Origin of the sequence: Alkaliphilus serpentinus (assembly GCF_009017255.1) — a bacterium.
In the GTDB taxonomy this organism is placed as follows: Bacteria; Bacillota; Clostridia; order Peptostreptococcales; family Natronincolaceae; genus Alkaliphilus_D; species Alkaliphilus_D serpentinus.
This window is the reverse complement of the sequence record NZ_WBZB01000013.1, coordinates 57,672-268,403: the sequence shown is the minus strand read 5'-3', so window position 1 is coordinate 268,403 and position 210,732 is coordinate 57,672. Positions and strand designations below refer to the sequence as shown.

Annotated in this window: 229 protein-coding genes, 1 tRNA gene, 3 pseudogenes and 4 riboswitches (1 of these 237 cut by a window edge); of the genes and pseudogenes, 192 read left to right on the top strand and 41 right to left on the bottom strand. The window is 35.9% G+C overall.

All coding sequences use genetic code 11. From position 1 onward, the window contains the following. Nucleotides 1–29: 29 nt before the first annotated feature. The 27 genes from F8153_RS05340 (at nt 30) to F8153_RS05215 (ending at nt 20,138) form a co-directional block, all read left to right on the top strand. Nucleotides 30–869 (top strand): prenyltransferase/squalene oxidase repeat-containing protein, encoded by an 840-nt coding sequence (locus F8153_RS05340; protein ID WP_151865326.1) that lies wholly within the window; start codon nt 30–32, stop codon nt 867–869. A gap of 102 nt (nt 870–971) precedes the next feature. Further along, nucleotides 972–1,127, top strand: a complete 156-nt coding sequence (locus tag F8153_RS16010) for a hypothetical protein (RefSeq protein WP_192929668.1) — start codon at nt 972–974, stop codon at nt 1,125–1,127. Nucleotides 1,128–1,169: 42 nt separating this feature from the next. Further along, entirely contained in the window at nt 1,170–1,547 is a 378-nt protein-coding gene (locus F8153_RS05330) for a cytidine deaminase family protein (RefSeq protein ID WP_151865325.1), read from the top strand. 58 nt (nt 1,548–1,605) lie between these two features. After that, on the top strand, nt 1,606–1,920 hold the full coding sequence (locus F8153_RS05325; RefSeq protein ID WP_151865324.1) for a DUF3795 domain-containing protein: 315 nt from the start codon (nt 1,606–1,608) through the stop codon (nt 1,918–1,920). A 163-nt stretch (nt 1,921–2,083) separates the two neighbouring features. Further along, entirely contained in the window at nt 2,084–2,359 is a 276-nt protein-coding gene (locus F8153_RS05320; RefSeq protein ID WP_151865323.1) for a VOC family protein, read from the top strand. Nucleotides 2,360–2,424: 65 nt separating this feature from the next. Then, a complete protein-coding gene (locus F8153_RS05315) occupies nt 2,425–3,078 on the top strand; it encodes a hypothetical protein (protein ID WP_151865322.1) in 654 nt (217 codons plus the stop codon). A 92-nt stretch (nt 3,079–3,170) separates the two neighbouring features. Beyond that, nucleotides 3,171–3,416 carry a hypothetical protein gene (locus F8153_RS05310; protein WP_151865321.1) on the top strand — a complete coding sequence of 82 codons (246 nt, stop codon included), beginning with the start codon at nt 3,171–3,173 and terminating at the stop codon, nt 3,414–3,416. A gap of 26 nt (nt 3,417–3,442) precedes the next feature. Further along, a complete protein-coding gene (locus tag F8153_RS05305; protein ID WP_151865320.1) occupies nt 3,443–4,078 on the top strand; it encodes a cyclase family protein in 636 nt (211 codons plus the stop codon). A 60-nt stretch (nt 4,079–4,138) separates the two neighbouring features. After that, nucleotides 4,139–4,417, top strand: coding sequence for a hypothetical protein (locus tag F8153_RS05300; RefSeq protein ID WP_151865319.1), 279 nt, complete (start codon nt 4,139–4,141; stop codon nt 4,415–4,417). 21 nt (nt 4,418–4,438) lie between these two features. After that, a complete protein-coding gene (locus tag F8153_RS05295; RefSeq protein WP_151865318.1) occupies nt 4,439–4,807 on the top strand; it encodes a class I SAM-dependent methyltransferase in 369 nt (122 codons plus the stop codon). Nucleotides 4,808–5,098: 291 nt separating this feature from the next. Further along, the gene (locus F8153_RS05290; RefSeq protein ID WP_151865317.1) at nt 5,099–6,088 is read left to right on the top strand and encodes a D-cysteine desulfhydrase family protein; all 990 of its coding nucleotides are present in this window, start codon (nt 5,099–5,101) and stop codon (nt 6,086–6,088) included. Nucleotides 6,089–6,117: 29 nt separating this feature from the next. Next, nucleotides 6,118–6,939: a M55 family metallopeptidase gene (locus tag F8153_RS05285; protein ID WP_151865316.1), complete on the top strand. Its 822-nt coding sequence runs from the start codon at nt 6,118–6,120 to the stop codon at nt 6,937–6,939. A 254-nt stretch (nt 6,940–7,193) separates the two neighbouring features. After that, complete coding sequence (gene murQ / locus F8153_RS05280) at nt 7,194–8,111, top strand: N-acetylmuramic acid 6-phosphate etherase (protein ID WP_151865315.1); 918 nt, start codon at nt 7,194–7,196, stop codon at nt 8,109–8,111. 41 nt (nt 8,112–8,152) lie between these two features. Then, nucleotides 8,153–9,577 carry a PTS transporter subunit EIIC gene (locus tag F8153_RS05275; RefSeq protein WP_151865314.1) on the top strand — a complete coding sequence of 475 codons (1,425 nt, stop codon included), beginning with the start codon at nt 8,153–8,155 and terminating at the stop codon, nt 9,575–9,577. A 45-nt stretch (nt 9,578–9,622) separates the two neighbouring features. Continuing rightward, complete coding sequence (locus tag F8153_RS05270) at nt 9,623–10,660, top strand: MupG family TIM beta-alpha barrel fold protein (RefSeq protein WP_192929667.1); 1,038 nt, start codon at nt 9,623–9,625, stop codon at nt 10,658–10,660. Nucleotides 10,661–10,679: 19 nt separating this feature from the next. Further along, entirely contained in the window at nt 10,680–11,528 is an 849-nt protein-coding gene (locus F8153_RS05265) for a MurR/RpiR family transcriptional regulator (protein ID WP_207707687.1), read from the top strand. Between the two features lie 20 nt (nt 11,529–11,548). Then, a complete protein-coding gene (gene nagB, locus F8153_RS05260; protein WP_151865312.1) occupies nt 11,549–12,289 on the top strand; it encodes a glucosamine-6-phosphate deaminase in 741 nt (246 codons plus the stop codon). A gap of 86 nt (nt 12,290–12,375) precedes the next feature. After that, the gene (gene nagA, locus F8153_RS05255; RefSeq protein ID WP_151865311.1) at nt 12,376–13,536 is read left to right on the top strand and encodes an N-acetylglucosamine-6-phosphate deacetylase; all 1,161 of its coding nucleotides are present in this window, start codon (nt 12,376–12,378) and stop codon (nt 13,534–13,536) included. Continuing rightward, on the top strand, nt 13,520–14,002 hold the full coding sequence (locus tag F8153_RS05250) for a PTS sugar transporter subunit IIA (RefSeq protein ID WP_151865310.1): 483 nt from the start codon (nt 13,520–13,522) through the stop codon (nt 14,000–14,002). Before nagA ends, F8153_RS05250 begins: the two co-directional genes overlap by 17 nt. Before the next feature lie 7 nt (nt 14,003–14,009). Beyond that, nucleotides 14,010–14,273: an HPr family phosphocarrier protein gene (locus F8153_RS05245; RefSeq protein ID WP_151865309.1), complete on the top strand. Its 264-nt coding sequence runs from the start codon at nt 14,010–14,012 to the stop codon at nt 14,271–14,273. A 12-nt stretch (nt 14,274–14,285) separates the two neighbouring features. After that, on the top strand, nt 14,286–15,995 hold the full coding sequence (gene ptsP / locus F8153_RS05240) for a phosphoenolpyruvate--protein phosphotransferase (RefSeq protein ID WP_151865308.1): 1,710 nt from the start codon (nt 14,286–14,288) through the stop codon (nt 15,993–15,995). A gap of 405 nt (nt 15,996–16,400) precedes the next feature. After that, nucleotides 16,401–16,763 carry a response regulator gene (locus tag F8153_RS05235; protein WP_151865307.1) on the top strand — a complete coding sequence of 121 codons (363 nt, stop codon included), beginning with the start codon at nt 16,401–16,403 and terminating at the stop codon, nt 16,761–16,763. Nucleotides 16,764–17,012: 249 nt separating this feature from the next. After that, nucleotides 17,013–17,408 (top strand): OsmC family protein, encoded by a 396-nt coding sequence (locus F8153_RS05230; protein WP_151865306.1) that lies wholly within the window; start codon nt 17,013–17,015, stop codon nt 17,406–17,408. Nucleotides 17,409–17,540: 132 nt separating this feature from the next. Next, nucleotides 17,541–18,365: a CsxC family protein gene (locus F8153_RS05225; RefSeq protein ID WP_243136900.1), complete on the top strand. Its 825-nt coding sequence runs from the start codon at nt 17,541–17,543 to the stop codon at nt 18,363–18,365. Nucleotides 18,366–18,557: 192 nt separating this feature from the next. Further along, entirely contained in the window at nt 18,558–18,707 is a 150-nt protein-coding gene (locus F8153_RS16005) for a hypothetical protein (protein WP_192929666.1), read from the top strand. A gap of 129 nt (nt 18,708–18,836) precedes the next feature. Next, nucleotides 18,837–19,100 (top strand): hypothetical protein, encoded by a 264-nt coding sequence (locus tag F8153_RS05220; protein WP_151865304.1) that lies wholly within the window; start codon nt 18,837–18,839, stop codon nt 19,098–19,100. A gap of 33 nt (nt 19,101–19,133) precedes the next feature. Then, a complete protein-coding gene (locus F8153_RS05215) occupies nt 19,134–20,138 on the top strand; it encodes a UvrB/UvrC motif-containing protein (protein WP_192929665.1) in 1,005 nt (334 codons plus the stop codon). 40 nt (nt 20,139–20,178) lie between these two features. On the opposite strand, the gene F8153_RS05210 is transcribed toward F8153_RS05215, so the two are convergent. Further along, nucleotides 20,179–20,736, bottom strand: coding sequence for a hypothetical protein (locus F8153_RS05210; protein WP_151865302.1), 558 nt, complete (start codon nt 20,734–20,736; stop codon nt 20,179–20,181). A gap of 199 nt (nt 20,737–20,935) precedes the next feature. Between F8153_RS05210 and F8153_RS05205 the strand changes: the two genes are divergently transcribed. The 5 genes from F8153_RS05205 (at nt 20,936) to F8153_RS05185 (ending at nt 25,232) form a co-directional block, all read left to right on the top strand. Further along, nucleotides 20,936–21,850, top strand: coding sequence for an ABC transporter ATP-binding protein (locus F8153_RS05205; protein ID WP_151865301.1), 915 nt, complete (start codon nt 20,936–20,938; stop codon nt 21,848–21,850). Continuing rightward, nucleotides 21,843–23,033: an ABC transporter permease gene (locus tag F8153_RS05200; protein ID WP_151865300.1), complete on the top strand. Its 1,191-nt coding sequence runs from the start codon at nt 21,843–21,845 to the stop codon at nt 23,031–23,033. The genes F8153_RS05205 and F8153_RS05200 overlap by 8 nt, the downstream gene beginning before the upstream one ends. A 160-nt stretch (nt 23,034–23,193) precedes the next feature. Beyond that, nucleotides 23,194–23,529: a PadR family transcriptional regulator gene (locus tag F8153_RS05195; RefSeq protein WP_151865299.1), complete on the top strand. Its 336-nt coding sequence runs from the start codon at nt 23,194–23,196 to the stop codon at nt 23,527–23,529. After that, a complete protein-coding gene (locus tag F8153_RS05190) occupies nt 23,519–24,073 on the top strand; it encodes a DUF2812 domain-containing protein (RefSeq protein ID WP_151865298.1) in 555 nt (184 codons plus the stop codon). Before F8153_RS05195 ends, F8153_RS05190 begins: the two co-directional genes overlap by 11 nt. Nucleotides 24,074–24,095: 22 nt before the next feature. Then, nucleotides 24,096–25,232: a glycerate kinase gene (locus F8153_RS05185; protein WP_151865297.1), complete on the top strand. Its 1,137-nt coding sequence runs from the start codon at nt 24,096–24,098 to the stop codon at nt 25,230–25,232. A 186-nt stretch (nt 25,233–25,418) separates the two neighbouring features. Here the strand turns inward: F8153_RS05185 and F8153_RS05175 are convergent, their stop codons facing one another. Further along, a complete protein-coding gene (locus F8153_RS05175) occupies nt 25,419–27,038 on the bottom strand; it encodes an ABC transporter ATP-binding protein (protein WP_151865296.1) in 1,620 nt (539 codons plus the stop codon). Then, nucleotides 27,035–28,681 carry an ABC transporter ATP-binding protein gene (locus F8153_RS05170; RefSeq protein WP_151865295.1) on the bottom strand — a complete coding sequence of 549 codons (1,647 nt, stop codon included), beginning with the start codon at nt 28,679–28,681 and terminating at the stop codon, nt 27,035–27,037. The genes F8153_RS05175 and F8153_RS05170 overlap by 4 nt, the downstream gene beginning before the upstream one ends. Before the next feature lie 151 nt (nt 28,682–28,832). On the opposite strand from F8153_RS05170, the gene F8153_RS05165 reads away from it, so the two are divergent. The 3 genes from F8153_RS05165 to F8153_RS05155 all read left to right on the top strand — a co-directional run bounded on the left by F8153_RS05165 (nt 28,833) and on the right by F8153_RS05155 (nt 30,728). Continuing rightward, complete coding sequence (locus F8153_RS05165) at nt 28,833–29,045, top strand: hypothetical protein (RefSeq protein ID WP_192929664.1); 213 nt, start codon at nt 28,833–28,835, stop codon at nt 29,043–29,045. A gap of 630 nt (nt 29,046–29,675) precedes the next feature. Next, complete coding sequence (locus F8153_RS05160; RefSeq protein ID WP_151865293.1) at nt 29,676–30,182, top strand: S4 domain-containing protein; 507 nt, start codon at nt 29,676–29,678, stop codon at nt 30,180–30,182. After that, nucleotides 30,183–30,728 (top strand): GNAT family N-acetyltransferase, encoded by a 546-nt coding sequence (locus F8153_RS05155; RefSeq protein ID WP_151865292.1) that lies wholly within the window; start codon nt 30,183–30,185, stop codon nt 30,726–30,728. Nucleotides 30,729–30,770: 42 nt separating this feature from the next. On the opposite strand, the gene F8153_RS05150 is transcribed toward F8153_RS05155, so the two are convergent. From F8153_RS05150 to F8153_RS05140, 3 genes are read right to left on the bottom strand one after another with little or no spacing between them, the layout of a single operon-like run. Further along, nucleotides 30,771–31,586, bottom strand: a complete 816-nt coding sequence (locus F8153_RS05150; RefSeq protein WP_192929663.1) for a metal ABC transporter solute-binding protein, Zn/Mn family — start codon at nt 31,584–31,586, stop codon at nt 30,771–30,773. Nucleotides 31,587–31,610: 24 nt separating this feature from the next. Further along, a complete protein-coding gene (locus F8153_RS05145) occupies nt 31,611–32,414 on the bottom strand; it encodes a metal ABC transporter permease (protein ID WP_151865290.1) in 804 nt (267 codons plus the stop codon). Further along, nucleotides 32,411–33,103 carry a metal ABC transporter ATP-binding protein gene (locus F8153_RS05140; RefSeq protein WP_192929662.1) on the bottom strand — a complete coding sequence of 231 codons (693 nt, stop codon included), beginning with the start codon at nt 33,101–33,103 and terminating at the stop codon, nt 32,411–32,413. The genes F8153_RS05145 and F8153_RS05140 overlap by 4 nt, the downstream gene beginning before the upstream one ends. Nucleotides 33,104–33,443: 340 nt before the next feature. On the opposite strand from F8153_RS05140, the gene F8153_RS05135 reads away from it, so the two are divergent. Beyond that, nucleotides 33,444–33,854: a DUF3842 family protein gene (locus tag F8153_RS05135; protein WP_151865288.1), complete on the top strand. Its 411-nt coding sequence runs from the start codon at nt 33,444–33,446 to the stop codon at nt 33,852–33,854. 44 nt (nt 33,855–33,898) lie between these two features. Here F8153_RS05135 and F8153_RS05130 read toward each other — a convergent pair whose 3' ends face one another. After that, nucleotides 33,899–35,893 (bottom strand): sensor domain-containing diguanylate cyclase/phosphohydrolase, encoded by a 1,995-nt coding sequence (locus F8153_RS05130; protein WP_151865287.1) that lies wholly within the window; start codon nt 35,891–35,893, stop codon nt 33,899–33,901. 173 nt (nt 35,894–36,066) lie between these two features. Here F8153_RS05130 and F8153_RS05125 point away from each other — a divergent pair, with 173 nt between their 5' ends. Continuing rightward, complete coding sequence (locus F8153_RS05125) at nt 36,067–36,669, top strand: TetR/AcrR family transcriptional regulator (protein WP_192929661.1); 603 nt, start codon at nt 36,067–36,069, stop codon at nt 36,667–36,669. After that, on the top strand, nt 36,662–37,072 hold the full coding sequence (locus F8153_RS05120) for an FMN-binding protein (protein WP_151865285.1): 411 nt from the start codon (nt 36,662–36,664) through the stop codon (nt 37,070–37,072). Before F8153_RS05125 ends, F8153_RS05120 begins: the two co-directional genes overlap by 8 nt. 46 nt (nt 37,073–37,118) lie before the next feature. On the opposite strand, the gene F8153_RS05115 is transcribed toward F8153_RS05120, so the two are convergent. Beyond that, nucleotides 37,119–38,015, bottom strand: a complete 897-nt coding sequence (locus F8153_RS05115; protein WP_151865284.1) for an AraC family transcriptional regulator — start codon at nt 38,013–38,015, stop codon at nt 37,119–37,121. Nucleotides 38,016–38,313: 298 nt separating this feature from the next. Between F8153_RS05115 and gloA the strand changes: the two genes are divergently transcribed. The 3 genes from gloA to F8153_RS05100 all read left to right on the top strand — a co-directional run bounded on the left by gloA (nt 38,314) and on the right by F8153_RS05100 (nt 40,665). Continuing rightward, entirely contained in the window at nt 38,314–38,694 is a 381-nt protein-coding gene (gloA, locus tag F8153_RS05110) for a lactoylglutathione lyase (RefSeq protein ID WP_151865283.1), read from the top strand. Nucleotides 38,695–39,189: 495 nt separating this feature from the next. Continuing rightward, nucleotides 39,190–39,804 carry a nitroreductase family protein gene (locus F8153_RS05105; protein ID WP_151865282.1) on the top strand — a complete coding sequence of 205 codons (615 nt, stop codon included), beginning with the start codon at nt 39,190–39,192 and terminating at the stop codon, nt 39,802–39,804. Between the two features lie 30 nt (nt 39,805–39,834). Further along, nucleotides 39,835–40,665: a class I SAM-dependent methyltransferase gene (locus F8153_RS05100; protein WP_151865281.1), complete on the top strand. Its 831-nt coding sequence runs from the start codon at nt 39,835–39,837 to the stop codon at nt 40,663–40,665. Between the two features lie 278 nt (nt 40,666–40,943). Here F8153_RS05100 and F8153_RS16390 read toward each other — a convergent pair whose 3' ends face one another. After that, nucleotides 40,944–42,593, bottom strand: coding sequence for a sensor histidine kinase (locus tag F8153_RS16390; protein ID WP_243136899.1), 1,650 nt, complete (start codon nt 42,591–42,593; stop codon nt 40,944–40,946). A 247-nt stretch (nt 42,594–42,840) separates the two neighbouring features. Between F8153_RS16390 and F8153_RS05090 the strand changes: the two genes are divergently transcribed. Beyond that, nucleotides 42,841–43,824: a tocopherol cyclase family protein gene (locus F8153_RS05090; protein ID WP_151865280.1), complete on the top strand. Its 984-nt coding sequence runs from the start codon at nt 42,841–42,843 to the stop codon at nt 43,822–43,824. An 85-nt stretch (nt 43,825–43,909) separates the two neighbouring features. Beyond that, a complete protein-coding gene (ggt, locus tag F8153_RS05085; protein WP_151865279.1) occupies nt 43,910–45,514 on the top strand; it encodes a gamma-glutamyltransferase in 1,605 nt (534 codons plus the stop codon). A gap of 163 nt (nt 45,515–45,677) precedes the next feature. On the opposite strand, the gene F8153_RS05080 is transcribed toward ggt, so the two are convergent. From F8153_RS05080 to F8153_RS05070, 3 genes are all read right to left on the bottom strand, one after another. Beyond that, nucleotides 45,678–48,599, bottom strand: coding sequence for an insulinase family protein (locus tag F8153_RS05080; RefSeq protein ID WP_151865278.1), 2,922 nt, complete (start codon nt 48,597–48,599; stop codon nt 45,678–45,680). A gap of 155 nt (nt 48,600–48,754) precedes the next feature. Then, nucleotides 48,755–49,132 (bottom strand): hypothetical protein, encoded by a 378-nt coding sequence (locus tag F8153_RS05075; protein ID WP_151865277.1) that lies wholly within the window; start codon nt 49,130–49,132, stop codon nt 48,755–48,757. A 12-nt stretch (nt 49,133–49,144) separates the two neighbouring features. After that, on the bottom strand, nt 49,145–49,486 hold the full coding sequence (locus tag F8153_RS05070; protein ID WP_243136898.1) for a cytochrome b5 domain-containing protein: 342 nt from the start codon (nt 49,484–49,486) through the stop codon (nt 49,145–49,147). Nucleotides 49,487–49,666: 180 nt separating this feature from the next. Here F8153_RS05070 and F8153_RS05065 point away from each other — a divergent pair, with 180 nt between their 5' ends. Then, the gene (locus tag F8153_RS05065) at nt 49,667–50,530 is read left to right on the top strand and encodes a nitroreductase family protein (RefSeq protein ID WP_151865276.1); all 864 of its coding nucleotides are present in this window, start codon (nt 49,667–49,669) and stop codon (nt 50,528–50,530) included. A 59-nt stretch (nt 50,531–50,589) separates the two neighbouring features. Here F8153_RS05065 and F8153_RS05060 read toward each other — a convergent pair whose 3' ends face one another. Then, a complete protein-coding gene (locus F8153_RS05060; RefSeq protein ID WP_151865275.1) occupies nt 50,590–51,537 on the bottom strand; it encodes an HAAS signaling domain-containing protein in 948 nt (315 codons plus the stop codon). Beyond that, nucleotides 51,534–51,875: a PadR family transcriptional regulator gene (locus F8153_RS05055; protein WP_151865274.1), complete on the bottom strand. Its 342-nt coding sequence runs from the start codon at nt 51,873–51,875 to the stop codon at nt 51,534–51,536. The genes F8153_RS05060 and F8153_RS05055 overlap by 4 nt, the downstream gene beginning before the upstream one ends. A gap of 384 nt (nt 51,876–52,259) precedes the next feature. Here F8153_RS05055 and F8153_RS05050 point away from each other — a divergent pair, with 384 nt between their 5' ends. Next, complete coding sequence (locus tag F8153_RS05050; RefSeq protein WP_151865273.1) at nt 52,260–53,783, top strand: NCS2 family permease; 1,524 nt, start codon at nt 52,260–52,262, stop codon at nt 53,781–53,783. 240 nt (nt 53,784–54,023) lie between these two features. Next, nucleotides 54,024–54,491: a GNAT family N-acetyltransferase gene (locus F8153_RS05045; protein ID WP_151865272.1), complete on the top strand. Its 468-nt coding sequence runs from the start codon at nt 54,024–54,026 to the stop codon at nt 54,489–54,491. On the opposite strand, the gene F8153_RS05040 is transcribed toward F8153_RS05045, so the two are convergent. Then, entirely contained in the window at nt 54,429–54,710 is a 282-nt protein-coding gene (locus F8153_RS05040; RefSeq protein WP_151865271.1) for a hypothetical protein, read from the bottom strand. The genes F8153_RS05045 and F8153_RS05040 overlap by 63 nt on opposite strands. 438 nt (nt 54,711–55,148) lie before the next feature. Between F8153_RS05040 and F8153_RS05035 the strand changes: the two genes are divergently transcribed. Both F8153_RS05035 and F8153_RS05030 read left to right on the top strand, forming a co-directional pair. Then, on the top strand, nt 55,149–55,964 hold the full coding sequence (locus F8153_RS05035) for a GNAT family N-acetyltransferase (protein ID WP_151865270.1): 816 nt from the start codon (nt 55,149–55,151) through the stop codon (nt 55,962–55,964). A 43-nt stretch (nt 55,965–56,007) separates the two neighbouring features. Continuing rightward, nucleotides 56,008–56,397, top strand: coding sequence for an FMN-binding protein (locus F8153_RS05030; RefSeq protein WP_192929660.1), 390 nt, complete (start codon nt 56,008–56,010; stop codon nt 56,395–56,397). A 161-nt stretch (nt 56,398–56,558) separates the two neighbouring features. On the opposite strand, the gene glnA is transcribed toward F8153_RS05030, so the two are convergent. Continuing rightward, nucleotides 56,559–57,986 carry a type I glutamate--ammonia ligase gene (gene glnA / locus F8153_RS05025; RefSeq protein ID WP_151865268.1) on the bottom strand — a complete coding sequence of 476 codons (1,428 nt, stop codon included), beginning with the start codon at nt 57,984–57,986 and terminating at the stop codon, nt 56,559–56,561. A gap of 194 nt (nt 57,987–58,180) precedes the next feature. Between glnA and xrtK the strand changes: the two genes are divergently transcribed. From xrtK to F8153_RS05010, 3 genes are all read left to right on the top strand, one after another. Then, nucleotides 58,181–58,702, top strand: a complete 522-nt coding sequence (gene xrtK, locus F8153_RS05020; RefSeq protein ID WP_151865267.1) for an exosortase K — start codon at nt 58,181–58,183, stop codon at nt 58,700–58,702. Further along, the gene (locus tag F8153_RS05015; protein WP_151865266.1) at nt 58,686–61,478 is read left to right on the top strand and encodes an MSEP-CTERM sorting domain-containing protein; all 2,793 of its coding nucleotides are present in this window, start codon (nt 58,686–58,688) and stop codon (nt 61,476–61,478) included. The genes xrtK and F8153_RS05015 overlap by 17 nt, the downstream gene beginning before the upstream one ends. 112 nt (nt 61,479–61,590) lie before the next feature. Further along, a complete protein-coding gene (locus F8153_RS05010; RefSeq protein ID WP_151865265.1) occupies nt 61,591–62,211 on the top strand; it encodes a DUF3298 and DUF4163 domain-containing protein in 621 nt (206 codons plus the stop codon). A gap of 53 nt (nt 62,212–62,264) precedes the next feature. Here F8153_RS05010 and F8153_RS05005 read toward each other — a convergent pair whose 3' ends face one another. Then, on the bottom strand, nt 62,265–63,830 hold the full coding sequence (locus F8153_RS05005) for a M23 family metallopeptidase (RefSeq protein WP_151865264.1): 1,566 nt from the start codon (nt 63,828–63,830) through the stop codon (nt 62,265–62,267). Nucleotides 63,831–64,081: 251 nt separating this feature from the next. Beyond that, nucleotides 64,082–64,507: pseudogene (gene msrB, locus F8153_RS05000) on the bottom strand (peptide-methionine (R)-S-oxide reductase MsrB); the annotation flags it as partial. 478 nt (nt 64,508–64,985) lie between these two features. Here msrB and F8153_RS04995 point away from each other — a divergent pair. The 10 genes from F8153_RS04995 (at nt 64,986) to F8153_RS04950 (ending at nt 74,820) form a co-directional block, all read left to right on the top strand. Further along, the gene (locus F8153_RS04995; protein WP_192929659.1) at nt 64,986–65,972 is read left to right on the top strand and encodes a phosphotransferase enzyme family protein; all 987 of its coding nucleotides are present in this window, start codon (nt 64,986–64,988) and stop codon (nt 65,970–65,972) included. A gap of 71 nt (nt 65,973–66,043) precedes the next feature. Then, entirely contained in the window at nt 66,044–66,628 is a 585-nt protein-coding gene (locus tag F8153_RS04990) for a DJ-1/PfpI family protein (protein ID WP_151865261.1), read from the top strand. A gap of 90 nt (nt 66,629–66,718) precedes the next feature. After that, nucleotides 66,719–67,579, top strand: coding sequence for an AraC family transcriptional regulator (locus tag F8153_RS04985; RefSeq protein WP_192929658.1), 861 nt, complete (start codon nt 66,719–66,721; stop codon nt 67,577–67,579). A gap of 87 nt (nt 67,580–67,666) precedes the next feature. After that, complete coding sequence (locus tag F8153_RS04980) at nt 67,667–68,506, top strand: DUF2785 domain-containing protein (protein WP_151865259.1); 840 nt, start codon at nt 67,667–67,669, stop codon at nt 68,504–68,506. 235 nt (nt 68,507–68,741) lie between these two features. After that, nucleotides 68,742–68,855: riboswitch (TPP riboswitch) on the top strand. Nucleotides 68,856–68,992: 137 nt separating this feature from the next. After that, a complete protein-coding gene (gene thiW, locus F8153_RS04975; protein WP_151865258.1) occupies nt 68,993–69,496 on the top strand; it encodes an energy coupling factor transporter S component ThiW in 504 nt (167 codons plus the stop codon). Next, nucleotides 69,496–70,296 (top strand): bifunctional hydroxymethylpyrimidine kinase/phosphomethylpyrimidine kinase, encoded by an 801-nt coding sequence (gene thiD / locus F8153_RS04970; protein ID WP_151865338.1) that lies wholly within the window; start codon nt 69,496–69,498, stop codon nt 70,294–70,296. Before thiW ends, thiD begins: the two co-directional genes overlap by 1 nt. A 14-nt stretch (nt 70,297–70,310) precedes the next feature. Further along, nucleotides 70,311–71,132, top strand: a complete 822-nt coding sequence (thiM, locus tag F8153_RS04965; protein WP_151865257.1) for a hydroxyethylthiazole kinase — start codon at nt 70,311–70,313, stop codon at nt 71,130–71,132. Continuing rightward, nucleotides 71,116–71,748: a thiamine phosphate synthase gene (gene thiE, locus F8153_RS04960; RefSeq protein ID WP_151865256.1), complete on the top strand. Its 633-nt coding sequence runs from the start codon at nt 71,116–71,118 to the stop codon at nt 71,746–71,748. Before thiM ends, thiE begins: the two co-directional genes overlap by 17 nt. A 17-nt stretch (nt 71,749–71,765) precedes the next feature. Further along, nucleotides 71,766–73,151, top strand: a complete 1,386-nt coding sequence (locus tag F8153_RS04955) for a sodium:solute symporter family transporter (RefSeq protein ID WP_151865255.1) — start codon at nt 71,766–71,768, stop codon at nt 73,149–73,151. A 163-nt stretch (nt 73,152–73,314) separates the two neighbouring features. After that, complete coding sequence (locus tag F8153_RS04950; RefSeq protein ID WP_151865254.1) at nt 73,315–74,820, top strand: DUF1846 domain-containing protein; 1,506 nt, start codon at nt 73,315–73,317, stop codon at nt 74,818–74,820. 217 nt (nt 74,821–75,037) lie between these two features. On the opposite strand, the gene F8153_RS04945 is transcribed toward F8153_RS04950, so the two are convergent. Both F8153_RS04945 and F8153_RS04940 read right to left on the bottom strand, forming a co-directional pair. Then, the gene (locus F8153_RS04945) at nt 75,038–76,420 is read right to left on the bottom strand and encodes a hypothetical protein (protein WP_151865253.1); all 1,383 of its coding nucleotides are present in this window, start codon (nt 76,418–76,420) and stop codon (nt 75,038–75,040) included. 41 nt (nt 76,421–76,461) lie between these two features. Continuing rightward, the gene (locus F8153_RS04940; RefSeq protein WP_151865252.1) at nt 76,462–77,778 is read right to left on the bottom strand and encodes an FAD-dependent oxidoreductase; all 1,317 of its coding nucleotides are present in this window, start codon (nt 77,776–77,778) and stop codon (nt 76,462–76,464) included. 100 nt (nt 77,779–77,878) lie between these two features. After that, nucleotides 77,879–78,053: riboswitch (Lysine riboswitch) on the bottom strand. Nucleotides 78,054–78,410: 357 nt separating this feature from the next. Between F8153_RS04940 and F8153_RS04935 the strand changes: the two genes are divergently transcribed. The 3 genes from F8153_RS04935 (at nt 78,411) to F8153_RS04925 (ending at nt 81,881) form a co-directional block, all read left to right on the top strand. Beyond that, on the top strand, nt 78,411–78,731 hold the full coding sequence (locus F8153_RS04935; RefSeq protein WP_151865251.1) for a hypothetical protein: 321 nt from the start codon (nt 78,411–78,413) through the stop codon (nt 78,729–78,731). Nucleotides 78,732–78,807: 76 nt separating this feature from the next. After that, nucleotides 78,808–81,162, top strand: coding sequence for an accessory Sec system translocase SecA2 (gene secA2 / locus F8153_RS04930; RefSeq protein ID WP_151865250.1), 2,355 nt, complete (start codon nt 78,808–78,810; stop codon nt 81,160–81,162). Between the two features lie 257 nt (nt 81,163–81,419). Beyond that, a complete protein-coding gene (locus tag F8153_RS04925) occupies nt 81,420–81,881 on the top strand; it encodes a chemotaxis protein CheX (protein WP_151865249.1) in 462 nt (153 codons plus the stop codon). Between the two features lie 114 nt (nt 81,882–81,995). Here the strand turns inward: F8153_RS04925 and F8153_RS04920 are convergent, their stop codons facing one another. After that, nucleotides 81,996–82,706, bottom strand: coding sequence for a cell wall hydrolase (locus tag F8153_RS04920; protein ID WP_192929657.1), 711 nt, complete (start codon nt 82,704–82,706; stop codon nt 81,996–81,998). A gap of 10 nt (nt 82,707–82,716) precedes the next feature. Next, nucleotides 82,717–82,847, bottom strand: a riboswitch (cyclic di-AMP (ydaO/yuaA leader). 141 nt (nt 82,848–82,988) lie between these two features. Between F8153_RS04920 and F8153_RS04915 the strand changes: the two genes are divergently transcribed. From F8153_RS04915 to rsgA, 3 genes are all read left to right on the top strand, one after another. After that, nucleotides 82,989–83,168, top strand: a complete 180-nt coding sequence (locus tag F8153_RS04915; RefSeq protein WP_151865248.1) for a hypothetical protein — start codon at nt 82,989–82,991, stop codon at nt 83,166–83,168. Continuing rightward, nucleotides 83,125–85,311 carry a DNA topoisomerase III gene (locus tag F8153_RS04910; protein WP_151865247.1) on the top strand — a complete coding sequence of 729 codons (2,187 nt, stop codon included), beginning with the start codon at nt 83,125–83,127 and terminating at the stop codon, nt 85,309–85,311. Before F8153_RS04915 ends, F8153_RS04910 begins: the two co-directional genes overlap by 44 nt. Nucleotides 85,312–86,142: 831 nt before the next feature. Further along, a complete protein-coding gene (gene rsgA / locus F8153_RS04905; protein ID WP_243136897.1) occupies nt 86,143–87,153 on the top strand; it encodes a ribosome small subunit-dependent GTPase A in 1,011 nt (336 codons plus the stop codon). An 84-nt stretch (nt 87,154–87,237) separates the two neighbouring features. Here rsgA and F8153_RS04900 read toward each other — a convergent pair whose 3' ends face one another. After that, nucleotides 87,238–87,924 (bottom strand): YczE/YyaS/YitT family protein, encoded by a 687-nt coding sequence (locus F8153_RS04900; RefSeq protein WP_151865245.1) that lies wholly within the window; start codon nt 87,922–87,924, stop codon nt 87,238–87,240. 153 nt (nt 87,925–88,077) lie between these two features. Between F8153_RS04900 and F8153_RS04895 the strand changes: the two genes are divergently transcribed. From F8153_RS04895 to F8153_RS04885, 3 genes are all read left to right on the top strand, one after another. Beyond that, nucleotides 88,078–88,935, top strand: coding sequence for a tRNA 2-thiocytidine biosynthesis TtcA family protein (locus F8153_RS04895; RefSeq protein WP_151865244.1), 858 nt, complete (start codon nt 88,078–88,080; stop codon nt 88,933–88,935). Between the two features lie 104 nt (nt 88,936–89,039). Further along, nucleotides 89,040–90,269, top strand: a complete 1,230-nt coding sequence (locus tag F8153_RS04890; RefSeq protein WP_151865243.1) for a sensor domain-containing diguanylate cyclase — start codon at nt 89,040–89,042, stop codon at nt 90,267–90,269. Nucleotides 90,270–90,340: 71 nt separating this feature from the next. After that, nucleotides 90,341–90,766, top strand: coding sequence for a C40 family peptidase (locus F8153_RS04885; protein WP_151865242.1), 426 nt, complete (start codon nt 90,341–90,343; stop codon nt 90,764–90,766). A gap of 185 nt (nt 90,767–90,951) precedes the next feature. On the opposite strand, the gene F8153_RS04880 is transcribed toward F8153_RS04885, so the two are convergent. Beyond that, nucleotides 90,952–91,596 (bottom strand): transglutaminase domain-containing protein, encoded by a 645-nt coding sequence (locus F8153_RS04880; RefSeq protein WP_151865241.1) that lies wholly within the window; start codon nt 91,594–91,596, stop codon nt 90,952–90,954. A gap of 160 nt (nt 91,597–91,756) precedes the next feature. Next, a riboswitch (purine riboswitch) is annotated at nt 91,757–91,858 on the top strand. A 106-nt stretch (nt 91,859–91,964) separates the two neighbouring features. Between F8153_RS04880 and F8153_RS04875 the strand changes: the two genes are divergently transcribed. Together F8153_RS04875 and F8153_RS16690 are read left to right on the top strand one after the other, a co-directional pair. Next, a complete protein-coding gene (locus F8153_RS04875) occupies nt 91,965–92,537 on the top strand; it encodes a xanthine phosphoribosyltransferase (RefSeq protein ID WP_151865240.1) in 573 nt (190 codons plus the stop codon). 44 nt (nt 92,538–92,581) lie between these two features. Next, a pseudogene (locus F8153_RS16690) lies at nt 92,582–92,710 on the top strand (DUF2975 domain-containing protein); the annotation flags it as partial. A 143-nt stretch (nt 92,711–92,853) separates the two neighbouring features. Here the strand turns inward: F8153_RS16690 and F8153_RS04870 are convergent. Next, nucleotides 92,854–93,387, bottom strand: coding sequence for a DUF6512 family protein (locus tag F8153_RS04870; RefSeq protein WP_192929656.1), 534 nt, complete (start codon nt 93,385–93,387; stop codon nt 92,854–92,856). A gap of 117 nt (nt 93,388–93,504) precedes the next feature. Here F8153_RS04870 and F8153_RS04865 point away from each other — a divergent pair, with 117 nt between their 5' ends. The 9 genes from F8153_RS04865 (at nt 93,505) to F8153_RS04825 (ending at nt 101,024) form a co-directional block, all read left to right on the top strand. Next, complete coding sequence (locus F8153_RS04865; protein WP_151865238.1) at nt 93,505–94,107, top strand: flavodoxin family protein; 603 nt, start codon at nt 93,505–93,507, stop codon at nt 94,105–94,107. Nucleotides 94,108–94,246: 139 nt separating this feature from the next. Continuing rightward, nucleotides 94,247–95,407: a sensor histidine kinase gene (locus F8153_RS04860; RefSeq protein WP_151865237.1), complete on the top strand. Its 1,161-nt coding sequence runs from the start codon at nt 94,247–94,249 to the stop codon at nt 95,405–95,407. Then, complete coding sequence (locus tag F8153_RS04855) at nt 95,379–96,014, top strand: response regulator transcription factor (protein WP_151865236.1); 636 nt, start codon at nt 95,379–95,381, stop codon at nt 96,012–96,014. The genes F8153_RS04860 and F8153_RS04855 overlap by 29 nt, the downstream gene beginning before the upstream one ends. A gap of 146 nt (nt 96,015–96,160) precedes the next feature. Further along, nucleotides 96,161–97,096, top strand: a complete 936-nt coding sequence (locus tag F8153_RS04850) for an ABC transporter ATP-binding protein (RefSeq protein WP_151865235.1) — start codon at nt 96,161–96,163, stop codon at nt 97,094–97,096. Nucleotides 97,097–97,107: 11 nt separating this feature from the next. Then, complete coding sequence (locus tag F8153_RS04845; RefSeq protein ID WP_151865234.1) at nt 97,108–97,893, top strand: ABC transporter permease; 786 nt, start codon at nt 97,108–97,110, stop codon at nt 97,891–97,893. Continuing rightward, on the top strand, nt 97,886–98,896 hold the full coding sequence (locus F8153_RS04840; protein ID WP_151865233.1) for an ABC transporter permease: 1,011 nt from the start codon (nt 97,886–97,888) through the stop codon (nt 98,894–98,896). The genes F8153_RS04845 and F8153_RS04840 overlap by 8 nt, the downstream gene beginning before the upstream one ends. Nucleotides 98,897–98,914: 18 nt before the next feature. Beyond that, nucleotides 98,915–99,511 carry an SOS response-associated peptidase gene (locus F8153_RS04835; RefSeq protein WP_151865232.1) on the top strand — a complete coding sequence of 199 codons (597 nt, stop codon included), beginning with the start codon at nt 98,915–98,917 and terminating at the stop codon, nt 99,509–99,511. A 173-nt stretch (nt 99,512–99,684) separates the two neighbouring features. Continuing rightward, nucleotides 99,685–100,137: a PspC domain-containing protein gene (locus F8153_RS04830; RefSeq protein ID WP_192929655.1), complete on the top strand. Its 453-nt coding sequence runs from the start codon at nt 99,685–99,687 to the stop codon at nt 100,135–100,137. A 5-nt stretch (nt 100,138–100,142) separates the two neighbouring features. Further along, a complete protein-coding gene (locus F8153_RS04825; RefSeq protein WP_151865230.1) occupies nt 100,143–101,024 on the top strand; it encodes a LiaI-LiaF-like domain-containing protein in 882 nt (293 codons plus the stop codon). Nucleotides 101,025–101,325: 301 nt separating this feature from the next. Here the strand turns inward: F8153_RS04825 and F8153_RS04820 are convergent, their stop codons facing one another. The 3 genes from F8153_RS04820 to F8153_RS04810 are packed head-to-tail and all read right to left on the bottom strand — an operon-like array spanning nt 101,326 to nt 104,862. Continuing rightward, nucleotides 101,326–103,341 (bottom strand): TRAP transporter permease, encoded by a 2,016-nt coding sequence (locus F8153_RS04820; RefSeq protein WP_243136896.1) that lies wholly within the window; start codon nt 103,339–103,341, stop codon nt 101,326–101,328. Then, complete coding sequence (locus F8153_RS04815; RefSeq protein WP_151865229.1) at nt 103,314–103,838, bottom strand: DUF1850 domain-containing protein; 525 nt, start codon at nt 103,836–103,838, stop codon at nt 103,314–103,316. Before F8153_RS04815 ends, F8153_RS04820 begins: the two co-directional genes overlap by 28 nt. Nucleotides 103,839–103,893: 55 nt before the next feature. Beyond that, nucleotides 103,894–104,862, bottom strand: coding sequence for a TAXI family TRAP transporter solute-binding subunit (locus tag F8153_RS04810; RefSeq protein WP_151865228.1), 969 nt, complete (start codon nt 104,860–104,862; stop codon nt 103,894–103,896). Between the two features lie 345 nt (nt 104,863–105,207). Between F8153_RS04810 and F8153_RS04805 the strand changes: the two genes are divergently transcribed. The 6 genes from F8153_RS04805 (at nt 105,208) to F8153_RS04780 (ending at nt 109,936) form a co-directional block, all read left to right on the top strand. Next, complete coding sequence (locus F8153_RS04805; RefSeq protein ID WP_151865227.1) at nt 105,208–105,993, top strand: putative hydro-lyase; 786 nt, start codon at nt 105,208–105,210, stop codon at nt 105,991–105,993. Next, nucleotides 105,986–106,882, top strand: a complete 897-nt coding sequence (locus tag F8153_RS04800) for a DUF4392 domain-containing protein (protein ID WP_151865226.1) — start codon at nt 105,986–105,988, stop codon at nt 106,880–106,882. Before F8153_RS04805 ends, F8153_RS04800 begins: the two co-directional genes overlap by 8 nt. Before the next feature lie 141 nt (nt 106,883–107,023). Further along, nucleotides 107,024–107,785, top strand: coding sequence for a LamB/YcsF family protein (locus F8153_RS04795; RefSeq protein WP_330577648.1), 762 nt, complete (start codon nt 107,024–107,026; stop codon nt 107,783–107,785). A gap of 19 nt (nt 107,786–107,804) precedes the next feature. Further along, nucleotides 107,805–108,557 (top strand): 5-oxoprolinase subunit PxpB, encoded by a 753-nt coding sequence (gene pxpB, locus F8153_RS04790; RefSeq protein ID WP_151865225.1) that lies wholly within the window; start codon nt 107,805–107,807, stop codon nt 108,555–108,557. Further along, a complete protein-coding gene (locus tag F8153_RS04785) occupies nt 108,550–109,587 on the top strand; it encodes a 5-oxoprolinase subunit C family protein (protein ID WP_151865224.1) in 1,038 nt (345 codons plus the stop codon). The genes pxpB and F8153_RS04785 overlap by 8 nt, the downstream gene beginning before the upstream one ends. 34 nt (nt 109,588–109,621) lie before the next feature. Then, nucleotides 109,622–109,936 (top strand): YbjQ family protein, encoded by a 315-nt coding sequence (locus tag F8153_RS04780; RefSeq protein WP_151865223.1) that lies wholly within the window; start codon nt 109,622–109,624, stop codon nt 109,934–109,936. Between the two features lie 69 nt (nt 109,937–110,005). On the opposite strand, the gene F8153_RS04775 is transcribed toward F8153_RS04780, so the two are convergent. Beyond that, on the bottom strand, nt 110,006–110,875 hold the full coding sequence (locus F8153_RS04775) for a VOC family protein (protein ID WP_151865222.1): 870 nt from the start codon (nt 110,873–110,875) through the stop codon (nt 110,006–110,008). A gap of 244 nt (nt 110,876–111,119) precedes the next feature. On the opposite strand from F8153_RS04775, the gene F8153_RS04770 reads away from it, so the two are divergent. The 3 genes from F8153_RS04770 (at nt 111,120) to F8153_RS04760 (ending at nt 113,754) form a co-directional block, all read left to right on the top strand. Continuing rightward, a complete protein-coding gene (locus F8153_RS04770) occupies nt 111,120–112,379 on the top strand; it encodes an HlyC/CorC family transporter (protein ID WP_330577646.1) in 1,260 nt (419 codons plus the stop codon). Between the two features lie 88 nt (nt 112,380–112,467). Then, nucleotides 112,468–112,544 (top strand) — tRNA-Thr (locus F8153_RS04765). A gap of 274 nt (nt 112,545–112,818) precedes the next feature. Continuing rightward, nucleotides 112,819–113,754, top strand: coding sequence for a polysaccharide deacetylase family protein (locus F8153_RS04760; protein WP_151865221.1), 936 nt, complete (start codon nt 112,819–112,821; stop codon nt 113,752–113,754). Between the two features lie 100 nt (nt 113,755–113,854). Here the strand turns inward: F8153_RS04760 and F8153_RS16000 are convergent, their stop codons facing one another. Beyond that, a complete protein-coding gene (locus F8153_RS16000; RefSeq protein WP_192929654.1) occupies nt 113,855–114,007 on the bottom strand; it encodes a hypothetical protein in 153 nt (50 codons plus the stop codon). Nucleotides 114,008–114,179: 172 nt separating this feature from the next. Here F8153_RS16000 and F8153_RS04755 point away from each other — a divergent pair, with 172 nt between their 5' ends. After that, complete coding sequence (locus F8153_RS04755) at nt 114,180–114,386, top strand: hypothetical protein (RefSeq protein WP_151865220.1); 207 nt, start codon at nt 114,180–114,182, stop codon at nt 114,384–114,386. Between the two features lie 15 nt (nt 114,387–114,401). Next, nucleotides 114,402–115,259 (top strand): DUF421 domain-containing protein, encoded by an 858-nt coding sequence (locus F8153_RS04750; RefSeq protein ID WP_151865219.1) that lies wholly within the window; start codon nt 114,402–114,404, stop codon nt 115,257–115,259. Between the two features lie 161 nt (nt 115,260–115,420). Here the strand turns inward: F8153_RS04750 and F8153_RS04745 are convergent, their stop codons facing one another. The 4 genes from F8153_RS04745 to spoVAC (F8153_RS04730) are packed head-to-tail and all read right to left on the bottom strand — an operon-like array spanning nt 115,421 to nt 117,501. Next, nucleotides 115,421–115,627: a DUF1657 domain-containing protein gene (locus F8153_RS04745; protein WP_151865218.1), complete on the bottom strand. Its 207-nt coding sequence runs from the start codon at nt 115,625–115,627 to the stop codon at nt 115,421–115,423. A 24-nt stretch (nt 115,628–115,651) separates the two neighbouring features. Continuing rightward, on the bottom strand, nt 115,652–116,005 hold the full coding sequence (gene spoVAE / locus F8153_RS04740; protein ID WP_151865217.1) for a stage V sporulation protein AE: 354 nt from the start codon (nt 116,003–116,005) through the stop codon (nt 115,652–115,654). Nucleotides 116,006–116,019: 14 nt separating this feature from the next. Beyond that, entirely contained in the window at nt 116,020–117,021 is a 1,002-nt protein-coding gene (spoVAD, locus tag F8153_RS04735; protein WP_151865216.1) for a stage V sporulation protein AD, read from the bottom strand. Next, nucleotides 117,022–117,501 (bottom strand): stage V sporulation protein AC, encoded by a 480-nt coding sequence (spoVAC, locus tag F8153_RS04730; RefSeq protein WP_151865215.1) that lies wholly within the window; start codon nt 117,499–117,501, stop codon nt 117,022–117,024. Between the two features lie 183 nt (nt 117,502–117,684). On the opposite strand from spoVAC (F8153_RS04730), the gene F8153_RS04725 reads away from it, so the two are divergent. Further along, nucleotides 117,685–118,347 carry an N-acetylmuramoyl-L-alanine amidase family protein gene (locus tag F8153_RS04725; RefSeq protein WP_151865214.1) on the top strand — a complete coding sequence of 221 codons (663 nt, stop codon included), beginning with the start codon at nt 117,685–117,687 and terminating at the stop codon, nt 118,345–118,347. A gap of 24 nt (nt 118,348–118,371) precedes the next feature. Then, nucleotides 118,372–118,467 (top strand): annotated as a pseudogene (locus F8153_RS16715) (stalk domain-containing protein); the annotation flags it as partial. 26 nt (nt 118,468–118,493) lie between these two features. Here the strand turns inward: F8153_RS16715 and F8153_RS04715 are convergent. Further along, nucleotides 118,494–118,997, bottom strand: a complete 504-nt coding sequence (locus tag F8153_RS04715) for a MogA/MoaB family molybdenum cofactor biosynthesis protein (protein ID WP_151865213.1) — start codon at nt 118,995–118,997, stop codon at nt 118,494–118,496. A 93-nt stretch (nt 118,998–119,090) separates the two neighbouring features. Between F8153_RS04715 and F8153_RS04710 the strand changes: the two genes are divergently transcribed. The 12 genes from F8153_RS04710 to F8153_RS04665 all read left to right on the top strand — a co-directional run bounded on the left by F8153_RS04710 (nt 119,091) and on the right by F8153_RS04665 (nt 125,256). Next, nucleotides 119,091–119,438 carry a phage holin family protein gene (locus F8153_RS04710; protein WP_151865212.1) on the top strand — a complete coding sequence of 116 codons (348 nt, stop codon included), beginning with the start codon at nt 119,091–119,093 and terminating at the stop codon, nt 119,436–119,438. A 190-nt stretch (nt 119,439–119,628) separates the two neighbouring features. After that, nucleotides 119,629–119,973, top strand: coding sequence for an anti-sigma F factor antagonist (spoIIAA, locus tag F8153_RS04705; RefSeq protein WP_151865211.1), 345 nt, complete (start codon nt 119,629–119,631; stop codon nt 119,971–119,973). 13 nt (nt 119,974–119,986) lie between these two features. Beyond that, the gene (gene spoIIAB, locus F8153_RS04700) at nt 119,987–120,427 is read left to right on the top strand and encodes an anti-sigma F factor (protein ID WP_151865210.1); all 441 of its coding nucleotides are present in this window, start codon (nt 119,987–119,989) and stop codon (nt 120,425–120,427) included. Then, nucleotides 120,420–121,205 carry an RNA polymerase sporulation sigma factor SigF gene (sigF, locus tag F8153_RS04695; RefSeq protein WP_330577640.1) on the top strand — a complete coding sequence of 262 codons (786 nt, stop codon included), beginning with the start codon at nt 120,420–120,422 and terminating at the stop codon, nt 121,203–121,205. Before spoIIAB ends, sigF begins: the two co-directional genes overlap by 8 nt. A 157-nt stretch (nt 121,206–121,362) precedes the next feature. Beyond that, a complete protein-coding gene (locus F8153_RS15995) occupies nt 121,363–121,509 on the top strand; it encodes a hypothetical protein (RefSeq protein WP_192929653.1) in 147 nt (48 codons plus the stop codon). 12 nt (nt 121,510–121,521) lie between these two features. Then, on the top strand, nt 121,522–122,136 hold the full coding sequence (locus F8153_RS04690) for a stage V sporulation protein AA (RefSeq protein ID WP_151865208.1): 615 nt from the start codon (nt 121,522–121,524) through the stop codon (nt 122,134–122,136). 3 nt (nt 122,137–122,139) lie between these two features. Then, nucleotides 122,140–122,547 (top strand): stage V sporulation protein AB, encoded by a 408-nt coding sequence (locus tag F8153_RS04685; protein ID WP_151865207.1) that lies wholly within the window; start codon nt 122,140–122,142, stop codon nt 122,545–122,547. A gap of 11 nt (nt 122,548–122,558) precedes the next feature. After that, nucleotides 122,559–122,705 carry a hypothetical protein gene (locus tag F8153_RS15990; protein WP_192929652.1) on the top strand — a complete coding sequence of 49 codons (147 nt, stop codon included), beginning with the start codon at nt 122,559–122,561 and terminating at the stop codon, nt 122,703–122,705. A 9-nt stretch (nt 122,706–122,714) separates the two neighbouring features. After that, the gene (gene spoVAC, locus F8153_RS04680; protein ID WP_151865206.1) at nt 122,715–123,164 is read left to right on the top strand and encodes a stage V sporulation protein AC; all 450 of its coding nucleotides are present in this window, start codon (nt 122,715–122,717) and stop codon (nt 123,162–123,164) included. A 10-nt stretch (nt 123,165–123,174) separates the two neighbouring features. Next, the gene (gene spoVAD, locus F8153_RS04675) at nt 123,175–124,188 is read left to right on the top strand and encodes a stage V sporulation protein AD (protein WP_151865205.1); all 1,014 of its coding nucleotides are present in this window, start codon (nt 123,175–123,177) and stop codon (nt 124,186–124,188) included. A 21-nt stretch (nt 124,189–124,209) separates the two neighbouring features. Continuing rightward, complete coding sequence (gene spoVAE / locus F8153_RS04670; protein WP_151865204.1) at nt 124,210–124,563, top strand: stage V sporulation protein AE; 354 nt, start codon at nt 124,210–124,212, stop codon at nt 124,561–124,563. 132 nt (nt 124,564–124,695) lie between these two features. Beyond that, nucleotides 124,696–125,256 carry a stage V sporulation protein AE gene (locus F8153_RS04665; RefSeq protein ID WP_151865203.1) on the top strand — a complete coding sequence of 187 codons (561 nt, stop codon included), beginning with the start codon at nt 124,696–124,698 and terminating at the stop codon, nt 125,254–125,256. A 37-nt stretch (nt 125,257–125,293) separates the two neighbouring features. On the opposite strand, the gene F8153_RS04660 is transcribed toward F8153_RS04665, so the two are convergent. After that, nucleotides 125,294–127,858, bottom strand: a complete 2,565-nt coding sequence (locus F8153_RS04660; RefSeq protein ID WP_151865202.1) for a transglycosylase domain-containing protein — start codon at nt 127,856–127,858, stop codon at nt 125,294–125,296. 426 nt (nt 127,859–128,284) lie between these two features. Here F8153_RS04660 and yunB point away from each other — a divergent pair, with 426 nt between their 5' ends. The 3 genes from yunB to hflX all read left to right on the top strand — a co-directional run bounded on the left by yunB (nt 128,285) and on the right by hflX (nt 133,231). Further along, the gene (yunB, locus tag F8153_RS04655) at nt 128,285–128,977 is read left to right on the top strand and encodes a sporulation protein YunB (RefSeq protein ID WP_243136894.1); all 693 of its coding nucleotides are present in this window, start codon (nt 128,285–128,287) and stop codon (nt 128,975–128,977) included. A 302-nt stretch (nt 128,978–129,279) separates the two neighbouring features. After that, nucleotides 129,280–131,400, top strand: a complete 2,121-nt coding sequence (locus F8153_RS04650; RefSeq protein WP_192929651.1) for an LTA synthase family protein — start codon at nt 129,280–129,282, stop codon at nt 131,398–131,400. 544 nt (nt 131,401–131,944) lie between these two features. Continuing rightward, on the top strand, nt 131,945–133,231 hold the full coding sequence (gene hflX / locus F8153_RS04645) for a GTPase HflX (RefSeq protein ID WP_151865200.1): 1,287 nt from the start codon (nt 131,945–131,947) through the stop codon (nt 133,229–133,231). 13 nt (nt 133,232–133,244) lie between these two features. On the opposite strand, the gene F8153_RS04640 is transcribed toward hflX, so the two are convergent. After that, entirely contained in the window at nt 133,245–133,697 is a 453-nt protein-coding gene (locus F8153_RS04640; protein WP_151865199.1) for a DUF3189 family protein, read from the bottom strand. A gap of 201 nt (nt 133,698–133,898) precedes the next feature. On the opposite strand from F8153_RS04640, the gene F8153_RS04635 reads away from it, so the two are divergent. From F8153_RS04635 to F8153_RS04615, 5 genes are all read left to right on the top strand, one after another. Further along, nucleotides 133,899–134,339: an NUDIX domain-containing protein gene (locus F8153_RS04635; RefSeq protein ID WP_151865198.1), complete on the top strand. Its 441-nt coding sequence runs from the start codon at nt 133,899–133,901 to the stop codon at nt 134,337–134,339. A gap of 197 nt (nt 134,340–134,536) precedes the next feature. Beyond that, nucleotides 134,537–135,673 carry a hypothetical protein gene (locus tag F8153_RS04630; RefSeq protein ID WP_151865197.1) on the top strand — a complete coding sequence of 379 codons (1,137 nt, stop codon included), beginning with the start codon at nt 134,537–134,539 and terminating at the stop codon, nt 135,671–135,673. A 67-nt stretch (nt 135,674–135,740) separates the two neighbouring features. Beyond that, complete coding sequence (locus tag F8153_RS04625; RefSeq protein WP_151865196.1) at nt 135,741–136,823, top strand: FAD:protein FMN transferase; 1,083 nt, start codon at nt 135,741–135,743, stop codon at nt 136,821–136,823. A 123-nt stretch (nt 136,824–136,946) separates the two neighbouring features. Continuing rightward, nucleotides 136,947–137,594, top strand: coding sequence for a YigZ family protein (locus F8153_RS04620; protein WP_151865195.1), 648 nt, complete (start codon nt 136,947–136,949; stop codon nt 137,592–137,594). A 42-nt stretch (nt 137,595–137,636) separates the two neighbouring features. Next, on the top strand, nt 137,637–138,029 hold the full coding sequence (locus tag F8153_RS04615) for a CoA-binding protein (RefSeq protein WP_151865194.1): 393 nt from the start codon (nt 137,637–137,639) through the stop codon (nt 138,027–138,029). Nucleotides 138,030–138,049: 20 nt separating this feature from the next. Here F8153_RS04615 and F8153_RS04610 read toward each other — a convergent pair whose 3' ends face one another. Beyond that, entirely contained in the window at nt 138,050–138,412 is a 363-nt protein-coding gene (locus F8153_RS04610; RefSeq protein WP_151865193.1) for a sulfite exporter TauE/SafE family protein, read from the bottom strand. Continuing rightward, the gene (locus tag F8153_RS04605; protein ID WP_151865192.1) at nt 138,412–138,774 is read right to left on the bottom strand and encodes a sulfite exporter TauE/SafE family protein; all 363 of its coding nucleotides are present in this window, start codon (nt 138,772–138,774) and stop codon (nt 138,412–138,414) included. The genes F8153_RS04610 and F8153_RS04605 overlap by 1 nt, the downstream gene beginning before the upstream one ends. Before the next feature lie 144 nt (nt 138,775–138,918). Here F8153_RS04605 and cysK point away from each other — a divergent pair, with 144 nt between their 5' ends. The 5 genes from cysK to F8153_RS04580 all read left to right on the top strand — a co-directional run bounded on the left by cysK (nt 138,919) and on the right by F8153_RS04580 (nt 143,442). Next, on the top strand, nt 138,919–139,845 hold the full coding sequence (cysK, locus tag F8153_RS04600; protein WP_151865191.1) for a cysteine synthase A: 927 nt from the start codon (nt 138,919–138,921) through the stop codon (nt 139,843–139,845). A gap of 195 nt (nt 139,846–140,040) precedes the next feature. Then, nucleotides 140,041–140,784 (top strand): NAD(+) synthase, encoded by a 744-nt coding sequence (gene nadE / locus F8153_RS04595; RefSeq protein WP_151865190.1) that lies wholly within the window; start codon nt 140,041–140,043, stop codon nt 140,782–140,784. 170 nt (nt 140,785–140,954) lie between these two features. Then, nucleotides 140,955–141,674, top strand: coding sequence for a YebC/PmpR family DNA-binding transcriptional regulator (locus F8153_RS04590; RefSeq protein ID WP_151865189.1), 720 nt, complete (start codon nt 140,955–140,957; stop codon nt 141,672–141,674). Between the two features lie 206 nt (nt 141,675–141,880). Further along, entirely contained in the window at nt 141,881–142,924 is a 1,044-nt protein-coding gene (locus tag F8153_RS04585) for a C40 family peptidase (protein WP_151865188.1), read from the top strand. 254 nt (nt 142,925–143,178) lie between these two features. Then, a complete protein-coding gene (locus F8153_RS04580; protein ID WP_151865187.1) occupies nt 143,179–143,442 on the top strand; it encodes a hypothetical protein in 264 nt (87 codons plus the stop codon). Between the two features lie 19 nt (nt 143,443–143,461). Here F8153_RS04580 and F8153_RS04575 read toward each other — a convergent pair whose 3' ends face one another. Further along, the gene (locus tag F8153_RS04575; protein ID WP_151865186.1) at nt 143,462–143,902 is read right to left on the bottom strand and encodes a hypothetical protein; all 441 of its coding nucleotides are present in this window, start codon (nt 143,900–143,902) and stop codon (nt 143,462–143,464) included. Nucleotides 143,903–144,219: 317 nt separating this feature from the next. On the opposite strand from F8153_RS04575, the gene F8153_RS04570 reads away from it, so the two are divergent. The 32 genes from F8153_RS04570 to rpmA all read left to right on the top strand — a co-directional run bounded on the left by F8153_RS04570 (nt 144,220) and on the right by rpmA (nt 170,321). Beyond that, a complete protein-coding gene (locus F8153_RS04570) occupies nt 144,220–145,104 on the top strand; it encodes an SPOR domain-containing protein (protein ID WP_151865185.1) in 885 nt (294 codons plus the stop codon). Nucleotides 145,105–145,128: 24 nt separating this feature from the next. After that, nucleotides 145,129–145,485: a hypothetical protein gene (locus tag F8153_RS04565; RefSeq protein ID WP_151865184.1), complete on the top strand. Its 357-nt coding sequence runs from the start codon at nt 145,129–145,131 to the stop codon at nt 145,483–145,485. 11 nt (nt 145,486–145,496) lie between these two features. Beyond that, on the top strand, nt 145,497–145,931 hold the full coding sequence (locus F8153_RS04560; protein WP_207707686.1) for an ATP-binding protein: 435 nt from the start codon (nt 145,497–145,499) through the stop codon (nt 145,929–145,931). Nucleotides 145,932–145,942: 11 nt separating this feature from the next. Next, the gene (locus F8153_RS04555; protein ID WP_151865183.1) at nt 145,943–146,278 is read left to right on the top strand and encodes a DRTGG domain-containing protein; all 336 of its coding nucleotides are present in this window, start codon (nt 145,943–145,945) and stop codon (nt 146,276–146,278) included. Next, entirely contained in the window at nt 146,275–146,997 is a 723-nt protein-coding gene (locus tag F8153_RS04550) for a PHP domain-containing protein (RefSeq protein WP_151865182.1), read from the top strand. The genes F8153_RS04555 and F8153_RS04550 overlap by 4 nt, the downstream gene beginning before the upstream one ends. Before the next feature lie 170 nt (nt 146,998–147,167). Further along, entirely contained in the window at nt 147,168–147,710 is a 543-nt protein-coding gene (locus F8153_RS04545; protein ID WP_151865181.1) for an ATP-binding protein, read from the top strand. 225 nt (nt 147,711–147,935) lie between these two features. Further along, entirely contained in the window at nt 147,936–149,264 is a 1,329-nt protein-coding gene (rsxC, locus tag F8153_RS04540) for an electron transport complex subunit RsxC (RefSeq protein WP_151865180.1), read from the top strand. A 22-nt stretch (nt 149,265–149,286) separates the two neighbouring features. Then, nucleotides 149,287–150,240: an RnfABCDGE type electron transport complex subunit D gene (locus F8153_RS04535; RefSeq protein ID WP_151865179.1), complete on the top strand. Its 954-nt coding sequence runs from the start codon at nt 149,287–149,289 to the stop codon at nt 150,238–150,240. Beyond that, nucleotides 150,233–150,793: an RnfABCDGE type electron transport complex subunit G gene (locus tag F8153_RS04530; protein WP_151865178.1), complete on the top strand. Its 561-nt coding sequence runs from the start codon at nt 150,233–150,235 to the stop codon at nt 150,791–150,793. Before F8153_RS04535 ends, F8153_RS04530 begins: the two co-directional genes overlap by 8 nt. Nucleotides 150,794–150,810: 17 nt before the next feature. Next, a complete protein-coding gene (rsxE, locus tag F8153_RS04525) occupies nt 150,811–151,413 on the top strand; it encodes an electron transport complex subunit RsxE (protein ID WP_151865177.1) in 603 nt (200 codons plus the stop codon). Nucleotides 151,414–151,426: 13 nt separating this feature from the next. Further along, nucleotides 151,427–152,008: an electron transport complex subunit RsxA gene (gene rsxA, locus F8153_RS04520; RefSeq protein WP_151865176.1), complete on the top strand. Its 582-nt coding sequence runs from the start codon at nt 151,427–151,429 to the stop codon at nt 152,006–152,008. Nucleotides 152,009–152,021: 13 nt separating this feature from the next. Then, nucleotides 152,022–152,852, top strand: a complete 831-nt coding sequence (locus tag F8153_RS04515) for an RnfABCDGE type electron transport complex subunit B (protein WP_151865175.1) — start codon at nt 152,022–152,024, stop codon at nt 152,850–152,852. A gap of 327 nt (nt 152,853–153,179) precedes the next feature. Continuing rightward, entirely contained in the window at nt 153,180–153,683 is a 504-nt protein-coding gene (locus tag F8153_RS04510) for a Gx transporter family protein (protein ID WP_151865174.1), read from the top strand. A 232-nt stretch (nt 153,684–153,915) separates the two neighbouring features. After that, entirely contained in the window at nt 153,916–154,164 is a 249-nt protein-coding gene (locus F8153_RS04505; RefSeq protein ID WP_151865173.1) for a DUF4321 domain-containing protein, read from the top strand. An 8-nt stretch (nt 154,165–154,172) separates the two neighbouring features. After that, nucleotides 154,173–154,766: a Maf family protein gene (locus F8153_RS04500; RefSeq protein WP_151865172.1), complete on the top strand. Its 594-nt coding sequence runs from the start codon at nt 154,173–154,175 to the stop codon at nt 154,764–154,766. Between the two features lie 4 nt (nt 154,767–154,770). After that, nucleotides 154,771–155,469, top strand: coding sequence for a RadC family protein (gene radC / locus F8153_RS04495; RefSeq protein WP_151865171.1), 699 nt, complete (start codon nt 154,771–154,773; stop codon nt 155,467–155,469). Between the two features lie 26 nt (nt 155,470–155,495). Then, entirely contained in the window at nt 155,496–156,518 is a 1,023-nt protein-coding gene (locus F8153_RS04490; RefSeq protein ID WP_151865170.1) for a rod shape-determining protein, read from the top strand. Between the two features lie 12 nt (nt 156,519–156,530). After that, nucleotides 156,531–157,361, top strand: coding sequence for a rod shape-determining protein MreC (mreC, locus tag F8153_RS04485; protein WP_151865169.1), 831 nt, complete (start codon nt 156,531–156,533; stop codon nt 157,359–157,361). Nucleotides 157,362–157,375: 14 nt separating this feature from the next. Continuing rightward, nucleotides 157,376–157,873: a rod shape-determining protein MreD gene (gene mreD, locus F8153_RS04480; protein WP_151865168.1), complete on the top strand. Its 498-nt coding sequence runs from the start codon at nt 157,376–157,378 to the stop codon at nt 157,871–157,873. 14 nt (nt 157,874–157,887) lie between these two features. Beyond that, nucleotides 157,888–160,692 (top strand): penicillin-binding transpeptidase domain-containing protein, encoded by a 2,805-nt coding sequence (locus F8153_RS04475; RefSeq protein ID WP_151865167.1) that lies wholly within the window; start codon nt 157,888–157,890, stop codon nt 160,690–160,692. 168 nt (nt 160,693–160,860) lie between these two features. Next, nucleotides 160,861–161,484: a septum site-determining protein MinC gene (minC, locus tag F8153_RS04470; RefSeq protein ID WP_151865166.1), complete on the top strand. Its 624-nt coding sequence runs from the start codon at nt 160,861–160,863 to the stop codon at nt 161,482–161,484. A 28-nt stretch (nt 161,485–161,512) separates the two neighbouring features. Further along, nucleotides 161,513–162,307: a septum site-determining protein MinD gene (gene minD / locus F8153_RS04465; protein WP_151865165.1), complete on the top strand. Its 795-nt coding sequence runs from the start codon at nt 161,513–161,515 to the stop codon at nt 162,305–162,307. 17 nt (nt 162,308–162,324) lie between these two features. Continuing rightward, on the top strand, nt 162,325–162,609 hold the full coding sequence (gene minE, locus F8153_RS04460) for a cell division topological specificity factor MinE (RefSeq protein ID WP_207707688.1): 285 nt from the start codon (nt 162,325–162,327) through the stop codon (nt 162,607–162,609). Nucleotides 162,610–162,816: 207 nt separating this feature from the next. Further along, a complete protein-coding gene (locus tag F8153_RS04455; RefSeq protein WP_151865163.1) occupies nt 162,817–163,215 on the top strand; it encodes a methylglyoxal synthase in 399 nt (132 codons plus the stop codon). Nucleotides 163,216–163,342: 127 nt separating this feature from the next. Next, nucleotides 163,343–164,038: a murein hydrolase activator EnvC family protein gene (locus F8153_RS04450; protein ID WP_151865162.1), complete on the top strand. Its 696-nt coding sequence runs from the start codon at nt 163,343–163,345 to the stop codon at nt 164,036–164,038. Nucleotides 164,039–164,048: 10 nt separating this feature from the next. Beyond that, nucleotides 164,049–164,945, top strand: a complete 897-nt coding sequence (locus tag F8153_RS04445; protein ID WP_151865161.1) for a site-2 protease family protein — start codon at nt 164,049–164,051, stop codon at nt 164,943–164,945. Between the two features lie 76 nt (nt 164,946–165,021). Further along, on the top strand, nt 165,022–166,860 hold the full coding sequence (locus F8153_RS04440; protein ID WP_151865160.1) for a TIGR03960 family B12-binding radical SAM protein: 1,839 nt from the start codon (nt 165,022–165,024) through the stop codon (nt 166,858–166,860). Next, nucleotides 166,860–167,591 carry a TIGR03936 family radical SAM-associated protein gene (locus tag F8153_RS04435; protein WP_151865159.1) on the top strand — a complete coding sequence of 244 codons (732 nt, stop codon included), beginning with the start codon at nt 166,860–166,862 and terminating at the stop codon, nt 167,589–167,591. Before F8153_RS04440 ends, F8153_RS04435 begins: the two co-directional genes overlap by 1 nt. A gap of 16 nt (nt 167,592–167,607) precedes the next feature. After that, nucleotides 167,608–169,131, top strand: a complete 1,524-nt coding sequence (locus tag F8153_RS04430) for an Rne/Rng family ribonuclease (protein ID WP_151865158.1) — start codon at nt 167,608–167,610, stop codon at nt 169,129–169,131. A 245-nt stretch (nt 169,132–169,376) separates the two neighbouring features. Beyond that, entirely contained in the window at nt 169,377–169,688 is a 312-nt protein-coding gene (gene rplU / locus F8153_RS04425; protein ID WP_151865157.1) for a 50S ribosomal protein L21, read from the top strand. Between the two features lie 9 nt (nt 169,689–169,697). Then, nucleotides 169,698–170,030 (top strand): ribosomal-processing cysteine protease Prp, encoded by a 333-nt coding sequence (locus F8153_RS04420; protein WP_151865156.1) that lies wholly within the window; start codon nt 169,698–169,700, stop codon nt 170,028–170,030. Nucleotides 170,031–170,033: 3 nt separating this feature from the next. Beyond that, nucleotides 170,034–170,321, top strand: coding sequence for a 50S ribosomal protein L27 (rpmA, locus tag F8153_RS04415; RefSeq protein WP_151865155.1), 288 nt, complete (start codon nt 170,034–170,036; stop codon nt 170,319–170,321). Between the two features lie 216 nt (nt 170,322–170,537). Here the strand turns inward: rpmA and F8153_RS04410 are convergent, their stop codons facing one another. Beyond that, nucleotides 170,538–171,800: a nucleotidyltransferase gene (locus tag F8153_RS04410; RefSeq protein ID WP_151865154.1), complete on the bottom strand. Its 1,263-nt coding sequence runs from the start codon at nt 171,798–171,800 to the stop codon at nt 170,538–170,540. Nucleotides 171,801–172,026: 226 nt separating this feature from the next. On the opposite strand from F8153_RS04410, the gene F8153_RS04405 reads away from it, so the two are divergent. The 25 genes from F8153_RS04405 (at nt 172,027) to F8153_RS04285 (ending at nt 195,022) form a co-directional block, all read left to right on the top strand. Further along, the gene (locus F8153_RS04405; RefSeq protein ID WP_151865153.1) at nt 172,027–173,220 is read left to right on the top strand and encodes an acetate/propionate family kinase; all 1,194 of its coding nucleotides are present in this window, start codon (nt 172,027–172,029) and stop codon (nt 173,218–173,220) included. Between the two features lie 197 nt (nt 173,221–173,417). Next, nucleotides 173,418–173,948, top strand: a complete 531-nt coding sequence (locus tag F8153_RS04400; RefSeq protein ID WP_151865152.1) for a YceD family protein — start codon at nt 173,418–173,420, stop codon at nt 173,946–173,948. 12 nt (nt 173,949–173,960) lie between these two features. Further along, nucleotides 173,961–174,140 (top strand): 50S ribosomal protein L32, encoded by a 180-nt coding sequence (gene rpmF, locus F8153_RS04395; RefSeq protein ID WP_151865151.1) that lies wholly within the window; start codon nt 173,961–173,963, stop codon nt 174,138–174,140. A 383-nt stretch (nt 174,141–174,523) separates the two neighbouring features. After that, nucleotides 174,524–175,084 (top strand): transcription factor FapR, encoded by a 561-nt coding sequence (fapR, locus tag F8153_RS04390; protein WP_151865330.1) that lies wholly within the window; start codon nt 174,524–174,526, stop codon nt 175,082–175,084. A gap of 204 nt (nt 175,085–175,288) precedes the next feature. Beyond that, on the top strand, nt 175,289–176,296 hold the full coding sequence (gene plsX / locus F8153_RS04385) for a phosphate acyltransferase PlsX (RefSeq protein ID WP_151865150.1): 1,008 nt from the start codon (nt 175,289–175,291) through the stop codon (nt 176,294–176,296). Further along, nucleotides 176,289–177,284 (top strand): beta-ketoacyl-ACP synthase III, encoded by a 996-nt coding sequence (locus tag F8153_RS04380; RefSeq protein ID WP_151865149.1) that lies wholly within the window; start codon nt 176,289–176,291, stop codon nt 177,282–177,284. Before plsX ends, F8153_RS04380 begins: the two co-directional genes overlap by 8 nt. 17 nt (nt 177,285–177,301) lie before the next feature. Next, complete coding sequence (fabK, locus tag F8153_RS04375) at nt 177,302–178,252, top strand: enoyl-[acyl-carrier-protein] reductase FabK (protein WP_151865148.1); 951 nt, start codon at nt 177,302–177,304, stop codon at nt 178,250–178,252. A 2-nt stretch (nt 178,253–178,254) separates the two neighbouring features. Further along, on the top strand, nt 178,255–179,199 hold the full coding sequence (gene fabD, locus F8153_RS04370) for an ACP S-malonyltransferase (RefSeq protein ID WP_151865147.1): 945 nt from the start codon (nt 178,255–178,257) through the stop codon (nt 179,197–179,199). Between the two features lie 10 nt (nt 179,200–179,209). Beyond that, complete coding sequence (gene fabG / locus F8153_RS04365; protein WP_151865146.1) at nt 179,210–179,953, top strand: 3-oxoacyl-[acyl-carrier-protein] reductase; 744 nt, start codon at nt 179,210–179,212, stop codon at nt 179,951–179,953. Between the two features lie 57 nt (nt 179,954–180,010). After that, entirely contained in the window at nt 180,011–180,241 is a 231-nt protein-coding gene (gene acpP, locus F8153_RS04360; protein ID WP_151865145.1) for an acyl carrier protein, read from the top strand. Nucleotides 180,242–180,342: 101 nt separating this feature from the next. Continuing rightward, nucleotides 180,343–181,587, top strand: coding sequence for a beta-ketoacyl-ACP synthase II (gene fabF, locus F8153_RS04355; RefSeq protein WP_151865144.1), 1,245 nt, complete (start codon nt 180,343–180,345; stop codon nt 181,585–181,587). 131 nt (nt 181,588–181,718) lie between these two features. Further along, on the top strand, nt 181,719–182,435 hold the full coding sequence (gene rnc, locus F8153_RS04350) for a ribonuclease III (RefSeq protein ID WP_151865143.1): 717 nt from the start codon (nt 181,719–181,721) through the stop codon (nt 182,433–182,435). After that, the gene (locus F8153_RS04345) at nt 182,428–183,456 is read left to right on the top strand and encodes an elongator complex protein 3 (protein ID WP_243136893.1); all 1,029 of its coding nucleotides are present in this window, start codon (nt 182,428–182,430) and stop codon (nt 183,454–183,456) included. The genes rnc and F8153_RS04345 overlap by 8 nt, the downstream gene beginning before the upstream one ends. 128 nt (nt 183,457–183,584) lie before the next feature. Next, a complete protein-coding gene (gene smc, locus F8153_RS04340; RefSeq protein ID WP_151865141.1) occupies nt 183,585–187,169 on the top strand; it encodes a chromosome segregation protein SMC in 3,585 nt (1,194 codons plus the stop codon). Nucleotides 187,170–187,440: 271 nt separating this feature from the next. Continuing rightward, nucleotides 187,441–188,667, top strand: a complete 1,227-nt coding sequence (ftsY, locus tag F8153_RS04335; protein ID WP_151865140.1) for a signal recognition particle-docking protein FtsY — start codon at nt 187,441–187,443, stop codon at nt 188,665–188,667. Between the two features lie 87 nt (nt 188,668–188,754). Then, on the top strand, nt 188,755–189,120 hold the full coding sequence (ylxM, locus tag F8153_RS04330) for a YlxM family DNA-binding protein (protein WP_151865139.1): 366 nt from the start codon (nt 188,755–188,757) through the stop codon (nt 189,118–189,120). Between the two features lie 18 nt (nt 189,121–189,138). After that, on the top strand, nt 189,139–190,485 hold the full coding sequence (gene ffh, locus F8153_RS04325) for a signal recognition particle protein (protein ID WP_151865138.1): 1,347 nt from the start codon (nt 189,139–189,141) through the stop codon (nt 190,483–190,485). A gap of 34 nt (nt 190,486–190,519) precedes the next feature. Then, nucleotides 190,520–190,765, top strand: coding sequence for a 30S ribosomal protein S16 (rpsP, locus tag F8153_RS04320; RefSeq protein ID WP_151865137.1), 246 nt, complete (start codon nt 190,520–190,522; stop codon nt 190,763–190,765). 23 nt (nt 190,766–190,788) lie between these two features. Continuing rightward, nucleotides 190,789–191,016, top strand: coding sequence for a KH domain-containing protein (locus F8153_RS04315; protein WP_151865136.1), 228 nt, complete (start codon nt 190,789–190,791; stop codon nt 191,014–191,016). Between the two features lie 113 nt (nt 191,017–191,129). Beyond that, complete coding sequence (gene rimM, locus F8153_RS04310) at nt 191,130–191,627, top strand: ribosome maturation factor RimM (RefSeq protein ID WP_243136892.1); 498 nt, start codon at nt 191,130–191,132, stop codon at nt 191,625–191,627. Continuing rightward, entirely contained in the window at nt 191,624–192,376 is a 753-nt protein-coding gene (gene trmD / locus F8153_RS04305; protein ID WP_151865134.1) for a tRNA (guanosine(37)-N1)-methyltransferase TrmD, read from the top strand. Before rimM ends, trmD begins: the two co-directional genes overlap by 4 nt. Nucleotides 192,377–192,522: 146 nt before the next feature. Further along, on the top strand, nt 192,523–192,879 hold the full coding sequence (gene rplS, locus F8153_RS04300) for a 50S ribosomal protein L19 (protein WP_151865133.1): 357 nt from the start codon (nt 192,523–192,525) through the stop codon (nt 192,877–192,879). A gap of 66 nt (nt 192,880–192,945) precedes the next feature. Next, entirely contained in the window at nt 192,946–193,809 is an 864-nt protein-coding gene (gene ylqF / locus F8153_RS04295; protein WP_151865132.1) for a ribosome biogenesis GTPase YlqF, read from the top strand. Nucleotides 193,810–194,053: 244 nt separating this feature from the next. After that, nucleotides 194,054–194,659, top strand: coding sequence for a ribonuclease HII (locus tag F8153_RS04290; RefSeq protein ID WP_330577697.1), 606 nt, complete (start codon nt 194,054–194,056; stop codon nt 194,657–194,659). A 15-nt stretch (nt 194,660–194,674) separates the two neighbouring features. Then, a complete protein-coding gene (locus F8153_RS04285; protein WP_151865130.1) occupies nt 194,675–195,022 on the top strand; it encodes a YraN family protein in 348 nt (115 codons plus the stop codon). 55 nt (nt 195,023–195,077) lie between these two features. On the opposite strand, the gene eam is transcribed toward F8153_RS04285, so the two are convergent. After that, a complete protein-coding gene (gene eam / locus F8153_RS04280; protein WP_151865129.1) occupies nt 195,078–196,355 on the bottom strand; it encodes a glutamate 2,3-aminomutase in 1,278 nt (425 codons plus the stop codon). Nucleotides 196,356–196,707: 352 nt separating this feature from the next. On the opposite strand from eam, the gene F8153_RS04275 reads away from it, so the two are divergent. The 16 genes from F8153_RS04275 to fliF all read left to right on the top strand — a co-directional run. Continuing rightward, a complete protein-coding gene (locus tag F8153_RS04275) occupies nt 196,708–198,243 on the top strand; it encodes a YifB family Mg chelatase-like AAA ATPase (RefSeq protein ID WP_151865128.1) in 1,536 nt (511 codons plus the stop codon). Nucleotides 198,244–198,381: 138 nt separating this feature from the next. After that, nucleotides 198,382–198,669: a hypothetical protein gene (locus F8153_RS04270; protein ID WP_151865127.1), complete on the top strand. Its 288-nt coding sequence runs from the start codon at nt 198,382–198,384 to the stop codon at nt 198,667–198,669. 15 nt (nt 198,670–198,684) lie between these two features. Further along, the gene (locus F8153_RS04265; protein WP_151865126.1) at nt 198,685–198,948 is read left to right on the top strand and encodes a hypothetical protein; all 264 of its coding nucleotides are present in this window, start codon (nt 198,685–198,687) and stop codon (nt 198,946–198,948) included. Between the two features lie 21 nt (nt 198,949–198,969). Further along, nucleotides 198,970–199,113, top strand: coding sequence for a J domain-containing protein (locus F8153_RS04260; RefSeq protein WP_279237114.1), 144 nt, complete (start codon nt 198,970–198,972; stop codon nt 199,111–199,113). Nucleotides 199,114–199,143: 30 nt separating this feature from the next. Next, nucleotides 199,144–199,776 (top strand): cyclase family protein, encoded by a 633-nt coding sequence (locus F8153_RS04255; protein WP_151865124.1) that lies wholly within the window; start codon nt 199,144–199,146, stop codon nt 199,774–199,776. A 138-nt stretch (nt 199,777–199,914) separates the two neighbouring features. Further along, complete coding sequence (locus tag F8153_RS04250) at nt 199,915–200,721, top strand: epoxyqueuosine reductase (RefSeq protein ID WP_151865123.1); 807 nt, start codon at nt 199,915–199,917, stop codon at nt 200,719–200,721. Nucleotides 200,722–200,829: 108 nt separating this feature from the next. Further along, nucleotides 200,830–201,639: a lysophospholipid acyltransferase family protein gene (locus F8153_RS04245; RefSeq protein ID WP_151865122.1), complete on the top strand. Its 810-nt coding sequence runs from the start codon at nt 200,830–200,832 to the stop codon at nt 201,637–201,639. A 268-nt stretch (nt 201,640–201,907) separates the two neighbouring features. Continuing rightward, on the top strand, nt 201,908–202,999 hold the full coding sequence (gene dprA / locus F8153_RS04240; protein WP_243136891.1) for a DNA-processing protein DprA: 1,092 nt from the start codon (nt 201,908–201,910) through the stop codon (nt 202,997–202,999). 69 nt (nt 203,000–203,068) lie between these two features. After that, nucleotides 203,069–205,138, top strand: coding sequence for a type I DNA topoisomerase (topA, locus tag F8153_RS04235; RefSeq protein ID WP_151865121.1), 2,070 nt, complete (start codon nt 203,069–203,071; stop codon nt 205,136–205,138). A 92-nt stretch (nt 205,139–205,230) separates the two neighbouring features. Beyond that, nucleotides 205,231–205,764: an ATP-dependent protease subunit HslV gene (hslV, locus tag F8153_RS04230; protein WP_151865120.1), complete on the top strand. Its 534-nt coding sequence runs from the start codon at nt 205,231–205,233 to the stop codon at nt 205,762–205,764. A gap of 22 nt (nt 205,765–205,786) precedes the next feature. Further along, nucleotides 205,787–207,175 carry an ATP-dependent protease ATPase subunit HslU gene (gene hslU / locus F8153_RS04225; protein ID WP_151865119.1) on the top strand — a complete coding sequence of 463 codons (1,389 nt, stop codon included), beginning with the start codon at nt 205,787–205,789 and terminating at the stop codon, nt 207,173–207,175. Between the two features lie 53 nt (nt 207,176–207,228). Then, a complete protein-coding gene (gene codY / locus F8153_RS04220; RefSeq protein ID WP_151865118.1) occupies nt 207,229–208,008 on the top strand; it encodes a GTP-sensing pleiotropic transcriptional regulator CodY in 780 nt (259 codons plus the stop codon). Nucleotides 208,009–208,486: 478 nt separating this feature from the next. Then, entirely contained in the window at nt 208,487–208,882 is a 396-nt protein-coding gene (gene flgB, locus F8153_RS04215) for a flagellar basal body rod protein FlgB (RefSeq protein ID WP_151865117.1), read from the top strand. Nucleotides 208,883–208,888: 6 nt separating this feature from the next. Then, the gene (flgC, locus tag F8153_RS04210) at nt 208,889–209,329 is read left to right on the top strand and encodes a flagellar basal body rod protein FlgC (RefSeq protein WP_151865116.1); all 441 of its coding nucleotides are present in this window, start codon (nt 208,889–208,891) and stop codon (nt 209,327–209,329) included. Between the two features lie 66 nt (nt 209,330–209,395). After that, nucleotides 209,396–209,746 carry a flagellar hook-basal body complex protein FliE gene (fliE, locus tag F8153_RS04205; protein WP_243136890.1) on the top strand — a complete coding sequence of 117 codons (351 nt, stop codon included), beginning with the start codon at nt 209,396–209,398 and terminating at the stop codon, nt 209,744–209,746. Nucleotides 209,747–209,770: 24 nt separating this feature from the next. After that, on the top strand, nt 209,771–210,732 hold the 5' portion of the coding sequence (gene fliF, locus F8153_RS04200; RefSeq protein ID WP_151865114.1) for a flagellar basal-body MS-ring/collar protein FliF. The gene runs 586 nt beyond the window's last position; only the first 962 of its 1,548 coding nucleotides appear in the window; it begins with the start codon at nt 209,771–209,773; the stop codon falls past the right edge of the window.

The window sequence follows — 210,732 nt, the reverse complement described above, 5'->3', positions numbered from 1 at the left end:
TTCAAAGAAAGAGATAGGAGGAGAAAAAAATGTCTATAGACAAACAGTATCTATCAGATTTTGAAGCGATATTGTCCCATAGGTATGATAATGGTGCAGACTACTGGACTACTCCCGACAAACGACTAATAAAAGGATCACCTTTTTCCACTCTAGACTGCGTGCTTTATCTGTTAGAATTGGGTATGGAACCCACCGAGCCTTTACTTAAAAAAAGCGCAGAATTAATATTTAGTACATGGAAAGAAGATGGAAGGTTTAAATTATATCCGAAAGGTTCTATTTTCCCATGCCATACCGCACACGCTGCCAATGTGCTTTGCCACTTGGGGTATGGCTCCGATGCTAGATTGCAGAAAACTTTCCAACACCTTTTAGATACTCAATACACCGATGGCGGTTGGCGCTGCAATAAGTTTAGCTTTGGGCGAGGTCCAGAAACTCAGTATTCAAACCCATTCCCAACACTTACTGTCTTGAACGCATTCCGCTTTAGTGACTATCTCAACAAAGAACCAGCCCTTGATTGGGCTGTGAATTTCTTGCTTGAACACTGGACAATCCGAAAGCCCATTGGCCCATGCCACTACGGAATGGGCACATTGTTCATGCAAGTTGAATATCCCTTTCGCAACTATAATCTTTTTGTTTATACTTATGTGTTATCCTTTTATAACCGCGCAAAAGAGGACAACCGGTTTCAGGAAGCCTTAAAAGCACTGGAGTCCAAAATGGTGGATGGCCAAATTGTTGTTGAGCGCATAGTTCCAAAGTTGGCCAAGTTTTCTTTCTGTAAAAAAGGCAAACCAAGCGTATTGGCAACAAGACACTATCACGAAATTTTAAAAAATCTTGGTATTAATCGATAACCAATATTGATGATACTCAATGTTTAGTCATTTCTGTTCTCAAGGTGCAACTAAAAAATGAGGGAATATCCTTCCACGCAACATCATTTTTCGAATTTAAAAATGAGAAAATTAAAGTTCTCAATGAATACTGGGGAGATGATGGAAAAGCTCCCCAATGGAGAATTGAAAAGCAAATTGGTAGACCAATTATATAATAAGAGTTGTAATGATCGGGGGATAATTCTTGCTGGAGTAACTGCCCCGGCTTTTCGTTAACAAAAAATTAAGATAAATTAATAATCTGAAGGGATGAGCTTAATGACATTTGAGGAATTATATGATATTGCAAAAAATAAGTTAAATCCGAGAAAACTCTCAAAAGAATCATATGCAGGTTCTGTTGCTGCAGCAATTCTGTCTGAAAAGGGAAATGTTTATGCTGGAGTATGTATCGATACACCTTCATCAATGGGTTTTTGTGCAGAACATGCTGCTATAGCCGCTATGATTACTGCAGGAGAAAATAGAATAGTAAAAATGATTGCAGTGTATAAAGATGGTACAATAATACCACCATGTGGAAGATGCCGAGAATTCATTAAGCAAATACATGAGGATAATCAGAAATGTGAGGTAATGGTTAGAAAAGATACAGTAGCTACAATAGATGATTTATTACCCTTTCAATGGAAGTAAATATTTTGAACATACACAAAGGTTATTAAGTTTAATTGAGAGGTGGAAAATCAATTTTATGAAAGAATATAATGGTTTCATACCTCCCTGTGGAATTTACTGTGGCCAGTGTCCTAACTTTTTAAGAACAAATAATCCTTGTTTAGGTGCTGAACAGCATTGTAAGGTAAGAAAATGTAAAGGCATTTATGGTTGTTGTAAAGAAAAAAGGGGTCATAATTACTGTTTTCAGTGTAGTGTTTTTCCATGTAATCGGTTAAAAAAGTTTTCTGAAAGTTGGATGAAATTAGGGCAAGACTTGGTCTTAAACCAACAGGAATTGAAAGAATTAGGAGAAAAAAGATGGCTAGAAAAGTGGAACAGGAAAGCTTAAATTGGTTGAAATCCTAAAGAAGGATATAATTATCAAGATTCAGAATCTATAGATGAAATGATAAAAGAACTTTTTAGGAAGCCTTTTGGAGGTTTTATTTGGTAAGAAATAGTTTTATAATGAAGTTAAGATGGCTTAAATATAGGAGGTTATATAAGAGGATATGTTAAGATCAATGATGCAAATGTGTATCAAAGGAAATGTTGAAGCGGTTGAACTTTATCAAAGGGCCTTTGACGCTAAACTTATCCATGAGAGTAAAAACCAAGATGGAAGCTATCTGCATGCAGAATTAGATGCTTTTGGCCAAATATTAGCAATATCAGAATCCCATGAAGATCAGGTAGCCAGTAATACTAGCAATTCTGTTTTCATCTTGGAGAAGGGGAAGCTGAAAAGATCAAAAAGGCAGAGAATATATGGATTAATAATTGTGTAGTGTTAAGTATTTTAGGGATTGATGAGTTTCTCTATAACATTTTGTAAAGGGATAGGGGTTTGTAAATGAATAAAAATGAGTTGAGAAGAAGTTATATTTTTTATTACATTTTAGCAGGGATAATGTTTCTTTCAAATAGCTTAAGCACAACTTTAATTAATGGTAAAATATCTTTGATCTTAGCAATTCTATGGATAGTAATTTCTCTAATATGCTACTACTTAATAAAAAACAATGAAAAGGGTCTGAGATTTTATTCCATTATAAATGCTATTATAGCAGGAGTTTCAATGAGTTCATATTATGTATTAAAAAATATAGAGCCCTTAAACCCAGTCGTCTCTTTAGGGGTTTTAGGTGTAGTTATGATCATTCATTACAGTTTTATGAAGAAAATCAAAAATAAAGAAACTTTTCTTAAAACAGAAATTGCTTTAATAGTTTTATGTATAATTGCTTCTATCTACGTATGGATAATGCATAATAGTACCTACGGAAGTGGATTTGTATTTGTTTCCATCATATTTTTATGTCTTAATATTTCGCTACTATTATTCAATAAAAAAGAAACAAGTCATGCAAAGATAGTAGGTTTTACATCCCTTATTATGTTTGCTGGAATATTAGTTTCTGTAATAATAGCATTAATCGAAGGAGAAGTAATTGAAATATTAGATATAGATATTTGGGGAAGGAAAAAAAAGAGACTGAATAGTTGAGAATGACACTGCTCAAATAACTTAACTAATGACTTGAGAGATTATTAATATAAATGAAGAGCACTAACTATATAGTAGTTTGGGGTTAGATTTTGAAAAAAGTAGAAAATAAAGAAAGATATCTTTCACTTTTTAGTGACTATAGACACAGTATTCCTATCATATATTCTTCTTTAGAAGGTAAGTATGATGGAGAGCTATTTGTAGATTCGGAAATAGATCCTCAACTGGCGGTACTGTTTACACCCTTCACATTTCATTATGTGGCAAGAAATCCAGAAAAATTTATGGAGTACTATTTAGAGGAATTTTTTCAAGAGTGGGATGGTCTCAAGTAAAATTAATAATCATAGGGAGGATTTTAATGGCAGATAAAGTAAAGAATGTATATGATATCACGCCACCAATTACATCAAGATTATGTGTATGGTCAGGAGATACCTCCTTTTCATCGGAAACCCTGTGCCATTTAAATCAAGGAGGAAGTGTAACCCTAACAACTATCCATACAACGGTTCACCTAGGTGCCCATGCTGATGCCCCAATGCATTATCAAAACATAGGAGAGACTATTGGAGAAAGGGATATAAGCTATTATATTGGAGATTGCCAAGTGATACATGTAGAAATCCAAAGAGGAAAATTTATTACACCCGAAGATATAAAAGGTGTAGAAATCCTTGCTGAAAGGATATTGTTTGCAACAAACACCTTTAACGAAAATAATTGGAATGATAATTTTGTAGCCCTTAGTCCTGAATTAGTGGAGGAGCTGAGTTCAAAGGGAGTTATTCTTGTTGGCATAGATACACCCAGTGTGGATCTGATGAATTCAAAAGATTTACCAGTTCATAAAGCAATATTGGCTAAGGATATGGCAATATTAGAAGGGCTATTATTAAGGGATGTGCCGGAGGGGAAATACGAATTAATTGCCCTTCCATTAAAGCTTATGGGAGTGGATGCAAGTCCTGTGAGGGCTATTCTTAGGAAATTATAAAGCAACTATATTTGTAGGTAGACATAAAGTTGACATAAAAATATAAAAAGGGGGATTTTTATGGAAAATAAGAAGTTTGTAAATTATTGGGAAGTGCAAAGACAAAAAGGTAGACTAATGTATATATTAACTAAAGCAGGTTTAGTGGCAGTCTTTGGTTTAATTGGAGTTGTGATTGGTAGTATCTTTTTATATGATTCTCCCAGCTCCTACTCCTTTATGGCTTATTTACCTACTTATATTTTCGTTTTTATCGGTTTGTTATTAGCTACAGCCATTAAGTTTTCTTACGACTGGGGAAGAAACGAAGAAAGATACGGAAAAATTACTAACAAATGAGAAGGTGAATAGGGGGATATTATGAGTCAAGATGAAAGAATGTTTTCAATAGATCTTCAGAGTATTGATTTAACTGGGTTTATACAGAGGGGGAAAGTTTTAGATATTGGTGGTGGAGGAGAAGGGATAATTGGACAATTATTGGGTGATCAGGTTGTTGCCATCGATCCAAGGGCCGATGAACTTTTAGAGGCAGCTGAAGGGCCATTGAAAATTGTTATGGATGCTAGAGATCTGAAATTCTTGAATAATACCTTTGATGGAGGAACCTCTTTTTTCACATTGATGTACATCAAAAAAGAAGATCACCAAAAAGTATTGGAAGAAATGTATAGGGTTTTAAAAGAAGAAGGACAATTCATTATTTGGGATGCTAAAATTCCGATGTAGGATGGGGGAGTAAATGATATTTTTCTAGTACCCCTAGAAATTAAATTAAAGGATAAGACTGTTAGAACAACCTATGGGATACCATGGGAAAAGGCTCAACAGGGTATGCAGTACTATATCACCTTAGCTCAAGGAGTAGGATTTCAGCTTATCTCAGCCAAGGAAATGGGTGAAATCTACTGTATCCAGCTAAAAAAATAGTTTGAGTATATTACAAGCAAAGCCTATATCTATAGGCTTTTTTAAAAAATCTATAGGTCATTATGATGAATATTGGAAGGAGAATATTGGATGATAAAGCTACCACCAAAGCTTAACCTTGCCAACTTACCTACTAAAATTGAAAAGCTTACAAGAATCAGCCATGAGCTGGGGGGACCTCAAATCTATATTAAACGAGATGATCAAACAGGATCAGAGTTTTCTGGAAACAAGGTTCGTAAGCTAGAATATTTAGTGAAGGATGCCTTAGATAAAAACTGTGATTATCTAATTACCTGCGGAGGTATACAATCTAACCATGGAAGGGCTACGGCTGCAATTGCAGCCAAACTAGGCATGGGAGCTTACTTGGTTTTAAGAAGCAGTGGAGAGGAACCTCTTGAAGGAAATTATTTTCTTGATAAGCTATTGGGTGCGGATATTCGCTTTATAACCCCTGAGGATTATAAAGAAAGACGAATGGAGATTATGAAGGAGATTAAGGAAGAGCTTAAAGGAAAAGGACATAAAGCCTACATCATCCCAGAGGGTGGCTCCTGTGGTATTGGAACCTTTGGCTATTATTCAGCTATGGAGGAAATACTAAGGCAGGAGGATGAAATGGGTATTATTTTTGATGCCATTGTCCTGGCGGTGGGGTCAGGTGGCACCTATAGTGGGATGTTCTTGGCTAATATACTAAAGAACAATAAAAAGAAGATCTATGGTATTAACGTATGCGACGATGCTGAATATTTCAAAAATCAAATATCAAAAATATTGAAGGACAGCTGTTACTATATGGATGAGGAATTGAATTATACAGAGGATGAAATCAATATAATTGATGGTTATGTTGGCAATGGCTACGCCCAAACCTCACCAGAGGAGCTTGAGTTTATTTATTGGTTGGCTAGAAAAGAAGGGCTAATACTAGACCCTGTATATACTGGCAAAGCTATGAAGGGATTGCTTAGTGAAATAAAAAAGGGCACCTTTAATAATCATAAAAATATTTTGTTTATTCATACAGGGGGGTTATTTGGACTGTTTCCTAAAAAGGAATTATTCTTTAAATAATCGTTATATAGAGATTTGGAGGAACTCAAATGAAAATATATATATCAGCAGATATTGAGGGGATCAGTGGTGTAGTAAATAACTCCTTTACCATGCCCCAAGGCCACGAATATCAAAGAGCAAGAAAACTAATGACGGATGAAGTTAATGCAGCAGTTAAAGGAGCAAAGGAAGCTGGGGCTTCAGAAATTCTAGTGAATGATTCTCATGGCCCTATGACTAATATATTGATTGAGGATTTAGACGAAGAGGTGGTATTAATTTCTGGTGATAAAAAGCCCTTAGGAATGATGGAGGGTATCGATAGTAGCTATGATGCTGTCCTTTTAATTGGGTATCACAGCAGACATAATGCAGCAGGAGTTCTAGCTCATAGCTATCATGGAAGGGTCATTTCGGAAATAAAGATTAACCATAAAATTGTAGGGGAGTTTGAGTTTAATACCTTAGTTGCTGGCTATTATAGGGTGCCAGTGGTTTTTGTATCAGGAGATGATGTTTTGGCACAGCAGGTAAAAGCCTTTGATGAGAAAATCGAAAATCTAATAGTAAAGAAGGCAATTAGCAGATATACAGCAGAATCCCTACAGCCTAAAAAGGTCCATAGATTGATAGAGGAGGGAGTATATAAAAGTCTTAAAGAAGAATCTAATAATCTAACCTTCCATAGTATAGATGGCCCCATTGAATTAGAAATAACCTTTTTAAACAGTGGAATGGCAGAATATACATTGCTAATTCCAGGAGTAGAATTGATTGAGGCTAATAAGGTTCGATATATTGCAAAAAATATTGTTGAAGCCTATAAAATGAGAACGGCCTTAACTACATTGGCGGCCTACACGTTATAATAAAAGTAAAGCTAGAGATGGACATTAAGTTTTTGCTAAATTTCATATGAATTAATAAGAAGGAGAATGACGCACTTTATGCGTCTTTTTTTTTACAAAATAAAACTAAAAGAAACAATAACAGAAATAAAATTACAAAATAATAAATTAATATTGAAATAAAATTACAAACATAATATAATAAGATTACAGAATAGTTCTACATTTTTATAAGGATCATAAAAATCATTAATTTAGAGAATTGAGGGAAGGGCATGTATATTGATTTTAAAGGATTAACAACAGAAGAACGCAACGAAAATAGTAAAGATATTGACACGATGTCGACCCTAGAAATGATGGAAACCATCAATAAAGAGGACAAATTAGTAGCTTTAGCAGTAGAGAAGGAACTGCCAAGTATCGCAAAGGCAGTTGATGTCATTGCAGAACAATTCCATAAAGGAGGAAGGCTAATCTATATTGGTGCAGGAACCAGCGGCAGAATTGGGTTATTAGATGCTTCTGAATGCCCCCCTACATACGGTACAGATCCATCTATGGTACAAGGAATCATAGCAGGTGGAACTGAAGCAATGCTTAAGGCAATTGAAGGAGCTGAGGATAAAGAAGAGGAGGGAGAAGGAGATTTAAAAAAGCTAATTTTTAATTGTAATGATGTTTTGGTTGGGATAGCTGCCAGTGGTAGAACACCTTATGTGATAGGTGCAATAAGGTATGCCAATAGTATAGGGGGTGAAACGATTACAGTAACCTGCAACAAAGGTAGTATCATGAATCAGCTTGGAAAAATTAACATTGCTCCAGTTGTAGGCCCAGAGGTGATAACTGGATCTACAAGAATGAAGGCTGGAACAGCACAAAAGATGGTATTAAATATGCTTTCCACCGGTGCAATGATTAAGCTGGGAAAGGTATATGAAAACCTAATGGTTGATGTAGATGCTACTAATTTAAAGCTAATAGAGAGAAGTAAAAGAATCGTGATGGAAGCAACTGGCCTTTCTCGTGAGATGACTGAAGATCTACTTCAAAAAACCAATTACGACGTAAAACTAGCAATTTTCTTAGAATTATCCAAACTGACGGACTTTGATAGGGGAAAAGTAATATTAAAAGATCACAAAGGTAATATTAGACTTGCATTAGAAGCTGTAAGGAATTCCGATTAAGATAGACAATAAGGTTTAAAAATTTAAAGGGGGATTTACTGATGGTTGGAAATCAAGAATTATCAAGAAGGATTGTTGAACTCGTTGGTGGTAAGGACAATATAATCAGTGCAACCAATTGTATGACTAGAATTAGGATGGAACTGAAGGATGCTTCAAAGGTTAAAATTGGAGAATTAAAGGCTGTTGATGGCGTACTAGGAGTGGTTGAGGCTGAAACACTACAGGTGGTGGTGGGCCCAGGAAAGGCTAAGAAAGTAGCTGACCTTCTGGTAAGTGAACACGGTATTAAGCAAGCAGCAGCTGTTACGGAGGATTGGAAGGGCAACAAGGAATCTATTAAAAAGGCTCAAAAGCAAAGTAAGCTTAAGAAAGCCCTTGAAACCATTGCAGGAATATTTATTCCTTTATTACCAGCAATCATAGCAGCAGGGATATTTAATGGCTTCAGTAGCTTAATTGGGACAATGCAGGGTCAAGGAGCATTACCAGCCAGTCAAGCATGGGATACCATCCGACTAATTTTCTCCCTAATTGGTACTAGCTTTTTAGGTTACTTTGCTATATACACAGGGATAAATGCAGCAAAGCGATTCGGAGCTACGGAAGCATTGGGAGGTATGGTAGGTGCCATGTCCATAGCAGCTCAAATCGTAAGCATATCTCAGCTATATGGATGGTATGATGCAGATGTACCTTTGAATTCCATATTAACAACAGGTAAAGGCGGTATTATTGGAGTAATCTTAGGGGTATATTTATTATCAAAGGTAGAAAAAGCCGTAAGAAAAAGAATACCAGATGTATTAGACCTCATTGTTACTCCCTTTGTTACCCTATTGACTGTGGCAATTGCCTTTGTATTTGTAATTATGCCTTTATCTGGGGTGTTCTCAGATTGGTTGGTTAGAGCCTTAAGTGTAATTATTGGTTCGGAATATACCATAGTTAGTATTTTATCTGGATATGTGTTATCTGCTCTTTTCTTACCAATGGTTCTCTTAGGATTACATCATGGTTTAATACCCATATATGCAATACAGCTGGAGGCATTGGGTGGTGTATCTCTATTCCCAGTTCTAGCCATGGCTGGTGCAGGGCAAGTGGGTGCTGCTATAGCAATTTATATGATTAGTAAGAAGGTTAAGAATGAAAGAATGCAGAAGGTTATTACGGGTGCATTACCAGCGGGAGTTTTAGGAATTGGAGAACCGTTAATTTATGGAGTAACCTTACCATTGGGTAAACCCTTTATAACTGCTGGCTTAGGGGCTGGCTTCGGTGGAGCCTTCGTAATGGCTACTAATGTAATGGCCACAGCTTGGGGACCCTCTGGATTAGTAGCGGTTCCTTTGATGCAACCAGGATCCATGATGAATTATGTATTGGGAATTTTAATATCTTATTTAGGCGGATTTATCATTACTCGGATATTTATAAAGGATTCTGATGTTGCAAATGTATAGTACCAAATCACTTAAAATCTAGTAAAAATGAAGGGAGTTATTTACATGTTAGGTATTTCAGTTTATGCAGGCTTGGAGGTTAGCTTAGAAAAAAATCTAAACCTACTTGAAACGGCCAATGATTATGGAATCAAAACAGTATTTACCTCCCTTCATATACCTGAGGCAAATGAGAGGGTTTATTTAGAATTAAAGGACATATTAAAACGTGCAAAAGAATTGGATATGCAGGTTATTGCTGATGTTTCAAAGGGGTTTATAAATAAATATAATCTTAAAGAATTTGATATCTATGCTTTGCGTTTGGATTTTGGATTTACAATCCATGAAGTCGCCAGCTATACAAAAAATTATCCCTTTAAGATTCAGATTAATGGTAGTACCATAACAAGGGATTATTTACAACAGCTTGAAGGATTGAAGGCAAACTTCAATAATATAGAGGTTGGACACAATTACTATCCCAGAAGAGATACAGGGTTATCCTATGAGCTATTTCTTGATAGAAATAAGGTCTTCAAAGACTATGGCCTTAGAATTATGGCTTTTATCCCGTCTAGATGTGGAAAAAGAGGGCCTATTTATGACGGTTTACCTACATTGGAGTGTCATCGGGATATGGATCCAATGATTACCGCCCAGCATTTATTACACTCTGGTGTTGATATAGTAGTTACTGGAGATGCTTATATATCTGAAGAAGAAATAAATAGGTTAAGTAAAATTCGTAAGAATGTTTATAGCTTACCCTTTAAGGCCTTTAATTTGAGTGAAGGTGAGAAAAGAATTCTATCGGGGATTCACACAAATCGAATGGATCCAGGGGAATTTCTAATCCGTTCTCAAGAGGCCAGAAGTAAAAAAAATCTTCCTATAATAAAAAAGAATACCATCGAAAGAAAAAAGTACTCCATAACTATAGATAATGAAGGATATTTTAGATACGAGGGTGAATTACAAATCATGAAGAAGAATTTTGAGGCTGATAAGAGGGTTAATGTAGTTGGGGATGCATCAGAAGCCGCCATTTTAATTGATCTTATCAAGCCCGGAGATGCTTTTGCACTGATTTTCGATTCTTAAAACAATAGGAGGAGAGATTTTGAGCTGTATACTAAAAATTAGAGAAATTTATTCAGAGTTAACACCAACTGAACAGAAAATAGCTGATTATATAATGGAAGAAGAAGTTGAAGTAACCTCATTATCTGCGGCGGAATTGGCAGAACAGGTTAAAACAAGCCCTCCCAGTATCGTAAGGTTCGCAAGAAAGCTAGGCTATGGAGGTTTTCAAGAAATGAAGCTGGCATTGGCTAAGGATGCAGCTTTGCAGGATAAGCAACAGGATAAGGTATATGAAGCCGTTACAATTCATGACTCTACCAAAGAAATTATCTATAAAATAAGCAAAGAGAATTCCAATGCCATAGACGAAACCGTTAGTGTCCTTGACGAAGTTGAGGTTGCCAAAGCAATAGAAGTCATGACCAAGGCTAATAATATTAATATTTTCGGGGTAGGTGCTTCTGGATTAGTAGGCTTAGACCTGCAATATAAGCTCATGCGTATTAACAAAAGGGCCAGTATGTATATGGATAGTCATACTCAGCTGTCCTCTGCAATTCATTTAGGTAAAGGGGATGTAGCTGTTGGAATATCCCATAGTGGTAGAACTCTAGAAATATTCAAAGCTATGGAAACAGCTAAAAATCGGGGAGCAACAACTATATCTATTACCAAGTATGGTAAAAATCCATTGATGGATTTAGCAGATATCAATCTGTTTACAGCTTCAGTAGAAAAGAATCTTAGAACAGGGGCCATTGCCTCTAGAATCGCCCAACTAACGATAATTGATATATTGTTTATTGGAATTGCCCGTAAAAACTTCAATGAAATATCTAAGTATATACAAACCACTAGAGAGATTGTTGAAGACTTTAAGCTTTGAAGAAGGGATGTTATTTACCAATGAGAATATATATTGAAGAGCATTATAAAGCTGTCGCTAAAAAGGCAGCTTTGATTGTAGCCAGTCAAATTATACTAAAACCTAAAAGTGTATTGGGTTTAGCAACCGGCAGCACTCCAATAGGCATGTACAAAGAACTAGTAGAGATGCATAAACTTGGAGAAATAGATTTTTCGGAGGTCACAACCTTTAATCTAGACGAATACTATGGGCTTCCTCAACATCATAAAAGTAGCTACTACATGTATATGATGGAGAACTTTTTTCAACATGTTAATGTTCCTGAGGAAAACATTCATATTCCCAATGGAATAGCTGAAAATATCCTACAGGAATGTTTGAAATATGAAGAAAAAATTAGACTGGCAGGGGGGATCGATCTACAAATATTAGGTATAGGAGCCAATGGTCATATAGGCTTTAATGAGCCTGGTGATAAGCTAAATGTGACTACCCATCTCGTTGGTCTATCAGATAAGACGATACTTGATAATAGCAGATTTTTTGATGATTACAATGAGGTTCCTAAAGAGGCTCTGTCGGTTGGTATAGCCACCATCATGAAGGCGAAAAAAATTGTTTTGCTGGCATGTGGAGAAAATAAGGCAGAGGCTATGAAGGAAATGACAAGCGGTTATGTAAATACTAAAGTTCCTGCTTCAATTCTTCAAACCCACCCAGATATCACATTAATAACAGATAAAGAAGCAGGAGCCTGTATTGTAGCCAGCAGCAACTAGTAGATATCTAAAGGTGAAGGATTCAGGATAATCTTAAGACTTACGATAATTCTGAAATAGCAAAATTAAGGATTGGAATGGTTGATATGAAGGCATTAATAAATGGTAAAATCATTCATAATGATGGAATACATGAAGATAGAGTCTTGCTAATGGATCAGAAAATAAAGGCCATAGTCGATGTTCCTTCTTTTCTTCAGAAGGAAGTAGATGAAATTATTGATGTAAAAGGTCATTATATATCTCCCGGTTTTATAGATATTCATATTCATGGCTCTGGGGGTTGTGACACCATGGATGGATCAGTAGATGCACTGAAAACCATAAGCAATAGGATTCTAACCTATGGGACTACGGGATTTTTACCCACTACAATGTCAATGGATATGCAAACAATTTATACTGCTTTAGATACAGTAAAGGAAGCAATGACTATTGATTTAGGTGGTGCAAATATCCTTGGGGTTCATCTTGAAGGTCCCTTTATTAATAAGGCCTACAAGGGGGCTCAAAAGGAAGATACTATCATTCCACCTGACTATAACCTTCTCAAAGATTATATGGATATAATCAAAATTATTACGATGGCTCCAGAAATAGAAGGTAGTAAAGCCTTTATTCAAGCTTTTAAGCAGGAATCTAATGCTACATTAGCCATAGGCCATAGTGCGGCCTCCTATGAAGAAGCAATGGAGGCAATTCAAGCAGGGATATCCCATTGTACCCATATTTTTAATGCCATGACCCCACTACATCATAGAAATCCAGGGGTTGTTGGTGCAGCTTTTAATAGTTTTATCAGCTGTGAGCTAATTGCTGATAAAATCCATGTTCATCCTGAGCTTTTTAAGCTTTTACTAAAAATAAAGGGAGAAGCTCAGTTGGTACTGGTGACAGATGCTATTAGAGGAAGCTGCATGAAGGATGGATCCTATGAGCTAGGCGGACAGATGGTAGAAGTAAGGGAGGGGAGGGCTCAGCTGCCTGACGGTAGGCTTGCAGGTAGTGTGTTGACCTTAAATAAAGCTATTCAGAACTTTGTAGAGGTAACCAATGAACCACTATATAAAGTTATAAAACTGGCTTCTCTTAATCCTGCTAAGGTTATTGGCATTGACGATAGAAAAGGCAGCATTGAGGTTGGCAAGGATGCTGATGTAATTGTATTTGATGAAGGATTAAATGTCAGGATGGTGTTTATTGAAGGCAGTATACGATTAGGAGGTTCATATGATAAACCTATTTAAAAGAGAGAAGGATCAATGGATTTTCATTTATTCACCCATTATGGGAAAGAAAATGGATATAACGGAGGTACCTGATGAAGTTTTTTCACAGAAGATGGTTGGAGATGGGGTAGCCATTGATCCTTCTGAAGGAAGGGTTACTTCACCAGTTGAAGGGGAAGTTATTCAAATAATGGATACTAAGCATGCCATTGTCTTAAAAGCGTCAAATGGAATTGAAATGTTAATTCATATAGGCATAGATACAGTTAAAATGAAGGGTGAGGGTTTTGAAGTTTATACTTCCCCTGGAGATCAAGTAAAGGTAGGAGATCTTTTGATGACCTTTGAACTAGAGAAGGTTAGAGAGGGGGCAAAATCCCTTGTCACTCCCATTGTAATTACCAATATGGAGGAGATAACTGATCTAGTAAAGTCCATGGACGAGAAGGATCAATGGATTATGAAGGCCAAAATAGAAAGGTAGAGAGAAGATGTTAGAGAAATTAATCGTTATAAAAAGTGAAACAGGATTACATGCCAGACCTGCTGCTTTAATTGTTAAAGAGGCACAAAAATACAGGTCAAAAATTGCGTTGGTTAAAAATGATAATGAATACAGTTGTAAGAGCATTATGAATCTTCTCAGCTCCGGAGCTAGAAAGGATGAGGAAGTTCTATTGAGGGTTTCAGGTGAAGATGAAGAAGCTGCTTTTGAGGCCTTAGCAAAACTGCTGGAGGGGAATCTTGAGGCATAGGAGGACTAAGATATGTTTAAAGGAATAAGTGCTTCTGCTGGAATAGCTATAGGAAAAGCTTTAATTTATAAGAGCCAGAAATTCAATATCGAAAAAGCAAATATTGATGATGTGGATGGAGAGATAGATCAATTGAAGCACTCTATTGATGCTACCATACTTCAATTGGAAAAAGTTAAGGCAGAGGCAGAAAGAAAAATGGGTTTAGATAAGGCGGCTATATTTGAAGCCCATATAATGATTTTAATGGATCCAGAATTTATTAATGATATAAAAAACAAAATTATAAAAGAAAAAGTATGCAGCCCTTATGCTGCAAATGAAGTGATAAAAAGCTTTATTAGTATTTTTGAGGCAATGGAAGACGACTACTTGAGGGAAAGGGCCTCTGATATAAAGGATGTTGGAAAGCGACTTTTAAATAACCTATTAGGAAGGGAAACCATTGATTTATCAAAACTATCTGAAGAAGTAGTATTAGTTGCCCATGATCTGACTCCATCAGATACTGCAACAATGAACTTAGAAAAGGTTTTAGGCTTTATAACAGAAATAGGTGGTTCAACAAGCCACACAGCAATTATGGCTAGAAATTTAGAGGTTCCTGCAATTGTAGGGGTAAATAATATTACTATGATGGTGAAGGATGGAGATACAATAGTCTTCGATGGACAAGAAGGAATAGGATATAGAAATCCTGACATGCATATTATGGAAGAATACAGCGTTAAAAAGAAGTACTTTGAGCTGAAGAGACGGGAGCTTTTCAGATTAAAGGACCAAGCCACCTATTCCAAGGACAAAAGAAAAGTTGAATTAGGTTGTAATATCGGAACACCTAGGGATGTAAAGATGGCATTGAAAAATGGGGCAGAGGGAATAGGCCTCTATCGAACAGAATTTCTTTTTATGAACAGGAGCAATATGCCAACAGAGGAGGAACAATTTCAGGCCTATAAAGAGGTACTTGAAGAGATGGAAGGAAAGCCAGTAATTATCCGTACATTAGATATCGGTGGAGACAAGGAGCTGCCTTATCTGAATCTTCCTAAGGAGGCTAACCCTTTTCTTGGATATCGGGCAATTCGAATATCCCTTAACCAACCGGAAATCTTTAAGGTTCAGTTAAGGGCGTTGTTAAGGTCAAGTCTTTATGGCAACTTAAAAATCATGTACCCAATGATATCGTCGGTTGAAGAGGTTAGAGCTGCCAATGAAATATTAGAGGATGTAAAAAGAGAACTAAAGGAGAAGTCTATTGAATATAGCAACCAAATAGAAATAGGAATTATGATAGAAATACCGGCAGCTGCAGTAATTGGTGACTTACTTATAAAGGAAGTAGATTTTTTTAGTATAGGAACCAATGATTTAATTCAGTATTCTACAGCAGTAGATCGATTAAATGAGGGTGTCAGCTATTTATATGAGCCCTTCCATCCTGCTGTTCTTAGATTGATAAAATTGATTATTGATTATGCCCATGCAGATGGGAAGTGGGTAGGAATGTGTGGAGAGATGGCTGGTGATCTGAATATTATTCCGATCCTTTTAGGTCTGGGATTAGATGAATTTTCAATGAATGCATCCGCTATTCTACCAGCTAGAAAATTAATTGCAGAGCTATCTTATTTAGAAATGAAGAAGTTGGCAGAAGAGACATTAATCCTTTCAACTTCTAAAGAAATTAGAAACTTTATTGCAGAAAACCTAAAAAAATAAATTAAAAATAAACAAGACTGATTATCGTCTTGAGGTTGTTGAAAACCCCTATATTTTAAAACAGAGAAATTGGTTCCCGGACAAAAGGCAGGATGAACTCAAAGATGTCAGGTATTTTCAAAACTCACCTTCGGCTCAAACATTGAAAATACTGTTCTTCCATCTTATCGTTCTTTTATTATTAACTCCACATATTTCTCTTTATTTAAAACATAGTTGTTTCCGATTTGAAATTTTACTTTTTCAACAGTCTGAAGACTGATTATCGTCTTGTTTTTTATGTGATAAAAGTGAAGGAATATGATAATTTTTGTAGAATAAGATAAGGAGTAAAATAAGAGGTACCAGTCAATTTGAATATAGTTCCGTAAATAAAATGACTATAATAAGATAGGAGAAGTTGATATGCAAAAGGTTTTAATTGCAGATGATGCTGCCTTTATGAGAAAAGTTTTAGAAGGGATTCTTGTGAAAAATGGTTTTGAAGTAGTAGGTGAAGCTGAAAACGGGAAACAAGCAGTGATGAAGTATAAAGAGTTAAAACCAGACTTAATGACTATGGATATAACAATGCCAGAACTAGATGGAATTGCGGCAGTAAAGGATATAATAAAGGATTTTCCTGATGCTAAGATCATTATGTGTTCTGCCATGGGACAGAATGCAATGGTGGTTGAAGCCATAAAAGCAGGAGCAAAGGATTTTATTGTAAAACCCTTCCAAGAGGATTTGGTGGTTGAAAAAATAAAAAAACATCTTGGAGTTTAGATTCAACATATTATATCAAGAACATAGTCTATTAATGAACCCTAACAAAGCCTTTAGGGTTCTTGTCAGTTGTAGGAATCTCAAAAGTTTATCCTAAAGCTTTTGTTCCTTCGATAATTATATAGAATTCAATCTATTTAGCTTGGCCAGTAGTGTTACAATCTTGGTATAGAGAACATTGAAATATCCTTGACCCCCTTGGGAGGGGGTGGTATAATGATAGTAGATAAATACTAAGGAGTGATTATTATGCCATTAATAGAGGTTAGCTTTCCTGGTGGTAAACGGGTAGATGCAAACATTAAAGGCTTTACTGTTGCTACTGATCAACCAGTAAGAGGTGGGGGAGAAGGATCAGCCCCGTCCCCCTTTGATTTGTTTTTATCTTCCATTGCAACCTGTGCTGGTATATATGCACTAGGCTTTTGTCAAAGCAAGGGAATTGATACTGAAGGGTTAAAACTGACATTAGATACTGTTGTCAATTCTGAAGAGGGATTAATCGAGGAAGTTCATTTAAACTTAACCTTACCAGATAATTTCCCACAAAAGTATGAAGCTGCCATTATTCGATCTATGGATATGTGTGCAGTTAAGAAGCATATGTTTACACCACCTGAATTTAACATAAAAACCCACCGATAAATAAATAGAAAAATATTATAAAATAACAAGAAACCTTCTGCTGCTAGAAGGTTTCTTATTATTTTTACTCCTTGATGTAACCTAATTAAATGAGGGGAATATCATGTATTAGGCAAAAGATAAACAACCATTATGAAAGAAGTAATATATTTATTGAAAGGAGAAAAAGAAATGTCCCAATATTATAATAATAGATTTAAAAAACCGCAACCTACAACAATGAAAAGGCCATTTGTCGAGGTGAAGGGTGGTACTGTAAACAGTTGCGAGAATACACCAGTGCCAATTAACGCCAACACAGCTGGAGCCGTTGCTAAGCTACCTGTTGTATTAGCCGAATTAAATGTTCAGTTTAACGTAAGCTCTACTATAAAGCTTCCTGAACTGGCTTTGGATATAAAGCGTATAAGAAAGACCTTAAAAATCACCCAATGTTTGCTATTACAAGATACAAATGTTCTCTTTATTAAAGGCTTCGTAAGAAAAAACATTGAATACTCAACACCTGGCTGGTGCTCCAACCCCTATGGGCTTTGTGGTGAAATAAGACATTGCACAGTAGATGTACCCTTTGACTGTACAACACCAATTACCTTTAACGGAAATGACCCACTGCCAATTATAGGAACAAGCAATGATGAGTTTGTATATTTGAGATCTCAGGAGATCAATAGACCAGAATATGCAGAAAAGGATCGACTACTTTCCTCAGATTTATCAGAGATTAATTTAATCAGCACCGAATATTACAATGAACTACCCTATTGTGATTTAATCAGCAGTAGAATCGTTGAATTTGATGAGCACCTAGATAGAACTACAGCAAATTATCGCTTACCTGTTGGCGAAAAGCTATTTAGAGAGATTGAAGAAAAAATGGTAATCTTCTTAACCATTAAGCTATTACAAAATCAGCAGGTTGCAATTGCTCCAATAGTAGGACCATGTGCTAAATAGAAATCTCCAACCACTAAAAAAACGTCCATGAAAAGGACGTTTTTTTTGCTGAAATAAAAAGTCTGTGATTATTCTTAAAATCGGTTGTAAAATGGATTTTTAATGGACTGGTAGAATAGTCTGAGCTCCTAATTATCACCTCAGGTGATACTATGTAGGCTATATCATTAAGAGTTCATAAGGAGGTTAAAGATGAAGATTATCAATTCACCCACCTTTAAGAAATTAATATCAAAGGGCTATGGGACGGTAACGTGGGGATTTTTAGTATTTTATGTATTACCCCTTTTAACCATTGGTTTATGGAAAATCGCCAAAAACAAAAGGCAACCAATATTATAGTTGTTTATGAAATCCATCATTCAATTAATAATGTACAGCTAATAATAGCTATGATAAAATGTATTCATGAATAGGAAGAGAATTAGAAAACATAAAGAAAAAGAGTAAAATTCTTTAAGGAGGATTCATATGAGACTGCAAGAATTGGCTGAAGTACTTCAGAAACCTTTAGAGGATGGGAAGTTAAACATTATTATATATCAACAGGGAAGACAATGGAAATATGAAAGCTTTAGTAGTGATACAGAAGAAGAAAACGAAGCGGGAAAGATGCAGTTTTTAAAAATTAAACATCAACTGGATGATGAGGCTATTATTATAAATGGTAAGAAGGACTTTGAAAATTATGATTTGAAATATATTGAGAAGAGAATCAAGAGCCTGAAGGGATGATAGACTCCCCAAAGGTACTTAAGGATGATGATTATGGTATCAGAGAATTTAAAGGAAAAAGTCTATAACCTCCCTAATAAAACTGGGGTATATCAGTTTTTAGATTTAGAAGGGAATATCCTTTATATTGGTAAGAGTAAACAGTTAAAATCTAGGGTTTTGTCTTATTTCAATACCCATCATGAGTGGAAAAAAATCAAACGTTTGGTATTGAATATATATGATGTAAGACATATTCTAACAGACACCCATTTAGAGGCTAAAATACTAGAATGTGCTTTGATTAAAAAGCATTTGCCTATGTATAATGCTGAGTATACTAGGGATAAAAATTATAAATACCTAAAATTGCAGAAGGGTCCCAGAAAAAAACCAATTGCTATGGTTTTGGAAAGAGACGAAGAATGCTGTTTTGGGCCCTTTAGAAGCAAAAACATTCTTCATGAAATCATTAAGCAGCTAGATAATATCTATCCAATTTTCAAGGACAAAGAAACCTATCAATTCTCTTTTAGTTCTTTGCCTCAAAAACTAAATGAGGATTCTATGATATCCAATAATAAGTCATTAATGGAGATATTTTCGACGTCAGAGGGGATGAAGACCTTTATTAATGCTTTGGAGGAAAAAATGAAGCTAGCTGCATCAGTGCAGCAATATGAGTTAGCAACCATCTATAGAGATATGTTTCACAATTTTAGTTATATACATAACTGCCAAAGGGTAAATGAATCAAATAATTGCATCCTGATGGGTGAGAAAATTGAATCAGGCTACAAACTTTTTTATATAACAAATAATAAAATAGCCTTTAAACAAAGCTATGAAACTATAGATAAAGAGCTGATTATGAAATTTATAGAAACTGCAGGGAAAAGGGCTAAACAGTTAAAATCTTCTAATGAAAAAAGGGGCCTGGATTTTAAGTATATCATAAGGTCCGAAATGACTGATGACACCAATAAGGCAATATTATATATATCGAAGGATAAAGATATTGAAGGATTCTTAAATTATATAAAGAGTCTACCTAGCTAAAGAGCTTAAGGTAGACTCTTTTGTTTAGCTCCTCCCCTTGTTATAGCAACTTCTTCTTTACCTGGTAGGGCGAGGATATATACTTGATTTCTAAACCTCGAATATGGGAATCGGTTTCACTTAGAACTAAATATTCCATGTACAAATCACCTGTTTCTAGTATTCGTTGTAAAAGGTTTTGTCTAACACCTGCTTCAATAATCTTATAAAATAAAATCTCTTCATCAATCTTTGTAAAGGGAGATATATTTTTCTTTATAATAATCTTCTCTTTAGCAAAATCAATGGTGGTTTTTCCAGGTACTTTCACTAATAAAGATATAATCTTATAGATTACATAAAGAAGAAAGCTTAATAATATTACTAGTATAATATAGGTTAAATAAAGCAACACAAAATCTGTTAATGAGATATCCGTTTTTAATGGATTAACCAGGGAGCTTCGAAATCCTATATCGTACCTATTATATAGGGTGTTTTTATAACCATTTATAACAAGAAAAAAACCAAAAGCTAAAGATAATTTCAAAACTAATATCAGTAAATCACTTAAAATGCCTTTAAAGCAGGCCTTTAAGCTTATAACCTTTTCTTCCATCCTTCATCACTCCCCTCTTTAGTTTTATTTCTAATATAATAAATATATGCCCATAAACCCCTGTGAATTAACAAATAAAATAATACCAATGCTCTTTATGGTAGTTACCATCCCTTCAGTAAGGTCACTTGAACTACCAACTATTCTTTGATATATTATATTTATTGGGAATAAACAAACGATAAGGGGGCATGATTATTTGGAAAAAATATTAAGTATTGATAACATATCAAAGGAGTTTGGTGGTAAGACGGTAGTAAATCACATTTCCTTTGAGGTTTATAAGGGTGAAATAATGGGGATTCTTGGACCAAATGGAGCTGGAAAATCCACCACCATTAGGAGTATTATGGGGATTATCTATCCTGACTCTGGAAGAATACTTTTCCATAACCATAATAGCAAAGGGATTCCTATAAATAAAATAGGCTACCTTCCCGAGGAAAGAGGTCTATACAAGAATGTTAAGGTAATGGATGTATTATTGTATTTAGCAGACTTAAAGTGCTATCCAAAGGATAAAGCAAAAAAACGAATATTAGAGTATCTAGAGAAGTTTAACCTAAAGGGTAAGGAAAAAGTTAAGATTGAGGAATTATCAAAGGGAATGGCCCAGAAGGTACAATTTATAGCTTCAATTCTACATGAGCCAGAGCTATTGATTTTAGATGAGCCCTTCTCTGGATTAGATCCTGTAAGCCAAGATGTGTTTAAAGAAGAAATCAGAGAAATTGCCAAGGGTGGGACCTCTGTTTTGCTTTCAGCCCATCAAATGAACTTGGTAGAAGCCCTATGTAATAGGATATTCCTAATCAATGAGGGCAAGAAGGTTGTATATGGAAGGTTAGAGGAAATTAAAGAATCCTTTGCTAATTTCAAATGTACAATTAATGGCAACAATGGTTATAACGTTGATTTTACTTTATTTCCTTCAGTTGAACGTGTAGAGTCTGTAGACGACAACAAGGTTATATATTTTAAAAAAGGTGCTTCTGTCAATGAGTTTTTGCAGAAGCTATCAAAGGATATCGATATAAAGGAATTACATATCGATCGAATATCCTTACATGATATCTTTGTAAAGATTGCAAAGGGAGGTATGAATAATGACTAATACATTAAAGGTGGCTTCATGGGAAATAAAGAAAAACTTAACCAATAAATCCTTTTTAATTTCAATTATTCTTACTCCTTTAATGATGATTATATTTGGTGGTCTTCCTTCCCTTTTAAGCATGCTGGAATTTAATCAAGTTCACACCCTTTATGTAAGGGATGAAATAGGCATTTATCAGGAGCTAGAGGCAAGCTTTAATGAAGAAGAAATAAAAGTTCTTCAATATGATGGAACTATTGAGGATCTCCGTAAGGAGGGGAAAAAAGCTAGAACAAGTTATTTAGAGCTTAATGAGGAGGCCATGGCATCTAATAGAATTAATTTATATACTCTAGATGATGCAAAGCCCAACACCAGTAGCATAGAAGCTGCTGTAAACCAAATTATCGAAAATAGAAAGATGTCAGACCTAGGGTTAAGTAATCAACAAATTCAAGAGCTTAGAGAGGGCTATAGTTTAAATATCATAAATGCAGAAGGGGAGAAGGAAGATTTTATGAGAAAAATCATTCCAGCCATCTTCGCAGCCATAATCTATTTTTCCATTTTTATTTCTGGATCAATGACCTTTCAGAGTGCAACCCAGGAAAAAAAGGATAAAATGGTGGAGGTTTTAATGTCCTCAGTAACCCCAAGGGATCTAATGCAGGGAAAGATTATTGGATGCTTTGTATTAGGGATGATTCAAGTTTTGGTATGGCTGGCGGTTGGAATTCCCATTGCCTATTATCTATTTGATATTCCAGTTTTTCAACTGTTAGCGATAAAGGAATTACCGATAATGCTTCTATTTGCTCTATTGGGCTACTTATTATATTTTTCTATGTTCGTAAGCCTTGGCTCAACCATAGAAGACCCAGCATCAGCTGGAAATTTTCAAGGGATGATATTTATATTACCAATGCTACCCTTTATGTTCTTCGGGCCTATATTAGCAAATCCCCATGGAATTGTAGCAAAGATCGGAACCTATTTCCCCTTTTCAACCCCTGGAGTGATGCTGGTTAGGATAACCTTAGCCAATCAAGTGCCAGCAATCGAAATCATCTTAAGCTTATTAATACTATGTGTTACCACCTATTTTGTTATGAAGCTGGCAGGGAAGCTATTTAAAACCGCAATCCTGATGTATGGAAAAAATGCAACCCCTCAGGAAATCATGAAATGGCTTAGACATTAATTCTATATGTAAATTAAACAGCCTCCTATTTAGGAGGTTCTTTAATTTATAGTAACATTTTTCCTTATTGACATTTATATCGGCAAACGATATACTTTTTATAAAGGTATCGTCAGACGATATATCGCGATACGATAATCAACTTAAGGAGTGATAAAAAATGCCGGAGTCTCAAGATCGAAGTCCATTAACTGAGGCGGTATATTACATATTACTGGCACTACATACACCAATGCACGGCTATGGTATCATGCAATTTGTTAAGGAACTTAGTCAGGAACGGGTAAATTTAGGGGCAGGAACCCTTTACGGAGCCATTAATACTCTGTTGGAAAAGGGATATATTAAGGCTCTACCCAGCGATAATGATAGTAGGAAGAAGGAATACGAGATTACCCCTTTAGGGAAAAATGTTGTTTTAGATGAAATAGAAAGACTACAGGAATTGATTGAACAGGGAAGGACAATTGTTAGGGGGGATGGCAATGAAATATAAAGCATATAAATATATTGTAGACTTTGAAAAGGAAGAAAAATGGTTAAATGAGATGGCTAATAAAGGAATGAACTTTATAGACTATAGTTTGCCATGTCGCTACTTATTCGAAGAAGGCAACCCTGGAGAATATACCTATAGACTGGAGCTATTAAATAATAGCCCCAATCATCCTGAAAGTAGGGCCTATATTAAATTTATGGAGGAAGCAGGAGCTGAGTTGGTTTCAACCTATTTTAGATGGGTCTGGTTTAGAAAGAAATCCTCCGATGGGCCCTTTGATATCTATTCAGATAACTCATCTAAAATAAAGCATTATAAGAGGGTGGCATGGTTTGTTGGTTTAGCAGGCCTCGCAAATTTAGTTGTAGGCTTATTTAATTTTCTTTACGGCTTTTTTATTAGTGGACCTCAATATAATTATTACTTTAATGCCTATATATCACCCATAAGCTTTACTGTGGCAATAATCTGTATAATTCCCTTTATATCTTATATTAAAAGGATTGCTATACTAACGAAGGATAGTAGAATTCATGAGTAAGTAAATGAATGGAGGTGCTGGTATGAAAATAGTTGTAGCTCCTGACTCCTTTAAAGGTAGTTTGTCAGCCGTAGAGGTGGCCGCAAGAATAGAGGAAGGAATCAAAAGGGCAGGAAATGATATATTGGTTAAAAAAATCCCCGTTGCAGATGGTGGGGAGGGTACAGTAGAGGCATTGGTAATCGCAACGGAGGGAAGAATGATTTCTAATAAGGTTTCGGGACCTTTGATGGAGGAGATTGACTCGTATTTTGGTATTCTTGGAGATGATAAGACAGCTGTAATTGAAATGGCAGCAGCAGCTGGACTGAGCCTCGTAAAGGAAAATTTGAGAAACCCTATGGAGACCACCACCTATGGGGTAGGAGAATTGATAAGGGCAGCTCTAGACTGGGGCTGTAAAAGAATGATCATTGGAATAGGCGGTAGTTCCACCAATGACGGAGGTATGGGAATGGCTCAAGCCTTAGGGGCTGAATTCTATGACGATAGTGGTAGCCTATTGAAATATGGTGGAAAGCAGCTTTCTAAAATACATACAATTAATGTCTCAAAGCTTGATGAAAGGTTAAAGGAAGTTGAAATAATTGTTGCTTGTGATGTCAATAATCCTCTATATGGACCAGAGGGGGCTGCCCATATTTATGGCCCTCAAAAAGGTGCAACCCCTCATATGGTAGAGGCTTTGGATAAGGGACTTAGAACTTATGCGGATAAAATAAAGGAACTATTAAAGGTTGAAATAGCTGAAATACCAGGTAGTGGAGCTGCCGGTGGCTTAGGAGGAGGACTGATTGCCTTTACCAATGCAAACCTATCTCCCGGCATTGATATTGTAACGAAGTTTTGTAGATTTGAAGAGGAGATCATCGATGCGGACCTTCTGATTACGGGGGAAGGAAAAACCGATAAGCAAACTGCCTATGGGAAGGTCCCGGTAGGATTAGCAACTATAGCCTCGAAGCACAATGTTCCAGTGGTGTGCTTATCTGGTGGATTGGCTGCTGGCTATGAAGAGGTTTATAAGCATGGAATTGATGCCACCTTCAGCAATGTCTGTGACTGTATGACCCTAAAGGAGGCAATGGATAATGCAGGTAAGATGCTGGTAGAGAGGTCATATTCTATTGCAAGACTGGTAAAAAAACTGAAGGGATAAAGGTCTAGATCACAGGAGGTAATTTAATGATTACTCCCCATATATCCTGGGCAACCAAGGAAGCGCGAATAAGGCTTATGGATGCAGTGGTAGATAATTTAAAGGCCTACTTAATGGGTAAACCCATCAATGTAGTAAACAAATAATAAATAATGAGGACTACTGGTATCAGTAGTCCTTTAGCATTTATAATGAATAAACCCCTTTATTCTTTACCACCATCACATCATGGTAGTGTTTTTTTGTTTCCTCAAATACAACATGACTTACATTTACCACCATTACACCTTCAAAGTTTAAGATGGTTTTTTCAATTTCCTTAGCAATGGCTGAATCTAAGCTTGCAAAGGCTTCGTCCAAGAAAATAATATCGGATTTTGCTAAGAGTCCCCTTGCAATGGCTATTCTACTCTTTTCACCACCAGAAACATTTTTTCCATTATCATAAATGATACTATCCAAGCCATTGGCTAGACCATCAACGTAATCCCTAAGACCTGCTCTGTCGATGGCTAGGTTGATTTCAGTTTCCGTATAATCCTTATACAGAGTTATATTATTCCTAACTGTATCCTCAAATAGGAATACCTGCTGCTCTACATTGGCAATAAAGGTAAAATAGCTTTCCTTCTTTACATCCTTAAGATTTATACCATCCAACTGAATGGTTCCACCCTGAGGAGCAAAATATTTTCTTAGGAGCTTTAATAAGGTTGATTTACCTCCCCCACTTGGGCCAACAATCAGATACTTTTCTCCCTTTTTTAGGGTCAGACTGATCTCCTTTAAAACCTCTGTGTCTTCATAGCTAAAGGATACATTATTGAACTCTATAGCATCTTTAAATCCATCAATCTCTAGGGTTTCTTCATAATTATCCTGATTTTTTAAGCTTTCATCAATCTTAATGAACAAGGATTTTGTAGAAAAGATCTTTGGCATCCATTCACCCAACTGAATTAGTGGCATCATCAGCTTTTCTACGTTATTGACTATCAGAATAACTCCACCTAAGGTAAGACTTCCTGTTATGGCCATATAGGTGGATATTCCCACGATCCCCATAAAGGTAAGGGACATGTTAAGATTTTGAAGGGAAGTAATATAGGTTGAAATCTTATCAATAACATAACCCTTTTCTTGAATAGCGTGGCTTTTTTTATAAAAATCATCCTGTACCTTTTCCGTTAGGTTATTGGATTTAATAATATGGAAGGCACTTAGAACCTCTTTAATATAGGATGTATAGCTTTCATATAGTTCACTTCTCTTACTATGATGCTTTTGCAAAGGTTTACTAAGCAAGGTGGAAATAATGGTGCTGAGAATACCAATTCCAATACCAGCCCCCAATGCAACGGGACTAATGTAACCAATTACTAAGAAGGCAACAATAAAATTTACAATACTTACGATTACCTCATAAACCCCTTCGATAAAATTTGCTTCTATAGTAATAATATCATTGGTTAGGGCAGAAACATATTTTGAATTATTGTCCCTTTGAAATTCATTGATATTCTTTTTAAAGACTCTGCTGATGTAATCAACCTTGGTATTGGTGACGGCCCTTCTTTTAAAAATTCCCTTGCTGTAGGAAAGAAACAAGCTGAAGGGCAGGAGGGTAAGGGCTATTATGATGAGCTTTACCACATCTTCTTTAAAGGCAACTCTATTTCCCTCCATTACAGCATCTATAGAATTCATCATAAAGATTGATATTAATCCATCCAATACAGATGCAAGGGTGGCAACCACCAAAATTAAAAGCATATGGGGTAGAACCTTTCTTAATAGCTTCTTCATACTGCCACCTCCCTAAGATAATCTTGACTTTGATGCTGAAGGATTTGACCGTTATTCAACTCTAACACATAATCATACTTTTCGGTGATGCCTTCATAATACCTATGGGAAATAGCAATAACAGTACTATCTAAGGATAGAATTGTATCTTCAATTGCACTTCCTAATTCTTGGTTAAGGCTTGAGGTACCTTCGTCAACAAAAAGTAAACTGGCATCTTTAATTATAGCCCTAGCAATGGAGATCCTCTGTCTTTGACCTCCCGAAAGATTTTTACCATTTTCCATTAATGGTTCATTGAGGCCCAATTCCTTCGTTGCCAAAAACTCATCCAGACCAGCATGTTTTGTAGCCTTTAAAATCCGCTTCTCAGGCATATCCTTAAAGAGGGTTATGTTATTTTTTACGGTATCCTCAAATAAAAATACATCCTGATAAATATAAGAAACGTGATCATTAATGGTATCTTCTTTTATTTCCCGAAAATCTACTCCATCCACCTTTATTGAACCCTCATAATTGTCATAAATCATTGATAAAAGCTTTATCAAAGTAGATTTTCCTGCCCCACTGGGTCCCTTTAATAAGTATTTTTTCCCCTTTTCAATGGTGAAGGAGGCCCCCTTAAGAATTTCCTTACCTTCATAGGAGAATCTTAAATCCTTTACTTCAATGAATTTATTAAAGCTAAAGCTTTGCTTTTTATTGATACTGGTTGTGGCTTCACCATCACTTTTGGTTATTTTATTATAAATTTTGGCTGCAGCCTTTAAGTCATTAAATAGAGGAAGGACCATACCAATCGTCCATACACAGCTATTGGCCAGCTGAAGCATAAAGGTTATTCTGGTGATGGATTCACCAGCAAAAGCCAAGTTTAATAGATACATAAGAATACCCACAAAAATAACGTAGCCTAAAAATCTTGTTAGGCTTCTTTGGCCCTCAGTGAACACAGTAAAGTGGAATTTCTTCCTTTCTACATCATCTACCTTCTTAAGGGACTTATATAGAAATTCATCCTCCAGTCTATTAAGCTTTAGTATTTCTAAACCGTTCAAGGTGTTAGAAATACCTACTGTAAAGCTTTCATTATTATCTGAAACCTCCTCCTGAAGCTTAACGGTTCTTTTTTCAAACCTTTTACTTAAGAAGAATACAGATAAGGAAATAATCAACATAACCATTGCAAACCTAAAGTCCATAAACATCAATAGGCCTATGGAGGCGATATAGGCCCCACCCCTAAATATGACGTTTATCAGCTTAAAGAAAAATTCCCGCTCAAAAATATTAACATCATTTACAAGATTGGAAATATAAACATCCTTTGATTTCTTACTGAAGCCCTCGTAGGATTTTTTTAAAATCTTATCGAAGGCATTTAGCCGAACATCTAAAATGGTATCCCTCATATAGCTAATACGCATAAATCTTGAAGCCATAAATAGTAAAATTCCCAACAATGTTATTGCAATGTTAATCATAAGAACCTTAATAAAGTAATCAATGGTGGCCACTTCAATGCTTCCGATTAAAAGGGCAAAGGAGTAGTTCTTCAATACTTGGTCTATTACTGGAAATAAACATGCAAAAACATATAATATAAATCTGCTTTTTCTTTTTAATAATAATTCCCTCATACAACACCCCCTGATGATAATTATAAACGATAATTCAATACTTTCATAATAAAAGAATATAAGAAAAATTATAGAAATAAAACCTGCTCTGGTCGGTTTTTATCTCCGTCTTCAGACTGAGATATAAAACTAGTAGATTCTAACAAGCTAAATGTTTGGAAAACTTAATAGCTTTATGGCTTTCTATGAGGGCGATACTTTAAAGGGGGCCAACGACGATTTTGTGCTAAAGGGCAAGGGATTGGGTATTGAAGTAGAGCACCCTACTGGACACCATGGTTTTGATATAAAAAACAATGATGATACTTCTAGAGCGATTATCCTTCAATCCATAGATTTTATCAAGAATCATTTTAATAAATAAGTAGAAAAGAAAGAATCCTTTGAAAAACCTATTTACACCTTGATGGTTTATTAGTATAATAAATATGGTCTAAATTTATAGGAGAAGGAGGCTTGTATGCTTATGACGCCAGCTAATTGCTAATATTAATTTAATCAAAATTAAATTAATGATTTATTTTAGGGAGTTATTTTAGCCTAGTTTTATTAGGCTTGTTTGTGTACCCTTCAATAATTAGCAATTAGAAGTGAACTTACATAGCTAAAATTATAAATGCTTATTTAGATATTTACATATCCTCCTTTACAGTAGAAGGGGGTTAATGAATATTTTCATTTAAGTATAGACGTTTTTTATAGACTATAGAGGTAACGACTTCTATAGTCTTTTATATTTCTTTAAAACTAAGCCCTAATGAATTTTTAGGTTCTTAAAATACGTGCTTTTAAGGTAACTATAGTGCTAATTTAGAAGGGTACAGCATCCATAGGAAAGGAGGTTATTATATGACGCCTGCCATTAAGGTAATGTTTTTAAATCAATAAACGGAAGGAGTATAAAAGTTTATGATTACTACATTACCCAAAATGAATAGAATGAAAAAACACCATATTCCTTACCGTACAAACTCAAATTCAGGAGGTAAGGAAAATGGAGAAAAGCTTAAAATTAAAGTGGAAAATATACAATGGAACCATAGATAGAGTAGAACGATATTGCCATAACTGTGGTAAGAAGGTGATATTTGAAGATTCCTTAAAAAGAAGACAAAATGCCAATGGGAAGATTATATTCCATTTCGCAATATATAAGTGTCCTAAGGGCCACACCTGGAATAAAGAAATTGACTCCTTTAAAGCAGTATCGGGTCTAGAAAACCTAGATGGTGAGTTTCTAGAAAAAGCCAGCAGGTATAGTGACTTAAGAATCCATAAGCTAAAAGAAAAGAATCTTCAGGAGGTTGAAATTTTTCTAGAGGTCCTCCAGGAAAAGGTTAGAATAGATAAGTTTCTAGCAGAAAAGATAGAGGATGTCAGTAGAAATGAAATATCAAAGCTTCTGGAGAATGGTTCAATTAGAGTAAATGGTGAGGCTGTAAAAAGAAAGCAGAGTATCAATGAAAAAGATCTTATTCTAATTAAGATAGGAGAAATATAAATGAAAACAGTAGAAAAAGGTATTGAGTACAGAGAAATAACAATAGAAGAATGTGATAGAATTGCAGAGATTGACCCTAGTCAGTTTATTGAAAGGGTATGGCGTAAAAAAGAAGGCCAATACAAATTAATTACCATAAATTATAAGGAAGAGGGATGGCCGGATGGCTATGAAGGCTATAGAGATGAGCTGATTAAGACTATAGAAGATGGGGGAGCTGCCTTTGGTGCTTTTCATAATGATACTTTGGTGGCCTTTGCTTCCCTAAATCATGATTTCTTTGGGTGCACCGCTAAATATCTTTTACTAGATTCCATGTTCGTATCAAAAGATTATAGGGGTAGGGGAATAGGAAAAAAGCTTGTGCAACTTTGTAGAAATCAAGCCTTAGACTGGGGGGCGGATAAGCTTTATCTATGTGCAGCTTCTTCAGAAGCTACCATTGCCTTTTATAAGTCTATTGGCTGTGTAGAAGCTGAAGAGATTAACCAAGAATTGTATGAAAGTGACCCTAGGGATATTCAATTGGAATATTCGTTAAGATAAAAAAATCCCGATCTAGAAACAAGATGCTAGATCGGGATTTTTTTATTCTAATCCTAATAATTTTACATTGTCCTTAAACAAATCAATTAAGCTGCTATGGTCAGGACCAGGGAAGTTTCTAAGCTCAACCCTCTCTACATTGGCCAGCTCAGCTATGGTCATCCCTTGAGGATTATGGTAATTATCAATAATTAAGTCAGGACCCATATTAGCCAATTCACCCATTTTTGCAGGGCTTAGCTCTTCTGCTCCGAAGACTGCCACGACATCATAGCCTAAAGATTTAACAAAGGCTTGCATATGAACATGTACCAGTACTTTTGTTTCAGCTACATTATGATCCTGGGCTTTTTTCATAATTTTTGATATAACCTTCTTAAATTCTGCTTCCCATTGGGCTTGACCTTCTTGGGTTCCAATAGCATCGGCAATTACATGGGTTTGTTCATGGAGATTGACATAGGTATTGGTGGTGGTTACCTTAATGATTTTCTTCTGATCAATATTATTGGCTTCAATCATTTTGTTCATAAAGCCTTCATAACCAGCCATGATTATAAAATCTGCCTCCTGTAGGGCTACAACATCACTAGGCTTAAAATCATACTCAGGTGGATGCTTCAACTCAACAGGAGCTAATACAACAACATTCTTGGCACCAGCAGCTTCCGCCATTAAAGCAGTCCAACTGGTGGATGCTACAATTTTTAATTCCTCAGCTACTTCATCCTCGATGTACTCTACAGCTTCCTGATTGTCTTCAGGGGTTACAGCTTCCTCAGTAGCTTTACAGCCTATTGTCAATAAAGAAATAATCAGGATACTTACCATTAATAAAACGATTTTTTTAGATTTCATTCTCATCCTCCTAGATGTTTTTTTTTATTTTGTTGGAATCATGATACTTATTAATAAAAATGTAACTCCTGTTAATGTAATGGTTGCTCCCGTTGGTAAATCCATTACCATCGATAATAATAAACCTCCGGTGGTAGTTAGCATTCCAAGTAAAGATGTTATAACCAATAACTGCTTAAAGTTTTTTGCAATCCTCATGGCTGCCATGGCTGATAAAAGGATTAAGGCATCAATCAGTAGGGCTCCAACAATCTTCATTGCCACGCCAATGGCAAGCCCTGTTAAAAATAAGAGTCCATTACGGATTTTCTGAGCAGGAACCCCCAACCATTCTGCCTGTTCTGCATCGTAAAAAATTAATTGAATTTCTCTAAAAAAGGTAAAATAGGTAGTTAAGATTATTAAGCCTAAAACTGCAACAAAGACTATATCACTATTGGTTAAGGTTAATATACTACCGGTGAATAATGAAAAGACATCTAAAGCGGGAACACCAGCCTTGTAAAAGAGCAAAAAAGCAACTGCAATACTTCCCGTCATGAAAAAACCGCCAATGATGCCTGTATCCAGTTTGAACTTGTCCGAAAGGGGGCCAAACAGTAGAGATCCAATGGCAATAGCAGTAATTGCCGCTGTTAATGGATTGGCCCCTAGGGATAATCCAATAGCTCCTCCAAGGAGGCCAAAATGCATTAGGGCAAATCGTAGGGTGGTCATGTTAAACACTACAATAACGATTCCCAATAGGGATATTGTACCCCCAGCTATGATTGCTCCTATTAGAGCCCTTTGAAAGATGGGTACTTTGAAGAATTCCAATAGAGTCATATAACCAGCTCCAAATCCTTTTGAAATGTCCCATTCCTTAAATGAACCACTCTATCACTTACCCTTCGAGTATGAAGCTGATCATGGCTAATCATTAAAATCGATAGGTGGTATTCCTTTCGAATACTATGAAGGATATTATCCAGCTTCTGCTGAGATTCTATATCTAAATGGGTATTTGGCTCATCTAATAATAGGATTCGGGGGTGTCTGGCCAATGCTCTAGCGATGTTTAACCTTTGAATTTGTCCTCCCGATAGCCTTCTGCAGTCCTGGTGACTCAGATGACTTAAATCAACAAGCTGAAGGATGTCTTTTGCAACTTCCTTGTCCTCTGCAGAGGGCTTTTTAAAGTATGAAAAGGATGATCCCCATCTTCCTAAAAGGGTTGCTTCAAAAACCGTTATGGGAAAATTACCTTGATTATGTCTTTGGGGTACATATCCAATTTGTGAGCGAAGCCAGGTTTTTTCATTGCTCTTTGTAACATCTACATTAAAGATTTTAATATTTCCCTTCATAATGGGCAATAGTTGTAGGATGCCCTTAAAGAGGGTGGTTTTGCCTGCGCCGTTCTCTCCAAAAATGGATACAAACTCTCCTACCTTTATATTTAAATAAAGGTTTCGAAGTATTGTATGATTGCCATAGCCCATTGTTAAATCCCGCAATTCAATGGCATTTTCCATGAAACCAAACCCTTTCTTTAGATATTTAGAAGCTTTGAAATAAAACATAAAAAAACATGAAGTAAAAGTAGCCAATTCTCTACAAGCTACGAATCTTCATGATTCAATACATTCGCTATTCATTTATACAAAGCTTATTTGCTTTACTATGTACATATATTCATATATGCTATATAGAGTTCATCTCTAATATCAGTAATTATAGCAGTAAAGCATTAAAAAGTCAACGTTTATATGGCTATTCACATTGGGTATCATTTTGATGAAACCTTATAGATGGTTATATTTATTAAGATTTTCTGATATAATTGTATTGATCGTATTTAGGGGAGGTTTTTATATGAAAATTGCCGTAATAGATGGACAAGGTGGAGGTATAGGAAGAGCCCTTATTGAAAGAGTCAAAAGCCTGGGTAACAAAACCCTACATATTCAAGCCTTTGGAACCAATACCATGGCTACATCCAACATGCTTAAGGCTGGTGCCGATGAAGGTGCAACCGGAGAAAATCCTATAATTTTTAATGCCGATAGAGTAGATGTAATTATGGGACCAATAGGGATCATATCGGCAAACTCTATGCTAGGTGAGCTTACTCCGTCGATGGCCAATGCAATTTCTCAAAGCTCAGCAACGAAAATTCTCATTCCCTTTAACAAGTGTAATATCTTTGTAACTGGGGTTGCAGATGAATCTTTACAATATCATTTAGATTGTGCCTTAGACAAAATTAAAGAGTTAATCCAGTAATAAAGAGTCAGAGAAGGAATTCCTTAATCTGACTCTTTTAAATATTATATGATTTTTAAGAAGGTTTCCACTAGTTGAGGGTCAAACTGACTCCCTGTACATCTTTTTATTTCTTCTATAGCTTCTTCTTTGGTTTTACATGGAGAATAGGGTCTGTTGTGAAGCATGACATCGTAGGCGTCAATTAATGTGATTATTCTAGATATAACAGGAATTTCTGGGCCCTTTAATCCCCTAGGATAACCCATACCATCCCACCGTTCATGATGGGCTAGAACATATTCTCCTATTGTAACCATATTGGTTGATGACATCAAAATTTGGTATCCTATCTCGGTGTGTCTTTTCATGATTTTCCATTCTTCCTCTGTAAGGTCTCCAGCTTTAGATAATATACTGTCAGGAATTCCTATCTTCCCAATATCATGCATTACGGCTGCTAAGCTTAACTCATCCAGTTGATTGTCGGAAAGGCCAATCTCTTTCCCTAATTTTAAAGACAATACCTTAATCCGCTCTCCATGCTCCTTGGTTTCGAAGGTTTTTTCTTCGAGGGTAGCCTGTAATGAAGAGATTATTGAACTCCGTATACTTTTACTTTCATTTAGCTTATTCTTATACATTCTATCATCTGCTTCTTTAATAAGCATATCTAAGGTACAATTCTTTGAAGTCTTCGAGGCGTAGCCAAGGGCTATACTGGGTTGAATTACAGAGGACTTATCCCTCTTGCAAAGATCTCTTATTCTATCACAGATTCTTTTTGCAACCAATTCATCTGTGTTAGGCAACACGATTGTGAACTCGTCTCCACCTAATCTTGTAATAATATCATTTTTTCTACAGGCCATAAGAAGAATATCCGCTATTTTTTTTAGCAATTCATCTCCAGCCTTGTGGCCAAAGGCATCGTTGGCGAGCTTTAAGCCGTTGATATCTCCGATGATTATAGTTAATGGATACGCTTCTTCCTCATCAAGGGCTTTAATGATTTCATCAAAGTAGGCTCTATTAAAAAGGCCTGTAAGCTTGTCGTGATAGCTCATATGAACAATTTTTTCCTCAGCTCTTTTTCTGGAGGTAATGTTTTGGGCTACACCTTGAATTTCATAAGGGCTGCCATCTTTGTAAATTAAGCTATTATAAGTTTCAAGTACAATTTTTTCATGATGCTTATTCATAACATCTATCTCTATGGGTTTTTCAAGATTATCTACAGCATAGTTTATGTAACTGGGAACTTCATCTGAAGTATGAACTATTAACTCCTCAATGTGCTTACCAATCAACTCTTCTCTAGAATAACCCAATAATTTTAAACAAGCGTTATTGGCAGAGGTTATATACCCATCCAGACTATAGGTGTATATTACAGCTGCGGCATTTTCATATAGACTTCTATACCTTTCTTCGCTTTCCTTAAGCTTATCGGCTAATACCTTTTGTTGAGTGATGTCTCTTAAAATCCCCTTTTCAGATACGGGTAAACCTGATTCATCTCTTTCTAGTATTAACCATTCTTCAACCCAACGAATTTCTTTGTTTTTACAGATAACTCTATAGGAATGCTTGAACTCATCCATACCCATTTTTCTTGCGTGATATACTCTTTCTTTCGTTTTCTCTACATCTTCCTTATAAAGAAAATTCCAATAATCCTTTAGTTCTCCAGTATAAAAATCCTCAGGAGTGTAGCCAAATCTTGATATATTATTTGTAACAAATTTTGTCGGAATATCAAGTGTTAAGGTCCATTCAAAGACAACAATATCGCTTTTTTCAATTATTTTATATGCCTTTTCAAGTTCTTTATTGGAAATACTAAGCTGCTCTAAGGAGGCACTTGATTTCTTGATAGAAATCAACATTGAATCTAAGATATAGTTTAAGACTTCCTTTAGGGTAAAAAGGTGGTCTTTTTCATCTATTGGGAATCTATAATTAAAATTGTATTCTGGAATCAACTGTAGCACTTTTGATAAATCGTCAATTTCTTTCTTGAAATCGTAGCTATTCACTTTATCCTGACTCTCCTCCATACAATACTAAAATTTTAAAACTATTAATACTTTCTACTAATCTAGAGAAAATCCTTCAATAGTCGACAAATATCCACTCTATAAAATTTTAGTTGACTAATGAAAGAATAGATAATATACTTAACAATGTTAATAAAATTAACGATGTTAATTAAAGAATAGGAATGATGACAATGAATAAAAGAAATTTACAAAAACAAAGGATTATGAGGTTTTTTATAGATGCAGCTAAAGAAATCATAAAAACCGAAGGAATAAAGAATATTACTGCCAGAAGGGTGGGAGAAACTGCAGGATACTCCTATGCTACAATATATAACTACTTCAAGGATATGAATACACTGTTAACCTATTGTGCATTTGATTTTTTAGAGGATTGCTATGAGCATGTCATTACCTTTAAAGATGATAAGTGGGATTGTAAGGAACAACTAATTATTTATAATATAGAATTCTTTAAGTATTTTGCAGAAAATCCTGAAATATTTAAACTGGTTTACCTTGAAGATTTAGGCAAAATTCCAGAGGAGTTAAGTAAAAGACCCTCGATCAGCCGTCTGATCTTAGATAACCTCAACGAATCCTCAAAAAAAGGATATCTTCAGAAAAACTCCATAGATTTATTGTTAGAGCTAATGGGAGCAAGTATTCATGGAAAGCTATTATTCTATCTGAATAGACCAAATGAGAATCAAGACCTTGACTTTGTTTTACAGGTTATAGAGAAGGAAATAGAGTTTCTATTAAATAATAATGAGGTGAAGAATTATGAATAATGGAAAAACATTAAAAAGGGTTGTTATTGGAACTTTATGTGTAATTGTAGGAGTTGCAGCAGTGTTTTACATAGGTTTACGTAGTAAGCTAAAGGAATTTAGTGATGAAGTGAGTAAAATTGAAATGAACAGTATTGATTTAACCGGTGTTGAAGATGGTACATATTCTGGAGAATTTGATTTCGACGAGATGGTTGGTGCAGCAGTAGACGTAACTGTAGAAAAAGGTATAATTACTGCTATTAAAATCATAAATCACAAAAGTAGTGGCTTTGGTAAGAAGGCGGAGGCAATTGTAAATAGCGTCATCCAAAAACAAAGTCTTCAGGTGGATGCCATTTCAGGGGCGACGGGAAGCAGTAAAATCATCCTAAAGGCTATTGAAAAGGCGTTAGTTCAATAAAAATTAGCGCCAACTTTGATTAAGGTGGCGCTAATTCTATTATGGTTTATAATTTGAAGGGTAAATAAATTTTTGCTTCGCAGTAATCATTGGAGGTTATAGTGCTATCAATTTCTTCAAATCGGAAGCCGCCTTCTCGTATAAAATCATAATTGTTTGCTGGTATCCAAGTTGAATAGATATAGTCGTATAATGCCTTCATTGTATGTAGGGAAATATACTCAGCGTGATGTCTACCGATATAATGAAAAACAGCATATTTACAGCTGGGGAGAGTGTCATAGAACATACCTTTTGGTATATCTTCAAAGGAGTTGACTTCAACCGACGGCATATAGTATGTATAATCAGCTGAATGATCAACCAGCCTAGTAAGACCTATATAAATGTGGGGATTAAGAGTATTTTTAATATGAATACGCTGATTATGGAAAAAATTTACCCCTCTACTGTTGGCTAAATTTTTTACATACTTGTCCTTAAGCTTAATAATATCTTTTACACCAACAAGCTTCATTTCAGGACGTACAATATATTGAGGTTGAAATAGAATTCCATCATCAATAGAGGTACAAAAATCAAGATTTATCCTATCAACTATTTTTACTGGAATTTGATTATTGCGAAATTTTGCTGGTGTAATACCAAACTCCTTTTTAAAGGCCCGTATGTAACTCTGTTCATAGTTAAAGTGGTACTTTAATGCAATATCAATTACCTTCATGTCAGTATATAACAGCTCATACAAGCTACAAGCCAGCTTTCTAGATTTGACATACTCCATCATTGTAAAGTTGGTAAGGTTTTTAAATATCCTTATTAAATGAAACTTAGAAATGCAAAAAGAACTAGATAGCGATTCCAATGTAAGATCACCTTCAATATGATCCTCAATATAATTAATTAAATTTTCTACACTAGAATATAAGCTTGTTGTTGTCATAATATATACCTCGCAAAAGAGAGCAATTTTTGTTAATTAATAATTTTATATATATTATATAATAATTTTGGGGAATTGGGATTAACCAATAAATTTTAACATTTAAACTAAATGTGTAAGGGCCTTATGAAAATAAGGCTCTTACTCGTTTATAGAGAATTCTGATTAGATGTCGAATTATATAGTAATATGTGGAATTAATCCCCTGGCAATTTAATGCTTATAAAATTCCATATCTTAGTTTATTAGCTTGCATAATTTGGTATAATTAAGATAAATCTTAGGGAGGGATATGATAATGAAGTATAAATTGCTACATACATGTATTCGAGTTATGGACTTAGAGAAATCTTTAAAGTTTTATAAGGAGGCCCTAGGACTAATCGAAACAAGAAGAAAGGATTTTCCAGAGCATGAGTTTACTTTGGTTTTTTTAAGTGATGGGAACAAAAATTTTGAGATTGAATTAACTTACAATTATAATCCTGAAAAGCCCTATGTCATCGGAAATGGCTTTAGTCATATTGCCGTGTCTGTAGAGGATTTAGAAGCTTCTAGAGATAGACATGAAAAAATGGGCTACAAAGTAACGAAGCTAATGGGGTTGCCAGGGAGCCCGCCACGATATTATTTTGTTGCTGATCCAGATGGCTATGATGTGGAAATTATTAGGGCGTAACGATCTTCTTTAGTAAAGCCTCCTTTATAATGGGAGGCTTTACTATTTGAACCCAACCTTACTTAAGACGTAAATCCTTTATAAATGATGAGATGAAATGTCGAAAATGAAATGCTGAACACCCATCACGATTAGAAGGTGATGATATTGCAATAGAGTTGACAAATATAGGGTGATTTAGTATGATTTAATTGTAGCAATATGATTCGAGAAATGAAGGGTGGAATGCTGTCGGGCAACACTTGATGTAATCAATCAAATACATAAGTGAAGCATGGAGATGAAGGATAAAATCATAAATTGAATTTAATTGGTTGACAAGTCTGTTTTAATAAACATTTTTTTGTCGTGGCTAATTTTCAATTTAGATTTTACTCTTTGATCTCTAGATGGTAAACCTGTTTTATAAGGAGCCGTAGAGTAAAATCTATCGGCTCCTTTTTTTTATCAACTCAATCATTTTGCTACAATACTTTAGAAGGAAGGTTTTGTTTAATGGAATTAATGGAAGCTATCAAACAAAGAAGATCAATTAGAAGCTATCTTACCAAGCCAATAAAAGAGGAAATTTTAGAAGAAATCTTAGATTCAGCAAGATATGCCCCCTCTGGAGGAGATTCTCAGAGCTGGCTTTTCGGTGTAATAAAGGATGAAGAAAAGAAAAAACAGCTAGCACAGGCTGCTGGAAATCAAAGCTGGATTGCTGAAGCACCTGTTATTATCGCTTGCTGTGCTAGGCTTGATAATGATATGTCAAAGCTACCCAAGGATGATTTTGGAGTGGTGGTGAACCATACTAGATTTGGTGAAGACTTTATTGAGTATATGAATCAATACTCTGATAGAAAAATGGCAGCCACCTTCTGGTGCAACGCTGTTCCTTTAATACCGGGAGAGCATATTGCTCTGGCGGCAGCCAATAGAGGACTTGGAACCTGCTGGGTGGGTTATTTGGATGTTAGAAGGTCTAGTAAAATTCTGAATTTGCCCGAGAATGTAGCATGTCTCTTCCTAATGCCTATGGGCTATCCTGCTGAGGAGCCAAGGGAAATTTATAGAAAAACCCTTGGCGAAATCTTATTCTATGATGACTGGAAGCAAAACAAATAAAATAGATTTAAAAAGAAAGGATGTATTATCATGATAAAGAAGATTTTTGAGTATTTAAAGAAACCAGACCTATATGCACCTAGCACTACAAAATTCTGGGATGATGAGCATATCTCAAAGGGAATGCTGGAGTCCCACCTAGATCCTGAAACTGGAGCCAGTAGATCCTATGAATTTATGGATCTATCTGTCGAGTGGATAGGAAAAATAGCTCCAGCTAATGTATATAATCAGTTCTTGGACTTAGGATGTGGTCCAGGGTTATATGCCGAAAGATTCGTTAAAAAGGGATATTCCATCACAGGAATCGATTATTCTAAAAGATCTGTAGCCTATGCTACAGAGAAGGCTGTAGAAAGGGGGGATGCCATTAAATATATCTATCAGAATTACCTAGATATAGATTATGAAAATGAGTTTGATGTAATTATACTAATCTATTGTGATTATGGAGTTTTAAACCCTAGTCAAAGGTCCCTTTTGCTAAAAAAGGTTTACAAGGCCCTGAAAAAAGGTGGAAAGTTTATTTTAGATGTTTTTAGTCCGAAATTCTTTGATAGTAAGAAAGAATCGAATATTTGGTATATGGAGGAAGGAGGAGGATTTTGGCGACCAGATACCTACCTATGCTTAGAGTCCCACTTCATATATGATAAAAATACTAGATTAGATCAGCATGTTCTAGTAGATATTAACGGTGATGTTGAGGTGATAAGAGTTTTTGAACACTGCTTTTCAAAAGAAGACCTTAAAAAAGAGATGAAAGATGCAGGCTTCGGTTCAATAGAATTTTTTTCAGATGTAGCTGGTAAACCCTTTGATGAGGAATCTAAAACAATTTGTATAGTAACAACAAAGTAGAAAAAAAAGCTGTAATTTTTACAGCTTCAGACCATCGAAAAAGTATAAAACTGTAATTAAACACCTATATTCTTAAATAATGAGAAATCTGCGGAGATAAGAATAAAAGAACGAGAAAATTACAGAATAGTATTTTCAATGTCTGAGCCGAAGGTGAGTTTTGAAAATACCTGTGATTTTTGAGTTCATCCTGCCTTTTGACCGAGAGCCAATTTCTCAGTTTTAAAATATAGGGGTTTTTCGATAACCTCAAGCTGTAATTTTTACAGCTTTTTTCTTTAAAAATAGATGTCAGAAAACTCGATAGTAACCCTTTCGATTTTATCATTGTTGGTAGCATCAGAAGCCTTTATGTTGCTGGTGATTTGAGTATCATCTATAATTGTAATAGGGAGTTCTATAATAAATTCACTGCCCTTACCTAAAGCACTTACTAACCTGATACTGCCATTGTGAAGTTCAACTAAAAGCTTAACTAGTGATAGACCAATGCCACTGCCTTCTTGCCTTCTTTTCATTGAACTGTCAACCTGTACAAATCTTTGAAAAACCTTATCATGCATTTCATATGGAATTCCCATGCCAGTATCCTTAACGGAGATAACTACCATGTTAGCCTGAATATATATGTTTACATATATATACCCCTCTGATGGAGTAAATTTTATGGCATTAGATAAAAGGTTTAGCATGATCCTTTCAATTTTCTCTGGATCACATGCAACCAAACACTCTTCAACTTCTGTATCAAAGATGATACTGATGTTTTTTGCCTCAGCAAATGTTACAACTGATAGAGTAATATCTTCAACCACCTGAACAATATTATGGTTATGAACATCCAAAGACAAGGAACCTATATCAATTTTGGTAATATCGATTATGTTATTAAGTAACCTTATTAATCTAAAGCAATTCTGTTTGATGGTGTTGTTATGGCGTAGTATTTTATTTATTTTATTTCCTTCAACTCCATCGTTATGAATTATGGAATGTATTATTTGTTGGGCTGATAAAATTACATTTAATGGGGTTCTTAGTTCATGGGATATATTGGCTAAAAAATGGTTTCTTAAGGCTTCATACTCCCTAGCTTCCTCCAATAGCATGCTTTTTTCTTCACATAAGAGTTTTTCCTTTATGGCAGCGATTTCAGCTGCATGCCTTAAATCTATTTCATGGAGAAGACTCTGATTTGCTATTGTAAGTTCTTCTGTCTTTGCTTTGACTGCTTCCTCTAGATGTTTTTGAGAATTTTTGAGCTGTAGATTCTGATTTTGTATTATTCTTCTATGTTTAATACTATTAACAAAGGATGAATAGCCTATTCTTGCAATACCTATCCCCAATGCAATTAAAAAAGCAACATTTATAACATGTCCACTTACCTCCAATGGAGTTAATTTAATTTTGAATAATAATAAAATAAAAACGATTAAGCTGGTTAAGTAGGTAAGTGCACTTTCATAGGGGCTTTGAATTAATCCAGATGCCAAACAAAAAATTCCAATTATATAGGCAGATAGCTGTTTGTGGGTGCCCTGTGCATTAACAGCAAGAAAAACACACCATAATAAAACCATATTGATGTAAATATAAATTAAGATTCTATCAAATAAAATAGGATTTTTACGATAAATCATCAACAGATGCCTATTTTTATTAATCCAGAGATATGATATCAGGAAAACAACTATGAGTATATGAGAGAAAAACAGGTACTTATAATTTACGATTTCACCCCAAAACTTCATAAATTTTGTGATATCAATATGAAGCATAATGACATTAACTAGTAACAAAATCAATGTAATGGTTTTGATTCTAGAAAGGTTTAGGGAGTTTTTTGCCTTGTTTAATTCTGATTTTAGAAATAATGAATCATTCTTATGATTTAATTCTTCTGCAGGATATAAGGATTCTTCCATTTTTTTTGCTCCTTAATTTCAGAATAGTAAGTTAATTGTTTTATTCTAGATAAGGGAGAATAATCCTTTTTTACGAATTAAACCTATTACTAGAACTCCATATGTAGTCTCAAAAAAGTGGCGTTGCTGCAATAGGAATAAAACCACCCTTTACAAGAAGATATTTTAGTTTAGAATTTCTGATTAATGGGTAAATTTAAGGGAAGGTGGGATAAAGAAAAAAATCAAAGGAGCATAGGTAAAGCATATGTATAGATTAAATAAGCTTTGGAAACCAGAAGTTTATCAAGGATTACATAAAAGAGGTCCTTACTTTGAAGGCTGGTATTTTAAAAATACAGGAAAAGATGGAAGCTGCTGCTGGAGCTTTATTCCTGGAATTTCACTAACAAAGAATTATGTAGATAATCACTGTTTTATCCAAGCTATAGATGGAATAACGGGAGATAGCTGGTATATTACCTACCCTATAAATGAGTTTAAAGCCTCTACAGATAAACTAGAAATTAGGATTGGAGATAGCGTATTTTCAAGGGAAGGTATAGATTTAAACATAAAAAAGGATAGTTTTGAGTGTAGAGGTAGCTTAAAATATAGCAATATCATCAACTATCCCAAAAGGCTTTTAGCTCCAGGAATCATGGGTTGGTACTCCTTTGTACCCTTTATGGAATGCTATCATGGAATCGTGAGTATAAACCATCAAGTGAAGGGATCCCTTACAATAAATAATCATTTACAGGATTTTAATGGTGGGAAGGGCTATATTGAAAAGGACTGGGGAAAATCCTTTCCCTCCTCTTGGATTTGGATGCAGTCCAATAATTTTCACAATGAAGAGGCATCTTTAATGGTTTCAATTGCTAAAATACCATGGATGGCCCATAGCTTTGTAGGTTTTTTATCCTTTATATATGTTGATAATCAACTTTACAGCTTTGCAACCTACAATGGTGGTAGAGTTTCAGAAATATCCTATATTGATGATAAAATTCATATTGAGATTGAAAATAAAAGCTATATGTTACATATTAATGGAGGATATACTGAAGGGGGAAACCTACAGGCACCAACCCCTAAGGGGATGAATAGAAGGATAAAAGAAAGTATTTCTTCAATTCTTGATGTCAGGCTATTGGAAAAGGGGGGGAGAGTAATCTTTAGCTCCACGGGTTTAAATAGTGGTATGGAAGTATGTGGGGATATTGAAGAGCTAATTCCCAAGAAGTAACTTTTTTCTTTATTTTTTAGCTATCGAATGATAATATTAAGATATACGAAATAATAGAATTGCTAAATAGAAGGGGGAGGACAAAATGAATTTTGATCCACAAAGATACAGTTATCCATCTAGAAGAAATGTTGTTTATGGGCATAAAGGGATGGTGGCAACCTCTCAGCCCTTGGCTGCCCAAGCTGGCCTAGATATTATTAAGAAGGGCGGTAATGCCATTGATGCAGCCATTGCAACAGCAGCCTGCCTTACCGTTGTAGAACCCACATCCAATGGAATTGGAGGAGATGCCTTTGCCTTGGTATGGACCAAGGGGAAGCTCCATGGGTTAAATGGCAGCGGTAGAGCTCCAAAACAGATATCTGTCGAAGCAGTGAAAAAATTAGGTGATGAAATTCCCAAATTCGGTTGGACTCCTGTAACGGTTCCGGGGGCTCCGGCAGCATGGGCGGAACTGTCAGAGAAATTTGGAAAACTACCCTTAACAGAGGTGCTGGCTCCTGCCATTGAGTATGCAGAAAAGGGCCATGCAGTTGCTCCTATTGTGGCTAAATATTGGGAAAGGGCCCATGTGGTATATCAAAAGCTTCTTCCAGAGGAGCTTTTCAACAACTGGGCAAAGGTATTTGCACCAGAGGGTAAAACTCCTTCTGTAGGAGAAATATGGAGATCTCCTGACCATGCCAATACCCTCAGACTAATTGCTGAGACTAAGGGAGAAGCCTTTTATAAAGGGGAGCTGGCAGAAAAAATTGACTATCATTCTAAAAAGAATGGCGGCTTCCTTCGAAAGGAGGATTTGGCAGAACATCAATCAGAATGGGTTGATCCAATCCATGTAGAATATAAAGGTTATGAGGTGTGGGAAATACCACCTAATGGTCAAGGGATCATTGCCCTTATGGCATTAAATATTATAAAGGGTTTGGAAATTGATTTTTCTAAATCCCATGAGGTATATCATAAGCAAATTGAAGCCATGAAGCTGGCCTTTGCTGATGGACATAAATACATAACCGATGGTAGTAGGTTGAAGGTGCCTCTGGGGGATTTGCTATCGGAGGCCTATGGTAAGGAAAGAAGTAAGCTCATAGGAGAAAAGGCCATTAAACCTACAGCTGGTGAACCACCTAAGGGCGGTACTGTTTATTTGGCAACAGCCGATGGTGAGGGAAATATGGTATCCTTTATCCAGAGTAACTATATGGGCTTTGGATCTGGCGTTGTGGTTCCAGATACCGGAATAAGCCTTCAAAATAGGGGACATAACTTTACCTTAGAAGAAGATCACGTGAATGTGCTGATGCCTGGTAAGCGGCCTTATCACACAATCATTCCTGGCTTTTTAACCAAGGGAGGAGAAGCAATAGGTCCCTTTGGAGTTATGGGGGGCTTTATGCAACCTCAGGGCCATTTACAGGTGATTATGAATACAATTGACTATCATATGAATCCACAGGAGGCCTTAGATGCTCCTAGGTGGCAGTGGATGGCGGATAAAACCGTTGAAGTTGAAGGGCATATGGCAACAGTAGATGTTGAAAACCTCCATAGAATGGGCCATGATGTAAAGATGCAATGGAATAGTGGTGGCTTTGGTAGAGGTCAAATTATTTGGAAAACTAAGGAGGGCTCCTTAGTTGGTGGAACAGAGGCTAGGGCTGATGGTGCAATTGCTGCTTGGTAAAACAAGTGAATAAGAAGAGTGATTAGTTCATTTCAAAATCCTTATTTTGTAGGTTCATCGCAATACGCTGTGGTTCTAGATTTTCTTGTGCCTCGAATCTACAGTCTTTTAAATAGTCTGGTTAAAAAGGCAAGGTTATTTTGAACCTTGCCTTTTTTATACCTTATTTCTTCAATTGTACCAGTTTGTTAAAAAGGTCTTTATTCTCTTTAATCTTACCTTCATTCCCCAGTACACAGCAATAATTCTCCTTCATAGACTCATCAATTAGCTTAGAAAGATTTTTTATATCCTCAATAGTTGTATTTAAAACCTCATTTTTTTCTATTTGTAAATCCTCATAGCTTAAATGGGAGATATAATTGCCAGTTGCGATATCACCCTTCATAGCAGGGGTTAAGGCAGGATCAAGCCTTGAAATAGTTCCAATGATATATTTTGTCAATTCATCCTTATCAAGATGAAGCTCTTGAACATAGGTAGCAATTTCATCATAAACCTTTATGGTTTCAGTAATATTTGGATCTCTATAGGAGTAGGCTGTAAGGTTACCAGATCTATCGAAACTGATACCACAACCATAGGCTCCCCCGCGGGCCCTTATTCGATCATGTAGATAATCATTAGATAATATGGTAGCCAAGGTCCTCATGGTGCCAGTATATCTGTAGCCTAGCTTATGGAAGTCAAAGCCCTTTGCGACATATTGTACATTGGCAGAGGATAGGATTCCTTCATTGGCCTTTTCTAAAGCTATTTTCTCAACCTTGAAATCATAGCCTTCATTATTAAGCTTTGCTGTTACAATCACCAAGTTATTCTCAATAAGCTTAAAGTCCTCTTCATCACCTGTAACACTAATGATTAGATTGTTTCTGTTAAAGATCTTCTTATAAACAGCCTTTAGCTTTTGAATGATTTCCTCGAAGTTAGTATCAAAGCCATCGTTTAAATCCTGTAAAAACCAAAAATAATCTAACCCACTAAGGATTTCTGTATACTTCCTTGCCTCTGAATAGTAGGAGGATACCCTTCTGGAAACCACATAATGGCCCATATCATAAATGGACATCTCCATTCTAGATTTTACCTGTTGAATGAGCTCCTTGATTCTTTTCTTATCTTCAATTTTGGATGAAACTGTAATTTCAGATATTAGCTCCAACATTCTTAGAACTTTATCTCCTATAGATTTGCTCTTAATTATAAATTTCGGGTAGTATAGAGAGCTATTGTTATTATCCAGATAAACCTTTGCTTTTAAATCGATACCCCCTGTGTTTAGATAGATTTCATTAGACAAATCAGAATAATTCATTGTTACTGTATCTACCTGGCCTATAATATCTGTTAATAAATTGATATAAGGAATATATTCCTTTCCAATCATTCCTACATCAAATATGAAATCTACATAGGCAATCTTACTTGTAAAAATATTATGATGAAGTAGAGTATAGCCTTCCTTCTCAAATATTTCCTGGGGAATTTTCTCTACCTCTGGATTGACATCATCAGCTGATAGTTTTGGAATGGTTGCCCTTGTTTCAGCTGAATCAGGTGATATTTGCCTTTCCTCCAGTTTTTCATTTCTTTTCACCAAGGCCTCCAGCTGCTCCTTAGTTAGCGAAGCCTTATAGTCAACCAGCTTTATTTCAATTGATGCTGCTTTTCTATCTTCAATTTCTTTATCTGGCTTCATAACCACCAATGCACTGTGGGGATTATTTAAAATCCTTTCATTTATAAAATCCTCGAAATAGCTGGTATGAATTTTCTCTCTTAAGCCCTTGAGTGTGGACTCATATTTTAAGTGGGTAGTAGGGTGATGATCATATAACCAGCTTTCCATGGCGATGATGTTATAAATCAGACCCTTTGTTGGGAATCTAGTGGCTTCTCTAAGGTCATATTCTGCAATATTAATACAACCCTCAATTAGCTTCTTATCAATACCTTCATCTACAAGCTTCTTTAATGTTGAATTTACAACTTCAACAAATTGCTCCTTCTGATCAATGGTGGTGTTTTTGGCCACTACAGTAAAGGTAGATTGTAGACTGTCTCCAGGAATATGTATAATGTCCTCACCAATACCAGCATCGATTAAGGCCTTCTTTAATGGTGCTGCAGAGGATTCAATTAATATGTTTTTTATAATACCCTTCATTAAATAGTTCTCTGGGTCTGTGATATCCCCCATTACATAGCTTAGGGCTAAGTAATTAAGATTCTCCTCCTTTTCCTCCTTAGAAATTGGATATTTAACCTCCACCTCCTTCATTCCACTAAAGGGCTTTTGAATGTCAATAGAGGAGTCTATTTCTATTCTACCAAAATTCGATAGGTAATCTTCATCAATGAATTGTAGCTGTTTTTCAATATCTCCATTTCCATAGAGATATAGATAGCTGTTGGATGGATGATAATATTTTCTGTGGAAGTCTAAAAAGTCTTCAAAGGTTAAGCTCGGAATTGCATCAGGATCTCCGCCAGAAGAGAATTGATAACAGGTATTTGGGAACAAGGCCTTTACAATCTCTGCCTCCAAAATTGTTGTGGGGGAGGAATATGCCCCCAGCATTTCATTATAAACGATCCCCTTATAATTTACCTTATCATCTAGGTTTTTAATTCCATGATGCCAGCCCTCCTGCCAGAATATCTCTGGTACATCATACATGCTGGGATAAAAAACCCCATCCAAATATACATCCATCAGATTAAAGAAATCCTTCTCATTTCTACTGGCAATAGGATACATAGTTTTATCACTGTAGGTCATGGCATTAATGAAGGTTTGAAGGGAGCCCTTAATCATATCCATAAAGGGTTCCTTAGTTTTGTACTTTCTCGATCCAGCTAAGACACAATGCTCAACGATATGGGGTACACCTGTATCGTCAGCTGGAGGCGTTCTAAAGGAAATTGAAAACACCTTGTTATCATCATCATTTTCTAAATGTAGAAGCCTAGCTCCACTTTTCTCATGAAAAAATACCCTTGCAGTAGAATTAAGTTCATCAATTGAATATTGGTCCATTAGTCTAAATCCATGATAGAGCTCATTAATCTTAAATTTCATGCTAATACCCCTCCTAAGTGTAAGATTCAAATATAATAAAATCTATATATATTAATTAAAGATATCATTATTTGCCATAATATACAAGCTTATAGCTTTATGGTTAAAGAAAAAAGGCCTAAGGCCTTTTTTGAGAATTAATGCTACAAGCAAAACTATATAATGTTCCTAAAGAGTATGTGTATAATAATTGAAATCCAAAGGATTATCGAAAGATACCTATGGTAGGGACGCCAATGCCTTTTTAGCTTTTGAATCTTTTGACCAGATATTGGAATTATGGCCATAATAACTAATATAGCTAAGACAATTGTACCCGTGTGTAATCTAAAGGTACCTAAGGCTAAGTATCCGTGGATGCTACCTAACAGGATAATGGTCACCCCTAGAAGGGGGTGTATAATTCGGAGCTTTTTATATATAGCTAATAACTTCTTATTTTTTGATTTACTATAGTACTGTTTAATTGGATATATTAATCCAGTTAGAAATATCAAAGAAACGATCATCCAGCCTAAGGTACTAACGGTCATATAATCCCTCCTCTAATCAACAAGCTTTCCGACAGCTTTGATGTTTTTTAGCTTTGAAACTCCATGGGGGGATTGGTTTTTAATAGCCTCTGTTAAATCTTTACCTGCTTCAAAACCGTTATGCTGACCATCTTTCCATTCCCTCACATCGGTTACATCATAAATTATTCCATCAACGGCAATATAGGCTGGTTTTCCTTCTTTTCCATCGTACTCAGCCAGTTCTTCCAAAGTAAACTCTGGCAGTTCTTGGGTATCTACTTGATTTTTTTCATTTGAACTACACGCAACGGTAAAGCTCATGATAAGTAATACTAAAATCAATATAGAGATCAAGGTTTTTTTCTTTTTCATGAAATCAACTCCTCATTTTTTAATTTAATACCCATTTTTAAGGGGATCATGACAATTTGAAAAAAAATTGTGTTCTGATTATATATATGTATTTATATATTAGTAAATCTATGATACTTGAAAATTTTTGATCATTTGATATGATAAGTCTGTAATTTAATATAAAGAGGAGGGAGTAAAATGGAGAAAAAGCATATAGAAAATTTTATTTTCGATAGACTTATAACAGATATTATAAGAGATAGAAAATCTGTAAGAACCTATAAAGAAGAAAGGCTCTTAGAGGATGTTGAAATGAAGCTTAAGGTTTTTATAAGTAATTTAACAACACCTCTGGGTACAAGGATTAGCTATGATTTAATACACACTGAAAATCTGGGTAAAAACGGGAAGATAGGCACCTACGGCATCATTAAAGGGTCTAATACCTATGTTGTTGCTATAGTCCCTGAAAAGGGTAAAGAACTACTAGATTTGGGTTATACCTTTGAGGAAATCATACTATATGCCACATCTTTGGGATTAGGCACCTGTTGGTTAGGGGGCACCTTTAATAGGGGTAAGTTAGCCACCTTAGTAGGGCTGAAGGAAGGGGATTTCATCCCGGCGATATCCCCAATAGGGTATCCAACTGATAAGAAAAGGCTTATAGAGACTGCCATGAGGAGCTTGGCTTCATCTAATAAAAGAAAGGATTGGAAGGAACTCTTTTTTAAAGGGACCTTTGAAGAAATCTATCCGTATCAAGATAATGACCCCTTTTCGATAGCCCTTGAAATGGTAAGAGTGGCTCCATCTGCCTCCAATAAACAACCTTGGAGAATCATAAAGAATGATAGGGGATGGCATTTTTATCTAAAGGAAGATTCCAAATATAAAGCCTTAGGCTTTAATATTCAACTGATTGATATGGGTATTGCCATGTGCCACTTTGAATTGTCATTAAAGGAAAGGGATATAACAGGAAGGTGGTTTGAAGTAGGTGAAAATTACATGGAGAAAAATTCTGACTTGCAATACATGATTAGTTGGAAAGAGGAGTAAAAAGGTTGTAATAGGGAATAAGATGATGGAAGTAAAATAGCTACCTCTAATTGAGATAGCTAATTCTTTTTGATGAAGGCCTTTAGATGATTGAATACATCAAAGGCTGCTATGATTACAAAAACTGCCAGACCTACGTAAACTCCAGTTTGTACCCCTTGAATAGCACTACTATCTAGGGTGTTGGAAATGCTTGAAAAATCCCATATCTCAGGAGTTAATGCCAATTGCGTAATAAGAACAATCCATACAATATTCAATAGGATGGATAGGATTCTTGTATACGCTTTCCACTGTCTTTTTATCAAAAGGTAAATATTTAATAAAAGGGATGAGCCCAGCAGTAGGTTTAGCCAAATGAGATAGGGTGAAAAGTGCTCCATATTAATTGTGGGAATGACCACTGTACTAGAAAAGCTTAGGCCAACTGCTATCCATGAGTTATTAATTATAATCAAGAATAAGAATATAAAGAAGGTTTCAATAATAAGTTCCAATACTTTTACTTTTTCATTGGGGGTAGGAACTTCTTCAAGAATATCCAAAGACCACTCTTCTTCCTTAAAGCTATAATCCTGCGGCATATAGTATTGTACTAAAATGAAAACAATTGTGACGAATCCAACTGTAGAAAAACTAGACTGAAATATATCTATTATAAGCTTTAAATATAATTGAAAACCATCCTTGGCTTCTTGTAGTGATAATATAGTAGAAATCATTAAGCCTATGGCAGCACTAATAAGGGCTATTTTCAAAACCAACCAATAAGTATCAATATAGGCAGGCCCAATTACAGCTCTTGGGCTATTCATGTAGGCCTCGGCCACCTTTCTAGGATGTCCCATAGATTTAATTGCCCTCTCGATTTCATCCTCAGAGTATTCTTTTATCCCATAGCTTTCTTCAAGAAAATCATAGAGATTTGCTTCTACTTCCTTCAAAACCTCATCCCTTTGGGATGGTGATAAATACCTACCGATTGTATACAAATAATTTGAAATCATACTTCACCTCCAATTAAATTTGCCATAGATTTTTCAAGAAGCTTCCATTCCTTTATTAACTCTTTTCTAACTTTAATGCCCAATTCACTAATCTTATAATATCTTCTCGGGCGGTTACCCTCAACCTGCCATATGGATTCTAGCAGACCTTGTTTTTCTATTCTTCTTAGTAGGGGATATAGGGTGTTTTGCTCTACCATTATTCCTTCATCATTTAATGCCTGGATAAGAGAGTAGCCATATTGCTGCTGATCCATTTGAGTTAAAACAGCTAAGACAAGGGTACCCCGGTTCATTTCCTGCTGAAGGTTTTGTATAATGGCTTCCATATCTAACATGTAGCCACCTCCTTTAATTACATTATACTGTGCCATGCACAGTAATGTCAATATAATTTACTATATATATAGAAATAAAATAGAATACTTGATTTGAGTTGTTAAATATTACAAATAAATCTTAATAAATGAAGAAATTGCAAAAGATGTAGCTAGTTTTTAAAGGGAAATCGATTTCAAACTTATGTAGTTTTCACAAGTCTAAAGTGGTTGTAAATTCAATATTTTTATTATATAATCATTATTATTACATTTGTTATGTGATTTTTGTTAATATATTTTGTGAAAATGGTACAAAGCCAAGGGAACAAAAATCATGTATATTTATAATGAGATAAGAATCAAAATTATTTGAAAACTTAAGAAAAAGGATGGAGGGGTTTTATGTCAAAGGTAAATTATCCATGGTTTAAGAAGGAGGATATTGATGGTTTCTTCGCTTTATTCCAAAACAATCTAGCAAACTTCGTGTTAATTGCAGTTACGATGATTTCTATGGGCTACCCAGGAAGTATTGTTTATGGAAGAGTTATACCAGGGGCAGCTATTTCGGTATTATTTGGTAATTTATATTATGCCCATATGGCTAAAAAACTAGCAGAAAAAGAAAACAGAACAGATGTTACAGCTTTATCCTATGGAATTAGTACACCCCCAATGTTTATTTACTTGTTTGGAGTATTAGGACCAGCCTTAGCACTAACTGGTGACCCAGAAGTAGCATGGAAAATCGGTATGGCTGCCTGTTTCGCAGGAGGACTTGTTGAAGCTCTAGGAAGCCTTATTGGTAAGTGGGTTCGCAAAAACCTACCAAGAGCTTCTATGTTGGGAGCCCTTGCTGGAGTTGCTTTTACCTTTATAGGTGGAGAATTATTCTTTAGAACCTATGAAATGCCTGTAATTGGAATGATCGTTTTAGCAATTATTTTAATTGGTTTAATAGCTAAAAAAGCAATGCCCTTTAGAATACCTGCATCATTATTCGCTATTATCATAGGTACCATTTTGGCCTATATTTTACGTCAATCAGATATGTCACAAATAGCTGCAGGTATGGATACAGTTGGTTTTTATCCACCACTTCCTACTCTAGGATTTATTGAAGGCTTTAAGTATTTAACAGGACCAATGTTAAGTCTATTTGCAGTATTACTACCTATTTCAATTTATAACTTTATTGAAACAATGAACAATGTAGAAGCTATGGCTGCTGCAGGTGATGACTATAATGTACAAGAGGCACAATTATTTGATGGTATCGGAACAATGATTGGAAGCTTATTTGGTGGAGTTTTCCCAACAACTGTTTATATCGCATCTGTTGGTTCTAAGTGGATGGGTGCTGGTAGAGGATATTCAGTAATTAATGGTTTTGTATTCTTAATAGCATCAAGTGTTGGTATAATCGCAGCAATGTCAAAGATTATTCCTGTACCTGTTATAGCTCCTATCTTAGTATTCGTAGGGCTATCCATGGTATCTACTGCCTTTGCTTCAGTTAAACCAAAGCATTTCCCAGCGGTTGTACTTGCAATGTTCCCATATTTCGCAAACTATGTAATGACAAGATTCAATAAAGCAGCTGGAGAAGTAGTTGCTAAAGTATCAGGTGGTATCGTTCCATTAGGTAATGGTGCAATGTTTACCGGATTAATATGGGGAGCAATCCTTGTATTTATTCTAGATAATCAATACAAAAAAGCTGCATTTGCATCGATTGCTGGTGCATTGCTGGCTGCAACAGGCTTTATGCATGCAGCTAAGCTAAGCTTCTTAAGCAACTATGAATATCCTCTAGGATATCTAATTATGGCAATCATGTTCTTTGCCTTTGAATATGGCTTTAAGGATAAGCTAGAAAAAGACGGAATGCTTGAAGAAGATGTAGTACTTGATTTCCAAGATTAATTTATAACTAAGACCTTACACTTTAAATGGTGTAAGGTTTTTTTTGTACTAAGCTAAAACATACAGCATTATTTAACTTATGGTTAATTAATCCATCCATAGAAAAGCTTGTGAGTCTCTTCATGCTTTTGTATAATAAACCTGTTAACTGTTGGAGTATTAATTTTACGCCAAAGTTAATACAACAAAAATTAGTATTTTAATAATTAAGCTATTCATATCAGTAGAGGAGCGGTTTTTATGGAGAATTTTAATGTTAAAATTGAACGGGTCACAAAGGATAATTATCATATGTTTGATGATATGGTATTTTGGAGGATTAATGGAGTTGAAAGAAGAAAAGAGGAAAAGGAAAAAAGTAGAACCATAGATTTTAGTTATGCTTACTCCCAGCTTCAACATCAGGGCTTTTATGCCTACGCTGCCCTCGTAGAAGGTCGGTATGTTGGCTGGATAACATTGATGTTTACTCCAAAGCTGGGAAAATGGAGCACTGGGGTTCTTTATGTTGATGAGGTTTGGACCTCTCCTGAGTATAGAAGAAGGGGTATTGCCTTTAGTCTTATGGAGAAGATCAAAGATGTTCAAAAGGAGACAGGAGCTAAAAGGATCAGGTTATATACTGACAATTTTCCTGCAGTTGAACTATATAAAAAGTGTGGTTTTAAAATATCTGCTGAAGAAGTTGTCTTTATGGAAAGAAGTTAATAAGTAGGCAGAAGTGGAGTAATTAAAAAAGCCATCCCTAGAGTTTTCAATTTCTCTTCGGATAGCTTTTTTATTTTTATTACGATTATATTTTTTGTCCCCCATAGCTCCACAGCCCCTTGATATTTCTGGCATACTTTTATTTAGCTTGTTGGCAGAGTTTATAAAGGCAGCTTTACCACTAAGAATAATAACTTCCTTCTTTTGCTTTTTACTCATGTTAGTTTCCTCCCATTCATTATAGTTCAATACTATTTTACCACATTTTTAGGCTATTATATAGTTCTTATAATAAAATATCTAATATAGCTAATGTCTCCATTGACAATTATATGTAAAAAAACCTATAATAACTATGTAGCATAAATTATATTATTATTGGAAGGAGTGTTTTCATGCTGGTATTATCTATTGAGGTGGTTTTAGTCTAACTCAATACCGGCACAGGGATGGACATTAAAGGGGGCGTTAAGGCTCTTATTTGTGTTACCCTGAATCTCTTCCAACAATATTGAAGGTGTATAGAATATTTTAACACGCTTTGTTGGCGTGTTTTTGTATGCTTTTTTACAATAAATAGTTTTTTAATATTATATCGAGATAGGGTATCTATACCTGTGCCACCAAATATCAAAAAAAGAAAGGTGGAAATTAAAAATGTGTAACAGTTTTAAATTTACTGAATCAAACTGGAAGGAAAATGGAATATTCTTGGAGGACTATTTAAATCAGCTTAGCTTTCCTATGGATTCTTATATTGAGGATCACTTAGAGGGAGCCAAAGTTTACACAGTTCTAAGAGATGAGGAGCCCATTGGCTTTGCAGCAACCCATAAGGAAACATTGTGGTTTTTTTACATAAGAAGGGACCATGTTAAGGTGGCCCAAGAGGCCTTTGAAGCCTTTATAAAAGCCAAGGAGATAAAAGGAGTGTACTTTCAAACCTCCGACACATTATTAGTAAGCTTGACATGTGATTGGGAGTTTGAAAAGTTTAAGGGTGCCTACTTCTTTATAGATGGTAAGAGGGTTGATAAGCCAAATATCAAGGCTGAAAATCCAGAGTTTAAACTTGCCAAAAATCAAGATATACCTTTAATCCTTGAAAAAACAGGGAAATTCTTTGATAAGCTTGAAGAAAGAGTCTCAAATGAAACCATTTTTATGTTAATGGAGGATGGGGAATTATTAGGCTGCGGAATCATTGAGTATGGACGGTACTTTAAGGATTGCTGTAGCATTGGGATGATCACCTGTAAGGACCATAGACAAAAAGGAGTAGGGCAATATATTTTGTGGAATTTAAAGGAGTTCTGTTATAATAAAGAACTAAAGCCAATTGCAGGCTGCTGGTATTACAATCCCCTTTCTAAGAAAACCCTAGAGGCGGTAGGGATGATTTCTGTGGCTAGAGGGATGAATGCTAAGCTATTGGAAAGAGAAGTAATTCCTCTAAAGCCCATGGATAGCTAATAAACAGTGGGACAAGGTGCCTGTCCCCTTGTCCCTATGTTTAATGAAAAAGGTATTTAAAATAACCTTGATAATTGTATTAGTTATTATATTTATCCTACTAGTCACTATGGGGTTAATGGCCAGGGGCTTAAATGATATAAAAGCCATGGCAATTAGCGATATTGACATTAATAGTATGGAGGATGGAACCTATACTGGGAATTTCGACGGTGGAAGATGGACGAATCAGTTAGAGGTGGAAATAAAAGGTCAGAAAATCACCGATATTAGAATCGTAAAGGATATTAGATTTCCTATGGAGGGGATTGCTGAAAAGATATTTCATCAGGTGTTGAAAGAACAAAGTATTTCAGTAGATGTAATTTCAGGGGCTACAGTAACCAGCAAGGCATATTTAAAGAGCATCGAAGATGCACTTCTTTCAAAATAACAAAACCACAAAAATCTTAAACGGGACAAGGTGCCTGTCCCCTTGTCCCTATGTCTCTGTTCAGATAATAGAGCCATCGCCTGACACCAGATTGCTAATAAAGCCATAGCTCATGGAAATCCATGAGCTATCCTTATGTGATTCAATTAAGTTAAATCATTTTACAGATCATAATACAACCCAAACTCTGCTGGATGGGGTATCTTACTAAACTCCTTTAATTCCTTACGCTTATTTTCTATCCATATTTCTATTAATCTTTTAGAGAAAACATTACCCTTTAAAAGGAATTCATGATCTGCTTCAAGGGCATCAAGGGCTTCTTCTAATGACTTTGGAAGGGGCTTAATTTTACTCTGCTCCTCCTTAGGTAAATTGTAAAGGTTTATATCATAAGGTCCGTAGCCGTGCTCTACTGGATCTAATTTATTTTCAATCCCATCTAAACCAGCCATTAGAATGGCAGCAAAGGCATAGTAGGGGTTACAGGTGGCATCGGGATTTCTAATTTCAAAACGCTTTTGATCAGGTGTTTTTGCATAATCAGGAATTCTAATGACAGCACTCCTATTGGCGGTTGCATAGCATATGCTTACCGGTGCTTCATAGCCAGGAACTAGACGCTTATAGGAATTGGTGCTGGGGTTGGTTAATCCACATAGGGCTGGGGCATTCTTTAATAATCCCCCAATAAAATACAAGGCTGTTTGGCTTAAGCCAGAGTAACCATCGGCATCATAGAATATTGGCTCTCCATCCTTGAAAAGGTGCATATGTACATGAAGGCCATTACCTGCTTCACCAAATAGAGGCTTTGGCATAAAGGTTGCACTTTTTCCGGCATTAAAGGCAGCATTCTTAACAACATACTTAATTAACATGGTTTTATCTGCCATTTCCCTCATGGCTCCTGGCTCAACTTCAATTTCCATTTGGCCTGGTCCACCAACCTCAGGATGATGATATTTAACTTCTACTCCTCGTTCCTCTAGCAATAGGCACATTTCACTTCGTAAATCGTATAGGATATCCATTGGTGGTGTTATATGATAACCGCCCTTTAAGGGAACTTTATATCCTTTATTGTCGTCTAAATTAGAGGAGTTCCATTCTGCTTGCTGAGAATCTACTCTGAAGCCAACACTATTTGGCCTTGTTTCATAGCTAATATGATCAAATACATAAAACTCAAACTCTGGCCCAGTTTTCATAAGATCTGCTATACCAGTGGATTTCATATATTCCTCAGCACGATTTGCCACTGCTCTAGGGTCTTGTTCAAAGGGCTTAGGAGTATCTCCAGTTACATAAACATCTCCCAATATAGAAAGAGTTGGAATCTTAGCAAAAGGATCCATTATACCTGTAGATAAATCTGGTATAAAGACCATATCGCTTTTTTCTACTGGTGCAAAGCCATAATTTGAACCATCAAAACCAATACCCATTATAAGGGTTTCTTCTGTGAATCTGTCAACTGGAATTGTTAAATGTCGCCAGCGTCCAAAGAGGTCAATCATTTTAAAGTCAATCATCTTAATTTGCTTCTCGTTGCAATATTCCTTGACTTGTCCAAATGTTGTAAACATATTTTGCCTCCTTATTCTTTAGTTTTAGCACTTAAAAAAATTTAGCATTGCAAAGTTAAGTATAGCATATTTTGCCACAAAATAGAATCAATTCTGAAATTTTGTTTACATGTGATGGACAATTTATATATATAAATTAAAAACATTGTGTTATATTATAGTTGTAGAAATATCTGTTGGGGTAGGGGAGGAATATGAATATATTCATATATATAATAAGTTTTATTGTTATAGCAGTTACACAATATTTGTACCTCTATGGGAAGCTTGAGGGGTTATTATTCATCCTAAAACCTGTAGTCTATCTTGTGTCTCTATTTACTGGTGAAGGCTTTACCTATTATTCGGAAATGGGTTTTTTGAATCCAAAGTTAGCGGTTAACATTGGTAGAGAATGTGCAGGAATCAATTTTTTTTCCATTGTTTTATTAATGTTGATCTTTTCTAATATAAAGAGGGTTAAGGGGAGGGGAAGTAAGCTAATTTTTTTACTATCTTCAATGATTTTTTCCTATCTTGTAGCTATTATTGTAAATGCTTCAAGGATCATCGCGAGTCTTTTTTTATTAGATTTAAAAATATTTCCTAATGGCTATGAAGCTTTAGTTCATCAAGCTACTGGAATCATTTTTTTCTTAGGCTATCTATTTGCAATACAGTTTCTATTTAAAAAAATCATTTGCAAAATGGGGGATCATTATGACGAGATTATATAAACCAGCCTTTATTTTTTTAGTTGTAACTTTACCACAGGTTGTCTTATTAGCAATACTTTCAAGAATTTATACTATAATCAATACTGAGTTGTCAAGGGAATCCATCTTAACCTGGCAGCTGCTGGCCTCTTATCTGATTATAGCCTTAAGCGTTTACAGCATCTACGGTATTTATAGCGTGATAAAAAAGAGAGAAGTACATACTTATCTAGCGGTATCTATTGCTTTTATTTATAGTCTTTTTATAGCTTTGTTTATGTTCAATCAAAGGGAGCTTATACCTTCTGCTATTCCCAATTGGATGCTGTTTGGGATTTCGCCAGTGGCAACTTTACTAACACTAACTATGCCTGCATTACTTTATTCATTGATCATAACCGTTCATTGGTTATCAAAAAAATATTGTGTAGATAATCTATCTAAAGAAGTTGGTATCCTTATAGGAATACCGGTGGGTTGGTATATACTATTTCATTTCGCTGCAGCTATTGATACCAGTATTTCCTTTGCACCAATATTTGAGAAGCTGGTTTATTTTTTATTTATCGCTTCAGCAGTTGTTTTTTTCTTCCTATTAGTGAGAATTATCTATCACCTACTGAGTAAAAAAGTAGAGGCCTGGCAAAAATATTTCTCTTGGATTGTGATTATTGGAAGTATATCTGGCCTTGCCCTTAATGAAGCCTTGGGTAATATTTTTGGGGACTTCTCCCATTGGGGATATTATTTATTGGCCTTTATAACCGGTCTGATAGTTGGGATTCCTGCTGAAAAATACCCCAAATATAAGTTGTTGATATTTTTTACTAAGGGATTAACCTTTGCTTATTCCTTGTATTTCTTTTTGGTTTTCCTTCCCTATCTGCCATTATCGATTATTGGAGTTGTATTTATGGGCTTTGGTTTATTGATGCTAATTCCTCTTCTTCTAATGGCTTTACATGTGAAGGCTCTTCTTCATGATTACAATTTCTTAAAAAATCAATATAACAAGCCTTTACTGATGGGTATTTTCATCATTGGTCTTTTAATCATACCAACTACAGTGGTTGCCAGTGTAAGTAAGGATAAATACCACATAGATAACGCCCTAAGTCATGTTTACCAGAGGAGCTATGGGGATTCTACTGGAAAGGATATCAATATTGAAGGTATTAAGCGGGTCTTAAAAAACATAAAAGATCAAAGTATGGATAATAGGGATTTTTTCAGTACCAATAAAAAGACTCCCTTCATCTCCAATTTTTATAATAGCTATGTTTTAGATGGTTTGACTTTATCAATGGATAAAATAAGCTATATGGAGGCTATATTCTTTGGAAATCACTATGAAAATCTCAATGATAGTAGCTTTGTCAATGGGAATCCTACTATTTTATTAGAAGCCCCTTCAAGTGAAACATATTTTGATGAAGAGGAAGGCACCTATAAAAGCTGGATACATCTTGAACTCACCAATACTGCCGATTTTCAAAATGAATACATTACCTATTTTCACCTGCCAGAGGGTAGCTATATAAGTGATTATTATTTATATGTCTTTGAAGAGAAAAAATATGGTTTGATGGCGGATAAACGGGCAGCCAATTGGATCTATAATCAAATTAGAGCCATAAGAAGGGACCCAGGGATATTAACCTATGTAGGGGATAATACCATCGAATTTAAGGTATTTCCCTTTGCTCCAAAGGAGAAACGAAGGACAGGAATTGAGATCACCCACAAAGCCCCCATCACAATTGAAATTGATAATAGACAGCTAAAGCTAAAGGATGTATTAAAGAACAATAGAGTAGTGGATTCTGGAGAAATTGAGGGTGTAGCCTATATTACCAAGGAAGAAAAATCAAAGCTTAATGGGGTTGTAAGAGAGGCTGAATACTATTTTATTCTAGACCATTCTCAAAATAGCAAAGGCAATTCAAAAAACTATATCAGTAGAGTAAAGAACTTTATAGAAGAAAAAGGTATCGAAGACCGTTTAGGAGAGATTATTGCTGCAAATTATCAAGAAGAAGTCTTATCATATAAGGCTAACTGGGAAGAGGAGTTAGAAAAGCAAGATTATAAGGGGGGCTTTTATGTAGATTATACCATTAAAAGAGTTTTATATGATCATTATGTAAATCATAAAAAGACCCTTCCAGTATTTGTTGTTGTAACCGATGAAATAAATAACATAATATTACAAAATGATTTTGATAGATATGAGTTCATTTCACCAGAAGGCTTAAGCTATTTTCATCTAAATGGTGATGGGAATATGGTTGAGTATTCTTTAATAGACAAAACAAAAGAACCCCAAATAGTAGAAGATGTAAGCAGGATGACTGTACTTGAATGGGAGGATAATGAGGGGAAAAGCTATTATCTGCCAGATAATCATGAGGATAGCATAGTGATTACAGACTTTGTAATGAATGGAGAGGAAATTATTGAGGGAAGCAAATGGCAAAGGGGATTAATGCTAAAATCCTTATATAGAAGGTCATTATTGCAGCCTGAGAAAGCCTTTGAGGCTTCATTGAATATTGTTAAGGAAAGCATTAAGGGTAGGGTTATGAGTCCCTTAACCTCCTTTATTGTCCTTGAGACAGAGGCTCAGGAAAAAACCATGCTAGAGAAGCAAAAGCAGCTACTTTCAGCTACTAAACCATTGGATTTAGATTCTGACAACTTTACTCAGATGAATGAACCCAACATAATGATTCTTTTGATGATTTTATCTATAATATTGATATCTAGAAGATTTTATCAATTAAAAATAAAACAGTAACGATAATTTTCTAATTATCGTTTTTTCTTTAAGAACTGAAAACAGCAGGGGAGCACCTATTTTTTATTAGGAGAATAAACTAATAAAAAGAAGGCATAAAGGAGGAATTTATATGTATGATGAGTTCAAATCCCCTGTAAATATTCAAACCCAATGTTACTATACTTCAAATGTTAGCTTTAAATATCCAATGGTTTACGGTTTAAGTGATCCAATGATTCAGCAAAGAATGAATTACAGAATATATAGCCTGATGCTGGAGGTTATCTCTGAGTTAATTAATCCCTATAGCAATACAATAACCTATGTTACTGGTTTTTATGAAATTAAAACCAATGAGAGGGACGTGTTAAGTATTACCCTAAACGCAACGGGAGATTTTGGAGGAGCCCATCCCATGAGTGTAGTAAAGGCCTTAACCTTTGATGTAAAAACTGGAGATGAATATGAGCTATATCAGTTATTTCTACCCGACAGTGATTACATACAGAGAATGTCGGATATGATTGCGATTCAAATTAAAGAAAGGGATATACCTTTGTTAGGTGACTTCAAAGGGATTTCACCTACCCAGGATTACTATATTGCCGATAAAGCCCTAGTGATTTTCTTCCAATTATATGAAATAGCCCCCTATGCAGCAGGCTTCCCATATTTCGTTATTCCTATATATGATGTTAGTGACATAATTGTTCCCGATGGTTTATTATCAAGAATGCTCTATTGGTTATAAGAAATTAAAAACTCATCTATGATTGTAATTTACAATTATAGATGAGTTCTATTTTAATCTAATCCCTTCCACTCAAGTAGAATGTCAGGGTCTATATTAGAAGAATAATAGGAGGTGGTCCAATGGAGATGGGGCCCGGTTGAAAAACCTGTGGAGCCAACTGTACCAATGATATCACCCTTATTTACCATATCTCCCTCCATGACATCTTTTCTGTCTAGATGAAAGTATACAGTAAAGAAACCAAGACCATGGTCTATAACCACTGTTTCACCGGTCATAATAAGATTCTTAGAAAGGACAACCTTCCCGGTGTTTGATGCCATAATTGGTGTACCAGTGGGTGCAGCAATATCTAGGCCAGAATGACGATAAGAGGTTAACTCATCATTTACAGTTCTCTTCATCCCATACTCCGTTGTTAATCTGCCTTCCACTGGAAGAATGAAGCTACCCTCCCATAGCTGAGTAGGATGACTGTTATACCGGCTTGGAGTAAAATATTTGGCATATTCAGCTGAAGCTTCTTCATTTCTGGTATTGGCAGCTATAGTTTCATCGATTATAAGATGCTGTACTTTGAAGCTTCTATCTTCAACAATTAGAGTATCCTCATAAATCAATTGTGTATTAACATAAATACCTATGGGGTAACTACCAGTTTCAGCCCAATAATCTAGAGGGATGATTGCCACCTTGTCATCCCCATGATTATGTAGGGTGACCTTCTCTACAATTTCCTGCTGAAGAGTGATTTCATCCCCTTCTTCAGTATTGTTAATTTTAAGGATAAAAAAGCCTCCTGGTGTTGCAGTTGAATCTTGAATCAAAACCTCTGGGGGTAAATCCATAGTGACATCAAAGGTATAATTTATTGTTCCATAACTTTGGTCTACACCCTCGTTATAGTTGACAGCTAGCTTATAGGTAAGGGTTCCATCATGGGGAATTGGAATGATATTGTGATTATCAATTGTTTCAGTTTTAATAAGCTGATCACCTTTGAATACTTCTAAGGACAGTAAATCAGGGGTTCTGCCAAAGTCCAGTTTAATCTCATCATTTGCATCTAACTCAAAATATTCAGGAGATGCTACTGAGGTATAACTGTTTTTATAATAGTCACCATTGGCCTTAAGTAGATTCCAATCAGCCCCGCTGGGAGCTATACCTACTTTGGTATCCTTAAAGGAGACCTCCGTATGGGGCTCATAATCGGGATAAAGAATAACAAGACCGTCAATACTTAAGTAATCCTTAGCCAGCTGCCAATCTACAGCATATTCTTTATTACTCTTGGAATTTACAAGGTACAGTTCTTCTTTAGCAAGATCCGCAAAAACCTTATATTTTATGGTTTTATCCTCTCCTCTAAGCTCTAAAATATGGTAATCCATATCGGTATCATCGAAATCTGCCTTCTTGGGACCCTTTAGCATAGCTAAAATATCCTTGAAATCTTCAAGGGATTTATCGGTAAAAAATATTTCTGTATGATCACTATTGAAGATGTAAATATGATCTATATCCTCTAGTGATGTTTGAAAGGGATTAATGGTTATAATAGCCAATGCAATAAATATCAAGCTTAAGGTTATAATTAAAAGTTTTTTCTTCACTCTGGGACCTCCATTTAAAGTTATTATGGAATTATCTTAACTAACATGATTATATCATAATTCGCTGTTAGGTTTTCATAATAAATCTACAGAAGTAACAGTCTGAATATTTCCTCGACTAGTACAAATCCCTTTAAATAAAAAATAAAAAAGCCCTCATCCCAAATTCGGAGGAAGGCAATTGACATATAGGTTTTATCAGATTTTAATAATGAAACTTGAAGTCTAACAAAGCTGGTTATACCCTTACTTTATAATTTTTCCTCAAAAAGCTTTAGATACTCACCATAGCCTTCCCTTTCCATATCCTTTAAAGGTATAAACCTTAATGCAGCACTATTGATACAATATCTTAAACCCGTTGGGTTAGGCCCGTCGGTAAAAACATGGCCAAGATGGGAGTCGGCATCCTTGCTTCTAACCTCTGTTCGATACATATTGTGGCTTTTATCAAGCTTTTCGATTACTTGTTTTTTTTCGATAGGCTTAGTAAAGCTGGGCCAGCCACAGCCTGCATCATATTTATCTAAAGAACTAAACAAGGGCTCTCCAGAAAGGATATCAACATAAATTCCCTCATCCTGATGATCCCAATATTCATTTTGGAAGGGTCTTTCTGTTCCGTTTTCTTGGGTTACCTTATATTGTAGGGGAGAAAGATCCTTTAACTTTTTTTCCTTATCATAATCTCTAGCTTTCATATCTACTCATTCCTTTCGCGATTATAAACAACATTGGTGAATTTCAAGCTTCACAATAATTTACAATCTGTGGGATTATAAATAATATACCCATTATTTTTGATTAGTTTCATATTAGTTCATGAATAAAATTTATTAATTATTCTTAACATTTTCACAATTCCTTGTATATCATATGAAAAAAATGTATATTAAGAGTATATCAGGCAGAAGGGAGTGTCCACCATGAGAGGTCCAATCATACGATTCAAGAGGAATTCTTTAACTTAATAGTGGTAGGTGACTTTGCATCTACAAACCCTTAAGGATATTCTGCTAATTCCCATATTAATGGGATGTTTTTGTAATGCTAATCTATAAAAAGCTAATCATATCGCAGGGATTTATCTTGCGGTTTTTTTGTGTCTAAATTAATAAGAATTAATTTAAATGATATGAAATGAGGAATGGTAAATTGTTAAAATTAAAATATTTATTTGATAATAGAGATCTAGCAGAGATGATTTTAAAAAATTGGAACTATGATACAGAAGAAACTACAGATTTGTTAAAGTATTTTAGAATTTCCTCCAACGCTGTTTATCCCTTTAAGAGGGATGGAGCAGTCAATTTTCTTCGTTTCACACCGCAGGAAGAGGGCAGTGAAGAAGGAATACTTGCAGAGATAGATTACATAAATTTTCTGAAAGGAAAAGGATATCCCGTTGTTGAGGTAATACCTTCTAAGGTGGGTAAGAGTCTAGAGATTGTCGACACACCATGGGGTAGGTATTTTGCAGTAGCCTTTAAAGGGGTACCGGGAAAGCAAATTAGTAGGCTGGAGCTAACGGAGGATATGATTTATGGTTGGGGAAAAGCCTTAGGCCAGCTTCATGGCCATAGTGTAGAATTTAAAACAGCTGATGATATACGTGTAGATTGGAGACAGAAGCTTATCTGGATGGAGGAGGAACTGAAGGAATGTCCTCAAGAGGCTTCAGCTAGGAAGGAAGTAGAATTGTTAGGGAATTTCCTTTCGAAGCTTCCTGTAACAAAGGAGAACTTTGGTTTAATACATTACGATTTTGAGGCAGATAATTTGTTTTATGAGGAAGCTACTGGCAGATATTATCCTATAGATTTTGATGATTCTGTATATCATTGGTTTGTTATGGATATTGTGCAGGCAATTGATAGCGTAACAGAGGATATGCCATCAGAAAGGCATGAGACAGCAAAGGAAATCTTCTTAAGGGGATATAGATCAGTAAAGATAATAGATGATGAGATATTAAAGCATTCAGAAGCCTTTAGGAGATATGCCAATCTATACGGCTATATAAGATGTTTAAGATCCATAGGGGAAAGTTGGAGCAATGAGCCAGATTGGATGGTGTCCTTAAGACAGCACTTTAAAAAATCCATGGAGAGAGAAAGCCAAAATTTTGGTAAAATACTTTAAAGGATATAGAGGAATCAGGTTGAAAAAACTTATCAGAATATCGAGATTAAAAATTAAGGTGGTGATTGAAGATGAAAATACTATTATTCCTTGCTAAGGGTTTTGAAATGACTGAAGCTAGTGGGTTTATCGATGTATTTGGTTGGGATAAGCATTATAATAAGGGTCAGATTGATGTAGTTACCTGTGGATTTACTCGAGAGGTGATCAGCACCTTTAATATCCCAATAAGAACAGATCTCTTGATAGATGAGGTAAATGTAGAGGACTATGTAGCTCTGGCAATACCAGGTGGCTTTGGAGAATACGGCTTCTATCAGGAGGCATATGATGAAGGTTTTCTGAATCTAATTAATGAGTTTAATGCTGCTAATAAACCCATTGCTACAGTTTGTGTAGGCTCTTTACCCGTTGGTAAGAGTGGTGCCCTAAAGGGTAGAAGAGGAACTGCCTATCATCTTGCTGGTGGTAATAAGCAAAGACAGCTGGAAGAAATGGGGGTTACAGTAATTAAGGATGAAGCCATAGTAGTAGATGGAAATATAATCTCCTCATGGTGTCCTGAAACTGCCATAGAGGTAGCTTTTAAGTTATTAGAGATGCTAACATCAAAGGATCATTGTAAAAATACAAGAATGAATATGGGCTTTCGCTAGTACTACACAAATCTGATATATCAGAGCACAGATTCACAGGAAAATCAATTTCCATCATGCTAGAATTGTAGTTAGAAGGGAGGGATTATTGTGGAGTGGCTTAACCGACTAAGGGATTGCATAGACTACTTAGAGGAGCACTTGGAGGAAAAATTTGATATTGACGAAGTGGCAAGGATTTCATTAACTTCAAAATTTCACTTTCAGAGATTGTTCCATATGATTACAGGTATTACTGTAGCGGAGTATGTTAGGAAAAGAAGATTAACCTTGGCTGCTCAAATGCTGGCTACATCTGATGCAAAGATTATAGACGTTGCATTAAAGTATGGCTATCAATCTCCAGAAGCCTTTACCAAGGCCTTTAATAGGATTCATGGGATTAATCCTTCTGAGGTTAAGGAAAAGGGCATTAGCCTAAAAGCATATCCACGTCTATCCTTTCAATTACAAATAAAAGGAGAGGAAGCTATGAACTATCGAATTGTTGAAAAGGAAAGCTTTAAGGTTATTGGAGTATCCAAGAAAGTAACTACTGTGGATGGAGAGAACTTTAAAATTATCCCTAGGTTTTGGCAAGAAGTAAATGGAAATGGCACATGTGAAGATCTTAAGAAATACTGTGGAGATTTAGGAATGTTGGGTATTTGTGCAGACTTTGATCATGAAGCAGAGGAGTTCACATATATGATAGCCTCTGAAAAAACAGTAGACAAGGTTCCAGAGGCCTTTGAAGAAAGGGAGATTCCAGCTGCCACCTGGGCGATATTTGAATCCATTGGCCCTATGCCCCATGCTATTCAGGAGGTTTTCAAGAGAATTTATTCAGAATGGTTTCCTGCCACTGGCTATGAGCATGCAGATGCTCCTGAGTTGGAGGTATATCTACCGGGTAATCCTGACGCAGAAAACTATAAATGTGAGGTTTGGATTCCAGTAATTAAGAATTAATTATTGAATACAGATCATCCAACGGATGGTCTGTATTCCTATGATATTACTTAAGCATTAAATACATGTAGATAAGGGGGGAATACTATGTTGGGAGAAAAGGGATTAAAGGAACTATTATTACAGATTTGCGAAGAGGATAAAATACCGGAGGGAACTGATATTTACCCGCTAGCCTTAGAGATGATGGAGTATATTGGTACTACAGATTCAGTCTTAAGAGATGACTTAATTTTATCTGTTTTGTGTTACTTCATTGACGATCATCTTTTATCTGGTAATGAATTAAAGAAATTATTAGATATATGCCTAAATGATCAACACCTCTTCTATAGACTTGGAGAAGAAGAGGATGATTCTGTATTTAATAGATCTTTTACAATTCTAATCGTTAAAGGGATAGTCTGCTATCATAATAGCAATGGAGAGAATCTTTTAAATGAAGAAGAGGCGAAAAAGATCTTTAATGAGGTTATCAGATATGTAAGATTAGAAAAGGATATGAGGGGTTATGTAAAGGAGAAGGGTTGGGCCCATTCCATGGGTCATGCTGGAGATGCCCTACGGACCTTAGCCTTATGCAATCATATAAAGGAGAAAGAGCTGCTAGAAATCTTAGAAGTCATTAAAGAAAAGGTAGGTATAAGCTATTATGTATTTATAAATGAAGAGACAGAAAGACTAACATCAGCTGCTGTTAATGTAATTGAAAGAAATGCTTTAATAGAAGAAGAAGTGATTCATTGGATTAAATCCTTTGAAGAAATTGATAAACCTGCTGATTTCCCAGAAGGTCACTATTTCCGGGAAAACACAAAGGGTTTTTTAAGAAGTCTGTATTTTAGACTAAAATACAGAAAAGCTTCTAATACTATCATTGAAGAACTGGAGAAAACCATATACAGTATGAATAAATTTCATTCTTGAATATCTGAATTTAGGAGAAGAGTTTTGGAGCTGGGACCGAATATTTGATACCATCTACGATTTCATGGATAACCCTGAAAATCATTCCTTTAAATTCTTAGAGCCAAGAGTGGACTTCTTTAAAAAGCATCCTAGTCAATTGAAGTAATAGATTTGAAGACCTTTAACACATAACTGATTTTATCATTGATAATAGATGGATATTATGCTACTATTATACTATCAATTTAATAAACATAAGCACTGGGAGAGTTGGATAGGCCAACTGAGAGAAAGACCCTATAAAGTCTTTGATCCCCATTCACCTGATCTGGGTAATACCAGCGTAGGAAAGTGTATTGTATAAGTATGAATATTTATGCTATTTAAACACATTCCCATCAGGTAATGTGTTTTTTTATTTGCTCTATAAGGAGGAGTGAAAAAACCAAAGAAATAAAAGGGTTTCTTTTATTCATATAAAAAATCGGAGGGAATGAACTGTTTATGAAAATTAAAAAACTTACATTGTCCGCATTATTTATTGCAATTGGTGTACTAAGCTCCCATCTATTATATATTCCAGTTGGAGTTGCAAAGGCCTTTCCAGTACAGCATGCTATAAACCTATTGGCTGCAACATTATTGGGGCCAGCCTACGGTGTAGCAATAGCCTTTATTGTGTCGTTATTAAGGAATATCTTAGGAACTGGCTCCTTATTGGCCTTTCCCGGAAGTATGATTGGAGTTTTTCTAGCTGCCATCCTCTATCAAAAAACCCATCGATATTCACTAGCCATGGCGGGGGAAGTAATAGGTACCGGAATTATAGGTGCATTCGTTTCCTATCCCGTTGCTAAAATATTTATGGGTAGAGAGGTTGCAATGTTCTTCTTTGTAATACCCTTTTCTGCCAGTACTGTAGTAGGTGTGGTATTGGGAGCCATAATCCTTAAAGGTCTTTTACATATAAAGTCTATTCATTCCATTTCAGGAGGGGGTCAACTATGATGAAAAAGGTTCTAACAATTGCAGGCTCCGATAGCTGCGGTGGTGCAGGAATACAAGCAGATTTAAAAACCTTTTCTGCCCATGGAGTCTATGGGATGAGTGTAATAACGGCTGTTACTGCTCAAAATACCCAGGGGGTTTTTGGAGTTCAGGATATCTCAGAAGAAATCATCATGAATCAGATAGAGGTAATCTTCGATGATATAGAGGTGGATGCAGTAAAAATCGGTATGGTCTCAAAAACAGAAACCATTAAAGTCATTCATGATACATTAAGAAAATATCCTTATAAAAATTTAGTGGTTGACCCTGTGATGGTTTCTAAAAGTGGTTATCATTTACTTCAACCAGATGCTAAAAAAGCATTGATTCACTACTTAATTCCCATGGCAACCCTTGTCACCCCCAATATATTAGAGGCTGAGGTTATTACAGGTAAAAGGATTACCGGTTATAAAGATATGGAGAAGGCGGCTGTAGAGATTCATCAAATGGGAGCTCAATATGCTCTAATTAAAGGAGGTCATCTAGAGGGTGATGCTATGGATATTCTGTTTGACGGTAAGAATGTTACTTCTTTTAATTCCCCCAGGATTTCTACTGAAAACACCCATGGAACAGGCTGCACCCTATCCTCTGCCATTGCCTCAAATCTTGCAAAAGGCCATTCCATTAAAGAGGCAATAGAGTTGGCAAAGAATTATATAACCATGGCTATTGAGCATTCCTTTTCTATTGGAAAGGGAGTAGGCCCCACCCACCATTTTTATCAGCTATATAAAAATGCTGGATTACTTTAAAGTGGGTGGCTATTGTGTTTTTACTGAGAGATTATAAAGATATCTTAAAAAAAATCAAAAATAAAAAACCACTGATACACCATATTACCAATTATGTAACAGCAACGGATTGTGCCAATACTGTCCTTGCTTTAGGGGCTTCAGCGGTAATGGCTGATGATCCCCTTGAGGTTGAAGAAGTTGTTATCCATTCTGATGCTCTAGTATTAAATATGGGAACCTTAAATCAACAAAAAATTGAAGCTTTTATATTGGCCGGTAGGAAGGCCAATGACTTGGGGATCCCTATAATTTTAGATCCTGTTGGTGTTGGTGGAACGAAGCTTAGGTCGGAGGCTTTAAAAAGAATTCTAAAGGAGATTAAGGTTTCTGTCATAAGAGGGAACATGTCAGAAATCAAGCATATATACGGAATAGAGGAGATGACAAGAGGAGTTGACTCTATTTCTGATTCTAAGGATGGTGGCAAAGAGATATCAAAGGCCATAGCCCAAAGGCATAAATGTGTTGTGGCTATTACAGGTGAGATTGATTATATCTCTGACGGTAATCAGACCTTTAGTATAAGAAACGGACATAAAATGTTAACCAATATAACAGGAACGGGTTGTATGACCACCTCGTTAATTGGTGTCTGCTGTGGTGCCACAAAGGATATCTTTATGGCTACAGCTTTAGCCATTTCCATTATGGGAATAGCAGGAGAAAGAGCCTATGAAGACCTTCAGGATAAAAGTGGAATTGGTAGCTTTAAAGTCCATTTATTAGATGCAATCGGTGGATTTACGATAGAGTTATTGGAAGAGAGGGGAAGAATTGATGGGTTATCATATTGATTTTAGTCTCTATTTGGTTACTGATGACAATGCCCTTGGGGGTAGAGATTTTTTACAGTCTTTAGAAAAAGGAATTTTAGGCGGTGTCAGTGTCATTCAGCTTAGAGAAAAAAATAGCAGCAGTTTGGATTTTTACAATAGAGCTAAAAAAGTGAAGGAGCTCACCAATAAATATGGCATTCCTTTAATTATAAATGATCGCATAGATATTGCCTTGGCCATTGATGCTGAGGGCGTACACTTAGGGCAAAATGATCTTCCAGCAAAGGTTGCTAGAGGCTTAATTGGAAATAAGCTGCTGGGAATATCAACTGCCACCCTAGAGGAAGCTTTAAAGGCTCAGCAAGAGGGGGCAGACTATATAGGAGTTGGAGGTCTATTTCCTACCATTACCAAGGCTGATACTAGAAAGGTCACCCTGGAAGAAATTAAAAACATCAAGGAAAAGGTGAATATACCGGTGGTGGGAATTGGCGGGATTAATGAAGAAAATCTATCATTGGTTATTGCTACTGGAATAGATGGAGTGGCTGTTGCATCGGTCATTCTATCGGCAGAATCTATTAAAGAAACTACTATGAGGTTATCAAGAATCATAGCTTCTAAATCAAAATAATTTACTGGAGGGATTTTATGCTATCCTATTCAAATATGATGATCCTTATGACCTTTACTGTGTTGGTATTTGCATTTATTGGAATAGTATACAGTAAAGGAAAGATCACCATCATGGACGACTTTTTAACAGCAAGGGGAAGGGTAGATACTAAAATGCTATCTACCTCTATTATGGCCTCCTTTCTTGGGGTATTTCTACTATTTACTCCACCAGAGGCAGCATCTATTGGTGGAATAGCAACAATTACTGGCTATGCCTTAGGGGTTGTGGCTTTATTTTCAGCCTATATAGTACTTGGGCCAAGAATAAAAGAATATATGCCCATGGGAAGTACCTTATCTGATTATGTTGGAAAAAGATATGGAGGGAAAATGTACAGTCTTACCTCCATAATATCAATTTTCTATATGATTGTTCACTTAGTGGCAGAATTAACAGCAATCGCTCTGGTGGCAAATCTTGTAGCCGGGGTTCCAATGATCTATACGGCCCTATTAGTAGGCTTTGGAACAATGATCTATACAGCCTATGGGGGATTAAGGGCTTCAATATTTACCGACATGCTTCAAATGATATTGGTAATACTACTATTGGTGGCCACCTCCATTGGCGTGGTTTATTATGGTGGTGGAATCAGTATCCTCATGGACAACATAAGGATAAATGCTCCACATTTAAAAAGCTTTGGTAATTGGAGCGGAATAGAATATGGATTAACCCTTTGTATAGCAGTTTTTGTGGCCAACTTCTTTCATCAGGGCTATTGGCAAAGAATTTATGCAGCAAAGGATAACGAAGTATTAAAAAAATCCTTTAGAATGTCATTGATATTGGCTTTTCCAATAATGCTAGTGGTGGGTTTTATCGGTATTGCCGCCGCTGGGATGGGATTAGCAGATAATCCTTCTGTGGCATTGTTCTCCTTAGTTTTTTCATTATTCCCTAAAGGATTAATTATAGGAGTATTTATACTAGCCTTGGTTTTGGTTATGAGCACCACAGACACTCTATTAAATGCTATAGTGTCAACCTTCACCATCGATAGTAAAAGAATCTTTAAGAATGTTAAAGAAGAAGCCCTGTTAAAATCAGCTAGAATAATGACAGTAATCATTATAATTCCTATAGCATTCATAGCATCCAAAGGCTATAGTGTTTTATATTTGTTTTTAATAGCCGATACGGTTTGTGCAGGAGTGTTTTTTCCATTATTCTTTGGCCTTTACTCAAAGAAAGCCACAGAGAATATAGCCTTAGTTTCAGCCATTTTAGGGATTGCTTCAGGAATACCATTTTTTATAGCCAATAAGCTATTCCTAAGCTTCTTAATTCCTATAATTGTGTCCGGTAGTATCTGTCTCCTTTCGGTGAACTTTATAAAGGTGAAGGCTAAGGCCTAAGATCATATAAAAAATCCTGTAAGGGACCTGTAAGGGATTTTTTATTTTTATCATAGTCTTTATTGACACAATAAAAAGAATGTGATGAAATAGAATTATTAATTTAAACTGTAAATGATGTAAAGAATAATTTATCATAGGTTTTTTTAGACAGGAGGATAAAATGAAAAAAGGATTTGATCATGAAAAATATCTTCAAGAGCAATCGAAGTACATATTAGAACGTGTAAATAACTACGATAAGCTGTACCTAGAATTTGGCGGAAAGCTACTATTTGATATGCATGCCAAAAGGGTATTGCCGGGATTTGATGAAAATGCAAAAATCAAGCTACTTCATAAGCTAAGGGAAAAGGTTGAGGTGGTTATCTGTGTGTATGCAGGGGATATTGAAAGAAATAAGATTAGAGGAGATTTTGGAATCACCTACGATATGGATGTCCTAAGGTTAATTGATGATTTACGGTCTTATGATTTGGATATTAACAGTGTGGTTATTACTCGATATGACGATCAGCCATCGGCCAATGTTTTTATTAACAAGCTTCAAAATAGAGGGATTATGGTGTACAAGCATAGGGCCACCAAGGGTTATCCAACTGATATAGACACCATAGTAAGTGATGAAGGCTATGGCAAGAACCCCTATATCGAAACCAGCAAACCTATCGTGGTTGTAACCGCCCCAGGCCCTGGAAGCGGCAAATTATCCACCTGCTTAAGTCAGCTTTACCATGAGTATAAGAGGGGAAATGCTGCTGGATATTCTAAGTTTGAGACTTTTCCCGTTTGGAATATGCCCCTTAAGCACCCTTTAAATATTGCCTATGAGGCTGCCACTGCCGATCTAAAGGATGTAAATCTTATAGATCCCTTCCACCTTGAAGCTTATAATGAAATAGCCATTAACTACAATCGTGATGTGGAAATCTTCCCAGTATTAAAGAGAATCATTGAAAAGATCACGGGAAAAGAATCCGTATTTAAATCTCCGACGGATATGGGTGTAAATAGAGTTGGCTATGGTATTTTTGATGATGATGCAATTAAGGAGGCCTCTAAGCTAGAGATCATCAGAAGGTATTTTAAAACCAGCTGTGATTATAAGAAGGGCTATGAGGATAAGGAAACTTTCCTAAGGGTTAAGATGATCATGGAGCAGCTAGAGCTAAAGGAAGAGGATAGAAGGGTGGTATTGCCGGCTAGAGAACACTCACAAAGACTGAAGGAAGCTTCGAACACTGATATCTGCCCTGTGGTTGCAATTGAGCTACAGGATGGCACAATATTAACGGGAAAAAGCTCCAATACCATGAATGGAACAGCTGCGGCTATCCTTAATGCCATAAAATATTTAGCCAATTTATCTGATGATCTTCATCTTCTTTCACCGTTAATTCTTGAACCCATTATCAATTTAAAAACCAACACATTAGGAAGTAGATATAGTCCCCTAGATTGTGAAGAAATTTTAATTGCCCTAAGCATATCTGCTGTTACCAATCCCATTGCCCAAGCAGCTATGGATAAACTACCTATGTTAAAGGGATGTATAGCCCATTCTACAACTATGCTTAGCAGAACCGATGAAGAGGTATTTAGAAGACTAGAAATTGACGTAACAGCTGATCCGGAATATCAGTCAGTTGATCTTTTTTATAACAATTAATAAAAATTATAATTGAAAAGTTATTAAACATAATAAAAATAATGATGGCACTGAAAATGAATTTCTTTGCTATCATTATTTTTTAATTAGTATTATTATATTATTATATTATTATATCCGTAATTTTCTCGTTCTTTTAATCTTATCTCCTCAGATTTCTCATTACTTTATCGATGGTCTGAACCCCCTAAAAGGGGGTTTTGTCATTGCTACAGAATTATAATATAAACATTGAAACAATTAAAGTAGCTGTAAATCCTATGAGAACTGGTAGGATATTTTTCCGAGCCAACTCCAAAGGGCTTACATTACAGATGGCAGCTACAGGGATGATTCCCCAGGGAATGATGGTACCGCCACCAACCCAGACTGCTGAAAGTTGGCCAAGAAAGGCTAAAGCCTCTTTATCGATGGGGATGGCTGTTGAGAAGGTTTGTGCCAGAGAGCCTACTAGAGGAAGGCCAGAAAATCCTGATCCATCCAGACCAGTGACACCACCGATAATCAACTGTATTAATGCCACAGGAAACTTTGATAAAGTAACTCTATCAGCCAGGTAAAGACCTAGGTCTGAAAGCAAACCCGTTGCATCCTCACCAAGGATTCCCTTAGCTATGCCCTCACTACCTAGAAAAAAGAAGGCTCCTATTATAATAACCGGGGCAAAAATCTTGATTCCAAAAATAAAGCCCTCCCGGATATGATCCGTAATTTTTTCGAAGGAATTTAGGAACTTATGCTGAACAATGGACGAAAAAGTCATGATTAGAACAGCTGATCCACCAACCAATGCAGTGGCATCACCACCCCTTAACTGAAACTTATACATCACGATAATATCAATTATAAAAACCAATGGGGTTACGATGCTGACCAAGTAAACCCCTAGAGTTGCCTTTGGTCTATCAATCACCTCCTCTTCAACCTCTACAGCTACAGCTACAGCTATTTCTTCATTTTTTGCCATATCTCTTCTCATAAGAAGGTAAGAGGCAGCAATTGTTACAATAGACATTGTAAGCCACAGGGGTATACTGCTATGAATAAAGGAAAGCTGGTTATCGATGGTCGCGGCCTTTGCTGTAATGGAGGGTGCCCCTTGAATAAAATAATCACTTGAAAGGGCCACACCATGTCCAAAGATGTTCATGGCAACAGCAGCCCATATTGGAGGAAGTCCTGCTTTAATTGCTGCAGGCAACATGATTGCCCCAACTAAAGCAACTGAGGGTGATGGCCAGATAAACCATGAAAAAAACATCATTGCAAAGCCTAAACCGAAAAAAGCAATGGTGGGATTAATCATAAGGCCCTTTATAGGCTTCATGATTAGCTGGTCAGCACCAATATCCTGTAGTGAACGGGACATGGCAACAACCAGTGAGATAACTAAAATGATTCCCCAAAATTCATTCCCAGCGGCTATCAAGGCATTAAAGACTGTTTGAACACCCTTTAAGAGACTACCTGAATAGGCATAGCCTATTACCAATAGTCCTATTATACAGGGTAAGACTGTATCCTTTCTAAAAATCATTGTAATGATTACCATTGCCACCATAAATATATAAATATAATGAACTGCTGTTAATTGTTCCATTCCAATATCCTCCTCATGATTGATTCTACAATCCTATACTCCTATGAGGCAGTAGAATCTCCAATAATCACTTCAACACCATCATCTAATTTTTTATTGAAGACATCCTTTAGCTTTAAATTATCGATTTTTTCCTTTATTTCATCAACCTTTGTTGTATAGAGGCCTAATTTCTTCATTCTATCGAAGTATAGGCTTCCAGAGAAGGTATATTTTTTCCCCATGCCCTCTCTAGTTGCCATCCTTTCTTTAACATAGGCAATTGCATCACCAATTGCTAATTCTCTGGGTAGTTCTAAGGTCTTTAAACCCAATGCATATCTTACACTATTATGGCCTGCAAGGGTACCTGTAGAGATGGCCTCAGTATGTCCAACCAGTAATCCAGCCTTTTCTCCACCGCAGAATAAATTTTCAATACCAACCACCTTCAAGGTATTATCCCTTGGAGCCATACTAAAGTAACGCATAGAATTCCCTCTGCCACCTCCATAGGGATCTTCATATCTTGCACCCTCAAAGCCCGGAATCTTCCTTAGCTTCTCTAAATCAAAATAGGGTGCCATAAGCTTTGCATGACCAGTATCTAATAGAATAATGTTATCTTTAAATTCCTTAAGGGCGTATTGCTGACAGGCTTTAATATCTAAATGATCCTCCTCAAGCTCCTTAGGAACAGGAACTATCGCTACACCCCTGCTATTAAGTTGGTTTTGAAGCTCCATTGAAAGGGATTCCTTTAAAAGCTTACAAGAGCCACTCATTGCGCCAAAACTACCGTCGGCTTTAACTCCTACCATCTCCTCAACCCCCGCCAGCTGTGTAATACTTACCCGACCTCCAAAGGTGGGGCATCTTAGAATACACATAGCACACCCATTTCCATATTTACTGCAATTACCAATGGGCCCGGCAGTTCCTGTTGTATCAATAAAGGCCTGGCCATGGTATTCTTTACCTGACTGAACGGTAACAAATATTACCTTGTCATTTTCCATATGAACCTTATCAATTCTACTGTTAAACTGTATATTAACACCTAAAGCCATTAAATGCTTTAAAACAGCTGTATGGGTATCTACTATGTCGTAGAGGCTTGCATGCTTATGACCTGGGAAATCGATATTTTTATGGCGGCTATTTTCGTCACATATTTGAAATAGGTCACCTCCACCCATGGCAATAAGCTCTTCAGTAGCTGTAAATCTTCCGTTATTCCTCATGATTCCCCCCACTAAACCAGTTCCCAATAGCATATCGGTTCTTTCAAGTAAAGTAACCTCAGCACCTGCCTTAACAGCAGCAATTGCAGCGGCACAGCCTGACCATCCACCGCCAATAATGATGATTTTTACCATAACTAGACCTCCCTAAGTAGTAGTATCTTTATAAAAAATAAAAGCAATTGGCGAAAGATACCAATTGCTTGTCTCACAAAAAATAGAGCATTATGATCACAAACAAGATAGCACTCCACCAATATTGGTGACAATCACAGAGCTCTTAACCAAGTGACCAGGTATGAATTCTAGAGTCAATTCACCCTTCGGTACCATCCCCTTTCAAGTATCTTCAACGATTTCTCTATAATCTAAGATCCTTTACTCTTGTCAGGCACGCCTCTATCATGAATATATATAAACCTTAATGTATAATATCAAATTCGACTATAAAAGTCAACTGAAAAAATTCTCTATTTTATGTGACCTACAAGAAAAGAGTACTCTAGATTATTATTGGTAAGTTCATTTAGATCAATTCCTATAAATCTTAAATAGTAAGAATTAAAATTTTTAAAAAGGCTTTCCAATGAGGGAAGTTAGAATGATGAAGGAGGTTGGAATGTCTAATCTGGATATCATCATTGCCTGGCACCAAAAATGAACCCTATGTTTCAGTAGAGAATTAGACCTAAGCACTTTGGAGGGTTTTGTTTTTTATTGGTCTGTGCTATAATAATTCCATAAATTCGTTTAAAGGTAGGATATATATGTTCATAACGATTGTTTCATTAACAGCTCTGATGTATATGTTTATTCGTTTAACCTATAGTATTGATGGAAGACTAATGGGCCATAGGTTTAATTATTTATGGGCTATTTTAGAATATCAATATTTCTTAAATAGAGATATTTTATATTTCAAGGCCTTTATTAGTCTTTTGTTAACCATAAATATGCTTTTCTATTTCTTCTTATCTGCTTCATCCAATCATTTGATTCTATCCTTTGATATTCTTGTTATGTTTACCCTATTAATTATTCTAAGAACTAAAGCCTTTAAGCTTTCAAAAGCCTTGCTAGCATTATAATTTCACTAAGAATCTAGTGCCCTATTTAAGGGTTATTTTCTAATGTTAAATTATAATAACTAGGAGGGTTTTTGTTATGATGAATTTTAGTAAGGCTAAAGAGATCATTACTCAATTAAAGGAAAAGGAAAATTACGATATAGATTCCTATGTAAAAATTTTATTGGAAATCAATAATATTAACCACGAAAATAAAGGGGACCATGCCTTAAAGGAGCTTTCACAGGATTTAAGAAAAAAAGCGCTAAAAGGATATCCATTAGAGGATTTAATGGTTGAGGCCTTTGGGTTGGTAAGGGAAGCTGCTAGAAGGGTGATTGGACTAAGGCCCTTTGATGTCCAAATAATTGCTGGATTAGCCCTTCATCATGGTAGAATAATTGAAATGCTAACGGGAGAAGGTAAAACCTTAGCTGCTGTTATGCCTGCCTACTTAAATGCGTTAACGGGTAAGGGGGTTCATATTTTAACCTTTAACGATTATTTAGCTGAAAGGGATGCAGGATGGATGGGACCTCTATTTGAATTTTTAGGACTATCCTGTGGCTATGTGAAGGTGGGTTTAACCTTACAACAAAGGAAAGAAGCCTATAGAAAGGATATAACCTATGTAACTGCAAAGGAGGCAGGCTTTGACTATTTAAGAGATTTTTTGGCTACTGAGATAGATGACCTTGTCCATAGACCCTTTAACTTTGCCATTATTGACGAAGCAGATTCCATTTTAATTGATGAGGCAAGGGTACCCTTGGTAATCGCTGGGAAGGTTCAAAGGGAGAGGCTCAATAATCAATTTTTTTGTAACTTGGTTCAATCCTTAAATCCTCAACTTCATTATGAGACCGACCAGTACTCAAACAATGTATCTTTAACCAATGAAGGTTTAGAAAGGGTTGAAGAACTCATTGGCTGCAGTAACTTATATGATGAAGGAAATCTCCTAATTTTAACAAAGATTCATTGTGCCCTCCATGCTGAGGCTTTACTCAAAAAGGAAGTAAATTACATTGTTCGAAACAACAGGATTGAAGTCATCGATGAGTTCACTGGAAGGGTGGCTGAGAATAGACATTGGCCAGATAGTTTACATGAAGCAGTTGAAGCTAAGGAAGGTCTTATTTCTGAAGATAAGGGGAAGATATTAGCCTCAATCCCTATTCAATATTTCATTAAACAATATCCTAAATTGGCAGGAATGACTGGAACCGCAATGACAGCAAAAAATGAACTATTAGAAACCTATGGACTAAAGGTAGTGATAATACCAAGTAATAAGCCGTCCATTAGAATAGACCATCCAGACTTAATATTTACCCATAAGGAGGCTAAGGAAAGGGCCTTAATACTTGAGATTAAAGAAGCCCATTCTAAAGGACAACCCATTTTAATAGGAACAAACAGTGTTGAGGAATCTGAAGAAATGGCCGCACTGCTAACTCAAGAGGGTATTCATTGTAATGTGCTAAATGCAAAAAATGATTATCAAGAGGCTAAAATTATCGCAAGAGCAGGCGAATATGGAGCTGTAACGGTTTCTACAAACATGGCTGGTAGGGGAGTAGATATAAAGCTTGGAGGAGAAGAAGAAGAGGATAAGTTGAGGGTTATTGAGACAGGAGGCTTGTATGTAATTGGTGTTGGCCGACATGAAAGTATAAGAATCGACAACCAGTTAAGGGGAAGGGCAGGAAGACAAGGGGATTCTGGTGAAAGCAGGTTTTTCATAAGCCTTGAGGATGAAATGATTAAAAAATACGAAATAGATCAGCTCATACCAACCGAAGCCTATCCAACGAAACAATTAGATCCTATAGATAGCATTATAGTAGGAAAAAAGATTGAAGGTGGCCAACGGATTATTGAAGGCTATAATTCTGATATCCGTCGTCAACTCTATCGCTATACCTATTTAATTGAAGAACAGAGAAGAATCCTGCATAAAACCAGGTTAGATCTGTTGATGGGAAGGGTTCCAACAACTTTATTAGCCAACAAATGTCCAGATTTATATCAAGAGTATCTTCATAAATATGGTGGGGATGTAGTAAGAAGGGTTGAAAAACAACTTACCCTATACCATATCAATAGCTGTTGGGCTGATTATCTCGATTGTGTCTCTTATATCAGGGAGGGGATTCATTTAGTGGTGATTGGTGGAGAAAATCCCCTATATCAATTTAATAGTCAGGTGATCACAGTTTTTAATGAGACCTTAAATAGAATTGAGAAGGATATAATAGAAAGCTTTAGAAGGGTGAAAATCACAAAACATGGAGTTGATTTAGAGGGGGAAGGCCTAAAGGCACCTTCTTCAACCTGGACCTATCTCATTAGTGATAGTCAGAGCCAATTTAGTAGATTACCCTTTATAATTAAATCCGCAAAAAGAACCGTTAAAGGAACATTATTTTCCTTAAGATCATTATATTGAAGCATAAAAGGGATTTTCCATTAGGCTTATCTACTCATAACTAAAAAAGATTATTTGACAAAAAAGACTATTTATCAGAAAATATAATAAAGCTGTAAAATATATTATTCTTTAGAGTATACTAGAGAGTAATTATGATATGATGTAATAAGGAACATTGACAGAAAATTATAATCTAAGTGGGTGATGAAATATGGTTCATGACGGAATAAATCCATGCTTTATTTATGACTTTACTTCTCTAAGGGGGATAAGTAATGGATGTTAAATACATAAATCCCTTCATGGAATCCTTCTTTTTTGTGATGCCTCAATTAGGCTTTCAGAATCCTATAAAAAGAAATATTAGAGTAATAAACCAGATCGATAGTGCCAAAATAAATATTAGTTTAGGGATTATTGGTGATATAAGGGGAAATGTAATATACACAATGAATCAAGAAACTGGTAAAAGAATCGCATCTCAAATGATGATGGGGATGCCTGTTGAGGATTTTAATGAAATGGCTCAAAGTGCAATTTCAGAATTAACCAATATGTTAACGGCCAATGCCAGTATCATTTTTGCTAATAATGGTACTAATATTAATATTTCTCCTCCAACTCTTTTCTATGGAGAGGAAATCCATGTTAAGACCAAGACTCAAAATATCATCAGTATTGGATTATCCGTTGGAGACTTAGATATAGACATTAATGTAGCCCTTAATGTCCTTTAATAGATTTGTGGATCATATTTCAAAACAATAATTTGATTTTAATAGATACTTAGCCTAATAACTGATTTCAATCATAAAAAAGGGTTAACCAGTTCAGGTTAACCCTTTTTATGATTACTGATAAAATACATGTCCACCAATTCTTGTTACATAGGATTTGTTTCTTACAATCCATGTTCCAGCTGCTTTGCTAGGGTTAAAGAAGTAGGTGGAATTACCCACAGGCCTTGATCCATTTAAAGAGTCTTTAGCAGCTTGTATACATTCATTACAAGGTGTGTTATAAATGGTGCCATCTTCTACTGGACTAAATTGAGGAATTCTTCCATAATACTCAAAGATTACACTATAAACGGTATTAGGAAAGGCCTTAGATTTAACTCTGTTTAATACCACATTCCCTACAGCAACCTTTCCTCTATAGGGTTCACCTGCTGCCTCCGCATGAATGATTCTTGATAACCAATAAACATCCCCTGAAGAGCTTACTCTAGAAACAGTAGCCCCTCTAGTTGCAGTTGAGGTAGAAGATCTGCCATATAAGGTAGATTGTGTTTGTGGCCCTGCAATTCCATCAATTCGAATCTTACTATCAATTTGAAAATTGATGACTGCCCTTTCGGTTATAGGTCCATAATAACCTGTTGGATTAACATGAAAATACCCTTTATTTTTTAATGCTTGTTGAAGTCTTATTACTTCACTTCCTCTACTTCCAAACTTTAAGGTGCTATAGCCTTCTCCTGCAAAAACCATAAAGGATTGAAGAGAAAAAGCCAATAGCAAGAGAAGTGTTACAATGAAGATTTTTTTTCTATTAAACATGTACATACACACTCCTTCTTTTATTTTGCTTCCGAAGTTAGCTGACGGGTTAGGGCTTAGAAGGTTCCCCTCCATAAATGGATTAACCCCTAGAATGGTTCCTCCGTACCTGAAATCTTCAGGATTCAGCAGGTGTAGGGTGTTGCATAAGGTTAATTATACAGAAGGTTTAACATTATGTAAACCTTTCTGAGGATAATACCATAAAATACATGTAATATTAGGTAGAAATTAACATCATCCTTTAAAATGTGCTATACTTAGTAAAAGGGAGGGGGAAATATGTCACATATAACAGGAAAATCAGCCTACAAACGGCTGGAAGAACGACTAAATAGATTCCCTCAGGGGGCACCACCATCAGAGACACTTGATAAAATATTACAGGTATTATTTAATGAAGGGAGTTATAACTTACATGGGATTAAAGCTTGTTTTAGCAGAGAAGCCTTCGGTGGCTAGAGATATAGCAAGGGTTTTGGGCTGTACCAAGAAAGGAAATGGCTATATAGAGGGGGCTCATTATGTTGTAACATGGGCCCTTGGACATCTGGTAACCCATGCCGATCCAGAAATTTACAATGATCGCTTCAAAACCTGGAGAATAGAAGATTTACCAATAATACCAAAGCCTATGAAGCTGGTGGTTATAAAGCAAACTGGAAAACAATTTCATTCTGTTAAGGAACAAATCCTTAGAAAGGATGTTTCGGAAATTATTATTGCCACCGATGCAGGTAGGGAGGGAGAACTTGTTGCAAGGTGGATTATTGAGAAATGTAGAGTAAAGAAGCCAATAAAAAGGTTGTGGATATCCTCTGTAACAGATAAAGCCATTAAGGATGGATTTAATAACCTTAGAAATGGAAAGGACTTTGAGAACCTCTATGAGTCGGCAGTCGCCAGGGCAGAAGCCGATTGGATAGTGGGTATTAATGCTACAAGAGCCTTAACAGTTAAATATAACGCCCAGCTTTCCTGTGGTCGAGTACAAACTCCAACCCTTGCCATGATTGCTAGAAGGGAGGAAGAGATTAAGAGCTTCAAGCCCAAGACCTATTATGGTATAACTGCCCAGACGGAGGATCTAAAGCTTATCTGGCAGGAGAAAGAAACCAAAGAACCAAAAACTTTTGACTTAAAGAAAATTGAAATGATTTTGTCATCCATTAGAAATAAAGAAGGTAAAATCATAGATATTGATAAAGCCAATAAAAAGGTTTTCGCCCCTCAGCTTTATAGTTTAACAGAGCTACAGAGGGAGGCCAACAACATCTTTGGCTATTCCGCCAAGGAAACCTTATCTATTATGCAGAGTTTGTATGAAAATCACAAGCTATTGACCTATCCAAGAACCGATTCAAGATATATTTCAAAGGATATCGTGGATACCTTAAAGGATCGGATTACAGCTTGCGGAGTTGGGCCCTATAAAGGAATTACTACGAAGCTTTTAAAGGAGAGTTTAAAAGTTCATAAATCCTTTGTTGATGATAGTAAGGTTACAGACCACCACGCAATTATTCCTACTGAAGTGAAGGCTTTTTTAGGAGCATTGAATGAAAAGGAAAAAAGGATATATGACCTAGTGGTTAAAAGGTTTTTAGCAGTTTTACATCCACCCTTTATTTATCAACAGACCACCATCAAAGCAGCAATAGGAGAGGAGGTATTTTTAGCAAGGGGTAAGATTATAATAGACCAGGGCTGGAAGATGGTCTATAATAGTTCTATAGTTGATGAGGATGACGATGATCCAGCAGAGCAATTTTTACCAGCCGTTAACAAAGGTGATACAGTTAAAATTGTCAGCATAAATCAAACCAAGGGAGAAACTAAGCCCCCACAACCCTTTAATGAGGGAACATTATTATCGGCTATGGAGAACCCAGTTCAGTACATGCCTAAGGACGATAAGGAATTGATTAAAACCATAGGTGAAGCTGGAGGTATTGGTACAGTAGCCACCAGAGCTGATATAATTGAAAAGCTTTTCAGCAGCTTTGTGATTGAAAAGAGGGGTAGAGAGATATATATAACCTCAAAAGGTCTACAACTACTACAACTAGCACCGGAGGATATAAAATCACCCGCTTTGACAGCTGAGTGGGAGCAAAAACTAGCTGATATAGCCAAAGGAATAGTTCATAGAGATGGCTTTATTGGTGAAATTATCAACTATACAAAAGACATTGTTCATGAAATTAAAAATAGTAATGAAACCTTTAGGCACGATAACTTAACCAAAAACAAATGCCCAGAGTGTGGCAAATATTTACTGGAGGTTAAGGGTAAAAAGGGTAAGCTATATGTTTGCCAGGATAGAGAATGCGGCTATAGAAAGGGAATATCAAAAGTCACCAACGCAAGGTGCCCCAATTGTCATAAAAAGCTTGAGCTAAGAGGTGAAGGTGAGGGGCAGATTTTTGTTTGTCAATGTGGCTATAAAGAAAAGCTTACAGCCTTTAAGGAGAGAAAGAAAAATGAAACTGGAAAGCCATCTAAAAAAGAGGTTGCTAAATTTATGAAGGAACAAAGCAAGACGAAGGATGAACCAATAAATACTGCTTTGGCAGACGCGTTGTCAAAGCTCAAGCTTAAATAATCTTAGAAATGGGGGGTTAAAATGAAGGAAGTAAGAAATACAGCACTGAATGTTGGATCAGTTATATCAGCTCTATTGTCATCAGTTTGCTGAGTGCTACCATTATTAATTGCGTCGCTAGGTCTTAGCGGCATAGGATTATCTTTTATTTCTGTATTAAGACCTTATCAACAATATTTTAAGGTGTTTGCAGTTATTTCACTTATTTATTCCCACTATCGCATGGCCAATGGAAGGGTAAGTAAAGCTTCTGAAATCGTCATATGGATTTCAACTATACTTGTGTTGGTAATTTTACTTTCACCGCTTTTTTTAGATAAGATTCTGTAATTAGATTAGAAACCCACCAGTTAGCCTGCAGCTTGAACACTTTGTCTTCAATCTAAAACCCACCATCCTGGTGGGTTTTTTTATGAATTTTTACAGAATTTTAAAGATTTTTATTTGATTTTTCTTAAAATAATGCATATAATAAAAGGGTGCCCGGTAATGATGAACAATATTAAACGGGAAGGAGTGTTGAATTATGGCAAAAGTACTAATAGAGGTGAGAAAATCTTAATTTCATAGGGCAAAAAGAGAATGTAACCTTTTTTATCTAATAGGGTTATTAGGTTTCTTTTTGTCGACTGTTAAAAGAAATAACCATAAGCCTGAATAGTAGTAACATCAGAGCACGGTAGGTTATCGTGTTTTTTTTATGCTTAAAATTCCGCGGGCGGGTTATAGACTGCGGTTTTTTTGTGTCTAATTTTAAATAATAGAAAGAAGGAATTTAATAAAATGAATCTAAAGAAATATGGTTGGAATGAGTTTTTAGAAAAAAGTTTTATGGAATATAAGGAAAAAAGTTTTGAGGTAGGACGGATTGTTATCGAGCACAAGCACATCTATAGAATCCTTACCTCCGTTGGGGAGGTATTAGGTGAGGTTTCAGGAAAAATGAGGTTTCATGCCTCAAGCCACACCGATTATCCAGCAGTAGGAGATTGGGTAGTCATTACAATTAGACCTCAGGAAATGAAGGCTACCATCCATGCTACATTACCTCGATGGAGTAAATTCTCCAGAAAGGTAGCCGGGGTTGAAACGGAAGAGCAAATCATTGCAGCAAACTTCGATACGGTTTTTATTATTAGCTCATTAAATAGGGATTTCAACATAAGACGAATTGAAAGATATTTAACAATGGCATGGGAAAGTGGAGGCAATCCTGTTATAATTTTAAGTAAGGCAGATTTATGTCAGGATATTGAGGCCTACATCAGCCAACTGGAGGCCATAGCTATAGGTGTTACCATTCACATTATCAGCTCTTACGACGGTAGGGGATTAGAAGAGCTAAAAAACTATTGCAAAGAAGGAAAGACCATTGCCATCCTGGGATCTTCTGGAGTTGGTAAATCAACTCTAATTAACTGTTTAGCCGGAGAAGAGCTATTAGAGGTACAGGACATTAGAGAAACCGATGATAGGGGTAGACATACCACCACCCATCGACAGCTTGTGCTACTTAAGGATGGGGGATTAATAATTGACACTCCGGGTATGCGGGAATTTCAATTATGGGATGGAACAGATGGGGTTCATGAAACCTTTAACGATATTGAAACCATTGCAAAAAACTGTTTTTATAAAGATTGCCAGCATACCAGTGAGCCTGGCTGTACCGTAATAGCTGCCATCAATGAGGGAGTACTTACCGAAGATCGATTAAAGAGCTATAAAAAGCTTCAAAGGGAAATGAAGAGGTTTGAAAATAAGAAGCTACAATTGGCTAGAATACAAGAGAATAGAAAGAAAAAAACGAAGTTTAAGAGGGATAAAAGCTTTAGTTATTGATATATTAAGATCACAAATAATAAAGCTAAAGTTCAACATGAACATGAACTTCAACTTCAAGTATTTAAAAACAGATGCTAAGAACTAACCCTTAGCATCTGTTTCCTTTCTGCGATCATATCTATAGCCATTAATTAAGTTCAGAATGGTTCTATGTTCCTCTGCCTTAGGGTCATAACCACCTAGTTTAAAGGCCGATTGGACAGAATAACCAATGGTTAGGGATATGATAATGGTACCTATACCAAAGGGCCCTCCTAAAAGGATGCCTATGACTAATACTGTTACTTCGATAATTGTTCTTATAAAATATACGGATTTTTTGGATTTTTTTATTAAACCCAGCATTAGACCATCCCTCGGACCAGCCCCTAGGGAGCTCCCAATATAGAAGTAGCTTCCCCAACCGAAAATCCAAAGACCTATCGCTAGCATTAACAGCTTACCCCATAGAGTGGTGGGAGTAAAAAGGAGATTGGTGCTTTGTAAAACATCGATAAAAACCCCCACCAAATAAATATTTAATAATGTCCCGATTCCTGGTACCACTCCAATAAAGAAACTCACCGTAATGACTATTAAGCCAACTATTTGACTTATTTGTCCTAAGGTTATATCAATATGATTTATAGCCCCAATATGAAAAACATCCCAAGGACCGGCTCCTAAACCAGAATAGATGGTTAACAATATAGCAACACTACAGATGAAAAGACCCAGTATCAGCCTTGGTAATCTCTTTATTACAAACAATAACTCCTGCTTCAACATTTTATCAGCTTCTTTCTGTTTTATTCATATAGAATTATAATAACATATTAACACCCACATTTAATAACAATATCCATAAGAATTATTTACCTTATATTAAAGGGACAAATCCACTTAATAATGTTATAATATACTGTTAAAGGAGGTATGAATATGAGTAGAATAGCAGGATCTGGATGTGACGTTATAACACCCCTTGGTGAGAGGAAACCCCTTTTAGATATAGAAAAATCTATCATAACTAAGTACAGAAGGGATATCTGGGGAAAATTCATTAAGGCCATTAAGGAGTACAACCTCATTGAAGATAATGATAAAATTGCAGTAGCCATTTCTGGTGGAAAGGATAGTCTATTGATGGCTAAGCTCTTTCAAGAGCTTAAGTGTCATGGACGGGATAATTTTCAATTGGAATTTATCGCAATGGATCCAGGCTATCATGACAATATTAAGGAATTATTGATAGATAACTGTACATATTTAAATATACCGATACATCTATTTGATTCAGGTATTTTTAGAATTGTTGATGATATTGCACAGGATTACCCATGCTTCATGTGTGCAAAAATGAGAAGGGGGGCCTTATATAAAAAGGCTAAAGAACTGGGCTGCAATAAGCTAGCCTTAGGCCACCATTTCAATGATGTTATTGAAACCACCCTTTTAAACCTCTTTTATACTGGTAACTTCAGCACTATGCTGCCCAGATTAAAATCTCAAAATTTCCAAGGTATGGAGCTAATTAGACCCCTATATCTAATTGAAGAGGATTCAATTATTAATTTTATTCAAAGTAGTGGGATATGGCCACTAAACTGCGCATGTATGGTGGCTGCTAAAAAAACAGGTAGTAAAAGGAATGAAATAAAAGAGTTGATTCAGGAATTAAAAAAGAACTTTAAGGACATTGATAAATCAATATTTAGAGCCACCAGCAATGTAAATCTTGATACGATGTTAGGCTGGAAAAAGGGTGGTAAAACCTTCACTTTTTTAGATGAATATTAAAAATAATTAGAAATCCTGTGAATCTAACTCCCATAAAAAGGAGTTTTCAATTATATGTAGAAAATTTATAGTAGTTGATAAACTACTATTTTAGAGGTGCGTTAATGAATACTAGATATTTTAATAAGATCAATAGAATATTAATAACAGCTGGAATAATAATCTTGATTGGCACCTATATTTTATTTTCCAATTTTAAGGAGCAGTTCATTTTAATTGAAGCTGTGTTTATTTTTACAGTATTGATCAGTGTGGCTTTTATCATTAATGGCCTTATAAGACAGCGATATTTAAAAAAAGAAGAATACTCTAACGATTATAGAAAATTATTAGAGGGATTAAACTCCATTAGTGATTCCATCCTTACAATAGAGAAGGAAGAAACCCTCTTTGAGTTTATACTAGAAAAGGCAGTTGAGGTTATAAGAAGGGCTGAAATGGGCTCCTTGCTGATATTAAATAAAAATAATATGCTAGAGTTTAAGGCTTTGGTGGGTTTAAACTCAGAGAAATTTTCACAATTTCGCCTAAAGCTTGAGGATTCTTTTCTATATATAAAGAGTAATGGTAATATTGAAAAGGCTTGCATCATAGATAATGTCGAAGAATTTGATCGGGCTGTTTTAGATTTTGATGCCCTTGACATTATCAGCGAGGGTGATTTGTTTGTAGCAAAATCAGCCATCTCAGCTCCTATTTTTGTAGATGGAAAGCTTTATGGCATGATTAATGTAGATAGCTATGATTACAATGCCTTTAGAGAAGAAGATGTTGTCATTATGGAAATTTTTGCAAAACAAGCCAGTACTGCAATACATATTCATAAAATGGTTGATAAAATGACTTATCTTTCTCAATTTGATAAATTAACCAATGTATATAGTCGAGGATACTTTGAAGAATTGTTTGAAATCTACTTAAATAAGGCAAAAAGATATAATGAAAGCTTCTCCTTAGTTATTTTTGATCTTAACAACCTTAAGGTTACCAATGATACCTATGGGCATCAGGTGGGGGATATACTAATCAAACAGTTTGCACAGGTAATGTCAAAAAATATTAGACAATCAGATCTTTTTGCTCGATATGGTGGAGATGAGTTTATAGCAGTGTTTTTTGAAGCTTCCTTAGATAAAACACGAGATAAAACAAATCGTATAGCAATATATTTTGACTTAAATCCCATAGATATTGATGGTAAGAAGCTTAATATTGAGTTTAGCTATGGTATAGCCCATTTTCCAACGGATACTCTAGAGATGAATCAGCTTATGGCAATTGCCGACAATAGAATGTATCAAGATAAGAATAAAAATAAAAAGCCTCTAGTTTAATATCGCTTTTTCACCTATTATAACCTCCGGCATAGAATAGTATTGAAAATGCTAAAAATGGAGGTTTTTTTATGAAAATAAATAGTGAAAGGCTATACCAAGTAGCAGAGTCTTTTCGTCATGCCAGATTTAAGGAAAATGGCCGCAGTCTAGAGGAGGGCATTGATTGTTTAGGGTTTTTAGTTTTATTTTACAAAGAGTTTGGCATTCATATTCCAGACGGTGATGGTAAACCCATAGAAAAAAGATGGTATGTAGACGACCCCGAGAGATATGTTAGAGGAATAAAGTCCTTAGGAAAAGGAGATGTACCAATTGATGAGTTGAAAACCTTAGACTTAGTATATTTTGCCATAAAGAGAAATATCATCACCCATGCAGGTATTATGCTAGATGATGAATACTTTATTCATATGTCCCCTAGTAGAGGAATATCCATTGATTCTCTAAAACGCCATTGGAGAAAATTTAGAGGGGCTATTCGGATGGTGGAGTAGAGGCTTTTAAGAATTAAGAATTAAGAATTAAGGATTAAGAATTAAGAATTATGATATAGGATGCTTTATGACAAATTAACCAACTCCTTTAATGTTCATTGTAGAGTCAAGTACAAATGAACTAAGTACATTTAAATTCAAAAAAATAGCTGTATTATCCAACAGCTATTTTTATATATTAGGAGCTAATTTTTTGAAAGCTTCTTTAATTTTTTCCTTGATAGGATCCCCATCAGTATGGTTAATGGCAATCCTGCTACGAAAAGAGTTCTTCTGTGGAGGGGCATATAATCCCAAAAGCCCTCCTTTAGAGTTTCATAGATCTCCTTTAGATCTTCCTTTGGAATTTGCAGCTTTGTACCCTCTTCAGTACGCAAAAGAAGTGCATTTGATGATGCTTCTAGCTTAGTTTCTACTTTACCCTCATAGTGTACCCAAAAATGACTTAAGGAAAAGCTCTGAGTATAGGGTATCTCTAGGGCTTCAAATATTGAAGCCAAAACTACAAAGCGTCCCTTGCAATCACCTCTACCATGAACTATTGCTTCCTCTGCAGTGGGGAAATATAGGGGCAAACCATAGGTTTGCCAATCAAATTGATAGGGAATTTTTTTAATCACATAGGCTTCTATTTCTGCAGGTGACAAATCCTTAACCTCAGGAAGAATATCCTTAACAGCTGAAGGGCTGATGGCAGGCTCAAAAAAACGATGTACTGTAACCACCAGACGGTAGGGGTTAGGATACAGGGTAAAGAGGGTCCACATCGTTAGGAATATCATCATGTGAAGTATATAGCTTTTTCTTGAAAGAAATATTTTTTTTAGCATAAATAACTCCTGATATAGATTGTATTTTATAGAAAAGTGAAAATTTTTTTTATATAATTGATTAATATTATTTTACTAAATATTCAAAGGAAAAACAATATTATGTAAACAGAATAAATTGAATAACTATTGCTTTTCTTGATTTTTTAATATAAAATAGATTTCAATTATATATGGTTCTCGTATAATAATGGAAATATGGTCCATAAGTATCTACCAGATCCCCGTAAAGGATCTGACTACGGGAGTTTATAGTTATAGGAGGGATCTGCCCTTCTTCAGTTGCTGCCAATTATAAACCCTGTAGATTTTCTATAGGGTTTTTAAATTTTTGTTTATACATTGAATGAATGCCGAGGAGGAGTTTTATGGAGTTGTTAAAGAAAAAAATACTTGAGGTTGGAAGGGTAGAGGGAGAAGGAATTTTAAAGGTTGATAGCTTCTTGAATCATCAATTGGACATTCCTCTCTTAAACGCGATGGGTAAGGAGTTTGCTAAGAGATTCAAGAGTATGGGGATAACAAAGGTTTTAACTGCAGAGGTTTCTGGAATTGCCATAGCAGTCTTCGTTGGACAGTATCTAGAGGTGCCTGTTGTCTTTGCTAAAAAGACCTTATCAAAGAATTTAGATAGAGAGACCTATGAGGGGGAAGTATATTCCTATACCAAAGGGATGAAATACAAAATTAGGGTCTCCAAAAGATATTTATTCAAAGAGGATAAAGTCCTTATAATAGATGATTTTTTAGCTGAGGGGCAGGCCATCCTTGGATTAAAGGAGATCATTGATGAAGCTCATGCTGAATTGATGGGAGTTGGGATTGTGATAGAAAAGGGCTTTCAGCAGGGGGGTAAAATTGTAAGGGATTTAGGGATAAATCTAAAGTCCTTAGTTATAGTAGATAGTATGAAGGAGGGTAAAATCATCTTTCGAGAGTAACTAATAATTTATTTCTTAGGCCTTAGCAATATACCCTTTATTTATTACTAGCAGAGTTAGACGAAGCCCCAGGCCTTATAATTATTGGTTTAGTCATCACTGGTGCTCCAACTGTGATTGCAGTAATTGCATCTGTTCTACAAAAACTGTTATCTAGTGCCATAGACCCATAATGTGTTTGATTTTTAATCAATATGTAAAAGAGATGCATTAAATCATTAAATGCATCTCTTTAATTATTTTATTTTTCCCTTTGATTCTAAGTACTTAACTTTCAATTTTCAATATTCAACTTGCAAATTTTAGTTTACTAACTTTAGCTACCACTTATAAAAAGGAAAAAGTCAGGTGGATAATAGGTAAAATAGATGATCATAAAAGCAAGCATAAGTATTAGAAAATAGGAAAGCAGCTTAAGGCTTGTACTTAAATGTTTCTTAATTAAAACCCTATAGCTTACTAAATAACCAATTATAATGGAAGTGATAAATAGAATGATATCAGCAACCACAACTGGATGACCTACTATAGATCGATACAGATAATGAACTCCCACTATTAGGACAATACTAGTATAAATCCCAAATGTTTTAGAGACAATGATATTAGAAATTCTACTTTTTAAAATAAAGGCTTCTATGATTCCAAAGAAAATGAAGGGCCAGAAGGACATTTTCAAATGCTCCCAAACACTTTCATTTATTGGAAAGAAAAAGGCTAAGGGTCTCCACTGATTAATTGCTTCATAGGCGAAATGAAATAGGGTTCCAAGGATGATGGTAAAAATGCACCCCCAAAGTTCTAATGTTTTTATTTTTTTTATAATAAACACCTCCAGTTTCATAATCATTTAGTGTAGATCTGATATTATTATAAGTAAATTGCAAAATTATCATTCTGCTGATGGGAGTTTTGTTATATAATGGACAAGATACATAAATTCCACTAAGAAAGGAGTAAGTTTAAAGTGATAAAGGTTCTTGCAATCATGGGTAGTCCAAGGAAGAAAATGAACAACGATACGCTTTTAGATAACTTTTTATTAGGCTTAAAGGAAAAGTCAGAGGAAGTAGAAATTGAAAGAATCAATGCCGCAGATCTAAATATTGCTGGCTGTACAGCTTGTGATGCCTGTAGCCATAAGTTAGGATGCGTTATAAAGGATGATATGAAGGGTTTAATAGAAAAATTTAATGATGCCAATATGATTATCGTTACATCTCCCCTGTATTTTAATAGCATAACAGCCCAATTGAAGGCTTTAATAGATAGAAATCAAGTAATTTGGTCTAGTAAGTATGCTTTAAAAAACTCATTAATAGATAGAAATAAGGTGCGATTTGGTTTTGTTTTAATTACAGGTGGGGCAAAGGAGCAGCCCTATGGATTGTCTGCAGTGGAACCAATCTTTGATTTATTCTTTAGATCGGTGAACACCGAATATAAAGGGAATTTCTTTATTTCAAATGTAGATGAAAAGCCAGTTTATGAAGACAAAGAGGTCCAACACAAAGCAAGGGCTTTTGGAGAATCCTTAGTAGTGGATTATCTTAAGGAAACGATACAATAGCATTTCATAAGAACCAGCTTATACTCATTGTAGGGCTGGTTTTTTCATTCGAATACATCCTTTGATGTTTTAGTGAACCAGAATCTATGCTATGATAGTTATAATATAGTTTAAATTGCAATAGGTGGAGGAAAACAACATGAGAAAAAGCTTTGTTAATTTATCTCAGCTTATTAGATTATTAATCATTTTCATTGTTGTGTCTATAAATATCATAAACAGAAGTGATGTAAATGATTTTTACATATTTATTTTTCTTGCCTTTATTTTTAATTCACAGCTTAGGGTTAATATTATAAAGGATAAATGGTATCCCCTATCTACTTTAATTGATATAGGCTTATTATTGATTCTTTGTATTCAATACGAAAGGGCAAACTATCTATTCTTTTATATTTTAGTTCTAGATAATGTTTCGATAAACAAGTTTTTTAGCTACTCGGTTATTCCCATTATCATATATTTTAGCTATTATTCGGGCCTAGAGGTCCTTGCCTTAAATTTCATGATCATCATATTTATGATGGTTTTTGGAAATCAATTATATAGCCTTCAGGAAAAAATTGAAGAAATTGAAGAGCTCTATGATAGAAATCGAAGGTATAGCTACCAGCTGGAGAATGCGAAAAAAACCTTGGAGGATTACTCAAAAAAGGTTGAAAATCAAGCCCAACTAGAGGAAAGAAGTAGATTAGCAGTAGAAATACACGATACAATAGGTCATAAGTTGACGGCATTATTGATGCAGATGGAGGCTATTCTAATTGTGAAGGAAAAGGAACCTCAAAAGGCAGAGGAATTGCTATATAGTTCAAGGGACTTATTAAAAAACTGTGTAAACATCCTTAGATCAACCGTAAAAAATATTAAACCCAAGAAGCATAGAAGCGGAATATTAGCTTTAGTAGATTTCCTTGACGAATTTAGTAGGGAAACAGACACTAAAACAAACTTTAATATTGTTGGTAGTCCTTACGATCTCTTACCGGGAGAAGTAACTGCCCTATATAGAAATCTACAAGAGGCTGCCACCAATGCTATTAAGCATGGGAATGCAAAGAATTTAGATATCGTAGTTCATTATAATCATGATAGTCTTATGATGACGGTTATTGATGATGGCATCGGCTGCAATAACCTATCTAAGGGTATGGGCATCAGTGGGATGGAGGACAGGGTAGCATTATTCGGGGGTGAAATTAAAGTTGAACTACTTGAAAGGGGCTTTAGTATCAGTACGATAATACCTGTTCAAGGAAGGGGTGAAGTGGATGAAAATAAGAGTTATGCTGGTGGATGATGACCAAATGATAACCAGTAGCTTAAGCTACATTCTGGCAACTGATTCTTCAATTGAGGTGGTTACCAGCTGTAGTAATGGTAGAGAGGCAATCGATGCTATTAAAAATAATCCTATAGATGTTATTTTAATGGATATAAGAATGCCTATATGTGACGGGGTATCTGCAACTAAAAAAATAATGAGTTTATATCCTAAAGTAAAGATCATCATCCTTACAACCTTTGATGAGGATGAATATGTATATGAGGCTCTAAAAAATGGTGCAAAGGGTTTTCTATTAAAAAATGTTTCACCAGATAAGCTAATTGATGCAATCAAAGCAGTTTATAATGGAAATATTCTTATACATCAAGATGTTGCCCTAAAGCTAACCTCCATGCTACAGATAAAAAAGGAGACTTCATGGGATATTTATGGATTAAATGATACAGAAATCAATATAATGGAGCTTATTGCTGAGGGACTATCCAATAAAGAGATAGCTGATAGGGTATATCTATCGGAGGGAACCGTAAAGAATAAAATATCAGAGATCCTCCACAAGCTAGATTTGAGGGATAGAACCCAGATGGCAATTTTTTATTTGAAGGGAGGCAGTAAATAAGAGTATGTAAAAGCCTTGTTATAGGCTTTTTTTATTGTATATTCTAAGAAATGACTTTCGTCATTCATCTTAATGACCTAGGGTAATGGAGATTCCCCCAATAATATCCTATAATTTAAATATAAAGAGAAATTGGAGGGATAGAGATGTCATATATTCAGTTTGATAATGTTATTAGAAGGTATTCTCATAATATTGCTGTTGACCAGATAAGCTTTGGAATTGAGCGGGGAGAGGTATTTGGATTATTAGGTCCTAATGGGGCTGGAAAAAGCACTACAATTAAAATGCTGGCTGGATTATTAAAGCCCAATAGTGGGGAAATATTCATAGATGGAATAAGTGTGATAAAAAATCCTATTGAAGCAAAAAAGAAGCTTGGTCTTGTACCACAGGATATAGCCATTTATACTAATTTATCAGCTATAGAGAATGTTACCTTTTTTGGTAGCCTATATGGATTAAAGGGAAGTGAGCTAAAGGAAAAGGTACAGGAGGCCTTAAGCTTTACGGGTTTAACTGAGAAGGCTAAGGAAAAACCAAAGAAATTTTCTGGAGGCATGAAAAGAAGATTAAATATAGCCTGCGCCTTAGTCCATAATCCGGAGATCATTATAATGGATGAACCTACAGTAGGAATTGACCCCCAGTCTAGAAACCATATACTAAATTCTATTATGGAGCTTAACAATAGGGGCACAACCGTGATTTATACCAGTCATTATATGGAAGAGGTTGAAGCCATATGTAATAGAATAGGGATTATAGATGAAGGTAGACTTATTGCTTTAGGAAGTAAGCAACAGCTTAAGCAAAAGGCCTCCACTAAGGAAAAAATACTAGTTGAGGCCCATGATTATAACGATAGAGCTTTAAGAAATATAAAGGAGCTTCCTGGTGTGATTCATGTTGATTCAAAGGAGGGCTTGATAGAGATTATAGCAGAGGAACCCCAAGAAAGACTTCAGGATATTATTTTTATGTTGGTTAAGGATGAGGGGAAGTTAAAGAATATATCCATTAAAGAAATTAATCTAGAAAATGTTTTTCTCGAGCTTACAGGGCGAAACTTAAGGGATTAGGGGGTGTTGGTATGTTGATTTTTAGTATTGCAAAAAAAGTAATTAAGGGTTTTTTTAGAAATATTGTTTTTATACCAATATTAATAGGCTTGCCTTTGTTTCAAATGTTTGTAATTTCCTCAGTATTTAATGAAATCCCATCACCTGCTATAAACCCAATGGGGAGTGATATTGTAGAGATTATTCTAATAGGAAAGGCTTCATCCTTAAGTATGATTCAAGGCTTCGCGGTTACAATGGTTGTAATGTTTACAATGCTAACCAGTATTTTGCTGGCCACCACAGAAATAGCTGAAAGAGAAGAAAAAACCATAGCTAGGATATTTTCTACGCCTATCAAAAAAAGCCAATATATTATTGGAAGTATTACAGGACAATTCATTATCCTTGGTTTAAGCGCCAGTTCTTTAATATTCCTTATGAAGATGATCTTTAAAATAGACTTTGGGCCTTCTTTAATAGGCCTTGCTATCATCACCATCACAGTTGTTTTTGTATCCCTTGCAATGGGAATGGTGTTTTCAGGAATGTTTGATAATTCAAAGGTAGCATCAGGAGTCATGTCCACGATCATTGTAGTAATGACCTTTTTAAGTGGTGGATTAACCATGAATACTGGCTTTGGAGAGGTTAGTAAATTCACAATAAATTGGTGGGCTAGTCAAGGCTATATAAACCTTATGGAGGGTAATGGAATTACGTCTTTATCTCATTCCTTAATGGTGCTGATTCCATTAGGTTTAGCCCTTTCAGTATTAGCAACGATCGTTTATAGGAGGGAAGGAATAAATGGATAGTCTCAAAATCTCAAATAATGTATTTAAAAGATTACTTAAGGAACCCAGCTCATTATTATATTTATTGATTTTTCCTATTTTGGCTGCAGTATTGGCAATGGCTATGACCCGGCAGCCCATTATAAGGATTGGTTTCATAGAACCAGGATTAAGCAAAGAGGTTATAGGTATAGTAGAGAATAGTGATCAATATATTGGTGTTAAGATAGAGGAAGAAAATATTGAAGAAGCCCTAAATGATAAAACTGTTAATTATGTGATAGCGGCAAATACTGAGGAGAATAATAATCACAATAGGATCAAAATCTATTCCCTTAAAAAGGATGATGGATTAGCACAATTAAGGTCTACTCTTGAAGGGGTCATTAAAGGAGAGGTTATTAATGCCCAAGTAGAAAACCCAGTTAATGAGGGTAGAATGGTATTGGGATTTTCAACAATGTTTATTTTAATGTTTATGGGTGCAGTAACTGGTAATATATTAGAGGATAGAAGAATGAAAACGCTGATGCGAATTTATACTTCTCCATTAGGTAGAATAAATATATCTTTGGGATACCTAATGTCTTTTCTAACACTAGGAGGACTGCAGGTTTTAACTTATATATTAATCACTAGATATATTATGAAAATAGAATACCATATACCCTTAATAGAGCTATTTTTCATCGTTGGGGTGTTTTTGATAACAGCCACAGGTATCTCAATTGGTTTAGCAGGCTTTGTGAGAGATTCTCAGAGGTATAGTGTCCTTAACACCTTTATTACAGTGCCAACCTGCCTACTGGGGGGAAGCTTCTTTCCTGTAGAGTTTTTGCCTGATTCATTAAAGGTTTTATCTAACTTTATACCTCAGAAATGGTTTATGGAGGTTTACGATAAGCTTGCAGAAGGGGCTTCTATTGTTGAACATTTAAGTAGTTTAGGGATTTTACTAATGTTTGGTGTAGTTTTCTTTACTCTAGGGATCAAAACCATTAATCCTTCCCTAGAGGAAATATAGAATAAAGGAGTTGAGGAAATGTGTGGTAGATTTTTCTTTGAAGGGGATTTAGAGGAGGTTATTAGGAAGTTTGCAATTGAGGAAGTGGATGATCGGTCTAGAGAATATGGAGAAATCTTTCCTTCAAATGAGTTCCCCATAGTTATAAATAAAAAGCAGAATATTTTGGCCCATTATAGATGGGGATTCTCTGCCCCCTTTCTGAAGAATATCATCATAAACGCTAGATTAGAGACCATAGATACAAAGCCAATGTTTAAGGGTGCCTTTAAAGAAAGACGCTGCGTAATTCCAGTAAGTTATTATTTCGAATGGAAGGCTGAAGAGGGTAAAAAGGTTAAGCATAAAATTTTTATGAAGAGTGAAAAGCATTTTTACTTAGCTGGACTCTATGGTAGCTTTCATGATAAAAAGGGTGAAGCTTACAATGGGTTTACCATAATCACTACCAATCCTTTGTCGGATTTAGCACATATCCATGACCGAATGCCCCTTATATTGAAGGATGATCAGTTGGAGCTATGGTTAGACTCTACGATAAGGGATATAGATATGTTAAAGGAGATGGTAAAAGAGAGGATTAATCTTCCTCCTTTGTTAGTAGAACCGGCTTAAAATCAATCTTTTAAAAGGGTTATTTAACAAAATAACTCTTTTTTTATGAAAAATTTTTTATTTTAAATAAACAAAATAAAATTTAATCCGTAGTATAGGTTGAAGCAAGAAAAACTTATATGTTCATCCTGCAGGATTTAAAAATATTACAGGAAGAGAAAGGGAGTATTAAGATGAATAAACGTTTATACCTATCAAGGAAAGATAAAAAGCTAGCAGGTGTTTGTGGGGGTATAGCAGAGTATCTAGATGTTGATCCTACTTTAGTACGGCTATTTTGGGTATTCTTTACCTTTGCATGGGGTACAGGACTAATTATTTATATAGCTGCTGCAATTATCATGACAGAGAGGCCTGCTGGTAGCTACGTAGTAGAGGTATCCAGTGATGATACAGAAGAAATAATGGTACCTAATGATTCACCTAATTCTGAATTTAGAAATAGTCACAAGGAAGAAGATAAGGAAAATAATAATAATCTTCTAGTTGGCTTAGGCTTAGTACTATTGGGTAGCTTTTTATTTTCAAAGACCTTCTTTAACTGGCATTGGTTGAGCTTCAAGCTAGTTTTCCCTGGAATCATTATTGCAGTGGGTGTATACCTATTGGTTAATGGAAGGAAGTGATTTAAATGAAGCAAGATAAAATAATTGGAGGAATCATTCTTATTTCCATTGGAGTAATCTTTTTGCTAACCAACTTAGGCTATTTGAACTGGTCGATTTTTTATAGTATCATAGATCTTTGGCCATTGATTTTAATAGCCATAGGAATTAATACCATTTTCAAGAAGAATAAAATTGTTTCGGCTGTTACCTGGATATTGTTCTTTGTGATTCTAATCGGGTATGGATTATACTATCAAGGCAGCTATAATACCAATTTTGTAAAGGGTGATGAACTAGCAATTGATTATAATCCTCGAGTTGAAACTGGAGAATTGAATCTTAAGCTAGGAGGAACCACCTTTGACATAAACAGCTCTGAGAATCGCTTATTGAATGCCCTATATGATGGAGGTTATTATAAGCCTGAAATAAGATATACAAAAGACAATACCCATGCAATCATAACCATAGAGAATATGTCTAAAAGATTTCAGCTGATGAGTAGAAAGAATCTAGACAGTAAGTTTAAACTAAATAAGGATGTAATATGGAATGTTGATGCGGATGTTGGGGCAGTTAAAGGAACCCTAGATTTTTCAGATTTAAAGATTCATGAACTGGATATTGCAATGGGAGCAGGAAAGCTAGATATTATCTTTGGAGATAGCCACACTGAAACCAGAGCTAAAATTGATTCTGGGGCTTCGGATTTAGATATCTATATTAGTGATAAAATAGGGGCTAAAATTAAGCTTCAGGGAGCTCTAAATAATTCTAATCTTAAATCTAAGGGCTGGAGGTTGATCGATGATTATTATGTTACTCCTGGATTTGAAGAGGCTGAAAGTAAACTGATTTTAGATGTTAATTCTGGTGTAGCAAATATCAATTTTCATATAGAATAGTATATTGTCGACTTTGTCTACAAACTCAAAAAATGGAGGGAATGAACCCTCCACTTTTTTATTTCATAGGAAAAATTCGTTTTAAGTCCTATGAAATGGGAGGTTGTTAAGGGGGGCGTTCCCCCTTATTAAAGTAAGGAGAGGTGAGTTGTGTCACGAATAAGTGACACTATGCTACGAACGGCGTCGAGACGGTGAGACGACCGAAAGTGAAACGTCCTAGGGAACACATGGGTTCCCTGGAAAACAAAAGCATTTTAACCATAGAAAATTAACGCATGAAATGCTTTTGTTCTTACTTTTATGCTGTCATTTCAATAACTTCTTTTGAACGTTTTCTTTGTAGGAAATATATTGTGCCAAATACCACTAAACCAAAGACATCGGAATAGATCCCTGGATTTAGTAGGCTGATGGCAGCTACAAGTAATAATATCGTTTCATAGACTTTGTTCTTAGTAATCATATATTGAGATACACCTGATGCCAAACAGAGTATCCCCAGTATCGATGATAGTATTACGGGTACTGCTGTTAAGAATGGAACGAATACAACTGTAGTATCAATTACCTCTTTTACTAAAATTAGATTGGAATTATAGGCAAATATATAGGGGACCAGGAAGGCGGCCAGAGCCAGTTTAACGGCCTGGAATCCAGTTTTCATGGCATTTGCCCCAGCTATACCTGCCCCTGCATAAGCTGCTAGAGCTACTGGTGGGGTAATATCGGCTATAACACCAAAGTATAAAATAAATAAATGGGCTGACATTAAGTTTACATCAAGTTTAATTAAGGCAGGCACTGCCATTGTGGCCAATACAATATACTTTGCTGTAGTAGGAAGACCCATACCTAATATGATTGAAGCCACCATAGTAAACAGTAGGGTAAGAATTAGTTTTCCTTGAGCAAGTGTAACAATCAGCTCGGCAATACGTAGGCCTAAACCAGTTAGAGTAACTACTCCAACAATCATACCTGCACAGGCACAGGCACAGGCAACACTTACTGAACCTTTAGCTCCATGCTGAAGGGCTGAAATTAAATCCTTTGTAGTAAAGGTAAATTTTCCATAAACCTTCCATGAAACGATACTTGCTATTGTTGCTATCACAACTGAAATAACGATAGAATAAAAGGCAGCCAATAGGGGAGTTCTACCTTGAATAAGGAAGAATACTATTGAAAACAGAGGGATAAATAAATATCCTTGCTTCTTTAAAATACCACCTAATTTTGGTAACTGTTCTCTTGGAATACCCTTTAACCCCAGTCGGGAGGCTTCTAGGTGAACAATAGCAGCCACTGCGAAATAATATAAAAAGGCTGGTATAGCCGCCGCAGCAATAATTCGAATGTAGGGGATACCTGTAAACTCAGCCATAATAAAGGCGGCTGCACCCATTACAGGGGGCATAATTTGACCTCCAGTTGATGCTGCTGCTTCAACTGCACCAGCAAAGTGAGGCTTGTATCCAATTTTTTTCATTAGTGGGATTGTGAAGGCTCCAGTTGTAACGGTGTTGGCAACAGAACTTCCAGATATTGATCCCATAAAACCACTGGCAACAACTGCAGTCATTGCAGGACCGCTTTTTAAGTGACCTGTCAAGCTGTAGGCTAAGTCGATGAAGAATTTACCAACTCCAGTTTTATCTAGGAATGCACCAAAGAGAATAAACATAAATACAAAGGTGGCAGAAACTCCAATTGGAATTCCCAAAATACCTTCAGTAGTTAAATACATATGACTTACGATTCTTTCCCACGAAAAGCCTCTGTGGGCTAATATACCTGGCATGTAGGGGCCGAACTTTGCATAAATCAAGAAAATAATTGCGACAATTGGCAGTTCAGGTCCTACAACTCTACGGGTTACCTCTAGAGTGATTAATATAGCCAGCATACCAAAGACGGCATCCATCGTCTCTACTGTTCCACCCCTAAGGGCAATTGCTTCAAAGTTTACAAATAAATATCCAAAAACTACAATAGATAAAGCTGCTAATAAATAATCTGTAATAGCGATTTTTACTTTACTGCTCTTCTTAAAGGCTGGATAAAGTAAAAAGCCTAAGGTAAAGGCTAAAATAAGATGTAATGATCTTTGTCGAATAGAAAGTAAGGTTCCAAAGGCTGCAGTATATAAATGAAATAAAGACATAAATATGGCAATAGCTGATATCACAATAGCCATTATACCCTTTACTTTTCTGGCAGCAGATGCCTCTTTATCAAATTCTTCAAGAAGCTCATCGACATCTCGAACTTCTGTATTTTCATTTTCTAGAACTTCATCGTTTTTGAAATCCACAATATTACCTCCTCAAGTATAAAAACAGAAAGTGGTCTCTTTCTTTTAACCAAATGCACGGGAGTTCCTCCATCTGAAAACTCTAAAAATGGAATTTCTTCTTCATTAATGATTAGGGTTGTATTTCCAATAGTTGCCCCTGTTCTATAAACCAAGGGGTCGATTATTTTGCTTATATTATAAATTCTAAAGCTATTATTTGTCATTTCAAAGTCGTACTCAGTTGTTTCTGGTAGTCCGGCACCATAAGAATAAAAGGTGGTTTCAACCAGTAGAATTTCATTATCTTCATTAAATTCATACACCTCATAAACCGGTGTCAACATAACTGAGTGGGTAAATTTTATAGTGAATTGGGAATTCTCGTCTATTACCCATCTACCTAATACGTTTTTATTGAAAAAATCAGTTGCTTCTAAATAACTAATAGAAACTAAAGAAGCTAAAGTAATGACTATGACCATGGTTGATATTAATAACTTTAACCTTTTATTCATTAGATAATAAGGTATTGGGGGAGATCCCCCAATACCTTAACCTCCTTAAGAGAAATTATTTAACACCCTTCTCATCGTAATATTTCTGAGCACCAGGATGCACTTCAATAGGCATTCCAGCCAATGCAGTATCAAGGGTTATGTCGTTTCCTCTGTTATGAGTGTCAATTATTACTTGTCTATTTTCAAAGATCGCTTTTGTTAGTTCATAAACTAAATCTTCATCTAAATCTGCCTTAACAACCAACATCGCCATAACAGCAGCTGTAGTGATATCTGAATCTTGATCTTTATAGGTTCCAGCAGGAATTACAACTTCTGCATAGAATGGATATTGACTAGAAAGCTCAGCAATTTTTTCAGCACTTATTGGAATTACAACAACATCTGCAGTTTGAGCTACTTCTGTTATAGCAGAGGTAGGGATACCTGCAGTTACAAAGGCTGCATCCATTTGCTTGTTTTTTAATTGATCTGCTGCTTCAGCAAAGGATAAATAATCTGCTTTTCCTAAATCATCATAGGAAATTCCATGGGCAGCTAAAATTTGTCTAGCATTGGCTTCTGCACCAGAACCAGGAGCACCAATTGCCACCTTCTTGCCAACTAAATCCTCGACTGACTCAATACCGGAATCCTTTAAAGCAACGATTTGAACGATTTCAGGATATAGCATCGCCATTCCACGTACATTTGTTACTTTTTCTTTGCCTTCCCAAATTTCTGTTCCAGTGTAGGCATAGTAAGTAACATCGTTTTGGATAAAGGCTAATTCAGCTTCACCCTTTTCAAGAAGTCCAACATTTTCTACAGATGCATTTGTAGATTGAGCATTGGCTGTCACATTCTCTACGTTGTCATTAAATACCTTAGCAAAGGCTCCACCTAGAGGATAGTAAGTACCAGATGTACCACCTGTTGCAATAGAGATAAAAGTTGTTTCATTGCTTGTACTGGAGCAGCCTACTACTAAAGCAGCTATTAGAAGAACTGCCAGTAATAATGAAAAAATTCGCTTATTCATTTCATTTCCCCCTTATTTTTTTATATTTAAAAAGATAATATTATCTTTTTAATTCCCTTTGATTATGGCATAATATTTCAATGCATTAATTGTTAAGTAATTACAGTATCAATTAAATATACTATTTGGACAACAGAAAACTACAGAATAATACTAAAAGAATTGCATTTAACTGAAAATTATAAATATTATAATATACTTAGAACAAAAAATCAAATTAGTTTATGCGTTAAAAAGTGTAAATATACACAAGGGAGGCTAAGGTTTTTGTAGTAGATTGAAGGTATTACAAGATATTTGTTGAATATTATCAATGCTATATCATTTTTGGAGGGATTAATAATAATGGAAATTTATACAGGAAAAATGGCTAGAAAAATCATAGGAGAGGGCAACTGGGAAGGGCCAACCCCTGGACTAGCACAAGGATATACACAAGCAAATTTAGTTGTCCTCCCCTATAAATATGCATTTGACTTTTTACTCTTTTGTCAAAGAAACCCTCGACCATGTCCTATTCTTGAGGTCTGCGAAAGGGGAAAATATACAACAACTAAGGTTGCATCAAATGGTGATATTAGAAGGGATATTCCTAAGTATAGAATATATGAAGACGGGAATCTAGCTAGGGAAGTAACATCTATTGAAGATATTTGGCAGGATGACTTTGTTTCATTTTTGTTAGGATGTAGTTTCACCTTTGAAAGTGCATTGCTTAAAGAAGATATACCAATTAGACATATAGAAGAGGAAAGGAATGTACCAATGTATATAACCAATATTGAATGTGCTCCTGCTGGGATATTTAGTGGAACAATGGTGGTGAGTATGAGGCCCATACCTAGAAGATTAGTTGAAAAGGCTGTGGAAATAACATCTCAATTTCCTAAGGTTCATGGAGCTCCTATTCATATCGGCAATCCAGAAGGGATCGGAATCAAAGACATTACCCTCCCAGATTTTGGAGATATGGTAACCATAAAGGATGATGAAGTACCGGTATTTTGGGCATGTGGGGTTACTCCTCAGGTTGCAATAATGAGGGCAAAGCCCGATCTTGTTATAACCCATGCTCCAGGTCATATGTTTATTACAGATGTTAGGGATGAGGAGCTGAAGAAGGATGTATAAGGGGTTTTTCGATGAAATTGAAGAAATTATATCGGTGGACTATGGTAAACGAGGGCTAAAATCATTGATTCAAAAAGGGGATCTTGAAGATTCTATCGAGGAGCTATATGTAAACTCCCAAAGGGTGATGATTATAACAGGATTCTGCATTAAAGATGCAATGATTGGCGAAACCGATGGTCCCCTGGGGGCTGTATCCATCGCAAATGGATTGATGCAGTTGGGTAAGGATGTGGTTTTTGTAACAGATGAATTTTCTAGTCCTTTAATTGAGGGATGCTGTAGAGCATTGAATATTGATGCAAGTATCTATATAACACCCTTTGGTGATACAAAGGGTTTTTGCAAGAAGCTTATTGAGGTGTTTCATCCAACCCATATTATAGCTATAGAGAGACCCGGTAGGGGAAGGGATGGAAAATGCTACTCCATGAGGGGGGAGGACTTAAGCCCCTTTGTACCCAATACTGACTATTTCTTCATCCTTGCTAAAGAAAAGAATATTAAAACCATAGCCATCGGAGATGGTGGGAACGAAATGGGAATGGGGAAGGTGATCCATTTAATTAATGAAGAGATAAAGGAAGGTCAAAGGATATGGGCAGAAACTGCCTCTGACTATTTAATAATTGCAGGTGTTTCCAACTGGGGAGGCCACGGAATTACAGCAGGTTTATCGATTTTAGCCTCAGAAATGCTATTGCATCAATCCCATGAGGAAGTAAAAATGGTATCGGCTATGGTTAATGCTGGTGGAGTGGATGGTTGTAGCAAAAAAAGAGAAATGACGGTTGATGGTTTAAGTTTAGAGATTAACCTAGATATTTTTAATAAAATTAGGGGAGTAGTTATAAGAGCTTTGAAGGAAGCTGATCGGGAAATAGGCTAAAAATCAGGTAATAATAATGAAAATTGAGAATTGAAAGTTGAAAGTTGAAAGTTGAAATTGAAAAATGCAAAATGCAAAATGAGGACAGATAAGTTAAATGAAGAATGTAGAATGTAGAAGGGAGAATAAAGGAGTGATTTAATGATGAAAACTATAGACTTAAATTGTGACCTTGGAGAAAGCTTTGGCTTATATACAATTGGAAATGATGAGGCAATCCTAGACTATGTCACCTCTGTGAATATTGCCTGTGGCTTTCATGGTGGAGACCCTTTAGTCATGGAAAAAACCGTTAGGATGGCAATAGAAAAGGGTGTTGCGATAGGGGCTCACCCTGGTTTTCCAGACCTTTTGGGCTTTGGTCGAAGAAACATGGCTGTTTCACCTAAGGAGTTAAAGGCCTATATTACCTATCAAGTTGGGGCCTTATATGCCTTTGTAAAGGCCAATGGAGGAATCCTTCAGCATGTTAAGCCCCATGGTGCATTATATAATATGGCTGCAGCAGATTATTCCATGGCATTGGCTATTGCAGAAGCCATAGCAGCTTTTGACAAGGGATTAATCTTAATGGGGTTGGCCAATTCCAATTTAATTAAAGCGGCAGATGATGTAGGAATCCCTAGAGCAAATGAAGTTTTTGCAGATAGAAGCTATAATATGGATGGTACTCTAGTATCTAGAAATATAGAAGGGGCCCTTATTCATGATGAGGAACTATGTAAGGCTAGGGTAGTAAAAATGATTAAAGAAGGCAGGGTTGTATCCATAGAAGGTGCTGAAATCTCCTTAAAGGCAGATAGCATTTGTATCCATGGAGATAACCCATTGGCCCTTTCCTTTGCTTGTGGTTTAAGAGAGAGGTTGCAGGCAGAGAATATTATTTTGAAAGCTCTTAGATAAAAGGAGGTTTTACACATTAATGACTGAATATAGCTTATCCTTTAAACCATCAGGCGATAATGGCATCTTAATAACCTTTGGAGAGGAAATCTCTGTTGAAACCCATAATAGAATCAGAAGCTTTATGGCCTTTTTCGAAGATCATAAAGAGGAATATCAAATTATTGAAATGATACCAGCCTATACAACCATCTTAATGATTTATGATCCTTTAAAAATTAACTATAAAGAGCTTTGTTTAAAATTGCAGAAGGTAGAAGGAAAGTATAAGGATATTTCAAAGGCTCCAAGGGAAGTTATTCAGATTCCTGTTGTGTATGGAGGAAGCTATGGTCCTGACTTAGAATCCGTTGCCAGTCATAACAATCTAACAGTTGAAGAGATTATAAAAATTCATACCGGCGGAAGATATTTAATATATATGATGGGCTTTACCCCAGGCTTTCCTTATTTAGGAGGAATGTCAGAGAAAATTGCTACACCCCGATTAACTGTTCCCAGAGAGAAAATCATTGCAGGTTCCGTTGGAATTGCAGGTAGTCAAACAGGTATATATCCCATCGATAGCCCTGGTGGATGGCAAATTATTGGAAGAACCCCTTTACAGCTATTTAATCCCCTGAGGGAGGAAGTAACCCTTTTTAAAGCAGGACAGTACCTTAGCTTTTATTCAATTTCCGAGGAAGACTTCATAAGAATATCAAAGGAAGTATTAGAAAATACTTATAAAGTTCAGAAGACTACCTTTAAGGAGGTAGAGGACCATGACTAAAATACAAATATTAAAGGCAGGAATTCTTACTACTATTCAGGACTTCGGTAGAATAGGCTATCAACAGTATGGAATACCAACATCTGGAGGAATGGATCTTTATTCCTTGGAATTAGCCAACCTATTGGTGGGGAATCAGGCAACAGAAGGAGCATTAGAGTTTACAATGATGCCACCATCCATCGCTTTTCATGGTGAAGTGGATTTTGCTGTAACTGGTGGAGACTTTCAACCCCTTTTGAATAATCATCCAATAACGATGTATCAAACCCAAAGGGCCTACAGAGGTGATATACTTTCCTTTAAAGGACTGAAATCTGGGTGTAGAGGCTATCTAGCAGTAGCCGGAGGCTTTGACATACCAATAATTATGGGTAGTAAATCTACCTATTTAAGGGGTGCCTTTGGGGGCTTAGAGGGAAAAAGACTAAAGGATGGAGATTTATTACAATTAAATAAACCTACGGAAAAACCCATAATTAACAGGATTCCTCATAATATGATTCCGGACTATACAGTAACCAATAGGACCATTAGAGTAGTTATGGGACCAGAGGATGATACTTTTACACCGGAGGGAAAGGAAGTCTTTCTTCATAGCCAATATCAATTGACAAATCAAGCCGACAGGATGGGGCTAAGATTTGATGGCCCCAAGGTCTCCCATACCAAGGCTGCAGATATTGTTTCAGGAGGAATTAATCTCGGGGCAATACAAGTACCTGGAGAGGGTAAACCCATAATTATGATGGCTGACCATCAAACCACTGGTGGTTATACAAAAATAGCCAATGTGATTTCGGTAGACATACCTTATCTTGCTCAATTGAAGCCAGGAGACTCGATATCCTTCAAGGAGGTTTCCATAGAAGAAGCACAGGAGCTTTTGGCTATGCAAAGGTCTAAAATAGATGGGCTAAAGAATCAAGAAGATAATACATCAAATAGGAAAAACCTATTTATAAAAAGCTATAATATAAATGTTAATGGAAGGATTTATAAGGTGGATGTAGAAGAATTGAAGGGCTAATAATATAATTATTAATTTAAAGGTGGTGTGAAAAATGATTGTAATTAATACCTCGGAGATTCCAGGTAGAGAGGTTTCTGAAGTAATTGGAATCGTTAAGGGTAGTACAATTAAAGCAAAGCATATAGGTAAGGACATCATGGCTGTATTAAGGCATATCGTAGGGGGAGAGTTAACGGAATATACAGAAATGCTAAACGAAGCAAGGGATACTGCTATGGAGTTAATGATAAAGGAAGCCACCAGCCTAAGGGCCGATGCAATCCTGAATGTAAGATTTGCAACATCAGCTGTAATGCAAGGTGCAGCAGAGATCCTTGTCTACGGAACTGCAGTTAAATTAAAATAACCCAATTTATATGGCTAGCATAGGGATTACGCCTATACTAGCCATTTATCTTTAAAAGTACTTTATTAATCACGTTTTTATTCTAAGCAAATTTTCATCGGGATCCAATAACTGAAGGGTGATATCATTATCATACTCAGTGACCTCGAAATCATAATCCAGTTCCTTTAACTTATTTGCAATAGCATATATTGTATCCTTTGCTTTTATCATAATAGAATAGGATTTTAAGCCTACACTATTGACTGGGGGATGGGATGCACCTTCACAACCCCAAGTATTTATGGCTATATGATGATGGTAGCCACCTGCAGCTAAGAAAACTGCACCAGGATATCTTTCCTGAGTAACCTTAAAACCTAGAACATCAGAATAGAAGCTTTTAGATCTCTGCAAATCTGATACCTGAAGGTGGATATGACCGATATCGGTACTTGGATGGATTCCTTCCCAACAATATACCTTGTCTTCAAGTTCCACCAGCAGTTCATTGGCCATTAAAGTAGTAGTTGCCATAGCCAAACTCAAATTATTGCTATAATCTGCTGTTGGATCTTTATCAGCATATATTTCGATACCCACCTCATCAGGGTCACATAAATAGATAGCCTCACTAACGGTATGATCTGATAGACCATACAAGGGCCATTGATATTTTAATAGATGTTTTAGGGTTTTGGCCAGTTCTAATCGGTTTGGAAGGCGTATAGCAACATGGTATAAGCCTGTTGTTTTATAGGGTTTTTCAATAGCACCCTCATTAAAGATTAAAGTAATTTGGGCTGGAGATTTACCAGTTGCTGAAAGCTTAACTGATTTCCCATCTAGTTTTATAACCTTTAAACCTAAAACTTCTGTATAAAACTTTAAAGAGGCTTCTAATGATGAAATTTGTAAGTTTATATCACTTAGATGAAGGCCATTTAATTGTATAGACATAATATCACTCTCCCATTGGTGTACCTCTTTTCTATTACTACCCACAACTTTTTACTTCAATCTCAAGAAAATTGATAATTCTATGTAAGTTTTCAGAAAAAGTTAAGCTAAAAAAACATGAAAATAATTCTTTAGAACTCCGTCATTTATACTGCCTCCAATATTCCTATCATATTTTATGAATATATAGCTATACTATTTATATACATTTCCCTGTATTTAAATAGGAAGTAGGGTGAGGATATTGATTAATAGTTACCATATAAGAGGTTTAATATTAGTATTATTACTTCTGTTATCAGGTTTTTTTTCTGCCTCTGAAACTGCATTAATGGCTCTAAGTAAGATTAGAATAAGGCACATGCTGGAAGAAAAAATTGATAAGGCAGAGCTGATACATTACTTAACCGAAAGACCAGGAAAGCTTTTAAGCTCCATTTTAATTGGAAATAATGCCGTAAATATCGGTGCATCTGCCCTTGCTACTTCTATTGCAATCGACTATTATGGAAATGAGGGCGTAGCCATTGCCACTGCTATTATGACTGTGTTAGTATTGATTTTTGCAGAAATTACGCCAAAGTCTATTGCGGCAAAGAAGGCAGAACGGGTTTCGTTGTCCATCATCAGGCCCCTTTCCTTAATCATTACCCTTCTAAATCCAATCGTTATTGTTTTTACATACATAACAAGTGCCATTTTAAAAATATTTGGAGTAAGATTGGATGTTGAAAAGCCCTTTATAACAGAGGATGAACTAAAAACCATTGTGAATGTCAGCCATGAGGAGGGTGTTTTAGAGGTTGATGAAAAGCAAATGATTCATAATGTATTTGGTTTTGGCGATATGAGTATACGGGATGTTATGGTTCAAAGAACTGACATTACAGCCTTTGAAATAAACACACCCTACCATGAGATTATTACTGATTTTAAAGAGGAGCAGTTTTCAAGATATCCAATTTATGATGATAGTATTGACAATATAGTTGGGATTCTCTATATGAAGGATTTATTCTTTGCTGAAGGGGTTGATGGAGAATTTCATATAAAAAACTATATGCGGAAGCCCTATTATACCTTTGAGTTTAAAAAGATTAGAGAAGTTTTTAAAGAAATGAAAAAAAATAGAAACCATATAGCTGTGGTACTGGATGAATATGGTGGAACAGCAGGAATCGTTACCATGGAGGATATGCTGGAGGAAATTGTTGGAGAGATTCAGGATGAATATGATGAAAATGAGTTTGAAATTGAAATAATCAACGACAATGAATTTATAGTAGAGGGTAGCATTAAGTTGAGTATGGTTAATGACTTACTAAATCTAAAGCTAGAGTCGGAGGAATTTGATTCTATAGGGGGCTTTATCATTGGTGAGTTAGGAAGGCTACCAAAGGCTGGAGAGATCCTTAAGGTTCATGGGTTAACCTTTAAAATTGAAAAACTTGATAGAAATAGAGTCAAGAGAATAAGAATCTTAAAAAACTATGAAAAAGGCTGAAAAAAGTGGCAAAAAAATATGTGAATACTCCCTTTACAAGATAGAAAAAATAATATATAATGATTTAGTGTTCAAAAACAAACATTGCGCTGATGTAGCTCAGCAGGTAGAGCACTTCCTTGGTAAGGAAGAGGTTCGGCGGTTCGAGTCCGCTCATCAGCTCCATTAAAATACTAATTAAAGCTCACTTTTTGAATGGATTTCGGAGGGTGGGTTTTTTATTTCTTGTAAATCCGATGAGGGTAGGAATTCAAGGGGCCTCTTATTAGCCAAAGGATACATTAAGCTGTTATGAGATATCAGTATAGTAATATTGTGATGAGGGGTTTCTTGTTTATTTATTAGGAAATGTAGTGTTAAATGTAATATAATAGAGGTAAGGATGAAAGAAATCTTTTTTTAGTGAGTATCACAAAGACATTGGATATGGGGTGACAGATTGAAAAAGCCTATAAAGTTTACAGGAATCGTAATGATTACTTTTATTCTGATGGTTGGAATTTTCGTTGTAGGGGTTGGGGCCGAAGGCTTTAGAGGTAATAATGAACCACCCAATGATAATACTCCATCAAATAATGAGGATGTATCAAATCATAATCCTTCTAAATCACCCATACAGGATGAAAACTCTTCTGAAGGGGAAGAGGTAATTGAAATCATTGGTGAGGTTAATGACAACCCTGATGAAGAGAAAATCCCTTTAGATGAGGGTAAAGTGGTTTTTTTAACCTTTGATGATGGACCTACAAAACTAACCCCATTGGTTTTAGAGGTTCTAGAAGAAAAAGAAGTAAAGGCCACCTTCTTTACATTGGGAAAATTAATCGAAAGAAATCCTGAAATATTAAAGGAAACTCAAGAGGCAGGACATTCCATATTACCCCATTCCTATAGTCATGACTATGCCATATATAGTACCCTAGAGTCCTTTTATGAGGATTTTTATAAGGCTGAGGAGGCATTAACAAAGGCTTTGGGCACATATCCACCTCCAATATTTCGTTTTATTGGAGGGTCTTCCAACCATAGTTCCTTTGAATATGGTGGTCAAAGCTTTATGAATATCTTAACGGCTGATATTAATGAAAAGGGCTATTATTATATGGATTGGAACATTGACTCAGGTGATTCAAAGAAGGATACTAATGGGAACACAATTAAAGATCATGTATTGGAGGCGTCAGAGGATAAGAATTTGATAGTTATCTTATTCCATGATACTGAAAGAAATACAGCAATGCTGGAGGTATTACCAGAAATTATCGACTTTTATAAAGCTGAAGGGTATAGATTCAAAACGGTGGAAGAGCTATCTACAGAAGAAATCGATAAGATGATAGAGCTACGTTTGATTAATCGAGTTGTAAATAGATAGCAATAAAAATTGAAAATTTGAGGATTGTAAGTTGAGAATTTAAACATTAAAAATTAATGTTGTATCTTCAATATCATAATAAATAAACCTTAAAGCTTGATTAAGCCTTAAGGTTTTCTTTTTTTGCCATACTCCTCATACAATACACGAGGGTTTGTATTTTTAAATGATGATTAATACACTGACAGCAGTTGCCATGTCTTGGGCAGTTGGCTTTAGGGCAAAGACAGTCTTCCTTATTGCATTTATTCATGATGTAACCCCCCTTCAGTATAATATCATAGCATAGATTCCATAAAGAAAAAAGTGTAGGGATGGTAGAACAAACTTGAAAAATCTTGTGTTTAAAGGGTTAAAAGAAAGGATTGAAATACTATAATTTGCAAATAACAATCTTTGAAAATAAATAGATTAAGGAGGAGTTTATGACAGTAGCATCCCAAATAAAGCAAACCCATGCAATGCTGCAGGGAGTTGAGGCAACTATAAGTACCTATGCAAATCATCATCCTGACAAAATAACTAGGGAATTAATGTTGGAATGTAGAGAAAAAATCAGTAGTACCATTCAAGAGCTATCAACAAGAATTAAAGAGATCGAAAATGAAGAAGGGCAATATAAGGGTTTTTAAGAAAGGGTGAATAATATGGATTTATTAAATATAAGTCTTCGTGTGGGATTATCCTTTTTACTCATTATTTTAATTATGCCAATAGTCGGTAGAAAACCAGTATCATCATTAATCCATATAGATTTACTTTTTGGACTAATAGCAGCCAATATGATTGGTCTTGTTGTTTTAGGTGTAGTTAATAATCTGGCAGTTGGAATTACCGCTATAGCCCTTTGGTTTATCTTAATTGGTGTAACCAGGTTTTTAATACAAAAGTCTAAATGGTTCCATGATCATATTTATGGAAAAGAGATTGTGATTATAAAAGAGGGGAAGATTATGGAGGAAAATCTCCATTATACAGGTATAACAGGGGAAGAGCTTTTATCACAGCTCCGCAGAAAAAGTGTTTTTCAGCTGGCTGATGTTGAGTTTGCAGTAATGGAAGCCAATGGAGATATTTCTGTTCTTACTAAAAGGGAGTTACAGCCCCTTAAGCCTAAGGATTTAAGAATTAATGTAAGCTCAATAAAGGAACCTCAAACCGTTATGATGGATGGTAACATGTTAGATGAACCATTGGCAAGCCTTGGCTTAAATCGTAAATGGTTGAAGACAGAGTTAGATAAAATTGGTGTAGCTGAGGAAAATGTCTTTTTATCCCAGGTAGATTCTATGGGAGAGCTATATATAGATTTATTTGACGACTCTATTATGATGCCTAAGCCCTCAACTAGGGAGCTATTATTAGCCCAACTTCAAAAGGTTGAAGCCGATTTTATTAGCTATTCTTTGGAAACAGAAAATAAAAAATGGAAGGAGAAATATCTAAAACTGGCGGAGGCGATAAAAGAGGTAGAAGAAAAGCTGGAGCCCCATTTAATGGCTTAGCTAGGATTATTTAAATTTAATTTAAATAAAAAACTGAAGGTTTTTGTAAACCTTCAGTTATTTATTAATTTCATAGTTGCTTTTTAACTCTTATGAAATAGGGATTGTTAAGGGGGCACTCCCTTTTTAAAATAAGGAGATTACGTATAGAATACTTTTGTTTACTGTTGTCTATATTGGGGCTCCTGTTGATTAATATAATTTTGTCTATTCTTTAAAGTAGTTAGAATATGATCTAAGTTTTGTGCTGCCTGCTGAAATTCTGTCTTTGCTGTTTGATCTTGAGTTTCTAATGCAAAGGTTTTAAGAGATGCAGATGCACTTTGGATTGTGGCAATAGTCTGTTGAATCTGAGACCCTACTGTCATTGATTCACCTCCTTTCGAGAAGTTTTATCCTTTAGGCCTAAATACTAATGCGGCCATAAACCCGAAAACAATTGCAGAGGATACTCCGGCGCTGGTAACCTCAAAAATACCTGTTAAAACGCCAATTAACCCGCTTCTTTCAGCCTCCATCAATGCGCCCTTTACTAAGGCATTACCGAAGCTACTGATTGGTACCGTTGCTCCAGCTCCAGCAAATTTAATTAGAGGTTCATATAATCCTAAGCCCCCCAGTATAGATCCCACCACCACTAAGCTACTGGTGGTATGGGCTGGAGTGAGCTTAAATACATCCATTAAAACCTGTCCAATGGCACAAATGGTTCCACCTACTACAAAGGCCCATAAAAATTTCTCCAACTTTCATCTCCTCCTTAAGCTTCAATTGAAACTGCATGGGCAATACAAGGTATGCTTTCCTTTTGTTGATAAGACATTGGAGACAATAAGGCGCCAGTTGCTACTATAAGAATTTTTTTCAACTCTCCCTTTTTCACTCGATTCATAATATGACCATAGGTGACAGTAGCAGAGCAGGCGCACCCACTACCACCTGCGAAAACCTGTTTATTATCACCATATATTAAAAGTCCACAATCTGTAAAAATGTCTTCGTTTATTTTTAATCCATGCTCTGTTAAAAGATCAGTGGCTATCCTATGTCCCACCTTTCCGAGGTCACCAGTGGCAATCATATCATAATAATCAAGACCTCTATTCAAATCTCTAAAATGAGCCTGAATGGTATCAACTGCTGCAGGCGCCATAGCTCCTCCCATATTAAAGGGGTCAGATATACCCATGTCAACAACCCTGCCAACTGTAGCAGAGGTTATGTATGGACCATCACCTGAATCGGTAACCACCGCTGCCCCCGCTCCAGTAACTGTCCATTGGGCTGTGGGAGGTTTTTGTGCACCGTACTCGGTGGGGTACCTAAATTGCTTTTCTGCTGCTGCATTATGGCTACTGGCAGCTGCTAAGGCATATTTTGCAAATTTACCATTTACTAGAGCTGAAGCTACTGCAAGAGATTCCATTGAACTTGAGCATGCTCCAAAAAGTCCTAAAAAAGGAACTCCTATGGTCCTTGCTGCAAAGCTAGAAGATATGATTTGATTCATTAAGTCTCCACTTAAAAAAACATTAATGTCCTCCTTCTTTAATCCTCCCTTTCTAATGGCAAACTCACAGGCCTCTTCCAAGAACCTCTTTTCTGCCTTCTCAAAGCTATTTTGACCCAACCAAATATCTTCATGTAACAAGTCAAAGTCTGCAGATAAAGGACCTGCTGCCTCAAAAGGTCCCCCAATTGCAGCACAAGAATGAAGCACTGGTCTATTTTCAAAGATCCATGTTTGATGTCCCTTAAGCATCTACATTCCACCTAACTTTTGGATAATTATTTTAATTAGTGCAACAACAAAGGCAGAAAATACTCCATAGGCAATAACAGAGCCTGCCAGCTTAAACATATTTCCTCCTACTCCTAAAACAAAGCCCTCACTCCTATGCTCGATTGAAGATGAAGCAACCGTATTTGCAAATCCCGTAACGGGAATGGCTGTTCCTGCTCCAGCCCATTGGGCTATATGATCATAAACTCCAAAGCCTGTTAAGAGGACAGAAACGATAATCAGCACAGCCACCGTCGGGTTACCAGCAGTTGTTTCTGTAAAGTTAAAGTACTCAATGAAAAACCATTGTAAGGTCTGACCAATCAAGCAAATGGTCCCGCCTACAAAAAAAGCCTTTATTGTATTGGTTACTGCTGGTCTTTTAGGTTCCCTTGCTTTAGCGAAGGCTTGATACTGCTGTTGAGCTGGTGATAGCTTTTTCTTCTTTTTACTAGACATTTATTCACCTTCTTTAAAATTTTCTTTCTAATATATATAGAAGAATCTTCTAGTCTATTATTGCCCTGTAGCCATAAGGATATTCTATAAATCAATTATGAGAAGGCTTTATCACAGGAGTTTTGGAAACATCTATTGATAAAAGAATATTATAAATTAGAGCTTCTTTAAGGGGGGAGTAAATTGAAAATTGTTATAGATCCAGGTCATGGTGGTGAAGATCGGGCAAATATCGGCCCAACAGGATATGTTGAGGCTGATGGAGTACTTGATATCGGTTTGAGATTAAAGGAAAAATTAATAAAGGAAGGATATGAAGTTTTAATGACTAGAGAAGACGATAAAACTGTATCCTTATCATCACGAACAGATATGGCCAATGAATGGCAGGGGGAGCTTTATTTAAGCCTCCATACCAACGCGGCATCGACACCTAAAGCTAATGGTATCGAAACCTTTCATAGCTATAATGGAGAATGGGGAGATGTATTTCGTCAAGAGGCGAAGAATTATGCAACGGTCCTGCAGGGGAAACTTATTAAAAAAACAGGGAGAAATGATAGAGGGATTAAAACCAGAATAATAAATGATCCCGCCTCACCTAATTATGGTAAAGATTACTATTATGTGATAAGAACTAGTAAAATGCCAGCAGTCATTGTGGAAATGGGCTTTCATACAAATCCGGAGGAGGAGGCTTTATTAAAAACCGAGGAATATAGAGAAACCCTCGCCGATGGTATTTTTGAAAGTGTTAAGGAGGTGTATCCATTGATCAATGAAAATGTCACCTGTGAAAGAAAGAATATTCATGTGGTGATCCATGGAAAAGAAGAGGTAATCTAAGGCCTTTTTTTAGAGAATAGACATTATGTACCAATACGATTTATAGAAAGCTTTGGATATGAAGTAACTTGGGATGATAAAGAAGGAAGGGTTATTATAGAGTACTTAAAAAAGGAGTAAAAAATAGGGGAAGCTAATGCCTCCCTTTATTTGTGATGGTGATCATTACCGCATTCTCCATCAATACCCTTTAGAATTCCAATACCATGGGAGAGGGCCGGTAGAATAACCTCAATGCTCTCTCGAACCCCCTTAGGGCTACCTGGAAGGTTTATAATTAAGGTCTGCTTTCTAATTCCTGCTACAGCCCTTGAAAGCATAGCCTTTGGTGTTATGCTCAGACTTTTCATTCTTATAGCCTCTGAAATCCCTGGAGCATTCCTTTCTATTACATCCAATGTAGCTTCTGGTGTTACATCCCTTGGAGAAAACCCAGTACCTCCGGTTGTAAATATTAAATCAACCTTTAGTTCATCACACATATATTTCATTTTATCTGCCAGCTTGTCCCTTTCATCCGGAAGGATTGCATATTCCTTAACAACAGCCCCTAAATCCTTTAGTATCTCTTCGATTAATGGACCACTGGTATCCACCCTTTCTCCTTTAGAACCTTTGTCGCTGGCTGTTATAATTCCTATAGACAACATTACTATCTGCCTCCTTAAATATCTGATGGTAAAAATTATTATATGTTATAATATAGTTATAGCATACCATATTTTGACTTAAGGAGGAATAAAATGCGAAAACTCATTCTAAGATTGGCTGTAAGTGCTTTATCTATCTATATTATTGCTTACCTAATGGAAGGTATTCACGTTAATAGTATTGAGGCAACCATAATAGCTGCAGTTGTTTTAGGGATAGCCAATACCTTGGTAAAACCCATCCTGATCATTCTAACACTACCCATCAATATTATGACCTTAGGATTATTTACCTTCATCATAAACGGTGGATTTTTAAAGATGACTGCTTCAATTGTTGAAGGCTTCACAGTGGAAGGCTATTTTGATGCAATTATTGGTGCAATACTATTAAGTATTGCCAATATGGTTCTTGGTTCCTTAACTGGAGTTAAGAAATAATACTTTGGATGTGGCTTTGGCTACATCCTTTTTTGTTCTACCCCTTTAAAAGAATCTTATTAAATAACTATTCAATGTTTCCGTCAAAACTAGTCATAATACTACAAAACAAGTGTTTTTTTGATGAAGGAATATGGTTTCAATTGGTAGAAGTATTAACTACAAAATCATATTGGCAAACAAAGGAGGAATGGATAAGGTGCAATTAAAGTATGAAACCAACAATAATACACTAATTGTGGAACTGGAGGGAGAACTGGATCATCACGTTGCAGAAGATATACGTATTGAGCTTGATGATATCATAGAGAGAAAGCGTATAAGGAATCTAATCTTTGACATGGGTTTGCTTCATTTTATGGACAGTTCAGGTATTGGAGTAATCATGGGTAGATATAAAAACATATCTAAGCTTGGAGGAAAGGTTGCGGTTGTTGAGGTCCCCGATAAAATTGACAAAATATTTACATTAGCAGGTTTATATCGTATAGTTGAGAAATATCAAAATAAACGGGAAGCCATTAATCGCATGTAAAGGAGTGTTATCAATGGAATACAAAAATTATATGAAGCTTGAATTTGAAAGCAAGTCACAAAATGAAGCCTTCGCAAGGGTTGTGGTTGCATCCTTTGCTGCCCAATTGGATCCAACCATAGAAGAGATAACCGATATTAAAACTGCAGTATCAGAAGCAGTAACCAATGCAATTATTCATGGATACGAAAATACCACAGGTATTGTGAAGGTAACCTGCTACATAATCAATCAGGAGCTGGAGGTTATTATTGAAGATGAAGGTAGAGGTATAGAAGATATCGAAAAGGCAAAGGAACCCCTTTATACATCTAAGCCTGAACTCGAAAGATCTGGTATGGGATTTACAGTTATGGAGACCTTTATGGACGAAGTTGATGTATATTCTGAGGCAGGTTTGGGAACAAAAATAAGGATGGTAAAAAAATTCAAAAGCCTCATTGCAGATGAATAGAGGGGAAGATAAAATGGTTTATTCAGCATTATCAGGGGAATCAAATGAATTGATCCAGCATGAGGAGACAATGAAATTAATCAAAAAGGCTCAGGCTGGTGATGGTCATGCGCAGGAACTATTGGTTAGTAGTAATTTAGGACTTGTTCGAAGTGTTATAAAAAGATTTGCAAATAGAGGTTATGAAAAGGAGGACCTCTTTCAGCTGGGGTGTATAGGCCTTATTAAAGCAGTTAATAAATTTGATACCAGCTTTGATGTGCGATTTTCTACATATGCAGTACCTATGATTGTTGGCGAAATCAAAAGATTTTTGCGAGATGATGGAATTATCAAAGTATCAAGATCTTTGAAACAGACAGCATCAAAGGTTAAGTACTCTAAGGAGCGTTTAACTAAGGAGCTGGGAAGGGAAGTGACCCTACAAGAAATATCGGATGACTTAAATATATCAAAAGAGGAAATTGTAATGGCTTTGGATTCCAATACTCAGCCTGAATATTTGTACGATGTAATTCATCATGATGATGGTGCTCCCATTCATTTAATGGACAAGGTGGAGGCAGCCTCAGAGGATGGGGACATGGTGGATAGAATATTATTAAAGGATGTAATAGCAAAGCTTGAGCCTAGAGAGAGACAAATCATTATTTTAAGATACTTTAAGGACAAAACCCAAACAGAAATTGCAGAGGTTTTAGGAATTTCTCAGGTGCAGGTTTCTAGGATAGAGAAGAAAATACTGAAAAATATGAAGGATTCTATGAAGATGGCTTAAACCATTTTGAGTCATGGAAGAACCCCAATCTTTTAAAATTGAGAAATACATTCAAAAAACTATGATGGATATGAAGATGGCTAAACAGCCATCTTTTATTTTGTGTAGAATTAAAATTTCATTTTAGTTAATAATAAAAATCAAGGAGGTGGAATTCATGAAGCTTCTAAGTAAAAGGAAAACCATACTGATTGGTATTATTATTTTAACCCTAGCAGTGGGTTCGTGGTATTTCCTAAGCCAACGTAGATCAAATCCCACACCAGATAAGGCAGATTTAGTTATAAAGGATCCATTTAGGTAGGAGGTAAAACCTTTGGAAAATCAAATTTATATTCAATCAAAGGGAAAGGTTGAAGCCTATAAAAATAAGACTTTATTCATAAAAGATTTGGTGGATATTTATGCTGATTCAAAAGTAAAGGAAGAAATAGAATCCATTGAATACCCCTTACAGTCAAAAGGTTTAAAAAAAACCATGGTAATATCAGTACTAGCCATCATTCAACTCATTAAAGAAAAGGATTCTGAAATCATCATCATGGTTCTAGGTCAACCTGATATATTAATAAATTTACAGGAGGAATCCAATAAAAAAGACAAATTTAAAATTTTACGACTGGCCTTCGTAACCCTTCTATTATTTGTAGGATCAATGACGGCTATTATTAATTTTCACGCTGATGTTGATATGAAGGCTGCTCATAAAACCATGTATCATATTATAACTGGTGAGGAGAAGGATAGACCACTACTATTACAAATACCCTATAGTATAGGGATTGGAGTTGGTATGTCGGTTTTTTTTAATCATATTTTTAAGAAAAGGATTAATACAGAACCTAGCCCCCTTGAAGTAGAGATGTTTTTATATCAGCAAAATATGGATGTGTATTTAAAAGGTACAGATAACTCCTCGAGGAAGGGATAACAGATGAAAAACATTATAGCTGTGATTGTTGGTCTTTCAAATGGGGTTGTAGTCGGAAGTGGAATAGTTGCTTTAATTACATTGCTTGACATTATACCTAGGTTGGCACAACTAACCAACACTACTAAGTATATTATATGGTATGAAAATGTGATTATAACTGGAGCAGTTTTAGCAGCTTTTACTTCATTAACAAATTATACAATACCTATGAATACTTCAGTGGTAATGATAGCTGGGTTATTTATGGGTATATTTATCGGCCTTTTAGCATCGGCCTTAGCTGAGGTAATGAATGTTTTACCAGTTATCGTAAGGCGAGTTAGACTAGAAGGCTTTGTAATTTATATTCTATATGCCCTGATTTTTGGTAAAGTGATAGGTTCCTTTATCAATTGGATTATATATTAGGAGTTGATTATATGAGAAAAAATCATCATAAGGAGTTTTGGAATCCTCTTCAGAAGAATCGAGAGGAAAAGAATAAAATTCATCAGATAAATCAAGAAGGTTATGATATGACGGTAGAAAATCTTAAGATCCTGCAATCAACCGGTGAAATTCGATAGGTGGTCTAAATGAAAAGACAAACGGAGAATAAGAAAAGGTATCAACAGTTGGTTAAAGAGATATCACCTAAACCCCACTATATTAAAAATTGCACCTGGGCTTTTTTTGTTGGTGGCTTTATCTCTATGATCGGACAGTTTATTCATAATAGTGTTGAAAGAATGTTAAATTTAAGCCACCTTGAGGCGACAAATGCTACTATTTTAATCATGATATTTGTTGGAGCACTATTAACAGGTCTTGGAATTTATGATCGGATAGGGAAGAGGGCTGGTGCTGGTTCCATAGTTCCTATAACAGGGTTTGCCAATTCCATAGTTTCACCTGCAATGGAGTTTAAAAGGGAAGGATATATTTTTGGAGTTGCAGCAAGAATGTTTACATTGGCTGGACCAGTCCTTGTCTATGGAATAACATCCTCGGTGTTGGTGGGTTTAATATACTATTTACTGAAATAGGAGGTTCATAATGGCTATTAAAAGAATAGGTACTCAAACCATTAAATTTGTCAATCCTCCATTATTGATATCAACGGCCTCTATAGTAGGACCTAAGGAGGGAGAGGGTCCACTAGGGGAGTATTTTGATAAAGTCCTAAGTGATGATTTGTTTCAAGAGGTTAGTTGGGAGAAGGCAGAAAGTAAAATGACTAAGGAAGCCATCAGCTTAGCAACTAATAAAGCACAGTTGAAAATACCAGATATACAATACCTACTTGGTGGAGATCTTTTAAACCAACTAATTGCCACCACTTATGCGGCTAGAGACCTTCAAATACCCTTTTTAGGACTATATGGAGCTTGCTCTACAATGGCAGAATCCTTAGCCTTAGGAGGGATTTTAATCGATGGAGGTTTTGCAGATCGAGTTGTAGCAGCTACCTCCAGCCACTTTTCTTCAGCAGAACGTCAGTTTAGATTTCCTCTTGAGCTAGGTAATCAAAGACCTTTGACAGCCCAATGGACGGTTACAGGTGCAGGTGCTGTCATTCTTAGTGAAAAGGGGAAGGGGCCTACGATTACCCATGTAACAACTGGTAAGGTTCTTGACTATGGAATAGCTGATGCCAGCAATATGGGGGCTGCAATGGCCCCAGCAGCAGCCTCTACCATCGTTTCTCATTTTTCAGATACTGGATTCAAGCCTGAAGACTATGATTTAATTATTACCGGAGACCTAGGGATATATGGAGGAGAAATTGCAATTGAGTTGGTTAGAAATCGAGGATTAGATATAATGAAAAACTACTCTGATTGTGGGATAGAGATTTTCAATGGAAAAAAGCAGGATACTCATGCAGGAGGCAGTGGTTGTGGTTGTTCTGCAGTAGTTTTTTGTGGCTATTTATATAAAAAGTTAGTAGAGAAAAAGTATCGAAAAATATTGCTGGTTTCTACGGGTGCGCTATTCTCTCCTTTAAGTCTTCAACAGGGAGAGTCTATCCCAAGTATAGCCCACGCTGTTACCATTGAATGCAATTAATATTTTATAGGAGGATTTACTATGTCATACCTATGGGCATTCATAGTAGGAGGTTTAATTTGTGTAATAGGACAGCTCCTAATGGATACAACAAAGCTAGCACCTGCCCATGTGCTGGTGATTTTCGTAACCTTAGGGGTTATTCTTACTGCATTAGGTATATATCAACCTTTGGTAGATTTAGGGGGTGCAGGGGCTACAATTCCTTTGCCAGGGTTTGGGTATTCCTTAGCAAAGGGAGTTATAAAGGGTGTAAATGAAAAGGGTTTTTTTGGAGTTTTTACTGGGGGAATAGAAGCAACCGCTGGTGGAATTACAGCTGCTGTAGTTTTTGGATATATGATGGCAGTTCTGTTTAATCCTAAAACGAAGTAGAGGAATGAATAATGAGTAAATTGAAATGAGTAATGAAAAAAATAAAAGAAATAATAAAGGATAAGATAAAAAAAGATCTCCACTTAGCAAATATTCAATTATAAGCTTTTCCTGAGAAAGGATTGATTCAATATGTATAACAAAAGAAAAATCATTGTGGTAACCGATGGAGATAGATGCGCTCAAAGAACAATAGAGAAGGCGGTTAAAAACATAGGAGGAAGATGTATATCCCAATCAGGGGGAAATCCAACACCCTTATCTGCAGAAAAAATCATTGCTTTAATAAAGGAAGCCGTCCATGATCCCGTTGTGGTTATGACCGATGATGAAGGTAACGAGAATACTGGAATAGGCGAGAAGGTAATCAAAACCCTGATGAATCACCCTGATATTGAGGTTTTAGGAGTAATAGCAGTAGCTTCCAATACCAAGGATGTTGATGGGGTTCATGTTGATTTTTCTATTGATGCTTTGGGTAAAATTACAAAGAAACCCGTGGATAAGGATGGTATAGAAACAGAAAAAGAGGTTTTATATGGCGATACGGTGGATGTATTAGAAAAGGGGCCTAAGCCCCCAGTCATCATTGGAATAGGAGATATCGGCAAAATGCAGGGGAAGGACGATTGGAGAATCGGAGCCCCTATTATTACAAAGGCTTTAAATGAAATAATGAAACAGAGTCATTAAAAAAGAAGCTGCAGAATCTGCAGCTTCTTATACTAAACTAGTCATTATTAGAATCAATTATTGGGTCTTGGTCCTCGTTAGTTTCTTCGTCGTTATCCTCTTCATTGTTTTCGTTTGGATCATTAAAATATTCATCATAATACTCTTCATAGCCTGGCATATTAGGGTCTACATCCAACCAATCCGTTAAAGGATCGTAGGATTCAGTGGGTAACTCATAAATAAAGTCAGCTGGCTCTATGCCATTATGCTCTTCTGGATAATAGGGTACTGTTCTTTGAATAAATACTTTAGATTCGATTTCCCAAGGTGGCGTAAGCTCTGTAGCTAATTTACCCGTTGGCACATGGATATCAGCAATTACATGAACATCACAAACTTCTTTAGGTTCAGTACCTCTAATAAATACTTCAGATCTAACTCTACTACCCCTTGGGTCTAGTGCACACAGTTCTGAAGGTAATTTTCCAGATTCAGTACATACATTTACTCTAATAATATCCTCAGGCATAGTAAAGCTTTTAGGAGTATATCCCTCATGAACTCTAGCCATAACCTTTTTCCATAGTTCTGTAGATATTCGGCTACCATCCACTAAGGTTTTGGGAATATCGTTACCAATCCAAACAGAGGCTGAGTAGTAAGGGGTAAAGCCTACAAACCATGCATCCTTGTTTTCAGAGGTTGTACCAGTTTTACCTGCAACTGGAATTTCAGAATTGTTTGTATCTAACCTAGCCCTAGAGCCTGTTCCAGCTGATACAGCTGTCTTAAGCATATCTGTCATGATATAGGATACCTGGGGTGTCAAAACCCTTCTTACTTCAGGTTTGTTTTCATATAACAAGTTTCCATGGCGGTCATAGATTTTAGTAAAGGTAATAGGCTCTATATAAACACCTTCATTGGCATATACACCATAGGCACTGGCCATATCAATAGGGGTTACGCCCATTGTCATACCTCCTAGGACAGTAGAAAAGGTTTCATCTGAGTATATTTTGTTTCCCCTTACTACTGGGTGGGAGCTTCGTACAACGGTTGTAATTCCCATCTTTTCTATATACTCAAGCATTGTAGCAATGGCTGAGGTTTCATCGGCACCCAACATTGTAGCAACCTTTACTGCACCAACGTTACTTGATTGTTGTATAGCTTCTCTAAAAGTAATTAGGCCATAGTAGCCTTCTTTATACCAGTTATTGGGCCAAGGTTTATCGGGATGATCTTTATCTAAATAAATAGGAGTATCATCTATTACTGTGGCAGCAGTAAAGCCCTGATCAATGGCAGGAGTATAGGCTGCCAGTGGCTTCATAGAAGAACCCGGCTGTCTTGTTGAGAGGGCACGATTAAATATTTTTTGCCCTGAAATCATTCTACCTCCAACCAAAGCCTTAATCTCTCCAGTATGATAATCAGTAATAACCATTGCTGATTGAGGTTGAATATTTCCCTCCTCATCCCTCAGTAGGTTTCCTTCACTATCCTTTAAGGTACCCGGGAAATTATCAGGATTATCATATTCTTCCTCTAAAATCTTTTGAATCCTAACATCCATGGTACTGTAAATCCTTAAGCCCCCGGAGCGTAATAGACTATTTGCATCTTCGCTACTATAACCTTCCTTTTCAAGGGCATTAATAACATCTCGTTTTACCAAATCACCAAAGTATGAAGAAATTTCCTCGGCAAAGAATCTGTTAGGATTTAAGCTGGCCTTTATATCCTCATCAAGGGCGGCATTATATTCGTCTTCTGTTATATAATTGTGCTGTAACATCATTGCCAGCACTGTTTCCATTCGATCTTGATAGTCGTCGTTATAGACTATTGTATAGGTTGGATCACCATCATATAATATATGATGATCCTCTGTAACCTTATCCTTTGTGATGGTCCTCATTGGAGAATACCTAGATGGATTTCGAGTAATACCTGCTATTAGGGCAGACTCTGCTAATGTTAAATCTCCTACACTCTTGGAAAAATACACTTGTGCAGCTGCTTCAACACCATTGGCTCCACTTCCAAGGGGAATGGTATTCATATAGGCTTCTAGTATCTGATCCTTTGATAGTTGGCGATTGATTAAAATTCCATAATAGGCATCGGTTATTTTCCTAGTGAGGGTTTGTTCCTTTGTTAAGAATATTAGCTTAGCCAGCTGTTGATTAATGGTACTGGCACCTTGCTTAGATCCAGTTTTTAGGTTGGTCCAAGCAGCACCAAAAATCCTTTTAATATCCACTCCACTATGAATCCAAAAACGCTCATCCTCAATGGCTACAAAGGCATTTATCAAATCTTCAGGCATATTTTGATAGTCTATGATAATACGCAGACCTTCACTTTGAACCTTTTCAATTACCTCACCATTTGAATCTAGGATAAAGGAGCTTTCATCCAATAACTCATAAATATTGGTAGCGTCAATAGGACCAGCTTCTTTAATAATCCCTAATACTGCTCCAACAGTTGCACCACCGGCAATAAAGCCAGCAAGTATAATAATCAATACAAATACCTTTAATATACGGTATCTTTTCTTTTTATTCTTTTTATCATTTGTTTTTTTATCAGTTGGTTTTTTTTCTGCCATTTAAATACCTCCATTAAAAAATGCTTTTCCAAGTTAGAAAGCATAGGTGAACAAAAGCATTTCATGCTTTAATATTCTATGGTTAAAATGCTTTTGTTTTCCAGAGAACCCATGCGTTCTCTAGGACACTTCGTTGTACTCTCCTTATTTCTATAAGGGGGTTTCCCCCTTAAAATCCCCCATTTAATAGGAAAAAAGAGAACTTTCCTATTAAATAAGAAAATTATATCACATATTATCGCCTTGTAAAACCATATTCAGATACTAGGATTCTAACTAATTATAACATAATTTTTTGATATATAAAGTATTATGCAATAATTGATGAAAAATGCAACTTTTCCCTAACTAAACAGTATAGAGTAAAAAAATATTGGCACCATTTTAATGTTTAGGTCATATAATGGTAAGAAGGGGGGAACTCCATTGTATATAAAGATTAAAGGCAGGAGAAAACGGAATATAAAGTTGAAGCTGATGCTTTTTTTAATACTGTTTGTTATGGGGTCATCGGCGCTATTCATCTATATTGATAGAGAGATCATGCCCACTGTACAGGCTGTGGGCGAACTAAAGGCTCAGGAGGTTACCACGAGAGCGGTAAATCAGGCAGTCAGCTTAGTTCTTGAGGACGGTGAAGTTCGTTATGAGGACTTAATCTCTGTTAAAGAGGATAGCGAGGGGAATGTAACATTAATGCAGGCTAATACCATGGCCATGAACAAGGTGGCCTCTAATGTTGCTTTAACGATACAAGAACAGCTTAATCAGATTAAAACCACCTCCGATAGAATCCCCCTAGGGAATGCTCTGGGTAGTCAGCTCTTGGCCCAATATGGACCTAAGATTAAGCTAACCATCACCCCTGTAGGAATGGTGGATGTAAATTTTGGTACAGAGTTTCAGCAATCGGGGATAAACCAAACCCGCCATAGAATCTTTCTAATTATTAATACCAATATCCGAGTGATTGTTCCCTTTAGTACCAATAGAATAGGTGTTACCACCTATGTACCCATTGCAGAAACCATAATAGTTGGTAAGGTTCCAACAAACTATATACAAGTTCCAAAGGATGAAGTTTTAAATATTACTCCATTATATGATGGAGGGAATTAGTGATTGCCTTCTTTATAACTGTTTAATTAATAGCTTTAATCATAAATATTTAGCGATATATTGAAATATCCCCATAAATTTACAATGAGCCATAAGGGAATACTGCTGGGATAATGCCTGTGCAGAAGCCTTTTTAGTGCTCTATTTTTTTGATTTAAATGCCTTTCTATAGATAAGGTCATTCTTTAGATTATTTTTTAGATTAACAAGTCTTATAAAATATGGTATAGTATTAAAGGATATTAAGGTCATTCTTACATTAGAAAGGATTTACTATGAATATAAACTTAATTTTAAACAAAATGAACAAGATAAATATTAAAAGTACAATATCTATTCTTGCAATATTAATACTCTCTTTAGGATTAGCAGTGTCAATTGAAATAATCCATAGAGTAAGCGTTGTTGAAGCTTTGGAGTGGTTAATATCTAACAAAATTCACTTTTTATTTAACTACCTTATTATACTTTCAATAGTCAGTGCTATTACATCCTTAGTTGGATGTGTATATATAGGTGTATCCCTAAGTGGACTTCTTCTAGTCTTTCTAACAGTTGTAAATGTTTATAAGGTAAAGTTTAGAGGTGAACCATTATTTCCATGGGATTTACTACTAAGTAACGAAGGCACAAACATGCTACAGTATATTACCAATAAGTCAGACATCCTTCTTTTAACAACGCTATTCTTATTAATTATCGGGTTTGGATTAATGAGATTTATATTGCCTAAGATGTCTTTAAAAATAAAATATAGGGTACCACTTTTAATAATTTCTGTCTTCCTCATATATTCTTTAGGGTTCAAACAGAGCTTTTTGGGTAATCCTATTTACGCTAAGCACAATATAGGCATTACACATTGGAACCAGTTCCAAAGTTATAGAGATAACGGCTTTGTTTTAGCCTTTTCATTAAATGCAAAAAACGTGATAATATCACCACCTAAAGAGTATTCAGAAGACAATATTAGATACATTACTCAAGAGGCTTTAAATAATAATGATGACGTAGCTGTTCATAATGAAAAAGATCCTAATTTAATAATTATCATGAATGAAGCCTTCTGGGATCCTACGGTTATGGAAAACTTAAGTTTTAGCAGTGACCCTATACCTGTATTTAGAAAGCTTCATGATGAATATACTTCAGGCTGGATTAGGTCACCCCAATATGGAGGAGGAACTTCCAATATTGAATTTGAGGTTATGACGGGGAATTCTATGCACCATCTACCATCAGGAGCTATGGCTTTTCAGCAATACCTAGGTAAACCAACTATGTCACTAGCTAGTATCTTAAAAGCACAAGGCTATGAAAGTATTGGAATTCATTCATATGAAGGCTGGTTTTGGAATAGAATCCAATCCTATAAAAATTTAGGCTTTGACAAATTTATTAGTAAGGAATACTTTACCGATTTAAAACATGATGGTTGGTATATTGCCGATGAGGTAGTAACAGATATGATAATAGATGAAATTGAAGAGAATGATAAGCCTTCTTTTGTTTATGCAGTTACGATGCAGAATCATGGCCCATATAACCAAGTCAGGTATCCTGAAAATAAAATTAAAGTAGAAAATGATATTTCCAACGAGTCAAAAGTTATATTAGAAACCTATTTACAAGGTCTATCGGCTGCAGATAGGTCTTTAGAAAAGCTAACTAATTATCTTAGCAAATCAGATGAGCCTACGATTGTAGTATTCTTTGGGGATCATTTACCAATGCTAGGGTACAACTACTCAGTGTTTACTGAAGCTGGCTATATAAAGAGTGCTGAACCATCTGAGTGGACCTACGAAGAATCATTGAATATGGAAAGAGTGCCTATACTGGTATGGGCAAACTATGAAACAGAAAAAATTGATATAGGAACTATGAACACCTCGTTTATAAGCCCTTTTCTACTTCAGTATATGAATATGGAAATGCCAAATTACTTTAAATACCTGGATCGTCTCTCTAAAAAGCTACCTGTGATTGGAAGAGGTTTTGCGATAACTTCAGATAATAAGGTTATTAATAATGAAGAGGAACTATTTCAAAAAGTATTTAATGATTATGGGATTGTTCAATATGATCAATTCTTTGGTAATAATTATTTAGACAAGGATAATGAAGATCGGTGGATCGTTAAAAACAACCCTAAATACAATGAAGATATTAATAACATTACTATAGGTGGTGTAAAAACTGAAAACAATAAGATTGTTATTGAAGGAAACAGATTTGTACCCAATGCAATTGTTTCAATTAACGGAGAAGAATTTAAACCCACATTTATTAGCCCAAATGAACTAGAACTTAATCTATCGGAAGTGAGTATTAATTTAGAAAACCAAGTTGAGGTTATCGTTAAATTAAAAAATAGCAAAAATATTGTAATCGCTTCTTCAGAAACATTTATATTAAATTAAATCTTAAAAAACGAGTCCAAATGACTCGTTTTTTTCCCCATTGGCCATAGTAATTAATAGTAAGGTCTATGAATATGGTTAAGTAACTTAAGAATTTATGTTCAGTTGAATATTAAATAGACCCTTACTTTCCATATAATTTCTGTAGATTACAGATAATTGTTGCAATTATTTCCAAGTAAAGTTATAATGTTGATGTAGTAAATAAATGAAGGAGGCCTGCAGAAATGATCAAGTTCAATAGAATTCGTCTAAATATGCAAAATAATAACTTCTGCAGTTATATGCCTCAATAGGTACTTTTTGCTTATTGTAATGGTCATAGACTGCTTAAATGTCTGTGGCTAATGGATATGAATTATAATAGAGTTTTTTATGCCACAGGTATGTCTACTTGTGGCATTGCTTATTTTATGAAGTATTAAATCTATTAGATAAGGATATACCTAAGTAATGCCATACAAGATGTTTACGGGGGTGTTAAAAATGAAGAATATAAAAGGTAACTTGAAATAGTTAAAATCTAATATATGGAGTTGATAGTATGACTATAGAGACTAGAGAAAATATCCAGCATCGGGGTATTTTAGTGGGTATGGATGATTTTAAAAGGAATGAAAACATTGATATAGAAACATCGATGGAGGAGTTGGCAGAGCTTGCCCAGGCTGCTGGTGTTGAGGTTTTGGCGTCGGCAGTGCAAGGGAACAGTGCACTAAATGCTGCATTATATATAGGTAAAGGTAAAGCCGAAGAGATAAGAGATTTATGTAAAAACCTTGATGCCAACCTAGTAATATTTAATGATGAGCTTTCGGGTTCTCAAATTAGAAATTTGGAAGAAGTCATTGGAGTGGATGTAATTGATCGACCAACTCTAATTCTTGACATTTTTGCCTCTAGAGCCACCGCAAAGGATGCGAAGCTGCAGGTGGAACTGGCACAATTAAAGTATCGATTACCAAGATTGACGGGCTTAGGCAAAAAGCTTTCTAGATTAGGTGCTGGAATTGGAACAAGGGGCCCCGGAGAAACAAAGCTAGAAACCGATAGGAGACACATAGAAAGGCGAATAGACTTTATAAAGGATCAATTGAAGGAGGTTAAGAAAAATAGAGAGGTACAGAGATCTAAAAGAAAGAAATCTGAGCTTCCTATTGTAGCTTTAGTAGGCTACACCAACTCAGGGAAATCGACTCTAATGAACACCTTTATGAAGAATAGCCTTGATTACGAGGTAGAACGGGAGGTTTATGCTGAGGATATGCTGTTTGCAACCCTAGAGGTATCCTTAAGAAAGATGAGTTATCCAGATAATCTAAATTTCTTATTAACAGATACCGTTGGTTTTGTGAGTAAGCTACCCCACGATTTAGTGGATGCCTTTAAAGCAACCCTAGAGGAGGTTAAATATGCAGATTTATTGCTACATATTATAGATGCCTCCAATGAAAATCATAAACTACAAAGAGAAACCACCCTAAAGGTTTTAAAGGAATTAAAGGTTGAAGATAAAAAAATTATTGAGGTTTATAATAAGGTAGATAAGTTAGAGGACCCTACAATATTACCCAAGGATTCCGATACTATAGCCATTTCAGCCTTAAAGGGTAATAATTTACAGCTCCTTTTAGAGTTGATTAGAAGGGAAATAGGAGATCGTTTAGTTGATACTGAGGTTTTACTTCCCTATGATAAAGGGAACCTATCTTCAAAGCTTTATGAAATAGGAAATGTTACTGAATCTGAATATAGAGAAAATGGAATCTACATTAAACTAAAATTACCCTACATTCACTATCATCTTATTAAGGATTATGAAATAAGTTAAGAAGAGAAGAGGCTTAGAGCCTCTTTTTCGTTTCTTCTACTATTTTGACAATATTGAAATAGGTTTGCAGTACTCCCGACGCTACTATTGGCCTACCAAAGGATACCCAATTCATTCTTCTTGATGTGAAGCCCCCTAAACGCATTAAGAAATTAACACTGCTCATGGTGGAAACCATCAATAACTCTTCGGGATTACCTCCAAGCATATTCCAAGTATCTTCTATTAACGGTATTACCAATTGGGGTACGAATTGTCTACTCATGTTATAGATTTTATTACCCTTCTCATCTGTACCTCTATAAATGATTTTCCCTCTATCTCGAATGGTCATTTTATCGAAATAGGATATATTTAAAATATCAGACATGCTGGGTTTTTGATCTATGGGCAGCCTATTCAGGTGAATAGCAGTAGCTACAACTGAAGAATGGGATCCACCAACGCAGTGGTAAATGATATGCATAAATAAACCTCCAAAAAACAATCTAGTTATTATTATGACGAAAATAGAGAATAATATTAGTATCATAAAAGGAATAAGACAGCCCATAATATATTTACGTGGATTAATCAAGAAAAAATGCGTTAATTTTCTGAAAAGAAGTTGTAAAACTATAATAGTTGGTGTATGATAATAATAAGATGATGGAAGGAGGAATGCCATATGCTTTTCAGAGACTGTGCAGGTGGAGTAGTTTTTTATGCTAACAAGGTCTTGCTTTTGAAGAATGAAAAAAATGAATGGATATTACCTAAAGGTGCAATTCGTAACGGTGATCTAACGTCGGAAGTAGCTTTAAAGCGTGTGAAGATTGAAGCTGGTGTTGAAGCTGAAATACTTTCGACTGTAGGAGAAACAAGTTACGAATTTTTTTCTGTCACTAGACAGATACCAGTAAACAATAGAATTACCTGGTATATTATGCAGGCAAACTCCAAGGATTTTAGTGTTAACAAAGAACTAAACTTTAAAGATGGTGGCTTTTTCCCAATAGATAAAGCCCTAAGAATGATTACCTATAGTCAAGATAAATCTTTAGTTAGTCTCTCCTATAAAAAATACAAGGAATTAATGAAGGAAAAAGCTACTTCAATAGCTATATAAGTATTTAAACTTCGAAAGAGCAGGATTCACTGCTCTTTTTTTGCAATCAATTATGTTACCATTATGTTAAATAAAACAAAAATGTTATTACTTTAATTTAATTGTTTTATGTGATAAATTCTATTGTTAATTATTTGTCAATATGTTATTATTATATTGCATGAAGATATTTTACACTTATAGGAGGTATTATGAAAATGAAAAGAGTTTTAATGATTTTACTTACAATTGTTTTAGCCTTTGCTATGTTGGCAGGTTGTAGTAAGGATACAGCAACAGAAACACCTGAGCCAGCACCAGCTGAAACTCCAGCAGAAGGCGAAGAGGAAGCTGATGCTGAAGAAGAAACTGTAGAAACTGTTAAATTAGGCTTAGGAGTTGTGAACTCCATTAAAAGGTCTAAGGAATATAGCAATCAAGATGACAAAGAAACCTTAGCTTTAGGTCAGGTTGATACTGTTATGGCAGCAGTTGTATTTGATCAAGATGGTAAGGTTGTTAGTGTAAAAATTGATAATGCCCAAACTAAAGTGAACTTTGATAAGGATATGAAGGTTACCAGTGACAAAGCAGCTGATATTAAAACTAAGGCTGAGAAAAAAGATGAATATGGTATGAGAAAAGCTTCTGGAATCCAAAAAGAGTGGTTTGAGCAAATAGAAGCCTTAGAAACTTGGATGGTTGGTAAAACTGTCGAAGAAATTAAGGCAATGAAGGTTAAAGAAGTAGATGAAAATCATAAGCATGTACCAGATGTTCCTGAACTTACTTCCTCAGTTACAATAACCATTGAAAGTTACGTTGAAGCAGTTGAAAAGGCCTATAGTAACACAATTGAAGTTGAAGGCTTTGACAAGCTAGGATTAGGTCATAATGTATCAATAGCTAAGTCAAAGGATTATAGCGTAGATGCTAACGGAAAAGAAACTCTTCCTGTAGCTCAGGTTGATACAGTTATGGCAGCAACTGCCTTTGATAAAGATGGTAAGGTAGTAGGTACATTAATAGATAATGCTCAAATTAAAGTGAATTTTGATGCAGAAGGCAAACTTACTTCTGATAAAACAGCTGAGCTTAAAACAAAGGCTGAGAAAAAAGATGAGTATGGTATGAAAAAGGCCTCTGGAATTCAAAAAGAATGGTATGAGCAAATGAATGAGCTTCAAAATTGGATGATTGGTAAGACTGTTGATGAAATAAAGGCAATGAAGGTAAAAGAGGTAGATGAAAGACATAAACATGTACCAGATGTTCCCGAGTTGACTTCATTAGTTACAATAACTATAGAAAGCTATATAGCTGCAGTTGAAGAAGCTTACAATACAGCAAGATAATCACATATCACTCCCCCATTAAGGGGAGTGATTTCATTTTAATATTGTAGTTTAAAAGGGAGATTCTATGAAAAAGATAACTATTGTGTTCATAACAATCTTTATGTTGATCTCACAAATTGGATGTCAGGGGACAGATCAAGTAGATTATGCTAAGTACAGCGACAGCTTTTTTGATACCTTTGACACTTTAATGGTAGTAGTTGCATATACCGAGACAGAGGAAGAGTTTAGAAACTACTTTAAACTAATTCAAGAAGGTTTTCAGAGATACCATAAGCTTTATGATATTTACAATAACTATGATGGTGTAAACAATATCAAAACCATAAATGACAATGCTGGCATAAAACCAGTAAGGGTTGATAAAGAAATAATTGACCTTATATTATTTGCAAAGGATTGGAATAGAAAAACTGGAGGAAATACCAATATAGCCTTTGGGCCAGTATTGAAAATTTGGCATGATTATCGCCAAGAAGGCATAGATGACCCTGAAAATGCAAAGTATCCTCCTATGGAAAAGTTAACTGAAGCTTTTAAATTAACAGATATTGATAAGGTAGTGGTTAACGTTGAGGATAGTACTGTCTTTCTTCAGGAGAAGGGTATGAGTTTAGATGTTGGAGCTGTGGCAAAGGGTTATGCCACAGAACTGGTTGTACAAGAGGCTCAAAAGGCAGGGTTGAAATCTGGTATCATAAGTGCCGGAGGCAATGTAAGAACTATAGGAAAGCCCATGGATAATATCCGAGAAAGATGGGTTGTAGCTATACAAGATCCCAATAAATCAATATTTTCTGAGGATAAGGATTTAGACGCAGTTTTCGTCAATGATGCTTCCATTGTCACAAGTGGAGATTATCAGCGATACTATTTTGTAGGGGATGAATTGGTCCACCATTTAATCGATCCTAAAACCCTTATGCCCGCCAACTATTATAAAGCTGTAACCATTGTGGCTCCTGATGCAGGTGTAGCAGATTTTCTCTCAACTGTGGTTTTTTTAGAACCCCATGAGAAAAGCTCACAAATTATAAAAGACTTAGAAGGGGTGGAAGCAGTGTGGGTGATGCCAGATGGATCTGTAAAGGTTTCCGAAGGTATGAAGAAAATTCTAAAGAGCTATGGAGCAACCAACCAAAAGTAAAACCAAAAAGCATTTCATAGGCGTCAGCTCAAAGTTGACGCCTATATTAATGGACATAAGAATTTTTATCAGAAGAATTTTGTGCTATAATAACTTAAAACCAAACACAAAGGGATGGTATTTATGACAGATGGGTATAGAACCATAATGAAATCAGCCTGGGATGAAATAATAATTGAGAAATCTAAATTCATTGGGTATGCAACGCCGGTTTCCTCTGAGGAAGAGGCTTTACAATTTATCAAAGAGATAAAGGCAAAGCATTGGGATGCTAATCATAACGTCCATGGATATATTATTGGGAGTCAAATGGAGGTACAAAGATATAGTGACGACGGAGAACCTTCGGGCACTGCCGGTATACCTGTGCTGGAAGTGTTGAAGAAGGAAGATTTACGAAATGCTGTTGTGGTGGTAACTAGATACTTTGGTGGAATTAAGCTGGGGGCCGGTGGTTTAGTAAGGGCCTATACGAAAGCTGCTAAGATAGCCCTTGATGCTGCCAAAATCATTACAAAGAAAAAATATCAATTAATCGAAATAAAAGTTGACTATACATTATTAGGGAAGCTTCAGAATGATCTTTTGCAACAGGGGTATTACATTAAAGACATAATATATTATGATTATGTGATTATTCAAGTATATACTATGGTGGGTGAGGTGGAGGAATTTATTGAAAAAATCATTGATTGGACAAATGATAAATGTGAAATAATTGAGGGAGCAGTTGATTATTTAACAGAGGTTGAGGGTAAGATTATTCTATAAGGTATAGATTAGGGTATATAAATGGTTATAGGAGGGAACAAGATGGATCAAATTGAAAGCAATAAAAAGGAAATGCTTAAAAAGAAGACATGGGCAGTAGTTGGAGCCACACCAGACCCATCAAAATTTGGATATAAAATATTCAAAAAATTAAAAAGCTTTAATTATGAGGTTTATGGAGTAAATCCAAAGCACTCAGAACTTGATGGCGAAACCCTCTATAGTAGTTTAAGGGATTTACCAATAAAGCCAGAATGTATTGATGTTGTTGTTAATCCTACTCTGGCCTTAAAGCTCTTGGAGGAAGTAAAGGAGCTAGGAATTGAGTATGTGTGGTTTCAGCCAGGAACCAATAATGGTGAAGTAATTGATCAAGCACTGGAATATGGAATTAAAGTAGTATACGATGATTGTGTTTTGGTAGCTCTAGGTTAAAAATGCTAAAAACAGGTAATTTACCTGTTTTTATTTTTTCCTTTATATATCAGTTCATAAATACCCATGGACAACAGAAATATTCCAAATAACCTTCTGAGGGTGTCAGATGGAATCTTTAGAGCAATACTAGATCCTATCCAAGCCCCTAATAAACCAAGAAGCACCAAAGGGATTGCCAATCGGAAGTCGACATTTCTATTTTTAGTGTGGACCCTTAGAGCTATTAAAGCTACTGGTATAAAGGATACAAGATTAACACTTTGAATGGTCTGCTGCTTAAGGCCAGTAATCAATATTAGTCCAGGTATGAGGATGGTTCCTCCGCCAATACCCATACCGCCAATGAATCCAGATATAATTCCTAGTAGAATAATCAGCATTAGAAAATCATCCTAATAGCGGCAATAATCATAAACACACCAAAGATTTTCCTTAGATAATTGGCAGATATGTGGTTAAGACATTTAGAGCCTAAATAGCTACCTACTATTCCCCCTAGGGCCACCTTCAGGGTTGTATTGATATCAAAAAAACCATTCCTATAATAAATATAGCTACTTACGACTGCGAAGGGAAGGATTATGGAAATAGCAGTTGCATGGGCTTTATGTTGAGTTGCACCAAAAACAAAGGTTAAAGCTGGAACAATAATTGTACCGCCACCAGCTCCAAATAGACCATTTATAATACCTGCAGACATGCCTACCAAAATAATTTTAATCCAATATACAGGCCTTAACATAGAATAATTCACCTCATTACATCATAGGAATAATTTATCCATAAATAATAAAACTATTCACTACAATATGATTGACAGCATATCGTAATCATCATATAATTAGTATAAACCAATCAGAATACTCGGAATTGGAGGAGATAAAAGGTGAAAAAAGTAAATTATATCTATGAATTGATTGGAAGTACACCTCTGGTTAAGTTAAATAGAATTACATCAGAGGATATGGCCGACATCTATATGAAGCTTGAATTTTTTAATCCTGGCTCAAGTGTAAAGGATAGAATAGCATTAAGTATGATTGAAAGGGCAGAAGAAGAAGGTCTATTAAAGGAAGGGTCTACTATAATTGAGCCCACCAGTGGTAATACAGGCATTGGGTTGGCTATGATTGGTGCTGCTAAGGGATATAATGTTATTTTGGTTATGCCTGATACAATGAGTATTGAAAGAAGGAGATTATTGAAGGCCTTTGGAGCTAAGTTGATTCTGACACCAGGAGAAAAGGGTATGAAGGGAGCAATTGATAAGGCCACTGATCTTAGTAAGGAAAACAAAGAATACTTTATGCCTCAACAATTTGAGAATCTAGGAAATCCAGAAATACATAGGAGGACCACAGCTGAGGAAATTTGGTCGCAAATGGAGGGTAATATAGATGCTTTTGTTGCTGGGGTTGGAACTGGTGGAACTATAACTGGTGTAGGCGAAATATTGAAGAAAAAAAATAAAAATATTAAAATTGTTGCTGTAGAACCAGAAAAATCTCCTGTAATCTCAGGAGGACAACCAGGACCCCATAAAATCCAAGGAATTGGTGCAGGGTTTATACCAAGTATTTTAAATACTAAAATTATTGATGAAATTATAAAAGTAGAAGATGAAGTAGCAATGGAATTTGCAAGAAAAACAGCCTCCACTGAAGGGGTGTTGGTGGGAATTTCATCAGGAGCAGCCATTTATGCAGCTTTAGAAGTTGCTAAAGATCTAGGAAAAGGAAAGCAAGTGGTTGTTGTAATTCCCTCCTATGGTGAAAGGTATTTAAGTACACCCTTATTTAGCTTTGATGATTAGATAGTAGAGATATTAAGAATTAAGAACTAAGATAATCCAGATGTAAGACAATGAGAGTGTAATATTTAGATTCTTCTCTAACCTCAGTTATATATTAATCATAACTGTGGTAGGAGAAGAATCTTATTTTTCTTTATAAATAAGCCATTTTAGTTTAAAATAGTTTTATAATAAAAAAGAAGGGATGTAGGCTTTGTGGATATAGAAAATAGGATTGATAAAGTTGTTGAGTGGCTTAGAGAAAAGGTTAAGGTCTCGGGTACAAAGGGGCTATTGGTTGGAATATCGGGGGGAATCGATTCTGCAGTTGTTGCCAATCTTATAAAAAAGGCTTTTCCTGAAAATTCGCTAGGGGTAATATTACCTATAAAGAGTAATCCCAAGGATGTGGAAGATGGGCTTCTACTGGTTAAGCAATCGGGCATCACCCATATTATTATTGATTTATCTCCTCAGCAACAGGAAATGTTGGCTTTGGTAAACAAGACCCTTCAAGCTTTAAACCTATTTAATGAGGGTAATAACAAGCTCACCGATGCCAACCTAAGGGCAAGGCTTCGTATGAGTACTCTATATGCTTTAGCCAATCAATTAAACTATTTAGTTGTTGGAACTGACAATGCAGCGGAGGTTTATACAGGATACTTTACGAAGTATGGTGATGGAGGGGTGGATTTACTACCAATTGCTACCCTGAAAAAATACGAGGTTTATCAATGGGCCAAAGCTTTAGGAGTACCCCAAGAAATTCTAGACAGACAGCCTTCGGCTGGTTTATGGGAGGGTCAAACGGATGAAGCAGAAATGGGAACCACCTATAAGGCCATAGATGCCTTTTTGAATGGTGAGGAAATTTTACAAAAAGATCAAGAAATAATTGAAAGACTTCATAGAATATCACAACATAAAAGAGAAATGCCTCCTTATCCTAAAATATAGCCCTATAAGGATTGATTGCAACCTGATATTAATTGTGCTAAAATGAATGTGCATCATTTCTATGGAGATGTATTTTGTTTCATAGGTTCGAATTAATTCCTATGAAATGCTTTTATCCATATACTATACAATACATATATATTTTCTGTAAGAGATAAGGAGTGAATTTTGTGGGACGTATAGGCAATATTATTGATAGGAAAAATAAACAGGATTCAAAAAAGGCAAAAATATATACAAAGCTGGCAAGATTAATAACCGTTGCTGCAAGACAGGGTGGTGGAGACCCAGAGTATAACGCCACTTTAAAAACTGCTATTGATAAAGCCAAGGCAGCAAATATGCCAAATGATAATATTGATCGAGCTATCAAGAAGGGTACTGGAGAAGCTGGTGGAGATAACTTTGAGCATATCACTTATGAAGGCTACGGACCCAACGGAGTTGCCGTAATTGTTGAGGTTCTAACGGATAATAGAAATAGAACAGCTGGTGACGTAAGACATGCCTTTGATAAGAATGGTGGAAATCTTGGAACATCAGGCTGTGTATCCTTTATGTTTGAACGAAAGGGTCAAATCCTTTTAGAAAATGACGACTCTATAGATGAGGATAGTCTTATGATGACTGCAATTGAAGCAGGGGCAGAGGACTTCCTTCCAGATGAAGAGGCCTTTGAAATTATAACAACCCCAGAAGACTTCAATACAGTAAAAGAAGTCCTTGAAGGGGAAGGCTACACCTTCCTCAACGCAGACATTGTTCAAATCCCTTCAACAACCGCATCCCTAGAGGGTGATGATGTTAAAAAAATGAATAAACTAATCGATATGCTTGAGGACAATGATGATGTGCAAGAGGTTCATCATAATTGGAATCAGGAGGAGTAGATTGATAATCAAAAAACAGTAGCTTCCAATAGAATCTACTGTTTTAAAATTTATAGGTATTATTCCCTAATAAGAAAGAAGGATTTTTGATTATATTGTTGAATTTAATAGAGAATCCTATTAACTGTGATTTTCATTGTATTGCATAAAATAGTTACTGAAGAGGAATTATTATACACAATAACAAAATTTTAGGGGCGCTGAAAATGAAAAAAACTGTTTTTGTTATTTCAATGGTTGTTACCATCATTTTAAGCAGTTGTATGATCGCATTTGCAGATGAAGGTATTATACTTGAGGATACATTAGTAAATGAAGAAACCTTTTATGAGGGTGAAAAGGTCACTATTTTTGCCGAGAACACGGATACCTATATTATAAGGATTTATGATGGTGAATACTCCATTGATAAGAAAAGGATTTTGAAAATAACTGAAGATACTATAAAGCATAAGGTTACTGTAAATGTGCTAAATCTTAGAGAAGATGCAGGAACAAATTATCCAATAATAAGAACCCTGTCAAAGGATATGATATTGATAGAGCTAGAAAGAACAGAGGATTGGACGAAGATCGATTATGAAGGAGAAGTAGGTTGGGTTCATAACGATTTTATTGAAGAATTAGAGTATATAGTTGTTGGAAAGCTAAAGGAGTGTACATCCCTCGATGCTGGTGATTTGTCATATAAGTTGGAGGAAGGTGACACTGTACAGATCGTTGGTTATCGAGCTGGCCATTATGAAATTCAGATTAATGATGATCAGCTATATATTAGGAAGGAATTCATTGATATAGTCCAAGATGAAGACCCTAGTGCTGGGATTGTTAGCTTAAAGAATTATCCCTATGCAACAAGGGGTGGAGGAAGAGACAATATAATCCTTGAGTTGGCAAAGAAGGAAATTGGTAAACCCTACAAATGGGCATCAGCAGGCCCCAATGCCTTTGATTGTTCTGGCTTTGTATACTACGTTTTTTCTCAGTTAGAGATTAAGCTTCCAAGGAGCTCTAGTGAGCAAGCAACCATTGGAACCGCTATAGAAAAAAAGGATTTAAAAATGGGAGATTTGGTCTTCTTCGATACCAGCAGGAATAGAAATGGAGGGGTATCTCATGTAGGGATCTACATTGGAGATGGAAGTTTTATTCATGCAGAATCGGGCTCCAACGGTAAAGTGGAAATAGCCACAATGAACTCTGGGTATTACTATAATCGATATTTGAAGGCAAGAAGAATAACAGATTAATATTAGGCCTACCTATATAAAAATGGGTGGGCTTTGTTTATTGTTGGCAGCAATGATGGAGGTTTTACCCCACTGTTTTTTCATAATTACGAGGATCCTCTATTTTACAGGCCTTATTCCATATATATTAAGAAGACAGTAGACATGTTAAATCAAAGGTTCAGGATCATAATAATACCATGAGTATGGAAAAATAAATCTAAGCTTATATTTTTAATTACTCTGCTTAAACTAAGTAAAAAAGAGGTGTTGAAATGAAAATAGAAGGGATAGAAAGTATTGAAAATGGTCATAATCAGCTGGAGGTGTTTTTGAAAGTAACCCCTGAAGAGAGGATTGCCTCAAGATGGGAGCTGGTTAATCCAATGGTTCAAGCTACCTATTCTACTAGCGGTCAAAAGCAGTTGGAGGCAGTACAATTGTTGGATGAAGGGATGGCGGTTCATGGATATGAATTTACCAAAGAGGAAGAAAAAATGATTAAGGAATATATTAATAAAGAGTTTAATAAAATTTAAAACTGGCTAAATGCCAGTTTTAGAATTTTATACGATATTTATCTTGCTTTCTAGTGGTGATTTTTAAAATGAAGCTACTGATAAAAAATGCCAGGGGTATTATAATATACCTCAATAATGCTAGGAACTTAATATCAGTATTAAGTAAGGTTTGTCCGTATTCATAGGGTATTTTCCCAAAACTTTGGCTAAATAAACCAATCAATAGGCTAAACTGCAGAATAATGATCATGTCTTTAATTTTCCAGCCCCTTATTAACCAATTTAGATCTTTATTAAGTAATGTAATAAATAAAAACAGTATAAAGGAAATTAAAACATCAAATACTCCATAACTTACTACTTCTTTAAAGCCAATAAACTCACTAGAAAAATTTTTAACCTGCCAATAATCATGAATTAGAAATAATGCAAAGGATATAAAAACTATAACAATTGTTCCCTTAAAAAAATTCTTCATCCGCTAGCCCCTCTCTTTAGGAAGATAACCTTGTTATATTATATTTCGTTTTTATAATAAATAAGGAAATTTCATTATTGTCAGGAAAATTTTGGTTACAAGAGTAAGTCTAAATTGAGCTGTTACATTTAAGAGTAGCTAATGTTGTGAGGGAGTGTTGATCATTAAATCATATACTTTTAACTCTATTACGAATTTTTGAATATTGTTTAAACTTTCAAAAGGAATATTTTAGCTATTTCATATTATATATATAGAAAGACAAGTCTAAGGATAGAAAGTGAATAAGAGGATTAAGTCGATAGGAGGAAAATTTTATGAAAAGAAGCAGGTTGACGGTTAACCGAAGGAGAAGAAGGGGTAGTTTTATTCTAGCCTTTTTATTCTGTATAGTACTACCTTTATTGGCAATCTATATTGGGTTAAATATTACAGAGAGGTTTGTATTACCAGCCCTTAATACAGAAGATGTGTTGGATGAATTAGGCCTTGAGGGTGAAGGGGAGAATGATGACGTGACAAGTCCAGTGGCTGAGAGTCCTGAGCCTCAAGAAAGTCCTATTGGTGATGTAACCCTAGTAGGTGAGATCAACCCCTTTTCTATCTATACGATACAAATAGCCAGTCTGTCGGATAAAGAAAACCTAGATAGGTTGATTTCGCAGCTTAATCAAAATAAGAAGTCTTATATTGCATATCAAATTGATAACAGCTATAAGGTATATGCTTTAGGATATACTAAGAGGGCTTATATAGAGGCAAGCTTAACCTCCCTAAGAGAGACTTTTAGTGATGCCTATATAAGTGAAATGCACTTACCTATTAGAGAAGTTATGGCTGGTGAGGAGGACCATAGTACTGTTGATGGAATCGTGATGGCTATAAATGAGTTAATTGATAACGTAGATCAACAATCAGAAGAGTGGTATATTTTTTTTCAAAAAGAAGGAGATTTAACCAACTATATCGAATTGTTAAAAAAACAACAAACTATTCTTGGAGCTCTGAAGGACGGAATTGATAAGGTGGGTGATATAAAAGGCCTACCAGACAAGATGGCTATAGATAAAATGATTCATTACCAGGATAGCAACATAAATAAATCTCTGGAGCTGTTGGAGGGAGCCGCTGAAATAGAAGAATATAGACTTTATAGTTTATACCTTGATAGTCTATTTAGAATAGTTGAAGTAATCAAATGACAAAAATTTTGGAGGGGTTACTAAATGAATTTAAAGGATGTGCAGCGTTTGTTGGAGGCAGATGTATTAACGGGGGAAGATACCTTAGACCGTGAGATTAGGACGGCCTTTGCTTGTGATTTGATGAGTGATGTCCTTACCTTTGAATCGGACAAGACCATACTTTTAACTGGACTAGTGAATCCCCATACTATAAGAACTGCAGAAATGATTGATATTAATGCTATTGTATTTGTAAGAGGAAAGATGCCAGATGTCGAAACTTTAGAATTGGCTAAGGAGAATGGAATCACCATTCTAGTAACAAGGCATATTTTATTCGCAAGCTGTGGTATACTCTATAGCAATGGTCTTTATGGTGCCAATATAGTTCACAAATAGGAGGGGCTGCTTTGGAAAATATAAAAATATCTTTTGATATTATTCAACATGATTTCTCAAAGGCAGGGGAAGCCTCCAGTAATATTAAAAAAGTTTTAAAGCAGTTGGGAATACCCTCCGATACAGTAAGGAAGGCTGCTGTTGCCACCTATGAGGCTGAGATGAATATCATCATACATTCTGAAGGAGGCGTAATTGAGCTTACCGTTGATGTGGACAAGGTTAAGGTTGTGGCAAAGGATAAAGGTCCTGGAATAAAGGATATCTCGCTAGCCATGAAGGAGGGTTATTCGACAGCCACAAGTGAAATAAGGGAATTAGGCTTTGGTGCTGGTATGGGGCTACCGAATATGAAGAGGTGCTCCGATTGTTTCGATATCCAATCCTCAGAAAGCAGCCCTACTATTGTTACAATGATTATCTACTTAAAAAAAGCAAATGATTAGGAGGAATTGAAATGGTTAAGATACTGGTGGAAGAGCTTGGCTTGGAAGTGGTAGGTGGAGCCAATGGGCTCAATAACAAATATACAGGGGTTTATATCAGTGACTTATTAAGCTGGGTAATGGCTAAACTTCAACCGGGAAGCATATGGATAACCATACAAACCCATGTGAATATTGTTGCTGTAGCTCTGTTGGCAGAGGCAGCATGTATCATTATCCCAGAAGGTGCCGCTATTGATGAAAACACCATTTCTAAGGCTAATGAAGAAGGTATACCATTGTTAAGAAGTACATTAACTGCCTATCAATTAGCTTTAAAGATTAAAGAATTGAGCAGATTAGAATGAAGATAGCCTATGATTTTCATATCCATAGCGGCTTGTCCCCCTGCTCTGAAGATGAGATGACTCCTAACAATGTTATTAATATGGCTAAATTAAAGGGTCTTGACGTTATTGCAATAACCGACCATAACAGCACTTTAAATTTACAGGCATTTCTAAAGGTAGCCGATAAAAAAGAAATATTAATTATACCTGGGGCAGAGATTACCTCTAAAGAAGAGGTCCATCTACTGACTCTATTTAGTGGGATGGAAGAAGCAAATGATTTTCAAAAAATTATTAATCAATATCTTCCTCAAGATGATAATAATACAAAAATCTTTGGAAATCAGAGATTATACAATGAAAGGGACGAGATAATAGGAGAATATGAATTTCTCCTTAATAATACTCTATCTCTATCTTTAGAAGAAATTATTCAAAGGGTATACTCATTAAACGGAGCAGTAATTCCCGCCCACATAGATCGACATTCCTATAGTATCCTATCGAATCTTGGTTTTATATCCCCTAATTTAATGCTTACAACATTAGAAATAACCATGGGGTGCAATTTAGTAGAGTTTAATGAGAAGTATCCATATCTAAAAGACTATAGATATATAGTAAATTCCGATGCCCACCACTTGGGTAGCATATTAGAAAGACAATCCTTTCTAGAAGTTGAAAGGTTAACGGCTGAAGCGGTAATAGATAAGTTAAGAAGTAAAAAAGAAAATTGAGAATTAAGAATTAAGAATTGAAAATGATACTTAAGGATTGGTAATGATAGATATACCTTCAGTAAATGCAAGCTATAAAAATAATAAACCTTTTGATTAGACAAATCCAATCTTCAACATTTAACATTTAATATACATACCATTAGCTTCCAAGGAAGGACTGATTATTTATGAAGGAACTTGCTCTACATATTCTAGATGTTGCAGAGAATTCTATAAGGGCAAAAGCCTCTATTATAAAACTAACGATCATAGAGGATATACAACAGGATTTAATGGAAATTATTATTGAAGATAATGGAATTGGTATGGAGAAGGAGCTATTGGATAAAGTTCTAGACCCCTTTGTAACCTCAAGAACTACAAGAAGGGTAGGATTAGGTCTATCTCTTTTTAAAGCTGCTGCTCAGCAATGTGAAGGAGACTTAGCTATAACTTCTCAAAAAAATATTGGCACTAAGGTAAAGGTTTATTTTCAGCATAGCCATATAGATAGGGTTCCTCTAGGGAATATTGTTGACACAATAATCACATTAATCCTTTCTGGTGAGGAGATTGATGTGGAATACATGCATATTTATAATCAAAAAAAACTTTTTTTTAGTACTTCGGAAATCAAAAAATCCATTGAAGGTGTTCCAATAACAGATGTGCAGATAATTGGATGGATTAAGGAGTATTTAGAAGAATCAGTAAAAATGCTTGTTAAGTAATTAATTTTGTAATATTATATAAGGAGCATAGTAACAAGAAATATTATTGGCTAATAGTTATGATAAATTACTATTTCAACCCATCAATAAAATATAGTATACTGTTCAAATCAGAATACAGTATGCGATATTTTTATTTTTATGTTAAAAGGTAATCTCATAATTATGTAGAAATAATATAGGTTGTTAATTTTTCACAAAATTTATGTAAGGGGTGAAAAAAATATGAGTTTTTTAACCTTTAAAGGTGGCATACATCCGCCTGAATTTAAAGAACCTACTGCTCATCTACCGATTGAAAAGGCTGTAGAGCCCAAAGTAGTTGTAATTCCTTTACAGCAGCACATTGGTGCTCCAGCTGAAGCGATAGTTGCTGTTGGTGACACCGTGGCTATTGGACAAAAAATTGGTGAAGCCAAAGGATTTGTTTCATCACCTGTACACTCTAGTGTTTCAGGTACTGTTAAGGCTATTGAAAAAAGACCTTCAGTAAGTGGTGAGGATGTATTGTCAATTGTAATAGAAGCTGATGGTAAAAATGAAGTGCATCCTTCAGTTTCACCAAAGGGAAAACTTGAAGATTTGAAAGCTGCTGAAATCCTTGAAATTATCAAGGAAGCAGGAATTGTTGGTATGGGTGGTGCTACCTTCCCAACCCATGTTAAGCTATCACCACCACCAGATAAGAAGGTTGATACCATCATCTTAAATGGTGCAGAGTGTGAGCCCTATTTAACTGCCGATCATAGGCTTATGTTGGAAACTCCAGAGGATGTAGTTTATGGTTTAAGGGCAATGATGAAGGTAGTTGGTGTCGAAAAGGGTTATATTGGTATAGAATCCAACAAGCCTGACGCCATCGATGTTATGAAAAAGGCCGTAGCTAACTATCCAAATATCCAAGTGGTTGGCCTTCATACCAAGTATCCTCAAGGAGCTGAAAAACAGCTTATATGGGCTTGCGTAAAGAAGGAAGTGCCATCTGGCAGATTACCAATGGATGTTGGGGTAATCGTTAACAATGTTGGTACTGCAGCACAGGTGGCTAAGACCCTAAAAACTGGTATGCCTCTTGTGGAGAGAATAACCACTGTATCCGGTAAAGCTATTAAAAACCCTAAAAACCTTCTTATTAAAGTGGGTGTATCCATTAAGGATATTGTTGAAGAATGTGGTGGTTATCATGTGGCACCTAGTAAAATTATTATGGGTGGTCCAATGATGGGAATTGCTCAGCATAATGATGAGGTTAGTCTTACAAAGGGCTCTTCAGGACTATTATTCTTTACTGAAGAGGAAGCAAAGCTACCTGATGAAAAGGCCTGTATTAGATGTGGTAAGTGCGTGGAAATATGTCCAGCCTTTATTCAACCTGTCCACATTAATAATTTTGCAAGAAAAGATATGATGGAGTCTGCAGAAAAATATAGAGCTCTTGATTGTATAGAATGTGGTTCCTGTTCATATGTTTGCCCTTCAAAGATTAATTTATTACAGGGCATTCGTTTGGCTAAGAGATACATTATAGCCAAAAAAAGAAAACAAAATAAGTAATTGATAGGAGGGAAAGAAAACGATGGTAGAAAGATTAACTGTATCTTCTTCTCCACATATTCGATCAGAAAATACTACACAAAAAATAATGCTAGATGTTGTTATTGCATTATTGCCAGCAACTATAGCTGCAATCTTCTTCTTTAGAAGTAATGCTGCAATATTAATCGCATTGTCCATAGCTACAGCTTTAGCTACGGAGTTGATTATACAAAAAATTCGAAGACATCCTGTTACAATAAATGATTTTAGTGCTGTTATTACGGGGCTTTTGTTAGCACTAAATATACCTGCCTCAGCTCCATGGTGGATTCCCGTCATTGGGTCTGCCTTTGCTATTGGAATTGTTAAACAATTATTTGGCGGTATTGGCCAAAACTTTATGAATCCAGCTTTGGCAGCTAGAATATTCTTAACCTTATCTTTCACTGGGCCTATGACTGGATGGATTAAGCCAGGAGCCGATGCAGTAACTGGTGCAACTCCATTAAGCTTTGTTAAGGGAGCTACAGCGCTACCAGCAAATGCACCTTCATTATTCGATATAGGCTTTGGGAATATAGCTGGATCAATGGGAGAAACTTCTGCTATACTTTTAGCCCTTGGAGGACTATATTTAATATATAGAGGGGTTATCTCCATTACAATACCAGGAATATTTATTGGTACAGTTGCTATAATAACCTTTATCTATGGTCAATTTGATCTTCAATTTATGCTATACCATGTATTATCTGGTGGACTATTTATTGGTGCCATTTATATGGCAACTGATTATGCTTCTTCACCGATCACAAAGAAGGGTAGAATTATATTTGCCTTGGGATGCGGTATCATTACTGCAATGATTAGAATTTTTGGTGCCTATAATGAAGGGGTTGGATTTGCAATCCTATTAATGAATGTTGCAGCACCACTTATCGAAAGATTTACAAGCCCAAGAGTTTTTGGGGAGGTGAATAAGCAAAATGCGTGAAGTTATTAAATTAGGTCTAATACTATTACTAATAACATCAGTTGCTGCTTTTGTTTTAGGAATCACCAATGATATTACACAGGGTGTAATTAATGCGCGATTAGAGGCAGAGAATATTAAATCGATAGAAGCTTTACTTCCTGAAGCCGATGAATTTATAATGGTAGAAGGTGTAGAGGGTGATATAATAGTAGAAGTGTATGAAGGTTTTGCCAATGGTAACGTTGTAGGCTACACAATTAAAACTACTCCTAATGGTTATAATGGAACTGTTGAGGTTTTAGTAGGTGTTACAAAGGCTGGAGAAATCGTAGGTGTTAAAATTGGACAAAATACGGAAACTCCAGGTCTAGGAACAAAAATTGCAGATGCAGCCTATATTAATCAATATATTGGTAAGGATATAACACAAGAGTTTGTTGTTACAAAAGATAATCCAACAGAAGATCAACAAATACAGGCTGTAACCAGTGCTACGGTATCAAGTAATGCTGTTGTTTCTGGTGTCAACAGTGCTGGTAGCTTATTTAATGATAAGCTGAAGAATCGGTAAGGTGGAGGTGTTTTGATATGAAACTGGGTAGAATTTTTTCAAGAGGTTTAGTATTTGACAATCCCGTATTCGTACAGCTTTTGGGAATGTGTCCCACCCTAGCCGTTACCAATTCAGCCTTTAATGGGCTTGGCATGGGCTTAGCAACTACAGCTGTATTATTAGGATCGAATTTTGTAATTTCTTTAATTAAGGGCTTTATCCCTTCTAAAATAAGAATACCAGCATTTATAGTTGTTATAGCAACCTTTGTAACGGTGGTTGGTATGTTGATGAATGCATATTTACCTGCTTTATATGAAGCATTAGGTATTTTTATTCCGTTAATAGTTGTTAACTGTTTAATATTAGCTAGGGCTGAAGCCTTCGCCTCTAAAAGCTCACCTTTTAAGTCTATCGTTGATGGAGTAGGAATGGGCTTAGGATTTACAATTGCTTTAGTTATTTTAGGTATAGTAAGGGAGATTACAGGTGCTGGTACAGTATTTGGTGCAGCTATATTAGGAGAATCCTTTATCCCTGCAAGGGTAATGGCAATGCCTCCTGGAGCCTTTATCGCCCTAGGTCTATTACTAGCTTTATTTAATAGAATTACTTCAAAAGAATTAAATGAACTATAAGGAGGTGTAGGATTTGTCGGTAACGAGTATATTTTTATTATTAGTTAGCTCAATATTAGTAAATAACTTTGTATTATCTAGGTTCTTAGGTATATGTCCATTCTTGGGTGTTTCCAAGCAGGTAGAAACGGCCTTTGGAATGGGGATGGCGGTTACCTTTGTTATGGCAATGGCTGCTCTAATTACCTATATCATACAGGTTGCAATATTAGAAAATTTAGGTCTCGAGTATCTTCAAACGATTGCCTTTATATTGGTAATTGCAGCCCTGGTTCAATTTGTTGAAATGGTAATTGAAAAGACTAGTCCTACCCTATATCAGTCCCTTGGTGTGTACTTGCCTTTAATAACCACCAATTGTGCTGTTTTGGGATTAGCTATATTAAACATTCAAGAAAAATTAAACTTAATAAGTTCAGTAGTTCATGGTATTGGTGCTGCCCTTGGTTTTACCTTAGCAATCGTACTATTTGCAGCAATCCGTGAAAAAATTGAATTATATAATGTACCTGAGGTTTTTAAAGGCTTTCCTATTGCATTAATTACTGCTGGCTTAATGTCTCTAGCTTTTTTAGGATTTGCTGGATTGGTATAAAGGAGTGATATAGATGAATTTACAAACTATTGTTTATCCTATAGTGAGTCTGGGGGGCCTTGGTTTATTATTTGGTGCAGGTCTAGCCTATGCTTCTCAAAAATTTGCTATTGAGGTTGACCCTAAGTTTATGGCAGTAAGGGATGCCCTACCTGGAGCAAATTGTGGTGGCTGCGGTTATCCCGGTTGTGATAGCTTTGCAAAAGCTATTTGTAAAGGTGAAGCTCCAATTGAGGGCTGTCCAGTAGGTGGCAATGAGTGTGTTGTTGCACTGTCAGAAATCATGGGAGTAGAGGCAACTGCAGGGGTTAAAAAGGTTGCCAAGGTAATCTGTAATGGCGATACAGTAAAATGCAAAGAAAAATTCGAGTATGAAGGGATCGAAGACTGCGTTGCAGCTACAATGGTGGCTGGCGGAAGCAAAAGCTGTCAGTATGGCTGCTTGGGTCTTGGAACCTGTGTAAGGGCTTGCCCCTTTGATGCAATCGAAATTGTTGATGGAAGAATTGCAAAAATTATTCCGGAAAAATGTACTGCCTGTGGTAAATGTATAGAGGTATGCCCTAAGTCTGTAATAGATATGGTTCCTTATGAGCAAGATGTTGTGATTACCTGTAACAATAAGGAAACTGGTAAGGTTGTTAGACCTAAATGTAGTGTAGCTTGTATAGCATGTAAAATTTGCGTAAAGGCTTGTCCATACGAAGCTATAGACTTTGAAAATAACTTAGCCTTTATTAATTATGAGAAGTGTACCAATTGCTTTGTTTGTGTAGAAAAATGCCCAACTAAAGCTATTGAAGGAAACTTCGAAAGAAGAGATAAAAACAAAGAAGCAATGTAATTAATCAAATAATAGTAGGAGGCGGATAATCTTTTATTCGCCTCCTACTATTATTTGTGAACACAATAAGGTTCTAAAGACCCATTAGCAATCTCTCATTCATGGATGACCAACTTCTTATTGTGATAGATTTAATTAAATATAGCTAAGATTTACTACTTGTAAGATAAAAGCATTAATGTTAAACTTTTAATGATTGGTTTTTATAAAGAATTATCAGGAGTTTAGAGGAATTAAATAGTTTTTTAAAGAATTCTAATTATCCATAAATTGTGTTAAAATGAATAGGTAATCAAGCACATATAATTAGCAGAGAGTGGGATTTTAATGAATACTCGTAAATTGGTACAATTGGCTATGTTAACCTCATTGGGACTTGCCCTTCATATAATTGAAGGATTTATCCCTAATCCCTTTATCGGTATAGCACCAGGAGCAAAGCTGGGTTTGGCAAATATCATTGGATTAATTACCTTAGTAGTCTTTGGTTTAAAATATGCATTATCTGTCAATCTTTTAAGAAGTCTAATCGGTGGACTAGCAACAGGTGCAGTAACTTCTATGATTTACAGTATGGCAGGTGCATTCGTTAGTACGATTTTAATGTGGATTGTCTATAGGTTTTTTAAAAAGACCTTTAGTTTAATTGGCATTAGCGTAGTCGGTGCCGCAGGTCATAATATCGCTCAATTAACAGTTGCCAGTTTAATCATTAATAACATAAAAATATTTAGCTATTTGCCGGTTATGATGATGGTTAGTATAGTGACTGGAATATTTATAGGAATTACTTCTAACTTTACAGTGGGGAAGGTAAAACCTCATTTTTAGGTAGTGAATAACTAATAGTTAATAGTGAATAGTTAAAAATGATGAGGGTAAATTGCAGTCAGAAAATTTAAAACTAAAAACCTTGTCGGAATTTGCTTAAGAAATTTCTTCATCAATTCAACATTCAACATTGATTATATGAATTCTTAAAACACTTAGAACATTTTCTTCAAGTAATTTTCAACTTTCAATTTTCCATTTTCAATTTTCTGTTGGGGGGGCATTTTTACACATGAGCAAATATCGTAATCCATGGCTTTTGGTATTATTAATCATAACAGGGGTTGTTTTAGGCAGTTTAATAGGGGATGCCCTGGGGGATCTGCTTCCCTTTTTATCCTATGGACCGGGTCCTTTAGGGATCAATAACTTTCAGTTAGATTTAAGTGTTATTTATTTAAATTTTTCTTTACTTATTAAAATAAATGTAGCAAGTTTAATTGGTTTGCTTTTGGCAGTAGTTATATTTAATAGATTGTAGGTGATTATATGTTACAGCTGATATTGGCCTCTAAATCTCCAAGAAGAAGGGAACTTCTTTCAAATCTTGGTGTACCAATTAAAACCATGGTTAGTAATATAAATGAAGAAGAAATTAAGAATCCTAATCCAGTAAAGCTGGCACAGGAGATTGCATATAGAAAGGCCCTAAAGGTTAAAGAGGACCTCGATGAAGATGGAATCATCATAGCTGCAGATACCGTCGTATATTGTAATGGGTTCTTGGCAAAACCAAAAGACAAAGAGGATGCGTATAATATGATAACCATCCTTTCGGGTAAAAAACATCAGGTCATTACAGGCTTTGCAATTATTTCAACAGCTAATGGCAAAGAAGTTCTTGACTCTGAAACTACAAATGTCTATTTTAAAAAGTTAAGCCCTGAGGAAATAGCAAGATATGTGGCCACTGGTGAGCCTATGGACAAGGCTGGAGGCTACGGTATTCAAGGTTATGGGTCTCTATTGGTAGAAAGAATTGAGGGAGACTATTTTAATGTAGTAGGATTACCCCTTTTTAAGCTTAACAACAGGATGGAAAAGGATTTTAAAATCTCTTTATTACCTAGGATAAGTGGGTGAAGAAATGAAGCTGGATGGCTACAGAACAGTAGGGATAAAAAAACTCCCTGAATGGGAAAGACCAAGGGAAAAGCTCTTAAATTATGGAGCAAATAAACTATCTAATTCTGAACTATTGGCTATTCTTTTATCAACTGGTTATAAAGAGCAGTCGGCCATTTCTTTGGCCGAAAAGATTTTAGCACAGGATGAGGGCCTAAGGGTTTTAACCAATTCAACCGTACAAGAGTTAAGTAAAATAAAGGGAATTGGATTGGCCAAATCTTCACAATTAATTGCTGCAGTAGAGCTTGGTAAGCGTATAGCATTATCAACAAAGGCTAATAATTATAAAATAAAAGGTCCTGAAGATGTGACAGCTTTAATCATGGAAGAAATGCGTTACTTAAAAAAAGAGTATTTTAACATATTCCTTTTAAATACAAAAAATGAAGTTATATCGATAGAGAACATATCAGTTGGTAATTTAAGTTCATCTATTGTTCACCCAAGGGAGGTTTTTATTAGTGCAATAAAAAGAAGTAGTTCATCAATTATTCTAGTTCATAATCATCCTAGTGGAGATCCAACTCCTAGCAAAGAGGATATCAATATAACTAAGCGTTTACTAGAGGCTGGAGATTTACTTGGAATTAAAGTATTAGATCATATCATTATAGGTGATGGTATTTATATTAGTCTAAAGGAAAAGGCATTCATGTAGGCATAAATAGGAAGGAGCAATAATAAATGGGACTTTTTAGAATTTTTTCAAAGGATATGGGAATTGACTTAGGAACTGCAAATACATTGGTATACGTTAGAGGAAAGGGTGTTGTATTAAGGGAGCCCTCTGTTGTTGCCATACAAAGTGATACAAAAACCGTTCTTGCTGTTGGAGAAGAAGCAAAAAAAATGATTGGAAGAACCCCAGGAAATATAGTTGCAATTAGACCTATGAAGGATGGTGTAATTGCTGATTTTGATGTTACACAAAGTATGTTAAAATATTTTATAAGGAAGGCTTATCGTAGAACCCTCCTTTCACCAAGGGTAGTGGTTTGTGTACCATCTGGTGTTACAGAGGTTGAAAAAAGAGCTGTTGAGGATGCAGCCTATCAAGCAGGTGCAAGGGATGCTTACTTGATTGAGGAGCCTATGGCTGCTGCAATAGGTGCAGGATTACCTGTTGAGGAGCCAACTGGAAGCATGGTTGTAGATATCGGTGGGGGAACTACAGAAGTGGCCATCATTTCATTAGGCGGAATCGTAACTGCTAAGTCCATCAGAGTAGGCGGAGATGAATTAGATGAGTCCATTATCCATTATATTAAAAGGGAATATAACCTAATGATTGGTGAAAGAACAGCAGAAGAAATAAAAATCAATATAGGCTCAGCCTATCCTAAAGATAAGGAAGAAAAAATGCCTGTAAGGGGTAGAGACCTTGTAACGGGATTACCTAAAACCCTTGAGGTAACATCAAAAGAAATTTTAGAAGCCCTACGTGAGCCTGTTGGACACATAATCGATGCAATTAAATACACCTTAGAAAAGACACCACCAGAGTTGGCTGCCGACATTATGGAAATCGGTATTATGCTAACCGGGGGAGGAGCTTTACTGGATGGCTTGGACAAGCTTGTAAAAAAAGAAACAGGAATGCCTGTAAAAATTGCAGAAAATCCTCTTGATTGTGTTGCTTTAGGAACAGGGAAAACCATAGAGGAAATAGAAACCCTTAAGAGAGTATTAATATCATCAAAAAGATAAGTTGGTGGGGACATGAGAACTGCTAAAGATCGAACAGCAATGATAGTGGCAATAGTCGCTATCATTCTCATTATCATAATGGGAGTTACTGCTGGACAGAGAGAGGGATTAACTAAAATTGAAGAATGGGTGGGGAATATTATTTCACCAGTTCAAGGAGTCTTTAGTACCGGCGTAAATGCTTTGGGAGAAGGCTTTGGCTCTCTGTTCAATTTTAGTAAAATCAATAAAGAAAACAAAGAATTGAAAAAACAGCTAGAAGAGCTACAAAGCGAAGTGATAAACCTTAGGCTAGAAAGGGATGAATTAGAGGAACTAAGATCCCTTCGGTTTACGTTAAATCAGTTTGAAGAGGAAGAAAACTATCAATCGATGGTGGCCAATGTAATTGCAAAATCTCCTAGTAATTGGTTTAATGTGTTTACCATTGATGTTGGTACAATGGATGGTGTTACAAAGGATAGTATTATTGTTGCAGCAAATGGTTTAGTAGGCAAGGTTTATGAAGTAGGAGGAAACTGGGCCAAGGTTGTTTCTATAATTGATAATAACAGCTCTGTAAGCTTTCAAATACTAAGGGATAACAGTATTCAAGGGATTATATCAGGTAGTATATCCAACGAATTATCAGGTTATTTATTTGATACTATGGCTGATGTGATGATTGGGGACAAGCTGATTACCTCTGGAATAGGAATTTATCCAAAAGGAATTCTTATTGGAGAGATTAAAGGGATTAATCAATCGGGCAATCAGCTAACGAAGAATATAGAAATTGAACCTGCTGTTAACTTCAAGCGTATAACAAAGGTTTTAGTGATGAAGCCCACAGTAATAGAGTAAAAGGGGAAAAGCAAGTGAAGGCTACGATCATAGGTATTTTATTAATTATTAACTTAATTTTACAATCTACATTATTCCAATACTTTGCTATTTTTGGAGTTTTGCCCAATACTGCCTTAGTATTAATTGTTTCCATCAGTATTTTTACTGGAAAGGGTAAGGGGGCAATTACTGGCTTTGTAGCGGGGTTGCTTCAAGATATTATTTTTGGAAAGATGGTAGGGTTAAATGCCATGATTTATATGCTAATTGGGTATACAATGGGATCCATCAATGAAAAATTGTATAAAGATAATCCGATAGTACCCATTCTTTTAACTGCTGCTTCAACAGTAGCCTTCGAGACGATTAATATGGTTTTTTTATATTTAATGCGGTATAGAATTGAGCTTTTTAATGTTTTTAAGAACATGCTAATCATTGAAGTTCTTTATAATTCATTCTTATCTATATTCATTTATCTTCTTATTTCGAAGCTATATAAAACAAATCGGTTGAAAAAAAGATATTAGGTAAAGGTGATCCTATGATTTTGAAAAAACTAAAGGATAGGTTTAACGTTGTATTAATTGCTTTTATAATTGTAATAATCGTGATTTTTTTTCGCTTGGCTTCCATTATGATTGTTCAAGGTGCGACCTATAGAGAAGAAGCAGAAAATAGAATCTTTAAAACCATTCCTTTAACAGCACCCAGGGGGGAAATAAGAGACAGATATGGTCGCCTACTGGCAGGCAATAGACCTAGCTTTACTGTGCAAATCATGAAGAGTGAAATTGTTGACGAAAGAATCAATGAGGTTGTTATGAATATTGTTAAGATTCTCGAGTCCAATGATGATAAATATACAGATGAATTTCCTATTGTGTTGTCTGAAACAGGACAATATGAATTCACCTATGATACAGAGCTTAGGGCTTGGAAGGAAAACAATCTGCTGGAGGAGGTAACTTCTGCAGAAGAAGCCTTCGAAATTTTGTTAGAACGCCATAACATACAAGAGGGGGAAGATAAATTTGAAGCCCAAAGACAGCTAATAGAGGTTATGGGATCCATCCCAATTTCAGTACAAACTTGGAAATTTACTGATGAAATGAAAAAAGAAAACTGGTTAGTAGACCATCGTATAAAGGATTTCTCAATATCAGCAGAAGAGGCCTTCTTAACTGTTAGAGAGAAAATATATAAGCTACCAGAGGAATACTCTAATGAAGATGCACGAAAAATTATGGCTATTAGGGAGCAGCTAAGGAAGCAGAGCTATCTTCAATTTCAGCCTGTAAAAATTGCAAAGGATATATCCCAGCAATCGGTGGTTCAAATTGAAGAAAATATTAACGAATTTCCAGGAATAAATGTAGCGATTGAACCCGTGAGAATTTATCCAGAGGGAGAGACAGCTGCCCATGTACTTGGCTATGTTGGTAAAATCTCTCAGCAGTGGGAAATCGATAAATATATTAAAGAGCTTGACTATGCACCTGGAGATTTAATTGGAAAAACAGGAGTAGAGCATAAGTTTGAAGAATATCTTAAAGGGGAGGATGGTTATCAAAAGGTTATTGTAGATTCCAATGGAAGGTTAATAAGGGTTTTGGAAACGAAGGAACCTATTCCTGGTAATACATTATTTTTAACCATCGACTTAAATCTACAAAAGAAAGCAGAGGAAGTAGTAAAGGATGTTCTAGCTGAAATACGGGTTGGTGGGGTTTATGAAACCCAATGGGGAAAGAATACCTTTGTATCTACTACAAGCGGCCCGAGGAAAAATGCTACATCAGCTTCAACAGTAGTTATGGATGTCAAAACTGGAGAGGTATTGGCATTGGCTAACTATCCATCCTATGATCCAAATCTGTTTGCAACAGGGATAAGCTCTTCTGATTGGGAGGGCCTAATGCCTGAAAATGAAAGGGATCCCTTGGCGCCAAGACCCCTTAATAATATTGCCATGAGAACAGCTGTACAGCCTGGCTCCATTTATAAACCCTTGGTTGGATTGGCAGCCTTAGAGCAGGGGTTAAGCCCAACCTATGAAATTCTTGATATAGGATATATTAAAATTGGTGGACATTCCTTTGGTAACTGGAGATGGAATCAGAGTAAAACAACTGCTGGATACCAAAATCTTTATGAGGCCATCGCTGATTCAAATAACATATATTTTTACTCCTTAGGAACAGGGTGGAATTATGGATCAAATAAACCATTACCTGCAAAAATGGATGTTCATACCATGATTGATTATACCAATCGTTTTGGATTGGACGAAAAAACCGGTATCGAAATTGATATACCAACGGAATTCTCAGGAGGAGTCCCTAATATTGAAAGGAAGACATCAACCATAAAGGTTCTTTTGGAAAGACAGCTAAAAAGACTTTTAAAGCCTCAGGATTTTGATGCCACCATTATCAATCCTACTGAGGAAAATATCAATGCCCTAATTGAGGAAATCATAGGCTGGATAGAAGAAAACCCCTCTAGGGGAGTTGTCTACAATAGAATTGTCGATAAAGGAATTAACCCCGATATTGCAGGTACCTATGCAGATCTTATCGTTCATACCTACTTCAAACAGGCAAGCTGGAGTATTGCAGATACAATGAACTTTTCCATAGGTCAAGGGGAACATGCCTATACCCCCATTCAAATGGCTAGCTATATGTCGATTCTAGCCAATGGCGGATATCGTTACAGTTCAAGTGTATTAAGAAAAATTAATGATTCCAACGGACAGCTAGTTTTAGAAGATCCACCAGAACTTATTGAACGGGTGAAATTAAATGATTATAGCAACCTAGATCATGTTAATTTAGGAATGTTGGAGGTAACAAAAACCGGAACCGCCAGAACCTCCTTTACCAATTTTCCAGTAGATGTGGCTGGTAAAACCGGTACCGCCCAAAGATCAGGGAAAATTCCTCCTGTAGATGAAATACAATATTTAAAGGATAATCTTCACAGATTTGGTGTAGGTGAGGCGGCTGTTGAAGCTAGAATGGTAGAGCTAAGGCTTGAAAATCCAGAGGATGACTTGTATAAGGACGATATCTATGCTATGAAGCTGGCCATAATTCAACTTAGCCCTAGAAAATTGAGGATTGTGGATTTAGATGAATATAAAGAGGATTATGATAACTATGCTTGGTTTACAGCCTTTGCTCCCTACGAAAACCCTGAAATAGCCATTTCCGTCCTTATTTTTCAAGGTGGCTCTGGAGGCTATGGAGGACCAATTGTAAGGGAAGTTATTGCAGAATATATGGGATTAAACTTTATAGAGACCCAAAGCTACAATGCCTTAGACAATACCTTTACAAGATAAATACAATATCAAATATATATATAAAAAAAACACTCAATGGGTGTTTTTTTGTATATTTAATATGGACCAAAGTACCTAAGTTTTTTTAAACAAAAATGCAGGATTTAAGGCTTATTTGGAGAATGTAAATAGGATAAACCGAGTAGAGTTTGGTGGAGGTAATCGTCAATGGTTCAAGAAAATGTTATAGAGTTTAAGGGTACAGGCAAAGGTTTATATGTATATATTAAGCCAGGCCTTGACTTTGACTTAATTAAAGATCAGTTGATCAGTAAGCTAGAGGCTACTAACTCCTTTTTTAAAGGAGCAAAGATTTTGGATATTTTATGTGATACCATGACCCAGAATGAGAAGGTTGAGCTTGAGGCTTTGATGTCTACACGTTATCAAATGATTATTCATAAGGAGGAAGATGTAGCACATTCTACCCTTAAGGTTTTTAATGGTATTTACGAAGGGAAGACGAAGTTTCACCATGGTACCCTGAGATCTGGGCAAAGGATAAATTATCCTGGAAACCTAGTAGTTTTAGGGGATGTAAATCCTGGAGCAGAGGTGATTGCTCAAGGAAACATCATCATTATGGGAAGTTTAAGGGGTATCGCCCATGCGGGTAGTAATGGAAATAAGGAGGCCTGTGTAGCAGCTTTTTATCTAGCACCTACCCAACTAAGGATTGCGGATATAATTGCAAGGTCACCTGATGGATATTATGATAAGCCTTCTGTTCCAGAAATGGCTAGAATAATCAATAATGCAGTTTTTATAGAACCCTACTTAGGAAGAAAGTAAATTTAAGGATATGATAGGAGGTCAATTAATGTCACAAGTTATAGTAGTTACATCAGGCAAAGGTGGAGTAGGAAAAACTACAACAACAGCTAATTTAGGAACAGGCCTAGCACAATTGGGTTACAAGGTAGTGGTGGTAGATGCAGATATCGGTTTAAGAAATCTAGATGTGGTAATGGGTTTAGAAAACCGTATTGTATATGACATAGTTGATGTAGTAGAGGGTGTATGTCGTATAAAGCAGGCATTGATTAAAGATAAAAGATATGAAGGTTTATTTTTATTGCCAGCTGCTCAAACTAGAGATAAAAATGCAGTTAATCCCGAACAAATGCAAAGGCTTACTGAATCCCTTAAAGAAATGTTCGATTTTGTTTTGATTGATTGTCCAGCTGGAATTGAGCAAGGCTTTAAAAATGCCATAGCAGGAGCTGATAAAGCAATCGTTGTTACAACTCCTGAAATATCAGCAGTAAGAGATGCTGATAGAATCATAGGGTTATTGGAAGCAGCTGAACTTAGAGATCCTCAATTAATTATCAATCGTATACGTATTGATATGGTAAAAAAGGGAGATATGATGAATATCGAAGATATGATTGATATTCTAGCAATAGACCTTTTAGGAGTAGTGCCGGATGATGAGTCCATCGTTATTTCTACCAATAAGGGAGAACCAGTAGTAACGGATTCTAGTTCTATGGCCGGTCAAGCCTATAGAAATATTACAAAGAGATTAACTGGAGAAACTGTACCATTTTTAAATATGGAAACTGATACAGGTTTTGTTTCAAAACTAAGAAAAATATTTGGATTAAAATAGCTTCAGAAAGGGGAGATATCATGGATCTTTTTAAATTTTTAAGCAGAGATAGTGGGACAAGCAAAAATGTAGCAAAAGAAAGATTAAAGTTGGTTTTGGTACATGACAGAACAAATTGTTCTCCTCATTTTCTTGAAATGGTGAAGGGTGATATCATTAGAGTTATTTCTGATTATATGGAAATTGATGAAGAGGGCTTAGACATTAAGATCACAAAAACCAAGAGGGAAATAGATGAGTCAACCATACCAGCCTTAGTTGCAAATATACCCATAAAGAAGATGAAGGATCGATATCGATAAGGGCTATAGTAAAAAGATTAAGTTAATGATGAATGTTAAATGTTGAATGTTGAATTAAGGGTGCTAGTTAATTCGCTACAAACTACGGAAGTATGACAAGGAAAGTTTGTATCAAGTTCCTAGCTAAGTGACTGACTCAAATCAGAGATTTGGTCATCTACTTATTTTCACTTTTCATTTCCTTGATGCGAAAGGATTGGTTTAAATATGAACGTAGCATTAATCGCCCATGATAATAAAAAGGAATTAATGATGAATTTTGTAATTGCCTATGAAAATATCCTAAAGAACCATAACTTATTCTCTACGGGTACAACGGGAAAAAGAGTCATGGAGGTTACAAGTCTAAAGGTTCATCGATTTCAATCGGGACCCCTTGGCGGCGACCAACAAATAGGAGCGGTAATTGCCGAAAATAGAATGGATATGGTGATTTTTCTAAGGGATCCTATGACTCCTCAGCCCCATGAGCCTGATATCCAAGCATTAATAAGATTATGTGATGTGCATGTGATTCCTGTTGCAACAAATCTTGCAACTGCTGAAATTTTAATTAGAGGGCTTGAACGAGGAGACATTGAATGGAGAAAACATGTTAGAGATTAAAACATTACGATTAAAAGGCTATTAATGAATAGTCTTTTTTATTTCCTCTTTCCTTCCAAGGGATAAGTAATAATCTATTTATCATATAAATATATTATATTAATCTAAAGGAAGGGAGTGGCCAAGGATGAAGGGGTTGAAAAGGAGGCCTATAGGTTATTATAGTAGTAATTTTAAGGATAAATATCAACCTCCCCTACAGCTTTTTATAAAATCTTATCCAAAGAGATTCATAGCTCAAGCTATAACGGCAATAATGATATTTTGCTGTTTATTAACCATCAGGTTCATTGACAATAAATTTGAAAAGAGTCTTTTTGATAATATACAGGGAGGTTTAAATAGGAGCTTTAATTACAAGGGAACCTATAATGCTGTTGTTGGTTGGGGAGAAAAAATTGTTCTGAGAAGCCAGCGGGTAGTTTCCGTCTTTAACATTGATGGTAATAAAAAGGAGTTCATACTACCAATGTCAGGTACAATCGTATCGAGATTTAAGGATGTGGCATCTCAGGGTGATAATCCCTTAAAGGGTATTTTAATACAGGGTAATGATGATAAGGTTTTAGTATCTGAGGAGGGGGTTATATTAGAAAAAAATCATAACAAAACCTATGGACACTATATCGTCCTTAAGCATAAAGGGGAGTTAATTTCTGTTTATAAGTATCTTGAGGAGGTTTATGTAGAGATCAATCAGCGTGTCAACAAAGGAGATATATTGGGGAGGACTTCCAATAAGCTCTTATACGAAGTGTGGTATCGAAAGGAACCCCAGGATCCCATGGAGTTCATTAATTTGGATGCCATAACCAATTTATAGTGGTGGTGCCATGAAGGAATTACAGTTGGGTGGTATCTTAATAAGGTTCAATCCCTTTCTATTACTGGTTTTTATATTCTACTGGATATTTGGATTCCTATGGGAAATAATCATTGTTTTCGGGATAACCTTCCTACACGAGTTATCCCACACAATAGTAGCAAGATACTATAATATCCAAATTTTAGAGATTGAACTTTTTCCTTTAGGGGGAGTGGTAAGATTAAAGGAGGTTTATCATATTAAACCCATAGAGGAAATGATCATTTCCTTGGCAGGGCCAATGATAAACATCTTGTTTTCTTTGTTGTCCTTTATACTTATATATTTTAATATAGTTCAAGATTACTTCTTTCATTTTTTTATGTTTAGTAATATAATAATTGGTGGCTTTAATCTAATTCCAGTATTTCCTCTAGATGGGGGAAGAATCTTGAGGGCATATCTCTCAAGAAAATTAGGTAATCATAAAGCTACATTAATTACAATTGGTATTGGAAAGCTATTAAGCCTGATACTGTTTGTTTCAGGAGCTTATCTTGTTTATTACTCTTATTCCTACCTTTATGTAGTTTTTATAGCTATATATATATACCATCAATCCAATAAAGAAAGACAGATGTCTATATACATCCTGGTGAGAGAGATATTACATCGGAAGAAGACTTTAGTCAAGCAAGGAATCATGGATAGTAAACATTTAACTGTTATGGAGACAGTTGATTTAAAGACCGTGTTTAAATACTTTTCTTCGGGAAAATATCACTATATAGGAGTTATTAATTCCAATGGAGAATTGGTGGCTTCCATAACTGAGAGTCAAATCATTGATGGTATTAGTATTTACGGTGGTGACATAAACCTTTCAATGTATTTAGACTTTATAAGGGAAAAAGAAACCTCTTAAAAACATATTTTAAAGGTTTTTATGTTATCATATACTTATAAAAGGCAAGTGAGGATCATTGAATGGAGGACAACAAATGAAAAGGGTTGATATTGAAGATATTCTTTATACCGTTGAAAAGCCGGGGCGGTATCTAGGAAATGAGTTAAATAGTGTACATAAAACTGTTGATGAGAATACGATAAGATTTGCATTTTGCTTCCCTGATATATATGAAATAGGCATGAGCCATTTGGGAATGCAAATCCTATATTTTTTTCTGAATAAGCAGGAGAACGTCTTTTGTGAAAGGGTTTTTGCTCCAGCAACAGATATGGAAGATCGAATGAGGCGGAGTAATATACCCTTGTTTGGGTTGGAGAGCAGAGAGTCTATCGAAGAGTTTGATTTTGTTGGATTTACACTACAGTATGAATTAAGCTATACCAATATTTTAAATATGTTGAACTTGGCAAGGATTCCTCTCTTCTCAAAGGATCGAGGAGAAAAGCATCCATATATCATTGTAGGTGGCCCATGCGCCTATAACCCAGAGCCCATAGCAGATTTCGTGGATATTGTTATTTTAGGGGAGGCAGAAGAGGTTCTGCCAGAGGTTTTAGAAGTATACGAGAAATATAAAGGCAGACATTATAAACGTGAAGATTTTTTAATAGAAGTTTCCTCAATCCAAGGGGTATATATACCTTCCTTATACACTGTGGAATATAATCTAGATGGTACTCTTAAGGCCGTCAAGCCTAAGTATGAGGGGGTTCCTGAAAGGGTTCAAAAAAGAATCATTGAAGATATGGACGAGGTTTTTTATCCCGATAAGATTATTGTCCCCTTCATAGATACTGTCCATGATAGAGTGATGCTGGAGGTTTTTAGGGGCTGTACAAGGGGATGCCGATTTTGCCAAGCCGGGATGATTTATAGGCCCATTAGGGAAAAGGGTTTGGAAAGGCTCCAGGAGCTTTCAAAAAGCCTTCTTAAAAATACTGGCTATGAGGAAATTTCCTTAGCCTCCTTAAGTACCAGCGATTTTTCTAATCTGGACAAGCTTGTTAGACATTTGATTTCTGAATATGAAAAGGATAGGGTGGGAATTTCCCTGCCATCCCTAAGATTAGATAATATTACCTTTGAAATCATGGAAGAGGTTCAAAAAATTAGAAAATCAGGATTGACCTTTGCGCCAGAAGCCGGTAGTCAACGTCTAAGGGACGTAATCAACAAAGGAATCACAGAGGAGGACTTAAGAAATGCTGTTGAAAAAGCCTTTAGCTTAGGATGGAGTAGTGTTAAGCTATATTTTATGATTGGCCTACCAACAGAAACCAATGAAGATTTAGTGGGTATAAAGGAATTAGCCTATATGGTGGTGGATTGTTATCATAGAACTGATAAGGAAAAAAGAGGTAAGGGCTTAAACGTAACCGTAAGCGCCTCTAACTTTGTTCCCAAGCCCTTTACCCCCTTCCAATGGGTGCCCCAAAATTCTTTAGAAGAAATCAATAAAAAACAGAAAACCCTAGTAGATGAGCTGAGGCACAAGAAAATCACCTTTAATTATCATGATGCAAAAACCAGCTTTTTAGAAGGAGTTTTTGCTAGGGGAGATCGAAGGCTTTCTAAGGTATTAGCCCATGCAATCGAAGAAGGCTGTAAGTTTGACGGATGGGGAGAGCATTTCAACTTTGATAGATGGATGAGGGTCTTTGAAGAAACAGCTGTAGACCCAAGCTTTTATGCCAATAGAAGTAGGAACTATGAAGAAATATTACCCTGGGATCATATTGACGTCGGGGTAACCAAAGAATTCTTAATAAGGGAAAATGAAAAGGCTAAGGAAGGGAAGTTGACGGTTGATTGTAGAACCAATTGCTCAGGCTGTGGTATTAATCAAGGCTTTATAGGAGGAGTTTGTTGATGTTTAAAATTCGTAGTAGATTCGTTAAAGAGGATGATATAATTTTTATATCTCACCTTGATTTAGTCAGGGTATTTGAAAGGGCAATGCGAAGGGGTAATATACCAATATCCTATTCTAAGGGCTTCAATCCTCATCCTATCATGGCCTTTGCTACAGCTTTAGGGGTTGGTGTCAGTAGTCAAGGAGAGTACATTGATATACAGCTGGATAAAGAAGTCCATACAGAAGAATTTAAAACCACCTTAAATGCTGTTTTGCCCAAGGGCTTGAAAATTATTGAATCCAAATATATATCAAAGGACGAGGATTCACTAATGTCTATTATTAGTCGCTCCCTTTACATGGTTAAATTTAAAATAACCGAAAATATTGATTTTAATGTAGTTCATGCTGCAATCGATGAATTTTTATCTAGAGAAGAAATCATTGAAGAAAAGGAAAAAAAGATTAAGGGTAGAAAATATGATGTTAAGATTCAAAGAAAAAATATTAGACCCAATATTTATCAGATGCAGCTCCTTTCTGTAGAGGAAAATACCGTAATTCTGAAGATGAATCTTGCTACTGGTAGTGTGGCCAATTTAAAACCAGAGGTAGTTGTGAAGAAATTGAAGGAGGATTCTTTACTACCAATTGATGTTGAGAGTATTAGAATTCAACGTTTAGAATTATATAAAGAGGTAGAGGGTCAGTGGGTAACTCCGTTGGATGTTTTAAAGAGGATATGATGTTGGGGGTAGGCTTATGAATGAAATTATTGTTGATGTAGGAATTGCTGAAACAAGATTAGCAATTTTAGAGGACAAAGATTTAGTTGAACTATATATAGAAAGAAAAAATAATAAAAGAATCGTTGGAAACATATATAAGGGTAGAGTCACCAATGTGCTACCGGGAATGCAGGCTGCCTTTGTAGATATTGGTTTAGATAAAAATAGTTTTTTATATGTGAAGGATGCCCTGCCTCAAGATCTATCTAATGAAGAGACTGAAGTCTATAAGGAGATGTCTATAAAGGAGGTTTTAAAGCCGGGTCAAGAAATCATCCTTCAGGTTATTAAGGAACCCATAGGCACAAAGGGAGCCAGAGTAACTACCCATATAACCCTTCCTGGGAGATACTTGGTTTTAATGCCCTATACCGATTATATAGGGGTTTCAAGAAGAATTGCTGATGAAGGTGAAAGGGAAAGACTTCGCTTAGAAATTGAAGAATTAAAGCCTCACAACATGGGGATAATCGTAAGAACTGTTGCGGAGGGTAGGAATAAAGAGGATTTTAAAGATGATATTCGGTTTTTGCTAAAGCTATGGCAAAAAATTGAAAAAGAAAAGAAACTGGGATTTGCTCCCCGTCTTATACATAAGGACTTTGACTTGGTAAACAGATCCATTAGGGACATATTCACCAATGACATCAGTAGATTTATCATAAATGATGAGGAGGAATATAATAGGGCTAGGGAATTAATAGAATTAAGTTCTCCTTCCTTAAAGGACCGCCTTCAATTGGTGGAGGATTCTGCAGAAGTATTTCAGGAATATTGTGTAGAAGGCCAAATTGGAAAGGGAGTTTCCAGAAGAATTTGGCTTAAAAGCGGTGGGTATATTGTGATTGATACCACTGAGGCCTTAACAGTTGTAGATGTGAATACTGGGAAATACGTAGGAAGCGTAGATTTAGAGGATACAGTTTTTAGAACCAATTTAGAGGCAGCTGTGGAAATTGCAAAGCAGCTAAGGCTTAGAGATATTGGTGGTATCATAATTGTTGATTTTATTGATATGACCAATGAGGAATACGAGAAAAGGGTATTAAAGGAGCTGGAATTAGCCCTAGAAAAGGATCGTACCAAAACAAAAATTATGGGGATGACCCACCTTGGTTTGGTGGAAATAACCCGTAAAAAAGTACGGCAGCGTTTAGAATCCCACCTTCAAAAACGTTGTAATCATTGTGATGGAACAGGGAAGGTTCTATCAGAATATAGCCTTCTTCATAAACTAGAAAAGCATTTTAAGAGAACAAAGAATCATACCACCAGTAGGGCTGTTCTATTTGAAATAAATCCTGAATCCTTAAAGGAGCTTGAAGGTGAAAAGGATATAATCGAGGAAATGGAAAAGACTACTGATATAAAGGCCTTCTTTATTGAAAATCCTCAGCTGACCTTGGGAGAAATTAAGGTTAAGATGATGGGTAATCAAGAACTTATTGAGGGTCAATTAAAGGAGCAAAATAAGAAGGAAATGGATGATTATAATTAAAGGTTAAAAACGAAATTAAAACGAACTCTAAGAACCGTTAATGATTCATAATAATCGGGTTTTCCGGCAGGGGTGGATTTTACTTTTTCAATTAAGGAATAAAACATGATGGTAGAAGTGTAGAAGTAAAGTATTGACATATATAGACAGCTATGATATCATATATTTCTGTAAGTAGCCGCACGGGTCGGGTTTTAAACGAAAGTACCTAGTACCTGGCGAGACTGGGTTGAGGAGGTGTAATTATGTACGCAATAGTTGAGACTGGTGGTAAGCAATACAGAGTTCAAGAAGGCGATACACTTTTTGTTGAGAAATTAAATGCAGCAGAAGGAGAAGTTGTAGTTCTTGATACTGTATTAGCTGTATCTAAGGATGGAGTATTAACCTTAGGAACTCCTGTTGTAGAAGGAGCTAAGGTAGAAGCAAAGGTTGCTGCTCAGGGCAAAGGAAAGAAGGTTGTAATCTTCAAGTACAAGCCTAAAAAAGACTACAGAAAAAAGCAAGGTCATAGACAACCATACACAAAGCTTCTTATTGAAAAAATCAATGCTTAGGATGGTACTATGATAAAGATAGTAATTAAAAGAAATGAGAATGGTAATATATCTGAGTTTGATATAAAGGGCCATGCATCTTCAGCTAAGGCTGGAGAAGATATTGTCTGTGCAGCTGTTTCGGTGCTATCTCAAACAACCCTATTGGGTCTTTATGAGATTCTTAAGATAGAATTAGACCATCAGCGGGAGAAGGGCGATATCTATTGTAGAATACCAGATAATCTTCCTCAAAGTAAAAGGGAGGATGCCAATATTCTTTTAGAAACAATGGTATTGGGCTTAAAAAGTTTAGTGATTGGTTACCCAAAGTATATAGAGCTTCATGACAAGGAGGTGTAAGTCATGTTATTTGTAATGGATCTTCAGTTATTCGCTAGTAAAAAGGGTGTTGGTAGCTCCAAAAACGGTCGTGACAGTATTGCTAAGAGATTAGGCGTGAAAAGAGCTGATGGGCAATTTGTTAGTGCTGGAAACATCCTTGTAAGACAAAGAGGAACAAAAATACATCCTGGAAACAATGTAGGAAAGGGTTCTGATGACACTCTTTTCGCAATGATTGATGGAATCGTTAAGTTCGAAAGAAAAGGTAAAGATAAGAAACAGGTAAGTATATATACTAAAGAAGCATAATTTATAAACAATAGGGGTTGATCCAATAGGGTCAACCCTTCAGACTGATGAAAAACCCTCATATTCTTTGTTGCTTCACAAAATCAGCAATCTTACGTATTTTCTGTATACGCCGCAATCGCTGGTTTTGCTTGCGCCTCGAATCTAAGGACTTTTGATCAGTCTGTAATCTAGATGACTTTAAAGGGTTGATCCATAGGATCAACCCTTTATTCGTTACTTTACATACACCGGACTGATATAATAATCCAGCTGCTTATCAGATAATTCCTTATTGTTGATGGCAAGGGAATAGATATTAGTGGCTCCAATATCAATCTCCAACATCCTTTTAGCTATTGGAGTTAGGTTCTCCAACTGTGGAATCTTATTAATAATGGGAAGGGAGGCTTTATCCTTCATCCGCTTTAATAATTCTCGGCCCCTATCATTAAAGGCTAAAATTCTTATATACTGCGGGCCTCCTGCCTCTTTAAATTCTATGATATCCTGCTTTTTGATACTTAGAAGTAAATGTATGATAATTCTTTGGAGTCGTGTGTAGGTGTAGCGTTTGCTTTTAACCAAGTTAAAAAGCTCCTGTAATGAACTGCAGTTCAGACTACTATCCTTGATTTTATTTTCTAAGCCCTCCACCACGTCTTGGATTTCTCTAAGCTCTTCGAAGGAAGCCCTTCGTAATAGGGTAAATATACTCTGTTGAAAATCATCTGCAAAAACTGGACCTATGCCATCTTTAAAGGATACGGTTAATAGGTTGTATGTAGTCTCTGGTACAGTATGTTTTATTCCCAATAAGAGGTTATCCTTTTTCAAAAACTCCCTTATGGCGGTGGCGCTGGCTATGTTCCCTTCTAAGCTGGTGGAATGATAGGGAGCTTTTTTTCTTAGAATTGTATAGGGGATAATACTACTATTCATTTCTCTTAAAACCTTTAAGTATTCAATAGACAATATATTATTAGGAGTTTCCACTAAATCCTGTACTTTATCGAGAATCTTTTGATTATAAGTTCCTTTCTCCCTTAGGTATTGAATTAAACCTTTACTTCTAGCAACGGGAAAGGATAAACCCTCCTTTAATAACTCCTTTAGGAATCCTTCAAATGAGGCTGGTGAATCAACAAATACCTTAGCGATTTCCTTAAGCAGCTCCAAATCTCCCTCTTCGCTTCCAAAGCAAATGGTATCTACAATTCCTAATTGATCTAGAAGCTTAACAGATCCATAGGCAAACCATTCAGCAGAGGAGGATGCATACACCGTAGGAATTTCTAAAATTAAATCTACACCTGCTCTAACGGCCATTTCTGCTCTGGCCCATTTATGTATTAAGGCTGGTTCTCCCCTTTGTAGAAAGTTTCCACTCATAACAGCAATAGAATGGGTGCTGTTGGTTAGCTTAATAGATTCCTCTAAATGGTATAGATGCCCATTGTGAAAGGGATTATATTCTGTTATTAAACCTAAAACCTTCATATAGGTTTACCTCCTAAAAAATTTCTGCTTAAATATTTTAAAATTGTAGAAACTACTAATTATAGTATAGTTTATTTTATATCCTGTCAAACAGGAAAAGAAATTATGTTTCGAAAAATAAATGACCTTTAGCTTGAAAAACCCTCAAAAATTTATTATGATTGTAATGATAGAAAAACACGAATGACAAAGTTTTGTCAAAATATATTTTACAGGAGGTTAACAAATGAAAGTATTGGTTTTAAATTGTGGCAGCTCTTCATTAAAATATCAATTGATTAATATGAATACTGAAGAGGTTCTTGCAAAAGGTGTAGCTGAAAGAATAGGTATAGAAGATGCATTTGTAAAGCATGAAGCAATCGGTAAGGACAAGGTGATTATTGAAGAAAACATGGGAACCCACAAATCTGCTATTCGTATTGTATTAGATTGCTTAGTTCACCCTCAGCATGGTGCAATTAAGGAAATGAATGAAATTGCAGCTGTAGGCCATAGGGTTGTCCATGGTGGAGAAAAATTTGCTCAATCAGTAATTATCAATGATGAGGTTAAAAAGACCCTAGAAGAGTGCTCTGAACTAGCACCATTACATAATCCTCCAAACTTAATGGGTATTTATGCATGTGAAGAGATTCTACCGAATGTACCAATGGTTGGGGTATTTGATACAGCCTTCCATCAAACAATGCCTAAATCATCCTATTTATATGCATTACCCTACGAATTATATGATAAATATAAAATTAGAAGATATGGCTTCCATGGTACCTCCCATAAATATGTAGCCATGAAGGCTGCGGAAGTATTGGGCAAACCTATTGAAGAATTGAAGATGGTAACCTGCCATTTAGGAAATGGTGCCAGTGTAGCTGCAGTTGATGGAGGAAAATCCGTTGATACCAGCATGGGCTTTACTCCATTAGAGGGTTTAGTAATGGGTACTCGTTGCGGAGATATCGATCCTGCTATTGTAACCTTTATTATGGAGAAGGAGCATATTTCTTCATCTGATGTTAACAATATCATGAATAAAAAATCTGGAGTATTAGGTATTTCAGGTGTAAGCAATGACTTTAGAGACATTGAAGGTGCAGCCGCTTCAGGAAATGAAAGAGCTCAACTGGCCTTAGATGTATATTATAAAAGAGTTAAGAAATATATTGGTGCCTATGCAGCAGAAATGGGTGGCCTAGATGCAGTAATATTTACAGCTGGTCTTGGTGAAAATTCACCTGAAACCCGTGAAGAAGTTTGTAATAATCTTGATTTCTTAGGCATAAAAATCGATGCAGGTAAAAATAAGGTTAGAGGAAAAGAAACCATTGTTTCAACTGAAGATTCAAAAGTAAAGGTATTGCTAATACCTACCAATGAAGAATTGATGATTGCAAGGGAAACAAAAGAATTGCTAAAATAATATAATCGTTGTTGGAAGTTTCAACATCAAGCAGACTGTTCAAAACATTTTTGTAACAGCAAAGAATAGGATGGGTCAGTTTGGGGTAGGATTTATCCTACCTTTTCTCTTTTAATAGAGGTATCAAGATAAAATACTTGACAAAGCTTTTTATCGTTTGTATAATCAAATTTAGCGATGGTTAAGAGGTGACAAGAATGAAGGTTGATTTAAATCTACTGAAAAAGGAAAAAAAGAACCAAGTTGACTTGAATTTGCAACTAAATCTTGATACCATTAATTATTATGGCGATAAATTTTTATTACCAAACCCAATTTCGCTTGAAGGGAAAATTTATAATGTGAGTAATGAGTTTTTTCTAGCCTGTCAGGTGAAAACCCTAATGGAGGTAAGCTGTAGTAGATGTTTAAAACCATTTACTTATGATTACAGTTCTAAGATTAATGTTCAACTGGTGGAGGAAAAAGAAGTTCTTAATGAAGATGATGATCTAGAAGACATTTTCTTTTATCATGATGGAATAATTAGTCTTGAAGATATTGTAAAGGAAAATATTATCATGAATATACCCATTCAACTGTTATGTAGTGAAGCTTGTAAGGGTATATGTGCCGGTTGTGGCGAAGATTTGAATGACAAAGAATGCAAATGTATTACTGAAGAAAACCACGATGATGGAATTGATCCTCGACTGGCTAAACTTAAGAAATTGCTACAACAAGATTAAGGAGGTGTAAATATGGCAGTACCAAAGCGCAGAACCAGTAAATCAAAGAAAAACATGAGAAGAGCTGCAAACTCAAAATATGTTGCTGTTGGATATGTTAAATGTCCACAATGCCATGAGCCAAAGCTACCCCATAGGGTTTGCGGAGAGTGTGGATATTATAGAAATAAAGAGGTAGTAGCAGCAAAATAATAAAGATATCATTTTAGAAATAGTAATGAGTTATTCATTACTATTTTTTTATTGCTAAGAACTAAGAAGGAATCCTATATGACGAATTTTTCTGTAAACAAAGTCTACTTAAATAGTAATTTTTAATGACATTCTGAAGTTTTAAATACTGCTAGTTTGAATATTAAAATCAAATTATAGAAAACCTTAAATTATTAACGGATGTCCTTTAAAACCTATAAATATCCCTAGGACGGAATTTAATTTTTCAAATGACGACCTTAAAAAGTACAAGTAAAATAAACCGATAACTATTGATTTTTATAAAGGAGTAATATATACTAAATATTAGTATCAGGTACTAATTATAAGTACTAACTATTGGAGTGATATATGTGAAGGGTATGGGAAGAATAAGTAAATCAAATAGACAAAAGGAGCTGTTAGAGTTATTAACAGAAGATCCCTTTGTGACAGATGAGGAGCTATCTGAGAAATTTAATGTAAGCATACAAACAATACGCTTAGATCGCCTTGAGCTAGGGATTCCTGAACTAAGGGAAAGGGTAAAGCTTGTGGCAGAGAAGAACTATCAAAAGGTTAGAAGTATTATAGGTACAGAGATTATAGGAGAACTAATTGATCTTAATCTAGGAACCAGTGGCATCTCCATCCTTGAAACTACCGAGGGTATGGCCTTTAAGAAAACCAACCTAGTAAGGGGTCATCATATTTTCTCGCAGGCAGAATCCTTAGCAATGTCAGTTATTGATGCAGAGGTTGCTTTAACGGGTGTTTCTAATATAAAATACTTAAGCCCCGTCCATGCTGGCGAAAAGCTGGTGGCTAAAGCAGAGGTTGTAAGGGTAAGGGGTAATAAGCACTTTGTTCATGTTAAAATCTCTGTAAATCAAAACCAAGTCTTTCGAGGGAAGTTTATTTTGGTGGCGATAAAGGCAAGATAATCAAATAAAAATTGAAAATTGAAAATGGAAAATGGAAAATTTAAAAGAAGAAATTCTGATAATTCTAGTGATTTTCTAGCTATTAAATAAACGGAACTAATTAATAATGTTTTCTGTAGCGATCAATTATATGCTTTTACTTTCAATTCTCAATTTTCAATTTTCAATTTATCTTTTAGTTGTAAGGGAAAGGAATGATTAAAAATGAAAATCGTATTAGATGCCATGGGAGGGGATCATGGTCCTAAGGTAACGGTGAAGGGTGCCGTTGATGCTGTTAATCAATATGGTGTTAATTTAATTTTAACAGGAGATAAGAAAACATTAGATTCAGAATTAAAAAAATTTCAATATCCTAAGGAAAAAATCGAGATCGTACATACTAGTGAGATCGTAGAAAACGAAGATAAACCAGTGGCTGCCATTAGAAAAAAGAAGGATTCTTCTATGGTGGTTGCTTTAAATATTGTTAAGGATGGAAGGGCAGATGCAATTATATCTGCTGGTAATACAGGAGCCCTATTGGCAGGAGGCTTGTTTGTATTAGGGAGAATTGAAGGAATTGACAGGCCAGCTCTAGCGCCAGTGATCCCTAACTATAAGGGAGCCTCTGTATTAATTGATGGAGGAGCTAATACGGATATTAAAGCAAGAAATTATATTGAGTTTGGGATAATGGGAAGCATCTATGCAGAAATGGTTTTAGGCATAAAGACTCCAAGAGTTTGTCTTGTAAACATAGGCATTGAGGAAGGAAAGGGTAATGAAAGCACCAAGGAAGCCTACAAGATTTGTAAAAAGGCCCCCTTTAACTTCCAGGGTAATGTTGAGGCAAGGGATATTCCTTCTGGATACACAGATGTAATTTTGTGTGATGGCTTCACTGGAAACGTAATTTTAAAGCTTACAGAGGGTGTAGCTATGATGATATTTAAAGTTTTGAAGGAAGAGCTTACTAAAAATCCATTAAGAAAGCTAGGGGCCCTATTGATAAAATCTGGCCTTATGGGGTTTAAAAAACGCTTTGATTATACAGAATATGGAGGGGCTCCATTTTTAGGGGTTCAGGGTGCCTTGGTGAAGGCCCATGGTAGTTCTGATGCAAAGGCAATTATGAATGCTATTCGCCAAGCAAAAACTTTAGTTGAAAACCAAGTTGTTAAAAAAATAGAAGAGGAAATCAAAAATCTAGGAGCTGATATAGTTGAATAATTGGTATTCCGTTGGCATTACTGGTACAGGAAGTGCATTACCGGAAAAAGAAGTAACAAACTATGATATTGAAAAAATGGTGGATACTACAGATGAGTGGATTAGAACCAGAACAGGAATATCCTGTAGAAGGGTTGTAGAAGCTGATAAAGCCACCTCTGATTTGGCAACAGAAGCCGCACTAAAGGCTATGGCGGATGCTGGCTTAAAGGCGGAAGATTTAGACTTAATAATCGTTGCCACCGTTACGCCGGATATGGCATTTCCATCGACTGCTTGTATCGTGCAGAAAAATTTGGGTGCTACTAAGGCGGCTGCCCTTGATATCGAGGCTGCTTGCTCAGGATTTTTATATGGCTTAACCATAAGTGAGCAGTTTATTAAGAATGGGTTTTATAAAAATGCTCTAATAATTGGGGCAGAAACCCTATCAAAAATCCTAAACTGGGAAGACCGCAACACCTGTGTATTATTTGGTGATGGTGCCGGGGCGGTAGTAGTAGAAAGGGTGGAGGAAGGATATGGAATACTATCCTCCTATCTTGGAGCTGATGGTAGTAGTGGAGAAGTTTTAACCCAGCCAGCAGGAGGCTCAAGAATGCCCGCCTCTTTAGAAACCCTGGAAAAAAAACTCCACTATGTTCAAATGGATGGTAGTGAGGTTTTTAAGTTCGCAGTCAGAGTAATGGGTAAAGCTGCTATGGAGGCCTTAAAGAAATGTGATCTTACCATCGATGATATTGATTATTTAGTGCCCCATCAGGCCAATATAAGGATTATCGATGCTGCAGCCAAAAGATTAAAGCTTCCTATAGAAAAGGTCTTTGTAAACCTTGATAAATATGGCAACATGTCGGCAGCATCTGTTCCTGTTGCCTTAGACGAAGCCTATCGTATGGGAAATATTAAAAAGGAGGATATTGTGGTTTTAGTTGCCTTTGGAGGTGGCTTAACCTGGGGATCATCAGTGGTTAAATGGTGCATTTAAATATTAGGAGGTAGGCTATGTTTCATACGAGAATTTGTGATTTATTAAATATAAAATACCCTATAATACAAGGGGGAATGGCTTGGGTGGCTACAGCTGAATTGGCTGCTGCCGTTTCAGAAGCTGGAGGTTTAGGAATTATCGCTGCAGGAAACGCCCCTGCTGAAATAGTGGAGAAAGAGATAAAGAAAGCTAAAGAATTGACCAATAAGCCCTTTGGAGTAAATGTAATGCTTCTATCCCCCTTTGTCGAAGAGGTGGTGGATGTAATTTATCGTGAGAGGATTCCGGTAATCACCACGGGTGCTGGAAATCCCGGTAAATATATTGATAGATTTAAGGAAATAGGTACAAAGGTAATTCCTGTAGTCCCTTCAGTGGCATTAGCCAAAAGGATGGAGAAGCTAGGTGCAGATGCCATCATAGTTGAAGGAACTGAAGCAGGTGGTCATATTGGAGAGTTAACTACAATGGTCCTTGTGCCCCAAATTGTAGAAGAGGTAAATATTCCTGTTATTGCAGCCGGGGGAATTGCCAATGGAAGTAGTTTTCTGGCGGCTTTAGCCTTAGGAGCAGATGGGGTACAGATTGGAACAAGATTTATTTGTACCCATGAATGTACTGCCCATGATAATTATAAAGAGGCTGTTCTAAAGGCTAAGGATAGAGATGCAGTTGTTACAGCAAGGGGCACGGGGCATCCGGTAAGAGTGCTGAAAAATAAGCTATCAAAGGACTTTGCTAAGCTAGAAAAGGAAGGGGCTTCTATAGAAGAGCTTGAGGCCCTTGGATCAGGAAGGCTAAAATTAGCAGTAGTAGATGGGGATATACATGAAGGTTCAGTAATGGCTGGCCAAGTGGCGGCTATGGTGAAGGATATCAAATCCTGTAAAGAAGTTATAGAAGAAATCATTCTTGAAGGTAATAATCAGCTAAAAGAGCTGTTAAAGCAAGGTAAGGAGGTATAAAAATGGGTAAAAGGGCTTTTGTATTCCCAGGTCAGGGTGCTCAATATGTTGGTATGGGCAAAACCCTAGTAGATAATTTTCAGGTAGCGAAGGAAGCTTTTGAAGAGGCCAGTCATCAACTGAATTATGATATGAAGAAGCTATGCTTTGAAGGGCCTGATGAAGAATTAATTAAAACTGAAAACACCCAACCTGCCATACTAACTGCAAGCATTGCAGCTTTAAGGGTTTTAGAAAAGGAAGGGATAGCTTGTGATATGACGGCAGGCTTAAGCTTGGGTGAATATGCCTCATTAGTAAAATCTAATGTTTTCTCCTTTGGTGATGCTGTAAAAATCGTAAAAAATCGGGGAAAATATATGCAAGAGGCTGTTCCAGCCGGTGTGGGTACAATGGCTGCTATTTTGGGTCTGCCAAGAACTGAATTAGAAAAATGTCTTAAGGATTCTCAACAATACGGAATTGTAGAAACTGCCAATTTAAACAGCCCAGGTCAAATTGTAATTTCAGGTGAAGTTGATGCTGTAAAATCAGCAGTTGGCAGAGCCATTGAATTAGGAGCTAAAAAGGCAGTAATATTACCTGTAAGCGCTCCCTTTCATTGTAGTCTTCTAAAGCCTGCAGGAGAGAGGCTAAAGGCTGATCTAGCAAACTATAAAATCAATAATCCTGAGATTGGAGTAATCACCAATGTGGAGGCTAGGTATCTTGAAGGTAAGGATGCAGTCCTACCTAGCTTAGTGAAACAGGTAAGTAGTTCAGTATTATGGCAGGACTCAGTAGAATTTATGATCAATGAGGGTGTAGATACCTTCATAGAAATAGGGCCTGGTAAAACCTTAAGTGCCTTTATCAAAAAAATTGCTAAGAATATGAGTTTAAAGGTAGAAACCTTAAATGTGGAAGATATAGATGGAGTTAAAGAAATCTTAAATACGCTGAATTAGGAGGTAGGTTATGAGCCTAAAGGGAAGAAATGCATTGGTAACAGGTGGTACCAGAGGCATTGGAAAGGCAATTGCCATCGCCCTTGCAAATGAGGGTGCAAACATTATCATTAATTACACCAGCAATAGTCAAGTAGCAGATGAGGTGGTTAAAGAACTAGAAGGTCTTGGAGTAAAGGCTTTGGCCATAAAGGCTAATGTTGCAAATCCCCATGAAGTAAAGGCTATGATGGATGAAATTGAAGAAAAGCTTGAAGGTGTAGATATTCTTATAAATAATGCAGGCATCACTAGAGATAATTTATTTATGAGGATGAAGGATGAAGAATGGCAGCAGGTGATGGATGTAAACTTAAATGGCTTATTTTATTGTACCAAAGCTGTAGTTAGACGGATGATGAAGCAGAAATATGGCAAAATAATAAATATGTCATCTGTTGTTGGAGTAATGGGTAATGCTGGTCAAGCCAACTATTGTGCATCAAAGGCAGGAGTAATTGGAATGACAAAATCCTTAGCAAAGGAGCTTGCTCCCAAGGGAATCAATGTAAATGCCATTGCACCAGGTTTCATTGACACCGACATGACTGCTGTTCTATCAGATAATGTTAAGGATCAGATGATAAACCATATTCCAATGAAAAAATATGGTAAACCTGAGGATATTGCAAATCTAGTTGTATTTTTAAGCAGTGAGGCGTCACAATATATCACTGGTCAGGTAATCCATGTTGATGGCGGAATGGCCATGTAATTTTGGTAAAGTTCATTTTAAAAAATAAATCATAAAAATTCAAGGAGGAATATCAAAATGGTATTTAACAAAATAGTAGAAATTATTGTAGAACAATTAGGTGTAGAGGATGTAGACGCAATTACCCCAGCTACTTCATTAATTAATGATTTAGAAGCAGATTCTTTAGATGCGGTAGAAATCATTATGGCAATTGAAGATGAGTTTGGTGTAGAAATTCCCGATGATGAAGCTGAGAAGTTTAAAAACATCGGTGACATCGTGAAATATGTGGAGGCAAATAAGTAAAGACATTTTAAAGAGATCTTAAGTGTAATGTCAGCCCTAAGGTAGTAATGAAGCGGCTGACATTATGCTGATAAGGTAATTTGTAAGGGAGGCAATTTAATATGAGTAGAAGAGTTGTTGTGACAGGTTTGGGATGTATCACCCCTTTAGGAAACACCGTTGAAGAATTTTGGAACTCTTTGTTAAATGGAAAATCGGGAATCGATTTAATAGATAGATTTGATGCAACAGACTTTCCCACAAAGATAGCAGCACAGGTGAAGGATTTTAACCCCGAGGATTATATAGATAAAAAAGAAGCTAAGAGGATGGATCGATTTACGCAGTATGCAGTAGCAGCCTCAATGATGGCTATGAAGGATGCAAACCTCAGGGTAGAAGAGATTCAGGCAGAGAAATTTGGTGTTATTTTGGGCTCTGGTATTGGGGGAATAGAAACCCTTGAGGAGCAGCATCAAAAGTTGATGGAAAAGGGAGTTAAGAGAATCAGCCCCTTTATGATCCCTATGATGATTACCAATATTGGGGCTGGATATGTTTCCATGACTCTAGGAGCTAAGGGGCCAAATACTACAGTTGTTACCGCATGTGCATCCTCAACCAATGCTATAGGAGAAGCCTTTAAGCTTATTCAAAGGGGAGCCGCAGACATTATGGTAACCGGCGGTATGGAGGCATCTATAACACCATTATCCATTGGAGGTTTTTGCTCCATGAAGGCCATGTCTACCCATAATGAAGAGCCACAAAAGGCAAGCAGGCCCTTCGATCTTAACAGGGACGGCTTTGTAATGGGTGAAGGTTCAGGTATTCTAATTATTGAAGATCTAGAGCATGCTAAAAAAAGAGGGGCCAAAATTTATGCAGAGATTGTTGGCTATGGCATGAGTGCAGATGCCTATCATATTACAGCGCCATCGCCAGAGGGAGAAGGAGCTGCTAGATCAATGGTGGCTGCCCTTGAGGATGCCAATATCCCCTATACCAGCATAGATTATATTAATGCCCATGGTACTAGTACACCTTACAATGATAAATTTGAAACTATGGCCATAAAAACAGTATTCAAGGAGCATGCTTATGAATTATCTGTAAGCTCAACGAAGTCTATGACTGGACATTTGTTAGGTGCTGCAGGTAGCATAGAGGCAATTGCTTGTATTTTAGCTTCAAAAAACAATGTCATACCACCTACAATCAATTTAGAAAACCCAGATCCAGATTGTGACCTTGACTATGTACCAAATGAGAAAAAGAATAGAACTGTTGATTATGCCCTTTCCAATTCTTTAGGCTTTGGTGGTCATAATGCAACCATCATAGTGAAAAAATATTTAGAAGCTTAAAACATTAGGTGACAGGGGATAGTCCTACTGTCACCTTTTATATATTGTTGACATACTGGAGATTTTAATTATAATACTAAATAAGGAATTGGGAATTCTATTTAAAGGCTATATCTAAGGGAGGATATCATATGATTCATAAAAACAGAAGAATGCAGCTTGAGGAGTTTCAAAGGAAAATCCTATATAGCTTTCAAAATCTGCAGCTATTAAACACTGCTTTAACCCATAGCTCCTATGCCAATGAAATGAAGAATAAAAATGTGATACATAACGAAAGATTAGAATTTTTAGGTGATTCAATATTAAGCTTAGCAATAAGCGATTATATATTTCATCAGTATAAGCATTTACCAGAGGGAGACCTTACCAAGGTAAGGGCCAATGTTGTATGCGAGCCTTCCCTTGCCATAAAGGCTAAAAATTTAATGGTTGGCGATTATATGCTATTGGGTAAGGGAGAAGAAAATACTGGTGGAAGACAAAGGGGTTCAATACTGGCTGATGCCTTTGAAGCAATTATCGGTGCCCTATATATAGATGGGGGCTTTCAAGCTGCTAGGGAATTTGTTTTAAGCAACCTTTCAGATTTAGTGGAGCTAGCCGTTCAAGGTAACTTGTTCAAAGATTTTAAAACACAGCTACAGGAGATTCTTCAAAGTAAAACCAACGGAAAAATAAGCTATCAAGTCGTCAATGAAGAGGGACCAGACCATGCAAAAATCTTTAGTGTTGAGGTATACTTAGATCATCAACTTCTTGGTAGGGGAAGGGGAAAGAGTAAAAAGGAAGCAGAACAAAATGCTGCAGAAGAGGCAATAGAAAAGGAAATCCATAAGTATGAATAAATCTATCATCCCTATTTTTATTCCCCATGTTGGCTGTCCCCATGACTGTAGCTTTTGCAATCAAAAAAGAATCGCTGGTGAAAGACGGGAAGTGAGTGGTAAGGAGCTTTCTGAAACAATAGATACCTACCTCTCAACCATAACCAATGATAAGGCTTCCATAGAAGTGGCCTTTTATGGTGGAAGCTTTACTGGATTGCCCCTTGATAACCAACGGGAATTATTGATGCCAGCCTATAGGGCGAAAGAAGCAGGCAAAATAGATGATATCAGGCTTTCTACTCGACCAGACTATATTAATGATAAAGTGCTATCAGAAATTTATAAATTAGGAGTGTCAACCATTGAATTGGGGGTTCAATCCACCAATGATGAGGTTTTAATTAAAAATCTAAGGGGCCATAGCAGCCAAGATGTAGAGATGGCTGTAAATCTTATAAAAGCCTACAATATACAACTGGGGCTACAAATGATGATCGGCTTATTGGGAGACACACCCGAAACCATTGCTGAAACCGTCAAGGATTTTATTAAATGGAGGCCAAACTTTGTTAGAATTTATCCAACAATTGTGATAAAGGATACCCATCTTGAGGAACTGTATAATTTGGGTATATACAAACCAATGGATCTTGAAGAAGTCATAAGCATAGGAAAGGATGCTTTGTTGGCCTTTAATACTGCTAATATTCCAGTTATCAGAATGGGTCTACAATCAACGGAAGAAATCACCTATGGCGTGGGAATTGTGGCTGGCCCCTATCATCCAGCCTATCGGGAGCTGGTGGAAACGGAAATTTTTCGGGATAAAATTCAAAGAGAATTCGATAAAGAAGATATTAAGAACTCCCAAGAAATTGTTATTTATTGTAATAAAAGGGATCCATCAAAGGTTGCTGGATATAAAAAATCCAATAAAGATTATTTTACGCATAAATACAAATTAAAGTCCCTTAAAATAAAAATTACAGACCAATTAATGGAAGGTGAGTTGGTGGTTAAAAATGACAGCGATAATTAACTGTCATTTTTTGTTTTATAGATTCTGGGGCTTAAGGGCCTATCCTTATGATTTTACTAGAGTTATCCATGGCTTTGTGATAAAATAAATCAGTAAGATTCCATTCATTTAATTTTGGGGTGATTTTGTTGTATTTAAAACGCTTAGAAATTCAAGGATTTAAATCTTTTGCTGATAAAATAGAGATGCAGTATGAAAATGGAATTACTGGTGTGGTAGGACCCAATGGTAGTGGCAAAAGCAATATCTCAGATTCCATTCGATGGGTTTTAGGGGAGCAGAGTCCAAAGTCCCTTAGGGGTAGTAAAATGGAAGATGTAATATTTGCTGGAACAGCCTCCAGAAGACCTGTAGGGATGGCGGAGGTATCCATTACTCTAGATAATGCTTCTAGAAAGATGCCCATTGATTATGGTGAAATAACCATTACAAGAAGGGTTTATCGATCAGGTGAAAGTGAGTACTACTTAAATAAATCCGCCTGTAGACTAAAGGATATTAGAGAGCTCCTTATGGATACCGGAATCGGAAAAGAAGGCTACTCAATTATTGGACAAGGAAAAATCGATGAAATTTTAAGCAGTAAGGCTGAGGATAGAAGATTAATATTCGAAGAGGCGGCAGGAATTATTAAATACAAAACCCGAAGAGATGAAGCAGAAAAAAAATTAACCTCCACCAAGGATAATTTGCTAAGGGTTGCAGACATCCTTCATGAACTGGAAAATCAATTGGAGCCCTTAAGAAGACAAAGCGTTAAAGCAAAAAAATATCAAGAGCTTAAAGGAAAATTATTAACCTTAGAGGTAAATCTTTTTATCAGAGAAATTGATAAAATTGAAGTGGAGCTTAATAATATTAATAACCAATTAAAGAAGGTCACTGAATCATTAGAAGAAGGCAGATTAGAAAAGCAAAGGCATGCTGAGGGTATAGAGAATATTAAACAACAACTAAACCAATGGGATATAGAGTATTCTCAGTTACAGGGAGCCTTCCATCAAACGGAAAATGAAATGAAGCAGAAGGAGGGTGACCTTCAGCTCTTTAAGGAAAAGCTGTCCAACAACGATGAAAATGTCAAGCGTTTAAAGGATGAAATAAGGCAAGCTGAGGAAAACCATCAAGAGGTTAAATTCCAGTTGGAGGAAAAGCTGATTCTCTTAGAGGAAATATGTCAGCAACTAAATGAACTTCAACGGGGTTTAACAATCAAGCTGGAGGATTACGAAGCTAAGGCCATTAAAAACAGTGAAAAGGAAAGGGAAATGGAGGATTCTAAATCCTATATCATTGACACCCTTAATCGTATAAGTGATAAAAAAAGTGAATTAAATAGTCTAAAGACCCTTCTGCAAACCATGGAGGATAGACTCCTTCAAGTGGAAGGAGAAAATGACACCAATATTCAAAAACTTAGGGAAAATCAGGATGAAATTGTTATACTGGATGACGAACATAGACAATTATCTGAGGAAATGAAATTGATTTTACACCAAGAGGAGACTCACAAAGAGGAACTTAAAACCTTGGATGATGAAATAACTGAAGGGTATAAAGGGCTAGAGGCCCTAAAGAATAAAATGAACCATCTTCAATCAAGAAAAAATGTACTTGAAGAGATGGAAAAAGAGCATGAGGGATTTAACAAGAGTGTAAAAAACATTCTTCAAGCCTGTAAAGAAAACCCCTCCCTAGGTAGGGGTGTTCATGGAGTAGTGGCTGACCTTATAAAGGTTCCTAAGGGCTACGAAACAGCTATAGAAATTGCCTTAGGTCCTGCCATTCAAAATATTGTTTGCGATAAGGATGAAGAGGCTAAAAGGCTAATACTCCATATGAAAAATAAAAATTTGGGTCGAATAACCATACTGCCAATCAACACCATCCAAAGTAGAAGCATAACCTCAGATGAGCTTTCGATTATAGATCAGCTTTCAAATGTCAAGATTGCCTTTGATATTGTTGATATAGATCCAAAATTCAAAAAAATCTTTTCTAGTCTTTTATCAAGGGTTTTAGTGGTACCTAATATTGAAGCTGGAGTTGAAGCTGCTAAAAAACTGAATTATCGCTTTAAAATTGTTACCCTTGATGGGGATGTGCTAAATATTGGTGGTTCCCTCACTGGTGGAAGCAGTATCAAGAATACCTCTGGAATATTGGGTAGAAAGCGAGAGTTAGAGGATCTGCTGGAAGACATAAATTTAGCAGCTAATAGCTACAATAAAAAGAATCAAGAGGTTCACACATTAAAGGATAATCGGGAATTCATAAGTGAAAATCTTAGTGGATTAAATCTAAGAAGACAGGATGCCAGGATCAAAGAGGCTACCCTTATCAATCAAATTCAACAGGCTAAAAAGGAAAAGGATTCATTAGAAGGAGTAAACAAGCAATTGTTGGCTGAAATTATTCAGTTGAAAAAGGTTAAGGAGGAGTCCTATAGCAAGCTTCAATTAAGAGAAAAAGAAATTCAAGAGTTAGAAGTCAAAATTTCTAATACAAAGGATTCTATTAATAGTATTCACGATTTGCTGCAACTAGAAAAAACAAAGCTTGAGGAGTTAAATAGTGAAATAACTGGTGAGAAGGTTAAGGTAGCCTCCATTGAGGGTAAAAAACAATCAATTCTTCAGGAGATTGAATATCTACAGCAAACCATCCAAAAAAATGAAGGCACTATCTTAAATAAGCAGATGGAAGTAGTTGATACCAATCAACGTTTTATTGATTTAACCCATCAATTGAAATCCAGTGAACAACAGTTAGAAATGTTAACTCAAAGAGCTTCAATCTTAGATCAACAGTTGAATGAAAAGAAAGATAAAAAGAATACTATATTAGAGGCAGAGGCAAAAATACATTCTGAAATTACTTCCTTTGAAGAGGATCTCGCAAAGCTTCAAGAAGATTTTCATAAATTGGAGCTAAAAAGGACCAAGCTAGATATGCAGCAGCAGAGCTATTATAATAGGCTATGGGAGGAGTATGAGCTAACCTATCAAAGTGCTGTTGAGATGAAGATTGAAATAGAAGATATCTCACAATCAAATAAAGATATTAAGAATTATAAGGATGAAATTAAAGCCCTAGGCAGTGTAAATATTGATTCCATAGAGGAGTATGATCGAGTTAAGGAGAGATTTGAGTTTTTAAGAAAGCAACAGGAGGATTTACTTCAGGCCCAAGATTCCCTTAATGAAATTATTAAGGATATGGAAAAAACTATGGAGAAGCAATTTACACAACAATTTCAGATTATAAAAGAGAATTTTAATACAGTATTTACCAAACTATTCGGAGGGGGCCGGGCTGATCTAGTCCTTGAAGAAGAAGGGAACGTTTTAAAATCTGGTGTTGAAATCATTGCCCAACCTCCGGGTAAAAAGCTTCAAAACCTTTCATTACTTTCAGGAGGTGAAAGGGCCCTAACGGCAATTTCACTGCTCTTTGCAATATTGCTGGTTAAACCAAGTCCCTTTTGTATTCTAGACGAAATTGAAGCTGCCCTTGATGACTCCAATGTTCACAGATTTGCAGCATTTCTAAAGGAGCTTTCGGAAACCACACAGTTTATTATTGTTACCCATAGAAAGGGTACTATGGAAATAGCAGATGTCTTATATGGAGTTACGATGGAAGAGGAAGGGGTATCTAAACTGGTTTCAGTTAAGCTAATGGATCAGGAAGAGGATGAGATGGCCAGCTAGATTTAGAAAACCAATGAGTAATTAGAAATGAGTAATTAATATGGATAATTGTTTAAGAAAAAATAAGAAATTTTCTATGAAAATTTCCACATCAATTCAACATTCAACATTCAACATTCAACATTTAGAAAAGATTCAGGAAGCTAGTTAATTTGTCATAAAATACCCATATAAAACCATTGAAATTTTAATGACAAATCCCTAGCTAAGTGACTAACATCAATCAGAGATTGGGTTATCTACTTATCAATTTCCGAAAGGGGTTTTCAAAGTGTTTAAAAAGCTATTCAATAAATTAACCAATAAAGAGACTATCGAAAAAGAAAAGGATCAAGATCTAGAATATCTTTCCCATGAGTTAGAAGAACTTGAGGGTAGTAGCATGCCTGAAGAAATCTTAGAAGCTGAAGAGGAAGAGATAAGACAGGAAGTTCAGGAAGGCTATGAAGAAATTGAGGAATATGAAGAAGAACTGGATGAAGACTATGAAGAAATAGCGAAGGAATTTGAGGTTCAAGAGGAAGAGGAAGAGCCTGTAATTTTAGAAGAGGAACCCCAACAACAGCCTCCTACAAAGGTAAGTCTATTCCAACGCCTCAAAGAGGGCTTAGCCAAAACAAAGCAAGGAATAACCGGTAAGGTGGATGAGTTGATTAAATCCTACCAAAAAATCGATGATGATCTATTCGATGAGCTGGAGGAAATCCTTATTACCGCAGATATCGGTGTTCAAACTACTATGGATATCATAGATGCAATAAAAGATAAGGTTAAGTCAGAAAAAATTAAAGACCCCTTGGCTATTAAAGAGTTATTAAAGGAGCAGTTATTCGAAATTCTGAATGAATTATCTGATGATGAGAAGCTTAAAATAGAACCTTCACCAGCTATAATCCTTGTTGTGGGGGTTAATGGAGTGGGTAAAACCACCTCCATTGGAAAGATTGCCCACCGATTAAAAGGAGAAGGAAAGAAGGTTTTATTAGCAGCTGGCGACACCTTTAGAGCAGCCGCCATCGATCAACTTCAGGTATGGGGAAAAAGGGCAGGGGTTGAAGTAATTCATCATCAAGAGGGCTCAGACCCAGCAGCCGTTATATATGATGCCATACAGGCAGCTAGGGCAAGAAATGCTGAAGTTCTAATTTGTGATACAGCTGGTAGACTTCATAATAAGAAGAACCTAATGATGGAGCTGGAAAAGATCTTTAGAGTAGTTGAGCGGGAATACTCCAATGCCACCAGGGAGGTGTTGTTGGTTTTAGATGCCACCACAGGGCAAAATGCCATTCAACAGGCTAAGATATTTAATGAAGCTGCTGATATTACAGGCCTTATTCTCACCAAATTGGATGGTACAGCTAAGGGTGGGGTAGTGATAGGCATCAGTAGAGAGCTAAAGGTCCCCGTTAAATTTATTGGAGTAGGAGAGCAAAAGGAGGATCTACAAGAATTTGATTCAAAGGCCTTTGTAAATGCTCTATTTGGACAGGAATAATAAAAGTGTTGACACCACTAGGGTTTTAGTATAGAATACTACTGTAAAGTAAAAAACCTTTACAGTAACTGCTGGGGAGTGTTCTCCATGATTGAAAAAACCATAGAAATCTCTATGCTATTTGATTTTTATAATCAGCTATTAACAGAAAGACAACGCGATATGATTGACCTATACTATAATCAGGATTTATCCCTAGGGGAAATAGCTGAAACTTTTGATATTTCTAGACAAGCGGTATACGATACAATAAAGAGAACAGAAAAAATATTATACCAATATGAAGAAAAGCTGAAACTCATTCAATTGTTTTCGGATAAAACTCAAAATGTTGAAGGGGCTTTAAAAGAGATCATTGTTTTAGAGGAAATGATCAAATCAGGATCCTCTAATAATCAGTTGGAATTAAAAATTGCATCCATTAAAGAGTTATTGATGGAAATGTTGAACTAAACCCAAGGAGGTTTCAAAATGGTATTTGAAGGCTTAGCAGAAAAACTTCAAAGTACTTTACAAAAGCTTAAGGGGAAAGGTAAGGTCAGCGAAAAGGATGTAACTGAGGCAATGAGGGAAGTAAAAATGGCATTGCTGGAGGCTGATGTTAACTTTAAGGTTGTAAAGGATTTTATAAATAAGGTTAAAGAAAGAGCTGTTGGAGCCGAGGTTTTAGAAAGCTTAACTCCTGGGCAGCAAATTATCAAAATTGTAAATGAAGAACTAACGGCTTTAATGGGTACAACCCAAAGTAAAATAAATTTTTCATCCAAGCCTCCTACCATATTAATGCTGGTGGGTTTACAGGGGGCAGGAAAAACCACCATGGGTGGGAAATTAGCCAATATGTTTAAGAAGCAAGGAAAACGTCCTCTGTTGGTGGCTTGTGACATTTATCGTCCGGCAGCCATCAAACAATTACAAATTGTTGGGGGACAGGTGGATGTACCCGTCTTCACCCTTGGAGATAAAGAAAATCCAGTAAAAATTGCAAATGAAGGTATTAAGCATGCCCTTGATCATGGAAATGATTTTGTGATTATTGACACTGCTGGACGACTTCATATAGATGACGACTTAATGGGTGAGCTGCAAAACATAAAATCAAATGTAAAGCCCCATGAAATTCTGTTAGTTGTGGATGCTATGACAGGTCAAGATGCAGTTAATGTTGCAGAGCATTTTAATGAAAAGCTTGGAATAGATGGAGTGATTCTAACAAAGCTAGATGGAGATACAAGGGGCGGGGCAGCCCTATCTGTGAGGGCTGTTACAGGTAAGCCGATAAAATTTGTTGGATTAGGTGAAAAACTTAATGAAAACAGTATTGAGGTTTTCCATCCCGATAGAATGGCTTCAAGAATCCTTGGCATGGGTGACGTATTAAGCCTAATTGAAAAGGCCCAAGCAAATTTTGATGCAAAAAAGGCAATGGAGCTAGAAAAGAAAATTAAAAGTCAATCCTTTACCTTTGATGATTTCCTTGATCAGCTACAGCAGGTAAAAAGCATGGGATCCATTAGTCAGCTTTTGGAGATGATCCCAGGAGCAGGTAAACAGCTAAAGGGTATGGATGTAGATGAAAAGGAGCTTGTTCATATTCAGGCCATAATACAATCCATGACAAAAGAGGAAAGACAGAACCCATCAATAATCAATGGTAGCAGAAGAAAACGTATTGCTGCAGGAAGCGGAACCAATGTTCAACAGGTTAATAGATTATTAAAACAATTTGAACAAACAAGAAAAATGATGAAGCAGTTTGCAGATATGGACAAAATGAAAAAGGGAGGAAAGTTTAAACTACCTTTCTTTGGAAGATAATTTTTCATTTTACTATTTAAAGGAGGTGAAATATATGGCAGTTAAGATCAGATTAAAGAGAATGGGAGCGCATAAAAGACCCTTCTACAGAATAGTAGTAGCTGATTCTCGTGCACCAAGGGATGGTAGATTCATCGAAGAAATCGGATATTATAATCCAGTTTCCGAGCCAAAGGAAATTAAAATAGATGACCAAAAGGCAACAAAGTGGTTAAACAATGGCGCACAACCTACTGATACTGTAAAATATCTACTTAAAAAGAGCGGCATTATTGAATAATAATGTTTAGGGGGTTAACGAAAATGGGCGAATTAGTTAAAGTAATTGCACAAGCTTTGGTAGACAATCCTGAGGAAGTTGTTGTTAATGAAGTTGAAGGTAATCAATCCATTATTGTTGAACTGAAGGTTGCCCCAGAGGATATGGGAAAAGTTATTGGAAAGCAAGGAAGAATTGCTAAAGCCATTAGAACTGTAGTTAAGGCTGCAGCTACTAAGGACAATAAACGAGTTATAGTAGAGATTATCTAATTAAAAAACTTTTAATTTAAGCTCCGTAAAACCTAGTACCTAAAGTATCTAATTGAATACGATAGGCTGCTAGGTTTTTGCAACAATCAAGGGAAATAGGCAGGTGAATGAAGATGAAATATCTAAGGGTAGGTAAGATTGCAAGCACCCACGGTATTAAAGGTGCTGTAAAGGTTTTTCCTACAACTGATTATCCAGAACGATTTGAAGAGCTAAAATATGTTTATCTAGATAAGACCGATAAGCTCATTATAAACAATGTTCAATACCAAAAAAATATGGTGATTCTTACCTTTAAAGAGTTTAACGATATCAATCAAGTGGAAAGGCTAAAGGGTAAGGAATTGTTTATTGATGAGAGCCAAAGAAGAAAGCTGCCTGAGGATACCTACTATATAGCCGATATTATTGGAATTGATGTTTACACAGATAAGGATGTCTACTTAGGTAAAGTTAAGGACATAATACAAACAGGACCTAGTGAAGTATATGTTATTGGCAATGACGAAGGAAAAGAATATATGATTCCCTCGGTAAAGGAGTTCATCCCTATTATCGATATTGATAATAAAAGAATCGTTGTTAAGCCAATTGAAGGAATGATTGAATGAAAATAAGAATACTAACCTTATTTCCAGAGATGTTTGATAAAACCCTTGGTTCTAGTATTCTTCAAAGGGCTATAGACAATGGATATTTGGATATTCAATCATTGAATATCAGGGATTTTTCTGATAGTAAGCATAAAAAGGTGGATGATTATCCATACGGTGGTGGCCCTGGAATGGTTATGACCCCACAGCCGGTTTTTGATTGTCATAAGCAAGCTCTAGAAAATCTTGATTCTATAGAGGCCCCAAGGACAATATATATGTCTCCTAAGGGTAAGGTTTTCAATCAGAAGCTGGCTCAAGAGCTCTCAAAGGAGAAGGCCTTAATTTTCATCTGTGGTCATTATGAAGGAATCGATCAAAGGATTATTGACACCTTAGTAACAGATGAAATATCCATTGGAGACTATGTATTAACTGGAGGAGAAATTCCTGCTATGGCTGTTGTGGATGCTGTAGCAAGGTTAATTCCAGGAGTATTATCACAGGAGGAATCCTATAAGGATGAGTCCTTTTATAATGGATTATTGGAGTATCCTCAATATACAAGACCGCAGGATTTTAGAGGGATGACTGTTCCAGATGTTCTAACTTCTGGGAACCATAAGGATATTGATGAGTGGAGGTTTCGACAATCAGTGGAGCTGACCAGAAATAGAAGACCGGATCTTCTAAAGGACTTTGTTGTCCCTAAGGATAAAGAAAAGCTCTTTAAGAAAATTACTATAGAAGAAAAGGATAGAAAATAAGCTGAAAATAATGCTGAAATTAATCCACAAACTTTATAAGCTTTCTATTGCCAATGAAGATTGGTTATGATATAATTACAAAGGTATTACGGGCGGTCCTCTATGTTGGAGTCATATGAACGTCTAGGAAGAGAGGAGGGACATATATGGATTTAATAAAAGCAATTGAAACTGAACAACTTAAGAAGGATATGGTTGAGTTCGGTACAGGTGACACTGTAAAAGTACATGTTAGAATCAAAGAAGGTTCTCGTGAAAGAGTTCAGGTTTTCGAAGGAATTGTTATAAAAAGACAAGGTGGCGGAATCGCTGAGACCTTTACTGTAAGAAGAATTTCTTATGGTGTAGGAGTTGAAAGAACATTCCCAGTGCACTCTCCTAAAATCGAAAAGATTGATGTTGTAACAAGAGGTAAGGTTAGAAGAGCTAAGTTATTCTATCTAAGGGATAGAGTTGGTAAGGCAGCCTTCAAGATTAAAGAAAAGAAAAAGTATAGCAAATAATAAAAGGGACTGTTTTCAGTCCCTTTATTTATAATGAAAGGTTTTATTAAGGGTAGGTGAAAACTCATGAATATAAATTGGTTTCCAGGTCATATGAAGAAGACTAGAGAGCTTTTAAAGGAACAACTAAAGCTTGTAGATGTTGTTTTCGAACTTTTAGATGCTAGAATCCCTTTTAGTAGCAAAAATCCTGAAATAGACCAAATGATAGGCTCTAAACCTAGGGTAGTTGTATTAAACAAAGCTGATCTAGCCGATGAAGGTGCAACAACTAAATGGATTCATTATTATAAAAGTAAAAATATAACCGCCATTCCTGTCAATACAATCAGCGGTAAGGGTTTAAGAAATGTGATACAACAGGCAGAAGAGGCCACCAAAGAAAAAAGGGAAGCTTTACTTAAGAAGGGTAGAAGGAATAGAGCCATTAGAATTATGATGGTGGGTATACCCAATGTAGGGAAATCCTCTATGATTAATCAACTGGCTGGTAAGAAAAGTGCTCAAACCGGGGATAGGCCTGGTGTGACAAAGGGGAAACAATGGATACGCTTAAAGGGTAATATGGAGTTACTGGATACCCCGGGAATACTATGGCCTAAATTCGAGGATCAAGATGTTGCAATGAAATTGGCCTATACGGGTGCTATTAAGGATGAGATTATGGATATTGAAACCCTTGCCCTTAAACTAATAGAAGTTCTGATCCCCTTACATATGGATAAGTTAATGGAAAGATACTCTCTAAAAGAAGTTCCTGAGACCCCCTTAGAAACAATGAATGAAATAGCCCGTGTTAGAGGCTGCTTAATAAAGGGTGGAGAAATTGATTTTTCCAGGGTTGCCAATATTATATTGGATGAATTTAGAGGTGGAAAAATTGGAAGGATCACTTTGGAGTATCCGGAGGAAGTAAATATTACAAATTGAAAGTTGAAAATGAAAAATGGAAAATGAAAACCATAGAATAAAGTGCTAAAACACCACTTCATTAGAATGTTTTGTTGTTTTAGAGCTTTTATAATCTATTATAACTTTCGTCTTTAATTTTCTGCTAGCAATCTTCAGCTTAAAAGTTTTACGTAGTACAACATCTCTATTCTTTTAATGTTGTCTTTAATTTTAAATTTTCAATATTCAATTTTCAATTTCAAAGGGGGGTTTTATCTTGGAGATGCTACAGCTGGAGAGCCAGCTATGGGATGAGGGCTATGAATACATAGCCTGTATAGATGAAGTAGGACGGGGCTGTTTATTTGGTAGTGTACTGGCGGCAGCCGTTATCATGCCAAAGAATTACATAATTGAAGGTGTTAGGGATTCTAAAAAGCTAACTCCCAAGAAAAGAGAGGCCCTTTACGAAATCATTAAAGCAAATGCCATTGCCATTGGTGTGGGTACAGTTACCCCAGAGGTAATAGATGAAATTAATATAAAAAATGCAACCCGTTTAGCAATGAAAAGGGCTGTTTTAAGCTTAAAGGATCAGTCGGGTAGCATCATAAAACCTGATTATTTATTGATTGATGCAGAATCAATCCATATGGATATTCCCCAAAGTTCCATTATTAAAGGAGATGATACCTCCCATGGTATTGCTGCAGCTTCTATTGTTGCAAAGGTTATAAGGGATAGAATGTGTCTGAAATGGGCAGTTCAATATCCCAATTATGGATTAGAACAACACAAGGGTTATGGTACAAAGCTCCATGTGGAGGCATTATTAAAATTCGGACCAAGTCAGCTCCATAGAAAGAGCTTTCTAAAGAAGATTCTTTAGGGTCGGGACAATGCTATGAAAAAATCTTTAGGTAAGGATGGAGAAGCCTTTGCCAGAAGCTATTTGATTAGAGAAGGATACCATATTCTCTTTAATAATTATAGGACAAGGTTTGGGGAAATGGATATTATCGCGAAGAAGGGAAATCTAATAGTCTTTGTTGAGGTGAAAACTAGAACATCAACAGTATATGGGCAGCCCAGAGAATCCATAAATTATAAAAAACAAATGAATTATCAAAGACTAGCCCTTCATTATGTTCAAAATAATCCTGTTGCAGAAGCAGATTATCGATTTGATGTTATAGAAATTATCAAAAAGGGTGAAGAGTATAGTATTAATCACATAATGAATGCATTTTAGACGATGGCAAAATAATAGTATAAAGACCAGTCACTAGACTGGTCTTTGTTTATACTTATTTTAATAGCTCTTCAATTGGCTTAGATGGTATGCTAGGATAATCCAACACTCTACCTTCCCATGTCCGGATTTTTACGTGATTTTTTCCATGGGATAATATATATTGGGGTAATACTGGTGTTTTACCATAGCCACCTGGAGCATTAATTATGTAGGTTGGTATTGCCATACCTGAGGTATAACCCCTTAAGTACTCCATAATTTCCATGCCTTCATCGACGGAGGTATTAAAGTGTAAAGTACCAACTACCTTCTTAGCATGGAAGATATAGTAGGGTTTTACACGACATTTTAACAGTTCGTGGTTTAACAATCTCATAACAAATTTATCGTTATTTACCCCATTTAGTAGAACAGCTTGGTTTCCTAAAGGGATTCCTATATTGGCTAACTTTTCGCAGGCCTCTTTAGCCTCGGAAGTGATTTCTATCGGACTGTTGAAATGGGTATTGATAAAAATAGGATGATACTTCTTTAAAATATTACATAGCTCATCAGAAACACGCTGGGGCATCGTAACGATTGTTCTGGTACCTAGTCTAATATATTCTACAGTAGGAATAGCGTGGAGCTCTCCCAATAGCCAATCCAGCATTTCATCTGAGAGGGTGAAGGGATCTCCTCCGGTTATTAAAACGTCTCTGATTTCTGGATTCCCTCTAATATAATCAAGGGATTCCTGAATTATCTCCCTAGATTGATGTAAGTCATCGCTACCAATATTCCTTCTTCTTTGACAATGTCTACAATACATAGCACATTCATTTGTTACGTTTATAATCAGTCTATCGGGATATCTTCTGGTAATCGATCCAGCAGGATTGGTAAATTCCTCATTTAGAGGGTCTGATTTTCCTGACTTTTTCTCTATTTCTAATTTTGTAGGTATAGCCATAAGCTTTATAGGATCAAATTTATTGTCATCATCGATTAATGAAAGATAATAGGGAGAAATAGACCATCTAAATTTTTTCTGTACCTGTTGAACAGCCTTAATTTCCTTTTCATCAAGATTAATGATCTTTGTTAAAGTGTCAACATCAGATATTCTGTTCTTAAGCTGCCACTTCCAGTCCTTCCAGTCCTCTTCCGTGGCATTAAAAAGCTTAAGGATCTTTTCTTTTTTAACCTTCATTTTTTCCTGTTGTTCAGCCGACATGCCTTTGGGAATCTTATCCCTTATATCTAGATAATCTTCGATTCTTGATTTTAACTGGGCAGCTCTGCTTAAAGATATTTCCCTTGGGGTTTTTTCAAAAATTTTTTCTTCCATAACCCTCTCCTCCTTCTTATATTAATGTAAAAATAATCGTAAAAAAGGTATCACAAAATAAGGTGTCAATCATTATTATTAACACAGAATTTGATTATTATTTTTTTTAGGAAATTAATGTTTGATATTAAGATATGTCACGAAGGGATGTATGACAATTGCAGTTTGAAATGTTTCGTTAGTCTTAAATTATATTATATTTTCATTATTATGTCAAATTGGACAAAGTTATTACTTTTTGGAAAAATCATTTTATTTTTAAAAATAAGGAAGAATATAGGATTAATAGCAGGAAATTGAAATGATTATGACGAAAAAGGAAGAAAGAATTTAAATGACTGGATGTGAAGTTATGTTATCAAAGATCAAATCCTCCTCCTTTAGCGGTTTGGATGTAAGTCCCATTGATGTGGAGGTTGACTTATCAAATGGTTTACCTGCCATGAACATAGTAGGATTGGCAGATATAGAGGTGAAGGAATCTAAGGAAAGGGTTCGAGCAGCAATAAAAAATAGCTCCTTTGAGTTTCCATTAAAAAGAATTACCATAAATTTAGCTCCAGCAGATGCAAAAAAAGAAGGTACCCATTATGATTTGCCTATTGCCATAGGAATCCTTAAAGCATCAGGTCAAATTAAGAAGGAACTTGCAATAGAGGATCATTTTATTCTGGGGGAACTGTCCCTTGATGGGAAAATTAATAGAATTAAAGGGGTTTTGCCTATGCTGCTGGGAATGCAAGGTATAGGGATTTCGAAGGTATTATTGCCAATGGATAATCTTTCAGAAGGGAAGTATGTACCTGGAATAGAATGTATAGGGGTAGAAACCCTTAAAGACTTAGTCGATTATCTTAATGGTGAATTGGAGCTTTCAGTACAAATTGGTAGAAGAACTGAAAATTTTAAAATGATAGAAGGAGTTTTGGATTTTAATGATATTATGGGTCAGGAAAATCTTAAAAGGGCTATGGAGATCGCTGCAGCAGGAAGCCACAACCTCCTGATGATTGGTCCCCCAGGTTCAGGTAAGACAATGGCTGCAAGGAGATTACCCTCTATATTACCTAGGATGTCCTATGAGGAGGCTATAGAGGTAACAAAAATCTATAGTGTGGCAGGTCTATTAGATCCTAAAGAGGGTTTAGTAAGTTTACGACCTTTTAGGTCTCCCCATCATACCATATCCAATGTAGCTCTAACTGGTGGGGGAAGAATTCCTAAACCAGGTGAAGTTAGTTTAAGCCATAATGGGGTATTGTTTTTAGATGAGCTACCAGAGTTTAATAAAATGGCCCTAGAAGTTTTAAGACAACCTATTGAAGATGGCGAAATAAGCGTATCTAGGGTTAATGGTTCCTTCACCTTTCCTTCAAAGTTTATGTTGGTGGCATCTATGAATCCATGTCCCTGTGGTTTTTTTGGAACCAAATCAGAAAATCAATGTAGCTGCTCCCATCAACACATTAAAAGATATCTTGGAAAGATTTCAGGACCATTGCTAGACCGAATTGACTTAATTGTTGAAACAGCATCCGTGGAATTTGTGGATCTTGCAGGGAAAAGTAAATCTGAATCCTCAGAAACAATTAGAAATAGAGTAGAGGCCGCTAGAGAGGCCCAAAGGAAACGTTATGAGGAATCTGGGTTTTTAAATAACTCTCAGCTAACCCCAGCAGCCATAAGAAAGCATTGTAAGCTTGATTCAGAGGCTAAAAACCTAATGGAGGTAGCCTTTAATAAGCTAAAGCTAAGTGGAAGGGGTTATAATCGAGTATTAAAGGTTGCAAGAACTATTGCGGATCTTGATGGCAGTCCATCAATCCAAGTAGAACATATTTCTGAAGCCCTTCAATATAGAAATGGAAGTCAGTTTTTTAAGTTTTAATTTTGTTTTCTATTGGGATTTATATTATCATAGTTATAGATATAAGGAAAAGTGAAAAGTGAAAAGTGAAAAGTGAAAAGTGTAAAATAAAAAGTGAAAATTACTAATTCCCTCACTTAAAAGAAAGGAAGATTTAAGATGAAAATGAAAGTTTTTAAAATTACACTATTATTAATGATGGTTTCCTTTGTATTAACTGGCTGTGTACCAGGGGATGGAAGCTATACCCCAGAGGATCCCGCTGGTTTTTTGTGGGGAGTATGGCATGGTTGGATAGCTCCAATTTCTCTTATTTTAAGCTTTTTTAAGGATGGTTACCGATTATACGAAGTGGTAAATACTGGTTTTTGGTACGATTTTGGCTTTTACATAGCAGTAATAAGTGGTTTTGGGGGCATTTCCCTTGCTAGAAGAAAAAAGGATTAAGAAGGGGATATTTATATGGAGATTATACTCATTATCATTCTTGCGATTATCAATATACCAGTCTACAAATACATCAAAGAGTGGCTTTTTGAGAGTGACGAGGAATTTCGTGAAGCCTTTAAGTTTTTAATAACCCCTGATGTCTTTTCCCTCTTTAAGGGAAGATATTTAAGGGATCGTATTGCCGAATTTAAATTAGGTCTTTTATTCTTTCTTTGTGTCATAACCATCGCCATTGAATTTTACTTAATAAGATCTTTGTTTTCTATGTTTATTTAAAGCCTAGACCTTTTAGCAGCATTGGGATTAACACCAATGGCAACAATCGAAGAAATAAAGAAAAAGTTTAGACTCCTTGCAAAAAAATACCATCCAGATCATGGTGGAGATCCAGAAAAAATGATTGAGATTCTCGATATTTATGATAAGCTATTTAAAAAGTAAAGATATTACTACATATTAGGAGGACTAAAGATGAATATAATTGATTTAACACAGCTTATAGAAGAAAATATGCCTGTTTTTCCAGGTACAAAGGGACCCAATATCACTCAGACTAATACCTTAGAAGACAATGGGTTTGTAGAGCATCTATTGGCAATGTATACCCATACAGGAACCCATATGGATGCTCCTGCCCATATGATAGAAGGGGGGAAATCCTTAGACCAATATTCTGCAGACTCTTTCATTGGGAAGGCTGTTAAGATAGATTTTCTCGATAAACCAAAGGGTGAAATTGGTGTTGAGGATTTATTAAAATATAAAGATCAGCTTGAGACTGCTGATTTTCTAATTATTCATACGGGATGGAGTGAGTATTGGGGAACCTCAAAATACTTTGAGGATTTTCCAGCTTTGGGAGTTGAAGCTGCCCAGTGGTTAATGAACTATAATCTCAAGGGCATTGGTGTGGATGCAATTTCCGTTGATGCAATGACTTCTATAGGTTTTCCTATACATAATACCTTCATGAAGAAGAATTTTTTAATTATTGAAAACTTAACCAACCTTTTGGAGGTAAGGGGAGAATTTATATTTTCTTGCTTGCCCTTAAAAGTTGTTGATTCAGATGGTTCACCAATAAGGGCTATTGCTATGATATAGATATACTGAAGGATTATGGGGAGATGGGATAAAGGATAAAGGAGAAATTAGTGATGGCCAAGGCCTCCTCCTCAGTCCTTCAAAACAGCAATTTACAGCGGTGACATCGTAATTACTCAATGAGAAAGGAGTTAAAAAATGTTGAAAGAATATAAGGATCAATTAGAAGTTTCAATTAATGAGTTTGTGAGGGGGTATAAGGAAGAAAAAGCTACAATCTGTAACTGGAAGGAACCCCTAATCACCTATGCCTGGTCTGAAGATCCCATTTTTTTGGAACTTAAGAAAATCGTTGACCCCCAACATCAACTGCCAAAGGATTTTATGGATAATCCTAAAACGGTTATTGCCTATTTTATTCCCTTTGACGAGGTGGTGGTTAAAAGCAATGTAGGTGGACGTTTTAGCTCTGAACTATGGGGTATATCCTATATTGAAACCAACCAGCTCATAAGAGATTTAAATGAGTTTATCAATAAAGAATTGAAAATGCTGGGATATAACTCCTCTATCATACCGGCTACCCATAATTTTGATGAAGAAAAACTTGTTAGTCATTGGTCCCATAGGCATGTAGGATATATAGCAGGATTAGGAACCTTTGGGGTTAATAGAATGCTCATAACCTCCAAAGGTTGCTGTGGAAGAATAGGCAGTATTGTAACGGATTTAGAGATTCCCCCAACAATAAGAGGTGAAGGGGAGAATTGCCTATATAAGGCAAATGGAAGCTGTTTAACCTGTGTAAAAAGCTGCGTTATGGATGCTCTTTCACCGGATTCCTTTAATCGATTTAAATGCTATGAAATGTGTCTTGAAAATGCTGATAATCTTAAAGATATAGGTTTGGCTGATGTATGTGGGAAGTGTGTTGTAAATCAACCTTGTTCAACTAAAATCCCAACCCAAAGGAATTTTTCGGATAATTCGACATCAACTGAATAATATGTTGAAATTTTACTATTTCCAAGGCAATATTATTTAAATTCAAATTATAATTGCCCACCTTAAAATATACTGTTATAATTTCCTTAGATAAAAGGAGATGAGATGATGATAAAGTACTTTCCAAAAGGTGAATATCACACCAGTGATAGCCAGCCTAGGTTATTAGGGGATCGGTTATTTTTAAATACAAGATTCTATTTTATAACAAAGTTTGTAAATATCCTTTTAAAGGTTCGAAAGACTATTAAGGACAAAGGAATCGAAAGGTTAAATAGAGAAGAGTGGGCCCAGGCTTCTTACGAGATATTTAAGCTAATTGAAGGCTGTGGTGGAAAATTCCATATAACAGGTATAGACAATTTAGCCAAAATTCAAGGCCCTGTGGTTTTTGTCAGTAATCATATGAGTACTCTTGAAACGATGGTGTTTCCATCTATCATCGCTCCCTATTTAGACTCAACCTTCGTTGTTAAGGATAGTCTTGTGAAGCATTTTGTATTTGGACCAATAGTAAGATCTAGAGAACCAGTAGTAGTTGGAAGAAAAAATCCTAGAGAAGATTTGCAAACTGTAATGAGGGAAGGCCAGGACAGGCTTGAAAAAGGATATTCTTTAATTATCTTTCCCCAGAGCACAAGAACGACGAATTTCATTCCTGAAGAGTTCAATAGCTTGGGGGTGAAGCTTGCTAAAAAAAATAATGTTCAGGTAGTACCAATAGCGATTAAAACCGATTTTTGGGAGAATGGCAAGATTATGAAGGATTTAGGTCCCATATACAGAAATAGACCAATATATATTGCAATAGGAGAAGCACTTACAATAGAAGGAAATGGAAAAGATGAGCATAATCATATTGTTGATTTCATAGATGAGGAAATTAAAGGATGGGAATTAAATAATAGTGTAAAATAAATACTAAAAACCCAGAGAGCTAACGTATATATGTTATACGTACCCTGCTGGGTTTTATTACTAAAGAAGAAGGTTATTGTGTATAAATACCTATTAAATAATTATTATTTATTAATCTTTTTGCTATTTATTTAAATTACTATATAGTATATAATGTGTATTGGTTAAAATTTGAAAAATATTTATTTTTTGATGGTTTTGAAATTTTAGTAAAAGGGATTTTTAAAGATCAACATCCCTTATATTATTGATCTAGGGGGGCTTTACAGTGCTAAAGGATAGAGAAATATTAATTGCTCTAAATCATATGGGTTTAACTGATTTTAAGCACATAAATTTACTTTATGATTATTTTGGTTCTTTACAGGATTTTTGGTATGGAAAGGATGAATATATAAAGGAAGCCTTTAGTAATAATAGCATAATTGCAGAAAAATTGATTAAAAATAGAAATGAAACATATTTACAGGAGATAACGTCTAAGCTAACAGAGCTTCAGATAAAGACATTAACAATTGCGGATGATGGTTATCCCGAAAAATTAAAACGCATATACGATCCACCACAGGTAATATATATAAAAGGTAGGAGTGAGTTGAACCTTCCAACGATTGCAATAGTGGGATCAAGAAAAGCAACAGCCTATGGTAGATGGGCAGCATATAATTTAGCTAGAGAATTAAGTCAGTGGGGAATTAGCATCGTAAGTGGTTTAGCATCAGGAATTGATTCAGAAGGTCATAGGGGAGCTTTAGAAGAAAAGGGCTATACCATAGGGGTTTTGGGCTTTGGTATAGATCAATGCTATCCTGCATCTAATCGAGGGTTATTAGAAGAGATCCATGAAAAGGGCTGTATAATTTCTGAGTATCCTCCAGGGAGACAACCTCAAAAGTACTATTTTCCTGCAAGGAATAGAATTATAAGTGGTTTATCCGATGGAGTGCTGGTTATTGAAGCTGCTGAGAAAAGCGGTGCCCTTATAACTGTGGATTTTGCTTTAGATCAGGGGAAAGATATCTATGCATTACCTGGAAATATCAATTCTGGCCAGAGTAAAGGTACCAACAGGTTAATTAGAGATGGTGCCAAAATTGTCCTTGAAGCTGAAGACATCATACAGGACTTAACAAGGATATATCCCCTTGAGAATAAGGTTGATAATGATATGAGGGAAGAAATATTAAGTGAAGATGAAATGATTGTATATAATATCATTAAAGAAGAACCGATTCACATAGATTTGATTTTATATAATAGCAAGTTAGATATTAAAAGACTAAATGGAATTTTATCAATTCTAGAATTAAAGGGACTAATAACTCAACTTTCTGGTAAAAGATTTACAGTAGCTAAATAAGCTGATATAATTGTAATTATGATTTTTACTAATCTTTCCATTAGGAATTTTAGTATGGAGGTGTATTAATTGACAAAATCGTTAGTAATAGTAGAATCACCCGCTAAGGCTAAAACAATAAAGAAATTTTTGGGTAGAAATTATGTCGTTAAAGCATCCATAGGACATATAATTGATTTACCTAAAAGTAAGCTTGGTGTTGATATAGAACAGAACTTTGAGCCTGAGTACATTACCATAAGAGGTAAAGGTCCCGTACTTAAAGACATTAGACAAGAGGCAAAAAAAGCAGATAGAATACTGCTAGCAACTGACCCCGATAGAGAAGGGGAAGCAATATCGTGGCATCTAGCCAATGCTTTAAATATCGATGAGAATAAACCCTGTAGAATTGAGTTTAATGAAATTACAAAAAATGCTATTAAAAATGCAATCAAAAAGCCTAGGAAAATAGATAAAAATCTTGTAGATGCCCAGCAGGCAAGACGGGTTTTGGATCGTCTGGTTGGCTACCAAATTAGCCCCCTATTATGGAGAAATATTAGAAAGGGATTAAGTGCTGGTAGAGTTCAATCGGTAGCTACAAAACTTATAAAGGATCGAGAAGAGGAAATTACAAACTTTAAGTCCGAAGAATACTGGAGTTTATTCCTTAAAGCTGAATCGAAAAGCAAAGAAGCCCTTATGATAAAGTTTCATAGTGATGAAGAGGATCATAAGGAGTTACCCAATAAGGATGCAGTAGATGGCATTTTAAACAGAATAAAGGGAAAAAAACTAACTGTTGAGTCTGTAAAAACCAGTGAAAAGAAAAGAAATCCATACCTACCCTTTATTACAAGTACCCTACAGCAAGAAGCATCTAATAAGCTAGGTTACTCAACTAAAAAAACTATGTCTATTGCCCAACAGCTTTATGAGGGGATAGATGTTGATAAAGAGGGAACCGTTGGTCTTATTACCTATATGAGAACGGATTCAACAAGGATTTCCAATGAAGCCAAGGATAAAGCGATAGCCTATATAACACATCAATACGGAAAAGAATATACCTCAGATAAGGTAGCAAAAAAAATCGAAAAAAAGGATATACAAGATGCCCATGAAGCTGTAAGACCAACAGATGTAGCTAGAAGCCCAGAAAAAATAAAGTCCTCTCTTACAAAGGACCAGTATAACCTATACAAACTTATTTGGGAAAGATTCGTTGCCAGTTTTATGACTCCAGCAGTATATGATACTTTATCCCTTGAGTTATTGGTGGAGGGCATCCAATTTAGAGCTTCTGGTTCAAGACTAAAATTTGACGGATTTTTAAAGGTATATAGTCATGCTTCTATTTCTGAGGAGGTTTATCTACCTTTAGTTACCGAAGGAGAAGAACTAAAAATTATTAAAGAGGAGCCCAAACAGCACTTTACACAACCCCCTGCTAGATATACAGAGGCTTCTTTAGTAAAGGCAATGGAGGAACTGGGAATAGGAAGACCAAGTACCTATTCACCTACAATCTCTACCATCTTAGCCCGAGGATACGTTGAAAAGGAAAGCAGATACTTAAAGCCGACGGAACTAGGATTTATCGTAACAGAAATATTGGAAAACTACTTTTCTGAAATTTTAGATACTCATTTTACGGCAGACTTAGAAAAGAGATTAGATGAAATAGAGGATGGAAATCAGGATTGGAAGAGCATCATAAAAACCTTCTATGATTCCTTTGAGGAAATGCTTAAAATCGCCGATAAGGATATGGAGGAAATAGACCTGGTTGAAGAGAGTGATGAACTCTGTAAGGAATGTGGAGAAAGAATGTTAATTAAGCATGGTAGGTATGGAAAGTTTTTAGCCTGCAGTAACTATCCAGAGTGCACCCATACAGAAGCAATCCTAAATAAAATCGGGGTAAAATGTCCCCATTGTGAAGATGGTGATATCATAGAGAGAAGATCTAAAAAGGGTAGACTCTTCTATGGTTGTAGTAATTTTCCAAAATGTAGATTTGTTTCTTGGAATAAGCCCGTAGATAAACGTTGTCCTAAATGCAATGAAATACTGGTTTATAAGAAAACAAAGAAAAAAGAAAGCTTAACTTGTTTAAACAAAGATTGTGGATATGAAGAAATCATAGAAAATTAAAAAAATTTAGAAATTTTGCTAAATATAGTTGAAGAAATCAACATATTGTGGTAATATTCAGTTGGACCTACTAAATAACCGGGGGTGAGGGAATGATTAAAGGGACAACAATAGTTGCTGCTAGAATAAATGGCATTGACTGCGCTATAGCAGGTGATGGGCAGGTTACCCTTGGAGAAAAAATTGTGATTAAGAATCATGCGAAAAAGATACGAAAGATCTACAATGATGAAGTACTTATAGGCTTTGCAGGTTCTGTGGCAGATGCCTTTACTCTGGCTGAGAAGTTCGAAAACTATCTCGAAAAACATGGAGGAAATCTTAAACGTGCAGCTGTAGAGCTTGCCCAAAGCTGGAGGAGAGATAAGATCCTTACTAAATTGGAAGCTATGCTAATTGCATTAAATAAAGATGGTATGTTGATAATAAGTGGTACAGGTGAAGTAATTGAACCCGATGAAGATGTTATTGCCATTGGTTCAGGAGGTGCATATGCTTTGTCTGCTGCCATCGCCTTAAGTCAAAATACCAACCTTAATGCAAAGGATATCGTTACAAAATCTTTAGAGATTGCTGCAAATATATGTGTTTACACCAATAGTAATATTAGTGTTGAAGTGTTATAGTAATTGTATGTGAGGTGATTTAATGAGTAATTTTACACCGAAGCAAATTGTTGAGGAGTTGGATAAATATATTATAGGTCAACATTCGGCTAAAAAAGCTGTTGCAGTGGCCTTAAGAAACAGGTACAGGCGAAGTCTCATTCCATCAGAATTTAAAGAGGAGGTAAAGCCCAAAAATATTCTGATGATTGGCCCTACTGGAGTTGGGAAAACAGAAATTGCCCGAAGATTGGCTAAGTTGGTTATGGTACCCTTCGTAAAGGTAGAAGCTACCAAATTTACAGAAGTAGGTTATGTGGGAAGAGATGTTGAATCTATGATAAGGGATTTAGTGGAAGCCTCAATAAGAATGACTAAAAGCATCTATATTGAAAAGAACTATGAAAAGGCAAAACTTTTATCTAATGAAAGGCTTATTAATCTATTGGATCCATCTCCCCGAAAGGACACCTCCTATAATCCTTTAGATATGTTTTTTAGAGGTAAAGAAGATGACAATCCATCAAATTCTGATGTAAAGGATACTGATAAAAAATTAAAGAGGGAGCAAATTAAAAAGCAATTGGAGACTGGTTTGTTAGAGAAGGAACTGGTTGAAGTTGAAGTAGAGGATCACAAGCCCTCTTCAGTTGGATTTTTTTCTGGTATGGGAAACGAAGAAATGAATATCAATATGCAGAACATACTTGGAGATATCCTTCCTAAAAAGACCAAAAGAAAAAAAGTAACAGTTGCAGAGGCTAGAAAAATCATCACTGAACAAGAGGCACAAAAGCTAGTTGATATGGATGAAGTTATTAGTCAAGCAGTGTGCAATGCTGAAGAGAATGGTATTATCTTTATTGATGAAATAGATAAAATAGCTGGTAGAGAAGGTGGCGGTGGACCAGATGTTTCTAGGGAAGGTGTACAAAGAGACATTTTGCCGATAGTCGAGGGCAGTACGGTCATGACAAAGTATGGACCTGTAAAAACCGATCATGTTCTTTTCATTGCAGCAGGAGCCTTTCATATTTCGAAAATTTCTGATTTGATACCAGAATTACAGGGTAGATTTCCTATAAGAGTGAACCTTAATAATTTGACCATTGAGGACTTCAAAGCGATTTTAACTCAACCTAAAAATGCTTTACTTACCCAGTATAAAATGTTATTAGAAACTGAAGATATAAAATTGAATTTCGAAGAGGATGCTATTGAAGAATTGGCCAAAATATCCTATAAGTTGAATGAACAACGAGACAATATTGGTGCCAGAAGATTACATAATGTTGTAGAAAAACTACTGGAGGATATATCCTTTGATGCTCCAGAGTTAGAGCAGAAGGAAATAACCATAGATAAAAGCTTTGTTAACAAAAAGCTTATGGAAACAATTAAAACCTTTAGTGAAGAAAAATATATCATCTAAATAGTAAATCTAAATAATAATAATTGTTTTAACAAGACAAAGGAGGAGTATCAATGGCCAGTGCATTATTAGAAAAAACCAGAAGAATAAACAAAATATTACAACAAACAGGAGATCATCCAGTATCCTTCAATGAGCTATGCAGAATACTAAGCGAAATATTAGATGCCAATGTTTATATAGCCAGTTGGAAGGGGAAGGTTTTAGGGGTTAGCTTAACAGATGCATCAGATTGTCCAATAATTGTCGATGAAAGGACAGCAGAAAAGAAATTCCCTGATGAGTATAATGATCAGCTTTTAAGTATTACCGAAACGAAATCCAATATTACACAGGATGAGTTATTGAAGATTTTTAAGTACGATGTTCAAAGTTACAATAAGCTAGTAACCATTGTACCAATCAATGGTAGTGGAAAAAGAATCGGTACCCTTGTTCTAGCGAGATTTGAAAATGAATTTCTTGATGAAGATCTAGTAATGGCTGAGTATAGCTCAACTGTAGTAGGATTAGAGATTCTTAGATCAAGACATGAAGAGATTGAAGAAGAAGCTAGAAAGAAGGCAGTGGTTCAGATGGCAATTGGAACCTTATCCTATTCTGAACTTGAGGCAGTAGAGCACATATTTAATGAACTAAATGGAACTGAAGGGTTATTAGTAGCTAGTAAAATAGCAGATAGAGTAGGAATTACTCGTTCTGTAATAGTAAATGCCCTAAGGAAGTTTGAAAGTGCAGGGGTTATCGAATCAAGATCCTTAGGAATGAAGGGTACCCATATTAAAATCTTAAACGATAGATTATTAGAAGAATTAAGAAAAGCCAAAAGATAATAATAAAGTCAGTAGATGACAGCTGGCGATAAACCATTAATAAAGACCTCATATAATGAGGTCTTTTTTTGTATGGAAATATTAACATAAAAAGATTATTGTATATTATATAGTAAAATAATACCATAATTAATAATTTAACAATTATGTTTGGAATTTCTATAGAAGTTTCTGCTAGAATATATTATAATAGTCTATGTAATTTTTTGTAATAAAATGTAGAATATGCATTAGACAAATTAATTATTCCTATAAGTCTGTAAATGTAATAAAATAAAGATTATATACATAATAGGACCATAGTATTGTATGTAGAAATATAAAAAAAAAAGAAGGAAATAGTATTTTTTTGGCTAATTATTAAATAAGATTTTTATGCATTTCATTAAAAATATATTACTACGAAAAGCAATCAAAAATTAGGTTACCCCATCTAAAACGATAAGCTCCTAAATAAACCTATGAAAGGAGAAATAAAATGTTTAAGAATATCAATTTATTGGAAAGTGCTTTAAACGCTTCTTGGAAAAGAAACGAAGTAATCTCCAACAATATTGCCAATGCCAATACGCCAAATTTTAAGAAATCCAGCGTTGAATTTGAAGAAGCTTTGGCTGCAGCATTAAATAAGAAAAACATTATTGGTAATACCACCCATGAAAAGCACTTTAAGATAGGCCAGAGCCTTGATGGTGGTATACAGCATAAGGTGAAGGAAGAATCCCATTACAGTACTAGACGTGATGGCAATAATGTTGATATAGATGTAGAAATGGCAGACTTAGCTAAAAATAGTATTTTATACAATACACTAACAAGTCAACTAAATCTACAGTTACAAAGAATTAAATCTGTAATAAATGAAGGGAAGTGATGATAGATGAGTATATTTAATGCTATAAATATAAGTGCAACTGGCTTAACTGCTGAGAGACTCCGAATGGATACCATATCTAAGAATATAGCCAATGCCAATACCACTAGAGCTGCAAATGGAAGTCCTTTTAGAAGACAAATAGTGGTCTTTAAAACCAAAGATCATGGAGTGCCCTTTACACAGTACTTAAATAATGAATCTAAAAGACAGGCGGGATTAAAGGGTGTGGAAGTAGTTGGCATAAAAGAAGATCAATCTCCATTCAAAAAGTTATATGACCCAGGACATCCCGATGCTGATGCTGAAGGATACGTATCAATGCCTAATGTAGACATAGTAACAGAAATGGCCAATATGATATCAGCAACTAGAGGTTATGAGGCCAATGTTACAGCAATGAATGCAACCAAATCTATGGCAATGAAGGCCCTAGAAATTCGATAAAATCTGTATGGACTAATACTATTTTTTTTAAGAAGTATGCAAATTACATAAACCTACTAAACTTGATTGACAAATAATTACGATTATCCCTTCACTTTAAGGAAAGGAATGGTAACAGAAATGAAGATTATCAATAATCCTAGCCAAATCCTAAGTAATTCTTTAGGTTTGTTTGCTGAGACAAAGGAAAAGGGTGCTGTTTCCTTCAGCGATATGTTTGCCGAATCTTTGAAGAATGCTGATCGCCTTGAAAAAGAAAGCCAAAATTTTTCAGAAAAAATTGCCTCTGGACAAGTGGACAATATACATGAAGCTATGATAGCGGCACAAAAGGCTGATATTTCTATGCAGTTAATATTACAAGTACGAAATAAGGTGCTAGATGCTTATCGAGAAATAACAAGGATGCAGATTTAATTATAGCTGAAATGGGGTGATTCAATGTCTGAAGCAATAGAAACAGTACGAAATCAACTAAATGAGTTTTTTCAAGGAATGGAGAAAAAACAAAAAATTAAAATAGCCATTTCTGCAATTCTATTACTAATAACCATTACTGCAATTATATGGTTTTTTACAAGAACAGAGTACGTAGTTCTTTATAATAATCTTGAAGCAAAGCAGGCGGGTGAAATTCTTGATACCCTAGGTTCAAATAACATTAAAGCCAAACTTGGTGCCACCAGTAGCGAAATTTTGGTGGCAAAGGAAGATGAACAGAGGGCACAGGTAGTAGTAGCCACCAATGGTTTACCAGCTTCAAGGTTTTCCTTTGAGGATGCCTTTTCAAATTCCTTTATGATGACCAGCGAAGAAAGAACACAAAAATTCTTAATAGCTCAGCAAAATTATCTTGCCAGCACGATAGAATATATACCAGGGGTTAAGAAGGCAGTAGTAAATTTAACTGTACCCGACAAAGGTAATTTTGTTTTCTCAGACAATAACCATCTCTCAAAGGCGTCAGTATTCCTAGAATTAGGAACCCATGCAAATCTCGATTCTAATAGTATAAACGGCATCGTTCTTCTTGTATCAAATGCAGTAGAAGGTTTAGATCCTGAAAATGTTACCATACATGGAAGTGATGGACGGGTTTTAAATCAAAGATCTGATGGGACGGGAAGCTTTACTGTAAATGATCAGATGAACTTACAGCATGTTGTGAAGACGGATTTAGAAAATAGTATTACGGAATTTCTATCAACTGTTTATGGATATGGCAATGTTGTCGTGATGGCCAATGTTAAATTAGATTTTGATAGTCAAGTTACTGAAATTAAAGAGTTTTCTCCTCCGATAGAGGGAGAGACAACAGGAATTATTAGAAGCATGCAGGAGCTTCAGCAAAATGCAACCAATGAAGGGGTAGGGGGTGCTCCAGGAACAGATACAAATACAGA

Coding starts and splice junctions, on each gene's coding strand:
- F8153_RS04435 (WP_151865159.1), top strand. CDS start 166,860: ATGTTTAAAATTCGTAGTAGATTCGTTAAAGAGGATGATATAATTTTT.
- murQ (WP_151865315.1), top strand. CDS start 7,194: ATGTATATTGATTTTAAAGGATTAACAACAGAAGAACGCAACGAAAAT.
- sigF (WP_330577640.1), top strand. CDS start 120,420: ATGAATAGAGGGGAAGATAAAATGGTTTATTCAGCATTATCAGGGGAA.
- F8153_RS05330 (WP_151865325.1), top strand. CDS start 1,170: ATGACATTTGAGGAATTATATGATATTGCAAAAAATAAGTTAAATCCG.
- F8153_RS16000 (WP_192929654.1), bottom strand. CDS start 114,007: ATGAATAAATGCAATAAGGAAGACTGTCTTTGCCCTAAAGCCAACTGC.
- F8153_RS04980 (WP_151865259.1), top strand. CDS start 67,667: ATGTTGGGAGAAAAGGGATTAAAGGAACTATTATTACAGATTTGCGAA.
- rimM (WP_243136892.1), top strand. CDS start 191,130: ATGAAATATCTAAGGGTAGGTAAGATTGCAAGCACCCACGGTATTAAA.
- F8153_RS04895 (WP_151865244.1), top strand. CDS start 88,078: ATGAGTAGAATAGCAGGATCTGGATGTGACGTTATAACACCCCTTGGT.
- F8153_RS04870 (WP_192929656.1), bottom strand. CDS start 93,387: ATGATTATGAAACTGGAGGTGTTTATTATAAAAAAAATAAAAACATTA.
- F8153_RS04505 (WP_151865173.1), top strand. CDS start 153,916: ATGAGCAAATATCGTAATCCATGGCTTTTGGTATTATTAATCATAACA.
- F8153_RS04920 (WP_192929657.1), bottom strand. CDS start 82,706: ATGTTTAATAGAAAAAAAATCTTCATTGTAACACTTCTCTTGCTATTG.
- F8153_RS05080 (WP_151865278.1), bottom strand. CDS start 48,599: ATGAAATTTAAGATTAATGAGCTCTATCATGGATTTAGACTAATGGAC.
- F8153_RS04900 (WP_151865245.1), bottom strand. CDS start 87,924: ATGTTGAAGCAGGAGTTATTGTTTGTAATAAAGAGATTACCAAGGCTG.
- flgB (WP_151865117.1), top strand. CDS start 208,487: ATGTTTAAGAATATCAATTTATTGGAAAGTGCTTTAAACGCTTCTTGG.
- codY (WP_151865118.1), top strand. CDS start 207,229: ATGGCCAGTGCATTATTAGAAAAAACCAGAAGAATAAACAAAATATTA.
- spoIIAB (WP_151865210.1), top strand. CDS start 119,987: ATGGAATACAAAAATTATATGAAGCTTGAATTTGAAAGCAAGTCACAA.
- thiD (WP_151865338.1), top strand. CDS start 69,496: ATGAAAAAGGTTCTAACAATTGCAGGCTCCGATAGCTGCGGTGGTGCA.
- F8153_RS04795 (WP_330577648.1), top strand. CDS start 107,024: ATGATGAAAACTATAGACTTAAATTGTGACCTTGGAGAAAGCTTTGGC.
- rsgA (WP_243136897.1), top strand. CDS start 86,143: ATGGAATATAAGGAAAAAAGTTTTGAGGTAGGACGGATTGTTATCGAG.
- F8153_RS04410 (WP_151865154.1), bottom strand. CDS start 171,800: ATGAAGGTTTTAGGTTTAATAACAGAATATAATCCCTTTCACAATGGG.
- F8153_RS05075 (WP_151865277.1), bottom strand. CDS start 49,132: ATGACCGTTAGTACCTTAGGCTGGATGATCGTTTCTTTGATATTTCTA.
- F8153_RS04955 (WP_151865255.1), top strand. CDS start 71,766: ATGCTATCCTATTCAAATATGATGATCCTTATGACCTTTACTGTGTTG.
- F8153_RS04585 (WP_151865188.1), top strand. CDS start 141,881: ATGAAAAAAACTGTTTTTGTTATTTCAATGGTTGTTACCATCATTTTA.
- F8153_RS05220 (WP_151865304.1), top strand. CDS start 18,837: ATGAGACTGCAAGAATTGGCTGAAGTACTTCAGAAACCTTTAGAGGAT.
- F8153_RS04565 (WP_151865184.1), top strand. CDS start 145,129: ATGAATTTAAAGGATGTGCAGCGTTTGTTGGAGGCAGATGTATTAACG.
- F8153_RS04450 (WP_151865162.1), top strand. CDS start 163,343: ATGAAGGGGTTGAAAAGGAGGCCTATAGGTTATTATAGTAGTAATTTT.
- F8153_RS05125 (WP_192929661.1), top strand. CDS start 36,067: ATGAATAAAAGAAATTTACAAAAACAAAGGATTATGAGGTTTTTTATA.
- F8153_RS05100 (WP_151865281.1), top strand. CDS start 39,835: ATGATAAAGAAGATTTTTGAGTATTTAAAGAAACCAGACCTATATGCA.
- rplU (WP_151865157.1), top strand. CDS start 169,377: ATGTACGCAATAGTTGAGACTGGTGGTAAGCAATACAGAGTTCAAGAA.
- ggt (WP_151865279.1), top strand. CDS start 43,910: ATGAATTTTGATCCACAAAGATACAGTTATCCATCTAGAAGAAATGTT.
- F8153_RS05120 (WP_151865285.1), top strand. CDS start 36,662: ATGAATAATGGAAAAACATTAAAAAGGGTTGTTATTGGAACTTTATGT.
- F8153_RS05015 (WP_151865266.1), top strand. CDS start 58,686: ATGACGAGATTATATAAACCAGCCTTTATTTTTTTAGTTGTAACTTTA.
- F8153_RS04665 (WP_151865203.1), top strand. CDS start 124,696: ATGTATAACAAAAGAAAAATCATTGTGGTAACCGATGGAGATAGATGC.
- rplS (WP_151865133.1), top strand. CDS start 192,523: ATGGATTTAATAAAAGCAATTGAAACTGAACAACTTAAGAAGGATATG.
- thiW (WP_151865258.1), top strand. CDS start 68,993: ATGAAAATTAAAAAACTTACATTGTCCGCATTATTTATTGCAATTGGT.
- F8153_RS04475 (WP_151865167.1), top strand. CDS start 157,888: ATGATTTTGAAAAAACTAAAGGATAGGTTTAACGTTGTATTAATTGCT.
- F8153_RS04315 (WP_151865136.1), top strand. CDS start 190,789: ATGGGCGAATTAGTTAAAGTAATTGCACAAGCTTTGGTAGACAATCCT.
- fabG (WP_151865146.1), top strand. CDS start 179,210: ATGAGCCTAAAGGGAAGAAATGCATTGGTAACAGGTGGTACCAGAGGC.
- F8153_RS04430 (WP_151865158.1), top strand. CDS start 167,608: ATGAATGAAATTATTGTTGATGTAGGAATTGCTGAAACAAGATTAGCA.
- ffh (WP_151865138.1), top strand. CDS start 189,139: ATGGTATTTGAAGGCTTAGCAGAAAAACTTCAAAGTACTTTACAAAAG.
- F8153_RS04445 (WP_151865161.1), top strand. CDS start 164,049: ATGAAGGAATTACAGTTGGGTGGTATCTTAATAAGGTTCAATCCCTTT.
- minC (WP_151865166.1), top strand. CDS start 160,861: ATGGTTCAAGAAAATGTTATAGAGTTTAAGGGTACAGGCAAAGGTTTA.
- F8153_RS05040 (WP_151865271.1), bottom strand. CDS start 54,710: ATGAGTAAAAAGCAAAAGAAGGAAGTTATTATTCTTAGTGGTAAAGCT.
- F8153_RS16005 (WP_192929666.1), top strand. CDS start 18,558: ATGAAGATTATCAATTCACCCACCTTTAAGAAATTAATATCAAAGGGC.
- F8153_RS04755 (WP_151865220.1), top strand. CDS start 114,180: ATGACAGTAGCATCCCAAATAAAGCAAACCCATGCAATGCTGCAGGGA.
- F8153_RS04845 (WP_151865234.1), top strand. CDS start 97,108: ATGTTGATTTTTAGTATTGCAAAAAAAGTAATTAAGGGTTTTTTTAGA.
- F8153_RS04555 (WP_151865183.1), top strand. CDS start 145,943: ATGGTTAAGATACTGGTGGAAGAGCTTGGCTTGGAAGTGGTAGGTGGA.
- F8153_RS05315 (WP_151865322.1), top strand. CDS start 2,425: ATGAATAAAAATGAGTTGAGAAGAAGTTATATTTTTTATTACATTTTA.
- F8153_RS04420 (WP_151865156.1), top strand. CDS start 169,698: ATGATAAAGATAGTAATTAAAAGAAATGAGAATGGTAATATATCTGAG.
- rpsP (WP_151865137.1), top strand. CDS start 190,520: ATGGCAGTTAAGATCAGATTAAAGAGAATGGGAGCGCATAAAAGACCC.
- F8153_RS04875 (WP_151865240.1), top strand. CDS start 91,965: ATGGAGTTGTTAAAGAAAAAAATACTTGAGGTTGGAAGGGTAGAGGGA.
- F8153_RS04630 (WP_151865197.1), top strand. CDS start 134,537: ATGAAAAGAGTTTTAATGATTTTACTTACAATTGTTTTAGCCTTTGCT.
- F8153_RS05130 (WP_151865287.1), bottom strand. CDS start 35,893: ATGGAGGAGAGTCAGGATAAAGTGAATAGCTACGATTTCAAGAAAGAA.
- F8153_RS04405 (WP_151865153.1), top strand. CDS start 172,027: ATGAAAGTATTGGTTTTAAATTGTGGCAGCTCTTCATTAAAATATCAA.
- fabK (WP_151865148.1), top strand. CDS start 177,302: ATGTTTCATACGAGAATTTGTGATTTATTAAATATAAAATACCCTATA.
- F8153_RS04825 (WP_151865230.1), top strand. CDS start 100,143: ATGAAGCAAGATAAAATAATTGGAGGAATCATTCTTATTTCCATTGGA.
- F8153_RS05190 (WP_151865298.1), top strand. CDS start 23,519: ATGAAATATAAAGCATATAAATATATTGTAGACTTTGAAAAGGAAGAA.
- spoVAD (WP_151865216.1), bottom strand. CDS start 117,021: ATGCTTAAGGGACATCAAACATGGATCTTTGAAAATAGACCAGTGCTT.
- F8153_RS16390 (WP_243136899.1), bottom strand. CDS start 42,593: ATGGAAGAATCCTTATATCCTGCAGAAGAATTAAATCATAAGAATGAT.
- rsxC (WP_151865180.1), top strand. CDS start 147,936: ATGAGTTTTTTAACCTTTAAAGGTGGCATACATCCGCCTGAATTTAAA.
- F8153_RS04620 (WP_151865195.1), top strand. CDS start 136,947: ATGACAGATGGGTATAGAACCATAATGAAATCAGCCTGGGATGAAATA.
- F8153_RS05165 (WP_192929664.1), top strand. CDS start 28,833: ATGTTTGGAAAACTTAATAGCTTTATGGCTTTCTATGAGGGCGATACT.
- F8153_RS05250 (WP_151865310.1), top strand. CDS start 13,520: ATGATAAACCTATTTAAAAGAGAGAAGGATCAATGGATTTTCATTTAT.
- F8153_RS05090 (WP_151865280.1), top strand. CDS start 42,841: ATGTATAGATTAAATAAGCTTTGGAAACCAGAAGTTTATCAAGGATTA.
- F8153_RS04285 (WP_151865130.1), top strand. CDS start 194,675: ATGAAAAAATCTTTAGGTAAGGATGGAGAAGCCTTTGCCAGAAGCTAT.
- F8153_RS04625 (WP_151865196.1), top strand. CDS start 135,741: ATGAAAAAGATAACTATTGTGTTCATAACAATCTTTATGTTGATCTCA.
- F8153_RS05225 (WP_243136900.1), top strand. CDS start 17,541: ATGAAAGAAGTAATATATTTATTGAAAGGAGAAAAAGAAATGTCCCAA.
- F8153_RS04910 (WP_151865247.1), top strand. CDS start 83,125: ATGGGATTAAAGCTTGTTTTAGCAGAGAAGCCTTCGGTGGCTAGAGAT.
- hslU (WP_151865119.1), top strand. CDS start 205,787: ATGAGTAATTTTACACCGAAGCAAATTGTTGAGGAGTTGGATAAATAT.
- F8153_RS04815 (WP_151865229.1), bottom strand. CDS start 103,838: ATGAATAAAAGGTTAAAGTTATTAATATCAACCATGGTCATAGTCATT.
- F8153_RS05215 (WP_192929665.1), top strand. CDS start 19,134: ATGGTATCAGAGAATTTAAAGGAAAAAGTCTATAACCTCCCTAATAAA.
- F8153_RS05155 (WP_151865292.1), top strand. CDS start 30,183: ATGAAAACAGTAGAAAAAGGTATTGAGTACAGAGAAATAACAATAGAA.
- F8153_RS05145 (WP_151865290.1), bottom strand. CDS start 32,414: ATGACTCTATTGGAATTCTTCAAAGTACCCATCTTTCAAAGGGCTCTA.
- F8153_RS05230 (WP_151865306.1), top strand. CDS start 17,013: ATGCCATTAATAGAGGTTAGCTTTCCTGGTGGTAAACGGGTAGATGCA.
- nagB (WP_151865312.1), top strand. CDS start 11,549: ATGAGAATATATATTGAAGAGCATTATAAAGCTGTCGCTAAAAAGGCA.
- F8153_RS05175 (WP_151865296.1), bottom strand. CDS start 27,038: ATGAAGAAGCTATTAAGAAAGGTTCTACCCCATATGCTTTTAATTTTG.
- F8153_RS04635 (WP_151865198.1), top strand. CDS start 133,899: ATGCTTTTCAGAGACTGTGCAGGTGGAGTAGTTTTTTATGCTAACAAG.
- F8153_RS04945 (WP_151865253.1), bottom strand. CDS start 76,420: ATGGAACAATTAACAGCAGTTCATTATATTTATATATTTATGGTGGCA.
- F8153_RS05340 (WP_151865326.1), top strand. CDS start 30: ATGTCTATAGACAAACAGTATCTATCAGATTTTGAAGCGATATTGTCC.
- F8153_RS05285 (WP_151865316.1), top strand. CDS start 6,118: ATGAAAATATATATATCAGCAGATATTGAGGGGATCAGTGGTGTAGTA.
- radC (WP_151865171.1), top strand. CDS start 154,771: ATGAAGCTGGATGGCTACAGAACAGTAGGGATAAAAAAACTCCCTGAA.
- acpP (WP_151865145.1), top strand. CDS start 180,011: ATGGTATTTAACAAAATAGTAGAAATTATTGTAGAACAATTAGGTGTA.
- F8153_RS04275 (WP_151865128.1), top strand. CDS start 196,708: ATGTTATCAAAGATCAAATCCTCCTCCTTTAGCGGTTTGGATGTAAGT.
- F8153_RS04775 (WP_151865222.1), bottom strand. CDS start 110,875: ATGTCTATACAATTAAATGGCCTTCATCTAAGTGATATAAACTTACAA.
- F8153_RS04810 (WP_151865228.1), bottom strand. CDS start 104,862: ATGAATAAGCGAATTTTTTCATTATTACTGGCAGTTCTTCTAATAGCT.
- F8153_RS04800 (WP_151865226.1), top strand. CDS start 105,986: ATGTATAAGGGGTTTTTCGATGAAATTGAAGAAATTATATCGGTGGAC.
- minD (WP_151865165.1), top strand. CDS start 161,513: ATGTCACAAGTTATAGTAGTTACATCAGGCAAAGGTGGAGTAGGAAAA.
- F8153_RS04610 (WP_151865193.1), bottom strand. CDS start 138,412: ATGCTGATTATTCTACTAGGAATTATATCTGGATTCATTGGCGGTATG.
- F8153_RS04860 (WP_151865237.1), top strand. CDS start 94,247: ATGAGAAAAAGCTTTGTTAATTTATCTCAGCTTATTAGATTATTAATC.
- F8153_RS04615 (WP_151865194.1), top strand. CDS start 137,637: ATGGATCAAATTGAAAGCAATAAAAAGGAAATGCTTAAAAAGAAGACA.
- F8153_RS05320 (WP_151865323.1), top strand. CDS start 2,084: ATGTTAAGATCAATGATGCAAATGTGTATCAAAGGAAATGTTGAAGCG.
- pxpB (WP_151865225.1), top strand. CDS start 107,805: ATGACTGAATATAGCTTATCCTTTAAACCATCAGGCGATAATGGCATC.
- F8153_RS15990 (WP_192929652.1), top strand. CDS start 122,559: ATGAGAAAAAATCATCATAAGGAGTTTTGGAATCCTCTTCAGAAGAAT.
- F8153_RS05105 (WP_151865282.1), top strand. CDS start 39,190: ATGGAATTAATGGAAGCTATCAAACAAAGAAGATCAATTAGAAGCTAT.
- F8153_RS05245 (WP_151865309.1), top strand. CDS start 14,010: ATGTTAGAGAAATTAATCGTTATAAAAAGTGAAACAGGATTACATGCC.
- F8153_RS04835 (WP_151865232.1), top strand. CDS start 98,915: ATGTGTGGTAGATTTTTCTTTGAAGGGGATTTAGAGGAGGTTATTAGG.
- F8153_RS15995 (WP_192929653.1), top strand. CDS start 121,363: ATGAAGCTTCTAAGTAAAAGGAAAACCATACTGATTGGTATTATTATT.
- glnA (WP_151865268.1), bottom strand. CDS start 57,986: ATGTTTACAACATTTGGACAAGTCAAGGAATATTGCAACGAGAAGCAA.
- F8153_RS05035 (WP_151865270.1), top strand. CDS start 55,149: ATGTGTAACAGTTTTAAATTTACTGAATCAAACTGGAAGGAAAATGGA.
- fabD (WP_151865147.1), top strand. CDS start 178,255: ATGGGTAAAAGGGCTTTTGTATTCCCAGGTCAGGGTGCTCAATATGTT.
- F8153_RS05185 (WP_151865297.1), top strand. CDS start 24,096: ATGAAAATAGTTGTAGCTCCTGACTCCTTTAAAGGTAGTTTGTCAGCC.
- F8153_RS04685 (WP_151865207.1), top strand. CDS start 122,140: ATGAAAAACATTATAGCTGTGATTGTTGGTCTTTCAAATGGGGTTGTA.
- F8153_RS05135 (WP_151865288.1), top strand. CDS start 33,444: ATGAAAATTGCCGTAATAGATGGACAAGGTGGAGGTATAGGAAGAGCC.
- xrtK (WP_151865267.1), top strand. CDS start 58,181: ATGAATATATTCATATATATAATAAGTTTTATTGTTATAGCAGTTACA.
- mreC (WP_151865169.1), top strand. CDS start 156,531: ATGAGAACTGCTAAAGATCGAACAGCAATGATAGTGGCAATAGTCGCT.
- F8153_RS04550 (WP_151865182.1), top strand. CDS start 146,275: ATGAAGATAGCCTATGATTTTCATATCCATAGCGGCTTGTCCCCCTGC.
- F8153_RS04850 (WP_151865235.1), top strand. CDS start 96,161: ATGTCATATATTCAGTTTGATAATGTTATTAGAAGGTATTCTCATAAT.
- F8153_RS05050 (WP_151865273.1), top strand. CDS start 52,260: ATGTCAAAGGTAAATTATCCATGGTTTAAGAAGGAGGATATTGATGGT.
- F8153_RS05295 (WP_151865318.1), top strand. CDS start 4,439: ATGAGTCAAGATGAAAGAATGTTTTCAATAGATCTTCAGAGTATTGAT.
- F8153_RS05030 (WP_192929660.1), top strand. CDS start 56,008: ATGAAAAAGGTATTTAAAATAACCTTGATAATTGTATTAGTTATTATA.
- F8153_RS05305 (WP_151865320.1), top strand. CDS start 3,443: ATGGCAGATAAAGTAAAGAATGTATATGATATCACGCCACCAATTACA.
- F8153_RS05195 (WP_151865299.1), top strand. CDS start 23,194: ATGCCGGAGTCTCAAGATCGAAGTCCATTAACTGAGGCGGTATATTAC.
- F8153_RS05140 (WP_192929662.1), bottom strand. CDS start 33,103: ATGGAAAATGCCATTGAATTGCGGGATTTAACAATGGGCTATGGCAAT.
- F8153_RS05160 (WP_151865293.1), top strand. CDS start 29,676: ATGGAGAAAAGCTTAAAATTAAAGTGGAAAATATACAATGGAACCATA.
- spoVAD (WP_151865205.1), top strand. CDS start 123,175: ATGGCTATTAAAAGAATAGGTACTCAAACCATTAAATTTGTCAATCCT.
- F8153_RS04940 (WP_151865252.1), bottom strand. CDS start 77,778: ATGGTAAAAATCATCATTATTGGCGGTGGATGGTCAGGCTGTGCCGCT.
- F8153_RS04750 (WP_151865219.1), top strand. CDS start 114,402: ATGGATTTATTAAATATAAGTCTTCGTGTGGGATTATCCTTTTTACTC.
- F8153_RS04290 (WP_330577697.1), top strand. CDS start 194,054: ATGCTACAGCTGGAGAGCCAGCTATGGGATGAGGGCTATGAATACATA.
- eam (WP_151865129.1), bottom strand. CDS start 196,355: ATGGAAGAAAAAATTTTTGAAAAAACCCCAAGGGAAATATCTTTAAGC.
- rsxE (WP_151865177.1), top strand. CDS start 150,811: ATGAAACTGGGTAGAATTTTTTCAAGAGGTTTAGTATTTGACAATCCC.
- F8153_RS04745 (WP_151865218.1), bottom strand. CDS start 115,627: ATGACAGTAGGGTCTCAGATTCAACAGACTATTGCCACAATCCAAAGT.
- spoIIAA (WP_151865211.1), top strand. CDS start 119,629: ATGGATAAGGTGCAATTAAAGTATGAAACCAACAATAATACACTAATT.
- F8153_RS05060 (WP_151865275.1), bottom strand. CDS start 51,537: ATGATTTCAAATTATTTGTATACAATCGGTAGGTATTTATCACCATCC.
- rpmF (WP_151865151.1), top strand. CDS start 173,961: ATGGCAGTACCAAAGCGCAGAACCAGTAAATCAAAGAAAAACATGAGA.
- F8153_RS04510 (WP_151865174.1), top strand. CDS start 153,180: ATGAATACTCGTAAATTGGTACAATTGGCTATGTTAACCTCATTGGGA.
- F8153_RS05300 (WP_151865319.1), top strand. CDS start 4,139: ATGGAAAATAAGAAGTTTGTAAATTATTGGGAAGTGCAAAGACAAAAA.
- flgC (WP_151865116.1), top strand. CDS start 208,889: ATGAGTATATTTAATGCTATAAATATAAGTGCAACTGGCTTAACTGCT.
- F8153_RS04455 (WP_151865163.1), top strand. CDS start 162,817: ATGAACGTAGCATTAATCGCCCATGATAATAAAAAGGAATTAATGATG.
- F8153_RS04270 (WP_151865127.1), top strand. CDS start 198,382: ATGAAAATGAAAGTTTTTAAAATTACACTATTATTAATGATGGTTTCC.
- F8153_RS04535 (WP_151865179.1), top strand. CDS start 149,287: ATGGTAGAAAGATTAACTGTATCTTCTTCTCCACATATTCGATCAGAA.
- F8153_RS05235 (WP_151865307.1), top strand. CDS start 16,401: ATGCAAAAGGTTTTAATTGCAGATGATGCTGCCTTTATGAGAAAAGTT.
- F8153_RS04890 (WP_151865243.1), top strand. CDS start 89,040: ATGAATACTAGATATTTTAATAAGATCAATAGAATATTAATAACAGCT.
- F8153_RS04715 (WP_151865213.1), bottom strand. CDS start 118,997: ATGTTGTCTATAGGAATTATAACAGCCAGCGACAAAGGTTCTAAAGGA.
- nagA (WP_151865311.1), top strand. CDS start 12,376: ATGAAGGCATTAATAAATGGTAAAATCATTCATAATGATGGAATACAT.
- plsX (WP_151865150.1), top strand. CDS start 175,289: ATGAAAATCGTATTAGATGCCATGGGAGGGGATCATGGTCCTAAGGTA.
- F8153_RS04605 (WP_151865192.1), bottom strand. CDS start 138,774: ATGTTAAGGCCTGTATATTGGATTAAAATTATTTTGGTAGGCATGTCT.
- F8153_RS04935 (WP_151865251.1), top strand. CDS start 78,411: ATGTTCATAACGATTGTTTCATTAACAGCTCTGATGTATATGTTTATT.
- F8153_RS05290 (WP_151865317.1), top strand. CDS start 5,099: ATGATAAAGCTACCACCAAAGCTTAACCTTGCCAACTTACCTACTAAA.
- F8153_RS04925 (WP_151865249.1), top strand. CDS start 81,420: ATGGATGTTAAATACATAAATCCCTTCATGGAATCCTTCTTTTTTGTG.
- F8153_RS04640 (WP_151865199.1), bottom strand. CDS start 133,697: ATGCATATCATTTACCACTGCGTTGGTGGATCCCATTCTTCAGTTGTA.
- F8153_RS05275 (WP_151865314.1), top strand. CDS start 8,153: ATGGTTGGAAATCAAGAATTATCAAGAAGGATTGTTGAACTCGTTGGT.
- ylqF (WP_151865132.1), top strand. CDS start 192,946: ATGAATATAAATTGGTTTCCAGGTCATATGAAGAAGACTAGAGAGCTT.
- F8153_RS04855 (WP_151865236.1), top strand. CDS start 95,379: ATGAAAATAAGAGTTATGCTGGTGGATGATGACCAAATGATAACCAGT.
- F8153_RS04840 (WP_151865233.1), top strand. CDS start 97,886: ATGGATAGTCTCAAAATCTCAAATAATGTATTTAAAAGATTACTTAAG.
- rnc (WP_151865143.1), top strand. CDS start 181,719: ATGATTCATAAAAACAGAAGAATGCAGCTTGAGGAGTTTCAAAGGAAA.
- F8153_RS04885 (WP_151865242.1), top strand. CDS start 90,341: ATGAAAATAAATAGTGAAAGGCTATACCAAGTAGCAGAGTCTTTTCGT.
- spoVAC (WP_151865215.1), bottom strand. CDS start 117,501: ATGTCTAGTAAAAAGAAGAAAAAGCTATCACCAGCTCAACAGCAGTAT.
- F8153_RS05045 (WP_151865272.1), top strand. CDS start 54,024: ATGGAGAATTTTAATGTTAAAATTGAACGGGTCACAAAGGATAATTAT.
- ylxM (WP_151865139.1), top strand. CDS start 188,755: ATGATTGAAAAAACCATAGAAATCTCTATGCTATTTGATTTTTATAAT.
- F8153_RS04915 (WP_151865248.1), top strand. CDS start 82,989: ATGTCACATATAACAGGAAAATCAGCCTACAAACGGCTGGAAGAACGA.
- F8153_RS04400 (WP_151865152.1), top strand. CDS start 173,418: ATGAAGGTTGATTTAAATCTACTGAAAAAGGAAAAAAAGAACCAAGTT.
- F8153_RS05150 (WP_192929663.1), bottom strand. CDS start 31,586: ATGAAATCTAAAAAAATCGTTTTATTAATGGTAAGTATCCTGATTATT.
- rpmA (WP_151865155.1), top strand. CDS start 170,034: ATGTTATTTGTAATGGATCTTCAGTTATTCGCTAGTAAAAAGGGTGTT.
- F8153_RS05070 (WP_243136898.1), bottom strand. CDS start 49,486: ATGAAAAAGAAAAAAACCTTGATCTCTATATTGATTTTAGTATTACTT.
- F8153_RS05210 (WP_151865302.1), bottom strand. CDS start 20,736: ATGGAAGAAAAGGTTATAAGCTTAAAGGCCTGCTTTAAAGGCATTTTA.
- F8153_RS05170 (WP_151865295.1), bottom strand. CDS start 28,681: ATGAGGGAATTATTATTAAAAAGAAAAAGCAGATTTATATTATATGTT.
- ptsP (WP_151865308.1), top strand. CDS start 14,286: ATGTTTAAAGGAATAAGTGCTTCTGCTGGAATAGCTATAGGAAAAGCT.
- hslV (WP_151865120.1), top strand. CDS start 205,231: ATGATTAAAGGGACAACAATAGTTGCTGCTAGAATAAATGGCATTGAC.
- F8153_RS04990 (WP_151865261.1), top strand. CDS start 66,044: ATGAAAATACTATTATTCCTTGCTAAGGGTTTTGAAATGACTGAAGCT.
- F8153_RS04265 (WP_151865126.1), top strand. CDS start 198,685: ATGGAGATTATACTCATTATCATTCTTGCGATTATCAATATACCAGTC.
- F8153_RS04710 (WP_151865212.1), top strand. CDS start 119,091: ATGCGAAAACTCATTCTAAGATTGGCTGTAAGTGCTTTATCTATCTAT.
- F8153_RS04880 (WP_151865241.1), bottom strand. CDS start 91,596: ATGCTAAAAAAAATATTTCTTTCAAGAAAAAGCTATATACTTCACATG.
- hflX (WP_151865200.1), top strand. CDS start 131,945: ATGACTATAGAGACTAGAGAAAATATCCAGCATCGGGGTATTTTAGTG.
- thiE (WP_151865256.1), top strand. CDS start 71,116: ATGGGTTATCATATTGATTTTAGTCTCTATTTGGTTACTGATGACAAT.
- F8153_RS04440 (WP_151865160.1), top strand. CDS start 165,022: ATGAAAAGGGTTGATATTGAAGATATTCTTTATACCGTTGAAAAGCCG.
- F8153_RS05055 (WP_151865274.1), bottom strand. CDS start 51,875: ATGTTAGATATGGAAGCCATTATACAAAACCTTCAGCAGGAAATGAAC.
- F8153_RS04255 (WP_151865124.1), top strand. CDS start 199,144: ATGAATATAATTGATTTAACACAGCTTATAGAAGAAAATATGCCTGTT.
- F8153_RS04545 (WP_151865181.1), top strand. CDS start 147,168: ATGAAGGAACTTGCTCTACATATTCTAGATGTTGCAGAGAATTCTATA.
- F8153_RS04780 (WP_151865223.1), top strand. CDS start 109,622: ATGATTGTAATTAATACCTCGGAGATTCCAGGTAGAGAGGTTTCTGAA.
- F8153_RS04500 (WP_151865172.1), top strand. CDS start 154,173: ATGTTACAGCTGATATTGGCCTCTAAATCTCCAAGAAGAAGGGAACTT.
- F8153_RS05065 (WP_151865276.1), top strand. CDS start 49,667: ATGGAGAAAAAGCATATAGAAAATTTTATTTTCGATAGACTTATAACA.
- trmD (WP_151865134.1), top strand. CDS start 191,624: ATGAAAATAAGAATACTAACCTTATTTCCAGAGATGTTTGATAAAACC.
- spoVAC (WP_151865206.1), top strand. CDS start 122,715: ATGAAAAGACAAACGGAGAATAAGAAAAGGTATCAACAGTTGGTTAAA.
- F8153_RS05200 (WP_151865300.1), top strand. CDS start 21,843: ATGACTAATACATTAAAGGTGGCTTCATGGGAAATAAAGAAAAACTTA.
- F8153_RS04950 (WP_151865254.1), top strand. CDS start 73,315: ATGAAAAAAGGATTTGATCATGAAAAATATCTTCAAGAGCAATCGAAG.
- fapR (WP_151865330.1), top strand. CDS start 174,524: ATGGGAAGAATAAGTAAATCAAATAGACAAAAGGAGCTGTTAGAGTTA.
- F8153_RS04530 (WP_151865178.1), top strand. CDS start 150,233: ATGCGTGAAGTTATTAAATTAGGTCTAATACTATTACTAATAACATCA.
- gloA (WP_151865283.1), top strand. CDS start 38,314: ATGAAGTATAAATTGCTACATACATGTATTCGAGTTATGGACTTAGAG.
- F8153_RS05010 (WP_151865265.1), top strand. CDS start 61,591: ATGTATGATGAGTTCAAATCCCCTGTAAATATTCAAACCCAATGTTAC.
- F8153_RS04650 (WP_192929651.1), top strand. CDS start 129,280: ATGAACAAGATAAATATTAAAAGTACAATATCTATTCTTGCAATATTA.
- F8153_RS04805 (WP_151865227.1), top strand. CDS start 105,208: ATGGAAATTTATACAGGAAAAATGGCTAGAAAAATCATAGGAGAGGGC.
- F8153_RS04580 (WP_151865187.1), top strand. CDS start 143,179: ATGAAAATAGAAGGGATAGAAAGTATTGAAAATGGTCATAATCAGCTG.
- F8153_RS05325 (WP_151865324.1), top strand. CDS start 1,606: ATGAAAGAATATAATGGTTTCATACCTCCCTGTGGAATTTACTGTGGC.
- F8153_RS04570 (WP_151865185.1), top strand. CDS start 144,220: ATGAAAAGAAGCAGGTTGACGGTTAACCGAAGGAGAAGAAGGGGTAGT.
- F8153_RS05115 (WP_151865284.1), bottom strand. CDS start 38,015: ATGACAACAACAAGCTTATATTCTAGTGTAGAAAATTTAATTAATTAT.
- secA2 (WP_151865250.1), top strand. CDS start 78,808: ATGATGAATTTTAGTAAGGCTAAAGAGATCATTACTCAATTAAAGGAA.
- fabF (WP_151865144.1), top strand. CDS start 180,343: ATGAGTAGAAGAGTTGTTGTGACAGGTTTGGGATGTATCACCCCTTTA.
- spoVAE (WP_151865204.1), top strand. CDS start 124,210: ATGTCATACCTATGGGCATTCATAGTAGGAGGTTTAATTTGTGTAATA.
- F8153_RS04250 (WP_151865123.1), top strand. CDS start 199,915: ATGTTGAAAGAATATAAGGATCAATTAGAAGTTTCAATTAATGAGTTT.
- F8153_RS04575 (WP_151865186.1), bottom strand. CDS start 143,902: ATGAAGAATTTTTTTAAGGGAACAATTGTTATAGTTTTTATATCCTTT.
- F8153_RS04515 (WP_151865175.1), top strand. CDS start 152,022: ATGAATTTACAAACTATTGTTTATCCTATAGTGAGTCTGGGGGGCCTT.
- F8153_RS04660 (WP_151865202.1), bottom strand. CDS start 127,858: ATGGCAGAAAAAAAACCAACTGATAAAAAAACAAATGATAAAAAGAAT.
- F8153_RS16010 (WP_192929668.1), top strand. CDS start 972: ATGAGAAAATTAAAGTTCTCAATGAATACTGGGGAGATGATGGAAAAG.
- F8153_RS04490 (WP_151865170.1), top strand. CDS start 155,496: ATGGGACTTTTTAGAATTTTTTCAAAGGATATGGGAATTGACTTAGGA.
- F8153_RS04785 (WP_151865224.1), top strand. CDS start 108,550: ATGACTAAAATACAAATATTAAAGGCAGGAATTCTTACTACTATTCAG.
- F8153_RS05270 (WP_192929667.1), top strand. CDS start 9,623: ATGTTAGGTATTTCAGTTTATGCAGGCTTGGAGGTTAGCTTAGAAAAA.
- F8153_RS04245 (WP_151865122.1), top strand. CDS start 200,830: ATGATAAAGTACTTTCCAAAAGGTGAATATCACACCAGTGATAGCCAG.
- F8153_RS04345 (WP_243136893.1), top strand. CDS start 182,428: ATGAATAAATCTATCATCCCTATTTTTATTCCCCATGTTGGCTGTCCC.
- F8153_RS04830 (WP_192929655.1), top strand. CDS start 99,685: ATGAATAAACGTTTATACCTATCAAGGAAAGATAAAAAGCTAGCAGGT.